The sequence below is a fragment of the Arthrobacter sp. Ms25 genome, from assembly GCF_059090365.1.
Genome location: NZ_JBNHFP010000004.1, coordinates 452,964 through 642,832 on the forward strand (window position 1 = coordinate 452,964; position 189,869 = coordinate 642,832).

The following is a 189,869-nucleotide window of genomic DNA, read 5'->3' on the forward strand; positions in this document are numbered from 1 at the left end:
TTACGGGCAGTACCTGCTGAACCTCCTGGAAGTGGGCCGGTAGGCGCGATACAGGGGCACCGTACTGCGGTGCATATACAGGAAGGGCCGGATCGCTGATCCGGCCCTTCCTGTATATGCACCTGTGTCAGAGCTGGGTTCCCGGGGGAGGACCGGGCTGGGAGGTGCCGGTTCCGGTGTTCCGGGGGCCTTCCAGGGCCTGGACGTCGGACTGCAGCCGGCTAAGGGCGGTGTTCAGGATGGCGACTTCCTCGGCAAGGACGCGGGTCTCATCCTCAACGACGGACAGCTCCCACGACAGATGCAGGGCCACTCCCATCAACAGGACAATGCTCATGGCAAACAGGAGGTTGGAAGGAACCTCGACCCCGAGCCATCCGGCCACGAGGGCCAGCAACTGGGGCCAGCCGGCGAGGACCAGTGACCCGCCTCCCACCAGGAGCCACAGCACCGCGTACTTTTCACGCAGCTTTTTCCGCCGGAGCATTTCCAGCACCAGCACAAACATGACAAGGGAAAAAACAAACGCAGCGAAAACAGCCATGGCTATGCCTTATCTGAGGGAACCTGCGACTTGCGGCGGGTAAGCGCAAGGAACAGGGCAAATACGGAACGGAGCAGGTAAACGGCGGACTTTGCCGGGTTATGGCTGGGGACGCCGCCCTGGCGGATCCGCATGGTCACGGGAACCTGGGTCACGGAGCAGCCGGACCGGATAGCCACCACCAGCGAGTCGATGGTGTCGCCGAGGTACTCTGCCGGATAGTGGTCGATGTACTGGTTAATGGCGCGGACGTTACCCGCACGGAATCCGGAGGTCACGTCCGTGAGCTTCGTCTTGGCGAGCCGGGAAATGACAGCGGCGAGGAAGGACATGGCCCATTTGCGGGGCCCGGATACCTTGTAATCGCCCTCTTCGGCAAAACGTGCTCCGATGGAGATATCAGCGTGCTGCAGCCCCTGGACAACGCGTTCAATGTCGCGGGGATCGTGCTGGCCGTCGGAGTCCACCTGGATGACCGTCTGGTAGCCGTGGACCTTGGCATACTTGAAACCGGCCCGCATGGCGCCGCCGACTCCCAGGTTGAAGGGAAGCTTCAACACGGTGGCTCCCGCTTGCTCGGCCAGCTGTGCGGTGTTGTCGGATGAACCGTCGTCGACCACCAGGATGTCGTAACCCTTGTCCTGGGCGAGGACTTCCTTGACCGTTCCCCCCACGGTCTCGCCCTCGTTCCAGGCCGGCATGATCACGAGTACTCGGGGCGGTTCCGTCATGAACATGGAAGTGTCTCTGATTCCTTCTCTTGGTGGGCGGCTGCTGGGTCCTGCGGGTGCCCGGAGGATGATGCACGGCGTCCGAAGGACCAGTGCCGCTGCCGCAGCCAAAGCGGCAGCATAAGCAACAGCCAATGTTATCCACTCAACGGGCGGTTACCAAAGCCGGACCGTGGTGCCCGCAACACGTAGGGGCCGTTGCCGGGACCGGGAGCTGTGCCCCGGGGGAACGCAGACGGGGGTGTTTGCCGTTCGGCCCATATGGCCGCGGTGCTAAAATCGGATCCGGTCCTCAGGATTCGCCGCAGGAGTATTCGGCGTTCCCGTCCGTTGCCGACCGGTAGGTCCCGCCGTTAGTCCTTCGCCCAGGAGCTGAGTCCGTATATGTCCCAGAATGAGGATCTAGGGGTACGCCCGCCCGAGCAGGCCGGCTCCGGACAGCCCTCCCCGGAGCGTACGCCGGGGGGCGGGAAAGCCACTCCGGCTGCCCGGGTGCGGAGCATTGTTTTCGGTCCCGCGGGAAGGTACCTGCTTGTTGGCGGCGTGTCCTTTGCCCTGGACTTCTTCCTCCTCGTGTTCCTGCATGAGTACTTTGGCGTGGACCTCCTCCTGGCCACCCCGATTGCTTTCCTGGCCAGCCTGGCCGCCAATTACCTGCTGTCCCGGTTCTTCACGTTCGCCGGGACCGGAGCCCGGGGCACCAGCTTCGTGAAGTACGTGGCCCTGGTGGTCTTCAACACCGTTGCCGCCAGCCTGATTGTGTCCGGCTTCGAGGCCGTGGGCAGCAGCTACATGCTGGGCAAGGTGGCCTCGACGGCGCTCATGACCGTCTGGAACTTTTTCGCCTACAAACACTGGGTATTTGCGCAGAAGCAGGCTCCCCAAGACGCCTGAACCCGGACGAGAGCGTCAAAAGACCTCCCGGCCGCTGCGGACTTTGCCGCAGGGCCGGGAGGCCTTTTGAGTGGTCGGCAGGCAACCCCTTGCTAGGGAAGGTTGCCGCTTCGCGTGGCGAACTGGTAACCCTGTGCTGCCATGCCCTTGCCCCGGTACTCCCACAGGACTCCGTCGGCCACGCCGCCCATAAGCAGCTTCCCGGCTGTCGCCGGCGGAGCAACGAGCAGCCGGGAATACGTGTTCCAGCCGGTGCCGACGGTTTCCATGGTGTTGAACGTGCCGGCCCCGGTGCCGCGGTACAGCAACAGGTCACCCTCGGCCGTGGTCGCGAGGAGGTCCGAACGGCCGTCGCCGTCGTAGTCCCCGGGGGCCAGCAGCGCGGTGTAGCTGTCCCATCCGCCCGTTCCGATGCGCGTACCCACCTGGTACCCCTCGTTGCGGCCTGAGACTGACCCGGTCCCGTAGTAGCGCCACAGGTCACCGGCACTGTCGCGTGCGAGCAGGTCCGGCCTGCCGTCCGAGTTCAGGTCGCCGGCGCCGAGCACCTGCTGGTAGGTGTTCCAGCCGCTGCCGACCTTGACCCCTACGGCGTAACCGTTGTTGGTGGCCGTGACCTTGCCGGTGCCGGCATAGAACCACAGTGTGCCGTCCGGTTTGCGGGCAAGTAGATCGTTGCGGCGGTCGCCGTTGAAATCGCCCACTGCCGTGATGTCCTGGTATACCTGCCAGCCGGTACCGATGCTGCGGGCAGTGCCGTAGCCGCCGGAGGCCTTGCCGGGATGGAACCGCAGGACTCCGTCGCGGGTGACCGTCAGCAGGTCGGCGGTGCCGTCGGAGTTGAAATCGGCCGTGGGGACAGTCAGCCGGTCGGCGGCCCAGGCGACGGCCCCGATGCGCCTGCCCGTTTCGTATCCTTCCGAAACCGATCCGGTGCCGCGGTAGAACCAGAGGCTGGAATCGGCGCGCTGTCCGATCAAATCGGCCCGGCCGTCCCCGCTGAACTCGCCGCCCAGGACGGTGGAGTAGATGTCCCAGCCGGTACCGATGGAGAGGCCGGGGGCGAACGATCCCCCGCCGTCGCCCCGCCGCAGCCAGAGCCTGCCGTCGCCGCTGCGGGCAACAACGTCCACCCGGTTGTCACCGTTGAAATCCCGTACGCCCGTCACTTCGGAGAAACGCCACCAATCCGAGCCGGCACCGGAGGCGGAACCGTGCTGTCCGGTTCCCGTGCCCCGGTAGAGCACGGCGGATCCGTCGGGGCGGGTGGCGAGGATATCGGTGCGGCCGTCACTGTTGGCGTCGCCGACCCCGACCAGGCGGTTGAACTGCTCCCAGCCGCTGTTGCCGATCCGGGCGGCGGTGCGGTACCCCTCGTTCCGGCCGTCGACGACGCCGGTGCCGGAGTAGCGGTACAGGCTGCCGTTGACGTGGCGGGCCACTATGTCGTTGCGTCCGTCACCGTCGTAGTCGCCGACGGCAACGAGGCTGTTGTAGATTTCCCAGCCGGAACCGATCTGGCGGGGGGTGCCAAAGGTTCCGCTGCCGGTTCCGGGATGGAACCACAGGGTGCCGTCGGCCCGGCGGGTCAGCAGGTCGGCCTTGCGGTCGCCGTTGAAGTCTCCGGGGCTGATGACGCGGCGGGTCCGGTCCGGGGGCGGACCGGACATCGCAAACCGTGCCAGGTCCGCGGCGGAACCGTTCCAGACGTTGGAATCGCCCACGAAGGGGCCGGTGCTGCTGTACTGCCAGACGTTGTAGGTGCCCCAGCCGGAAGGCATGGGGCCGGCTCCTGCGGTGCTGTAGTTGGCTATATGGAGGGGATGGTCGGCAAATGCTGACGTGTTCCCGGTGCAGGTGCGCCACCAGTCGGTGGTGGTGTAGATCATCGGGAGGCGGCCGGTGCGGGCCTGGATGGTGTTGGAGAACTCCCGGATCCAGGAAACCATCTGCCCGGCCGACATGTTGTAGCAGGTGTTGCCGAGCTCCTTGTAGGGGTTGTATTCGATGTCCAGCAGCGGCGGCAGGGTATTGCCGTCGGCTGACCAGCCGCCGCCGTTGTCCACGAAGTAGTTGGCCTCGGCCCGGGCGGAACCGGGAACGGGGATGGCGAAGTGGTAGGCGCCGCGGACCATGCCGGTGTTCTTGGACCCGTTGTACTGCTGGGCGTAGAACGGATTCTTGTAGTACGTGCCCTCGGTCGCCTTGACGTAGGCGAAACGGCCGCCCTGGTTCCAGGCGCGCTGCCAGTCAACGTTGCCCTGGTGGCTGCTGACATCCAGGCCCTGGATTCCCGCCGGCATCCACGTCGCTGCCGGTCCAACGGATGCTGCTCCGTTGGAAGTGCCGGTGGACTGGGGCTGTTCCGCGGGGGCGGCGGTCGGCGCCGCTTCGTCCAGCTTTGCCGGGGTACCCAGATCGGGTACCTGCGCCGGTGTTTCCGGATCGGCTTCGGCCTCCCGGCGCTCGCGGACTTCCTCCTCCGCGGGCACCTGGGGATCGCCGGTCGTTGCGAGCCGTTCAAGGCCCTGGCCCATCCTGGCGCCCAGCGGGCCGGCGGCATCTGCGAGTGTCTCCGCGGGCGCGTCGGCTGTCTCGGATGCGTCCGGGCCGTCCTCCGCCGTATGTTCAGGCTTCGGTGCCTGCGCGGGGTCCGCGGGATCCGTGGGGCCGGACTGCTCCGGCGCGGCGGGGGCTGAAGGAGCGGGTGCGGTGTCAGTAGCGGCGGGATCCGGCTCTTCCGTCATCGCCGGGGCAGTGGGGGCCGCAGGTGCTTGGGGCGCCGGCGGGCTGTCGGGGGCGGGCGGGGCCAGGGCCGTGGCCGGCAGGCTGGTGCACACCAGGGCACCGCCCAGAACCGCACCCCCCAGCCAACGGACCAGTGTATGTCTGTTCACGATATCTCCAGGGTGTTTCGCGCCCAGCGAACGGTGCCGGGTCATGAGGAAGACTATCCGACGGTGTCGGGACCCCGTGTGAGCAACGCCGCAAGACGGCCGCCTGCGGCCCCTACCTGTTTTTCCGGTTCTCTACCCCGGTAGCGCCGGGGGAGCAGGTACCCGGCCCGAGGGCCGGGCCCTCGGGCGGTTATTCACAGGGACGGCGAATACTCTCGCATCAGGGCAACGGTGCCCCTACTGTGTGGCCCGTGGCTCCAGGGAGGGCTGCAGCCAGTCTCGTGCCGGGCCCTGCGGTCCGGCGGTAGCGGGGGATGCTGATGGATGCTGTACAAATCGTCGAAGACGAGGTGCGGGAGCTCATCCGTGTGCGCGGGCTGGACCCGCAGGAGCAGTTCGCCGAAGTCCGGCGGCTGGTGGATGCGGCGGTTTCCGATTACGACGAACGGTCGCTGCTGGGCAGCCTCCCGCCGCTGGGCCGCCCGGAGATGGTCCGCCGGCAGGTATTCGACGCCGTCGCCGGCTTCGGTGCGCTCCAGCCGCTGCTGGATGACCCCTCGGTGGAGGAAGTCTGGATCAACTCCCCTTCGGAGATCTACCTTGCACGGGACGGCCGTTCCGAGCTGACGTCGCTGACGCTCACGTCGGAGCAGGTCAGCCTGCTGGTGGAGCGGATGCTGAAGTCCTCCGGCAGGCGCCTGGATCTTTCCTCCCCGTTCGTGGACGCCTCCCTGCCGGACGGTTCGCGCCTGCACGTGGCCATTCCGGATGTGACCCGACGGCACTGGGCAGTGAACATCCGCAAGTTCGTGGCCCGCGCCCGCCGCCTCGACCACCTGGTGGAGCTCGGCGCCCTCACTCCCGATGCCGCCCGCTTCCTCGGCGCCGCTGTTGCCGCGGGGCTGAACATCCTGGTGTCGGGGGCAACGCAGGCGGGGAAGACCACCCTGCTTAACTGCCTGGGTGCGTCGATCGGCCCGCGGGAACGCGTGGTGACCGTGGAGGAGATCTTTGAACTGCAGCTGCCGTTACGGGATGTGGTGGGCCTGCAGTGCCGCCAGCCCAATCTGGAGGGGCAGGGCGAGATCCCGCTCCGCCGGCTGGTGAAGGAAGCGCTCCGGATGCGGCCGGACCGGCTGATTGTGGGGGAGGTGCGCGAAGCGGAAAGCCTGGACATGCTGATTGCGTTGAATGCGGGCCTTCCGGGAATGTGCACCATCCACGCCAACAGCGCCCGGGACGCGGTGACCAAGCTGTGCACCCTGCCCCTGCTGGCGGGCGCCAACATTTCCAGTGCCTTCGTGGTTCCCACCGTGGCGTCGTGCATTGACCTGGTGATCCACTGCACCCGTGCCGGCAACGGGCGCCGGGAAGTCAGCGAAATCCTGGCCCTCGGCCGCCGCGTCGAAGGCGGCATCATCGAGTCCTCCCCGGTCTTCGGGCAGGTTGACGGGAAGCTGGAAGTGACGGCCTCCTCCATGCCGGCGGCTGACAAGTTCGCTTCCGCCGGCGTCAACGTTGCCGCACTGCTCGGAGCCGCGGCATGAGCGCGGCGGCAGGGTTGGCCCTGGGCATGGGGTTGTTGCTGCTGTGGCAGTCCTGCTGGAGCCCGCCGGCCCACAGCCGCCCCGGCCGCCGGCGCACCGGATACCTCGAGGACCTGCTGCGGCAGGCAGGGATTGAGCGGGTCCGGGCGGCAGGTCTCCTCGCCAGCTGCGCGGTTACCGGCTCGGGAGTGCTGCTGCTGTTGTTCATCCTGACCCTTTCCCTGCCCATCGCCGCCTGTTTTGGCCTGTTCGGGGCGGGGCTGCCTTACGTGTTGGTGCGTTTCCAGGCCCGCCGCAGGCGAGCGTCCTTGGCGGAACTGTGGCCGGACGTCGTCGACCACCTGCGCTCGGCAATCCGGGCAGGCCTGTCGCTTCCGGAGGCACTCATCCAGTTGGCAGGCAACGGGCCGGAGGAACTGCGGGGCTACTTTCGTTCCTATGCCGCGGATTACCGGGCCGGGGGCAACTTCGAGGACTCGCTGACCCGGCTGAAGGACAATCTGGCCGATCCGGTTGCCGACCGCATCATCGAGGCGCTGCGGATCACCCGGCAGGTGGGCGGCACCGACCTGGGCAAGCTCCTGGGCACATTGGCGGGTTTCCTTCGTGAGAATGCACGCACCCGCAGCGAACTGCTGGCCCGGCAGTCGTGGACAGTCAATGCGGCAAGGCTTGCGGTAGGAGCCCCCTGGGCGGTGCTGCTGCTCCTGGCCTCCCGCCCGGAAACGGCCGCGGCGTACAACTCGGCTGCCGGTGCCACTGTCCTGGTCGCTGGTATCGGGATCTCCGTCCTCTGTTACCGCCTGATGCTGCGCATAGGGGCACTGCCTGAAGACGTGAGGGTGCTGCGGTGACGCCCGGCACAGCCGCGGCGGTGCTGGCAGGAGTCCTGCTGGGCACCGGATTGGTGCTCGTGTTCCACCGGCTGCCCCCGCTGCGGCAGATGACATTCGCCGAACGCGTGGAACCGCAGCTGCGCTCCGTCCGGCCGGCCTCGCGGCTGCTGGTGCAGTCCACGGACCTCACGCCGTTCGGCCCGCTGGAACGCATCCTGCGTCCGCTGCTCCGCGACGCCGTGCTCCGGCTCGGACGGTGGTCGCCGGCCAACCGGGCCCTCGTCCTGCGGCTGCAGCAGGCCGGCGGCACCAAATCGGTGTCGGATTTCCGTGCCGAACAGGTGCTGTTTGCCGGCGGAGGCTTTCTGGCCGGTGGAGTGGCCGGGGTGCTTCTCGCCGGGAGCGGCCGCGTGGGTGTGTTGGCGGTGGCCCTGGGAACCTGTGCGTGTGCGGCAGCCGGGTTCCTGCTCCGCGACTACCTGTTGACTCAGCAGATCGGACGCCGCAACAGCCGGATCCTTGCCGAATTTCCCAGCCTGGCCGAAATGATGGCGCTCGCCGTCGGTGCGGGAGAGAGCGCCGGCGGGGCGCTGGAACGCGTTTGTGCCGCAGCGCGCGGGGAACTCGCCGACGAATTTGAACGGGTTCTTGCCCAGACACGGTCAGGGCAGCCGTTGACGGCAGCACTGCGGGACTTCTCGGACCGCCTCCGGCTGGCGCCGCTGACCCGGTTCGTGGACGGCGTCAGCGTTGCGGTGGACCGCGGCACGCCCCTGGCGGACGTGATGCGTGCGCAGGCCCAGGACGTACGCGATACCGCTAAGCGTGACCTGATGGAAACAGCCGGAAAGAAGGAAATCGCCATGATGGTGCCGGTCATTTTCGGCATCCTTCCACTAACGGTGCTTTTCGCGGTGTTCCCGGGCCTGGCACTGCTGAGGCTGGGGTTATGAGGCGAGGGGGACGGTGAAACGCGCTGGGGAAACAAACCATGCAAGGCGTACGAGGAGATGGAGTCACGATGAACCGCACTAATCCGCTTCGGAAACGGGCAGGCACACGGACAATCGGGGACGGGTGGGCGGCTGTCGCCGCGGCAGCGGCCCAATGGTGGTACCGGCTTGCGCAGCGTTTCCGGACGGCCCTGAACCCGGGGGAACCGGAACGCGGCGACGTGCCGGGCTGGGTGATGATCACGTTGATGTCGGCCATTCTCGTCGCCGGGCTGCTGGTCCTCGTGCAGCCGGCCCTTGAGCAGCTGTTCCAATCCGCCATAGAACAGGTACAGCCATAAACCGGAGCCGGCGCCGCGCCGCTGCGATCCGGCGTGGCAGGCACAGCCTCGTCGACGGGGAACGGGGGAACGCCGTCGTCGACTTCGTCATGGTGGGAGCGCTGGTGACCCTGGTGTTCATAGCGGTGGTGCAGCTGGCGCTGGTGCTGCACGTGCGGAACACCCTGATCGACGCCGCTGCAACCGGTGCGCGCTACGGGACGCTGGCGGACCGGAGCCCGGCAGACGGCGTCGAGCGCACCGTGACCCTTATCGGCAGTGCGCTTGGCGAAGGTTATGCCGGGAATGTCAGTTATTCGGAGCAGTCGGTGGACGGGGCCCGTCTGCTGGAGATCACGGTGCGTGCCCCGCTGCCGGTCATCGGGTTCATTGGGATCAGCGGCGGAATCGAGGTCCGGGGACATGCGGTTTTGGAGTGAAGCTGCGTGGATGAAGGCCGCGCGGGCACGACACGGGCAGGCGGCGCAGGAAGACGGAAGTGCCGTAGTTGAGTTCATTTTCCTGGGCCTGCTCCTGCTGGTGCCGGTGGTGTATCTGGTGATCACCGTGGGGGAGATCCAGGCGGCGTCGTTCGCGGTGGTCGGTGCCGCCGACGCGGCGGCCGGAGTCTACGCGGCGTCTCCCGGGGCCGCCGACGCCGAAGAACGGGCAGCCGCGGCGGCCGAACTCGCACTGAATGATTTCGGGCTGGAGACGGAGGCCATGGTGATGGACATCAGCTGTTCCGACACGTGTCTGGTGCCCGGCTCGACCGTCACCGTCAGTGTGTGGGTCGACGTGCCCCTCCCGGGGCTGCCGTGGACCACCGGATCACCGGTCGTGGTCGATTCCGCGTCCACACAGATCGTGGAGCGGTTCGGATGATCGGGTTCAGGAGCCGGCGGGGCAGGCGTCCGGAGGATGCAGAGCGCGGACAGGTGGGCGTGCTGATTATCGGATACTCCGTGCTGGCGCTGCTGACCGTCACGGTGGTGATGGCCGCCTCGTCCGTGTATCTCGGACAGAAGAAGCTGCTTTCGGCCGCAGACGGTGCCGCGGTGGCCGCGGCCGACACCTTCTCGCTGGGCGAAGCCGCCGCAGGAGCCGGTCCCGCGGCGGTGCTGGAAGCCGGTGCCGTACGCAGCGCAGCCCGCAGCTATCTCGCCGATACGGGTGCACAGGAACGCTTCGCGGACCTCGCCGTTACCGGGGCGACCGGTACGGCGGACGGCCGGACGGCGCGCGTGGTGCTGACGGCGCGGGTCCATCCGCCAATCGTGAACTTCCTGGTGCCGGAGGGAATCCCCATTACAGCGGTGAGCGAGGCCCGCGCCCGGCTGCTGCAGTAATGCACGGCGCGGCGCGGGCGCCACCGCAGGACTAGGACGCCTTCTTCTGCTCCCGGGCTTCGCGTGCCGGGCCGTGGCCCCAGCCGCCGTGGTCGATATCCAGGATCCGCCCGTCTTCGCCGTAGCAAATGGTGACCGGCTCGCCGAACTGTTCGCAGTCGCGGTCGGGGCACCTGTCCTTCATATTGCCCACGTAGTCATTGGAGAAGTGCTGCTCCCACTCATCAACCTTCCCCATGGCCCAGGGATCGCCCTGCTCGGCGAGGTCGTTGAGTTCGTCCAGGGTGTACATGCGTCCGCGCTCGGGATGGGTCAAGAGAGGCTCCTTCGAAAGGGCGTACATTTCCGTGTCCGTCCCCCTAATCTAACGCCGCCCCGGGACACCGCCGTGCGCATCGCCCGGCGGGTCCCCGGAGTCTCCGTGGGCCCGTACGACGACGGCGGGCGGCGGTGCGGGCACATGGCGTAGGCTGTAAGCACCATGGCAGAAATAGATTTTCCCGCAGAAATCCGCGCCCTCCGTTCCACCTTCGCCTCCATTGAAGAAGTTTCGGACGTGGCAAAGATCAAAGAGGACATCGAAGAGCTGAGCGAGATGGCCGGCGTCCCCGACCTCTGGGACGATCCTGCCGAAGCGCAGAAGGTCACCTCCAAACTTTCGCACCGCCAGTCGGAGCTGGAACGCCTGCAGACCATCGAAGCCCGTATCGATGACCTCGAGGTCCTGGTGGAACTGGCCCAGGACGAATCGGACGCCGAGTCCAAGGCAGAGGCCGTGGCGGAACTGGAGTCCCTCCGTAAGTCCCTGTCGCAGCTGGAAGTGGTCACCCTGCTTTCCGGCGAGTACGACGAGCGCGAAGCCGTGGTGACCATCCGCTCGGGCGCCGGGGGAGTGGATGCCGCCGACTTCGCCGAAATGCTGCTGCGGATGTACCTGCGCTGGGCCGAACGCCACGGCTACCCCACCACCGTCCTGGACACGTCCTACGCGGAAGAGGCGGGACTGAAATCGGCCACCTTCGAAGTCAAGGCCCCCTATGCGTTCGGCACCCTCGTGGTGGAGGCCGGAACGCACCGGCTGGTGCGGATCAGCCCGTTCGATAACCAGGGCCGCCGGCAGACCTCCTTCGCCGCCGTCGAAGTCATTCCGCTCATTACCCCCACCGACCACATCGAGATCCCGGACAACGAAATCCGCGTGGACGTCTTCCGGTCCTCCGGCCCCGGCGGCCAGTCCGTGAACACCACCGACTCCGCCGTCCGCCTCACGCACCTTCCCACCGGCACGGTGGTGTCCATGCAGAACGAAAAGTCGCAGCTGCAGAACCGCGCCGCCGCCATGCGGGTGCTGCAGTCCCGGCTGCTGCTGCTGAAGAAGGAGCAGGAGGACGCCGAGAAGAAGGCCTTCGCCGGTGACGTGAAGGCGTCCTGGGGAGACCAGATGCGCTCCTACGTCCTCAACCCGTACCAGATGGTCAAGGACCTCCGCACGGAGCATGAGGTAGGAAACACCTCGGCCGTGTTCGACGGCGAGATTGACGACTTCATTGACGCTGGCATCCGCTGGCGGGCGCACGGCAGCGTGTCCGCCCGCAAGTAGGCAGCTTCCGAGGGACAGCGGCTAGAAGCCGAGCCCTTCCCGCAGCGGCAGGACCAGGGTCCGGGCGAACGTATCGGTCATGTGGTTGTCCCGGTAGGCCAGCACGTTGCCGATGACCGCAGGGCACCGCTCGGCGTCGCAGAAATAATCCGTCAGGTCGACGCGCAGGCTTCCGTCCAGCTGTCCGGCTGCCTCGACTAAGGGATCGTCCTGCCCGGCGAGCTCGGAGCGGGGAACGAAGCACTCGTCCGCACTTTGGTTTTCCGCAACACAGTCCGGGATGCTGAAGTCGGGATAGGGGATGTCGGTGATCGCCCCGATCCTGATGCCTGCCTCCTCCAGCGGTTCCAGCACCTCCAGGTAACCGTCCACGGCACGGCTCCCTGACTCCCAGGTCCAGCCCAGCGCGTGATCGTAGCTGGCCGGTCGCATGGCTGACGTAACCACCAGTTCGGGGCCGATCTCCAGGATGTCCCGGACCGTTTGCTGGTTCTGGGACGCGCATCCGGTGTAGGTGTAGTTCTTCTTGCTGCGCAGCGGTTCGGCATTGAACGGGCATCCGTTGCGCGTCAGGACGTAGAGCCGGTAGCCGCCCTCCTTCGCCACCGCCTCCAGCGGAGCCTTGTACTGTGCGGCATGGGAGTCGCCCACCAGGACTATGGCCTTTTCCCCGGCGGCATCCCCGGAGACGCACTCCTCATACGGGGTTTCCGCCGGATCGTAGACCGTGCAGGCTTCATCGATGTCCGGCAGATCCGCCATCGCTGCCCCCGGAGCCGGCCGCACCGGCCGGTCCCCGGGCACCGCTGCAGGACGTTGGGGATCAAAGGCCATGGCGCCCGGGTAGGAACCGGAATCATAGTCCGCGGTCAGATCGGCGATTTTCTGCTGGACAACGCCGTACGGAACGGCGGCAACGGTGATCGGAACGGCAATCAGTACCGCCGCCAGGGCATACACGGCGCGGTGCGTTACCGCCTCCGCTCCATGGCGTCCGACCGGTCCGGTCCTGCCCTGGAAGCGGCGGAACGGTTTCTCGATATACCGCGTGGACAGCACCGCCAAAAGGACGCTGCCGGCAGCAATGGCAAGACCGGCGGCCAGTCCCGGGGCATGCCCGAGAAGATACACCGTGAACACGGTGACGGGCCAATGCCACAGATACAGCGAATAGGAAATATCGCCTACGTAGGACACCGGACGCAGCGACTGCCACCAGGCAGCCGAGATCCACGGCACCGCCGCTCCGCCGTTCCGGCCGGCAAGAATGCACAACGCGGCGCCTGCGGTCGGGACCAGCGCCACCCACCCCGGAAAGGGCATCGCGGTGGAGAAGCTCAACGCGGCAGCGAAGATCAGCAGGATTCCGGCCCACCCGGAGGCGATCGATAACCGGCGCGGCAGGGTTCCCGCCGCGAGTGCCAGGATGCCGCCGAGGCCCAGTTCCCAGATCCGCGTAGTGGTAAAGAAATAGGCCAGGCCGGGGTCCGATGCGGAGAACAGGATGGAATGGATGAAGGACACCGCGGAAACGGTGCAGACCACCGCCAGAGCGGTGGCTGACATGCCCGCACGGATGCCCAGGGCCCGGACGGCGGCAACGGCTCCGACCAGAAGCACCGGCACCACCAGGTAGAACTGTTCCTCCACCGCAAGGGACCAGTAATGCTGGAGCGGGGAGACCGCCGCCGTGGCCCCGGCGTAACTGGTGGTGCTGAAGGCCTGGTTCCAGTTCTGGATATTGAGGCTGGAGGCGGCAACGTCCCGGGCCACACCCTGCCAGCGCCCCTCCGGGAAGATAAGCACCGCCGCGCCCAGCGTTGCGACCAGGACAGTTGCTGCTGCCGGAAGCAGCCGGCGGATCCGCCGGGCATAAAAGGACGCAAGCGCGATGGTGGACGTGGCCTGAAGTTCCCGCACCAGGGACCCGACAATCAGGTAACCGGAAATGACGAAGAAGACGTCGACGCCGACAAAGCCGCCCGGCAGGGCGGCCGGCCAGAGGTGGTACACCACCACGAGCACGACGGCGAGGGCGCGCAGGCCCTGGATGTCCCGGCGGAGACCGGCGGAACTACTGCCGGTGCTGCGCAGGGCGCGGCGCCCGCGCTGCGGCCGGACGGCCGGCCCGGCGCCCGGGGGACCGGGAAGCAGGGCAACGGCACCGGGCGCTGTTCCGGCGGATTCAGAGGGCACCGCAGGACTCTACCGCATCCAGGATCGAGGAGCCGGTGTGTGCAGCGCGACACGCGCCGTTAGGTTGTGGCTCACTGCGGCGGAAGGTGGCTATAGTCGAGAGGCCGGTGCCCATACCCCGAACCAAGGCCCGTGTCTCCGGCCGCTTCATGGGCACTAAGTAGTGATGATCACTTTCGACAATGTCACCAAGCTCTATGACCGGAAATCCCGGCCTGCCCTCAACTCGGTAAGCCTCGATGTGGACCGGGGAGAGTTCGTTTTCCTCGTGGGCGCCTCCGGTTCCGGCAAATCGACCTTCATCCGGTTGATCATGAAGGAGGAGCACGCCACGAAAGGCACGGTCTACGTGGCCGGCTCCAACGTAGCCAAGATTCCCAGCTGGCGGGTGCCGAGGCTGCGCCGGGGAATCGGCGTCGTGTTCCAGGATTTCCGCCTGCTGCCCAACAAGACGGTCTTCGCGAACGTTGCCTTCGCCATGCAGGTGATCGGCCGCAGCCGGGCCGTCATCCGCGACTCCGTCCCCGACGTCCTCAAAACCGTAGGCCTGGAAGGCAAGGACAACCGCCTGCCGCACGAACTGTCCGGCGGCGAGCAGCAGCGCGTTGCCATTGCACGGGCCATCGTCAACAAACCAGGCATCCTGCTCGCGGATGAGCCCACGGGAAACCTGGATCCCACCACGTCGCTGGGCATCATGAAGGTGCTGGACCGGATCAACCAGAACGGCACCACGGTGGTGATGGCCACGCACGACGACGACATCGTCAACGCCATGCGAAAGCGTGTGGTGGAACTGCGCAACGGCAAGATCGTCCGTGATGAGCAGGAAGGCATCTACCTGGGTGAGCCCGCACCGGAGCGGGAACCGGATCCCCTGTTGCCGGGGCGCGGAGAGAGCGGAGTGTCTGAATGAGGCTCGCATTTGTGCTGGGCGAGATCGGCTCAGGGCTGCGCCGGAACCTTTCCATGGTCGTTTCCGTGGTCCTGGTGACCTTTGTGTCGCTGACCTTTGTGGGGGCGGCCGGGCTGCTGCAGCTGCAGATCAGCCAGATGAAGGGCTACTGGTATGACCGGGTGCAGGTTGCCGTTTACCTCTGCACGGATAACGACACATCCGCAGCCTGCGCCTCGGGAGCCGTTACCGACGAGCAGCGCGAGGCCATCGAGGCGGACCTGCTGGCGGACCGGTACGTGGAGAGCGTCGAATATGAAGACCAGGAAACGGCGCTGACCCATTTCCGCGAGCAGTTCGCCAACTCGCCGATCGTGGACAGCATTACCGCCGAGATGCTCCCCGAATCCTTCCGCGTGAGCCTGGTGGATCCGGAAAAATACGAGGTCATCAACGAGGCCTTCTCCTCGAAGCCCGGGGTCGAGTCGGTCAGCGACCAGCGCGAACTGTTCGAAAAGATGTTCACCTATCTGAATCTGGCCTCTGTTGCGGCCCTGGCCATTGCCGGCGTCATGCTGGTCTGTGCCATTCTGCTGATTGCCACGACCATTCGCCTCTCCGCGTTCAGCAGGCGGCGGGAAACGGGCATCATGCGGCTGGTCGGTGCGTCCAAGGCCGTCATTCAGCTGCCGTTCGTGCTGGAAGGCGTGATAGCGGCAGTTATCGGCGCGGTCCTGGCCTCGGTTGCCCTGTGGAGCACTGCACACTTCTTTATCGGCACACTGGCCCGCCAATACCCCACTACTGCCTTCATTTCCTCCGAACAGGTTCTGTATCTGACCCCCTTGCTACTTGTTCTCGGGGCGCTGCTGGCCGGAGTATCCTCGCTGTTGACGCTCCGGCGCTACCTGAAGGTCTAGAGTCATGAGCACTGGGAAGAGAACGTTGAAGATCATGGAGAGTCTCGTCAATGGATAATGCTGTGCCTAAACGGATCGGACGCGGGCCAGCGTCCCGCACCCTGGCGGCGGTTGCGGCCCTCCTGACCCTGACCCTGACCGTTTCCGTTGCCTTCAGCAGTACGGCCAGCGCCGACGAGCTCGAAGACCGCAAGGCGGCCATCGAAGCCGAAAAGGAGAAGGTCCACCAGGACTACGAGTACCTCGGCGAAGACATTGCCGAAACGGTGGCCAAGCTCAACGTTTACAAGGGCCAGCTCCCCGCGGCCCAGCAGCAGCTTGCCGACGCAGAAGCGCGCGTCGACAGTGCAGCCGGCAAGGTCAGCGCCTTGAACGACCGGGTAGCCCTCGCCCAGGACACGCACGAGACCATCACCGCGCAGATCGAAAAGGACCGCGAGGATATAGCGGCCACCGAAAAGGCAATCGGACAGATCGCGTCGCAGGCCTACAAGAACGGCGGTGTCCCATCCACGCTCTCGCTGATGTTCGGCGCAAAGGGCGCTGACAGCCTCAGCGATTCACTCGGCATGGCGGAACAGGCGCTGAAGGGCCAGAACGCAGCGGTGGAAAAGCTGTCCCAGCAGAACGCCAACAACGTGAACTCCGAGGCCCGGCTGGCTGCCGTGGCCGATGAGATCAACAAGCTCAAGGCCGAGGCCGAAGAGGCACTCAGGGCAGAGCAGTCCGCACGTGACGCCGCAGCCGCGGAGAAGCAGAAAGTGGATGACCTCGTTGCCCAGACCACGGCGATGAACCAGGAGCTGGAGGCACAGAAGCCGAAGCTCCAGGCCCAGATGGCCACGCTCGAGAAGGAAAGCGCGCAGGTTACCGCGGACATCGCCGAGCGGCAGCGGGCCCTGCTCGAGGAATACCGCAAGCGCGAGCAGGCCCGGATCGACGCCGCGAACCGGGCGGCGGCCGAAGAAGCCGCCCGGAACAACCGCCCCGCCCCGCCGGTCCAGAACGTTCCCCAGCCCAGCAACCCGTCTTCCTTCGGACTGCGTTATCCGGTGATCGGTGCCCCGGTATCCTCCGGGTTCGGCTGGCGGGCCACGCCTCCCGGGTCGATCGACTTCTTCGGCAACGGCGGGTACCTGCATTCCGGAATCGACTTTGCGCCTTCCTGCGGAACCCCGGTCTACGCCCCGGCAGCAGGCGAGGTGTGGCGGGCAGACCAGGGCGGCGGGGAAATGATCGGCACCGGCAACCGGATTGTCCTCAACCACGGCGTGGTGGGCGGCAATGTCCTGGCGACCAACTATTACCACCTCAACGGTTTCGCAGTCTCCGCCGGGCAGTGGGTCAACCAGGGGCAGCTGATCGGCTATGTAGGAAGCACCGGCAATTCCACCGGCTGCCACCTGCATTTCGAGACGGTGTTGAACGGCGATCTCGTGGACCCGATGCAGTTGCTGTAGGCCTACAATAGAGTTTTCGTTTCAACCTACTAAGGAGTTGCCCCGTGCCTAAGGAAAGTGGCCGTAAGGTAGTGGCCACCAATCGCAAGGCCCGGCATGATTACGAAATCCTGGACACCTACGAGGCCGGCATGGTCTTGATGGGTACGGAGGTGAAGTCGCTGCGCGAGGGCAGGGCCTCATTGGTGGACGGATTCGCTACGTTCTACAACAATGAGCTCTGGCTTGAGGCCGCGTATATTCCGGAGTACCTGAACGGAAGCTGGACCAACCACTCCGCCCGCCGCCGGCGCAAGCTCCTGCTGCACCGTGAGCAGCTGGACAAGATCCTCCGGAAAACCAGCGAATCCGGTTTTACCATCGTTCCCCTGCAGCTGTATTTCCTGGACGGCCGGGCAAAGGTGGAAATCGCCGTCGCCCGCGGTAAGCGGGAGTACGACAAGCGCCACACACTGCGCGAGAAGCAGGACAACCGTGAGGCGCTGCGGGCCATGCGGGATAAGAACCGCGGCGCATGAGCGGAACGTTCTGGGAACCGCAGGCAGAGGAAACAGAGGAAGCATCCGTACGTAAACCGGTATGGACGTGGATTGTCGCGGCCGTCGACCTGTTGATTGTCCTGGCCGTGGTGCCGGTGGTGATCTTGGTGGTGGTTCCGTTCTTCGCGGTCTATTACCTTTATCTGGCGCACCTGCTCGTCTGGGCGGCGCCTGTGCTGGTAGGAGCCAACGTGGCGTTGTTCCTGTGGGCTTTCCGCCGAAAGGCGGCCGGCATGACGGCGCTGAGCATCCTGTCCGTGTTCTTTGTTGCGGTTTCGTGGGTTCTGCTGATCGTCTCCCGCGCGCCCGTGGTGGTCTTCGGAATCACCTTCTGATCCCTGCCGCGCGTCATGCGCTATAATGGTTGTTCCGGCTTTGGCCGGTTTGGTAACTCAATAAGGGGATGACCGGTTTCGACGATGTTTTGTTGAGACAGGGGAAGCGGGCCGAGGATACAGGGTTATCTCGTTAACGATCTCTGTAAACCAATAAGTGCCGAATCAAAGCGCACTGACTTCGCTCTTGCTGCCTAAGCAGTAAGGCATAGTCCGTCAGCCCGGGGATGCTCTCGCCCCGGTGCCTGGCGTCATTTAGAGGGCCACTGCTGAACACCTTCGCCGTTGGGGTGTTCGGGACTTTTAGACGGCTGGGTCCGGATCAGCCACTTGTCTGCGTGATGGCTGGGACCGAGAAAATCCGCTGCAGACTGCGCCCGGAGAAGCCCTGACAAAGCGACATCGGACGGGGGTTCGATTCCCCCCATCTCCACTGAGAATTTCCACCCGAAGCGGGGAGCGTCTGCGGACGCTCCCCGCTTCCGTGGTTTAAGCCCCCCGGCCTCCGAAGGAGAGTTGTTTCTCACACCTGCGTCGTTTGGCGCGTTACCGGGTGCATTCACGCCCGCCCGGGGCACGGGGCGTTGGTAAACTTTGACGTACGCAGTACCCGCGCCGGCAGGACCCGGAGCGGGCGGTATAACCGGTCGCAAGACCCCGTAGGAGACGCACCACTTTATGCAAAGCCCGGCAGTTGAATCCCAGAATGACGACCTTTGGAACCGACGCTATGAGCCCAATGTTGCCGAGGTAAACCAGCTCTGCGACGCTCTGGCGGAAATGAAACCGGGAAGCCAGGTGCCCTACATCGATCCCATGCACGACATCGGGGAGTGCCGGATCATCAGTCTCTTTTCCAACATCGGCACCGCCCATGAGTCAGGGTTCATCACCGCCGGAGACAACGACGCCGTCGTGCGGCTCCTTGGGGTCCACTGGCAGGCAGGGCTGCGGCCCGAGTTCGTGATGCCGTGGAACGCCTATCCCTGGCATGTTCCGGGCGAGCCCAACGGCAAGCTGACCAAGGAACAGGTGCAGGAAGGACTGCGGCCGCTGCTGCGCTTCCTGGCGCTGGTGCCGCGGGCGTCCGTCATCGTGGCGCACGGCACCGAGGCACAGCGCCTGGCGGCATTGTTCCTCAAGACCGAGAACCGGATGATTTACCGCCGCAGCATCAAGGTGTACAAGGCACGCTCGCTTTCCGGCCGTTCCTTTGGTGCCACCGCCGAACGGCAGCAGGAAGCACTGGACGACATGCGTGCAGCCTATACAGATGCCATGGCGCGCACGGGGATCACCGCCGCACGGTAGCCAGCCCTCAGGCGCCGGCGGAATTTCCGCCGGCGTCCACGACTCCAATGAAGCGGGTCCCGACGCCGGGGTACTCGGTGCGTACCGCTCCGGCAGGCAGTTCGGGAAGTTCCCGCACCCGGTGGTCCTCACAGGCGATGAAGGTGAAATCCGGCCACCATTTCTTCGGCCGGGCGGTCTCGGTATATCCGCAGACGGCGCAGGACAGCTGCACCCAGACCGGCCGCTTTCCGGTCCGGTTGGCCCGGGACTGGACCAGCCATCCGGGCGGGTCAGCCTGGAGCCGGGCCAGCTCGGTGTCCTCCATCCGCGCGGGAAGGCCGTGGCGGGTGGCCATTTCGAGCGGAATGTCAAGGATCTGGGCGGCTTGGCGTCGTGTAATCATCGCGTTAAACGATACCGGGCCGGGCAGGTGCAGACTAACGCTGCCGGCGGCGTAGGCGAGGCCGGTGAGCCTGCCGGAACAGAAAAGGACGGCGGCCGTTTGGCCGCCGTCCTTCCGTATACCCGTCCCTGCGTCTAGGCCGGGGTGGACTCAAAGAAGGCTTCCCGCAGGTTTTCCTCCTGGTCCTTGGAAAGGTTCGTGTAGATCAGCTTTGCGCCGGAGAAGTCCTTGAAGGCTTCTGCCACCCGGTCTTCGACGGCGTTGGAGGACAGGACGAACAGCGCCGAACTGCCGGGGGTGACTTCCTGGCGCACCTGGGAAATGAAATCGTCGTTGATGCCCACGTCCACCATGGATCCGGACATGGCGCCGATGGCGGCGCCCACTGCGGCACCAATGAGGGGCACAAAGAAAATGAGGCCGAAAAGCAGCCCCCAGAAGCCGCCGCCCAAGGCGCCGGCCCCCACCATGTTGTGTTCCTGAATGGTCTTGGGCTTCTTCCGCCCCTCAGGCCACGTCACGATGGCTTCGTCCTGCACATTGATCAGGCCCTGGGACTCCAGGCTCGCGAGCGTCTGCGTTGCGCGTTCGGCAGCGTCCGCATCCGAGAATTTCCAAACGGTCAGTGTTGCCATGGCAGTTACTCCAAACGGTTGAGTTCTTCGACAGGTCCGCACCCGGACCTGTCGGCAGCGCCAACGCTAGTGCCGCGTACCGGTGCGGACAAGGAAAACGGGCGACCCGGGCAGAGGCTGCACGGTAAGGCACTGCGGGCCTGTGCTGGCCGCCTGTCCGGACGTATTATGCGAAGACACGGTGAAAGGACGGGGTGTCCATGGCGTCATCTCGCGGTCCCGCCTGGTGGACAAACGCCGTCGTCTACCAGATCTATCCGCGCAGCTTTGCCGACTCGAGCGGCGACGGCATCGGTGACCTCGGGGGCATCATCGACCATCTGGATTACCTGGCCGAGCTGGGTGTGGACGTAGTGTGGCTGTCACCGATCCACCAGTCGCCCCAGTTCGACAACGGCTATGACATCAGCGACTACCGCCGCATCGACGCAATGTTCGGGACGGACGAACAGTTCGACCGCCTGCTGGACGGCCTGCACGAACGCGGCATCCGCCTGATCATGGACCTGGTGGTCAACCACACCTCCAGCGAATATCCCGGCTTCCAGTCCTCGAGGGCCGCCAGGACCTCGCCGAAGCGGGACCGCTACTGGTGGCGGGACGCCCGCCCGGGTTTCGAACCCGGGGAACCAGGTGCCGAGCCGAACAACTGGCGCTCCTTTTTCGGCGGCTCGGCGTGGACCTTCGAACCTCGTACCGACCAGTACTACCTGCACCTGTTCACGCCGCAGCAGCCGGACCTGAACTGGGAGAACCCGCGGGTGAGGACCAAGGTGTACGCGATGATGAACTGGTGGCTGGACCGGGGAGTGGACGGCTTCCGGATGGACGTCATCAACTTCATCTCCAAGGACCCGGCGCTGCCGGACGGAGTGGTGGAGCCGGGGGAAATCTGGGGCGACGGGCAGCCGTACTTCGTTTCCGGGCCGCGCATCCACGAATTCCTGCAGGAAATGCACCGTGAGGTCTTCAGCGGCCGCAGCGGCGAATACCTGACCGTGGGGGAGACACCCGGGGCAACCGTCGAGCAGGCGCTGCTGTTCACGGATCCGCGGCGGCAGGAACTGGACATGGTCTTCCAGTTCGAACACGTCAGCCTGGACCAGGGCGCCGGCAAGTTCGATTACCGTCCGCTGTCCTTGCCTGACCTGAAGACGAGCTGGAACCGATGGCAGCGCGGTCTCGCGGAAACGGGCTGGAACAGCCTGTACCTGAACAACCATGACCAGCCGCGGGTGGTCTCCCGCTTCGGCGATGACCGGCAGTACCGCTACGAATCCGCCACCATGTGGGCCACCCTGCTGCACCTGCAGCGGGGCACTCCGTACATCTACCAGGGTGAGGAGATCGGCATGACAAGCGCCGGTTTCACCTCGATAGAGCAGTACCGGGACGTGGAATCACTGAACTACTATGCGGAGGCGCTCGGGAAGGGGATGGACCGGGAACGGATCCTTGAAGCGCTGCGCCGGATGAGCAGGGATAACGCCCGGACCCCGATGCAGTGGACCGGCGGTGCGCATGCAGGTTTTTCCGAGGTGGAACCGTGGATCCCGGTGGCAGCGAACTATCCGGCCGTCAACGTGGAAGCCGACCGCGCCGCGGACCAGTCCGTTCTTGCCTACTACCGCGCCCTGGTCCGGCTGCGGCACGAGTCGGACCTGGTCTCCCTGGGCGATTTCCACCTGCTGGACCCGGACCATCCGACACTGTTTGCCTACCGGCGTACCCGCGGGGACCGGGCCCTGCTGGTCCTGGGCAACGTGTCCGGGGAAGAGCAGCAGATACCGTCGGACCTGGAGGCCGGGGAACTGGTGCTGGGCAATTACGCCGAGGCGGGGGACCGCCGCCTGCTCCGGCCTTGGGAAGCCCGGATCCTGGACATTTCCGTCTATCCCGGCGGCTGACGGCTGCGGGGTTGCTACTGCTCAGCGGTCAGGCTGTGCGCGTACAGGTCAAGGAGCGCCGAAAGTCCGCCCTCCTGCATGGCCCGGCGCTGCCGCTGGGCACCCGTTCCGTGTTCCCAGAGACCTGCCAGGCCGGCATTCACCCACTCGGTGTCCCCTTCCTCCGCCAGCGCGTCGGAGATGAAGGCCATGAGGTCCTCGACGCGGGTACGCGCCGGTACCAGCCGGGCGGATACCGGATCCACGAGGCTGCCGCCGAGCCCTTCCCGGGCGGCCTGCCACATGGCGGCGTCCAGCAGTTCGTCGTCGGGCCGGGAATACGGCACACCCGCGCGGGCCTGGGCGACGGCGGTGCTGACCAGTCCTCGGATGATGCCCCCGAGCAGGACGGAGTCCCGGGCCCTTAGCTGCGCATCGCCGGCCCGAACTTCCAGGGTGGGGTAGGTATCCGAGAGCCTGGCCATCCACGTGAGCACTCCGCGGTCGATGATGGCTCCCGTGTCCACCAGCCGCTGGATCCGCCGCTCGTAGTCGGCGGCATCGCGGAACAGGGGAGCGCAGCCCTGCACCGGCCACCGGCGGTAGTGCACAACCCGCCAGCTGCCGAAACCGCTGTCCCGGTCCAGCCAATAGGGGGAGTTGGTGCTGAGGGCGATGACGGCGGGAAGCCATTCCCGGATCCGGTTCAATGCCTGGACGCCGGTTTCCTTGTCCGGCACCGCGACGTGCACGTGCAGGCCGTTGACGAACTGGTCGCCGACAATGCCCGGGGCACTTGCCTGGAGGTCCCGGTAGCGGTCCTTGTCCGTCAGTTCCGGGTAATGCTCCTCGATGCGCGGTGCGCTGGCGCTGCCGGAGGCGATCACCCCGGCCTTCCGGGCGCCGGCGTCCAGCTGGGTGCGGAAGTTGAGCAGGTATTCCTCAGCCTCGGTCAGGGTGGAGGAAACCGGTGTGGCCGTTTCGATCTGGCAGCTCAGCAGCTCACGCTGCACCTCGTCCTCGGTGACGCGGGGAGAGTCCTGCAGGAAGGCTTCGACTTCTGCAGCCTTGTGGACCGGCAGGCCGGTGACGGGGTCGAGCAGCAGGAATTCCTCTTCGATGCCCAGTGTTGCCATTTCAGTTCTCCCGTGGATTTGGCGGCCGGACCCCAACCGGTGCCGCTGGTTTTGTCGTGTTTGAGCCTAGTAGGCCATCGGGCCCCTTTGCCAAATCGGCCGTGGCGCCGGCAGGGGTCAGCCGGCCTCGGAACCCAGCGACCGGGCGTACAGTTCCGCCAGCGCCGGGTATCCGCCGGTACGGACGGCTGTCCGCTGCCGCTCGGCCCCGGTGCCGGAGGTCAGGACCCGGGCAATGCCGGCCCTCACGAAGTCGGTGTCACCGGCGTCGTCCAGCGCCTGCGCCACGAACTCCAGCAACACCCGCAGGTGCGCGGCGGCGGGGGTGCTGCCGCCGGGATGCGCGAGCAGGTTCCCGCCCAGACCGAAGCGGGCCGCCTGCCATAGCCCGGCGTCGAGCAGTTCCGGCTCCGGGACGTCGGCAGCCGGCTCGGCGGCCGCCAGCGTACTGACCAGCGCACGTATCAGCGCCGCCAGCAGGAGGGAGTCCCGGGCCTCAAGCTGGGCGTCGGCGATCCGGACCTCAACGGTGGGATAGTTTTCGGAGAGCCGGGCTGCCCAGCCTACGTGGCCGGCGTCAAGTACCACGTCGGTGGCCAGCAGCCCCTGGAGCCTGCGGTCGTAGTCGGCGGCATCGGCGAAAACTGGCGGGCAGCCCTGCACCGACCAGCGCCGGTAGTGGACCATCCGCCAACTGGCGAAGCTGGTGTCCTGCCCCCGCCAGTACGGTGAGTTGGCTGCCACGGCGCCCAGCAGGGCCAGCCAGGGACGAAGTCCGTTCAGCACCCGGACGCCGGTGTCCCGGGAAGGGATTCCCACGTGGACATGGGTGCCGTTGACATACTGCTCATTGGCGACCGCTCCGGTGAGGGCGCCCATCCGCTGGTATCGGTCGGTGCTGTTGAGCACTGCCGGGGTTTCGGGGATCCGCGGTGCCGCACCGGTGGCGGCCACGCCGACCCCCGCCGCTGCTGCTGCCGCGGCGAGCCTGGAGCGGAAGCCCAGGAGCGCGTCCATCGCGTCCGAACGGGTGGTGCAGACCCTGGTGGCGCTCTCCACCTGCGCCTCCAGCAGCTCCGCGGAACTGGTGAAATTTGCCTGTTCCGGGGACATCAGAGCGCGCGTAAGTTCCTGTGCTCCGGTCGGGAACCCGGTCCGGGGGTCGACCAAGAGGAATTCTTCTTCGATGCCGAAGGTGAAGACCATGGGTAGTTCTCCCTGCACCGGCCGCGCCGGATTCCGACAATTCTATGTAGGCCCGTGCGGCGGCGCACCCCGACGGCACCCAGAGGGACAGTAGGGCCAGAAGCCCGGCGCCGGCGGCCATACAGCCCAGAACCAGATTCAACGCTATGTTGGCTGCCGCCGCAATGCGCCGCGCTGTCCGCTGATCCGGCCCAGCGCCAGGCCGACGGCGGCGGCGAGCAGGCCCACGCTCAGGAGAAGGTAGGGGCCGGGGTCCTCACGCCGGGTTCATGCCGTCCGTACCGCCCGCCAGGTCAGGGTGAGGTAGGGCAGGTCCAGGAGATCCCCGGGTGCATGTCCGAGGTGCTCGTAAAGGTACCAGGAGAGGTTCGAGTGCAGTTTTTCCCGCGCGGCGGTGTCGGCGGACAAGTAGAACGCACGGGACCGGGCCAGTTCACACAGGTCTTCCGGGGTCATCGGCTGCGTCCAGGCCACGGTGGAGGACTCTTCGAGCGTGAACTCGGGGCCCAGCTCCGGCCGGAAGCCAGGGCGCAGGACATCACCGGCATGGATGATGCGCGAATAGCGGTGGACCCAGGGAACGCTTACATCGAGCTGGTTCCAGACCAGTCCCAGGATGCCGTGCGGGCGCAGGATGCGGGCGAACTCCCGGCTTGCAGCGGCGGGATCGCACCAGTGCCAGGCCTGGGCAACGGTCACCGCATCCTGGCTGGACGCAGGCAGGCCGGTGGCTTCGGCCGTGCCGACCGCCACCGGAACATCCGGAAGCAGCAGGGAGAGCTGGTTCAGCATGTCCCGGGACGGATCCACGGCGCAGACGTTCACCCCGGCGGCCCGCAGCTCGCGGGTGTATTTCCCCGTGCCGGCGCCGACGTCGGCCACATCCCGGACCGGGGGCGCGCCCGGTGCTTCGGAGCGGTCCAGCAGCCAGCGCACGGCTTCGGCGGGATAACCGGGGCGGATCCGGTCATAGTGTTCCCCGCCTGCCTGGTAGCTGTCCGCCAGCTGCCGGCGGCGCAGCGCCTCGAGCCGGGGTCCGGAAGCACCCACGGTTACAGAAGGTCGTCCAGATCGGGATTCAGCCGCTGCAGCACCTCACTGTGCAGTGTCCCGTTGGTGGCCAGGGCGTTTCCACCGAACGGGCCGTCTTCGCCTTCCAGCGAGGTGAAGCGCCCGCCTGCCTCGGTGACGATCGGCACGAGGGCAGCCATGTCATAGAGGTTCAGCTCGGGTTCGCAGGCAATGTCCACTGCGCCCTCGGCAACCATGCAGTAGGACCAGAAGTCGCCGTAGGCACGGGTACGCCAGACGGTCTCGGTCAGGTCAAGGAACTCTTCCAGGTTGCCGCGGTCCTTCCAGCCGCCGAGGCTGGAATAGGACATCGACGCATCCGAGAGCCGGGAGACGTTCGACACCCGCAGCCGGGTGGCGGCGGCAAGGGACCGGCCCATATAGGCGCCGGTTCCGGTAGCGGCCCACCAGCGCTTTCCCAGGGCGGGGGCACTGACGACGCCGACCACCGGCACGCCGTCGTCGACCAGGGAGATCAGCGTGGCCCATACGGGGACGCCGCGGATAAAGTTCTTGGTGCCGTCGATCGGATCGATGATCCACCGCCGCGGGCCCGAGCCGCTGGAACCGAACTCCTCGCCCAGGACGGCGTCGCGGGGCCGGGCGCGTGAGAGCTGTCCGCGGATGGCATCTTCGGCGGCCTTGTCCGCATCGGTTACCGGGGTGAAGTCCGGCTTGGTTTCGATCTTCAGGTCCAGGGCCCGGAACCGGGACATGGTCTGGTCATCCACGGAGTCGGCCATCACGTGGGCCAAGCGCAGGTCATCGTTGTAGTTCTGAACGAACGGCATACTGTCCAACTTATCCTTAGTCGGCGGGCACAACCCCGCATTACGCCCGTTAGCGGGCGGTGTCCTGACAAATCCCTGCGGCTACAAACCTGCCGTCCCGGGTAACGCTATTGCTCCCCGAGCTCCTTTGCGGAGGATCTGTTCTCCGTGCGGGTGCCGGTGCCCAGCAGCCGGCGCAGCGAGGCTAGCCGTGCGGGCCCTGCGGGTCCGGCGTGTCCGCCTTCCACCCAGGGGTCCAGCCCGCAACCGACGGCGGCGGAATCGTGCCGGCATCCGCGTTCGCAGTCGGCCGTGCCCGGCTCGAGGTCGGGGAAGGCCTGCAGGATCCGGTCCGGGTCCACGTGGGCCAGGCCGAACGAGCGGATGCCCGGCGTGTCGATGATCCAGCTTCCCGCCGGAGCATCGCTTAGCCGCAGCGCCAGGGCGGAGGAGGACGTGTGCCTGCCGCGCCCGGTCACCGCGTTGACTCCTCCGGTGGCGCGGTCCGAACCCGTCAGGGCGTTGACCAGCGTGGACTTGCCCACGCCGGAGGGGCCCACCAGGACACTGACGCTTCCCTCCAGCACTTCGTGCAGGGCTTCGACGGCGCTGCCCTGCAGGTGGGCGGAGAGGCCGTCATCGGAGCGGGCGTCGATGCCGGAAGCGTCATCCGCGGCGGTGCGGCTGATGATCACGTCCAGGTCCAGGTGTTCGTAATTGGCCAGCAGTTCGGCGGGGTCCTTGATGTCCGCCTTGGTGATACACAGGACGGGGGAGATCCCGGCGTCGTACGCGGCAACGAGGGCGCGGTCGATAAAGCCGGTGCGGGGCTCGGGGTTGGCCGCTGCCACCACGATCACGAGCTGGTCGGCGTTGGCCACGACCACGCGTTCCACCGGATCCGTATCATCGGCGCTGCGCCGCAGCAGGGTCCGGCGTTCCTCCACGCGGACCAGCCGGGCCAGGGTGTCCGGTGCGCCGCTGACATCGCCGACGAGTGCCACCAGGTCCCCGGCCACCACCGGGGTGCGCCTCAGCTCCCTGGCGCGCGCGGCAATGACGGTGCGCTCGTTGGCGGTGTCTTCATCCACCACAGCTGTGTAGCGGCCGCGGTCGACGGTGATGATCCGCCCGATGACGGCGTCGTCGTGGGCCGGGCGGTCCTTGGTACGGGGCCGCGAGCCTTTCTTATTCGGCCGGACGCGGACGTCGGATTCGTCCCAGCCGCTGGTACTGCGTGGCATGCTTAGGCTCCCGCCGATCGGGTCAGCTGCTGCCAGAGTTCGGGGAACTGCGGCAGGGTCTTGGCTGTCGTGGAAATGTCGCGGACGACGACGCCGGGTACGGCGAGGCCGATCAGGGCGCCGGCGGTGGCCATCCGGTGGTCGGCGTAGGTTTCCCAGGTGCCTCCGTGCAGCGCGGCCGGCCGGATGATCAGGCCGTCCGGTGTTTCTTCGGCATCGCCGCCGAGCCGGCGGATTTCAGTGACGAGTGCGGCAAGCCGGTCCGTCTCATGGCCGCGGAGGTGCGCTATCCCGGTGAGGCGGGACGGTGAATCCGCCAGTGCGCAGAGAGCGGCAACCGTGGGTGCCAGTTCGCTGGTATCGGCAAGGTCCGCGCCGTGGATGCGGCCGGTGCCGGTGACCGTGAGGGTACCGTCGGTCAGATGGACGGACGCTCCGAGCTCAGGGAGGATTCTCCGCCACTTGTCTCCGACCTGGGTGGTGGCGGCCGGCCAGCCGCTGATCCGGACCGTCCCGCCCGTGACAAGGGCCGCGGCGAGGAAGGGGCCCGCGTTGGACAGGTCCGGTTCAATGGCTGTGTCGAAGGCGGCAATGGAGCCGGGCGACACCTTCCATTCGCCGGGGACGGAGTCGTCGACCTCGACTCCGACGCCGCGCAGCACGGAAACGGTCATGGCAATGTGGTCCGGGCTCGGCAGCGTGCTGCCCCGGTGGACAAGGTGCAGGCCGGCATCGAAGCGCGGCGCTGCCAGCAGCAGGGCTGAAACGAATTGGGAGGAGGCCCCGGCGTCGATGTCCACGCGGCCTCCGGTGACGCGGCCGGAACCGGTGACCGTGAAGGGCAGGGAACCGGCACCGCCGTCGTCCACCTCGATGCCGAGGGCGCGGAGGGCGCCGATGATGGCGGACATGGGGCGGGAACGGGCGTGCGGGTCGCCGTCAAAGGCGGTGGTGCCGCCTGCAAGGGCCGCCAGGGGCGGGACGAAGCGCATCACCGTCCCGGCCAGGCCGCAGTCCACCCGGCGCGTTCCGAAGGCGGCTGCCGGAAGGGGATCGATCAGCAGGTCCGGTCCGAAGGCGCCGTCGCCCTCGACGGCCGTGACTGTTGCTCCGAGGCTGCGGAGGGCGGAGACCATCAGGTCCGAGTCCCGCGAATGCAGGGGTGCCCGCAGCCGGGACCTGCCGTCGGCAAGGGCGGCGAGGACCAGGTATCGGTTGGTCAGCGACTTCGAACCCGGCACGCAGACGGTTGCGTCAACGGGCGAGGATACGAGGGGTGCCGGCCAGTCTGCCGGCACCCCGGCATTCGGAGCGCTCATTGCTGCTAGGAACCGACGATGTCCGAAGCGGCGTTGGAGACGGCCTTGAGCTGCTTGCGCGTGCTCTTGGACACCGACTTGGATACTGCACGGGTCTTGCGGCCGGTATCCGAGGCCAGGTGGCCGGCACGCCAGGCCAGGCCCGGACGGCCGTTGGTGTCCACTGCAGCGAGCAGTACGCCTCCGATGAGGGAGAGGTTCTTGAGCAGCTGGTTGCGCCGCTCCTTCCGCTCTGCTGCGGTGGAGGCTTCCGCGTTGCGGTACTCCACCACGGAGTTCAGAGCGGCGGTCCCGGCCAGCAGGAGGGACGCCAGGCGGGAAAACTTGCCCATGCCGAGCATGGAGGCGGCACCTACCTGCGTGTAGCCGACAACCTTGGCCACGAGTGCCGGGTTGGAGGTGAATGCTGCGGCGGAAGGAACAGCGGACCCGATTTTCTTCAGCGTGGGGGTGAGCTGTTCAGCGGTCTGGTCGGCATTGCGAAGGCGCTCAACGCCTACGGCTACGAAACCGGTGGCGAGCAGCGGGCGGGCAATCAAACGGACTATCGACATAAGTGCACTCCTGGGAAATCCATCAGTTACGCGTACAAAAACGACATGTGGTGCTGCTTCCACCTTAGTCTGGCATTCCGCGGACTCCGGAACACGTGCCGTTTGGCGCGCTGCGGCCAGCCCGGAGGAGCGGCGGGAATAGCGGGCCGGGCGCCGTGGTTGGCACCAGTATCAGGATGTGCTTTGTCTACAGGCAGGAGAAAAGCATCGTGCCAGCCGCCACGCTGACCGCAGCGCGGACCGTCCCCGGGCCGAAGCTAAGCGTCCGGGTTCCGTCCCGCACCGTAGACTGGGAGGTGATGAGAACTGATGCGCCGGAAGGCAGCCCCCACGTGGAAAACTTCGAGCTCGACGTTGCCACCGAATCGGACGAGGCACGCAAGCTTCGCTTCGAGCAGGACGCCATGCAGTATGTGGACCAGCTCTATTCGGCGGCCATGCGCATGGCGCGCAATCCCTCGGATGCGGAGGACTTGGTCCAGGAGGCCTACACCAAGGCGTTTTCCGCTTTTCACCAGTACCGGCCGGGAACCAACCTTAAGGCCTGGCTCTACCGCATCCTGACCAACACCTACATCAACCTTTACCGCAAGCGGCAGCGGGAACCCCTGCAGGCCAACTCCGATGGTGTTGAGGACTGGCAGCTGGCCCGCGCGGCCGAGCACAGCTCCACCGGGCTCCGCTCGGCGGAGGCAGTAGCGCTGGACCACCTGCCGGATTCCGATGTGAAAGACGCCCTGCAGTCCATTCCTGAGGAGTTCCGGCTTGCCGTGTACTTCTCCGATGTGGAGGGCTTCGCCTACAAGGAAATTTCAGAAATCATGAACACGCCGATCGGCACCGTGATGTCCCGGCTGCACCGCGGACGCAAGATGCTCCGCGAGCTCCTGGCGGAGTACGCACATGAACGCGGTATCAAGGGCAAAATGTCCGCAGCCGAAGCCGCCGGCGCATCAACCAAGAAACAGGGGAATGAGCTATGAGCGATTGCCAGAGCCTGGGCGATTGCGACGACGCCCGCATCGAACGGCTGTATGAATACCTGGACGGCGCCCTGTCCCACGATGACCTCGTGGAAATCAAGGAGCACCTCGACGGCTGCCCCGAGTGCGCCCAGGAACATGACCTGGAGTGCGTGATCCGTTCCGTCGTGAAACGCTCCTGCACGGAGGCGGCGCCTGAGACGTTGAAGGCCAGCATCCTGACGCGTATCAGCCAGATCCAGACGGCGGACCACTAGGCAAGAGGTCCTGTGCGCAGCCGCAGACGTAAAAGAACCCCCGGCACCAATCGGTTCCGGGGGTTCTTTTGCCTGACCAACTGGTCACGCGGCTACCAAAGCTCTGCTTAGGTGTTGGGACGCTTACCGTGGTTAGCGCCGCCGCGCTTACGGTCACGACGCTTGCGTGCACGCTTGCTCATAGCTGCCTCCTTTGATTCGAAAAGTTCTGCCCTCCAGTGTCCCACATGCCTTACGTGCACGCCTAACGCGTGCCCCGGCCCGACGCCGGTGCTGGCGGTCCGGCCGGGCCGGACTTTTCCGGCCGCCTAGACGAACGCCGATTTCCCGGTGACGGCCCGGGCCACGATCAGTGAATTGATTTCGTAACTGCCCTCGTAGGTATAAAGGATTTCGGCATCTCCGAAGAGTTTGCCCATTTCATAGTCCGTGCTGATTCCGTTACCCCCCAGCAGGGACCGTCCCATGGCCACCGATGCCCGCGCCAGACGGGTGGTGGTGGACTTGGCCATCGCCGCCTGGACCATTTCCAGCCGGCCGTCTTCCTGGATCCGAGCCAGCTGTACCATCAGCGAGAGCGAGACGGAGGCGTTGCCCAGGATTTCGGCCAGCTGCTGCTGGATCAGCTGGAACCGGGCAAGCTCCCTGCCGAACTGTTTCCGATTTAACGCGTAGGCGCGTGCGATGTCGAATGCGGCCAGCTGGATGCCGGCGGCCTGCCAGCCCACCCAGGCGCGCGAATCGCGCAGCAGCTCATTGGCCTTGGAAAAGTCGGTGGCGCCGGGCAGCAGGTTGGCTGCCGGGATGCGGACGCCGTCGAGGGCAATGTCCGCGTTCTGCATGATCCGCAGCCCGATCTTGTTCCCGATCTTCGCGGCCGTGTACCCCGGCCGGTCCGTTTCGACGATGAAGCACTTTATCTGCTGGTCCGCGACGTCCCTCGCCCAGACCAGGGCAAAGTCGGCAATGGTGCCGGCGCCGATCCAGCGCTTGGCGCCGTCGATCACCCATTCGTCCCCCTCACGGCGTGCCGTGGTGGACAGTCCTCCGGCTATGTCCGATCCGTGGTCCGGCTCGGTCAGGGCGAAGGCCCCGATGCTGGTCAGAGCGGTGAGTCCCGGCAGCCAGCGGGCCTTCTGTTCCTCGGAGCCGAGCTGGTGGATCATGCCGACAATCAGCTCATTGTGGATTCCCACCAGTGCGGAAAGGGAAACATCGGCCCGCGCCACCTCCGCGTACATGAGTCCCTTGAACAGCTTTGACGTCCCGTCCGTCTGCAGTGCTCCGAGGCCGTATTTGCCCAGCTCGGCCACCAGGGCCACGGGGAATTCCTCCCGGTTCCAGTAGTCGATCGACGCCACCCGGATCCGGGACTGGAGGAAGGCCCTTACCTCCCGGTAGCGGGAGCGCTCATCCGGCGGGAGAAGGTCAACGATGTACAGGGGATCAACGTCGGGGAAGGGCGGGATTTCCAGGTTCCGTCCGGTGGCAGGTCCTTGTGTCGGCACGGGCAAACATCCCTTCGTCATGACCCGGAACGACAGTGGACCGGCTCTGCTAAACCCTTGGACGTCCTACTATATTGCAGCGTGACGGAGGTCACCATTGCGCCGCCCGCGGCCCGGGCGGAAGCAGCGCGGAAAAGCTAGGCTTGGCCTATGACAGCCAGAACGGGAAGCCGGGGGTGCCGTGGCAACGCCGCTGCCGCGTGATCCCATCGCGGACGCACGGTCGAATTGGGAACGGCACGGCTGGTCCGATGCCGCCGCACCGATGGCCGCAGTCACGGCGATCATGCGTACCCAGCAGATTCTGCTGGCCAGGATCGAGGAGGTACTGAAGCCGTTCGGCCTGACCTTTTCCCGGTACGAACTCCTCACCCTCCTCAGCTTTGCCCGCAGCGGGGCGCTGCCCATGAACAAGGCCAGCGCGCTTCTGCAGGTACACCCCACCTCGGTGACGAACGCCGTCGACCGCCTGCAGCATGCGGGCCTGGTACTCCGCACGCCGCATCCCACGGACGGACGCACCACCTTGATCGAACTGACGCCTCAGGGACGGACGCTGGCCAAGCAGGCGACCTTGGCATTGAACTCGGCGGTGTTCGCGCACTCCGGATTCGAAGAGCAGGACGTGGATCAGCTGATCCGGATCCTCGGCAGGTTCCGCAGGAACGCCGGCGACTTCAGCGGATGAGGTCCCGTTTCAGCGGTGGGTGAAGTCCGGCTTGCGCTTCTCGACGAAGGCAGCCATGCCTTCCTTCTGGTCCTCGGTGGCGAACAGCGAGTGGAAAACGCGCCGTTCGAAGAGCACTCCCTGGGCCAGCCCGGTCTCGAAAGCCGCGTTGACGGCTTCCTTGGCTATCAGGGCCACCGGCTTGGACTTGGAGGCAATGACCTCGGCGGCTTTCACGGCTTCCTCCACCACATCCGCAGCCGGCACCACGCGGGAAACCAGGCCGGCACGTTCGGCTTCCGCGGCGTCCATCCGGCGCCCGGTCAGGATCATATCCATCGCCTTGGCCTTGCCGACGGCGCGGGTGAGCCGCTGGGAACCGCCCATGCCGGGGAGGACTCCGAGATTGATTTCCGGCTGGCCGAATGCCGCGTTGTCTCCGGCGATGATGAAGTCGCACATCATTGCCAGCTCGCAGCCGCCGCCCAAAGCGAACCCGGACACGGCGGCGATCACCGGGATACGCAGGCGCGTGAAGTCTTCCCAGCCGCGGAACCAGTCCGCGGCATACATGTCCATGTAGCCCTTGGACTGCATCTCCTTGATGTCCGCACCGGCAGCGAAGGCCTTGCCGGAGCCGGTGATCACCACCGCCCCGACCTCTGGGTCGGCGTCCATGGCGGACACGGCGTGCACCAGTTCGTCCATGGTGGCCTTATTGAGCGCGTTCAGCGCCTCGGGCCGGTTGAGCGTAACGAGCCCCACCCGTCCGCGCTGCTCTACGAGAATGCTGGTGTACTGCTCCGTCATGCCTGGCCCCTCAGTTGCGGATTCAGAATCGTGTAGTGCGCAAAGACCCTAGTGCGCGGACTTGTCCCGGATATCGGTGATGATGCCGGAGAAGTCCCGGCCCGCGCCGCCTTCAGCAGCAAAGTCATCGTAGATGGCGGACGCGAGCGGTCCCAACTGCGCGGCGACGCCGGTGCTTTCGAGGGCGTTGAGGGCCAGCTTGAGGTCCTTGGCCATCAGGGCCCCGGCGAAGCCCGGCTGGTAGTCCCGGTTGGCGGGGCTGGCGGGCACCGGACCCGGGACGGGGCAGTTGGTGGTCAGTGCCCAGCACTGGCCGGAGGCCGCGGAGGCGACGTCGAACAGGGCCTGGTGGGTCAGGCCCAGCTTTTCGCCCAGCACAAAGGCTTCGCTGACCGCGATCATCGAGATTCCAAGAATCATGTTGTTGCAGATCTTGGCGGCCTGCCCTGCGCCCTGGCCCCCGCAGTGCACAACGCGCCGGCCCATCACCTCGAGCATCGGCGTAACCGCTGCGAAGTCCTCCGGCAACGCGCCCACCATGAACGTCAGCGTGCCTGCCTCGGCGCCCACGACGCCTCCGGAAACCGGCGCGTCCACGGCCCTGTGCCCGGCAGCAACCGCGAGGTCCGCCGCCTCGCGGGCCTCCTCCACGTTGATCGTGGAGCAGTCCAGGAAAAGGGTGCCGGGCGCGGCGGCCTCGAGCAGTCCCGGCTCGCCTCCGGTACCGCCGTAGGCGTCCAGCAGGTGCTTGCCGCTGGGCAGCATGGTGAGGACCACCCCGGCACCGGCCACCGCGTCCGCGGCAGTGCCGGCAGTGGTGATGCCGTTGTCCCGGGCTGTTTCGAGGGCGGCGGGCACCACGTCGAAGCCGGTCACCGGGTATCCGGCGTTCACGAGACGGACGGCCATCGGCCCGCCCATGTGGCCCAGTCCGAGGAAGGCGACCGGCGTAGTGGATGTGGGCTCAGGCATTGTTGTCCTCCTTGGAAAGAATCAGTTCACGGTCGCCCAGCGGTGCGAAATAGGAGGCGACGTCGTCGTCGCCCACCTCCGCCAGGGTGGCGGGCTGCCAGCGCGGGGAATAGTCCTTATCCACCACCTGGGCACGGATGCCCTCCCGGAAATCGGAGCCTGCAAGGAACCGCAGTCCCACCCGGTACTCCTGCTCGAGGGCTTTCTCCAGGCTCAGTCCCTTCACCCGGCGCAGGGATTCGAGCGCCACTTTCACGGCGGTCGGGGATTTGGCCGCAATCGCCTCGGCAGCCTTGGCTGCCTGCTCCTCACCGGTGTTGTCCCGCAGCCGGCGCACGATCTCTTCCGCATCGTTGCCCGCATAGCAGGCGTCAATCCATTCCTGTCCGGCGAGTCCCGACGGCGGGGCCTCCTCCGCGAAACGCGCGACGGCGGCGTCCGCGGGCTCGTTTTCCAGGGCCCGGGCGAGGTCGGGCAGGTTCGCGGAAGGAATGAAGTGATCCGCGAACCCCAGGAACAGGGCGTCGGCGCCGCTGAGGTGGGCGCCGGTGAGGGCTGCATGCGTGCCGGTCTCTCCGGGGGCGCGGGAAAGCAGCAGGGTTCCGCCGACGTCGGGTACGAAGCCGATGGTGGTCTCGGGCATGCCCAGCCGGGTGCGTTCCGTGACAATCCGGACGGAGCCGTGTGCGGAGATTCCCACTCCGCCCCCGAGCACCAGGCCGTCCATGAAGGCCACATAGGGCTTGGGGTAGGCCGAAATGAGCGAGTTGAGCGTGTATTCGTCCGCCCAGAAGGCTGCCGAAGCGTTGCCGCCGTCGAGCATGTCACGGTAGATGGCCACGATATCGCCGCCGGCGCACAGCCCGCGGTCGCCGGAGCCGCGCACCAGCACGGCCGCCACGGCGTCGTCGTCCGCCCAGAGCCTGAGCTGCTCCAGCATGGCCGAAGCCATCCCGGCAGTCAGCGCATTAACCGCCCGCGGACGGTTCAACGTGACCACTCCGAGCCGGCCGCGGCGTTCGAACAGGATCTCCTCGGTGGCAGGGGCCTGCTGGCCCGTCGTCGGCATCAGCTGCCTTCCGGCATGACGAAGCTGGCACCGGTGCGGATGCCCGATGGCCAGCGGGTGGTGACCGTCTTGGTCTTGGTGTAGAAGCGGAACGCATCGGCGCCGTGCTGATTGAGGTCGCCGAAACCGGAGGCCTTCCAGCCGCCGAAGGTGTAGTAGGCGATGGGGACCGGAATCGGGACGTTGATGCCCACCATGCCGACCTGGACCCGGCTGGCGAAATCCCGGGCGGAGTCGCCGTCCCTGGTGAAGATCGCCACCCCGTTGCCGAACTCGTGCTCGCTGCACAGGCGCAGTGCCTCGTCGTAGTCCTCCGCCCGGAGGACGCTGAGCACGGGGCCGAAGATTTCTTCCTTGTAGATCGTCATGTCCTTGGTGACGTTGTCGAACAGGGTGGGCCCGACCCAGAAGCCGCCCTCGTAGCCCTCAACCGTCAGTCCGCGCCCGTCCGAGCGCAGGGTGGCGCCTTGGTCCACTCCGGCCTGAATATAGCCTTCGATCCGTTCCTTTGCGGACGCCGCGACGACCGGTCCGAAGTCAGAGTCCCCGGCGAGGCTGTGGCCCACTTTCAAATCTGCGATCCGCTCTTCCAGCTTGGCCACGAGCGCATCGCCGGTGGCCTTGCCGACCGGCACGGCCACGGAGATCGCCATGCAGCGTTCGCCGGCGGAGCCGAAGCCGGCACCGATCAGGGCATCGGCTGCCATGTCCAGGTCGGCGTCGGGCATGATCACCATGTGGTTTTTCGCGCCGCCGAAACACTGGGCGCGTTTTCCGTGCGCCGCGGCAGTGGCATAGATGTACTGCGCAATCGGCGTGGAGCCGACAAAGCCGACGGCCTGCACCCGCGGGTCCTCCAGCAGGGCATCCACTGCTTCCTTGTCGCCGTTGACCACGTTGAAGACGCCGGCAGGAAGGCCTGCCTCGGTGAAGAGTTCGGCAAGCCGCAGGGGGACGGAGGGGTCCCGCTCCGAGGGCTTGAGGACGAAGGAGTTGCCGGCCGCGAGTGCGGGGCCGGCTTTCCACAGGGGAATCATGGCGGGAAAGTTGAACGGCGTGATCCCCGCGACGACGCCGAGCGGCTGGCGCAGGGAATGGACGTCGATGCCCGCGCCTGCGTTGTCCGAGAATTCACCCTTGAGCAGATGCGGGGCACCGGCAGCGAATTCCACGACCTCTATGCCCCGCTGGATGTCGCCCTTCGCGTCGGCGAGGGTCTTGCCGTGTTCGGAAGACAACAGCGTGGCCAGTTCGGTCAGGTTCTGGTTCACCAGGTCCACAAACCGAAGCAGGATCCGGCCCCGCCGCTGCGGGTTCATGGCCGCCCATTCCGCCTGCCCCTTTTCCGCATTGGACACCACGTTGCGGACTTCCTCAGCGCTGGCCAGCGGCACCTTCGCCTGGACCTCGCCCGTGCAGGGATCATAGACATCGCCGAAGCGTCCGGAGGCGCCTTGCAGCTGCTGTCCGCCGACGTAATGGGATAGCTCCCGAACCATAATGGAATGCTCCTTTGCACCGTGGAATGCCGAAGCGCCTTCGGCTAAATGTGAGCCGTGACACTTTCGTCCACCCCAACATACCCCACCTGAATTCCGGACCGTCTGCGCGGCGTGCGGGCGGCCGCGGCAACCGTTCCCATCGCATACTGCGGGGGCTTAAACAGCTGCGGCGGCGCCGCGGGGAAGCTGGACTTCCGCCGCCGGCGCCGCCGCAGCGGTGGGCGCTGTTATTCCGTACTGCCGGCTGCGAGCAGTGCGTTGCGCTGCTCGCGGCGGTAGGCCTGCTCCGCCGGGTCCGGTACCGGGGCCGCGGCCAGCAGGCGGCGGGTGTACGGATCCTGCGGGTATTTCAGGACCTGTTCGGTGGAGCCCTGTTCCACCATCCGGCCCTTGTTCAGCACCGCGATGTGGCTCGCGAGGATTTCCACTACGGCCAGGTCGTGGCTGACGAACAGGCAGGCAAAGCCGTATTCCTGCTGCAGGTCCTGCAGCAGTGCCAGGACGCGGGCCTGGACGGACACGTCCAGTGCCGACGTCGGCTCATCCGCCACGAGCAGGGACGGGCGCAGCGACAGGGCCCGCGCGATGCCCACGCGTTGGCGCTGGCCGCCGGAGAGCTCGTGCGGATACCGGTTGCGGAAACTCCTGGGCAGCTGGACATCGTCGAGCAGGTTCTCCACCCGCTTGTCGAGTTCGGCCTTGGCGAGCTTCTCATGGAGGAACAGCGGTTCGCCGATGCTTTCGCCGATGGACATGCGGGGGTTGAGCGAGGCTGCCGGGTCCTGGAACACGATGGCGAACTTCCGCCGCAGCGGCCGCATCTTTTTCGGGGAGAGGCCGGCAATGTCGGTTCCGTTGATCCGGACGCTACCCTCGGCTACCGGCAACAGGCCCGTCACGGCGCGGCCGATGGTGGATTTGCCCGAGCCGGATTCCCCGACCAGGCCCATCACTTCGCCCGGCATGATGGTGAAGGAGACATCGGAGACGGCGCGGAAGGCCGGCTGGCGGAACCTTCCCGGATACTCGATGGCTACATTCTCCAGCTGCAGGGCCGGTGTCTGCGATGAGGTAGGCTCGGCGACTTCCTCGGAGGCCAGCATCACGGCGCGCGGTGCGTCGGTGATCTGCAGCGAACCGTCGTCTTCGACCTCGACGGCGGCGAGCACCCCGCCGACCTTGGAACCAAGGTGCGGGACGGCGTCGAGCAGGGATTTTGTGTAGTCCTGCTGCGGGGCGCCGAACAGGTCGGGCACGGCGGCGGCTTCCACGATCCGGCCGTTCTGCATCACGATCACGTTGTCGGCCAGGTCGGCCACCACACCCATGTCGTGGGTAATGAGCAGGATGGCACTGTTGAGGCGCTTGTTGAGTTTGCGCAGCAGCTCCAGCACCTCCGCCTGGACAGTGACGTCCAGGGCGGTGGTCGGTTCGTCGGCAATCAGCAGGATCGGGTCATTGGCGATGGCAATGGCGATCATGGCCCGCTGGCGCTGGCCGCCGGAGAACTGGTGCGGGTAGTTGTCGTAGCGGGTTTCCGGATCGGGGATCTCCACCATGCGCAGCAGCTCGATGGCCCGTTCCTTCGCCTGGGCGGGGGAGGCATCGGTGTGCTGCTCGATGATTTCCTTGACCTGTTCGCCCACCGTGAGTACCGGATTCAGTGCCGTCATGGGTTCCTGGAAGATCATCGCGATGTCATTGCCGCGGACCTTCCGCAGGGACGACTGGGAGGCGCCGATGAGCTCCTTGCCCAGCAGCTTGGCGCTGCCGCTGGAGCGCCCGTTGCCGGGCAGCAGGCCGAGCAGGGCCATGGAGGACATGCTCTTGCCCGAGCCGGATTCCCCCACAATCGCCAGGATCTCCCCGGGATACACCCGGTAGTTGACGTCCTCGGCCGCCATGACCCATTCATTGTCGACGTTGAAGTCGACGCCGAGCCCGGTCACCTCAAGGATGGGGGTACCGTTCCCCGCCTCCGGTGTGTCGCTGTATACCGGTGTGGAGGTCATTGCTTGTTCCTTGTCTGTCGGGGATCGAAAGCGTCCCGGAGCCCGTCGCCGATGAAGTTCACGGCGAGGGCAATGGCCACGATGAACACGCCCGGCCAGAGGAAGACCCAGGGGCGCACGGTCATCGCGGACCGGTTCTCGTTAATCAGCTTGCCCAGGGAAGTGTCCGGGTCGCGTACGCCCAGGCCCAGGAAGCCCAGGGCGGTTTCGAGCAGGATCGCCCCGGAAATAGCCAGGGTGGCCGACACGATGATGACGCCCACCGTGTTGGGCAGGATGTGCTTGAAGATGATTCGGGCCGAGCTTGCCCCGACGGACTTGGCTGCCTCGACGAATTCCTTTTCGCGCAGGGAAAGGAACTCGCCGCGGACAATCCGGGCGAGCCCGGTCCAGGTGAGCATCCCCAGGAAGATCGCGAACACCACGATGCCGGACTTGGCAACCACCGTGGACAGCACGGCCGCAACCACCAGCAGCGGGATGGTGATGATGACGTCGGTGAAGCGCATCAGGACGGCTTCGACCCGGCCCCGGTAGTAGCCCGCCAGTGCCCCGACGACGGTGCCGATGACGGTGCCGACAATGCCGACAATGAAGGCGATGATCAGCGAGATCTGCGCGCCGCGCATGGTCATGGCAAAGTAGTCGCGGCCGAGGGCGTCCTGGCCGAAGGGGTGGTCGCCCAGCCCCGTCCAGGACAGCGTGGGCCTGCCGCCGTCGATGGTTTCCTGCACGTCGGAGAAGGTGTGCTTCCACCAGCCGGGAATGTGCAGCGGTCCGACCGTGATGCCGATCGAGGTGAACGCGAGGAGCACGATGAACACCAGGGCGATCACTCCGCCCATGGCGCCCTTGTGCCGCAGGAAGCGTTCCCGGACCAGTTGGGACTGGCTCTTGGCTTCCGTGATCTTGGGATCCTGGATGACGGCCCGCGTGGCGGGGGAGTCCGCCGTGACGCTCCGCTGGCTCTCCAGCGTCACGGCCGCCAGCTCGGGGCTGCTTTCCTTTGGCCCGTTGGCGGGAATCTTGTTTTCTGTCATTGCTCTACCAATCAGTTCAGGCTGATACGCGGGTCGAGGAACGCATAAGCGATATCCGCCAGCATGTTGAAGGTCACTGCTGCAACACCCGTCACGAGGAAGAACGCCATGATGACGTTGGGGTCCACGTTGTCGAGCCCGTCGGTGAACATTTTGCCCATGCCGTTCCATCCGAAGACCGACTCGGTGACCACGGCTCCGCCGAGCACGCCGGCGAAGTCGAAGGCCATGAGGGTGGTGATCGGGATCATGGCGTTGCGGAAGGCATGCTTGACCACGACGGTCCGCTCGCTCAGGCCCTTGGCCCGGGCGGTCCGGATGTAGTCCTGGGTCATCACGTCGAGCTGGCTGGCCCGGGTGTAGCGGGTGTAGGTGGCGAAGGAAATCAACATGATCGCTACGGTGGGCAGCACCAGGTACAGCGCGTAGTCCAGGTTCACTTCCCAGAAGGTTCCCTCGAGGTTGGGGGTGGATGAGCCGGTCGTGGGGATCGGCCTGCCCCCGGTCTTGCGGGAGAGCGACGGGTAGGCGTGCAGCAGGGCGTCCAGGAAGATGATGAACCCGATCAGCAGGCCGACGACGGCGGTCAGCCGGCGGGTCTGCCTGGCGTAGGGCCCGCCTACAAAGTGCCCGATGGCTGCCGATACGGCTACGGTGACCAGCGCCAGGGCGGCGATGGTCAGCCAGTTTGGATCCTGCATCAGGCCGGTGGTCGCCAGGTAGCCGACGAAACCGGCGGCCGCGGTGGCTAGCGCAGCATAGACAATCCGCCGGCGGCGGAACCCGGCGAAGAGCGCCGTGGCCCCGAGGGCAATGGCGAAGGCACTGACCAGGATCCCGACGGCACCGAAGCCGGGCGTGGTGAACCAGTTGCCGAGCAGCAGGAGCAGCATCGTGACCGAAGTAGCCACGGCTGCGATCGCGAAGACCTGGATCCGGCGGCGGCGGTCTCCGCCGATGATGACCATCCAGACCAGCCCGGCTACCAGTCCCAGGAGCACGATGCCCAGATAGGACATGGTGGGGTTCCCCAGCCAGGTGTTGAGGCTGATGGCCAGGTACTGCTTGAGCAGGGTGGAGAGCCAGAACAGCGGCATGGAAAAGAGGAGGAAGGCGACGAAGGTGATCGAGTAGTCGAACACGCTGTACTGCCGCAGTGCGGTGACGACGCCGACGAGGACGCCAAGGATGATCGCCAGCACCGTTGCTACGACCACCAGGCGGAAAGTGGAACCGACCGCGGATTGGAGCTGGTCGACGACGGGGTTGCCGACCCGGTCCAGGCCCAGCGTGCACTGTGCCCCGCCGGGGATGATGCACCGGCCGATTTCCTGGAGCCACAGCAGGTAGCGGATGTGGATCGGCTCATCCAGGTGCATTGCTTCGGTGCGGGCCGCGATGCGGGTTTCCCGGTCCTCGTTACGCAGTTCGGCCAGGTCGTGGAGGGGATCACCGGAATTGACGGCCAGGATAAACATGAGTGCGGTGGCGGCCAGAAGGATGAAGAACGAGCTTACCGCTCTTTTGAGAATGAAGTAGAACACCGTGGGGCTCCTTGGGATGGGACTGAAGAACACCGCGGACATAAGCAGAGGGATGGGCAGACCCGATGTCTGCCCATCCCCGCTTATGCCGCGGCTAGCGTGGTGCTGCGGCTAGGCCTGCTTCGTCCACTTGTAGGCGTTCCAGGTGATGCCGTTCTGGCTCGGATTCAGCTCCACGCCGTCAAGCTGGGCCGAATGCGCAACCACGCCGGAGTTCGCGAAGAGGACCACGTTGTAGACCTCGGCGGCGAGGATTTCCTCCACCTGGGTCTTCAGTTCCTTCACCTCATCGGCATCGGTGGAGCTGGCAATCTGCTCCCAGAGCTTGTCGACCTCGGCGTTGTTGAACTTGCCGTAGTTCTGCTCTCCGTCCGAGACGTAGATGGACTGGCCGCTGGCAGCCAGGCCGGAACCGGCCCAGGCGAACAGGGCGGCATCCCAGGCTCCGGGCTCAGCGAGCTTGGCACTCCAGTCGGCGTCCGGGCTGGGAATGATGTCGAAGCCCGCCTCGGTGCAGGAATTGTCGATCAGGGTGGTGATGTCGGCGCGCACCTGGCTGGTGGCGGAGTACATCAGGCGGACCGAGACAGGTTCGGTCTTGCCGGCATCGGCGAGGAGCTTCTTGGCGCCCTCGATGTCCACCTCGTCGTATTCGCTGGCAGACGGTGCACCTTCGAGGACTTCTTCGTATTCCTCCTGGCCCGGCTGGTATTCGCGCAGGTTGTCCACCGTGGTGCTTTCATTGATGGGCTTGGCGAACTTCTCGACAATGTCGGCGCGAGGTACGCACTTGGCGAAGGCCTGCCGGACGGCCAGGTCCTTGAACACGCCGTTCTCCGACTGGTCCAGGTCAATGTGGCTGAAGGTCAGTTCGGGGCCGGTGAGCATCTCGACGGAATCGCCGATGTTTTCGATGGCGGTCTTCGTGTCCACGGTGGGGCTGGCGGGCTCGATGATGTCGACCTCGCCGTTTTCCAGGGCCTGTACGGCTTCGGTGTCCGCGATGGTCTTGAAGACGATGGTTTCGGTCTTGCCCTTGCGCTCTTCGCCCCAGTAGTTCTCGTTGCGCTTGAGGGTCAGGGTGCCGTCGGTGGCATTGTCCAGCATGTACGGGCCGGAGGACGGGATCAGTGCCTCGTCCGGCAGGGTGGTGAGATCCGCTTCGTAGTTCCACCCGGTGTTCCAGAACTCGGCCATGGGTGTCAGGGCTTCGAGGTCCATGTCCTGGATGGCCGTGATGAGCTCTTCGCCGTTGTTGTCGGTGCTCATGCCGCCCTGCTCTGCCGCGATGTGCGCCGGCATGATCGGGCCGATCATCATGGCTTCCCAGTCTGCGTACGGGGTGTTGAAGACGATGTCGAACTCTTTGTCGCCGGCTTCGCCCTCGATCATCTTGGTCTGCGAGAAACCGTTGGTGGAGGACGGCTGGAAGATGTTCTCTTCCGGGGAGGGACCGACCTGGCCGGAGAATGCCGCCCAGTTCAGCAGGACGTCGTCGAAGTCGATGGGGGTGCCGTCGGACCACTTGGCGTCTTCGTTGATTTCGTAGTGCACGGTCAGGGGATCGTCACTGGTCTTTTCGAAGGTGCCGAACTCGTCGTCGTGGATGACGCCGTCGGGGCTGTACTCGACAAAGTTGCTGTGCACCAGGTTGTCGACGTAGCTGTTGTACGTGCTGTTGGTGTTGGCGGTGCTGGAGTTGTAGGCGTCGGGTGCCTGGCTGATGGCAATGTTGAGGGTCGAAGCGATGTTCTCGGTAGTTGGCTCCGAGCTCTCTTCGGTTTCGGTCCCGCCCCCGGCTGAGCCGCAGGCACCCAGGAACAGGGCCCCCACGGAGAGTGCGGCAAGAGCTGCCGTGCGCTTAGTACGCATCTGTAGTCCTAACTGGTGATGAGGAGTCAGGAACCACCAAAGATGGCCCCCCACGGCGGCCGTGATGACCGCCACATGTGGAGAAACAGTAACCACAAATTGTTTCCGCCGTGATGCAAGTTACACGTTGTTAACCGATCGTTATGGCGGTTTTACCCCCGCACAGCGGAAATCAGCGCGGATACAAGCAAAAAACCCTCCCGGCAGGTGCCGGGAGGGTTTGCACGCGTCCGTTTGTGACGCTGGGATCTAGTTCATGTCGGGCAGGTCCAGCCACTGGTACCAGCCGCGGTGAAGCACCAGCCAGGCCATGAGGCCGTAGCCGGCCTGGCCCGGCGTCCCGCCGTTGGCGGCCAGGTCGGTGCGCCACTGCTCGTGGTTCAGCAGCGGGTTGAGGGTATCCACGTACATGTGCTTGCGCCGCGTGGTGACGTCGCCGAAGGCTGCGGAAAGATCCGCGAGCCTGCGGTTGCGTTCCGGGTCAAGCCCGGGAGGCGGGCCCACGACGAAAACCTTGATGCTCATCTGCGCGGCGCCGTCCAGAATATTGGCCAGGTTCAGGCGGCTGCGGGCCGTGCTGAGGTCGAGGTCGAGGTCCCGGTCCGACAGGCCGATGACCAGGCGGTTCTCGCACCCGTCTTCGAACCGCCGCCCCGCCTCGGGCAGCCAGCGGTTGGCCAGTGCCTCGGTGCCCTCATTGGGTGCTGCCAGGCTATAGGCCTGGAGATTGACGTTCTCGGGCGATGTCCGGGCCAGGACCCGTCCGAGCCAGCCGAGTGCGCGCGGATCCCCGTGTCCGGCCAGCAGCTCATCACCTACCGCGGCAAGCCGAATTCTGCGTTGTTCCACTAGTCACCTTCTCGAATCAAAAAAAACGGGGGTGGGACGCCGAAGCGCCCCACCCCCAAACCTAGCCTACTGACGTTCGAAGGCCTTCTTCACCAAAATGTCCTGCTCCACTGCGTGGCGCTTGGCCGAGCCCGTAGCGGTGGATGCCGATGCGGGCCGGGAGACCAGGCGCAGACGGCGGTCCAGGTGCTGCGGCAGGTTGAGGCCGATGAAGGGCCACGGGCCCTGGTTGGCCGGCTCATCCTGCGCCCACACGATATCCGCATTGGGGTACTTCGCCACGGCTGCCCGGATCTCCTCGACAGGGAGCGGGTACAGCTGCTCCACGCGGACGATCGCGGTCTTCTCGTCACCGGTCTTCTGCCGGTTTGCCAGCAGATCGTAGTAGAGCCGCCCCGAGACGAGCAGTACGCGGTCGACGGCGTTCGCATCCAGTTCGGCATGCTCGCCGATCACCGGCTGGAACTCGCCGTGCGTGAACTCCTCCACCGAGGTAGCCGCTGCCTTCAGGCGGAGCAGCTGCTTGGGGGTGAAGACCACCAGCGGCTTGCGCGGACGGCTGTAGGCCTGGCGGCGCAGCAGATGGAAGTGCGAGGCACCCGTGGTCGGGTTGGCGACAATCATGTTGTCCTCAGCGCACATCTGCAGGAACCGCTCGATCCGCGCGGAGGAGTGGTCCGGTCCCTGGCCCTCGTAGCCGTGCGGCAGCATCAGCACCAGGGAGGAACGCTGGCCCCACTTCTGTTCGGCGGAAGAGATGAACTCGTCAATGATGGTCTGGGCGCCGTTGACGAAGTCGCCGAACTGGGCTTCCCACAGCACCAGTGCATCCGGGCGTTCCACCGAGTAGCCGTATTCGAAGCCCATGGCAGCGAATTCCGAAAGCAGGGAATCGTAGATCCACAGCTTCGCCTGGCCCGGGTCCAGTTCGGCCAGCGGCATCCACTCTTCGCCGGTCGCGCGGTCGTGGAAGACCGCGTGGCGCTGGGTGAAGGTGCCGCGGCGCGAGTCCTGCCCGGCGAGGCGTACGGGGACGCCTTCCATGAGCAGGGAGCCGAAGGCTGCGATTTCGGCGAAGCCCCAGTCGATGTTGCCCTCGCGGGACATCTGTTCGCGCTTCTCCAGCAGGGACTTCAGCTTGGGGTGGACCGTGAAGCCTTCCGGCACGGCGACGTGCGCCTTGCCGATATGGGCCAGGACCTCGGGGGAGACCGCCGTGCTGGCCGGCTTGATGATGGTGGTCCCTTCCTGCTGTGCGGCAGGACGTTCAAGGTCCGAAATTGCTTCCGTGTCCTTGGTGATGACCGGAATGGGCGAGGTCTGGGCGGCGTGCGTTTCCGCGAAGACCCGCTCCAGGCGGCCCTGGTAGTCGCGCATCGCCTGCTCGGCTTCGTCCTGGCTGATGTCGCCGCGTCCGATCAGGGACTCCGTGTACAGCTTCCGGACCGAACGCTTGGCCTCGATCAGGCTGTACATCATCGGCTGGGTCATCGACGGATCGTCGCCCTCGTTGTGGCCGCGGCGGCGGTAGCAGACCATGTCGATGACAACGTCCTTGTGGAAGCGCTGGCGGTATTCGTAGGCCAGCTGGCCCACGCGGACCACTGCTTCGGGGTCGTCGCCGTTGACGTGGAAGATCGGCGCCTGGACCATCTTCGCGACGTCGGTGGAGTACACCGAGGAACGGGAGGACGTCGGGGACGTCGTGAAGCCCACCTGGTTGTTGACCACCACATGGATGGTGCCGCCGGTGCGGTAGCCGCGCAACTGGGAGAGGTTGAGCGTTTCCGCCACCACGCCCTGGCCGGCGAAGGCTGCGTCGCCGTGCACCAGGATCGGCAGCACGGGGAATTCGTCGCCCTTGTCCAGGCGGTCCTGCTTGGCCCGGACAATGCCTTCGAGCACGGAGTCTCCGGCTTCGAGGTGGGACGGGTTGGCGGCAAGGTAGACCTTGGTCTTGTTCCCGTTGTCCGACGTGAAGGTTCCCTCGGTGCCGAGGTGGTACTTCACGTCGCCGGAGCCCTGCACGCTGCGCGGGTCCTGGGTGCCTTCGAATTCGCGGAAGACCTGTGCGTAGGTCTTGCCGGCGATGTTGGTCAGGACGTTCAGGCGGCCGCGGTGGGCCATGCCGATGCCGACTTCCTCGAGGCCGTCGTCGGCGGCACCGGAAATCACGGCGTCCAGCAGCGGAATCAGGGATTCGCCGCCCTCCAGGGAGAAGCGCTTCTGCCCAACGAACTTCGTCTGGAGGAACGTCTCGAAAGCCTCGGCAGCGTTGAGCTTGCTGAGGATGCGCAGCTGCTCTTCGCGGGTGGGCTTGGTGTACTTGGTCTCCAGGCGGTCCTGGAACCAGAGGCGCTCCTCGGGATCCTGGATGTGCATGTACTCGATGCCTGCGGTCCGGCAGTACGCATCACGCAGCACCCCGAGGATCTTGCGCAGCTTGAGCATCGGCTGGCCGCCGAAGCCGCCAGTCGGCCACTCCCGGTCCAGGTCCCACAGCGTCAGGCCGTGGTTCAGGATGTCCAGGTCGGCATGCCGGCGCTGGACATATTCCAGCGGGTTCGTGTCCGCCATCAGGTGGCCGCGGACGCGGTAGGCATGGATCAGCTGCTGGATGCGGGCAACCTTGTTGATCTGCTCATCCGGGTTGACTTGGATGTCCGGGCTCCAGCGGACCGGCTCGTACGGGATCCGCAGGGATTCGAAGATCTCGTCGTAGAAGTTCTGCTCACCCAGCAGCAGCTGGTGGATGATGCGCAGGAACTCGCCGCTGCCGGCACCCTGGATGACGCGGTGGTCATAGGTGGAGGTCAGGGTGATGATCTTGCTGATCGCGTTGCGGGCAAGGATCTTCTCGTTCGCGCCCTGGAACTCCGCCGGGTACTCAAGGGCACCGGCGCCGATGATGGCAGCCTGGCCCTTCGAGAGGCGCGGCACCGAGTGCACGGTGCCGATGCCGCCGGGGTTGGTCAGGGAGATGGTGGTGCCGCGGTAGTCGTCGGCGCCGAGCTTGCCGGCGCGGGCGCGCTTGACCAGGTCTTCGTAGGCATGCCAGAACTCCGAGAAGTTCAGCGTCTCGGCCTTCTTGATGTTCGGAACCACCAGGAGGCGTGTGCCGTCCGGCTTCGGCATGTCGATGGCCAGGCCGAAGTTTACGTGGGCGGGCTGGACGGCCACGGGCTTGCCGTCCACTTCGTCGTAGTGCACGTTCATGGAAGGGAACTGCGCTGCGGCACGGATGATGGCGTAACCCAGCAGGTGGGTGAAGGAAACCTTGCCGCCGCGGGCACGTTCCAGGTGGCTGTTGATGACAATCCGGTTGTCGATCAGCAGCTTGGCCGGAACCGCACGCACAGTGGTCGCCGTGGGGACGGTCAGGCTAAGGTCCATGTTCGTGGCGATGGCCTTGGCCGGCCCGCGGAGGACCGTGACCTTGTCCTCTTCAGCCACGGCACCGCTGGGCTGCGTCTTGGGCAGCTGCGCAGGGATGGGCGGGGCCTTGGGCTCGGGCTTGGAGTCGGTCTTCGGTGCGGCCCCGGACGCGGCCGGTTCCTTGGCTACCGGCGGCTTGCCCGACTGCTGCGTTGCAGCGGGGGATTCACCGGATGTCTTCGGTGCAGCGGGCTCCGCCTTCACCACCGGCAGTTCGCGGGTAGCCGTCTGCCCGTCGGGGGAGCCGGCAGCTTTCCCGGTGGAACCGTTGCCGGACTGGGAGTCTTCAGCCTTGAAGGATTCGAAGATGCTCCACCACTTCTTGTCAACGGAGTCCTTGTTCGACAGGTACTGCTCGTACAGTTCATCGACAAGCCACTCGTTGCCGCCGAATTCCTCCGGCAGGCGGTGGTTGGATTGGTCTGGCACTAGATATACGCCTCTTCCATGAGTTGCCGTTCGCCGTGATGGCACCATGTTCTGAGCGCTTCCGCCTCAAGTACTGGTGCGGCCCGGTGCGCAGTGACCGAGACTTCATGCCAGTCTAGTGACATAGGCGAAGATGTGGCCAATCCCGCATCCTTAGATGAAGTACCGCACGGATTCCGTCCTCCGGCACGGCCGCCGGAAGGGTAAAAAGCGCAGCTGTGGCGGGGCGGAAGCAAACCTGTAAACTGGGTTTTCTATGGACAGTTTCTCTAGGCGCCGGCCTGCGTCACGGACTGCGGTTGCCGCAGCCGCTGCGCCCCGGGCCGGCAACGCCCGCACATCCACTGCCCGGCACCCGGGTGCCGCTTCATTGGAGCCTTCCAGTCCGGCTTCAGCCGACCACCCTCCGTCTGAACGGATTCATGCAGGGGCCTTCCCCCCTTCCTTAACGCAGTATCTTCCGGCCCCCCGGACAGGGGAGCGCTGACATGGAGTGGCTTTACCTTCTGTTCGGCCTGCTGCTGATTCTCGGTACCGGATTCTTCGTTGCCGTGGAGTTCGCCCTGGTGGCCCTGGACCAGCCGTCCGTCCGCCGTGCAGTGGACGACGGCGACAAGGCAGCGGAACCCCTGCTGCGCTGCCTGACCACCCTCTCCACGCAGCTCTCCAGCTGTCAGCTGGGGATCACGCTGACCACCCTGCTGACCGGCTTTGTCATGGAGCCGTCCGTGGGCCGGCTGCTGGAGAGCCCGCTCGCCGCGCTCGGCCTGCCGCCGGTGGCGGTGGCCTCGGTGTCGGTGACCGTGGCGATGATCCTGGCCACCTTCCTCTCCATGCTGCTGGGCGAACTGATTCCCAAGAACATGTCCATCGCCATGCCGTTCCGTATCGGCAAGGCACTGGCCAGGCCGCAGCTGGCCTTCACCGTGGTCTTCAAGCCCGCAGTGCTCCTGCTGAACGGCTTCGCCAACAAGATCCTCCACCTCTTCGGACTTGAGGCCAAGGAAGAGGTCAGCGGAGCACGCACCCCCTCCGAGCTGTCCTCCATGGCACGGCGGTCCGCCGAGATGGGCACCCTGGACAAGGGCACGGCTGACTTCCTGTCCCGCACCTTCTCCTTTGCCGGCCGGACCGCCGCCGACGTCATGACGCCGCGCATCCGCCTGGAAACGATCGACGCCGAGCAGCCCGTGGCGGACGTCATCGAAGCGGCCCGGCGCACCGGGTACTCCCGGTTCCCGGTCCTCGGCGATTCCCCCGACGACATCCGCGGCGTGGTCCACGTCAAGAAGGCCGTGGCCGTACCGCGCAGCCGGCGGGCAACACTGCCGGCGGCGGCGATCATGAGCGAAATCCTCCGCGTACCGGAAACGGTCCACCTGGACTCGCTGCTCTCCGAGCTGCGCAACGCGAACCTGCAGCTCGCCGTCGTCCTGGACGAATACGGCGGAACCGCCGGCGTCGCCACCCTCGAGGACCTGGTGGAGGAAATTGTCGGCGAGGTGTCCGACGAGCATGACAAGGCCAAGCCCGGAGTGCTGCAAAGCGCCTCGGGTGCCTGGTACTTCCCGGGGATCATGCGCCCGGACGAGGTGTCCGCACTGGTTCCGCTGCTCCGGATGCCCGACGAAGCCGGTTATGAAACCGTGGGCGGATACATCATGGCCGAGCTGGGCCGGATTGCCGAAGCGGGTGACCGCGTGGACGTGCCCGGCGGCGTGCTGGAAGTGGAGCGGATGGAGGGACGCAGGATTGACCGTGTCAGCTTCATTCCCGCCGACGAAGGCGCCCCTGCCGGACAAACCGAACATATTGAAGACGAAGACAGCGCCGACCGGCCCGCGGAGCGCCCGGCACGCAGGGAAGGCATCCGATGAGTGACGTGGCGGGAATCTTCTGGCTGGTTGTCCTGCTGCTCGGCAACGCGTTCTTCGTCGGCAGCGAGTTTGCCGTGATGTCCGCGCGCCGCAGCCAGATCGAGCCCTACGCCGAGGCGGGATCCAAGCGCGCGAAGACCACGCTGTGGGCCATGGAGCATGTGTCCCTGATGCTTGCCTGCGCACAGCTGGGCATCACGGTCTGCTCCCTGCTCATCCTCTCTGTGGCCGAGCCGGCGATTCACCACCTGCTGTCGGTTCCGCTGGAGGCCGTGGGCCTTCCGGCCGAAGCAGCCGACGGCGCCGGGTTCCTCGTGGCGCTGCTGCTGGTCACTTTCCTGCACGTCACCATCGGCGAAATGGTGCCGAAGAACATTTCGGTGTCCGTCGCCGACCGTGCCGTACTGCTGCTGGCACCGCCCCTGGTCTTCATTTCCAGGCTCGTCCGCCCGGTCATTGCCAGCCTCAACTGGCTCGCCAACCATGCACTGCGGCTGATGGGGATCACCCCCAAGGACGAGGTGGCGTCCACGTTCACGCTGGAAGAAATGCAGTCCATCGTGGAGGAATCCACCAAGCACGGAACCGTGGACGACGATTCCGGCCTGATCTCCGGCGCGCTGGAATTTTCGGGCCAGACCGCGGGGACCGTGATGGTTCCCCTGGACGAGCTCGTGAGCCTGGGGACGGACTCCACCCCGGCGGAGTTCGAGCGGGCCGTGGCCCGGACCGGCTTCTCCCGCTTTGTCCTGGTGGACGCTGCCGGGAACCTCACGGGCTACATGCACCTGAAGGACGTCATGTCCATCCCGCTGGAGGCCTATGAGCGGCCCATCACGGAGAACAAGGTCCGCACCCTGGCCAACCTGCGCCTGGACGACGAAATCGAGGATGCCCTGGCCGTGATGCAGCGGACCGGTTCCCACCTGGCGCGCGTGCTGGGGCCGGACGGCAATACCCGCGGTGTCCTGTTCCTGGAAGACATCATCGAACAGCTGGTGGGCGAAATCCGGGACGCCACCCAGGCCCACGGCATCCGCCGAACCGGAGGCAGCGTCTAGATGCGAACCATTCGCGTTTAGGTTATGCTGAAAAGGCTTCGGCGGTGCCGGGGCCACTGTCCGCCGCCATGAACCGCCTATCCAGGGATACCCACCTTATGCACCGCTTTCCCGTCCGCCTGGCAGGAACCTTCTTTGCAGCAGTCGCGCTGGCGCTGACGGGCTGTACCGGCGGCGGAGAGGACAGTGCCGAGGGCACGGACGGCGTCATCAACGTGGTGGCGTCCACCGATGTGTACGGAAGCATCCTGGCTTCGGTCGGCGGGGACAACGTTGAGGTCACCGCCCTGATCGACCGGCCCAGCCAGGATCCGCACTCCTACGAGGCGACGGCGCGGGACCGGCTCGCGGTTTCCAAGGCCGACCTGGTGGTGCTCAACGGCGGGGGATATGACTCGTTCCTCGAGAAGCTTGCGGCAGACGAGGGCATTCCCGCAGAGGATATCCTCAACGCCGTGGACATCTCCGGCCTCGAGGATCAGGGCCCGGCGGAAACCGGGGAGGGCCACGACTGGGACGACGGCCACCACGGACACAGCCACGGTTCCTTCAACGAGCATGTCTGGTACAGCCCCGAGGCGATGGGCAGGCTGGCGGACGCCGCCGCCGAACGCCTGGGCGAACTGGACACGGATGCAGGCGGGTCCTTCCGCAGCAATGCCGCAGACTTCAACGACGGCATCGAGGAAATCAACACTTCCCTGGCCGGACTGCGGGAAACCGCCGGCGGGCGGGATGTGGCGCTGACCGAACCGGTGCCGGACTACCTGGTGGAAGCGGCAGGGCTGCACAATGCCACCCCGTCGGACTTCACGGAGGCCGTCGAGGAAGGATCGGACGTTCCGCCGAACGTCCTGAAGCAGATGCAGGACCTGGTGACGGGCGGTTCCATTGCCTTCCTGGGCTACAACGAACAGACGTCCACCTCCCAGACCGGTGCCGTCCGCGAGGCAGCGGAGGCCGCCGGTGTGCCGGTGATCGATTTCTCGGAGACCCTTCCCGAGGGCCAGGACTACCTGCAGTGGATGGCCGGTAACACCGCGGCCATGGAAAGCGTGCTGCAGTGAATGCCGCAGCCCGGCCCGCCCCCGTGGTGCGCCTGCGAGACGCCGGACTCGCCTTCGGGGAACGCACGCTGTGGAAGAACCTCGACCTGGACATCAATGCCGGTGAATTCCTGGCCGTCCTCGGCCCCAACGGCTCCGGCAAGACAAGCTTCCTGAAAGTCCTGCTGGGACTGCAGCCGCTCAGCGGGGGCACCGTCACCATTAACGGCCGCAACGTGCAGCGGGGCAGCAAGGACATCGGCTACATCCCGCAGCAGAAATCCTTCAGCCCGGGCACACCGCTGCGCGGACGCGACCTGGTGGGACTCGGCGTCGACGGCGACCGCTGGGGCCTGCGCCTGCGCGGAAAGCCGGTACGCCGCCGCGTGGACCGGCTGCTTGAGCAGGTGGGGGCTACCTCCTACGCAGATGAACCCGTAGGACGGCTTTCCGGCGGCGAGCTGCAGCGCCTGCGTGCCGCCCAGGCGCTGGCCACGAATCCGGACCTGCTGCTCTGCGACGAGCCCCTGCTCTCCCTGGACCTGCACCATCAGCAGGCCATCAGCTCCCTGATCGAGCGGCGCTGCCACGACGACGGCGCCGCCGTCGTTTTCGTGACCCACGAAATCAACCCGGTGATCGAATACGTGGACCGGGTGCTGTACCTCGCCGGCGGGCAGTTCCGCACCGGCACGCCTGCCGAAGTCCCGCGCAGCGATGTGCTGTCGGAAATGTACGGCAGCCGCGTCGAAGTCCTGCGCAGCCACGGCAGGATTGTGGTCATGGGCATCCCGGATGCCACCACCCACCACCACGGAGAAAGCGAGGGCGACCTTGGACCTGCGTAGTTTCTTCGATGCGGTTTTCGATTTCAGCGATTACGGCGAGCTGCTTCCGCTGGTGCAGAACTCCATCTGGGCCGCCGCCATCCTTGGCCTGGTCGGCGGGCTGATCGGTACCTTCGTGCTGATGCGGGACCTGGCCTTCGCCGTGCACGGAATCGCCGAACTGTCGTTCGCCGGAGCGTCCTTCGCGCTGCTGATCGGCGTCAATGTGGTTGTCGGTTCGCTGGCGGGATCGGTGGCCGCGGCCGTCCTCCTGGCGGTCATGGGCCTGCGGGCGCGGGACCGGAACTCGATCATCGGCGTCATCATGCCCTTCGGCCTGGGGCTGGGCATCCTGTTCCTTGGCCTCTACGAGGGCCGTTCCGCCAATAAGTTCGGGCTGCTGACCGGCCAGATCGTCGCAGTGGACACCGTGCAGCTGAACCTGCTGGCCGGCGTTGCCGCCGTCGTTGTCGCCGCACTGCTGTTTATCTGGCGTCCGCTGACCTTCGCCAGTGCGGATCCGGACCTCGCCGAGGCACGCGGCGTGCCGGTGCGGACGCTCTCGATTGTCTTCATGTTCCTGCTGGGGCTCGCCGTTGCCCTGTCCATCCAGGTGGTCGGAGCGCTTCTGGTGCTCTCGCTGCTGATCACCCCGGCAGCCGCGGCCCTGCTGGTGACGTCCTCCCCGCGGCTGGTCGTCTTCCTCAGCGTGCTCTTCGCGCTGGCCTCCTCGGTGGGCGGCATCCTGCTCGCACTGGGCGGACGGATTCCGATCAGCCCGTACGTGACCACGGTGTCCTTTTTGATCTACCTGGTCTGCCGGGTCATCCGGCGGGTGCGCGGCGGGCAGCGGCGCCGGCAGCTCAGCGCCAACACGGCTACGGCTTCCGCCTAGCCTTTACGGGCGCTGCATTCCGGACACAGGCCAAAGACCTCGACGGTGTGTGCCACCTCGGTAAACCCGTGCGCGGCACCGAGGCCCGCTGCCCAGTTCTCCACCGCAGGTGCTTCCACCTCCACGGCCTTGCCGCATTCGCGGCAGACGAGGTGATGGTGGTGGTGCCCGGCGGCGCACCTCCGGTACAGCGCCTCCCCGTCGCCGCCCCGCAGGACATCCACGAGGTTTTCGTCCGCCATGGACTGCAGGACCCGGTAGGCGGTGGCCAGCGAAATCCGCTCGCCGCGCTCCTGCAGCAGCCGGAACAGTTCCTGGGTGCTGACGAAGTCGTCCAGCTCATCCAGGGCACGGCTTACTGCCAGGCGCTGGCGCGTGACACGCTGCTCCGGTGCGCGTTTGGACGTCCGGGATGCCTCAGGTGACACGGATGTTCCTCCAGCGGGTGGGACGGCGGACGGCGGCACGGGCCGTGGGATACGTAGACCCCTAAGATTATCAGCAGCGCCGCGCCCGCGTCCTGCACGGCCGAAGCGCTGCGGAGTAGGGTGGCGCTATGAAAATGACGAAGTTCATGCACTCCTGTGTCCGGTTCGAGCAGGGCGGCAAGGTTCTGGTGCTGGATCCCGGCACGTTTTCCGAAGTGGAAACGGCGCTGAAGGATGCGGACGCCGTCCTGATCACCCACGAGCATGCAGACCACGTGGACCGCCCGCGGGTGTTCGCGGCCATGCAGGAGCAGCCGTCGCTGGAGCTCCATGCCCCGGCCGGCCTTGCTGCCTCGCTTCGCAGCGAAGCCCCGCAGGGGGTGGACAGCCGCATCCACGCCGTCGAGCCCAATACCAGCTTCACCGTTGCAGGATTCGGCATCCAGTCCTTCGGCGGCCAGCATGCCCTGATCCATCCCCTGATTCCCCTCGTGGCCAATATCGGCTACCTGGTGGAAGGCCGGGTCTACCACCCGGGGGACTCCTTCGTGGTGCCCAACGGACTGCGGCCGCGGACCGTGCTGGTGCCCATCCACGCGCCCTGGTCCAAGGCGGGGGAAGTCATCGACTTCGTCATTGCCACCGGAGCCGAGCGTGCCTATCCCATTCATGACGCCCTCCTGAACGAACGGGGCGTGGGCATGGTCGAGGGGCACGTGACCCGGTTCGGCAAGACCTACGGCACCGAATTCCGGCACCTGGACGCCGGGGAAACCGTGGACCTGTAATGGAGGTCCTGATTCCGGTGCCCGAACTGCAGGCGCGCCTTGGCTCCGCCCGTCCGCCGGTGCTGCTGGACGTGCGCTGGGCCCTCGGCGCCACGGACGGCAGGGAAAAGTACCTGCACGGACACCTGCCCGGGGCGGTCTACGTGGACCTGGATACGGAACTTTCCGCCCCCGCGGTGCCTTCCGAGGGTCGGCATCCGCTGCCGGATGCTGCGGGCTTCGCCGAGGCTGCCCGCAGCTGGGGCCTGAATGACGGGGACACGGTGGTGGCGTACGACGACGCCGGGGGCACGGCGGCGGCCCGCGCCTGGTGGCTGCTGCGCCACGCGGGGTGGAAGGACGTGTTCCTGCTCGACGGCGGCCTGGCCGCGTGGCGCACGGCAGGACTGCCGCTGGAGCGCGGTTTGGTCTCACCGCAGCGCGGGACGGCGGAACTGTCCTGGGGGCACATGCCCGTTGCCGGCCTGCGGGACGTCGGCAGCGTGGCGGTCTCCGGTACGCTTATCGATGCCCGTGCACCGGAACGCTACCGCGGGGAGAATGAACCGGTGGATCCCCGCGCCGGCCATATCCCGGGCGCCGTCAACCGGCCCTCCACCGATAACCTCGCCCCTGACGGCAGCTTTCTTGGCCCGGCCGAGCTGCGTGCCTCATTCGAGGCGCTGGGCGTCCGTCCGGACCGGCCCGTTGCCGCCTACTGCGGGTCGGGTGTCTTCGCCGCCCACGAGGTGGCCGCCCTGGCGTCCGCCGGCATTGAGGCGGCGCTGTATCCGGGCTCCTGGTCACAGTGGTCCAACACTCCCGGCGCTCCGGTGGCGACAGGTCCCGACGCGGGCAGTGCCGAAACCCGGGCGGAAAAGGGGTAGCGTCGAATCATGTTTACCGGCCGACCCGTTCCTCCGCCGCTGCGGGCATCCGTGCCCGCCGCCGGCTCGACGGACACCTTCGAAGGAGAACCCATGCCCACACTGTTCACCCGGATCATCAACGGCGAGATTCCCGGCCGTTTTGTCTGGAAGGATGACGACGTGGTGGCGTTCCTGAGCATCGGCCCGCTCAGCGACGGCCATACCCTGGTGGTGCCGCGGGCCGAGATCAACAAGTGGACGGACGCACCTGCGGACCTGATGCAGAAACTGATGGCTGTTGCCCACGCCGTGGGCCGGGCGCAGGTGGAGGTGTTCGGTTCCGAACGGGCCGGGCTGACCATCGCCGGATTCGAAGTGGATCACCTGCACCTGCACGTCTGGCCCGCCAACTCAATGCAGGACTTTGACTTCAGCCGGGCCGAATCCGACCCGGACCCCGAGCGGATGGAGTCCAATGCGCAGAAACTGCGCGCCGGGCTGCGGGCCGCCGGTTACGGGGAGTTCGTCCCCGAGGCGTAAACCGACCCGCCTCCCGCACCAGCCCCCGCACCAGCCTCCGGCACCGCTTGCCGGGGCTGGCGTTGGGGGGGCCGCAGCAGGCTAGGCCGGAGCCAGGGCCGCGTTCAAGGCGGTCCGGATCCGCTTCTCCGAAACGCTGCGGACCGTGCCCAGTTCCTGGGCAAAGAAGCTGATCCGCAGTTCCTCGATCATCCACCGGACCTCCGCAAGTTCCGGGGGAGTGCCGCGGCCGGGCGCAAGTGCCGCCACGGCGTCGTCGTAGTCATCCTCCAGGCCCTGGACCACTGCCATGGACAGGCCGTCTCGCTGGACGTTGTTCGGCAGCTTCTCCAGGCGGCGCTCGATGCCCGCCAGATACCGCGGCAGGTGCATCAGCTGGGCGTAGCCGGTGCGGGCCACGAAACCGGGGTACACCAGGGCATCCAGCTGCGCCTTGATGTCGTTGAGGGCGCTGATGAGGGCCAGGGACGTGGTGCCCTTCAGCGCCTTGGTGATCCGCCGCGTGCTGGAGAGGATCTTCTCCACAATCGCGGTGACGGTGAAGACCGTGTCGATCAGCTCGGCCCGCACTGTTTCATACAGGGCATCGAACTCGGCACGGGACCAGGGCAGCGCTTCGGGGACGAGCTTGTCCACGGCAGCCAGGGTGCAGTCCTCGATCAGTGCCGCCACGCTGCCGTGCGGGTTCTGGCTGAAGGTCAGCTTCTCCGCGTTGCTCAGGTGTTCCAGCACGTACTTCGAAGGGCTGGGCACGCGCAGCACCAGCAGCCGGATGACGCCGGCGCGCATGGCGGCTCGCTGTTCGCCGGGGCTCTGGAAGATCCGCACGCCGGCGGTGCTGCCTTCATCCACCAGGGCCGGGTAGCCGGTCACCGTATGCCCGGCCACCAGCCGCTGGACCTGCTTCTCCAAGGTGCCGACGCTCCACTCCGTGAGGCCCGTCTGCTCGGCCACGGAGGCACCGGGACCGGTGCCGCCGGCGGACGGGACAGCCGGACCGTTGGCGGTCCCGGTCCTGCTCTTCGGCCCTTTGGGACCCTTGGGACCCTTTGGCCCGCGCGGCTGCACGGTGGACGGCGTGGCGCCCAGCGACTCGGCAATGGCGCGGCGGGTGGCCGGGGCCAGGGACTCCTGCAGCGCCGCAAGGTCCTTGCCCTCATCGAGCACCCGTCCGGAGGAATCGACCACGGTGAAGGTCATCCGCAGATGCCCCGGCACGGCATCCCAGTTCCAGGAACCGGGCGGAATGATCGAGCCCTTCAACCGCCGCAGCACCAGTTCCAGCGACGGTTCCAGCTCATCCGACGCCGGGTCGAAGTCCGCAGCCAGCGCGGCGGCAGCCGAGCGGGCGACATCGGGCGCCGGAACGAAGTTCTTCCGCACCGCTTTGGGCAAGGACTTGATCAGGGCGGTGATCAGTTCGGCACGGAGGCCCGGAATCTGCCACGCGAACGGGCCGGGGGTGAGCTGGTTCAGGAACAGGACCGGCACCTCCACGCTCACGCCGTCGTTGGCCCCGGGCACGCCCGGCGTGAACTCATAGGACAGCGGCAGTTCGAAGGAACCGTAGAAGAAGGACTTCGGGAAATCGTTTTCGTCCAGCCCGGCGGCGTCGTCGGTGCGCAGCGCATCCGGATCGAAGTCCAGCAGGGAAGGGTTTTCCTGCCGCGCGGACTTCCACCACTTGTCGAAGTGGCGTTCGGATACAACGTCCTTGCCCACCCGCTCGTCGTAGAACTCGAAGAGCGTTTCATCGTCCACCCGCAGGCCGCGGCGCCGGACCCGGTTCTCCAGTTCCTCCACCTCGGCCAGCAGGGCCTGGTTGCGGGAGAAGAACTTGTGGTGCGTGCGCCAGTCACCCTCCACCAGGGCATGGCGGATGAACATTTCCCGCGAAAGGACCGGGTCGATCCGGCCGTAGTTGATGCTGCGCTGCGGAACCACCGGTACGCCGTAAAGGGTGACCTTTTCATAGGCCATCACGGCGCCGCGGCTCTTGGACCAGTGCGGCTCGCTGTAGGTGCGCTTGACCAGGTGCGGGGCCACTTCCTCGGCCCAGAGCGGATCAAAGGATGCCGCCACCCGTGCCCAGAGCCTGGAGGTTTCCACCAGTTCGGCGGCCATCACCCAGTCCGGTGACTTCTTGAACAGGGCCGAGCCGGGGAATACCGCAAAACGGGTGCCGCGGGCGCCGGCGTATTCACGCTTGCGCTGGTCGTAGAGGCCGATATGGCTGAGCAGCCCGGCCAGCAGCGACATATGGATTTCCTTATGCCGGCCCACCGGGTCCACGGGATCCGGGGAGAGGGTGATCCCCAGCGGCTTGGCCAGCTGGCGCAGCTGGGCGAACAGGTCCTGCCACTCGCGGATGCGCAGGAAGTTCAGGAACTCGTTCTTGCACAGCCGGCGGAACGCGGAGGAAGAGAGTTCCTTCTGCTTCTCCTGGATGTAGCGCCACAGGTTCAGGTAGCCGGTGAAATCCGACTTCTCGTCCACGAAGCGCTTGTGCATTTCCGCGGCCTTCTGTGCCCGGGCCGGATCGTCCTTGGAGGGCCGCTCGCGCGGGTCCTGGATGGTCAGGGCAGCGGTGAGCACCATGACCTCCTTGGCACAGCCGCGGCTGCCGGCCTCGACGATCATCCGGCCGAGCCGGGGATCCACGGGCAGCTGGGAAAGCTTGCGGCCCACCGGGGTGATCCCGCCCTTTGGCTGCAGGGCACCGAGTTCGCGCAGCAGGACGGCGCCGTCGTTGACGGCCTTGGCATCCGGGGGCTGGACGAACGGGAAATCCGCCACGTCCCGGGGGCTCTTCGCCACGCCCATGGCCGCCATCTGCAGGATCACGGCGGCCAGGTTGGTCCGCAGGATCTCGGGGTCGGTGAACTCCGGCCGGGACTCGAAGTCCTCCTGGGAGTACAGGCGGATGGCAATGCCGTCGGAAACGCGGCCGCATCGCCCGGAGCGCTGGTTGGCCGAGGCCTGCGAAATCCGCTCGATCGGCAGGCGCTGGACCTTGGTGCGGTGCGAGTAGCGCGAGATGCGGGCGGTGCCGGTGTCAATGACGTACTTGATCCCCGGAACGGTCAGCGAGGTTTCGGCCACGTTGGTGGCCAGGACAATCCGGCGGTTCCGGCCGGGGGAGAAGACCTTGTGCTGCTCGGCCAGGGAGAGACGGGCATACAGCGGCAGGATTTCGGTGTTCGCCAGCCGCGGGTTGCGGGCAACCGAGGAGCGCAGGGCGTCGGCGGCGTCGCGGATTTCGCGCTCGCCGGAGAAGAACACGAGGATATCGCCGGGCGCCTCGCGGGAGAGCTCGTCGACGGCGTCACACACCGCGTCCACCGGGTCCCGGTCTTCTTCGAGCTCGTCGTCGATGTCCTCGTCACCGCCGTCCGCCGGCTGGTTCAGCGGACGGTAGCGGATCTCCACGGGGAAGGTCCGGCCGGAGACCTCGATGATCGGTGCCGGCTTGCCGTCCACGGCAAAGTGCTCGGCGAAGCGCTGGGGATCGATCGTGGCAGAGGTGATGATCACCTTCAGGTCCGGACGCTCCGGCAGCAGCCGGCGCAGGTAGCCCAGGATGAAGTCGATGTTCAGGCTGCGTTCATGCGCCTCATCGATGATGATGGTGCTGTACTTCTTCAGCTTGCGGTCATGCTGGATTTCGGCGAGGAGGATGCCGTCGGTCATCAGCTTGACCTTGGTTTTCCGGCTGGTTTCGCCGGTGAAGCGGACCTGGAAGCCCACCTCGTCGCCGATTTCGACGTCGAGCTCCGAGGCGATCCGCTCGGCCACGGTGCGGGCAGCGAGCCGCCGCGGCTGGGTATGGCCGATCAGGCCCTTCTCGGCCAGGCCGAGTTCCAGGCACATCTTGGGGATCTGCGTGGTCTTTCCGGACCCGGTTTCGCCCGCAATGACGACGACCTGGTTGGCGGCAATCGCAGCCATGATGTCTTCGCGGCGCTCGGAAACGGGCAGCTGTTCGGGATAGGAAATTGTCAGTGCCATGATTGCCACCAGTCTAGTGGCTTGGCCGGACGGTCTCCCCGGATTCCGCCGTGGGCGGGATTTCGACGGCGCGCTGCAGCAGGGAGACGGCGCGGCGGGCCCGCTCGCGCATTTCCGGCGGGTCGAGGATCTCGAAGGGCACGCCCCAGGCGGTCAGGTTAATCAGGGGCAGGTCCAGGGAATCCCAGCCGCCGCGCACTATGGTGTGCGCGGGGCCGTCGGCCTCGAGGCTGGCCACGTCGGGAGGCACCCGCTCGGCTACGGATGCCAGCGGAGCAGCCAGCCGCACCACCACGGAGTAGCGGTAGGGGTTGCGGGTAATCGATTCCTGGACGTACGCGGCCAGGTCCCGGGCGGGCAGCGGGCGGGGTGTGAACCGCTCGCGCGGAGCGGGGATGCTGGTGCAGCGGTCCACCCGGAAGGTCCGCCAGTCGGCACGGTCCACATCCCAGGCGACGGCATACCAGCGCCTGCCGGTGCCCACCAGCCGGTAGGGTTCCACCATCCGGCGCCTCGAACCGCCGTCGGCCGCGGTGTAGCGGAAGCTGAGGACCCTGCGCTCGGTGATGCCGGCGGAAAACGCGGTGAGGATCTCCGGATCCACCCCTCCCGGTGGTCCGGACAGGGTGGAGACGGACTGGCGCAGGGCCGAGAACTTGGGCCGCAGCCGGCCGGGCAGGACCTGCTCCAGCTTCACCAGGGCCCGGACCGAGGCTTCCCCGATGCCGGTCACCGGCCCGGTGGCCACCGTGGCGAGACCCAGGGCGACGGCCAGGGCTTCGTCGTCGTCGAGCAGCAGCGGCGGAAGCTGCGCACCGGCGCCGAGCTGGTAGCCGCCGGCAATCCCCGGGGACGCGGAGATGGGGTAGCCGAGGGTGCGCAGCTTGCCGATGTCCCGGCGCACCGTGCGTTCGGTGATGGACAGCCGTTCGGCGAGCGCCGCGCCGGTCCATTCTCGCCGCAGCTGCAGCAGGGAGAGCAGCTGTAGGAGCCGCGCTGAAGTCTCCAACATGGAGACCAAGCTACGCGCTCTTTAGGTCAAAAGCTGTCCTGAAGGGTGCCGTTGCCGGGGAAACGACCGTATTCCTGCACGCGTGCAGGTGCAGCAGCACTGACAGGTAGCTGCAGGCGTCGAGTCAATGCGAACGAGCAATGACTGATCTGCTCGGCAGAGCAATCAGCGACAGCAGCGCCGTGAGGGCTGATGCGGCGAAAACTATCCACATCACCGCCGAGGTGCCGGACGCCCCGACAATCAGGCCTGCCAAGAGCGTGCCGGTGCCGACTCCAAGAGTCATGGCGCTGACGACCCAGCCGTTGGCCTCGGTGAGGGCAGCTGACGGGCTGAGCTGGGAGATGCGTTCGAAGACTTGACCGAGTGCGGGAGGAAGCATCAGCCCTGAGACGCCCGCGGCCACGACGTAGGCCCAAGTGGGGAGCGTGGTGAAAGCCAGTGGAAGATACCCTGCAGCGAGAAGGATGCCGCACAGGGTTAGCAGACGCTCTGGTGGGGAAACGAGCGGCCGGATGCCGACGGCAGCTGCGCCGATCAGAGCGCCGCATGCGTTCACGGAAAGAATCCATCCGGCTAGTCCGGCGTCAGCTCGGGCGTCCTCGGAGGCGGTCGCAACGATTGTGAGCGCTCCTACGGGGATGCCGATGCCGAAGGTGAATGCGGCCACCCGCGCAATGGCAGGGATGAGGATGGGCGACCGGACTCCGCTGTGTGCGGTGACGTGGCTGCGCTGCTTTATCGACGCAGCTCGTGGGGCGGGATTGATGATGAACGTAAGTGCACCGATCAGGCCGAGCCCGCCGGCGAACAGCAGGTTGCCGATCGGACCGAAGACGGCGATGCCGGCGACGGTCAGCAGGGGACCGGCGATATAGATGATCTCCTGGGCGCCGGCGTCCAAACTGAAGGCCGCTTTCAGCTGGGGCCCGGGGCTCACCAGCCGCGGCCATAGTCCACGAAGCGCTGGCTCAAGCGGCGGCGTGAGGATTCCCGCAACTGCCGTAAACGCAACCGCCGCACCCGGCGCCGGGCCGAGCGTTAACGCCATGGCGGTGAACGCCAGAAAGCTCAGGATGCCGCTGATCGCGAGGACTGCGACCTGCCCGAACCGGTCCATGAGCCTGCCGACAAGCGGCTGTCCCACGGCTCCCGCAACGATGTAGACAGCCGTGACCAGCCCGGCAAAAGCGAAATCTCCGCTCGTCGAACGGACGTACTGCACGATCGCGAGAGCGGCCATCGCACCAGGGAGCCGCCCGAGGAGGGAGGTGAACAGCAAATACCCGGCATGCCGGGTCCGGAGCACGGAAACCACCGGGTAGGACGAGATTGTCATACAGGCCAGTGTGCCAGTGAGAGCAAGCTGGGCGAGGCGATGGAGGTCAGCCGTACGGTCGTGCGTGAAGCGCCGCACCGAAGTGACGCTGCAGCGGGAATCTGTGTCGTTTGTAGCCGAGGGCCTCGGTATCACGTCCGCGTCGCCAAGCCTGTTCATCGAGTCCGTGCTGTTCAGCAACGGTGACCCCGTCGCGCTGGTCCAGGAACACCTCCCGGCGGGAGAGACCCTCAAGACTTTCGGCATGCAGGTGCAGCGCCTCATCGAAAACATCGATCGGGAGCGCACCTGTCTCGGCTCTCTGACGGCCGGACTCGGGCCGGCCTTCGGCATAGGCCGCTCGGAGCTGACGGCAGGGACACCGGGGGCGGTGCGTGCGAAGCTGCTGAAGATCCGGCCGACCTCGCCTGTTCTGGTGGTGACGCAGACGTCCCTTGGTAGCCTTCAAATATGACCTCCCTCTCGGCCGCCCACATAAGAATTGCCCGCCCGACCACGGATATGGATGCCGCAATACGCTTCTGGGTTGAAGGATTCGGCATGACCCTGGAAGGACGGAAGCCTAGCGAAACCGGCACGTTGGAAGAGATAGCTTTTATTGGCTGGCCGGGCGGGAACTGGCATCTGGAGTTAGTTCTGGACCGCCAGATTGTGCCCGCGCCGAGCGAGGAGGACCTTCTTGTTCTATATCTTGGAGGTCCAGTTGAGGATAATCTTCTCGAAAGTATTCAGAGGGCTGGCGGACGACGGGTGAGCGCACGCAATCCGTACTGGGACGAGCATGGGGTAACCATCGCTGATCCCGACGGTTATTTCGTTGTCCTGTCCACACGTACCTGGAATTGAATCCCAGCCGACGGCTCCGACTTTGTCCTATGCGCAGTCGCCAACCCACCAACTGGCTGATAAAGCAGCAAAAAACCGGTCCCTGCGCGCCACCCCCAGGGACAGGGCTGCGAGACCCGCCCGGCGTGGCATTAGGTCGAGCTCACAATTCGTCGCAGAGTCGTGATGACTTTTTGGACTGCGGCCCGGTGAAGGGCTTCCGGCCGGCAGAGGACATCGATGCGCCTGGCGAGCGGTAGATCCTGGATGGGTTTGAGGACCATTCCGCTGCCGGGTACCGGAGCTGCGGTGTGGCGGGGCATCAGTGCGATGACACGGCCGGCGGATACGATCGCGGCGGCGATGAAAAACTCGTTGATCCGGTGTGTGACATTCAGGGGCTGGCCGGCATGAACCGCTATTGCCTGCAGGGCGGGCAGAAGCGGGAACCCGTCCTGGACGGACACCCATTCCTCATCGATGAGGTCGGCAACCTTGATGCTGGGCGCGCCGGCGAGCCGGTGCCGATCCGACATGGCAACGTCCAGGGGCTCGCGCAGCAGCGGCAGGGCGGTGATCGTGTCGGGCCACGACGGACTGTGCTCGAGGCGGTGCGCGATCACGACGTCGTAGTCAGCGGCAAGGGCGGGGAAGTCCTCCTGTCCCACATCCCGGTCGTGGCAGATCAGCCGTGGGCTCCCTGTGCCGGAGAGGGCCTGCAGGAGCGGGCCGAAGTACGTCAGGCCTGCGCTGTTGAAAGCGCAGACGCGCACCGTCGCGCCGGGGTCCTGAAGGTAGCCGCTGACGGCCTGCTCGGCTGAACTCATCGCGACGCTGATATCCACTGCAGCTCGAGCCAGGGCCTGACCGGCGTCGGTCAGGACAAGGTTCCGTCCCCGGCGTTCGGTCAGGGGAACCTCGATCCCACGCTGCAGCGACGTGAGCTGCTGCGACACCGCTGACGCCGAAACATGGTGGGAGCGGGCGACGGCGGCGAGGCTGCCCCGTTCCCCTAATTCCCGAAGCAACCGCAACTGATGCAAATCCATAAGCCAACGCTAAACTATGGCTTCACCAGATGCCCTCTGGTTTAACCAATGCGTTCCGACAAAACTGGAAAAATGACTTCCCCCGTGCGGACTCCGCCAGCGCGCCTGCGCTCGCAGCGACAGGACCCGTTCGCCTCCCGTCTTGCCGCTCGCAGGGTGGATTTGTTCCTGCTCCTGGTCGCTGTCGTGTGGGGCAGCAGCTACCTGGCGGCAAAGACTCTCACCGACACGGTCGGCGTCACCGTCATCCTGTCGCTGCGGTTCCTCATCACCACACTGGCGCTGGCGGTGATCTGGCTGATCTGGAACCGCCGCCGGCCCGCACGCCGCGAAGCCGTCGTCGGCGTCGTCCTGGGCTTCACCCAGGCGGCGGTGCTCATCCTCGAAACCCACGGGATCGCCGGCACCAGTGCTACGAACGCGGGACTCATCATCAGCCTCGTTATCGTCTTCACTCCCATCACCGAGAGCATCGCCTTCCGGGTACGACTGCCCCGCATGGTCTTCATCGCCGGCGTCATTGCGGTCGTAGGGGTCTGCCTGCTCGTCTCCGGGGACGGTTTCGCCAGACCTACCCTTGGAGACCTGCTCATGCTCGCCGCAGCACTCGTGCGATCCATCCACGTCACTGCGCTCTCCGCCCTTACCCGGGATCAGGGTTGCAGTGCCCTGGCTCTGACCCTGATCCAAAGCGCTGTCTGCGCCCTCATCTACACCGTTGCCGACCACCAGGGTGTAATGCAGGCAGTCCGGAGCTTCGACACCGGTGAATGGATCGGCGTGCTCTACCTGGGCCTGGCCTGCAGCGTCTTCGCCTTCCTCGTCCAGACCTGGGCCATCCAGCAAACATCAGCATCCCGGGCGAGCCTCCTCATGGGAACCGAACCCATCTGGGCTGTCCTCATTGGGCTCACCATCGGCCAGGAAACCCTCGCCCTCACGGGTGTCGTCGGTGCCGCCCTCATCATTGCCGGCACCTACCTCGGACTCAGAGCCGAAACACGCCACCGAACCCCGGCCGCAGGCAGCCGCACTCCAACTCAGCCATCCCAAGTAACCTGCAGCGCCCGGCTATAGCTTTCCGGATCGTTCCTGGTGGCGGCTGACACTGCCAGGTGCCGGCGGGTGACCCGGTTGGCGAAATAACCGGCGTAGGGGAGCTCAATAATGGTGTCCAGCCCCGATTCCCACGCGGGGATGAGACTGGCAAGGTTTTGACGTTCCGCATCCGTTGGTATTTTCGGAGTCAGCCTTTGGTCCCAGGTGTTGAAGGCGTCTTGGTCGATGCCGTCCCAGCCGTATTCCGTGGTCCATAGCGGCGGAATGAGCGGGTGGAGGGGTTGGCCAGGCTGCATGACTTGCCGCATGGTCTCCTGCATCTGGCGGATGCTGTTCTGCGTTGGGTAGGGGGGTGGGGTGGAATCAGCGACCCGGTACCAAGCCCACGCCCGCTTCCAGGCTGTTCGCCAGCGGCTCTCCCACTCGGCGGGGCTGGCGGAGTCCGGGACCTTGGAAGTCCCTGAATCTGGTGCTGGTAGGAGTTCGGGGATACCGGCATCGGCTGCGATCTCCCAGGTGTGGCGAATATACAACAGGAGATTTACGGCCAGAGGGTGGTCTTCGACGGTAATTAGCATGTCGCGTGGCCACGGGTTTTCCGGCCACGGGTTTCCTGGCCACGGATCGCTGAAACGCATGTCGCTTCCCCCTCGATCGCCGGGCCCCCATCTACTGGTGTGGCCCCTCTCGCAAACAGAATGACATCCTCATCCGATTGTTGCTAGGAGCAACAGATAACCGTGAAAGCCGGCACATCGGACGGGCTCAGGAAAGCGTTCCGTCCCAGGCGTGGTGGGAGGGGACACGAGGGAGGCTGCCGTGGCCGTCACGGGCCAGGGCACGGACAGTGGCCAGCAGGACCAGGGCAAACGCGGCAAGGAGAACCAGGAGCAGGATGAAAGTCAGCATGGATCCATGCTGCTGCCGGAGGAGACGCGGCGTACGTGGCAGAAATGCCCATTACCGTAGAAATCCTGCCAGCGGTCTGGGACACTGGCCGCATGCTTGATTCCGTGGCGGTAATAGTGCTCGACGGCGTGGCACCGTTTGAGTTCGGCGTAATGGCAGAGGTGTTCGGGATCGACCGTTCACGCAGGCCGGGCGGTGTCGCGGCGTTCGACTTCCGGCTCTGCACGCCGGTACCCGGCCTCGTGGCCACCAAGACCGGCTTCAGCATCGCGGTTGATGCCGGTCTGGAGGCGGCTGCGGACGCCGACCTGGTGGTGATGGCCCCTGCGGGGGAGGCAGATGAGGGACACACCGATGCCCGGGTCCTGGAGGTGCTGCGCAGCGCGCATGCCCGGGGTGCATGGGTAATGAGCATCTGCACCGGAGCATTCCGCCTGGCGGAGGCCGGACTGCTGGACGGCCGCCGGGCCACCACGCACTGGATGTATTCGGAGGAGCTGGCGGACCGCTATCCGGCCGTCGAGGTGGACGAAGACGTCTTGTACGTCCAGGACGGAAAGATCATCACCAGTGCGGGCACGGCCGCGGGTATCGATGCGGCCCTGCACCTGGTCCGCCTGGAGCGCGGTGCCAAGACTGCGGCCGCGATTGCCCGTGACATGGTGGTGCCGCCGCACCGGGACGGAGGGCAGGCTCAGTACATAGACCGGGCGGTGCCCGAAGAGGAGTGCGCCACCCTTGGCCCTGTCCTGAAATGGCTCGGGGAACACCTTGCGCAGGAGCATACGGTTCGGGAGCTGGCGGCCCGCGCACATATGTCGCCACGGACCTTTGCCCGCCGTTTCCGGGCCGAAACCGGCACGACCCCGGCCGCCTGGATCAATGCCCAGCGGGTGCTCTATGCACAGGAACTCCTGGAAGATTCCGATCTGAGCATCGAGGAAGTGGCGCGTGCTGCCGGCTTCGGCCAGCCGGAGCTGCTGCGCCACCACTTCCACCGGGATGTCGGCGCGAGCCCGGCCGCGTACCGGCGCGCCTTCCGGGGCCGGGCTGCCGCGCTGCCCGGCTGAACCGGGTCCTGCCGGTTCTTTCGGCAGCTTCGTTGCGTACGTACCGTCCGGTCGGTACGCTCTGCGAAAGAGACGCAGCACACATCCGGTGGGCTGCCGACACCGGCAGGAGAGACATGACAGACGCACCAGCACCCGTGGACCAGCGCACCGCCGTCGTCACCGGAGCAGGACGGGGGATCGGTGCCGCCGTCGCCAAGCGGCTTGCCGCGGACGGGCACCGGGTAGCTGTCCTCGACCTGAGGGAAGAGGACACAGCCGCTACCGTGGAAGCCATCAATAATTCCGGCGGCAAGGCGGTGGGCGTTGGCGCCGACGTCGCCGACGCTGACGCCGTCGACCAGGCCGTGACCCGAATTGCCGGGGAGCTGGGAGCGCCCACCATCCTGGTCAACAATGCCGGGATCCTGCGGGACAACCTGCTGTTCAAGATGACCGAGACGGACTGGGACGCGGTGATGGGAGTGCATCTGCGCGGAACGTTCCTCATGAGCCGCGCAGTGCAGGCCCATCAGGTGCAGCAGCAATGGGGCCGCATCATCAACCTTTCCTCCACGTCCGCTCTCGGCAACCGGGGGCAGGCGAACTATGCCGCCGCGAAGGCCGGTATCCAGGGCTTCACCAAGACCCTCGCCATCGAACTGGGCCGCTACAACGTCACGGTCAACGCCATTGCCCCCGGCTTCATCTCCACCGACATGACCCGGGCGACGGCGGAACGCGTCGGTGTCCCGTTCGAGGACTTCGTGGCGCACGCGGCAAAGGAAATCCCCGTGGGACGCGCCGGAACCCCGGCGGACATTGCCGCGGCGGCGTCGTTCTTCGCCCGTGAGGAGGCCTCGTTCGTCTCCGGACAGGTGCTTTACGTGGCCGGCGGACCGAAGGCCTAGCGGTGGCGCACTTCGGCTCCGTACAGGAACTTGAGGCAGCGGTGGGGCAGGCTGAAACCAGCGAGTGGGTCCTCATCGACCAGGACCGCATCAACCTGTTTGCCGATGCCACCGATGACCACCAGTGGATCCATGTTGATCCCGAACGCGCGGCCCGCGGACCCTTCGGCTGCACCATCGCCCACGGCTACCTGAGCCTGGCCCTGCTGCCGGCGCTCGCCTCCGGCCGGTTCCGGGTGGACGGGATGGTGATGGGCGTGAACTACGGCCTGGACCGGGTGCGGTTCCCCCACCCGGTGCCGGCGGGCAGCCGGGTCCGCGCCCGGTCCGAGATCGCCTCGGTGGAAACCGTGGCGCAGGGCGTGCGGATCAAGCTGCTGGTCAGTATCGAGATTGAGGGTGTGGACAAACCCGCGTGCGTTGCGGAGTCGATTTCGCTTTACGTGCTGGGATAGCCGGCAGGTTGCGCCGCTGCAGTACAAGGGCCCGTCCGGTTGGACGGGCCCTTGTGCTGCCCGGGTTGGCGGCTTCCAGGCCGATGGTTCCCGGGCCGGGCAGGCGCCTGCCCTACTCCGGCAGGCCGTCGGCAGGCATTGCCGGCCGCGCTTCGGTGTATTCCTCCACCTCGTCGCCGGAAACCACGAACGGGGTGCCGAAGTAGGACTGCACGCCGTTGTCGACCCGGGTCAGCATGGCTCCGGTGTACCCCTGGTGGCTGTCCTCGCCGAAGCCCAGCGGTGCATGCCCGTTACCGGTGACGTTGCCGGATTCGAGTGCCTCGAGCAGGGATTCCCGGGTGGGGTCCTCCCCGGCTTCCTTGAGTGCTTCCACGAAGAGGTAGCCGATGGACATGCCGAAGATGGTGTTGCCGTCAAACGGAGCCCCGGCGTTGTATTCCTCGTTGATCTCGGAGAACTTCGCCGTCCATTCGTCGTCGGTGTCCGAGTACGCCGGAAGGTAGTTGGCGCTGACGAAGCCCTGCAGCAGCTTGTTCGTGTTTTCGCCCAGATAGCCGGACAGGGTGTTGAAGTCTCCGCCGGCCGAGGAGGCCATCCACTGCGGGAAGTAGCCCAGTTTGGCGGCGGTGCCCACGGCCTGGGCGCTGAAGCCGTTGATGGTGGCCAGGAAGTTCACCTCGCAGCCGGCTTCCTTCATGGAACTGATCTGTGCCGCGATGTCGGTATTGGCCGTGGAATAGACCTGGGCATCGGCCAACCCGTCCGCCCCGAGCACCGCTTCAAGGCCGGCCTGGAATTCCTCGCCGAAGTCGTCGTCCTGGCCGAAGAAGCAGTAGGTCTTGTCCGGGAACTCCTCCTGGGCGTAGGTGGCCAGGATCCGGGACTCGGTGGGGTAGTCCACCATGAAACCGTAGGTGTAGGGGTAGTCCTCCGGCTGGTTCCAGGTGGGGCTGCCGGAAGCCACAAAGAGGTCCGGCACCTCGTTGTCGTTCACGAAATCCAGGACAGCGCTGTGCGGCGGTGTGCCGAGTCCGCCCACCAGGGCAAAGACTTCGTCCTGGAGCACCATCTCGCGAACCGCAGTCTGGGTGTTGGCCGGGTTGTAGCCGTCATCCTTCACGATGTATTCAATGGTGCGGCCGTTGACCCCGCCGTTGTCGTTTACGTAATCGAAGTACGCCTTGGTGGCCGGGGAAATGGTGGAGTAACCGGATGCCGCCGGTCCGGTGAGCGGCTGGTGGGTGCCGACGGTGACGGTGGTATCGGTGATCCCGGGAACGTCTTCGGCGGCGGCGTCGCCTCCTTCGTCCGGTGACGCACAGGAGGCCAGCCCGAGGGCTGCGGCTGCAAGGACGGCGGTACCCAGTCGGAGCTTGGAACGGATCATCATTGACCTTTCGGGGTTGCCGGCAGCTGCCCGGACTCGTGCCGGGCGGATAACCGGGTTGGTGTACTGGATGCTGGCGGTGGTGCGGTTTGCGGGGACCTCGGCGTCGTCGTCGTCGGCGACGACGACGTCGACGGCGGCGAGGGAACGGGAACGGAACGGGCGGGTCGGAGCCGGCGGCCCGCTCGGATGAGCAGGCCCTGGATGCCCTGCGGCGCAAGCAGCACCACGAGGACCAGGACGAGCCCGAAGACGGCCACCGCAAGGTTGCCGTCCAGCCGCTGGGCCAGGTCCGCGGACAGTTCGAGCCGGGACGTGGCCGTACTGATCAGATGCGGCAGCGCCACCAGGAGCACGGCCCCCCAGATTGCGCCGGTCAGGGAGCCGATGCCGCCGACCACGGCGGCCATGAGCAGGAAGAGGGAGAACACCAGCGAATAGGCTCCCGGGCCGGCGCTCTGCGTGATGTAGGAGAGAAGGCCGCCGCCCATCCCCGCCGCGGCGGAGCTGATTACGAAGGCCGTGATTTTGGTGCGGGCCGGGTTGATGCCGGCCAGCGCTGCCGCCACGGGGTTGTCCCGCACAGCCCGTAGATGCCGGCCGAAGCGGCCCTGCAGCAGGTTGGCCAGCAGGGTCAGAACCAGGACGGAGCAGACGACGGCGAGCCATGCCTGCCACGCTTCGGTGGACACAGTGCCGCGGAGGGAGGTGGGTCGTTTTTCCACGGTGATCCACAGTCCCTGGTCGCCGCCGAGCACCGAAAAAGTGCTGGTGACTGCGGGCAGGGCCACCACCAGTGCCATGGTGAACCCGGCGAGGTAGGGACCGTGGAGCCGCCCGGCGGCCAGTCCGATCACCAGGCCGAGCGCTGCTGCACCGATGACTGCCGCCGCGAGCGGCAGCAGGAGCAGCGCCGGACCCTGCATGCCGGCGTCGGCCATCGCGTTGGCCGTCAGGGCGTAGCTGTACGCCCCGGCAGCCATCAGGGCCGCCTGGCCCAGGGACAGCTGTCCGCCGGCGCCCGTGAGCAGGGTGAGTCCGGCGATGCCGCACAGGTAGGCGCAGGCCGTGGCCAACTGATAGGACGAGAAAGAGGGGATGACAAAGGTGAGGCCGATCAGGAGGGCCGCAGCCGCGGCCGCCAGGACATACCGTTTGCTGGCGCTCATACCGTTCGCTCCTTGGTCATCGAGAAGATTCCGCCGGGGCGGACCAGCAGCACCGCCAGGAGCAGGACCAGGATGGCGATGGGGGCCAGGGTGGCGCCTCCGTAGCCGCTGACCCAGCTCAGCAGCACGCCCACGGCCAGGCCGCCCAGGACGGCACCGGCGGGGGAGTCCAGTCCGCCGATGACGGCGACCGTGAACGCATAGACGAAGACCGTGTCCGCGGCATGCGGATTGAGCCCCAGCTCCGTGGGGATGACCAGCAGGGCGGCCAGTGCGCCCAGGGCGGAGGACAGGGCCCAGCCCAGGGTGAGCATCCGCGAGGTCCGTACGCCGAGGAGACGGGCCAGGTCCGGGGCGAAGGCAGAGGCCCGCAGCCGTAGTCCCAGGGACGTCTTGGTGAACAACAGGACCAAGGCGCCGACCAGTACGGCTATGCAGGCAAAGACAAAGAGGTCATAGGAAGAGAAGACGGTGATGCCGAGGATTTCCACCGGGTTGGAACTGAAGGGCGTCACCATGGTCCGGTAGCTGTTGCCGAACACCATGCCCAGGACGGCCTGGATCAGCAGAAGCAGGCCCAGTCCCGCAATCACCGGATTCAGCGCGGAGCCGTTGCCCACAAAGCGCATCACGCCGCGTTCCACCAGGGCTCCGATGAGGAATCCCGCTGCCAGGGCTGCGGCGAGTCCGGCCCAGTAGTTTCCGGTAAGTGCGGTGACGGAGAAGGCGATGTAGGTGGCAGCCACGGCCATGGCGCCCTGCGCAAAGTTCACGATCCGGGCTGCACGCCAGATCAGCACCAGGGAGAGCGCGAAGGCGGCGAGGACCGCACCACGGGCCAGGCCGTCAAAGGTGAGGAAAAGGAATCTGTCCATTAGAACCCCAGGTAGGTGTGGCGGAGGCCGGTGTCGTCGGCCAGTTCGGAGGCCGGGCGGGAGGCGACTACCCGGCCGAGGTTGAGCACTACGCCGTAGTCCGCCACCGAGAGGGCGCTCCGGACGTTCTGCTCGATCAGCAGGACCGTCAGTCCGGTGTCGTCGCGGAGGCGGCGCAGCATGCCGAGGATGGAGGCGCTCACCTTCGGGGCAAGCCCCAGGGACGGCTCGTCCAGCAGGAGGAGGGACGGCGAGGCCATCAGGGCCCGCCCCAGCGCAAGCATCTGGCGCTCGCCGCCGGAGAGCTGGTGTCCCGCGGCTTTCCGGCGCCGGGCGAGGGGCTCGAAGAGGTCGTACATCCGGGTGAGCACTTCGGCGGCTGCCCTGCGGTCCTTCCGCCACAGACCGCCTAGCCGCAGGTTTTCCTCCACCGTCAGTTCGGTGATGACGCCGTGGCCTTCGGGTACCAGTGCGACGCCGTGGCGCACCATATTCTCGACCGGCACCCGGGCCAGGTCCTGGCCGTCTCTGAGCCGGATGGTGCCGGCCGTCGGCCGCAGCTGCCCGGTAATGGTGCGCAGGAGGGTGGTCTTGCCGGCGCCGTTGGCCCCCACGACGGCGGTGATGGAGCCGTCCGCTACGGTCAGGTCAATGTCGTGGAGCACGCGGACGTTTCCGTAACCGGCGGTGACGCCTTCCAGGACGAGCCCGCCGGTCATGCCGCCTCAACTCCAAGGTAGGCATCGGCGACGGCGGGGTCGGACCCGATTTCTTCGGGTGTGCCCTCGGCGATCAAACGGCCGAAGTCCAGCACAGCGATGCGGTCGCAGACCTCCATCACCAGGTCAACGTGATGTTCCACGAGCACCACCGAGCATCCGTCACCGGGCACGGTCCGGATAATGGCGGCCAGTTCTTCAATGTCGTCATGGCCGAGGCCGCCGGCCGGTTCATCCAGCAGGAGCAGTCTCGGTTCGCTCACCAGCGCCCGGGCCAGGGCCACCTTCTTGCGGACGCCGTAAGGAAGGGTGTCCGGGAGAGCTGCGGCGTATCCGGCGACGCCGAGGGCCTCCAGGGCGTCCATGGAGCGTTCCGCCAGGCGGGACTCGCGGCGGGCGGATCCGGGCAGGGCCAGCAGGTCGAGTCCGCGTCCGGTGCCTGCCGCCAAACCTGCCATTACGTTCTGCACCACGGTCAGGCCCGGGAACAGGCCAAGTCCCTGCAGCGTGCGGACCACCCCGGTCCGGGTCAGGCGGTGCGGTTTCGGCGTGAAAGCCGCTCCGTCCAGCTGAAGGCTGCCCTCCGCGGGCGGAAAGACACCGCAGATGACGTTGAACAGGGTGGTTTTGCCGGCTCCGTTCGGACCCATGATGCCCACAATCCCGCCTGCCGGAATCTGCAGGGATACTGCATCGAGGGCGGTGAGGCCGCCGAACCGGACCGTAATGCCGTCCAACCGGAGACGGGCGAATTCCGACCGGTCGGTATGTTGCTCCTGCATGAGTACTCCATCGTCTCTGCTCTTACCTTGCGTACATCGGGCTGTAGGGCGGTAGTGCGGGAGGTGCGGTGGTGCGGGAGGTGCGGTGGTGCTGGAAGTGCGGTGGTGCTCAGGTGCGGTGCCGGCCGTGCTGCTCTGGTTGGCCCTGGGGTTGGTTACTTTGCCTGCAGGCCGGCCAGATACAGATCCGTCAGCTGTGCGGCTGCCTGTTCGCGGCTGATAGACCCTCCGGGGGAGTACCAGTACGAGAGATAGTGCGGGTCAGAGAAAAAGTTGGCCGCCAGCACCGGAATCGGAATGTCGGTGCGGAAGACGCCGTCGGACTGGCCGCGGACCAGAAGTGCCGTGAATGCGTCGTTGTATTCACGGCGTCGCCGCTTTACTTCTTCCTGCCGGTCCTCGCTGAGCATGTGCTGGGAGCGGAAGAACACGGATCCTTCGCGGATCCACTCGATGGACGTCATGATGACGTCCTCGCAGACCAGGCGCATCGTCTCGGCCGCCGGCAACCCGCGGCCGATGATTTCAGTCAGGTGTGCGTGCTGGAGGGTCAGGATCCGGTCATAGATGTCGAAGAGCAGATCGTCCTTGGAATCGAAGTAGTGATAGAGCGCCCCCTTTGTGACACCGGCGGCATCCACGATCTGCTGAACGCTGGTCCTGGCATAGCCCTGCCGTGCGAAAAGCTCCACGGAGGTCCGTGTGAGTTCTTCCTTAATGTTCAGGGTCTTCATGCAGTGACGTCCGGTTTTCTCGTGATGCGGGACCGGCTGGTTTCGCGGGTGCGGAACCGACCGGTTGGTATGTGCGAACACCATAACCCCGCAGGGGGCGGGATGCGCAAGGGTTTCGTCGAAAGAATTACCGCAGGTGCACCGTTCGTCGGGGACGGCTCGCCTATGGTCGACGCTATGACCGTTTCCCCGCACCCGCGCATCCCGTTCGAACCTGCCGCCCCGGACTTTCCCGGTTGGCCCATGCCGCTCTCGGTGCCGCAGGGTATGCGGATGGAATTGGGCAGGGCACGGCTGCTGGATGGGCGGGAGTCTTCATTCGATGACTGGATGGCAATGCTGCATGAGCGCTATGAGGAATGTCTGGCCACGTTGGGTCGGGAACGGATGGCACTCGAAGCCACGTTCCTGAACCAGGAGGCGGACGGGTCCTGGTGGATGTACCACTTCCAGCTTCTGGGAGCGGACAGCCCGGGCCTGGTGCCGGACAACCCGCTCGACCAGGCGCACCTCGAGTACGGCAAGAAGACCAAGCATCCGGGCTGGGAAGAGCTTCAGCCGCGGTTCTTCCTTTGCCCGCCGACGGTACGTGCCGCCGTCGAGGAGGCAGCCGGCGCGGGGGAGATGGCCGGCAGCGGCCCGGGTCTTGGCCGACGACGGGAGGCGGCCGCTGGTGCGACGAGTCCCGGGAGTGAGGCCCGGTAGGAGGGGCAGTGCGGTAGCGGGCTGGTACCTGCCGGGCGTACCTGCCTGGCTAAACACGAAGGACCCCGTAGCCGATTGGCTGCGGGGTCCTTCGTTGTCTCAAAGTGCCCTCGATAGGATTCGAACCTACGGCCTGTTGCTCCGGAGGCAACCGCTCTATCCCCTGAGCTACGAGGGCAAGGGCACCGGCTTGCCGGACGCCCTGTGGGACTCAAGAAGCTTAGCAGGTTTCAGGCGGTCCGGAAAAACCCTGCGCTTCTGCGGGGAGGTAACGCCCTTCTGTCATGGAGTTCTCGGGGCGTGGAGACCGGCTGAGCGTACGCGGTCGGCAATGGATGGCAGCGGTAGAAGTGTAGGCATTTGCAGCTTCAGGAGTTTGGTGTGCAGAACCCTGTGGGGCTCGGGCAGGGGTCGGACTGGTCGCGTCGAAATGGACCCTCCGTGAAGCTCACCTACCCGGTTCCGGCGGCAAGTAATTGCGTCCCAAAGACAGGTATTTCTAGTTTCCTGAGAGGCCGGTTTTAGCCTGATTTCGGGCCGGAAATGTCAGTGCCGGATGAAAGCATTAAGCATGGATCAGGACGGGAACACCGGACGGATAAGCGAAGATCGGGCGGGTGAAAACCGGCAGCCGGATGGTGCTGCTGGCGACTCGGATGCGGCCCGCTCGGCCTGTACTTTGTCCGTGTACCGGGCGGAACTGGTTGCCGGGGATGCCGTTACCGATGGTGGCGCACCGGTCGATGCCGCCTCCGGCTATCCGGACGGTTTTACCGGTGTGCTGGCTCTGCAGAACCTGGAAGCCTTCGATGAACATGCCGCCGGTGATGCCCTGGCCCGGGTCGCGCATCTGCTCCGCTGGGCCCAGGCCCAGCAGGTCCGACTGATGCACCGGATGGAGGAACTCTTCCGCGAGAGCTTCCAGACCGAGGACGGCACCGTGCTCAGCGTGGACCCGGGCATGGCCTTCAGCCTGGCGTCCTGTGAATGCGCGACCATCCTGAACGTTCCGCAGACCACCGCGCAGGGAATGATGTCCGAAGCCGGCAGGCTCTGCGACACGCACACCGCAACCCTGGCCAGGCTCGAACAGGGACAGTTGAGCTACAGGCATGCGCAGGTGGTGCTGGACCAGACCCAGAACCTTCCCACCCCGGCCCTCCCGGGGTTCGAGGCTGACCTGCTCACGGCTGCGGTGGGGAAGACCCGGGGCCAGTTCTCTGCCAAGGCCCGGCATCTGCGGGAGAACCGGTATCCGGAGACCGTCCCGGAACGGCATTCGAGTGCTTTCGAGAAGCGCCGGGTGGTCCTGGACCGGGATGAGGACGGTATGTCCTGGCTGGCTGCCCACCTCCGGGCGGCCGAAGCGCAGCAGATCTATACGGCCTTGAGTACTGCTGCCCAGGGTGAGCAAGCCGACGGGGACCCGCGGACCCGGGACCAGCTGCGCGCGGACATCCTGACCCAGCTGCTGATGGGCGGCCTCGGATCACACCGGCCCGGCGGGGCGGGTGGAACCGTTAGTACGGCCGGCAGGAACAGGATTGGGAGCGGCCGGACCGGGAACGGTCCCGCCGGCGCTGCCGGCACCGGCGGAACGGACGGTTACACCGGTACGGCTGGAGCCACCGGCGGCACGGCCCGCACCGGTGGAGCCACCGGTGGCACCGGCGGAGCCAGCGGCGGCAACGGTGGGACAAACCGAACCGGCGCAGGCGGCGGGCACGATTCCCACCGAGGACCCGGCGGGACAGACGTTCAGACAAACGGTGACCCTGACCGTGAGGACGGCCTCGGCGTCCTGCCGCGGGCTGAGATCATGGTCCTGATCAACGCCGAGACTCTCTTCGGCGCGGACGAACAGCCAGCAGAACTGCACGGCTATGGACCCATCAGTGCAGAGGCAGCACGGCGGCTGGCGCGCAACGCCCTTCACTGGACCGGACTGGCCCGGGACCCGGACACCGGAGAAATCCTCGGTGTTGGTCGGCGGCGGAAAGTTCCGGCAGGATTGGCTCGCTGGCTGCGTGCAAGGGACGGGACCTGCCGGTTCCCCGGCTGCCGGGTCAGCACCGCACTCTCGGAAATCGACCACACCACCGACTGGGCCAAAGGTGGACCCACGGACCACGGAAACCTTGAACATTTGTGCCGAAGGCACCACCGGTTCAAGACCCTTGGCTACTGGAAAGCCTGCCAACCCGAACCCGGCGTCATCGAATGGACCTCACCCACCGGACGGACCTACCGGACCGAGCCGTTCCTTGAACTGGGACCGCTACACCAGACGACAGATCTGCGACAGGACGATCCACGGAAGGTAGCCCAACAGGGGGAATCCCAATCGGTGCCTCCCTTCTAGGCGGGTACGGCGGGCCTGGCAGCTTGAGCTTTGAACTCTGGGCTGCGAGTTTCGAGCTCAGAGTCTGACCCCTGAGCCCTATGCCCGAACCCTGGGTCATGAGTCTTGCACCTTGAACCCCGGCCGTCGCTACGGGCGCCACGCTGCTACCGGCCCCACGTCGTACGGGTACTGGGTACTGGGTACTGGGTGCGGTGGTGCTGGGGGAGGGGCGTGCCTAGTACCCCAGGAACGGGTCGGTTCGGATCCGCCGACCGCCGGCACTCCGCACGGCCCGGCGGGCAGCAGAAACAGCCCGTGGAGAGCCGGAAACGTACACAGCCCGTGAGACGATGTCCGGAATCTCCTGCTTCAGCATGGCTCCGCCCGGAAGCCCCGGACCCAACCAGGTCCAGCCGGGAATCGCAGGATCTGACGGAGTGCAGACCAGCACCCGTACGTTCAGCTCCTGCAGCTCGTCAGCGTACGCGAGTTCGTCGACAGAAGAGGCCGCATACACGAGCACAACATCCCGGTCTTCGGTACGGCTCTCCCGTAGCTGGCTGATAAACGGAGTGATGCCGATACCGGAGGCAATCATCAGCACAGGAGTACGGGGATCCCGCGGCAGGCGGAAATCGCCCGCAACGGCAGTGGCGCCCACTTCTGCTCCGGGCCGCATCTTCAACAGGGCGGTCTTGAAACTGCTGCCCGGTTCGGCCACCCGCAGGCCCACAGCCACCGTGTCCGGTTCCGACGGCGGCGTCGTGATGCTGAAAATGCGACGGGATCCCCGTGAGTCCGGCTCAAAGTGCGGCACAGCAAGTTCCAGGTACTGGCCGGCATGGAAGCGGACAGGCCGGACCGGCTCAAAGACCAGTTCGCGGGCGGTAGGAGTCAGGTCCCGGGTTTCGAGAAGCCGCAGGCGGACAGCTCCGCGCTGCCCCAGCAAAAACGCCAGCGCGTTCCCCACCAGAAGCGCCAGCTCCGGAGACATCAGAACCGGACCAAGGGACACCGGCACGGCAAAGAGGACGCCGACGACGACGGCAACACCGAACCGCTGGAGGCGCAGCGGCGGCAGGGTCAGCGGTTCGGTGAGCATGAACCCCGCCAGGAACACAAGCGGGTAGGACCCTGCCACCGTGACCAGCGCATCCGCAGCAGATTCCCCGTCCGCCGCAAAACGGGCTACGAGAATGAGGACGGCAGTCAGCGCAAACACCCCCGCCATAGGCAGGAGCCGGTTCCGGTACAGGATCAGCAGTGATGCCGGAAGCACGGCCACCAGCATCCACGGAGTCGCAACCCACCAGACGGCACCGCCCAGTCCGGTCACCGCCACAGCAAAGGCCCCCACTGCAGCCGGGTTGAAGATGTGCCGGCGACGGAAGGCCAGGACATACTTCGACGCCGTGGCCACGGCCCCGGCGAGCGCCACCATCCCCAGCTGCACGCCCTCGGTGTCGGGCCAGAAGAGGAAATACAGGATCAGTCCGGTGATCAACGACGAGTCCGTCTGCGGACGGGTGCGCATCAGCAACCCGGCCACACGGCTGGTGACCAGGGTGGACGCCACCGCCGTCACTGCCGTTGCCCCCAGCTCCGCCGGCGAGTAGAACAGCACCCCGGCAAAGGACAGGACGAAGGACCAGGCAACACAGGCCAGAAGCAGCCAGACCGTCAGGCGGTACATGGTCCAACGGCCCAGGAAGGTGTTCAGGGTGCGCGGCGCGGCGGGTGCATTAACACTCATGAAAACAGGACTCCAGCCATTTTGGGGGAATAGTCGGCACGGCCGTCGGTGAACATCCGCACATAGTCAAAGGAGAACATCCGTCCCAGTTCGTCCGGGCCGGCAAAAAACAGGGCAGTGGCCAGGCCGTCCGCCGTCATGGCATCGGCAGCCAGTACCCAGGTGGCCGCCACAGTGTCCACCGGAGAACCGGTGCGGGCATCGATTACGTGGTGCAGCCCGTCGCCCCACTGCCGGCGGCTGATGGCTGAGGCGCACAGTGCGCGGTCCGACAGGGTCAGCACCCCGATGGCCCGCCGGGGATCATACGGATGTTCCAGCGCCACCCGCAGCGGGCCGGCACCGGCATGGCGCAGGTCCGAACCCGCATCCACCACGTACTCCCTGTGCCCGGCAGCTGCGAGGATCCCGCTGGCCAGGTCCACCAGCTGGCCCTTCCCCGCGGCACCGATATCAAACGTCACCGGGGCGGCAGTGGTCAGCAGCGCGCCACGGCCGTCGGCGGTCCAGGATACGGTGTCCGTCCACGCCGCGGCGGGAGCGGGCGGACCGGTTGGCGCAAAGCTGTAGCCGGCGTCGTACCCCAGGATCTCAAGCGAGCGGCCCACGAGCGGGTTCACCGCTCCCCGGGTGAGCTGCTGCAGTGAGTCGAAGAGCTGCAGCAGCGGCGCTGCCGAAGCGGGCAGGGCAAAGGTGCCCGCCGCCTCGGCCATCCGCGCGACGGTGGAATCGGACCGGAACCGCGAATAGGTCCTGTCGTAGCCCTCTACGGTGTCTGCGACCGCAGCCCGGGTGGCGGAATCCAGAGGCTCGGCAGTGGACAGGGACCACTGCGTGCCGATCGCCTCGAACTCCAGGGTGTGCACGGGTGCCGGTCCTAGGCGGCAGCTTCGGACCGGATGGCCTCGAGGGCGCGGTTAAAGCCCTCGCTGGTCAGCGAGGATCCCGCCACTTTGTCCACATCGAGTTCGTCCAGGCTCTTGCCGACCACTTGGTCCTTCACATGGGACGTGAATTCGCGCTGGTACTGCTTGGATGTCGGGTTCTTCTGCGAGGTCTCCACCTCCAGCTCCGTCACCACGTTGCCTTCCAGACGCAGTTTCACGTCCACGTCTTCGGAAGTGCCCGACGGCGGGATGTAGCTTCCGGTGCCCGTGTACTCGCCGTCGGCGTAGCTTCCGGAGCCGGCGGCAGCTTCGGGAGCGGACGGGGACGACGCAGCCGGCGACTTAGCCGGTGCGGGGCCGGCGGCGGTTTCCTCATCCGCGGCACAACCGGCGGCAGACAGCAGGGACAGGCCGGCAGCGGCACACAACAGGGACTTGCTCGCTCGGTTCACGGTTCTCCTCGGAGTGGGGGGATGCTTCCCTTTTATTACATCGCATCATTTCTACGGGGGCTGCGTCCGCAGAGCGTAAGCCCTGTCATAGAAAACGGGACCCGTGCCGCACCCGGCTATGCTTAACCGGTGACTCCTGAAGAACTTTCCTCCGCCGTAACTGCCTGCCTCCAAGACGCCATCGATGCCGGTGACTTCAGCATCGAACTGCCGGGGGAGGTGCGCGTGGAGCGCCCGAAGAACCGGGACCACGGTGACTGGGCCACCAACATCGCCCTGCAGCTGTCCAAGCAGGCCGGCATGAACCCCCGCCAGTTCGCCGGGATCCTCAAGGGCCGCCTCGAGCAGATCGACGGCGTGGCCAAGGTGGATATCGCCGGCCCCGGCTTCCTGAACATCACCCTCGACGCCGGCGCGGCCGGCGAGCTGGTCAAGACGATTGTCGACGCCGGTCCCGCCTACGGCACCTCGGAAATCCTCAAGGGCACCCGGATCAACCTGGAGTTCGTTTCCGCCAACCCCACCGGCCCCATCCACCTGGGCGGCACCCGCTGGGCCGCCGTCGGCGATGCCCTGGCCAGGGTCTTCCAGTCCCAGGGCGCGGACGTCACCCGCGAGTACTACTTCAATGACCACGGCGCGCAGATCGACCGCTTCGCCCGCTCCCTGCTGGCTTCGGCCAAGGGCGAGCCCGCCCCGGAAGACGGCTACGCCGGCGAGTACATCGTGGACATCGCCAACCGGGTGCTGGCCGCTGAGCCGGGCATCATGGAACTGCCCGGCGACGAAGCGCAGGAACGCTTCCGCGCCGTGGGCGTGGACTTCATGTTCGGCGACATCAAGGAATCCCTGCACAACTTCGGCGTGGACTTTGATGTGTTCTTCCACGAGGACTCCCTGCACGAAGGCGGCCAGGTGGAGAAACTCCTGGAACAACTCAAGGGCTCGGAGAACCTGTACGAAAAGGACGGCGCCTGGTGGCTGAACTCCTCCGAGTTCGGTGACGACAAGGACCGCGTGGTCATCAAGTCGGACGGCAACGCCGCCTACATCGCCGGCGACATTGCCTACATCCAGAACAAGCGCGAGCGCGGCTTCGACCTGAACGTGTACATGCTCGGCGCCGACCACCACGGCTACGTGGCCCGCCTGAAGGCGGCCGCAGCCGCCCTGGGCCACGACCCCGAGTGCGTGGAGGTGCTGATCGGCCAGATGGTGAACCTGGTCAAGGACGGCAAGCCCGTACGCATGTCCAAGCGTGCCGGCACTGTGGTCACCCTTGAGGACCTGGTCGAGGCCGTGGGCGTGGACGCCGCCCGCTACACGCTCGCCCGCTTCTCCGCAGACTCCAACATCGACGTGGACTTGGACCTGCTGACCAAGCGCAGCAACGAAAACCCGGTGTTCTACGTCCAGTACGCCCACGCCCGCACGCACGCCCTGGCCCGCAACGCCGAGGCTGCCGGCGTCGACGATTCCGCCTTCGACGCCTCGCTGCTGACCCACCCCACCGAAAGCGCGCTGCTGGCCGCGCTGGGCCAGTACCCTGGCGTCGTCGCGCAGGCCAGCGCCTTCCGCGAACCGCACCGCGTGGCCCGCCACCTTGAGGTCATCGCCGGCACCTACCACCGCTGGTACGACGCCTGCCGCATCGCACCCCAGGGCGACGAGGAAATCACCGACACCAACCGCACCCGCCTGTGGCTGAACCTTGCCGCACGCCAGGTCCTGGCCAACGGGCTGGACCTGCTGGGAGTCTCCGCACCCGAACGGATGTAAGTAATGACTGCTTCACCCCTGGCTCCTGCCTGGCTGAGCCACCCCGAAGACGCCAATGCCCTGCGCCCGCAGATGTGGGCCCGGGATGTGGCCCGCGGCGAAGGCGGGGAACTGGAAATCTCCGGCATCCCCGTCTCCCGGATCGCCGGGGAATTCGGCACGCCCGTGTTCGTGATGTCCGAGGCGGATTTCCGTGCCCGCGCCCGGGATTTCAAGGATTCCTTCGACGCCGCCTTCGCCGGGCTCTGCGGGGGAGTGGACGTCTATTACGCAGGCAAGTCCTTCCTCTGCACCGAGGTGGCCCGCTGGGTCTCCTCCGAAGGCCTGCGCCTGGACACCTGCTCCGGCGGGGAACTGGCGGTGGCCAGGCGCGCGGGGCTGCACGGCAGCCAGCTCGGCCTGCACGGCAACAACAAGTCGGTCGCCGAACTGACCCGGGCCCTGGACATGGAGCTGGGCAGGATCGTGGTGGACAGCCTCGGTGAACTGCGGCAGCTGGGGGACCTGGCCGCTTCCCGCGGCGAGCGGGCCAACGTCATGCTCCGGCTGACCCCGGGCGTGCATGCCTCCACGCACGAGTTCATTGCCACCGCCCACGAAGACCAGAAGTTCGGCCTGTCGATGGTCGCGGACCCGGACCTGGACGGCATGTCCCCGGCCATGGCCGCCGTGGAAACGGCACTCAAGCACGACGGCGTGAACCTCGTGGGCGTGCACTGCCACATCGGTTCGCAGATCTTTGAATCCGCCGGCTTCGAACTCGCCGCCCGGCGCCTGCTCGGTTTCCTCGCCGACGTGAAGTCCGGCTACGGCGTCGAACTGGCCGAACTGGACCTGGGCGGCGGCTACGGCATCGCCTACACCGAAGCAGACGCCCCGCGCCCGCCGGCCGAGATCGCCAACGCGATGGCCGCCGTCGTCGGCAGCACCTGCACCGAGCTCGGGCTGTCGGTGCCCCGGATTTCGATCGAGCCGGGCCGGGCCATCGTCGGCCCGAGCACCTTCACGCTCTACCGGGCGGGGACTACCAAAACGGTCCGGGTGGATACGCCCGACGGCGGCACGTCGCCGCGGCGGTATGTCAGCGTTGACGGCGGGATGAGCGACAACGCCCGCCCCGTGCTTTACGGTGCGGACTACTCGGCCGTGCTGGCCTCGCGGACCTCCGAAAATGACGCGGTTATGTCGCGCGTAGTTGGCAAACACTGCGAAAGCGGCGACATAGTGGTTCGGGACGCGTACCTGCCCGGTGACGTCACAGCCGATGACCTGCTGGCCGTTCCGGGCACGGGCGCGTACTGCTGGGTGCTGTCCAGCAACTACAACTACCTGGCCCGCCCGCCCGTCGTGGCAGTGCGGAACGGCGAAGCACGCCTGATCGTCCGCGGCGAAACCGAAGATGACCTGTTGGCACGGGACGTCTCCTAACCCTTAGAGGAGTTGGCAGAAACATATGAAGACCCTGAAAGTAGCCCTGCTGGGATGCGGAAACGTGGGTTCGCAGGTTGCCCGGATCCTCATTGACGACGCCGAGGACCTCACCGCCCGGCTCGGCGCGCGGCTTGAGCTCACCGGTATCGCCGTGCGCAGCGTTGACGCCCCCCGCGACGTGGAGCTGCCGGCGGAGTTGTTCACCACGGATGCCGAGGCACTGGTGGCCGACGCGGACATCGTCATTGAACTGATGGGCGGCCTCGAGCCGGCCCGCACGCTGATCCTGCACGCCCTGGGCTCGGGCGCCGCCGTCGTCACCGGCAACAAGGCCCTGCTCGCAGCGGACGGTGCGTCCCTGTCAGGAAAGGCCGACGCCGCCGGCGTCCAGCTCTCCTACGAAGCCGCCGTGGCCGGCGCCATTCCCATCCTGCGCCCCATCCGCGACAGCCTCTCCGGCGACCGGATCACCAAGGTCATGGGCATCGTCAACGGCACCACCAACTACATCCTCGATGCCATGGATTCCACCGGCGCCCAGTTTGCCGACGCCCTGGCCGAGGCCCAGCGGCTCGGCTACGCCGAGGCGGATCCCACCGCCGACGTCGAGGGGCACGACGCCGCGGCCAAGGGGGCCATCCTGGCCTCCCTGGCGTTCCACACCGACTTTGACCTCTCCGCCGTGTCCTGCCAGGGCATCACCGCCGTCACCGCCGAAGACATCAAAGCGGCACAGGAAGCGGGCTTCGTCATCAAGCTCCTGGCCATTGCCGAAAAGTTTACGGACGCGGACGGAAGCGAAGGCGTCAGCGTCCGCGTGCACCCCACCCTGCTGCCGCGCCGGCACCCGCTGGCCGCCGTGCACGGTGCCTTCAACGCCGTGTTTGTCGAAGCGGAAAATGCCGGTGAACTGATGTTCTACGGCCAGGGCGCCGGCGGCGCACCCACGGCCTCCGCCGTGATGGGCGACGTCGTGACCGCCGCCCGGCGCCTGATGCTCGGCGGACCGGTTCCTGCCGGCCGGCCCAGCGGCGCGCTGCCGGCCCTTCCGCTGGACAAGGTCACCACCAGTTATTCCATCGGCTTGGATGTGGCGGACCAGCCCGGCGTCCTGGCCGCCGTCGCGCATGTGTTCTCCGAACACGGCGTGTCCATCGAAACGATGCGCCAGAGAATCCACGGTGAAGGCGCCGACGCCGAACTGCGCTTCGTCACCCACCGTGCACCCGAAGCCGCCCTCGCGGCAACCGTCGAGGCCATCAAGGCCCTGGACGTCATCAGGAACGTCAAATCCGTTATGCGGGTAGAAGGAGTCTGAGCGTGGCTCACCAATGGCGCGGCGTTATCCGCGAATACGCCGACCGTCTTCCGGTCACCGAAAGTACCGAGGTTATTACCCTGGGCGAGGGCGGCACTCCGCTGGTCCGCGCCAAGGCGCTCTCTGAGCTGACCGGTTCCGAGGTCTACCTCAAGGTCGAAGGCATGAACCCCACCGGGTCCTTCAAGGACCGCGGAATGACCATGGCCATGACCGCCGCCGTCGAATCCGGCGCCAAGGCCGTGGTCTGCGCTTCCACCGGCAACACCAGCGCGTCGGCAGCTGCGTATGCCACGCAGGCGGGCATCACCTGCGCGGTGCTGGTCCCGGACGGCAAGATCTCCATGGGCAAGCTGTCCCAGGCCATTGCCCACGGTGCCCAGCTGCTCCAGGTCCGCGGCAACTTCGACAACTGCCTGGAGGTGGCCCGCAAGCTGGCCGAGGCCTACCCGGTGTTCCTGGTGAACTCGGTGAACCCGGCACGCATTGAGGGCCAGAAGACCGCGTCCTTCGAGGTAGTGGACTATCTCGGCGACGCCCCCGACTACCACCTGCTGCCCGTCGGGAACGCCGGAAACATCACCGCCTACTGGAAGGGCTATTCCGAGTACGCGAAGCCGTGGACCAACGTGGCCGGCGAGGAACTGGCGCCGGTGGCCACCAAGACCCCGCACATGTGGGGCTTCCAGGCCGAGGGCGCCTCGCCGCTGGTGAAGGGACACCCGGTTACGGATCCGGACACTATCGCCACCGCCATCCGGATCGGCAACCCTGCCTCCTGGGACCAGGCCATTGCCGCCCGGGACGAGTCCGGCGGGCTGATCGAAGCCGTGACGGATACGGAAATCCTCGACGCGCACCGCTGGCTCTCCTCCCGCGAAGGTGTCTTCGTGGAACCGGCCTCCGCCGCCGGTGTGGCCGGGCTGCTCAAGAAGCACGCTGCCGGAGAGGTTCCCGCCGGGAAGACCATCGTCATCACGGTCACCGGACACGGACTCAAGGACCCGCAGTGGGCGCTGCGGACCGCCGACGGTTCCGACGTCGAACCCACCAAGGTGGATTTCGACGTCGTGAGCGTGGCCTCGGCACTGGGCCTGGAAGCGGCTGAGCCCGCCGGATCCGGCAAGTAGGGCATGGTTATGCAGCTGGCCGACGGGCCGCGCACCGGTCCCCGGATCCTGGCACCGGGCCAGGACGTGACCGTCACCGTGCCTGCAACCAGTGCAAACCTTGGTCCGGGCTTCGACTCCCTCGGCCTGGCACTGACGCTCTATGACACGGTGCGGGTGCGGACATCCGACGCAGAGGGCATCTTTGTCGACGTCGCGGGCGAAGGGGCCGGAAGTGTTCCGTTGGATTCCTCGCACCTGGTGGTCCGCACCCTGCTCTCGACCCTGGCCGGCAAAGGGTACGGCGTCCGGGGACTGCACCTCAGCGCCGAGAACGCGGTCCCGCACGGCCGCGGGCTGGGTTCCTCCGCCTCGGCGATTGTCTCGGGCGTGCTGGCAGCGAATGCCCTGCTGCCTGCTGAAGCGCGCCTTGATGCCGCCGCCCTGTTGGACAGCTGTTCGGCGCTCGAAGGGCATCCGGACAACGTAGCCCCCGCATTGGCCGGGGACCTTGCCATTTCCTGGGAGACGGACGGCGTCTTCCGGTCCGCGCGGGCATCCGTGCATCCGGAGGTGGTCCCCGTGGTCGCCATCCCCGACGTGGAACTGTCCACCGAAAGCGCCCGCGGCCTGCTGCCGTCCTCCGTGGCCCACCGGACGGCTGCGGCCAATGCGGGACGTGCCGCGCTGTTGATCCATGCCCTGACCGTCGAGCCCTCGCTGCTGCTTGAAGGAACGCAGGACGCACTGCATCAGGAATTCCGTGCACCGGCCATGCTGCCCAGTGCACAGCTGCTGCAGTCACTGCGGTCCGCCGGTTTCGCCGCCGTGATTTCCGGGGCGGGCCCCACCGTGCTGTGCCTTGCCCACGGTGACGCCGCCGCCCGGGAAGCGGAACAGGCAATGGCGGAGCACCTGCAGGCCGCCGGACGGGCCGAAAACTGGCGTGTTCTACGGCTTGGCGTGGAGCGAGATGGTGCTAGAGTGGAAGGGCACCAGCGGTAATTTTTCCGTTTTGTGCTCCCGTAGGTAGCCGTCCGTTCCTGGGCCGCCCGGGCTTTCGTTGAAAACACTTTTGCCGCCGTCAGGTGTGTAACTACACCCGTCCTGCGGTGATCTTCGTCGATTCAATTGCCCACCCGCGGAGGCACAGTCTCCGGTGCAGCCTTCAAGGAACCGCCAAGAAGCGGCGTGTCCGGCTTGAATAACGCGTGTCCGGCAGCGAAGCTAACCGGACTCTGCCGAGATTCTTCTTAACAAGGCACCCAGCAGATTCGCCTTTCTCCGGCCATCGGGCCGGTAGCAGGCGAACCCTGACCCAATGTCTGATCTTTGGGGCCAGGGCCAATCACCGCGGCCGGTATTGCACCGGACCGCCCGACGAGGGGGAAGGATCCTTCGTGACAGATACCACTAGCCTGACTGCAGGCGTGGATTCCGCATCCGCCGGTTCAACCGGCGAGAGCACATCCAAGAGCGCAGGCCTCGCAGGCCTTAAGCTCGCGCAGCTCCAGGCGCTTGCCGGACAGCTCGGCATCACCGGGGGCTCCCGCATGCGTAAGGGAGACCTGGTCACTGCGATCTCCAATCACCAGCGCGGCGGCGCAGTAGCCGACCGTCCCGTCCGCGGTTCCCGCGGCACTGCCGGTGACGAGGCTGCCAAGGCCGCCTCCGCACCGGAGCAGGCATCGGCCGCTCCCGCGGAGCAGCCGGCAGAGGCAACCCGGCCCCCGCGTACCCGCAACCGTAACCGGCGTGCGGCCAGTGACGGCGTCGTCACTTCCGCCCCCGCCGAGGTCGCAGAGGCCCCGGCACCCGCTGCCGAGCAGGCCGCGGAACAGGCTCCGGCCCGGAACCGCGAGGCACGGGAAGAGAACCGCGAAGAAGGCCAGCGGGAGCGCGGAAACCGGCGTAGCCGCAACCGCCGCAGCGACTCCAGCGAGACCAACGGCACCGCCGCAGCTGATGCCCCGGCAGAAGACACCGCTTCGAACAACAATGCTTCGAACGGTGTTGCCAACAACGGTGCTTCGAACGGTGCTGCCAACGGCAACGCCGCCGGCAACGGTTCCGAGAACCGGACCTCCGGCGATGACGAGCGCGGCGAACGCCGTGAGCGCCGCAGCCGCCAGGACCGCGACAACAACCGTGACAACGGCGGAAACGGCCGTGACCGGGACAATAACCGCGACAGCAACCGCGACAACGGCGGAAACGGCCGGGACCGCGACAATAACCGCGACAACAACAACCGCGATGACAGCGACGAAAACGGACGCGGGCGCAACCGCCGCAACCGGAACCGCAACGAGCGCAATGACCGCGGCGACCGGAATGACCGGTTCCGCGACCGCAACGAGCGCCGCCGCAACCGCAGCCAGAACCCCGAGGTCGACGACGTCGAGGTCACTGAAGACGACGTCCTGCTGCCCGTAGCCGGCATCCTCGACGTCCTCGAGAACTACGCCTTCGTCCGGACCTCCGGCTACCTGCCGGGCCCGAACGATGTCTACGTTTCCCTCGCCCAGGTGAAGAAGTACAACCTGCGCAAGGGCGACGCCGTCGTCGGCGCCATCCGCGCCCCGCGCGAAGGTGAAAACCAGGGCGGAAACCAGCGCCAGAAGTTCAACGCACTGGTCCGCCTGACCTCCGTCAACGGCAAGCCCGCCGAGGACAACAAGGACCGCGTGGACTTCTCCAAGCTGGTTCCGCTCTACCCCTCCGAGCGCCTGCGCCTGGAGACCTCCGCAAAGGTGATCGGACCCCGCGTCATCGACCTCGTGGCTCCGATCGGCAAGGGCCAGCGCGGCCTGATCGTCTCCCCGCCCAAGGCCGGAAAGACGCTCATCCTGCAGTCCATCGCCAACGCGATCACCATCAACAACCCGGAAGTCCATCTGATGATGGTCCTCGTGGACGAACGTCCCGAGGAAGTCACGGACATGCAGCGCACGGTGAAGGGCGAGGTCATTGCCTCCACCTTCGACCGTCCCGCCGATGACCACACCACCGTGGCCGAACTCGCCATCGAGCGTGCCAAGCGCCTGGTGGAGATGGGCAACGACGTCGTGGTGCTGCTGGACTCCATGACCCGCCTGGGCCGTGCCTACAACCTGGCCGCTCCGGCGTCGGGCCGTATCCTGTCCGGCGGCGTGGATTCCTCCGCGCTGTACCCGCCGAAGCGCTTCTTCGGTGCCGCCCGCAACATTGAAAACGGCGGCTCGCTGACCATCCTGGCAACCGCCCTGGTGGAGACCGGTTCCAAGATGGACGAGGTCATCTTCGAGGAATTCAAGGGCACCGGCAACATGGAACTGCGCCTGTCCCGCAACCTTGCGGACAAGCGCATCTTCCCGGCCGTGGATGTCAACGCGTCGGGTACCCGCCGCGAAGAGAACCTGCTCTCCCCGGATGAAGTCAAGATCATGTGGAAGCTGCGCCGAGTCCTGTCCGGCCTGGACACCCAGCAGGCGCTGGAACTGCTCACCGGCAAGATCCGGGAAACCCAGTCCAACGTCGAGTTCCTGATGCAGATCCAGCAGACCACCCTGGGCACCAAGGACAACTAGCTGCCCTGCGAGCCGCTCATGCCCCCTCCCGCCGGCCGGCGGGAGAGGGGCCTGGGCGGCTCGTGCGTTAACGCCGGGAAAACCGGCGGGCGCACAAACCGATAAACTGCCTTGTGGGAAACGCAGCTTTACGCCGAACCCCGGCTTGACGGGATATTCCGTCTGGTGGGACACGCAGCCGAAAGAGGAATCTAGAACATGTTTGAGTCCATTCAGGGCCTGTTGGATGAGCACGCTGAACTCCAGCTGCGCCTGTCCGACCCGGCAGTGCACGCGGACCAGGGCCTGGCCCGGCGGCTGGGACGGCGCTACGCCGAACTCAGCCGGATCGTGGACGCCTACAACCGCTGGCACGGACTCGAGGATGACCTTGCCGCCGCAGCGGAAATGGCCGACGAGGATCCGGAATTCGCCGCAGAGGTGCCCGTGCTCAAGGAGCAGCTGGAAGATGCGCAGGAGAAGCTGCGCCGCCTGCTGATCCCGCGGGACCCCAACGACGGCCGTGACGTCATCATCGAGGTCAAGGGCGGCGAAGGCGGCGACGAGGCAGCCCTGTTCGCCGGCGACCTGCTGCGCATGTACACCCGCTACGCAGAGCACCGCGGCTGGCGCACCGAAATCATCTCCGCCACCGAATCGGACCTGGGCGGCTACAAAGACGTGTCCATGGCCATCAAGGGCAGCTCCAACGACCCGGCCGAAGGCGTCTACGCGCGCCTGAAGTACGAAGGCGGCGTGCACCGCGTGCAGCGCGTTCCCGTCACCGAATCCCAGGGCCGCATCCACACTTCGGCTGCCGGAGTCCTGGTGCTGCCCGAAGTGGACGAGCCGGAAGAGGTCGAGATCAACCAGAACGACCTGAAGATCGACGTCTACCGTTCCTCGGGCCCCGGCGGCCAGTCCGTGAACACCACCGACTCCGCCGTACGCATCACCCACCTGCCCACCGGCATCGTCGTGGCCATGCAGAACGAAAAGTCGCAGCTGCAGAACCGTGAAGCCGCCATGCGCGTGCTGCGTTCGCGCATCCTGGCGCACGAGCAGGAGAAGATCGACGCCGCGAACTCCGACATCCGCAAGTCGCAGATCCGCACCATGGACCGCTCCGAGCGGATCCGGACCTACAACTACCCGGAAAACCGGATTGTGGATCACCGCACCGGTTATAAGGCCTACAACCTGGACACCGTCCTGAACGGCGAGCTGGAGGCCGTGGTGCAGGCCGCCATTGAAATGGACGAGCAGGCACGGCTGGACGCCATCGGTGACGAAAGCTAACACCCCCACCGGTTCCGGCACCGGCGGCACCTTGGCCGAAGCGCTGCGGCACGCTGCCGCGGAGCTGGCTGCCGCCGGTGTTCCCTCCCCCCGGGTGGATGCCGAACTGCTGGCCGCGCACCTGCTGGGGGAGACCCCCGGCAGGGTCCGGGCGCTGGCGTTCACCGACGTACCGGCACCCGAAGGATTCGGTGCGCTGGTATCGGAGCGGGCCGCCCGGGTGCCGCTGCAGCACCTGACCGGAAAGGCACATTTCCGGTACCTGGAACTGGCCGTCGGTCCCGGGGTCTTCGTTCCGCGTCCGGAAACCGAAACGGTGGCGCAGCTGGCCATTGATGCTGCCCGCCGGGTGGGCCCGGCGAAGGTCGTGGACCTGGGCACGGGCTCCGGTGCCATTGCGGCCTCCGTCGCCTCCGAGGTTCCCGCCGCCGAGGTGCATGCCGTGGAACTCAGCCCCCTCGCCTACGCCTGGGCGGAACGCAACCTTGCTCCGCTGGGAGTGCATCTGGTCCTCGGGGATCTGCGGACCGCCCTCGCGGAACAGGACGCGAGTTTCGACGTGGTGGTGTCCAACCCGCCGTACATCCCCGCCGAAGCCGTGCCGAATGAACCCGAGGCCGCCGAACACGATCCCGCGATGGCCCTGTACGGCGGGGGAGCGGACGGCCTGGAACTGCCCCTGGCCGCCGCCCGCACCGCCGCCCGCCTGCTGGTCGCAGGCGGTTACTTCGTGATGGAGCACGCCGAAGTGCAGGCTCCCGCCATCGCGCGGCTCCTCGCCGCCGATCCTGCCTGGACCGGTGTCGAAACCCACCGGGACCTCAATGACCGTCCCCGCGCGACGTCGGCGGTCCGGCGCCCGGCGCCGGGGGCCTCCACTAGTGAAGGAATGAAGCCGTGAGCACCAGTTTTGACTGCAGTATCCCCGGAGAACTCAGCGAGGGCCTGGCAGCGGCCCAGCGGGCTCTGGCCGCGAAGGCCTGCGTGGTACTTCCCACCGACACCGTGTACGGGATCGGGGCCGATGCGTTCTCCCCGCAGGGAGTGGCTACCCTCCTCGCCGCCAAGGGGCGCGGCCGGAGCATGCCTCCGCCCGTGCTGATCCCCCGGCTGCAGACCATGGACGGATTGGCCATGGACATCCCGGAGGATGCACGCGCCCTGGCGCGGGCCTTCTGGCCGGGCGGACTGACCCTGATCTTCCACGCCCAGCCCTCGCTCACCTGGGACCTCGGCGACACGCTGGGAACCGTGGCACTGCGGATGCCGGACGACGACGTCGCCCTGGAACTGCTGGCGGTCACCGGACCGCTGGCCGTGTCCTCGGCCAACCGGACGGGCTTCCCGGCCGGGCAGACCGCAGCCCAGGCCCGCGAACAGCTGGGCGAATCCGTGGAGGTCTACCTGGAGGCCGGACACCGCCCGGTCGCCGGCAGCGACGGGGTGCCCTCGACCATTGTGGATGCCACCAGCCAACCGATGCGCGTGGTGCGCAGCGGAGCCGTCAGCATTGCCGCCCTGCGCGAAGTGGTTCCGGGAATCCTCGACCTGGGCGAAGAGCCGGCAGCCGGTGAAGCCCCGGGCGGGACCACCGGCGGTGCGGCACCGACGCTGGCCAAGGAGTAGGCCCAGGGCCAGGCCCAGGGGTCCGGGCTACTTCCGGGAAGCTTCCAGGACGTCCCGGACCCGGGGTTCGGGGACGTTGCCGGTGGACTCCGCCCACCCGGGCTCCTGGCGCTGGCCGAACCACATCATCTCCACCCGGCGCAGGGCACCGTGCAGCCGTTCACCGGCCAGCGAAGAAGCGGCATAGCCGCACCGCAGCACCGCACGGCAGAACCAGGCCGGCAGGTGCGCCGGGCGCCGGCCGCCGGCCGCTTCCAGCACCGTGGACACCGAAGCCTGTTCCCACGGCTGCAGCACCACCGCAGGCACGGGACCGTGGTGGAAGCCCACCCGCAGGACAAAATCGACCAGGGAATGGACCGAACTCACCGGGCTGGGTGCGGTCCCGGGACCGGCCACCGAGGCCAGCGGTGAGGATGCCAGGCGCGCAAGTTTCGCCGTCGTCGCCCGGCCCGGGCCCTGGACCGAGGTTGCCCGGACCGTCGCGACGCTGCAGGAACCGCTCTTCCGGGCGGACAGGACCTGTTCGCCGAGGGCCTTGGAACGGGAGTAGGCCGAAAACGGCTCCACATGCTCGCTTTCGTCCAGGAACGGGCGGTGTCCCTGCACCGCGGCGCTGCTCAGGTGGACGAACCGGCGGACGCCGGCGGCATCGGCGGCGTCGGCAACCACCGCCGGCAGCAGTGAGTTGGCACCCCGGAGTTCGGGCGAATCCGTAGCTCCCGGCGTCGCCAGTCCGGCGGCGTTGACCACCACGTCGGCGCCCGCGAAGGCACGTGCCAGGCCGCTGCGTTCCTCCTCCAGGGCGGCGGCATCGGCCAGCAGCAACGCCGGGTCGGCGGCCTCGGAACGCAGCCGCGGCGCGGAGACCGGCCGGACCGTGAAGCCGCGTGCCTCGAGGGCGTTGCAGACGGACGAGCCGACAAACCCGGAGGCACCCAGGACCACCCATACCTGGTCGGCGCCGGGGACAGAGGACTGCGTGGGGGAAGAAGTGTTCAAACCTGGTGCTTTCGGGTAGCTGGTTCCGCCTCCGCCAGCGGAGGCATCGGGAACCAGGACGGGTCTCGGAGAATGCGGCGGGCGCCGCGCCAGCCGGTCCAGAGGCGGCCGACGCCACGGATCTTGTGTTCGACGGCGACCAGCCGCAGCAGTTCCTTCCCTGCGGTGAGGAATGTGCCCAGGGCGTAGCCGTACCGGTGATACTGCCCGCGGGCCTGGAGGTACCGGGCCGTATGTCCCCGGTTCCGCATCGAGGTGAAGCGGCCCAGGTCGCTGGAATCGTTGAGGTGCCGGATGCCCAGGTCGATCTGCTTCTGCGCCCGGACCTTGCGGAGCACAAAATCGTTGACGTACGCCACGGGCCGGTCCAGGGACGCGAGCCAGCCGTACATCAGGTCGTCCCCGTTGATGAAGTACCGCGCATCCGGCAGCCCGATCCTGCGCACCTGGTCGGCGCTGATCAGCATGCCCTCGAAACAGCCCACATTGGTCTCGAAGACGGGGCCGTCTCGGAACACGTTGCCGCGCACCGGAAGGTGCACGCCCAAGAAGGGGACGAAACGGTGCTGCCAGAAAAACGGTGCACCGGTTTCGTCATAGCGGCGGCCGTGGATGCAGTCATAGCTGCCGGTCCATTTGCGCAGGGCCGCCACGGCGCCGGGAAGGACCTCGACGTCGTCGTCCATCAGCCACAGCCACTGCGCGCCGGAGTCCAGGGCCGCGTTGACGCCGGCGGCGAATCCGCCGGCCCCGCCGGTATTGGTCTGGAGCCGCAGGCTTGTCAGCGGGACCGGGAAGCCGGCACGGGCCCTCTCCACGACCGCCGGCGTGTCATCGGTGCTCGCGTTGTCCACGATGACCACCGCCGCCGGAGCGGGATCCAGGGCCTTGATGCTTTCCAGCAGCCCGGTGAGGTACCCGGAGCGGTTGAAGGTGGTGATGACGATGGTCACCGGGTCCTGGGGCGATGCCGCAGCCACGCTAGAACCCGAAGTCCGACGGCGGCCCGAAGCGGCGGCCGCCCACGCCTGCCGCGTACGCGCGCAGCCACTGTGCGAAGCCCCGGGGATCGCGGGTCCGAGCGAAGTGGACGGGGTAGCCCACGGCGTCGGCCACAAAGGACTTCACCCGTCCGTAGCGCCGGGTGAGGTGGCCGCGGTTGCGGTAGAAGTAGAACTGCTTGAACGGTGTTTCGGGAACCAGCACATGCATCCGGTCGCCCAGGACGGGCTGAACTTCCGCCCACGCGGCGGGATGCGTCAGGGCCACGGTGGTGACAGTGCCGAATTCGATGCCCGCGCGGCGCAGGCGGATCATGAAATCGGTTTCGTCGCCGCGGATGAACAGCCGCAGGTCCGGCAGTCCCACCCGGTAGAACACGTCGGCCCGGATCAGGGCGCCGTTGAAGAAGTGCCCTACGTTGGGCAGGAAGCCGCGGGCGGCAACTTCGGCCCGGTCATGGGTCAGCTTCCCGTCGAGGCGGAAGTGGAAGGACAGCGTGTCCGGCGCGCCCGGGGCCACCACGAGCGGCAGGACGACGTCGAGTCCGCGTTCCTTGGCCGCAGCCAGCAGGGTGGAGACACACTCGGGATCCTCGGGGTGGGCGTCGTCGTCCATGATCCAGATCCATTCGGCCCCCGAAGCCATGGCGGATAGAATCGCCAGCGAGAATCCGCCGGCACCGCCGAGGTTGGTATGGGACCGGATGTAGTTCACCGGTGCCGCCGAGGCTTCAGCGATGTCGGCAACCGGGTTCTTGCCGGAGTCCACGAGCGCCACGGACGTGATGTCCGCACTCTGCGCGGCCAGTGCCGCAAGGAGCGTCTTGACGTCGTCGGGACGGTCGAAGGTCACTGCTGCTACGGCCACGGAGTCCGGCAAGATGGTCCTTTCGGGCAACCCGGGGGATCGGCTTAAACCGAAACCGGAGTGGGTGTGCAGTTAGTATGCTGAGTAGATTCCAGTCTATTACACCGGATTCTTCCACCTGTTCTTCGCACTACCGAGAAGAGAGCCGGGTACCTACCCGTTGAGGACCATGAGGCAAAAACCTACGGACAACCACCACCTTCCCCGGGAGGAAAAGCCCGTCCTGTGGCTCTGGTCGCAGTACATGCTCGATTCCCTGGCCTGGATCGTGTCCATCTGCCTTGCGCTGGTGCTCCGCTACGAACTCACCGTTGAGCAGATCAACCCGGGCGGACTGGCCGTGTTCTGCGGCGTGGCCGTCCTGACCCAGCTGATTGTCGGCTATTCCTTTGCGCTCTACCGCGGCCGCTACAGCTTCGGCAGTTTCCACGAGATGCGCCTGCTGGCCGTGGTGACCCTCATTGTGTCCGCCATCCTGGTCCTTGCCAGCGCCCTGTTCGGCCTCGTGATCGACATTCCGCGCAGCACCGGCATGATCGCCTTCCCCTTTGCCTGCCTGTTCATGGCGGCCATGCGGTACCTGAAGCGGATGTACGTGGAGAGCAAGGCGCGGCCCGGCGAGGAAGCCCAGCGCACCCTGGTGTACGGAGCCGGTTTCCTTGGCGGATCCCTGGTCTCCCGGATGATCAAGGACCCGGAATCCCCGTACTACCCGGTGGGCCTGGTCGACGACGACCCCGCCAAGAAGCACCTGAGGCTGGCCACCGTTCCGGTCCTCGGCAAGCTCACTGACCTTCCCGAACTGGTGCACCGCACCCGCGCCACCGTGCTGATCGTGGCCATTGCCGATGTGGAAGCGAAGCAGGTGCGGGAGATTTCCGATCTCGCCGAAGGCCTGGACCTGCGCGTGCTGGTGCTTCCGCCGCTCAAGGACATGCTCTCCAAGGGAGACGGCGCCGGCCTGGGGGACTTCCGGGACGTCGCGGTCGAAGACCTCATCGGCCGCCGGCCGGTGGATATCCATGTGGACGAGGTGGCCGGCTACCTTTCCGGCAAAAAGGTGCTCGTCACCGGTGCCGGCGGGTCCATCGGATCCGAACTGTGCCGCCAGATCACCGCTTTCAACCCGGGCGAGCTGATCATGGTGGACCGGGACGAGACCGGCCTGCAGCTTACCCAGCTCTCCATCACCGGCCGCGGCCTGCTGGACGGCCCGGATACCGTGCTGGCCGACATCCGCGATCCAGAGGCCCTGGCCCGGATTTTCCGGGAGCGCCGCCCCGACGTCGTTTTCCATGCAGCGGCGTTGAAGCATGTTTCCCTGCTGGAGCAGTATCCGCAGGAAGCCTGGAAAACCAACGTCATCGGCACCGCGAATGTGCTGGCCGCTGCCCGCAAGGCGGGCGTGCGCCACTTCGTGAACATCTCCACCGACAAGGCGGCCAATCCGACCACCGTTCTCGGCCATTCCAAGCGCGTCGCGGAGAAGCTGACGGCCTGGATGGCGCGTGCCACCGGGGCGCAGTATGTCTCGGTGCGCTTCGGCAACGTCATCGGCAGCCGCGGCTCGATGCTCCCGCTCTTCAGCGAACAGATCCGCCAGGGCGGCCCGGTCACAGTGACGGACCCGGAGGTCACCCGCTTCTTCATGACCATCCCCGAAGCCTGCCAGCTGGTGATCCAGGCCGGCGCGATCGGCCGCGGGGGAGAAGTGATGATCCTCGACATGGGCGAGCCGGTGAAAATCCTCGACGTCGCGCGCCGCATGATCGCCATGTCCGGCAAGGACATTGAGATTGTCTATACCGGGCTGCGCCAGGGCGAGAAGCTGCACGAGATCCTCGTCGGCACCGGGGAAGAGGACTCGCGCCCCCTGCATCCGAAGATTTCCCACGCAGCGGTTGCCGTACTGGATCCCGACGACCTGGACCTTGCCGACTGGCTGCGCCGCGCCGGCATTGAACCCGGCAGCGTTCCCACGGACGGGGCTGCAACGGACGCGGGCGAGATTGTGCGGATGCCCGGTGCCCACAGCCCGGACGCCGCGGACGACGGTGCAACCGGGCCGAGCGAGCCGTTCAGCGAACGGCGGACCGGCTAATGCTGCTGGCACTCTGCGTTGCGGCGGCTTTCCTGGTCAGCCTGCTGCTGCCGTTCGCGTTTATTCCACTGCTGCGCCGGCTCGGCGTCCTGGACATCCCCAACGAGCGGTCTTCCCACACCAAGGCCGTCATCCGCGGGGTGGGTGCCACTACGGCTGCCGGCGTGCTGTCCGGCCTCCTGCTGGCCCTGCTGACCGGACTGGTAGCCGTGGACCGTTCCGTGCTGGCCATCCTGATAGCCGTGATCGGCGCGGCATCCCTGCTGGGCTGGATCGAAGACTGGCGGGGCGTGTCCGTCCGGACGCGGGCAGCCACCCAGCTGGCCATCGGCCTGGCCGGAACAGCGGGCCTGGCCTGGACCATGGAACAGACCTGGTGGTGGGTCCCCGTAGGGGGACTGGCCATCGCGGCCTACATCAATGTCGCCAATTTCATGGACGGCATTAACGGAATTTCCGGCCTCCACGGACTGGTCGTGGGTGCCCTGTATTCGGTCAGCGGGGTGCTCTCCGACCACGTCTGGCTCACCGTGACGGGAGCAGTGGTGGCCGCAGCCTTCGCTGCCTTCCTGCCCTGGAACCTCGGCAGGGGACAGGTGTTCCTGGGCGATGTCGGCAGCTACCTGCTGGGGTCCTCCATTGCCGGTGTTGCCGTAGCCGCCTTCCTGGCCGGGGTCTACGTGGAATACCTGCTGTTTCCGATCCTGATCTACCTGGTGGACACTTTCTCCACGCTGCTGCGCCGCGTACGCCGGGGAGAGCGGTGGTACACCGCACACCGCCAGCACGTCTACCAGCGCCTGACCGACGCCGGCCTCAGCCATGTCCAGGTTGCCCTGGTGGTGACCGGCTGCACCCTCGCCGTGGGAGTGACCGGCCTGCTGACCGCGGGGGCCGGAGCAGCCGCCACAGGTGCAGGCGTCCTCTTCGCCGTCGCCGTCGTGGTTTTCTACCTCGCGTCGCCGCGGCTGTTCGGGCGCCGGCGGGTGGCCTAGCGGGGCAGCGGCGAGCCCGGCAGGAACCGTCTTCTATGTACTGTAGAATTCAAGGGTCGCGGTAGCCCGCGGCATGACGAAGCCACCGGCTCCAGAAGACCCAGCAAGGAAGACCGCCACGCCATGAGCACCGCAGACGGTTCCCGCCCCCGCGGGCACCTGACCCCGTCGGGGCCAACGAAGGCCCCCTGGCTGGGGATTCTCCGGTCGGCGCTTGCCGTGACCGGCGGTGCAGCGCTCCTGGCAGCGGCTGCGGCCGCACTTACTGCAGGTCCCGATGCCGCTGTGAGTTCCCTTGCAGGCTGGTTCCTCATTGCCGCTTTCTTCGGCATCAGCCTAGTGGTCGGCCACGTGGTCGGACGCCGCAACCCCTCCGGGGCGATCGGAATGTTCGTGGTTACCTACGCCATTAAAGTTGTCGGGTTTGCCGTCATTCTTTTCGGCATCGGAACTCCGGAATGGCTGCACCGGGAATGGTTTGCTCTAAGCGCCGTAGGTGCCGTGATTCTCTGGCAGGTTGCCGAGATCCGGACCTTTTCCCGGAGCCGCCAGCTGATTTACGGCGACGATACCGACACTGCCCGCGAAGGAGGAACAGATGCCTAAGAATCAGCCCGCATCCGGCCCCGCCGCCTTCGAGCCTGCAGCGGACAGCCGCCGTGCAATGGTGCAGTATGTGCTGGCGGGAATCATCGCCCTGGGTTTGATAGGGTGGAGCCTGGATAGTCTCCTGGGAACTCGCTGGATTTTACCTGCCGGCATCGTCCTGGGTGCGGTCAGTGGCTACTATGTGGCCTTCGCTCACAGGCGCACCTCGGGTGCGGACCGACCCACCGCGGGCGGAAAACAGCCGGATACGGATAAATCGAATTGATTTCACAAAACCGAAATAACGGGCGCACCTCGTGTCTGCCCGCCAATGATATGCCCAACGATGGACACAGCAGAGAGGAAACGCGTTGATCGCGCTTGCGCTTCCCGCCTCCAATGAAGAGGGATTCGTTCCACCCACCCTCGAAGACATGCACCTCCCTGAGATCCTTCCCTGGGGCGCCGCGAGTGGTGAAGGATTTGGAAAGCAGATGCTGCTTGTCCTCATCTCGGTCATCCTCATCGGCTGGTTCTTTGTAGCCGCTGCCCGCAAGGGACAGATGGTTCCGGGCCGCCTGCAGTTCCTGGGCGAATGGGGTTACAACTTCGTCCGTAACTCGATCGGCCGGGACATCATCGGCGAGAAGGACTTCCGGTCCTTCACTCCGCTGCTGTTCGCACTGTTCTTCTTCATCCTGATCAACAACCTGTGGGGCTCCATCCCGCTGGCCCAGCTGCCGACCACGTCCCACGTGGGCACGGCCTACGCGCTGGCCGCGATTGTCTACTTCACCTGGATTATCGTCGGTATCAGGAAGCACGGCCTGGCCTACTTCAAGTTCGCCACGGTTCCGTCCGGCGTGCCGGCTGCCATCCTGCCCCTCGTGGTAGTGATCGAAATTATCTCCACCTTCCTGGTCCGCCCGATCACGCACAGCCTGCGACTCTTCGCAACCATGCTGTCGGGCCACCTGATCGTCATGCTGGCCGGCGCCGGAACGTCGTTCCTGCTGCTCGAAGCCGAGGGACTGCTGAAGCCGCTGGGTGCGCTCACCCTGGTAGGCGGCGTTGCCATGTTCCTGTTCGAGGTCATGATCCAGGTCCTGCAGGCCTACGTCTTCACCCTGCTGACGGCGATTTACATCCAAGGCTCCATTGCCGAGGAACACTAAGCTTCCCCATCCGGGGAAACCCCTGAACCATACAACCTGCCTTCGGGCATCTTGAAAGGAACAAAGCCATAATGAATGGTGAAATCAACGGCAACATCAACCTCATCGGTTACGGTCTGTCCGCCATCGGCGGCGCCATCGGTGTGGGCCTGGTCTTCGCTGCCTACATCCAGGGTGTTGCCCGCCAGCCGGAAGCCCAGCGCGTCCTGCAGCCCATCGCCTTCCTGGGTCTGGCACTGACCGAAGCACTGGCTATCCTTGGTCTGGTTTTCGCGTTCGTCCTCAACTAGTTTCAGCGCGAATTTTCCTAACCAAGTAGATAGGACGGATTGAAATGAACGAGGCACTAATCCTCGCCGCCGAAGAAGGCGCGAATCCTCTGATCCCAAACATCTGGGAGATCCTCGTAACACTGCTTGGCTTCGCCGTGCTGATGTACATCGTCGTCAAGTTCGTCGTCCCGATGTTCGAGAAGACGTATGCAGAGCGTACCGAGGCCATTGAAGGCGGCCTCAAGAAGGCCGAAGCCGCGCAGGCTGAGGCCAGCGCGGCCCTGGATGAATACAAGCAGCAGCTGATCGATGCCCGTACCGAGGCCAACCGGATCCGTGAGGAAGCACGCGCCGAAGGCGCCCAGATCCTCGCAGACCTGAAGGCAAAGGCCGGAGCAGAATCCGCCCGCATCATGGAACAGTCCCACGTTGCCATCGAAGCTGAACGGCAGGCAGCTGTCGTTGCACTCCGCAGCGAAGTGGGCACCCTTGCCACCGAACTGGCCGGCAAGATTGTCGGCGAGTCCCTCGCCGACGACGCACGGGCAGCACGCGTTGTTGACCGTTTCCTTGACGACCTGGAAAACCAGAACGCAGGTGCGGTCCAGTAATGGCAGGTATATCGAGCGAGTCACTGGCCGCGGCGCAGGCGAAGCTGGAAGCCAAGCTTCCCGGCGCGACCCTGTCCCTGGCCGAGGAACTCTTTGGAATTCTGGGCCTGCTGGACAGCGATGCTGGACTGCTGCGCGCCTTGACGGATCCGGCTCGTGAAGCCTCTGCCCGGGCGGCCCTGGTCTCCAAGCTGGTAGGCGGCAAGGTTTCGGCCGACGCCGAGCAGCTGGTTGCTTCCCTGGCGGAGTCCCGGTGGCGCACTTCGCGTGACCTCGGCGACGCCCTGGAAACCCTGGGTGCAACGGTTGTCTCCGCTGTCGCGGAGAACAAGGGACCCGGCCTGGCCGGCCTTGAAACGCTGGAAAGCGATTTGTTCCGCTTCAACCAGGCTGTTGCCGCCAACCATGAGGTACAGCGTGCCCTGCAGGAACCGCAGGCATCGGTTTCCGCACGTGCCGCACTGGCACTGAAGCTGGTGCCGGGCATGGGCGCAGAAGCACGGGTACTGGTTCGGCAGGCAGTAACCGCCCCGCGCGGGCTGCGTCCTGCAGCACTGGTTACCCGCTTCATGGAACTGGTAGCCGGACGCCAGCAGCGGTGGATTGCCGAAGTGCAGTCCAGCCGCCCGCTGACGCAGGAACAGCAAAAGCGTCTGCAGTCCTCTCTCAACGGACTGTATGGCCGCGAGCTGAAGATCAACGTCAACGTGGACCCGGCGATTATCGGCGGCATTCGTGTCACAGTGGGGGATGAAGTAGTTGATTCCACCGTTGCGACGCGCCTGACTGAACTTCGCCGAAAGCTCGCTGTCTAGTCACCTTGACGGCCGGTAACGGCCTTCAGAACATTTGAGAACCAACCACGGTCATCGGCTTTCACGCGATGATCACAACATAGGAGAGCAGGGACTGCAGATGGCCGAATTGACCATCAACGCCGACGACGTCCGTAATGCGTTGAATGAATTCGCGGCGTCCTACGAACCCGGAAACGCAGAGCGCGTTGAAGTTGGCCGCGTAACAACCGCCAGCGACGGCATTGCCCGTGTGGAGGGCCTGCCCTCCGTTATGGCAAACGAGCTGCTTCGGTTCGAGGACGGCACGCTGGGCCTGGCCCAGAACCTTGACACCCGTGAAATCGGTGTCGTTGTACTTGGCGATTTCGCCGGTATCGAAGAAGGCCAGGAAGTTCACCGCACCGGTGAAGTCCTGTCCGTACCCGTGGGCGACGCCTTCCTGGGCCGCGTAGTCGACCCGCTGGGCGAGCCGATGGATGACCTGGGCCCGATCGCCGCTGAAGCACGCCGTGCACTGGAACTCCAGGCACCGGGCGTGACCCAGCGCAAGTCGGTCCACGAACCGCTCCAGACCGGCCTCAAGGCAATCGACGCCATGATCCCGATCGGCCGCGGCCAGCGCCAGCTGATCATTGGTGACCGCAAGACGGGTAAGACCGCCATTGCCGTTGACACCATCCTGAACCAGAAGGCCAACTGGGAGTCCGGCGACGTCCAGAAGCAGGTTCGCTGCATCTACGTGGCCATCGGCCAGAAGGCCTCCACGATCGCTGAAATCAAGCGGACGCTGGAAGACCAGGGCGCCATGGAGTACACCACCATCGTGGCCTCCCCGGCATCCGACCCCGCCGGCTTCAAGTACCTGGCACCGTACGCCGGCTCGGCCATCGGCCAGCACTGGATGTACGGCGGCAAGCACGTCCTGATCATCTTTGATGATCTCTCGAAGCAGGCCGAAGCCTACCGCGCCGTGTCGCTGCTGCTGCGCCGCCCGCCGGGACGCGAAGCCTACCCGGGCGACGTCTTCTACTTGCACTCCCGCCTGCTGGAGCGTTGTGCCAAGCTCTCCGACGAGCTCGGTGCCGGCTCGATGACCGGCCTGCCGATCATCGAAACCAAGGCAAATGACGTCTCGGCCTACATCCCGACCAACGTCATCTCCATCACTGACGGCCAGATCTTCCTGCAGTCGGACCTCTTCAACGCCAACCAGCGCCCCGCCGTCGACGTCGGTATCTCCGTGTCCCGTGTTGGTGGCGCCGCACAGCAGAAGGCCATGAAGAAGGTCTCCGGTACGTTGAAGCTGGAACTGGCCCAGTACCGCGACATGCAGGCATTCGCCATGTTCGCCTCGGACCTGGATGCGGCTTCCCGCCAGCAGCTGACCCGCGGTGCACGCCTGATGGAACTGCTCAAGCAGGGCCAGTACGCGCCGTACCCGGTGGAAGACCAGGTTGTCTCCATCTGGATGGGCACCAACGGCTACCTTGACGACGTTCCCGTCGAAGATGTGCGCCGCTTCGAGTCCGAGTTCCTGGAGCACGTACGCCACTCCTCGTCCGTCATGACCGTCCTGGCCGAGACGAACAAGCTCGAGGATTCCACGGTTGATGAGATGAAGAACCTCATGACCAAGTTCAAGCAGGGTTTCTTCGGCGAAGGTGACGACCGCATGGTCGCCGCCGGCAACGAAGCAACCTCGGCCTTGGACGAGGAAGCCGTTGACCAGGAAAAGATCGTCAAGCAGAAGCGCTAGCGGCTGTGGAGTTCCGCTGCCGGGCCGTGAGCCCGGCAGCGGAGCCCAAGCCATTGCCTTAGCCCCCGGCTTCAACGCCGGGAACTGAAAGGAAGAGTATGGGAGCCCAAATTCGGGTCTACCGCCAGAAGATCGCATCGACCACGTCGATGCAGAAGATCTTCAAGGCGATGGAGCTGATTGCTGCCTCTCGCATTGGAAAGGCACGCACCCGTGTGGCTGCGTCACTGCCTTACTCCAATGCGATCACCCGTGCCGTTTCTGCTGTGGCATCCCAGTCGGAGATCGATCATCCGCTGACCACCGAACCGGAGCAGATCCGGCGCGCAGCCGTGGTCATCATGACCTCCGACCGCGGTCTTGCCGGATCGTACTCCGCCGGTGTCCTCAAGCAGGGCGAAGCACTGAATGAATTGCTCCGTGACGAGGGCAAGGAAGTTAAGACCTACCTTGTTGGACGCAAGGCGCAGGCGTACTACGAGTTCCGCAACCGTTCAGTCGAACGGGTCTGGACCGGCGGTACCGATGCACCCGAGTTCGAAACAGCCCGTGAAATCGGCAAGGCACTCCTCGATGACTTCAACACGGCCTACGAAGACGGCGGCGTGGATGAAATCCACATCGTCTACACGCGCTTCAAGTCCATGGTTATTCAGGAACCTGCGGTCATCCGACTGTTGCCGCTGGAAGTAGTGGAGGAAGACGCTCCGTCCGAGACGGACATCCTGCCTCTCTACGAATACGAGCCCGAACCCGAACAGGTCCTGGACGCACTGCTGCCGCGCTACATCGAGTCGCGCATCTTCGCAGCCATGCTCCAGGCAGCCGCTTCGGAACTCGCGGCCCGCCAGCGCGCCATGAAGGCCGCAGGGGACAACGCCACGGACCTGATCAAGAAGTACACGCGACTTCGCAACAACGCCCGTCAGGCCGAAATTACCCAGGAACTTTCCGAGATCGTAGCCGGTGCGGACGCGCTCAGCGCCTCCTAGCCAACTGCAGCCGAAGATCAGTTCCAACGCATCAAAAACTTAGTCCACACGCCATCTAACTGAGTGAAGTGAGAGAGATGACTGCCCAAACTGTCGAGCACGGATCTGATTCCGTAGCCTCGGGTGCCACCGGCCGTATCGCCCGTGTCATCGGCCCGGTTGTCGACGTCGAATTCCCGGCTGACGCAATCCCCACCATCTACAACGCCCTGACCACCGAGCTGACGCTCGACGGCCAGACCCGCACCATCACGTTCGAGACCTCCCAGCACCTGGGTGACAACCTCGTCCGCGCCATCTCCCTGCAGGCCACCGACGGCCTGGTCCGCGGCGCTGCCGTGGTCGACACCGGCGCACCCATCTCCGTCCCGGTAGGCGACGGCGTCAAGGGCCACATCTTCAACGTCCTGGGCCAGCCCCTGGACGTTCCCGAAGACAAGCTGGAGATCTCCGAGCGCTGGCCGATCCACCGGTCCGCTCCGAACTTCGCGGACCTTGAAGGCTCCACCGAGATGCTGGAAACCGGCATCAAGGTGATCGACCTCCTCACCCCGTACATCAAGGGCGGCAAGATCGGCCTGTTCGGCGGTGCCGGTGTCGGCAAGACCGTGCTGATCCAGGAAATGATCACCCGTGTTGCCCGCAACTTCGGCGGTACCTCGGTATTCGCCGGCGTCGGCGAGCGTACCCGTGAAGGCAACGACCTCTGGGTTGAAATGGAAGAGGCGAACGTCCTGAAGGACACCGCCCTTGTATTCGGCCAGATGGATGAGCCGCCGGGAACGCGCCTGCGCGTGGCACTGTCGGCTCTGACCATGGCGGAGTACTTCCGCGATGTGCAGAACCAGGACGTGCTGCTCTTCATCGACAACATCTTCCGCTTCACGCAGGCAGGTTCCGAGGTTTCCACCCTTCTCGGCCGCATGCCTTCCGCCGTGGGCTACCAGCCGAACCTGGCTGACGAGATGGGTCTGCTGCAGGAGCGCATCACGTCCACCAAGGGCCACTCGATCACGTCCATGCAGGCAATCTACGTGCCTGCAGATGACTACACCGACCCGGCCCCGGCCACCACGTTCGCCCACCTGGACGCGACCACGGAACTTTCCCGTGAAATCGCTTCCCGTGGCCTGTACCCGGCCGTGGATCCGCTGACCTCGACGTCGCGCATCCTCGACCCGCAGTACGTTGGCCAGGCGCACTACGACACGGCCATCCGCGTCAAGCAGATCCTCCAGAAGAACAAGGAACTGCAGGACATCATCGCCATCCTCGGTGTCGACGAGCTCTCCGAAGAAGACAAGATTGTTGTCTCGCGTGCCCGCCGCATCCAGCAGTTCCTCTCCCAGAACACCTACACCGCCAAGCAGTTCACCGGCGTTGAGGGTTCGACGGTTTCCATCAAGGACACCATCGAAGGCTTCCGGGCGATCTGCGACGGCGACGTCGACCACATTGCCGAGCAGGCGTTCTTCAACGTCGGCGGCATGGACGACGTTGAGCGTCAGTGGGCGAAGATCCAAGAGCAGACCGGAAAGTAAGCCACATGGCGAACGAACTCGAAGTTGAAATTGTTGCTGCCGACCACTTCGTGTGGTCGGGAGCGGCAAAGATGGTCAAGGCGCGCACCAGCGACGGCGAGATCGGGATCCTTCCCGGACACTCACCGGTGCTGGCCATCCTGGCAGAGGGCGGACTGGCCATCGAACCGGTGTCCGGTTCCCGCATTGAGGTAAGCGTTGACGGAGGGTTCTTCTCCGTGGACAACAACCGCGTGGTCATCGTGGCCGACAATGCCAAGGTGACCAACGAAGCAAGCGCCGGGATCCGCTGACCCCTTCCGATGGACAGCTCCTATGTGTTCATTGCGTTGGCGGCCCTGCTGGGGCTGCTGGTCCTGACGGTGGTTCTGTTCGGGGTGCGCCGCAGCCAGCTGCAGCGCACCCTGGGGACCTTCGATGCCTCCATCTGCTTCCCCCCTGCGGGGTGGCGGATGGGGGTTTGCCGTTATACGGACACCCATCTGGAATGGCTGCGCCTGGTGTCGCTGAGCCCCCGCCCGCCGTACCGTTTCCTGCGCAGTTCACTGGAAATGGCCGGCTGGCGGGAGCCCACCGAGGCTGAGCGCGCCCGGATCCAGCCCGGCGCCGTCGTCGTTCGGCTGAACTACCAGGGCAGCGAGGTCCTGGTAGCCATGAGCTACGAGGCCTATACGGGACTGTCATCATGGGTGGAAGCCGGCCCGGTGATTGGTATCGGCACCTGGCGGTAGCCGTCTGCAAAAAAAGGCACAGGGACATGTCCCTGTGCCTTTTTTGCTGCCCGGGACGGCGGCCGGCGGCCCCTAGTATGGAGTAATGGAAGACGTCATTGTTGTTAGCGGTCCGTCCAGCCTTCGCGGGACCGTCACAGTCCCGGGGGCGAAGAACAGCGTCCTGAAGCTCATGGCGGCGACCCTGCTTGCGCAGGGCCGCTCGGTCATCACCAACGTGCCCAACATCCAGGATGTGTGGATCATGGCGGAGCTGCTGCGTCGGCTCGGCTGCACGGTGGATTACGACGTCGACGCCGCCACGGTCGCCGTGGACGTCCCGAACGAGCTGGGGCACCAGGCGGACTATGACCTGGTCCGCGCGATGCGTGCCTCCATCTCCGTGCTGGGCCCCCTGGTGGCCCGTTGCCGCCGCGCGGAGGTGGCACTGCCCGGCGGGGACGCCATTGGCTCCCGGGGACTGGACATGCACCGTGCCGGACTGGAACTCATGGGCGCCGAGATCGGCATCGACCACGGCTACCTGGTCGCCTCGGTGCCGGAAGGGCTGCACGGCGCCGGCCACATCCTGGACTTCCCCTCCGTCGGGGCCACCGAAAACCTGATGATGGCTGCGACGCTTGCGCGCGGGCGCACGGTGATCGACAACGCCGCCCGGGAACCGGAGATCACCGACATTGCGCGGATGCTGATCGGCATGGGTGCGAAGATCAGCGGGGTAGGGACCAACACGCTGGTCATCGACGGGGTGCGGGAACTGCATCCCGTGGAGCACCGGGTGGTGCCGGACCGGATCGTGGCCGGCACCTGGGCCTTCGCTGCGGCCATCACCGGCGGCGATATAGAGGTGCGCTCCGCCGATGCGTCCGCCCTGGCGGTGGTGCTGGACAAGCTGGTCCAAGCGGGCTGCGAGGTCAGCACGGGGGAGGACGGCTTCACCGTCAAGGGACCGGCCCGTCCGGAACCGATCAACGTTTCCACGCTGCCCTACCCCGGGTTCCCGACGGACCTGCAGCCCTTCGTGGTGGCCCTCAACGCCGTGTCCACCGGCTCCGGCATGGTGACGGAGAATGTCTTCGAGGCCCGCTGGGGGTTCACCTCCGAACTGGCCCGGCTCGGAGCCGTAGTACGGCTCGACGGGCATCATGCCCTGATCCAGGGGGTTCCGCTGCTCTCCGGCGCCCCCGTGGTGGCCAACGACATCCGGGCAGGTGCGGCCCTGGTCATCGCGGGTCTCGCCGCTGACGGGACCACCGAAGTGCGCGGCGTGGACCATATTGACCGCGGCTATGAGCGGTTCATGGAGAACCTGCGGGCGCTGGGCGCCGGCGTGGTCCGCCGCCGGGGGTAACGGACCCCTGCAAACAAAAGGAAAGCCCCCGGCAAATGCCGGGGGCTTTCCTTTATTTCCTTGCGGAAAGAAAGTGTGGAGCCTTAGAGAGCGGTGACGCCGGTGGCCTGGGGGCCCTTGGCGCCCTGGCCGATCTCGAAGGAAACCCGCTGGTTTTCGTCGAGGGTCTTGAATCCGTTGGTCTGGATTTCGGAGTAGTGGACGAAGACGTCGCCGTCGGAGTCGTCCGGGGTGATGAAGCCGAAGCCCTTTTCAGCGTTGAACCATTTGACGGTACCCTGAGCCATTGTTTTCTCCTCATAAGGGGGAACTTACCTGCACGCTCCGTGCCGGTTATGTTACTGAAGCAAGAAAGCCCAAGTTCTTGCCATTCAGCAGTTCCTTGAGGAGCTTCTCACTCGCAACGGTCTTGCGAGCATGAAAAAACACCTACACAAAGACTTGGTAATAGGGTCGCATAACCCATATGGCTGGTCAATGCCGAAAACGAAATATTGAGGAAGTTTTTTCCACGTGTTTTCAGCGCGCAGGCCCAGGGGAATCAGAACAGCCGGGAATCCCGGTCATCCACGCCGCGCATCGCGTCGTAGTCGAGGGTGAGGCAGGTGATTCCGCGGTCCTCGGCGAGCACGCGTGCCTGCGGTTTGATTTGCTGGGCAGCGAAAATGCCCCGTACCGGTGCCAGCAGCGGGTCGCGGTTGAGCAGCTCCAGGTAGCGGGTCAGCTGCTCCACGCCGTCGATGTCTCCGCGGCGCTTCAGCTCCACGGCCACCGTCGCACCGGAGGCGTCACGGGCGAGGATGTCCACGGGGCCGATGGCGGTCATATACTCCCGGCGGATCAGCGTGTGGCCCTCGCCGAGCCGGTGGATCTGTTCAGCCAGCAGCCGCTGCAGATCCGCTTCGACACCGTCCTTGATCAGGCCGGGATCGGTGCCGAGGTCGTGGGACACGTCGGAGAAACGCTCATAAATGCTGATGATGAGGCGGTCATCGGTCTTGGCGCTCTGCACATTCCAGACTTCGGTGACGCCGGCCTCGGCGTCCGTCTCGTCCGGTGCCACGCTGCGCAGGGTAGCCGGAGGGCTCATCCAGTTCAGCGGTTTGTAGGATCCGCCGTCGGAATGGATCAGGACGGAACCGTCCGCCTTCACCATGAGGAGCCTTACGGCCAGGGGCAGATGGGCACGGAGGCGGCCGACGTAGTCAACGGAGCAGCGGGCTATCACTAAACGCACAGTTGCACTTTACCGGCTGAACTGCGGCAAAATGACTTCTATGCCCCGTTCGAATCATCCCCGCCGCGCGCCCGCCTCCGGAAGCGCCGCAGGCCGGAACGCCCGCCGCAAGTGGGCGTCCGCCCCGCCGGAGCGGGATCTGGAACGTACACGGACCGGTATTCCGATGCGTGAAAGCGGCCCCGACGGCGAGTGGTCGGTGCGGCAAATCACTGCCTCCAAGGCCGCCAAGGACTACCGGTGCCCCGGCTGTGCACAGACTATCCCGCCGGGCACTGCCCACCTCGTGGTGTGGCAGGAGGACTCGCTGCTGGGGCGGCAGAGCGCCGTGGAAGGCCGCCGGCACTGGCATAACCACTGCTGGCGGATCCGCCGCCGCTACTGAGCCCGGACCGCAGGCAGGCGCGGGCCGGTGGACGTCCGGCTCAGTGCACGTCCTGCCGGGCGATAAAGACTTCCTTGAGCAGCAGCAGGATGGCGGCTGCCGTGGGAATGGCGATCAGCGCCCCCAGGACCCCCAGCAGGCTGCCTCCGGCAATCACGGCAATGACGGCGACGGCGCCGGGCACGGCAACGGCCCGCTGCATCACACGCGGCGAGACGAAGTAGGCCTCGAACTGCAGGTAGGCCATATACAGGATCGCGAAGACCACGGCCGTCTGCCAGCCCTCGGTCAGGGCCACCAGGGACACCAGCACCAGGGCGATGGGCGGGCCCACCAACGGAATAAACGCCAGCAACGCGACCAGGAACGCCAGCAATACCGAGAACGGCACCCCGGTGATGGTCATGACGATGAAGGCGTAGGTGGCGTCCAGCAACGCGACCAGGCCCTGGCCGATCACGTAGTTTCCGACGCTGCCGGTGATTTCCTCCGACAGGGCCTCGACGCGGCGGCGGCGGCTGCGCGGCGCGAGCCGGTAGGCCCATTTCTTCATCGACGGCAGCGACGCCAGGAAGTACAGGGTCAGGACCAGGATGATCAGGGCGCCGAACAGGCCGTTGGCGATCACCGTACCCACACTGAGCACCCCGCCGAAGATGCCCCCGACGGCAGAGCTGTCCGAGAAGAAGCGGCCCGCTTCTTCCTCGATGCGGTCGCGGACCTGGAACTGCTTGTCGATGTTGACGAAGAAGTCCGAAGCGAGGAAATCGTTGACGTAGCCCGGGGCCCTGGCAATGATTTCGGTCGTTTGGCTCACGATGGTGGGGATCAGCGTGGCAAAGAAAGCCGTGACGACCCCGGCCAGCACCAGCACCGTGACGGCAATCCCGGCGGGGCGGGGGAGCCCGCGCGCAGCCAGCCAGCGGACCACCGGGTCCAGCCCCAGCGCAATGAACAGGGCGGCGCCGATCCAGACGAGCAGTTCACCGACGTTGGTGATGACGAAGAAGAGGAGCAGGGCCAGGCCCACGCCGACGGTGAGCATGAAACCGAAATAGATGGGGTGGGCACGCAGGCTCCCCGGGTCGGCCTCCTGCCCGCCGCCGCTGACACTCAGGCGTTCGTCGGGAAGACGCACGTCGTCGTCGACGGTGATTTCCGGTCCGGCCGGATCCTCGGGCGGGAATTCGAACCGCGGCCGCGGCCGGGCGCCGGGAACCCCGTGGCGCAGGCTGTAGCGCACGCGGTCGGCTGCCGTGGAAAGGAACCCCGGCAGCGGGGCGCGGCCCGCTGCGGGGTTCGGTTTATCCGCAGGGTTTCCATCCGCCGGGCCGGGGAGCGGCGCGTGGACGGGTACGTCCTCGTTTTCGCTCATTCGCGCGTTTCTCCTCTGCCTTCCGGGCTCCTGGTACGAACCGAAACCTTACCAGCCGGGCAGGCGGCAGGTCCCGGTTTTCCGGTGCCTGCCTGCGCCGGGAAATGCCGGTGACGGAAGTCGAATGGGTGCTCTGAACGGATTTCGTTACCATTGGGTTATCAAGTGCCAGGACATTTTTGACCCGCTGTGATTTCACCGCCGCATTCCGGAGCTTCGTTCCTGCCTGCCGGGACGGGAATTCGCCGCACTGCCATGTCATGTGCCCAGACTGAAGATAGGTAAGTTGTGCGAAACAAATTTGCAGTTCCGCTGATCGTCCTCGGGGTGCTGCTGATGCTGATAGGCATTGGCCAGCGCACGTTCTGGGCACCTCCGGAGACCGAATCGGTCTCGACGGCGTCCGCCGGCAGCGGGGATGAGGCTTCGGTCACCGTCCTGGAACCGGAACTGCTGGCCGATTATCCGGACGGCGTGGATATCACTGTCCGTTCGGAGGAACCCTTCACCCTGGCGGTTGGCCGTGCCAACGACGTCCAGGCGTGGGTGGCCGACGCCGCCGCCACCCGGCTGGGTCCCGGTGACGGAAGCCAGGGCCTGACTGTCGGCACGGACAAGACCGGAAAGACCGCTCCGGATCCCGCCGGCTCCGACCTTTGGGTGATTGAGGAGTCCGGCGAAGGCGAGCTGTCCTATACGTGGGAAGCCCCCGACGAGGGCGAGTGGCGCATCCTGCTCGCGGCGGACGGAACCGCTCCCGCCCCCTCCGATGTCACCCTTACCTGGGAAAACGATGCCACGCGTCCCTTCGCGGTTCCGCTGATCGTCGCCGGTGCCCTGCTGGCCGTTCTCGGCCTGGCGCTGGCCTTCCTGCGCAGCGGTTCGGACGGACCGCGCCGCAGCCGGCGCAGCAGTGCTGCACCCGACAACGCGCCGGCAGGCAAGGAACCGACGGTTTCGGGAACGACGTCGGCATTCACGGCAGCCGCAGCTGGCCGCCGCCGGCCGGCGTTCCTGGCCGCTGCCGCCGCAGCCATGCTGGTGGCTGGTTCCGCACCCGCCGTGGCCGGAGAATCCGACGCTGCCGGCAGCCGTCCGGTGATCCTGGATTCCCAGCTCAGCCGCATCCTGGATTCCGTGGCAGGAACTGTCCAGGCCGGCGACGCCGCCAAGGACGCCTCGCTGTTGGCGCCGCGTGTCAGCGGCGCCGCTTACGCGATGCGCGAAGCGAACTACGCAGTGGCGGCGAAGTCCGCCGACCACGAGGCTCCGGTGCCTGTTGCCGCCCAAACGCTGCGGACCCAGTCGGTCGGCACGGCGGCTGACTGGCCCCGCACCGTCGTTGCCGTCACCCAGGGCGAGGACAACCCGGTGCCGCAGGCACTGCTGCTGGTCCAGGACTCGGCCCGGGACAACTACAAGCTGGTGTCCGCCGTGCAGATGCTGCCGGCCAGCACCTTCCCGCAGCCTCCCGCGGCCGACGCCGGGGCAGACCAGATCCCGGCGGATTCGGACAACGGGCTGGCGATGTCGCCGGAGGCCGCGGTTGCCGCCCTGGCCGACTCCCTGACCACCCCGGAGGGCGCGAACAAGGACACCTTTGCCGGCAACCGGTTCAGTGAAGACGTGGTCAAGTTCCAGCAGCAGGTGCAGAGCGACCCGAAGAACGAATTCGCCTCCAACACCTTTGCCCACTCGGCGGACCCGAACGGAACGTATGCCCTGCGGACCGACGACGGCGGTGCCATCGTGTTCGGCTACCTGTCCAACACGTTCACAAGCACGCCCAAGGAAGCAGGGGATTCGGTCAACCTCGAAGGCACGGTCTACCAGGCGCTGACCGGGCGGCCGAACACCGACAAGGGCATCGACGTCACCCACGGTGAAGCCGTGATGCTCTACGTACCGGCCTCCGGCAGCAGCGGCCAGGCGCTGGTGGTGGGTGCAGCCCAGGAACTGCTCTCCGCAAAGCTCAAGTAGGCAGGGTGCGGGCTTGCCGGTGGACGGGCGCGGCGTAATAAGGTGAAGAAATGACCACACCGAACCACCGCCCGTCCCCGGCGGCCCCCTCCTCCATGAACCTGCGGGGTGCCGTCGACCTCTCCGCCCTCAAGGCCCGCTCCGCCGCCCCTGCGGCACCGTCCGCCGGCTCCACAGGTCCGGCCGCGGCCGCGCCCGGGCCGTCACCTTTCGTGGTGCAGGTCTCGGAACAGACCTTCCCGCAGGTGGTCCAGCTGTCGGCCGAAGTCCCCGTGGTCATTGACCTGTATTCGGATGCCAGCCCAGACTCGCAGCAGGTCTCCGCCATCCTGGCCGCCATCGCGGTGGAGCAGAATGGGCGGATGCTGCTGGCCCGCGTGGATGCGCAGGCCTACCCGCAGATCGCCCAGGCCTTCTCTGCAGTGGCCGTCCCCACCGTCGCCGCAGTAATCAAGGGCCAGCCCGTGCCGCTGCTGGACCGGCTGCTGCCCGAGGAGCAGATCCGCGCCCTGATCGGTGAACTGATGCAGGTGGCCGCTGCCAACGGCGTCAACGGTTCCCTCGAGGGCGGAACGGAGCAGGCACCGGCGGAGGAAGCCCCGCTGCCGCCGCTGCACCAGGAAGCCTTTGACGCCATCAACGCCGAGGACTACGACACCGCCGCCGCGGCCTACCGCAGGGCGCTGGCCGAGATGCCGGCGGACGCGGAAGCGAAGGCCGGACTGGCCCAGGTGGAACTCATGTCCCGGCTGCGCGGCGCGGACGCGGATGAGGTCCGCCGGGCCGGCGCCGAAGAACCCGACAACGTGCAGGCGCAGCTTGCCGTGGCCGATCTGGACATTGCCGGCGGCCACGTCGAGGACGCCTTCCGCCGCATCACCGGCCTGATCGGCAGGGTGCACGGCGAGGACCGTGAAACGGCGCGGCTGCGGCTGCTGGACCTGTTTGAAGTGGTCGGCGTAGCCGATCCCCGGGTCACCAAGGCCCGCTCCGCCCTCGCCCGGGCACTTTTCTAGGACGGCCGGAACGTTATGGACGCCTCCTCCCTCTTTGATCCCTTCACCCTGCGGGGCCTGGAGCTGACGCACCGCGGCTGGGTTGCCGCCATGTGCCAGTACAGTGCGGATGCCGCCGATCCCGCCGACCCCGGCAACGCGCCCGGCGTGCCCAACGACTGGCACCTGATGCATCTGGGCTCCTTTGCAGCCGGCGGCGCAGCCCTGATCATCACCGAGGCCACCGCGGTGAATCCGGCAGGCCGGATCAGCCCGCAGGACACCGGTATCTGGAATGACCGGCAGGCTGAGGCCTGGCAGCGCATCACCGGTTTCGTCCACCGGCACGGCGCCGTGGACGCCCGTATCGGCATCCAGCTCGCGCACGCTGGACGCAAGGCCTCCACGTATCCCCCCTTCGCTGCCGAGCGCGGCAGCGTGCCTTTGGACCAGGGCGGCTGGCAGACCGTTGGTCCCACGGCGGAGCCGTTCGGCACCTACGCGGCCCCGACCGAGCTGGATGAGGCGGGGATCCGGCAGGTCATCCGCGACTTCGCCGACGCCGCGGTGCGTTCGGTGGATGCCGGTTTCGACACCATCGAAATCCACGGCGCGCACGGCTACCTGCTGCATCAGTTCCTCAGCCCCCTGGTCAACACCCGAACCGACGGCTGGGGCGGGGATGAAGCCGGGAGGAACCGGTTGACCCTGGAGGTGATCGACGCGGTACGGGCAGTGATTCCCGATTCGATGCCGCTGTTGCTGCGCATCTCCGCCACGGACTGGATGCCCGGGGGAGTGGACGCGGAATCCTCGGTGGTCCTGGCACGCGCTGCCCGGGAGCACGGAGTGGACCTGGTGGATGTCTCCACGGGCGGCGCCGTCCCCGGTGCTTCGATTACGGTCGGCCCGAACTACCAGGTGGAATATGCCGAAGCGGTCCGCCGCGGCGCGTCCGTGCCCACGGCCGCCGTCGGACTCATCGATTCCGGTACCCAGGCTGAGGAAATCCTGCAGGCGGGTTCCGCGGATGCCGTCCTGGTGGCCCGTGCCGCGCTCAGGGACCCGCACTGGTGGATGCGTGCGGCTGCGGAGCTGGACGCCAAGCTGCCCTGGGTGCCGCAGTACGAGCGGGCCGCGCGCAGCGGTACGTTCTAGGACGCTCCCGGTCCCTGCTCCTGGTCCCCGCGGCGGAGTCCCGCGGGGACCAGGAGCCGGAAATCCGGTCCCTTTGGCCGAGGACACCTCCGTCCGGGGTAGCTAGGCTTGGTCCATGACCTCGACACCGGATCCCGTTCCGGCCCTCGCGCTCCGGGGGCTGGCCAAGAACTTCGGCCGCAAGACGGCCGTCAACGGCATCAGCCTCGACGTGCCGCAGGGCTCGTTCTATGGCCTGGTAGGCCCTAACGGAGCCGGCAAGACCACGCTGCTCTCGCTGGCCACCGGGCTGCTGCGTCCGGATGTGGGCACCGCACTGGTGCACGGCACCGATGTCTGGTCCAGGCCTCTGGAAGCCAAGCGGCTGATGGGGATCCTGCCGGACGGTGTCCGGCTCTTTGACCGGCTGACCGGGGAACAGCTGGTGACGTATGCCGGGCTGCTGCGCGGGATGGACCGGGAGACGGTGGCCTCGCGGACGAAGGACCTGCTGGCCGCCATGGACCTCAGCGCCGACGCCGGCACTTTGGTGGTGGACTACTCCGCCGGCATGACCAAGAAGATCGCCCTGGCCTCCGCATTGATCCACGCACCGCGCCTCCTGGTCCTGGACGAGCCGTTCGAAGCGGTTGATCCCGTCTCCGCAGCGAATATCCGGGACATTCTCACCGACTATGTCGGCGCCGGCGGCACCGTGATTGTTTCCAGCCACGTCATGGACCTGGTGCAGCGGATGTGTGACCACGTTGCCGTCGTGGCCGGCGGAAACCTGCTGGCTGCGGGAACGCTGGACGAGGTCCGCGGCACCACCAGCCTGGAGGACCGCTTCGTTTCGCTGGTGGGCGGCCGCACCCATGCAGAGGGGCTGGAATGGTTGCGCACCTTCTGAGGCTGAAGCTCCTGCTGCTGCGCAATTCCCTGAAGCGCAGCCCCTGGCAGCTGGTCGGCATCATCCTGGGCGTGCTGTACGCCCTCGGCCTGCTGGTGCTGCTTCTGGGCGCGCTGTACGTTGTCGGTGCCGATCCTGCACTCGCCCGGACGGCGGTGGTGCTGGCCGGCTCGGCAACGGTCCTGGGCTGGGCGCTGATCCCGGTGGCGTTTTCCGGGGTGGACCTGACCCTGGACCCGGCCCGCTTCGCCACCTACGCCGTTCCGGTTCCGCAGCTGCTCACCGGCCTGGCCGTGGGCGGACTGATCGGCATTCCGGGCGCAACCACGCTGCTGGCCGTACTGGCCCAGGCCCTGAGCTGGTACCGGGTGCCGGCGGCGCTGGCAGCAGCGCTCCTGCTCTCGGGCGTGGCGGTCTTCACCTGCATTACCGCCTCCCGCGTCACCGTGGCCGCAGCGGTCTCCCTGACCGGATCCCGCCGGTTCCGTGAGGCAACGGGGCTGCTGCTGGTCATTCCGCTGGTCCTGCTGGGGCCGATCATCAGTGCCCTGGGCGAGGGCATCAGCGCCGGCGGAGCATTCCTTCCCCGCCTCGCGGAGGGGTTGTCCTGGACGCCCCTGGGCTCGGTGTGGGCCGTTCCGGGCGACATTGCCGCCGGCAGCTACGGTACTGCGGCGGCCAAGGCCCTGATCAGCGTGCTTTTCCTGGCCGTGCTGGTGGCGGCCTGGCGGGCGCTGCTGCTGCGGGCGCTGGTGCGTCCGCCCCAGGCCGCCGCGCCGCGCAGCGCCGCCGGGCCGGGACTGTTCGCCCGTTTCCCGGCCACCCCCACGGGTGCGGTGGCCGCCAGGGCGCTGATCTACTGGCTGCGGGATCCGCGCTACAGCGCCTCGCTGCTCATCATTCCGCTGCTGGCCGTGGTGCTGATCTTCGCCGGGAACAACTCGGAGGCCGGCGGCGGGCTGCTGGTCACCCTTGTGCTCGGCCCGCTGGTCGGGTTCCTGATGGGATTCTCGCTGCACGCCGACGTGTCCTACGACAACACGGCGTTCGCGCTGCATCTGGCCACCGGGGTGAGCGGGCGTGCGGACCGGGCCGGACGGGCCCTCGGGTGCGCCGTCTTCGCCGTCCCGGCGGTGCTGGCGGCATCAGTGCTCCCGGCCGTCCTGACCGGAAACGCCGTGATGGCCGTGCCGGTCCTGGGCGTCGGCCTGGGCGCCCTGCTGGTGGGACTGGGCCTGTCCAGCGCGGTGTCGGCCCGCTACACGTACAACGTCCCGCTGCCGGGGGAGAACGCGTTCAAGACCCCGCCCGGCTCCACCGGCCGGGCCCTGCTCGTGCAGGGCGCCTTCAGCCTGGTGGCCTTCGTCCTGCTGCTGCCCGTGCTCGTTCCCGGAGTGCTCGCCGTCGTCCTGGAAAGCACTCTCTGGGCAGTTGTGACACTGCTCGCGGGACTGGTCCTGGGGACGGCGGTGCTGATCCTCGGGATCCGGCTGGGCGGACGGTGGCTGGACGCGCGCGGGCCGGAACTGCTGCAGCAGGTCTCCGTCAACAAATAGTCGGCGGGTACTAAGATGGAACCCATGAGCCTGCCTCCCGATCCTTTCGAAAACGATCCCCGCCGCCTGGATGACAACGGTACGTCCACGGCCACTATCGAGCGCGAAGAACTGCGCGAAGAGCTGGAACCCGGCGACAGTGAGCGCTTTGCCCACTACGTGCGCAAGGAAAAGATCATGGAATCGGCGCTGTCGGGCGAACCCGTCATCGCCCTCTGCGGCAAGGTCTGGACCCCCGGGCGGGACCCGAAAAAGTTCCCCGTCTGCCCCACCTGCAAGGAAATCTATGACGGCCTGCGCCCCGAAGGCGACAGCCCCAAGGGTAAGAAGTAGCCTGTCCTGTCCGGCCGTTTCCTGCCTGCTCCGTTTCCCAGCCTTCCGTGGTGAAGGCAGTTAGTCCTGATGCCTGCATGACCTACGTGTTAACGCCTGCGCCCGTGTGCAGCCGCTCAGCGCTGCGCCCGTCCGGTGCCCGCACGGCAACAACCAATCGAGAAGTGAGAAAGGTTGCGTTTACCGCGTGAGTTCCGAAACCCTGTTCGGCGCCGGTGCGTCCCTGCCGCCCGCCTACCCCGAGCGTGCCGCCTGGGGCACCGCCCCGAAGCTGCGCCAGTGGCAGGCGGAGGCCCTGGAGAAGTACTTCGCATCGAACTCCAGCGACTTCCTGGCCGTCGCCACCCCCGGCGCCGGTAAAACCACCTTCGCCCTGCGCGTGGCCAACGAACTGGTGGAACGCGGAATCGTCAACCGCATCACCGTCGTCGCCCCGACGGACCATCTGAAGCGGCAGTGGGCCGACGCCGCCGCCAAGGTGGGACTGGCCATCGATCCGAACTTCAAGAACGCCGACGGCCGGCACGGCCACGGGTTCATCGGCGTGGCCGTCACCTACGCCCAGGTGGCGTCCAAACCGATGCTGCACCGCGCCAAGACCGAGGCTGCCCGCACGCTGGTGATCCTGGACGAGATCCACCACGGCGGCGACGCGCTGTCCTGGGGCGACGGCATCCGCGAAGCCTTCGAGCCTGCGGTGAAGCGGCTGTCCCTGACCGGTACGCCGTTCCGCTCGGATACGGCCGCCATACCGTTCGTGGAGTACGCCGAAGACGGGGACGGCATCCGCCGGTCCAAGGCCGACTACACCTACGGCTACGGCCAGGCCCTCAAGGACCATGTGGTCCGCCCGGTGATGTTCATGGCCTATTCCGGGCAGATGCGCTGGCGGACGAGCGCCGGCGACGAAATGGCTGCGTCGCTGGGCGAGGCCGCGGTGACCAAGGACATTACGGCGCAGGCGTGGCGTACCGCCCTGAACCCCACCGGGGAATGGATTCCAGCGGTGCTGGCCGCCGCGGACCGCCGCCTCACCGAGGTGCGCCGGTCCGTGCCCGACGCCGGCGGGCTGGTGATCGCCACCGACCACGACGACGCCCGCGCGTACGCAGGCTGGCTGAAGAAGATCATGGGCGAGTCTCCCACCGTGATCCTTTCGGACGATGCGAAGGCTTCCGAAAAGATCGAGGAGTTCTCCGCCGGCACCCAGCGCTGGATGGTGGCCGTGCGGATGGTGTCCGAAGGCGTGGACGTCCCGCGCCTCGCGGTCGGCGTATACGCCACCTCCACCGCCACCCCGCTGTTCTTCGCACAGGCCGTGGGCCGTTTCGTCCGTGCCCGCAAGCGCGGCGAGACCGCATCGGTGTTCCTGCCCTCCGTGCCGACCCTGATGGCGCTGGCCAACGAGATGGAAGTGGAACGCGACCACGCCCTGGACCGCCCGGACAACCATCTGGAGGAAGAGGGCTTCGGCCTCGAGGACAGCCTGATGGAGGCGGCGAACCGCGAGGAAAAGGCCTCCGGCGAGCTCACCAAGCAGAAATTCGAGGCCCTGGAATCCCAGGCATCCTTCGACCGGGTATTGTTCGACGGCGGCGAGTTCGGCACCGGCGGCGCGCTGGGCAGTGAGGAGGAGCAGGATTTCCTCGGCATCCCGGGCCTGCTGGACGCGGACCAGATGAGCACGCTGCTGCGCCAGCGCCAGCATGAGCAGCTGTCCCGCCGCGGCCGCCGCTCAGGTGCCGCTGCGGAGGTTCCTGCGGAGGCCCCCGAAGTGGTGGACCACCGCCGGCTGACCGAGCTGCGCGGCGAGCTGGCAAAGAACGTCTCGGCGTGGTCCGCCCGCTCGGGCATGCCGCACGGCGTCGTGCACAGCGAGCTGCGCCGGATCTGCGGCGGTCCGCCCGTGGCCCAGGCCAACGAGGAGCAGCTCAACAAGCGGCTGAAGAAGCTGCAGGACTGGTTCATCGGCCGTAAGTAGGCGGCGCCGGCCGCAGGGAACGGCAGAGGGCCAGCCGCTTCAAACGGCCGGCCCTCCCTTTGGGTCCCTGTCCGGGTCCGGGCTACAGGTCGATGATTTCCACGCCGGCGTCTTCAAGTTCCGCCCAGGCGGCGAGCGTGGTCTCCCGCTTGATGCCGCGGCACAGCTCCGGAATCACCGCAGTGGTGTAGCCGGCGGCCACGGCGTCCAGCGCGGTGGCGCGGACGCAGTAGTCCGCGGCCAGGCCCAGCACCACCACCTCGTCCACGTCGTTATCCCGCAGCCAGTCATCCAGGCTGAGCGTCTCGGCGTCGGCGTCGGGCTCCGCCTCCGGTTCGCCCAGGGGCACCTCGACGTCGGGGGCCAGGACACCCTCGAACCCGGAATAGGCGGCTTCGTACTGTCCTTTGCGGAAGAAGGCGTCCACCAGCTCGGTGTCCAGGTCCGCGTGCAGCTGGGCGCCGGCAGTGCCCGCCACGCAGTGCCGCGGCCACGAGTCCACGAAGTCCGGTGTCTCGGAGAAATGCGCACCGGGATCGATGTGCCAGTCCTGGGTTGCCGCCACCAGGTCGTACCGGCCGGCGGAACTCTCCACATAGTCGGTGATGTCACCGGCGAGGGCGGCCCCGCCGGCCACCGCCAGCGAGCCGCCTTCGCAGAAGTCGTTCTGCACATCGACAATAATCAGGGCGCGGGCCATGGTTACTCCTCGTATTCGGTGGGGATGGCCGGTTCGCCGCGCTGCAGGCGGTTCACCGAGGTGGGAAGTTCTGCGAGGGAGGCAGCGTGCCGCCGTGCTGCACGCTCCACCGCCCCGGGGCCGGTCCAGCCGGGCAGGATCTCGCCGTCGGCCACGAATTGGTGCAGCAGCGTGCGGTCGTCGCCGTCGTTCCCGGGGGCGTGGCCGATGCCGATCACCTCGGCCGTCGCGGTGCCCTGTTCATTCAGGCGCCGCAGCGCGTACTTCCGCCCGCCGAGCGACACCTTGTTCTTCGCGGCCTTGGCGACGGAGACGAACTCGTGGTCCTCTCCCTCGCGGCTGACCAGCTTGTAGACCATGCCGGCGGTGGGGGCACCGGATCCGGTGACCAGGGACGTGCCGACGCCGTAGGCATCCACGGGGGCCGAGGCGAGCGCCGCGATGGCGTACTCGTCCAGGTCGGAGGTGACCATGATGCGGGTCTCGGTGTTGCCCAGTTCGTCGAGCAGGTCGCGGACCCAGCGCGCCTGCGCCACCAGGTCGCCGGAATCCAGCCGCACGCCGCCCAGCGACGGCCCGGCGACTTCTACGGCAGTACGGACCCCCTGCTCAACGTCGTAGGTGTCCACGAGCAGGGAGGTTCCCGTCCCGAGCGCCGCGGTCTGTGCGGTGAAGGCTTCCTTTTCGGAGTCGTGCAGCAGGGTGAAGGAGTGGGCGGCGGTGCCCACCGTCTTCAGGCCGTAGCGCCGGCCCGCCTCGAGGTTGGAGGTGCTGGCAAACCCGGCAATCACCGCGGCACGGGCGGCGGCCACGGCGGCCTCCTCATGGGTGCGGCGGGATCCCATTTCAATGCAGGGCCGGCCGTCGGCCGCGCTGGTCATGCGGGAGGCCGCGGAGGCAATGGCGCTGTCATGGTTGAGCATGGACAGGATCATGGTTTCGAGGATGCACGCCTCGGCGAACGTGGACTCGACAATCAGCAGCGGAGACTGGGGGAAATACGCCTCGCCCTCGGCATAACCGTAGATGTTGCCGGAGAACCGGAAGTCGGCCAGCCAGGCGAGGGTACCTTCATCCACCACATTGGCGGCCGCCAGGAAGTCCAGCTGCGGCTGTTCAAAGCGGAAGTTCTCCAGGGCTTCGAGGATGCGGCCGGTTCCGGCGGTCACGCCGTAGCGGCGGCCGTCCGGCAGACGCCGGGCGAAGACTTCGAACACGGACCGGCGGGAGGCCGTACCCGCGTGGAGTGCGGCCTGGAGCATGGTCAGCTCGTAGTGGTCCGTATACAGAGCGGAATTCGGGGAGGAGACGGGACTGTTCACAGGCAAAACTCTAACCCGCTTATCCCGATTGGCTAGACGGTGGCCGGCGCAGGTCGGCAACGGATTCCTCACTACAATTGAACCCATGGCTACCAGCACTGCGACCGGAACGGACACCCTGACACGTGAGGAGACCGAAAGCCTCACAGCCGCGGACATCCCCTGGGTCGTGATTGTCTGGAATGACCCGGTGAATCTGATGAGCTACGTCAGCTACGTCTTCCAGAGCTATTTCGGCTACTCGGAGTCCAAATCCCACCGCCTGATGCTGGAGGTGCACCAGGCCGGGAAATCCGTAGTGGCCACGGGCTCACGCGAATCCGCGGAACGCGATACCCTCGCGATGCATTCCTTCGGACTCTGGGCCACCTTCCAGAAAGCGGACGCGGCCTAGCTCCGCCGGTTCCCCGCACCTGCCCCCTAACGCCTCCCCAACGACCCAGAACAGAAACGGATAAACGTGGCCACCGGCTTCAAGCTCACCCGCAAGGGCATCACCGCCAACCTGGATCCGGAGGAGCGGGACCTGCTGCGCAAGCTCTTCTCCGATGTCCAGGAGCTCCTGGAACCGGACACCGCTGCGGACACCGATCCGCTCGCCGCCATGGTCGGCATCGACCCTTCGGCAGCAGTTCCCGATGATTCGGCGCTGCTCCGGCTGCTGCCCAACGGCACCGCAGGGAACGACGACGACGCCCTGGAGTTCCGCCGCTTCACGGAGCGCTCGCTGCGGGAAACGAAGCAGGGCGCCCTCCGTGCCGCCGCACTGCAGCTGGAAGCGGCTCCGCTGCGGCTGGACACCGAGCAGGCGCAGCTTTTCGCCCGGGCGCTCAATGACGTCCGGCTGGTGCTGGCCGACCGCCTGGGCATTGACGACGACGAAGCGGCGGAGCGGCTGCATGACATCACCGATCCGTCCAAGGCGGAGGACGTCGACGGGTACCTTGCCCTGGTGTACAACTTCGTCACATGGCTGCAGGAGACTTTGATGCAGGCGCTGCTCGGCTCCCTGCGCTGACGCGGATCTGCCCGCAACCGGAAAAAACTTTGTGAGCAAGGGCACGGGTCCGTGAATGTCCCAGCGCACGGGGGAGGGCTATTGTCGTTACATTATGAGTTCGAACCCGGCCAGCATCCCCGCACATCCCCTGGGCACGTCACAGCCTGAAGCAGTCCGGATCAAGGATCCGGACGCGCCGATCGGCATTTTCGACTCCGGCGTGGGCGGCCTGACCGTGGCCCGTGCCGTCCTGGACCAGCTGCCCAATGAAGCCGTCATGTACGTGGGGGACACCGCCAACGGGCCCTACGGACCCCTGCCCATCGCCGAAGTCCGGGCCAAGGCCCTGGGCGTGATGGACGAGCTGGTGGATTCCGGCGTCAAGCTCCTGGTGATTGCGTGCAACTCGGCTTCGGCCGCCGTCCTGCGCGATGCCCGCGAACGCTACACCCGCCGGTACGGCATCCCGGTCATTGAAGTCATCCAGCCGGCCGTCCGCCGCGCAGTGGCCGCCACCCGCACCGGACGGATCGGCGTCATTGGCACGGCCGCCACGGTGGGCTCACGTGCCTATGACGACACCTTTGCCGCGGCCCCGCACCTGCAGGTGTCCTCGGTGGCCTGCCCGGCGTTCGTGGAGTTCGTGGAAGCGGGAATCACCTCCGGCCCCGATGTGCTGGCCACGGCGGAGGAATACCTGGCTCCGCTGAAGGCCCGGAACGTGGACACCCTGGTCCTGGGCTGCACCCACTATCCGCTCCTTACCGGCGTGATTTCCTACGTCATGGGTGACGGCGTCACCCTTGTATCCAGTGCCGAGGAGACCGCCAAGGACGTGTACCGGGCGCTGATTTCGCACGGGATCGAACGGCGGCTGCAGACTGCTCCGGAACACACTTTTGTTGCCACCGGAGATTCGGCCTCCTTCGAGCTGCTCGCCCGGCGCTTCTTGGGCCCCGAGGTCCTCAGCGTCCAGCACGTGGAGCACGTGGCCGCGCACTACCCCACCGGCAGCATGGCCCGGGTCACCCCGCAGATGATTGCCGCCGCCCGGGCGGATGCCCCTGAACGCATGGAAGCGCACATCGGCGCCTCCCGGAACGGCATTCAATGAAACTGACCATTGTGGGCTGCAGCGGTTCCTTCCCCGGCCCGGCGTCGCCGGCGTCCTGCTACCTGGTGACGGCCAACGACGGCGTGCGCGACTGGCGGATCCTGCTCGACCTGGGCAACGGTTCGCTGGGCGCCCTGCAGCGCTACATGGACCTGCGGGACATTGACGCCGTCCTGCTGACCCACCTGCACCCGGACCACTGCATGGACCTGTGCGGGCTGCACGTGGCCGTGCATTGGGACCCGTCCGGCTGGAACCGGGACCGGATCAAGGTCTGGGGGCCGGCGGCCACGGCCGACCGGATGGCCACGGCCTACGGGCTGGACCCGGATCCGGGAATGCACGAGGACTTCGAGTTCTCTCACTGGACAGCGGGCAGCCCCGTCCGGATCGGGCCGTTCACCGTGACGCCCTATCCGGTCCGCCACCCGGCGGAAGAGGCTTACGCCCTGCGCGTGGAAGCACGCACCCTCAATGCCGACGGCGAGCCGGTCCTGCGGACCCTGGCCTATTCCGGGGATACCGACTCCTGTCCGGGCCTGGAGGATGCCGCCCGGGACACCGACGTCTTCCTCTGCGAGGCGGCCTTCCACGAGGGCCGCGACGATGCCATAGACGGCGTGCACCTGACCGGACGCCGCGCCGGGGCAGCGTCGACTGCCGCAAACGCCCGGCGGCTGCTCCTTACGCACCTGCCGGTGTGGAACGATGCCAGCGTCAGCGTTGCGGAAGCACGGGAAACCTACGCCGGGGACCTGGCCGTTGCCGTCGCCGGTGTCTCCTACGACGTCGGCAGCCCCTTCGCTGCCCCGCTGGCTGTGCCGGGCGGGGCCCGGCCGGTGGGATAAGCCTGTCGTTACCGGCCCTTCCCGTGGCCGTGCCCGTACCCGGGGCCGTGCCCGTACCCGGGGCCGTGCCCGTACCCGGGGCCGTGCCCGTACCCGGGGCCGTGCCCGTACCCGGGGCCGTGCCCGGGTTCCTGCCGGTAGCTCCGGTCGTTGACGAACTCTGCGGGACGGTACCTGATGAAGTCCGCTTCGCCCAGTTCCAGCGACTCGGCAGCCCGGTCGAGCCGGCGGGGTTCGGCCAGGTTCCCCCAGCGTCCGGAGTCGAGCCGTTCATCCATGGCCAGCACCGCCGCAACCCGTTCCGCGTCTGTGAAGCTGCAGTGCCCTGTCCGTTCGACGTAGGACTGGCGCAGCAGCGCGCCCGCGCCGGCGTCCCGGACCGTGTCCGCGTACTCTTCCATGTATTCCACCGGCGCCAGGATGTCGGCCAGTGTATGCATGGTCAGCACCGGCATCAGGAGTTTCCCGTGCGGAGTGGAGGTGGAGTCCATCCACTCCAGCGCCTCCGGATCCGGAGTGATGTCCGCGGTGGAGGTGATGGCCTGCAGGTCGCCGCGCAGGTCCAGGCCGGCGCTGCGGTACAGTGCCGCGACCTGCTGCCGCTGCGCCGAGTCCTTCAGCAGGGAACCGTAATCCACCCCTGCATTCCAGCCGCTGTCGCCGTCGGCAGCGTTGACGATCGAGGCACGTGAGCCGACCACGAACGGGATGGTCTGCAGCAGCCAGTTGTACTGGGCCTCCTGCTGGGCGGTATAGACCCACCGATTCGGTGCGGTATCACCGCTGAACCAGGTGGGCGTGTTCATCAGGGCGGCTGCCAGGGACAGCCGTGCCCGGCCCTCCGGCATCGCCTGTGCCTGCTGCACCGCACCCAGCAGTGCGTCGATGGTGGGGCCTGCTTCTTCGGCAGTGCGGAATCCCGTCAGCTGCAGGTCGGCTCCGGGCAGGAGCAGTTCGGCGAGCGCGTGGATCCCGTCCAACTGGTAATTGTTCAGGTTGATTCCGCCGCCCAGCAGGCCGCAGGTGCTCACTGCTCCGTCCACGCCGCTGTCCGGGGTCTCGGCGATGAGGCTGCTGACCAGGCCGCCCATCGAGGTGCCGAAGGCAATGGTCCGGACCGGTTCGCCCGCCGCGGCAGTGAAGGCGGCCAGGGTGCCCAGCTGGTCCTCGACGGCTGTTCCCAGTGCCCAGCCGGTGGTTGCATAGGACGACGACGCGACCGCGAAGCCCCGGTCGGTCAACGCGGCGGCGGTGGACTCGAAGCCGGGGTCCTCTGCCGGGTTGTCGGGGCCGGGCCGGAAGCCGTGGCTGTACAGCACCAGTTTCCCGTTCCAGTCCTGCGGCAGGTGCGCCGCCCATGTTGCTCCGCCGGGAAGCGCCCCGCCGAGTTCCGTGACGGCGGGTTCCGCCGCTGTTGCCGTTGCCGGGGCCGCTGCCAGGGCCAGTGACACGGCAATTCCCCAAGATGACAGTCTGCGCACGTGCATGCCGATCCTTTCTGCGTCATTTGCCCTGCCCCCTGCCCCTGCCGCCTGCCCCTGCCCCCTGCCCCTGCCGCCTGCCCCTGCCGCGCGTCCGCCCGGGGGAGAAGGTCCGGCGGTACGGCGCCACCCTAAGAGCCGGGCAGCGGGAGGGAAAGGGTAGCGGCGCATCCGGTCCGTACCCGTCAGCGGCCGCGGACCGCCCGGCCGATAGACTGGGCCCATGACTCCCGCCCCGAACAACCCTGTTTCCACTACGCCCGCCGCCGTCGTCCGCTCGGACGGCCGTACCCCGGACCAGCTGCGCAGCATCACCATTACCCGAGGCTGGTCCAAGCAGGCCGAAGGTTCGGCCCTGATCGAGTTCGGCAACACCCGGGTCCTGTGCACCGCGTCGCTGACCCCCGGCGTGCCGCGCTGGCTCAAGGGCGAAGGTAAGGGGTGGGTCACGGCCGAATACGCCATGCTGCCGCGGGCCACGAACACCCGCAACGACCGCGAATCGGTCAAGGGCAAGCTGGGCGGCCGCACCCACGAAATCTCCCGCCTCATCGGCCGCTCGCTGCGCTCCATCATCGACACCAAGGCCCTGGGCGAAAACACCATTGTCCTGGACTGCGACGTCCTTCAGGCCGACGGCGGCACCCGCACCGCCGCCATCACGGGTGCCTACGTGGCGCTCGCCGACGCCGTGGCCTGGGCGAAGGAGAACAAGCTCATTGCCCGCAACGCGTCCCCGCTGCTGGACACCGTGGCGGCCATCAGCGTGGGCATCATCGACGGCGTTCCGATGCTGGACCTGCCGTACGTCGAAGACGTGCGGGCGGAAACCGATATGAACGTAGTGGTCACCGGCTCGGGCAAGTTCGTCGAGGTGCAGGGTACGGCCGAAGGCGCTCCATTTGACCGTGCGGAACTGGATGCCCTGCTCGACCTGGCCCTGGCCGGCACCGCCGAACTCGCCGCCATCCAGCGGCAGACCCTGGGCACGGCCTAAATGCCGCAGGCTTCAGCGCGCCTGGTCCTGGCCACCCGCAACCCGGGCAAGCTGCGCGAACTGCGGGAACTGCTGCGCGGGCAGGTGCCCGGGCTCGACGTCGATACCCAGGTGATCGACGCCGCGGCCGCCGGCGTTCCCGACATCGCCGAAACCGGGGTGACCTTCGAAGAAAACGCGCTGCTCAAGGCCCATGCGGTAGCGGCTGCCACCGGCCTGCCCGCCGTGGCAGACGATTCCGGTCTGGCCGTGGACGTACTCGGGGGAGCGCCGGGCATTTTCTCGGCGCGCTGGTCCGGCCGGCACGGCGACGATGCGGCGAATCTTGAACTGCTCCTGGCCCAGCTCGCGGACATTTCCGCCGAGCACCGGGGAGCGGCCTTCGTGTGCGCTGCCGCCCTGGCCCTGCCCGGCGGCGGTGAAACCGTGGAACGCGGGGAGCTTCGGGGAACCCTGCTGGAATCCCCCCGGGGATCGGGCGGCTTCGGCTACGACCCGATCCTGCAGCCTGCCGGCCGCACGGTCAGCTGTGCCGAACTGAGCAGCGGGGAAAAGAACGCCATCAGCCACCGGGGGCAGGCATTCCGCGCGCTGCTGCCCGCCGTCGTGGCGGCATTGGCCGAGGGGGCACCGGAGGTTTCCTGACCCGCCCGGCGATGTGTGATGTGTCCCAAACACGCCGGGCGGCACGCTGCGGATTCTTCGCTGCCGGTGGGCCTAGGGCAGAATTGAGCGCGAGATGACTATTACACCTGCCGTTACCCCAGCCACCTCCCTCACTGCCGAAGCGTCAGCCTCCGGCGATACCAGTGCCCTCGGAGGTGTGGCGGACTGGGCGGTCGGCATGATGGAAACCATCGGTGCCCCCGGCGCAGGGCTGGCCATCGCCCTGGAAAACCTGTTCCCTCCGCTGCCGAGCGAAATCATCCTGCCGCTGGCCGGGTTCACGGCCAGCCAGGGTAACTTCTCCATTGCCGCAGCCCTTTTCTGGACGACCCTGGGTTCGGTCCTCGGTGCCCTGGCGCTCTACGGGCTCGGTGCCTGGCTGGGACGGGACCGGATGCGCAAGGTGGTGGCCAAGGTCCCGCTGGTGGATCTGGAAGACGTGGACAAGGTGGAGGCCTGGTTCGCGCGCCACGGGAACAAAGCGGTGTTCTTCGGCCGCATGATCCCGCTGTTCCGCAGCCTCATTTCGATACCCGCAGGGATCGAGCGGATGCGCCTGCTGACCTTCACGGCGCTGACCACCGCAGGCAGCCTGATCTGGAACGCCATCTTCATCGTCGCCGGCTACTACCTGGGCGAAAACTGGCACATCGTCGAAGAGTATGCCGGTGTTTTCCAGAAGATCGTCATCGTGGCGGTAGCTGCTGCGGCCGTATGGTTCGTGGTGTCCAAGGTACGCAGCTCACGGCGGAAGCGGGCGACCCGCAGCGATGCCTGAGGCAGGGCTCAGTTTTACCGCAATAGATTTTGAAACAGCCAACGGATTCCGCGGTTCACCGTGTTCCGTGGGCCTGGCCCGTGTCCGCGGCGGACAGGTGGTCGAGGAAGCGTCCTGGCTGATGCGTCCCCCGGAGGGGCACGACTACTTCGACCCGCGGAACGTCCGGATCCACGGCATCGAGCCGGAAATGGTGGCGGGCGCGCCGCGGTTCGGCGACCTGTTTCCGGAGATCGGAGCCTTCATCGGCGGCGACCTGCTGGTGGCGCACAATGCGGCCTTCGACCTGGGTGTCATCCGCTCCGCGCTGGAGGTCTCCGAGCTGGCAGGACCGGCCTACGACTACACCTGCACGGTGGTCCATTCCCGGCGCACCTACCAGCTGCCCTCCCACTCGCTGCCCTTCGCGGCGGAAGCTGCCGGGGTGCCGCTGCTGAACCACCACGACGCAACCGAGGACGCCCGCGCCTGCGCCGGCATCATGATCGACATTGCCCGCCGCAGCGGAGCGCAGTCCATGCCGGAGTTTTTCCTGCGGGACGGCCGGCCGGCGTCGCACCTGCCTGCCTATGTACCGGGGGTCCATCCGCTCTCCAAGGCCACACGGGACGCTTTGGCCCGGGGGACCGGCACGTCCGTGGCCGCCGGTGCCGTGTGGCAGGGCTGGCCGTCCGAGGGCGAGAACCCGCCGCCCAATCCGCTGGCGGACCCGGCCCATCCGTTGTTCGGCCAGACAGTTGTCTTCACCGGCAACCTGGGCATGGACCGCCAAACCGCCAAGGACCGCGCGGCCGAGGTAGGTGCGCGCACGGCCAGCAACGTCACGCGCGCCACCAGCGTGCTGGTAGTCGGCGACGGTTTCGAGCCGGGGGACCTGCGCAGCGGCCGCCTGACCGGCAAGGCACGCCGGGTCCTGGACCTGCACGAGCGCGGCCAACGCATCGAGGTTCTCTCGGAGGCCGAGTTCCTGCAGACCCTGGGCGGTATCTGGCCGAAGGCGTCACAGTAGGCGCACCGCTCCACTACTGCCGCGCGTGCGGCAGGACGCCCGGCTAGGGCGCGAGCGTGGAGGCGATGAATCCCTCGGCGATCTTCTCAATCACGCTGCGTTCCCGCAGGACCTCGAGACCGGCCTCCGGCAGCGCGCCGTACCGGGTACCCAGCAGGCTGCCGGCGACGACGGCGGCCGGGGCTCCGCCCGCTGCTGCGGCGTTTTGGATGGCAGCGGCGGTTGCAGTGGCCGGATCGGTGGTCTCCGCTGCGCGCTCCGCGGCCAGCGCGGCGTGCAGCCCGGCGGCCAGGGCTTCTTCCGCGGTGGGTGTCCGGCCCGAAGCGCCGGCTGCTGCCGTGCCCGCCGCACCGTCGTCGTCCAGTACCTCCTGCAGCCGGTCGCTGAGATCGGAAACCCCGTTGTCCCGTGCCTGCGCCAGTGCCGCCGCTGCGGCGCTGCCGAGCGTTGCCCCGGGTGCCAGCAGGCCGTGCACCATGGCGGCGAAAACGGCTGCGCTGGTGCCGGCGGAAGGATGCCCGTGCGTCAGCGACGCGGCATCGAGGGCCAGCTTGTAGACCGTTTCGGCCTCAACATAGGGGAGCAGCCCAAACGGTGCCGAGCGCACCAGCGCAGCGGGAGTGTTAACGCCCGTATTCAGCGGTCGCTGCCGCGTGCCCATTTCCCCTGTGCCGAGGGCCGAGAGGACATCCGGATCGCCGTCTCCACTGCCGGTTCCCTGCGGCTGCAGCAGCGGCTCGGAATCGATGGGCCGGGGCAGCGGCGACGGGGCGGCCTCCGGGAGCGGCAGGCCCTTGCCGCGCATCCAGCGGAGATAGGCCAGCCAGATGCACGCCGCCTCATCCGCGCGCACTCCTTCGTTTGCCCATTCGACGGCCTCGAGCAGCCCGTCCAGCGAATAGAGGGCCAGCTGCGTGTTCGCGGAGATGGACGTGCCGGAGCCCGTGGCGGCAGCATCGCCCAGCGCACCGCCGAGCAGGCAGCCCCGGATCTTTGCCGACAGGGCAGCGGAGGACAGGACAGCAGGAGCGGAATCGGGTTCGGGGATCACCCTTCCAGCATAGGCGCTGGGCAGGAAGCGTCCGCCGGCCGGACCGGGAGCCCGGCTTCCGTTGGGACCGCCCGCGCACAGGGCCGACCCGGAATCCACGCGCTGTACAGGGCACTTTCAGGGAGTTAACAGGCTGCGCTGAGACGGTGGGGTAGTTTGTAGTGAGTCCGCGCATCTCCCAGGTACCGGCACGCTCCGGTACGGGCCATGCCGCAGTACCGCTTCTGTCTTGTACCGGCGGCCGTGAATCCAGTGCCGCCAACCACACGTTAGGAATTCCTCTTTCATGTCATCTGAGTCCTCACCACTGCGCGGAGCCCGGGCCGCTGCGCCTGCCCGCGATCGGACGCCTGCAAACGGTGGCTACAGCTACGGGTTTGTCGGACGGGCAGTCGCCGAGGCGGTCGGTTCCTTCCTGCTGCTCTTTGCCGGCGTCGGAATTGCCATTTTCGGCAACTCCAGCGGCGGCGGCATCAACTCACCGCTGGCCTTCGGCCTGGCCCTTGCCGCCGCGATGGCGGCGTTCGGCTACGTTTCCGGCGGACACTTCAACCCCGCCATCACCCTTGGCAGCGCTGTTGCTGGCCGCACGGCCTGGAAGTTCGTGCTTCCGTACATCGTGGCCCAGCTGGTGGGCGCCGTCCTCGGCGTGGCGATCCTCTGGGTGGTCATCACCGGCCACGAGCAGATCGGTGAGCAGGTACGGCAGTTCATGAGCGTGTCGGCCAACGGTTACGACGAGCACTCGACCAACCTCTTCCCGCTTGCCAGCGCCCTGCTGATGGAAGTCATTGGCGCTGCCCTGCTGACCGCCGTCTTCCTGGGCGCAGCATCCCGCCGGGCAACGTCGGTCTCCGGCCGGTCCACCGCGGCCAAGGGAGCGTTCGCTGTCGGTGTCGCCTACGCCGTCCTGCTGACCGTGCTGATCCCCGTGACCAACGGCGGCATCAACCCCGCCCGTTCCACCGCCGTCGCTTTCTTCGCCGAAAGCTGGGCCCTGGAGCAGCTGTGGCTGTTCTGGGTGGCCCCCGTGCTCGGTGCCGTGATTGCCGGCCTGATCTTCCGCAGCATCGACATGACCGTTGACTCCCACGAGGCATCCGCCTCCGAAGACGAGGATGCCCACGCCGCCGGGGACGAGACCGCAGCCGAGCCCGCCGCAGCCGAGCCCGCCGCCGCCGAGCCGGCGGCTGCGAAGCCTGCCGCCGCGAAGCAAGCTTCGGGCGCCCACAGCACCGCACCGGTGGTGGACGATGAGGCCCGCGGCTTCTTCGACAAGCCCGCCGGCGGCACCGGTACGGCGCGTCCGGAAGAGGGCACGCCGGGCAGCCGCCCGTAGCGCGGTCCGGACGACGAACCAACGAACACCCATCGGGGGCAGCGGCAGGCGCCGCTGCCCCCGATCCGTTAACTGTCGGACCCGGCCTGTACTTTTTAAGACATGCGTTTACTGCACACTTCAGACTGGCACCTGGGCCGTTCCTTCCACGGGGTAGGCATGCTCGATGCCCAGGCAGACTTCATCGACCGGCTCGTGGACACCGTCCGTGAACAGCAGGTGGATGCCGTGCTGATCTCCGGAGACGTGTATGACCGCGCCCTGCCGGGGGTGGACACCGTACGCCTGCTGGACTCCGCCCTGGAACGCATTACGGGTGCCGGTGCCACGGTGGTCCTCTCCAGCGGCAACCACGATTCCGCTGCCCGCCTTGGCTTCGGCAGCGCACTGTTCGAACGAGCCGGAGTGCACCTGCGCACCCGCTACGAGGACATCGCCCGGCCCGTGCTGCTGCCCGCGGAGGGCCGCACCGTGGCCGTCTACGGCATTCCGTACCTGGAGCCGCGGCTTGCCGCGGGGGACCTCGGCGTCGACGCCCCGAACCACTTCACCGTGACCGCCGCTGCCGTCCAGCGCATCCGGGAGGACATCCGTGCCCGGGAAGAGGCGGGCGGCGGACCGGTTGCCTCCGTGGTGATGGCGCATACCTTTGCCAGCGGCGGCATCAGCAGCGACAGCGAACGCGACCTTGCCGTGGGCGGGCTCGGCGCTGTCCCGCTGGACCTGTTCGAGGAGTTCTCCTACGCGGCTCTGGGCCACCTGCACGGACGCCAGCAGCTCAGCCCCACGGTCCGCTACAGCGGTTCCCCGCTCCCGTATTCCTTCTCCGAGGCACGGCAGGCGAAGGGCGGGTGGCTGCTGGAGTTCGACGGCGGCCGCCTGGCTTCCGTCGAGCCGGTCACCTGGCCGGCCCCTCGCCGGCTGGCGGTGCTTCGCGGCAAGCTGGAGGACCTCCTGGCGGACCCGGCCCTTGCCGACGCCCAGAACGCGTACTGCCAGGTCACCCTCACCGACAGCCAGCGGCCTGCCAAGGCCATGGAACGGCTGCGCACCCGGTTCCCTGACACCCTGGTCCTGGCCTTCGACCCCGAGGGCGGCGCCCGGGGACCCGCCCAGACGTACAGCCAGCGGCTGGCCAAGGCCACCGACGACCTGGACATCTGCTGCGGTTTCCTCGAGCATGTCCGGTCGCGCAGTGCAGCGGATGAGGAAAAGGACCTCTTCATCGAAATCCTCAACAAGGTCCGCGAAGCAGAGGCAGCGCAATGAGAATCCACCGCCTGGAAATGCAGGCTTTCGGCCCCTTCGCGGACCGGCAGACCATCGACTTCGACGAGCTCGGCACCCACGGGCTCTTCCTGCTGAACGGCCCCACGGGGGCAGGGAAGACCAGCGTCCTCGATGCCATCTGCTTCGCGCTTTACGGCAGCGTCCCCGGGGCCCGGCAGCAGGGACGGCGGCTGCGCAGCGACCACGCGGACCTGGACACCGCCCCCGAAGTGGTCCTGGAGTTCAGCTCGGGTCCCCGGCGCTTTGACGTCGCCCGGAGCCCGCAATGGGAACGCCCCGCCAAGCGTGCCGGCGGGAAAAGCACGGTGACCGAGCAGGCCAAGACCCTGCTGCGGGAATTCATTGACGGGGCCTGGGTCCAGAAGTCCTCCCGCAACGACGAAGCAGGCGCGGAAATCACCGAGCTGCTGGGAATGAACCGGGAGCAGTTCACCAAGGTGGTCATGCTGCCCCAGGGAGATTTTGCCGCCTTCCTGCGCGCTGATGCCGCCTCTCGTGAACAGTTGCTCCAGCAGCTGTTCGGCACCTCCCGGTTCGAAGACATTGAACGCCGGCTCAAGGCGGAGCTGGTCGAAGCCACCGAGCGGTTCGAGGCTGCCCAGGCCCGGTCCGAGCACGTGCTGCTGCGGGCACGGGATGAAATCCGGCGTTACCGCGGTGAACTGGGCGAAGGCAGTGCGGCCGGAGACGCCGTCGTCGCGCCCGAAGAAGGAGAAACGGAGCTTGAACAGTTCCAGGCGGAGCTGGAATTCCGCACCGCCGCTGCCCGGAAGGAGCTGACGGAGGCACAGCGGGTACGCGAACGCGCCGAGAAGCACCTGCAGGAGTTTGAGCACCGGCGCGCGCGTGGATTGGCGCTGCAGCAGCTGGTCCGGGAAGAGACCGAGCATGCCCGGGCTGAAGCCGAGATTGAACCGCAGCGGGCTGCCCTTGCCATCCACTCTGCCGCGTCCCTGCTGGCGGGCAATGTCCGGACCGTGGAAGCAGCCGGACGGCGGGCGGCGGCCCGCCGGGCCGAGGCCGCAGATGCCCTGCGGGAACTGGCCGGCCATGTGCTGGCTCCGGCCTACAACGTTGACCCGGACGCGGAGACGGTGCTGCCGGACGGCCTGGAGGCACGGACGGGTGCGGACCTCGCGGCGGCGCGTGCGGCTATGGAAGACGAGGAACGCACGTCCGCCCTGCTCGCCCGCGCCGAAACGGAAACGGCAAGCGCGGAAGGCCACCGTGCCCAGGCCGCCGAAGCCCTCGCAGCTCTGACCTCCCTGCGGACGGAAGAGACGGAACTGGCAGGGAAAGCGGCTGCACTGGAGCGGCTGGCCGAGGGGGAATCCCGCGCCGAAACCGCGCTGGCCTCCGCGGAAGATCTGGTGGCAACCATCAGCGGCTATGCTGCTGCAAGCACGCGGGCGGAAGCTGCCGGCGAAGCCGCCGCCGATGCCCGCCAGGAGTACCAGGACCTCCGGCAGGTGTGGCAGGACCTGCTGCAGGCCAGGCTGGACCAGGCTGCCGCCGAGCTGGCGCAGGAACTCGCGGACGGTACCCCGTGCCCGGTCTGCGGGGGAGTGGAACACCCGCACCCGGCCGCGCTGCCGGACGGCGAGGCACCTGTGACCCGGGAAGCCGAGCAGGAAGCGAAGGAACGTGCGGCCGCGGCGGAAGCCGCCTACGACGAGGCCCGGCGCCTTGCCGGCTCGGCCGCCGAGGAAGCTGCAGCGCTGCGCGCCCGCGGCGGAGCGGGCGATGCGGGGGCCGCGCAGCAGGAACTCGATGCGGCCCGCGCAGGCCTGGAGCAGGCCCGGGACGCGGCCCGGGCGCTGGCAGAGGCGGAACGCCGGCTAAGCGCCATTGGTGCGGAGCTGGCAGCAGCGGAGACCACCCGTTCCGAAGCCCTCATTTCCGCCGCCCAGGCGGATTCACGGGCCGCCGCCGCCCGTGAATCCGCAGCGGAGCTCTCGGACCGCGTGGCCGCTGCCCTGCAGGGGTTCGGCAGTATCAGCGAAAGGGTCCGCTCCCTGAGCGAGTTCGCGGACCTTGCCGCCGCTGCCCGGGACGCTGCCGACGCCGCCGCCGCGGCCGGCGGGGAATCGGAACGGGCGGTGGCGGAACTCGACGCCGCCCTGTCGGGGACAGCCTTCACGACGGCTGCAGAGGTCACCGCCGCCCTGCTGGACGCCGAAACAGCCGACGCCTACGCCTCGGCGGTTTCGGACTGGGAAGAGCAGGGCCGCCGGCTCCTGGTGCGCCGGGAAGCCCAGAGCGCCGCCGACCCGGACGACGCCGAGGGGGAACCTGCCGTGCCGGACGAGGAAGACGTGGCCGAAGCCGCCGAAGCGGCGGCCCAGGCGCGGAAGGACCAGGAGGAGGCAGCCCTGCTGGTCCGGCTGCTGGAAGGCTCGGCCGTCCGGCTCGCGGAATACTCCGCGGAACTGGAGGAAGCGCTCAAGCGCACTGCCCCGCTGCGTGCACGCCGGGACCTGCTGCAGTCGGTCGCCGACACCGCCCGCGGCGGAGGGGAAAACGAATACAAGATGACACTGAGCACCTACGTCCTGGCCGCCCGGCTGGAGCAGGTGGCCCTGGCGGCGACGGAGCGGCTCGCCGCCATGACCGGCGGCCGGTATGCCCTGGTGCACAGCGATTCAAAGTCCGGCAACCGCAAGGCCGGGCTGGGGCTGCACGTCACCGACGAATGGACCGGACAGCGGCGGGACACCTCCACCCTCTCCGGCGGTGAAAGCTTCATGGCTTCCCTGGCCCTCGCCCTGGGCCTGGCGGACGTTGTCCAGCAGGAGGCCGGCGGCGTGAACATTGAAACCCTGTTCGTGGACGAAGGGTTCGGCAGCCTCGACGAGCAGTCCCTCGAGCAGGTCATGGATGCCTTGGAAGGCCTGCGTGACGGCGGGCGCGTGGTGGGGCTGGTCAGCCACGTGGCCGAAATGAAGCAGCGGATCCCGGCCCAGCTCCAGATCATCAAGGGACGCAACGGTTCCTCCATCCGTTACAGCGCCTCAGACCTGCTGGCCCGGTGATGCGTTCCACCGGGGATGCCGGTTAGGTCCAGCGGACCGGCATGGGTAAAATCGAGTCGAACAAGGGTCGGGCACACCGGGAGGGGGGACGGTGTGCGGTTCGACGTATCTGGATACCGCACCATGACCCAAGACACCTCCACCCCAAATCAGGTATCAACCCCTGACGCCGCCCCTGCCGCGCCGGCCAACGAACCGGCTTCCGGCGGCCGCTACCAGGCGATTTTTGCCCTGGCCGGCACATCATTCTTCCCCATCGCCTTCCTCGCACGTCTGCCCCTGGCCATGCTCACGGTAGGTGCGCTCACCCTCATCACCGAGGTCTCCGGTTCCTACGCCCTGGGCGGCCTCGCTGCCGGCGGCGTCGGCATCGGCTCCGCGGTGGGTGCGCCCCTCCTGGGCTACCTGGCGGACCGCATCGGCCAGCGTCCCGTCCTCCTGGGCACCGCCGTCGGAAACCCCGTGGCCATCGGCCTGTTCCTGCTTTCCGCTGCGCTCCTGGATCCGGCCGACGCACCGTTCTGGATGCTTGCCGCCGCACTGTTCATGGGTGCTTCCTGCCCCCAGGTTGGGCCGATGGCCCGGGTCCGCTGGATGGCCATGACGTCCCGCCGCCAGCAGCGCGAGATGGACACAGCCCTCGCCTACGAGGGAACTGCGGACGAACTGACCTTCGTCCTCGGCCCGGCCCTCGTGGGCCTGCTTGCCGCCGCCCTCGCCCCGTGGCTGCCGCTTGCGCTGGCAGCGGTGCTGACCGCCACCATGGTGAGCGCCTTTGCCGTGCACCGCACGGTCGACCACGTCGTCCCTGCCGCACGCCGCCCGAAGGCCGGCCGCAAGGGATCAGCGCCGGACGAAGGCTCCCTTCCTGCCGGTGGGCACGCCCCGCAGGAACGCCCGCAGTGGCTGCTCATCATGGTTCCGGTGCTCGGCATGGTCGCCATGGGTTCCTTCTTCGGTTCCACCCAGACCAGCCTCACGGCGTTTGCCGGAAGCTTCGGCATGGCCACCTCCGCGGGCCTCATCTACGCCGCCATGGCGCTGAGTTCCGCCGTCGCCGCCTTGTCCGTCGCGTTCTGGCCCGAGCGCTTCGGCACCGCAGGCCGCTGGGTGCTGTGCGCCGCAGCGATGGTGGCGTTCACCCTGCTGCTGTTCCTGCCGTCAAGCGTTGGCACCATGGTGGTGGTGCTGCTGGTTCTGGGCCTGTCCGTGGGCCCGACCATGATCAGCATTTTCGGCATCGGCGCGATCGTGGCCCCGCGTGCACTGATGGGTACCGTGATGACCCTGCTGGCCAGCGGCGTCGTCACCGGCCAGGCGCTGGGTTCCTCGGTGGCCGGGGGACTGGCGGAATCCTACGGTTACAGCCACGCCTTTATTGTCCCGACCGCTTCGGCGGCAGCCCTGCTGCTGCTGGGCCTGGTGGCAGTCCGCGCAGCGGGGAAACGGTCTGCTGCCTGAGCAGGAACTACGCCTGACCCGTCCGCAGGTGTTGGCTGGGCCACGGTTGGCCTAGTATCGAATAAGTAGGCCAGCGAGCACCACAAAGGAGAAACACCATGGGAAACACCGAAAAGGAAGCCGGCCAGGGGGATTCATCGAAGACGGGTTCCCAGGGCGGTCCTGAAGGCACCATCCCCCAGAGCGAGGACGGTATCGCGGCTGCGAGCACCGAAGAAGCCTCGAACTTTGAACCTGAAGAGGATGAAGCGGCCGACGACGGCAAGTAGCCTTCGTTGAAAAGACAAAACGGATCGGTCCTGCGGGACCGATCCGTTTTTCGTTTCTTCGCCGGCGGCGTGCCTAGCCGAGGCTGGGGGCATGGGGCGGAGGCGCCGGGATGTAGATGTTGCCCGTAGTGACGCCGCCCGTCGTCGATTCGCCGGTGTCCGGCTCGCTGAACGCGGCACTGTCCGGCGAGGCCGCCGTGGCGGGGCCGTCCAGCAGCAGCGTCTCCGCGGCCAGCGAGCGAAGCGCCACAGCCACCTCGTGGGCTTCGGGCCGGGCGTCCACCAGGCGTGAGGTCATGGCGCGCAGGATGGCCGTCCAGTCCGCCCCGACCCACTCGGGAATCTCGGGGTCGCGGAGCAGACGGGCTACGGCTGCTTCCACGATCGGTCCGGGGAAGGCCTTTTCCCCGGTAAGGCATTCCAGCAGTACCAGGCCCAGCGAGTAAACGTCGGTGCGCGGATCCACCGCGGCGCCCTGTGCCTGTTCGGGGCTCAGGTAGTTCGCCGTGCCGATGGTTGCGCCGTGGGCGGTGGCAACCGTGGCTTCGACCATCCGGGCGATCCCGAAATCCGTGAGCCGCGGATACAGGCGGGTGTCCTTGTCTTCCTGCGGGAAAAGCAGGATGTTTGCAGGCTTGACGTCGCGGTGGATGACCCCGTTGCTGTGCACGTAGTTCAACGCGTCGGCCAAATCGGCACCCAGCGCCGCCGTTGCGGGGGAGGAGAGGGGGCCTTCCTTGAGCTTGCCGCGCAGGTCCGGTCCGTCCACCAGTTCCATCACGAGGAAACTGGAACAGCGGCCCTCGTCATCGGTGTGGACGCCCGCGTCCAGCAGCGTGACCAGGCCGGGATGGTTCAGGGTTGCCAGCAGCTGCATCTCAATCTGCTGGCGGCGGGTTTCGTCGTCCTCGCGGAACCCGGCGCTGAAAAGCTTGACCGCCACTTCCCGCCCGAGGTTCTCGTCTACCGCGCGGTAGACGGCAGCCGCACCACCGGAGCCTATGAGTTCGGTGGTGCGGTATCGGTGCCCTAGGAGTACATCCACGGGTGTCCTCCCTTGAGGGTGAAAGTAAAGCGGGAAATCCAGCCAGATAATCAGTAGGCTGATTAAATCGAGGCTAGCTCACCAGCTGTATCATCCTAGCCTGAAGACACCAGTATTAACGGGATAACCCGCCGTTGTGACCAAGCCGTTATTAGCCGGCCAGGAATTCCACGGCGGCGGTCTTGAATGCGCGCGACGTCACGGCGTTCGTATGGGTGCGGGCCGGCAGCGGCAATAGCCGGGCCTGGCCGCTCAGGGCCGCCAGCTCCGGCGCCGTCACCGCGAGGTCGTCCCGTTCCCCGGCCACCAGGAGCAGCGGCATGGACGGAACCGCAGCGGCAGGGGAGAAGGGTTCCTCCTTGATCGCTTCGATCATCCGGAACAGGGCGGCCAGGTCATTCCCGGGAGCCAGTTGTGCCATCCGCAGCAGCTCGGCCGTGCGCGGATCCTCCACGGGCGCTCCACCGGCGGCGGCTTCCCGTGCGGCATCGAGGTCGAATTCAGCCAGCGGATCCCCGCTTCCGGGTCCGCCCAGCACCATGCGGTGCACGAGCTCGGGCTGGGTCGCCCCGAACTCCCAGGCCAGGCGGGAGCCGAGGGAGTACCCCACAATGTCCAGGCCGCTGGAGGGGTCGTCCCCGGCCAGCGGAACGACGCCGGCATCCTGGAGGACCTGCAGCAGGTCCGCGCGGATGCGGCTGGGGCGGTAGGAATCCCGGTCCGCCGGGGCGGCACTGCCGCCGTGGCCGGGAAGGTCCACCGTAATGACGCGGCGGCCGGCTGCGGTCAGTGCAGTTATCCAGCCCGAATCCTGCCAGTTCAACTGCGCACTGGAGGCAAAGCCGTGCAGCAGCAGCACCGGGCGCAGCGCCGCCCCGGCTCCGTCACCGGAAGCATCGAAAACTTCCACCGACAGGCGCGGGTCGGTACCTTCCACCAGGGTGCCGTAGTCGGGCATCGCTTAGTCCTCGTCCAGGGCGGCCGTCAGGCGTACCCGGCGCCGGGCCGGGGCTTCCTGCGGCACGGTGCCCACGATGCCGGCGGAGTTGTCCGGAACTTCGAACACGATGAGCGGTTCGCCGACGTTGATCGTGTCACCGGGTTCGCCGTAGGTGCGGGCAACGCGTCCGGCCTGCGGAGAGGGCAGTTCCACCGCGGATTTGGTGGTTTCCACCTCCACCAGCGGCTGGTTGCGTTCCACCTGGTCGCCCACGGCCACCAGCCATTCCAGCACGGTGGCCTCGATGAGGCCTTCACCGAGGTCGGGAAGGGGGAAGGGGATTTCAGCCACGCCGGTACTCCAATACTCGCTGGATCCCGAACAGGATGCGGTCGATGTTCGGGATGTATTCGTCTTCAAGGTCGCCTGAGGGATACGGTACGTCGAATCCCGTGACCCGCCCAACCGGAGCGCGCAGGGTATCGAAGCAGCGTTCCGTGATCAGTGCGGCCACTTCGGCCCCCAGCCCGGAGGTCAGCGGCGCTTCATGGACGACGACGGCCCGGCGGGTCCGGGCCACGGACGCAGCCAGGCCCTCGGCGTCGATCGGCTTGAGCCAGCGCAGGTCCAGGACCTCCACCTCGATGCCGTCCTCGGCGGCCAGTTCCGCCACCTGCAGGCACCGGGCGACCATGGCACCCCAGGCCACCAGCGTGACGTGCCGACCGGGCCGGACCACCTTGGCTCCGTGAAGGGATCCGGCTTCGTCCAGATCGACGTCACCCTTCTGCCAGTAGCGGGATTTGGGTTCCATGAAGATCACCGGGTCCGGAACCGCCACCGAGTGCTTCAGCAGATGGTAGGCCTCGTGCGGGCTCGACGGGGACACGACTTTCAGTCCCGGAACGTGGGCGAAGAGCGCCTCGAGGGATTCCCCGTGGTGCTCGGGGGCGCGGATGCCGCCGAAGCTCGGTACCCGCAGGGTCACCGGCATGGGCATGGTGCCGCGGCTGCGGTAATTCATCCGGGCCAGCTGGGTGACGATCTGGTTCACCGCCGGATAGGCGAAACCGTCAAACTGCACCTCGGGGATCGGGTGGAAGCCGGCCATGGCCAGCCCCACGGACATGCCCAGGATGCCGGATTCGGCCAGCGGAGTGTCGAAGACCCGGTCTGCGCCGAAGCGCTTCTGCAGGCCGTCCGTGATGCGGAAGACCCCGCCGAGCCGGCCCACGTCCTCGCCCAGGACCACCGCCCGGGGATCTTCCTCGAGGGTTTCCGCCAGGGCGCGGTTCAGGGCTGCCTGCATCGAGAGGGTTTCGACCCTGCCCCCGGCGTCCGGCGGAGACGGAACCGGACCGGAACCGGCGCCGGCGCGTGCCTGCCCGGCGTTGCGGGCGGCGGCTTCGAGATCGGAGGAGGCCACTGTTCGGCTCAGCTGCTCAGACATGTTCGGATTCCTCCCGCCAGGCACGGGCCTGGGCCTTCAGTGCATCGGTGGGCTCGGCAAAAACGAAGTCGAACATTTCGGATCCGGGGCGCGGGCCGAGCGCCAGAACCCCCTCGCGGATACGGTCCGCGTTGGCCTTGGCATCCTGCAGCGCGGAATCCAGGAAGTCCTGATCCGCAATGCCCTCGGCCAGCAGCCGGTCTGCCAGTACCCGGACGGGGTCCGCGCCTTCGTCGCGGCGTTCCTCCGCCAGGCTCCGGTACCTGCCGGGGTCGTCGCTGGTGGAGTGCGGGCCGCGGCGGTAGGTCATGGCCTCGATGAGCACCGGTCCGTGTCCGTCCCGGGCGTGGGCGGCGGCCTCACGCGTGGCGGAGAGGACGGCGGCGGCGTCGTTGCCGTCCACCGTGATGGCCCGCATGCCGTACCCGGCCGCACGGGCGGCGACGGTGCCGCCTGCGACCTGGGCTTCGGTGGGCAGCGAGATGGCCCAGCCGTTGTTCTGGACGAAGAAAATGACCGGCGCCTTCAGCACGCCGGCGAAGTTCATGGCCTCGTGGACATCGCCCTGGGAGCTGGCGCCGTCGCCGAAGTAGGTCAGTGCCACCCCGGGGTTACCTGCGAGGGTCTGTCCGTGCGCCCAGCCGACGGCGTGGAGCACGGACCCGCCCACCACGGCCTGGATGGGTGCCAGCCGGGTTTTGACGGGATCGTAGAGTCCGCCGTGCCAGCTGGCCTTGTGCGTGGACATATAGGCGGTCATGTCCACGCCAAGAGTCAGGGCCGCTCCCATTTCCCGGTAGGTGGGGAAGATGAAGTCGTGCCGGGGATCCATGGCGAAGGCACTGCCCACCTGGGCGGCCTCCTGGCCCAGCTCCGGGGCGTAACCGGGGATGATGCCCTGGCGCTGCCAGGCGATCGCGGCGAGATCCAGCTGCCGGACGGCGGTGACCAGGCGGTACAGCTCCCGGAGTTCCTCCGCCGGCAGGGCCGCTGGTTGCAGGTTAGTGTCCATAACCCGCAATTTAGTGCTTCACGCCACAGTGGGCAAACAGCGGCCATAACATGACGCAGTCTGTACAAATATGCCTACGGGTGCCGCTCAGTGCTGCACAGTGTGCCTAGCGCGGGAGGAATATCCTGCCGGAGCCGGCAGGCCTAGTCGGCTGCCGCGCCGGAGGCCGCGTGCGCCTTGGCCGCGGCGCGCCGTTCGAAGGCCCAGGCCAGCAGCACCAGCACCGTGCTGAGGGCCGCCGTCGCCAGCAGCTGGATGCGGACTTCGGGGTCGAAGAAGCCCAGGACCACGATGCCGGCCAGCAGGGCCAGTGCGAAGTAGGAGAGCCAGGGGAAGGCCCACATCTTGAACGTGAGCTCGACGCCGGCCGCTTCCGCGCGCCGCCGCAGGATGATCTGGGAAACAATCGAGATGCCCCATACGACCAGGCACGTGGACCCCACGGTGTTGAGCAGGATCATCAGCACTGTGTCGGGGTAGAGGTAGTTCAGCACCACGGCAACGAACCCGAACACCACGGAAGCCAGCACGGCGCGGCGGGGGACCCCTCCGGAACCGAGCCGGCCCAGTGCTGCCGGGGCGCGGCCGCGTTCGCCCAGCGAGTAGATCATCCGGGAGGCGCCGTACAGATTGGCGTTCATGGCGGAGAGCAGGGCAATGACGATCACCACCGACATGACGACATCCGCGCCGGGTACCTTTGCGGCGTGCAGGACGGCCACGAAGGGGCCGGTGCTGAGGGCTTCGCTGTCCCAGGGCAAGACGGTGACCATCACCAGGACCGAACCGATGTAGAAGACCAGGATCCGCCAGATCACCGAGTTGATGGCCCCTGCGATGTTCTTGGACGGCTCCTCGGTGTCTGCGGCGGCGATGGTGATGATCTCGGTGCCGCCGAAGGCGAAGACCACCAGCAGCAGTCCCGAGGCAACGCCGGTCAGGCCGTTGGGCATGAAGCCGCCGTTGCCGAAGAGGTTGGAGGTGCCCGGGGATTCGACGCCGGGAAGCAGGCCGGCCACAAAGGCGACGCCTACCCCCAGGAAGATGACAATGGCCACCACCTTCAGGATGGCGAACCAGTACTCGAACTCACCCAGGCTGGCTGCTCCCGCCAGGTTCACCGCGGTGAACACGATGATGAATGCCAGGGCCAGCATCCACTGTTCGACGCCGGGGATCATGTCGGCAACAATGGCCGCGGCTGCCGTGGCTTCGGCGGCAATGACGATCACGATCTGGAACCACCACATCCAGCCGACCGTGGTGCCCGCCGTGCGGCCCAGGGCCTTCTCGGCGTAGACGGAAAACGCCCCGCTGCTGGGATCGGCCGCGGCCATCTCACCCATCATGCGCATGATGAGGATCACCATGGTTCCGGCGATCAGGAACGAAATCAGCACCGCCGGGCCGGCCGCCGCAATGCCTTCGCCGGAGCCCACGAAGAGGCCCGTGCCGATGGCGCTGCCCAGGCTCATCAGGACAAGGTGCCTGGGCTGCATCTTCCGCGCTTCGGACGGTTTCCCGGCCGGAAGTGCAGTATCAGTGCTGGACGGGCGGGCGGAACTGGGCATAGCTTCAGGGGCCTTAGAACGAACGGATCGGCTGCCGGTGCGTGCCGCGGGCGGCAGGGAAGCTGCCGCAGGACTGTACACCGGATTCCATCTTAAGGCCGGTTTGTGTTGCCCCGGTTCCGCCAGTCACCGGTGCTGCCTCTACAATTTGTACACTGCCTGTGCTTAGTCTCCGAAAGGAACCCATGCCCACCGATGCGCTGGATGCCCGTATTGTGACCCTGTTTACCGACAACCCGCGGATGTCGGTGCTGGAGGCCTCGCGCCGGCTCTCGGTGGCCCGGGCAACCGTCCAGGCGCGGCTGGACCGCATGCAGGAGACCGGGGTCATTGCCGGATGGGGTCCGCGGATCGATGCCGAGGCCCTGGGCTACGACGTCCTGGCGTACTGCTCGCTGACGATCCGCCAGGACACCGGGCACGACGCCGTGGTTGCCGCACTGTCCCGGATTCCGGAAATCCAGGAGGTGCATACCGTCTCGGGGGAGAGCGACCTGCTGGCCCGGGTGGCGGCGCGGTCCAATTCGGATCTGCAGCGGGTCATCGACGCCATTGTTTCCACCAACACCGTTCTGCGGACCTCTTCGGTGATTGTCCTGAACACGCATTTCCAGGGGCGGATGCTGCCGCTGCTGAATGCGGCGGCGGCTCCTGAGGCCTGAAACCGGCACCTCCGGTTACCGGGCAGTAATCCCCCCGCGCGACACAGTGTGACGCAGGCCATAGCCGCTACACTCGCCCCATGTCCAGCTCTCCCGCAGCGGTACGCGCTGCCGACCTCGGCCGTGCGGCCGCGCCGAAGCTCGCCCGGCTCCTGACCTTCCGCACCGTCTCCTCACGGATGCCGGAGGAAATAGAAGCGGACCAGTTCGACGCGTTCATCGACGCGCTGCCGGAACTCTTCCCGCGTGTTTCCTCCGCCCTGCAGCTGGAACGGGTCAACGGCTACGGCCTGCTGTACCGCTGGCCCGGGAAGGCCTCGCCGGAGGCGGCCGGAACGGCGGCGGACGGCCGGGGGCCGGCAGTGCTGATGGCCCACTACGACGTGGTCCCGGTGGAGGACCCGGCGCGGTGGGAGTATCCGCCCTTTGCCGGGACCCTCACGGAAACCACCATTGAGGGCCGCGGCGCCCTTGATGACAAGGGTGCCCTGGCGGCCGTCCTGGAAGCTGCGGAGCAACTGCTCGCCGCCGGATACGCACCGGCCCGGGACATCTACTTTTCCTTCGGCAACAACGAGGAAACGGCCGGGGATACGGCAGCCGCCGCCGCGGCCCTGCTCGCAGACCGCGGCATCCGACCCTGGCTGGTCCTGGATGAAGGAGGAGCTGTCGCCTCGGGAGCCTTTCCCTTCGTCTCTGGCCCGCTCGCCGTCGTCGGCGTCTCCGAAAAGGGCATCCTCGACGTCGAACTGGCCGTGGAGGACCCCGGCGGGCATGCGTCCACGCCGAACCGGATGGGCGCTACCGCACGGCTGGCGCGCGCCGTCGTCCGCCTGGATCAACGGCCTTTCCCGGCGTCCCTGCCGGATGTGAGCGTGGAAATGGTCCGGCGGCTGTCCGGTGCGGCGCCCCTGCTGCCCCGCCTGGTGCTGGGCAACGCCGCACACCTGCGCGGTGTGCTGACCCGGGTGTTCGGACTGCTCGGCGGGGAGCCCAACGCCATGACCCGCACCACCGTGGCCGTGACCCAGCTGCGGGGAAGCAAGGGTTCCAATGTCCTGGCCACCCGCGCCACGGCCAACGCCAACATCCGGGTGGCCGTGGGTGAAACGGTGGCGTCCACCATGGCACGGCTGCGGTCGACCATCCGCGATCCCCGGGTGACCCTGCGTGTGGTGGAGGGCAACGAACCCTCGCCGGTGTCCGCCACCGACAATGCCCAGTTCGGCCTGCTCGAAGACATTATCCGCAGCTGCTTCCCGGATGCGGTGCCGGTGCCGTACATCATGCTCGGGGGCACCGATGCGCGGCGCTTCACCTCGATCTGCGACGCGGTGTACCGGTTCGCCCCCTTCCGGATGAGCGCCGCGGACCGCGCCAGCATCCACGCGGACAATGAACGGCTTGGCATCGAAGCCTTCGGCGAGGGCATCGCCTTCTACAAGGCACTGATGGGAGCGCTCTGATGGCCGCTCCCGCCCTGCCCGGACTGCGCACGATCGGATCCCTTGTGGGGTTCCTGGCGCTGGTGGAAATCACCAGCGGCATCCTGCAGGGCTACTACACGCCGCTGCTCACCGACATTGCCCGGCACCTGGGGATCGACGACGGCGACGTCAACTGGTTTGAATCCGCCCAGCTGATGCTCAGCGCCCTGGCCGTGCCGCTGCTGGCCAAGCTGGGCGACATCTACGGGCATAAGCGGATCCTGCTGGTCTCCACGGTCCTGACGGCGGCGGCTTCCTGGGGCGTCGCGTTTGCTCCCGGTTTCTGGAGTTTCCTGGCCGCCTGGTCGCTGCAGGGTTTCTACGTGGTCTGGCTGCCGATGGAAATTGCGCTGATCTTCAGCCGGGTGCGCCATGCACCCAACCGTGCCGTGCTTACCCGCAGGGCAGCGGGACTGCTGGTGGGTGCGCTGGAACTCGGGGTGATCGGCGGTGCGCTGCTGGGCGGGGTACTGGTGGAACACCTGCCGCTCTGGCTGACGCTGTGCCTGCCTGCCGCCGCAGTGACGCTGTGCATTGCGGCGGTCTACTTCGGCGTGCCGGAGTCCGGTGTCCTGGATGGAGGCGCCGTGGACCGCACCGGTTTCGTGCTGCTCACCGTCGGACTGCTCCTGCTCACCTCCGGGCTGACTTTCCTTCGGATCAACGGACCGGGCACCTGGTGGGTGTGGGCCGTGCTCGCGGCCGGTGCCGCGGCGTTCATTCCCTTTGTCCGGTATGAACTCGGGAAGAAGGATCCGCTGGTGGACCTGGCGATGCTGCGCAGCCCGTCCATGTGGCCGGTCCAGCTGACCGCAGGGCTGTTCGGGATCTCGGTGCTTGGCGCGCAGGCGCCCATGTCCACGTTCGCCCGCACCGATCCGGACATGCACGGCTACGGCCTGGGGCTGCCGGCCTCGCAGGTGTCCATCATTATCGGCACCTACGTACTGGCGCTGCTGCTGGGTGCCCTGATGTTTCCCCTGGCGGCACGCCGGACCACTCCGCGGAACACCCTCGTGGGGGCTGCGCTGCTGGTCGGCACCGGCTACGCCCTGTTCCTGCCCTTCCACGACACCCTGCCGCAGGCGCTGGCAAACATGGTGATTGCCGGACTGGGCAGCGGAGCACTGGTGGCAGCGCTGCCCTCGGCGGCCGCCGCCGCGGCACCGCTGAACCGGACCGGCATGGCCACGGGGCTGACCAACACCACCAAGACCATCGGGGGGTCCTTCGCATCGGCAGTATTCGGCATAGCGCTCGCCGGGGCGGCCGCGGATGCCCTCACGGCGGGGGCGGCGGACGGCGGGACGGCCGCACCGCTGCAGGGATACCTGACGGTCTGGACCGTGTGCTCGGTGACGGCGTTCATTGCGGCAGCCGCCCTGCTGCTGGTGCCCCGGCTGGCGTTTGCCGATCCGCCGCTAGCGGCCGAAGAGGCAGCGGGTTAATCCTCCAGGCTGGCCAGGACCTTGTCCGTCAGTTCCTTCAAACGTGCCAGTTCCGCACTGTCCAGGGCAGGGGTCAGGAGTTCGTGGATTCCGCGTACGTGGATGCGGCCCAGGCGGCGCTGGACCGCCCGTCCCTCATCGGTCAGTGAGAGTTCCACCCCGCGCTGGTCATTCTCGGCGGGCCGGCGCTGCACCAGGCCCCGGGCCTGGAGCCGGTCCACCATCCGGCTCAGGCTGGGCTGGCTGATGAGCAGGTGCTCATTGAGCTCATTGAGCCGGATCCAGCCGCCGGGGCAGCGCGTCAGGTTGAACAGGACGTCATATTCCCGCATGGTCAAGTCCCGGAACTCCGGGTCCCGCTGCAGGCGGCGCATGACGCCGACCTGGACGCGGAACAGCGATTCCCACGCTTCCGCTGCCTCTTTCACCGTGGCGTCATTCTCTGAGTGCATGGATCCAGCCTACTGAACCGCAGGGGCCGGCGAGGCAGCGGACGCGGCAGCCTCCCGGGCCGCCACCCGCGCGGCGTGGGTGGGTCCGTCGGGAACGTCCTTCGGGCGGCGGGAATCAAGCTCCTTCCGCAGCTCCGGCAGGACGTATTCGCCGAAGAGGTCCAGCTGTTCCAGCACCGTCTTGAGCGGCAGCCCTGCATGGTCGATCAGGAACAGCTGGCGCTGGTAGTTGCCGAAGTAGTCGGAGAAGCTCAAGGTCTTCTCCAGTACCTCCTGCGGACTGCCGACCGTCAGCGGTGTCTGGGCGGTGAAGTCCTCCATCGAGGGCCCGTGGCCGTACACCGGGGCGTTGTCGAAGTAGGGGCGGAATTCGTTGACGGCGTCCTGGGAGTTCTTCCGCATGAAGAACTGCCCGCCCAGCCCCACGATGGCCTGCTCGGCACGGCCGTGGCCGTAGTGTTCGTAGCGCTCGCGGTACAGGCCGATCAGCTGCATGTAATGCTCCTTCGGCCAGAAGATGTTGTTGGCGAAGAACCCGTCGCCGAAGTAGGCGGCAATCTCGGCCACCTGCGGCGTACGGATGGAGCCGTGCCAGACGAAGGGGGCGACGCCGTCGAGCGGGCGGGGCGTGGCGGTGAAGTTGTGCAGCGGGGTGCGGAATTTGCCCTGCCAGTTCACCGTCTCGTTGTCCCAGAGCTGGCGCAGCAGGTTGTAGTTCTCCACGGTCAGTTCCACCGAGTCCTGCGGATCCTTGCCGAACCAGGGGTACACCGGCGCGGTGTTGCCCCGGCCCAGCACCAGGTCCACCCGGCCGTCGGCCAGGTGCTGGAGCATGGCGAAGTCCTCGGCAATCTTCACCGGGTCATTGGTGGTGATCAGCGTGGTAGCGGTGGAGAGGATGATCCGCTCGGTCTGCGCGGCGATGTAGCCCAGCAGGGTGGTGGGGGAGCTGGCGTAAAAGGGCGGGTTGTGGTGCTCGCCGGTGGCATAGACATCCATGCCGATGTCCTCCGCCTTGCGGGCGATGGCCACGGCAGCCTTGATCCGCTCCGCTTCGGTGGGGATGCGCCCGGTGACGGGATCCCGGGTGATGTCGCTGACGCTGAATACGCCGATCTGCATGGTGGCCTCCGGAAGTTCGGGTGTTCCTTAAAGTATATGCATACGCATACACTTCCCCCAACGGCTGCTGCCGCCGTGACATTCCCTGCGGGGCGGGCCGGGCCGGTTAGGCCCCGGCGGGCACGTTGTCCTTCCGCTGCCGCCGCTTCTCGCGGGATCCTTCCACGAGGCGGTAGAGCACCGGCACGAGGACCAGCGTCAGGGCGGTGGAGGAGACCAAGCCGCCGATCACCACAATCGCCAGCGGGCGGGAAATAAAGCCGCCCTCCCCGGTAACGCCCAGGGCCATCGGGGTGAGGGCGAAGACTGTGGCCAGCGCCGTCATGAGGATCGGGCGCAGCCGCTGGCGGGCGCCGCGGAAGATGGCATCTTCCACGCTCATGCCGGGTTCGCTGCCCCGCGGCTGCCGGTACTGGTTGATGAGGTCCATCAGGACAATGGCGTTGGTCACCACAATTCCCACCAGCATCAGCATGCCCACGAGTGACGGCAGCCCCAGGGGGACTCCGGTGACCAGGAGCAGCAGGATCGCCCCGGTGGCGGCAAACGGAATGGAGACTAGCAGGATCAGCGGCTGCAGCAGTGACTTGAAGGTCGCGACCATGATCACGTAGACAATGGCAATGGCCGCCAGCAGGGCCAGCCCCAGCTGGGTGAAGGATTCGTTCTGCTGGGTGGCGGCGCCGCTGAGTTCGGCACTCACGCTGGCAGGCAGGTCCACCTCCGCCAGCCGGTTCTGGACTTCGGTGATGGTCGCGCCCAGGTTGTCCCCGTCCGGGGAGACTGACACGACGGCGGTGCGCTCGCCGCCGGAGGAGGAGACCGACGTCGGCACGTCCACTTCCTCCACGGTGGCCAGTGCGCTCAACGGCACGGAGCCGGAACCGGCAGGCACGGAAATGCCCTCCAGCTGCTCCACCGAAGTAATGGGGGTACCCTCGCCGATCAGGACCGGAAGGTCGTCGGTGCCCAGCCGGACCGATCCGGCCGGCAGCGGGCTGATGGTGGATGCCACCAGGCCGGCAATCTGCTGCTCGTTCAGGCCGGCGGCAACTGCCTTGGCGCGGTCGATGCTGATCTGCACCACGGGCTGCGAGGAGGAGAGGTTGCTGCTTGCCTCGGCGACACCGGGCAGATCGGACATGGCCTCCACCAGTGCGTCGCTGGCCGGCTGCAGTTCGGACGGATCCCCGGCGGAGAGGGAAATGTCCACGGTGTTGGAGGTGCCGAAGCCGCCTCCGGTGCTGCCCAGGGTGACCTCGCCGGCGTCGTCGATGTCCTCCACGGCATCCCGGACCCGGTCCCGCAGGGCGACCTGGTCCGCACCTTCTTCGGTGATGACGGTGAAGTTCGCCACGGAGGCGCCGCCGCCGGTGAAGGCACCGAGTCCGGAGGTGGAGGTGCCCATGGTGACCTGGACATCCTGGATGCCCTCGATGCCGTCCAGGGCGTCTTCGACCTCTTCGGCTGCTTCGGATGTGCGTTCCAGGGAGGTGCCTGCCGGCAGTTCCTGCCGGACGCTGAAGGTGTTCTGGCCCGTGTCGCCCAGCAGGTTGGTGGGCAGCAGCGGTGTCATGGCCGCCGTGGCCGCAAGGATCACCAGGCCGGCCGCCACGGTGATCACCGGGTGGCGCTGGGTGCCGCGCAGGATCGGGAGGTAGCCGCGCTGCAGGAAGCTGCGGGACTCCCGCTCCTCCACCTCGGCCCGGTAGGCGGCCGGATCGGCCACCGGCGGGGAGGACTTAAGGAACCAGTAGGCCAGCACCGGCACGATGGTCAGGGAGACCAGCAGCGAGGCCAGCAGGGCCAGGGACGTGGTGACGGCGAAAGGCCGGAACAGTTCCCCGGCGAGTCCGCCGACAAAGGCGATGGGTGCGAAGACCGCAACGGTGGTGAGGGTCGACGCCGTGACGGCGCCGGCCACCTCGCGGACGGCGGTGAGGATGGCGGTGCGTTTGTCCTCGCCGTAGCCCAGGTGCCGCTTGATGTTTTCGATGACCACAATGGAGTCATCCACCACCCGGCCGATCGCGATGGTCAGCGCGCCGAGGGTGAGGATGTTCAGCGAGTAGCCGAAGGCCAGCAGTCCGATGAAGGTCACCAGCAGGGACAGCGGAATGGAGACCGCGGTGACCAGGGTGGATCGGATGGAGAGCAGGAAGACCAGGATCACCAGCACGGCGAACCCGAGACCCAGCAGGCCCTCGGTGGTCAGGTCGGAAATGGATTTCTCGATGAACGGGGCCTGGTCGAAAATCACGGTGAACTCGGCTCCGCTGCCCAGCTCGTCCTGCAGGGAAGGCAACAGGTCCATGACTGCGTGGGAGATGCCCACGGTGTCCCCGGCCGGCGTTTTGGTGATGGACACGGCCAGAGTGGCCTCGCCGTTGGTGCGCGTGATGGAGCTGGCTTCGTCCTCGGTGATCTCCACCGAGGCGACGTCGCCTATGGTGACCGGCTCGCTGCCCGGTGTCGATTCCGTGGACTCGACCGGCAGCGCGGAGATCTTCTCCAGGCTGTCCAGCGGCGCGCCCACCTGGATGGACAGGGTCCGGCCCTCTTCCTGCACCGTTCCGGCCGGCAGGAGGGCTCCGCTGTTTTCCAGTGCGTCCACGATGGCTGCGGGAGTGACGCCCGCCGCGGCCAAGGCGGCGTTGTCGGGCAGGATGGCCACGTGGCGGGTGGAACCGCCGGTGACCTCGGCCGTGCGTACCCCTTCGATCTTCTGCAGGCGGGGAACGGTCAGGCGCTGCAGGTCGGCGTTGAGCTCGGCCAGCGGCTCATCCGAGGACACGGCGAGGTAGACGATCGGGAAGTCGCTGATGCTTCCTGCAAGGGACTGCGGGTTCGCATCCTCGGGAAGCAGCTGGCGGGAGTTGGAGATGGCCCGGTCCACCTGTCCGCGCGCCCGGTCCAGGTCGGTGCCGTAGGCGAAGGTGAGGCTGATGGTGGAAATACCGGACCGCGACGTGGCCGAGGAAGATTCCAGGCCTTCGACGGCGGTGAGCGCACCCTCAAGCGGTTCGCTGATCTGGGCATCCACCACGTCCGGGGAGGCCCCCGGCAGGGCGGTGATCACGCTGATCTGCGGGAACTCCAGTGACGGGATCAGTTCCTGTTTCAGGGACCCCATCGAGATGACCCCGAAAACAGCCACGAAAACCGTGATCAGGGCAATGAGTGCCCGGTTGGAAAGGGACAGCTTGGCCAAACGGTCCATGATCCTGCCTTAGGAAGGGCGAACTGGAGACGGGGAACGCCGCAGTGCCGGCGTCGGATAGCAGGGTGCGGCGCAGGACCGTCCGGAGGGGACGGCCTGCGCCGCGGATGCTGCCGGTGCTAGGAAAGTCCCAGGACCTTGTTGGTGTCGGCTTCGATTTCCGCCGCCAGCTGCTCGTTTTCGTTGAGCTTGACGCCGTAGCCCGGGATCATTTCCTTGATCTTGGGTTCCCAGCCGTCGAACTGGCGGGGGAAGGCGCGCTTGAGCAGGTTGATCATGATGGGCGGAGCGGTGGAAGCGCCGGGCGAGGCACCCAGCAGGGCGCCGATGGATCCGTCGGCGGACGTAATGAGTTCGGTGCCGAACTGCAGCACGCCGCCCTTCTTCGGATCCTTCTTGATGACCTGGACGCGCTGGCCGGCGGTGATGAGGTCCCAGCCCTCGGTCGTGGCCTGCGGCATGAATTCCTGCAGCGCCTGCGTTTTGCCTTCGCGGGTCTTCAGTACCTCGGTCACGAGGTACTTGACCAGGCTCATGTTGTCCTTGGCTACGCCGAGCATGGGCACCAGGTTGGAGGGGCGGACCGAGAGGGGCAGGTCCAGGTAGGACCCGGTTTTCAGGAACTTCGGGGAGAAGCCGCCGTACGGGCCGAACAGCAGGGAACGCTTGCCATTGACGAACCGGGTGTCCAGGTGCGGTACGGACATGGGCGGGGCGCCGACGGAGGCCTGGCCGTACACCTTGGCGTTGTGGCGCGAAATGATGGATTCGTCCGTGGAGCGCAGGAACTGGCCCGAGACGGGGAATCCGCCGAAGCCCTTGCCCTCGGGAATACCGGAGGCCTGGAGCAGGTGCAGGGCCCCGCCGCCGCCGCCGATGAACACGAAGCGCGCGGAGACGGTGCTGGTGGCGCCGCCGGCAAGGTCCTTGACCTTGACATCCCAGCCGCCGGTGGAGGAGCGGGACACATTGGCGACCTCGTGGCGGAAATGCATGTTCACGCCGTTGGCACCGAGGTAGTTCGTCAGTTCCCGGGTCAGTGCCCCGAAGTCGACGTCGGTTCCGCCGGTGACGCGCGAGGCGGCAACGCGCTGCGACGGGTCGCGGCCCTCCATGATCAGGGGCGCCCACTCCGCGAGCTTGGCCGGGTCCTCGGAGAACTCCATGGTCTTGAACAGGGGCTGGGCGCTGAGCGACTCGTAGCGGCGGCGCAGGTACTCCGAATGCGCGTCGCCCCAGACAAAGCTCATGTGCGGCAGCGGGTTGATGAAGTTGTTGGAGATGTGGCCGGAAGAGACCAAGTGCGACCAGAACTGCCGGGAAACCTGGAACTGCTCGTTGATGCCCACCGCCTTCGCCGGGTCAACGGAGCCGTCGGGGCCGGCGGGGCTGTAGTTCAGTTCGCAGAGCGCGGCGTGGCCGGTTCCCGCATTGTTCCAGGGATCGGAGCTTTCCAGCCCCGCGCGGTCCAGGCGCTCGTAGAGGGAAATGTCCCAATCGGGCGCCAGCTGCTTCAGGAACGCCCCGAGGGTCGCGCTCATGATGCCGCCGCCGATCAGCAGTACATCAGTTTTCGTTGCGGACTTATCCGCCGGGCTATTAGCAGTCAACTTGTTCTCCAGTCGCGTGGGCGCTAGCCCTAGAAGCGTATCCCCGACCACATGTCTTCCTAAAATTATTGCCGCACGCCCGTCCCGGCGGGAGGGGGAGCTGCCAACCGCGCCAAGCGGGTCCTAGGCGTCGGTCAGCGTGATCCGGTTGAAGACCTCGTGCAGGACCGGACTCGTGGGGTAGGAGCCGACGCGCGGGGACAGTGCCAGGGCGGAGATGGGGAAGGCGAGGGGGACCGCAGGCACGCGTTCGGAAATCCGATCGGTGATGGCGCGGTACGCGTCCGTTTGTTCCTGGCCTTCGGCGAGCGCCCGTGCTTTTTCGATCCCGCTGAAAACTTCGGGGTCGCTGTAGGCGAATTCGTCGGTGTAGCGGCCGAAAAGGGTCCCGACAAAGTTGTCACCGGCCTCATAGCTGCCGGCCAGTCCCAGCAGGTGGAAGGCGCGGTCCTCCTTGCCCTGCACCTTTTCCAGGTAGCCCTGGGACCAGTCCACGGGGACCGGACGGATGTTGAACCCGGCGGCGGTGAGCTGGCTGCTGAGCCTGGCGTAGACCTTTTCCGGGGTGGGCAGGTAGCTGCGGGTCACGCGGCGCGGGTAGTAGAAAGGCAGTTCGCGGCCGTCGTACCCGGCCTCCTTGAGCAGGTCGCGGGCCTTCTCGACGTCGTATCCGTAACTGGTGACACTGTCGGACGTGAGGCCCAGCTTTTGCGGAAGGAACTGGTTGGCGGGCTTGGTGCCGTTGAGGAACAGCCCGTCCAGGACGGCCGGCTTGTCGATGGCATGGGCTACCGCCCGGCGCACCAGGACGTTGTCCAGTCCGGGGAACTCGGTGTTGATGCCCAGATAGAGGATGGAATACGGGTCCCGCTGCTGGATCTGCAGGCCGTTGCGGGCCAGATCGCCGACGTCGTTGACGGTCACCAGGTCGTATCCGTCCACGTCGCCCTTCTTCAGGGCGCGCAGCCGGCCCTCGGGGCTGGTTACGGTCTTGAAGACGACGGTGCCGATCTGTCCGGCCTCGCCCCAGTATTCCGGGTAGGCGGCGAGCTCCACCGTGTCCTCGTTCCAGCCGACGAAGCGGAACGGGCCGGTCCCCACGGGAGAAACGCCGTAGCCGGAGACCCTGCGGCCGTTGCGTTCCTGGGTCAGGGCATCGGCGGCGCCGTCGTTGAGGGCCTTGGGCGAAGACATGGCGAAGGCCGGGGCGGCAAGGGCGGGGATGAAGCTGTCCAGCGGCTCGGTAAGCTCCACCCGCACCGTGTATTCGTCCTCCACGGCGCATTCCCGGTACAGCGCCGTCCTGGGGGAGTCGGAGAACCCGCGGAAGACGGACCGGTACATCAGGGAATCGCTGCGCACGGATTCCGGCAGGGTGTACCAGCGCTCAAAGTTCCGGCGCACCGCTTCGGCGTTGAAGGGCTCGCCGTCGTGGAAAGTGACATCGCGGCGCAGTTCAAAGGTGTAGGTCCTGCGGTCCTCTGACTTGGTCCAGCTTTTTGCCAGGAGCGGTGTCGGGGCCGAGGTCAGGGGGTCCACGCCGACCAGCCCTTCCATAACCTGCCGGGTGATCCGGTAGGACTCGGTGTCTGTTGCCAGGGCGGGGTCCAGGGTGACCGGGCGTGCCGCCGTCGCAAAAACGAACCGGCCCTTGGGACCGGCCGGTCCGGTTGCCGTGGGGGACGGGGACGGGGAACCGCCCGCTGCTTCAGCTGTGCAGCCCGTGAGCATGAAGGCGGCGGCCACTGCACCTGCACGGATCACGGATCGGCGGGAAAGGCCGGGGGATTCCGGGCCGGAGCCGGCAGCGCCGGATGCGGCTGTACCTGAAATGGCTCTGCCGGATGCGGCGGTACCGGATTTGGTCACGGTGATACTCCTCCGGGACGCTCCATCCCTCATATTTCGGTGATTCTTCATTCTAAATGATTAAAAACAGGTAAAGAGCTGTGAGACACGCGTCACAAGGGGTGCCGGTGGGGCAGGATGGGGAAATGACTGATTTGACCACTGATTCCCCCCTGCTCGAGGTGAGCAACCTCGCCGTTAACTTCCGGACCATGGACGGAGAAGTCTCCGCTGTCCGCAATGCCGGCTTTACCCTTCCGGCAGGCAAGACACTGGCCATCGTGGGGGAGTCCGGATCCGGAAAGTCCACTACCGCGATGGCCGTCATCGGGCTGCTGCCGGGTAACGGCACCGTTGCCTCCGGCAGCATCCGCTTCGACGGCCAGGAACTCGTAGGCCTGCCGGAGTCCAAGATGCGTGCCATCCGCGGGCGTTCCATCGGACTGGTTCCGCAGGATCCCATGTCCAACCTCAACCCGGTCACCAAAATCGGTACCCAGGTTGCCGAAACCCTCCTGGTCCACGGAATGGCGACGTCGAAGGACGTGGACCGGAAGGTCATCGAGGTCCTGACGGCGGCGGGGCTGCCCAACGCGGCGGAACGCGCCAAGCAGTATCCGCATGAGTTCTCCGGCGGCATGCGCCAGCGCGCCCTGATCGCCATCGGCCTGGCCTGCCGTCCCCGGCTGCTGATTGCCGATGAACCTACCAGCGCCCTGGATGTCACGGTCCAGCGGACCATCCTCGACCAGATCGACCAGATGACCGAGGAGCTCGGGTCGTCGGTCCTGCTCATTACCCATGACCTGGGACTCGCTGCCGAACGGGCCACGGAACTGGTGGTGATGCACCGCGGCGAGGTGGTGGAAACCGGCCCCGCCCGCCAGCTCCTGGAAGACCCGCAGCACCCGTACACCCAGTCACTGGTCCGTGCCGCCCCCAGCGTGGCGGCCGTACGGCTGAGCCCCGGAGCCTTTGCCGCCGCCCACGGCGGGCCGCAGGGTGAAACCGCCGCCGGAGCGACGCCGGCCGCCGAGCCTGCCGAGCCTGCCGGGACGGCACCGGACAACATCGTCGAATTCCGCGACCTCACCAAGGTATTCAAGATCCGCGGGCGGTCGGATGATTTCTATGCCGCGAAGAACGTCACCCTCGACATTCCCCGCGGCCGCACCGTGGCCATTGTGGGGGAATCCGGTTCCGGCAAGACCACCACGGCGCGGATGCTGCTGAAGCTGATTGAACCCACCAGCGGAACCATGACCTTCGACGGCATGGACGTCGCCGCCATGGACAAGGTGCAGCTGCGCGATTTCCGGCAGCGGGTGCAGCCGATCTTCCAGGATCCGTATTCCTCCCTGGACCCGATGTACACCATTGAGCGGATCCTGGAGGAGCCGCTCAAGACCTACCGCCGCGGCGACAAGGCCGAGCGCCACCGAAGGGTGCTGGAACTGATGGACCAGGTGGCGCTGCCGCGGGAAATGCTGCACCGCTACCCCGCGGAACTTTCGGGCGGGCAGCGCCAGCGCGTGGCCATCGCCCGTGCCCTGGCACTGAAGCCCGAGCTGATCGTCTGTGATGAGCCGGTCTCGGCCCTGGATGTGCTGGTGCAGGCGCAGATCCTGCAGCTGCTCGGGGATCTGCAGCGCGAGTTCGGTCTCAGTTACCTCTTTATCTCCCATGACCTGGCGGTGGTCCGGCTGATCTCCGACTACGTCTGCGTGATGAAGGACGGCGAACTGGTCGAGGCCGCCACATCGGAGGAAGTCTTCTCCAACCCGCGCCACCCCTACACGAGGAAGCTCCTCGCCTCGATCCCCGGCAACGAGCTCAACATCGACGGCGAGATGGCGTCCTAGCTTGGGCTCCGCGGACGTGCCGGAGGAAGTGGACGCCGAGCTTCGGCAGCTCCTCGCTGCCCGGAACCGGGAGGACATGAGGGCCTGGAAGGGGACGTGCTGCGGCGCTGCTACCTCCAGTACGGCAGCACCCTCCGTCTCCTCGGCCGTACGGAGGAATCGCTGGCGGTCTTTGCCCGCGCCAGACAGCTCTTTCCCGCATCGGTGTCGCTGGGGGTTTTCGAGGCCCTGACCCTGCACGCGGCGGGCAAGGGAAACGCGGCGCTCGCGGGCCTGCTGGTCCTGCTCGCGGAGAACCTCTCCTCACCGGACCTGGAACGGTATCTGCCGGCCGTGCACGGCAACGCGCAGTACCTGGCGTCGCTCGACGACGCCGGCGCTGCCGGACACCCCTGACACCGGACACCCTGACACCGGACACGGATCCGGGAGCCAGCCGGCACAGCAACGCAGAAGGGCCTTCCCCCTCGGGGGAAGGCCCTTCTGCTGTTCCCGGCGGCTCGCAGGCCGTCCCCGGCTACTTTCTCCGCGTCTTGGGATCGAGTGCCTCGCGCAGGGATTCACCCAGGAGGGTGAAGCCCAGTGCGGTTACGGCGATGCAGATACCGGGCAGGAAGGCCAGCTGCGGAGCCACACCCAGTTCGGACTGGGCGTAGGTGAGCATCCGGCCCCACTCGGCGGTCTGCGGCAGGCCGCCGCCCAGTCCCAGGAAGGACAGGGCTGCGGCGTCGATCACCGCCGTCGCCAGGGTCAGCGTTGCCTGCACAATCACCGGTCCCATGCTGTTGGGCAGCAGGTGGCTCATGGTGATGGTGCGCCGGCTCAGCCCCAGCGTCTGGGCGGAGAGGATGTAGTCGGCGCTGCGCTGGGAAATCATCGAAGAGCGCAGGAGCCGGGCAAAGATGGGCACCTGGGAAACACCGATGGCGATCATGACCGCTGCGGCGTTCTGGCCCAGCAGGGCGGCGATGCTTACGGCCAGCAGCAGGTTCGGCACGGAGAGCAGGATGTCGACGAAGCGCATGATGACGCTGTCCACCCAGCCGCCCAGTCCGCCGGCAATGACGCCGAGCAGCACGCCGCCGGCCAGGCCGAGCGCCGTGGAAACCACGCCGATGATCAGAGACGCACGTGCACCCCAGATCAGTTTGGAAAGGACATCGCCGCCGAACCGGTCCAGGCCCAGGGGATAGCCGTCAATCTCGCCCGGCCCGGGAATGCTGGTCGGGGTGATGCTGGTGCGGCCGGGCAGGTCATTGCCGCCGTAGGGGGCAAGCAGCGGGGCGAGGATGGACACCAGGATGAACAGGCCGACAATGACGGCGCCGGCGATGGCGGCCGGGTTGCGGCGCAGCCGGCGGAAGGCGTCCTTCCACATGCCGCTTCCGGTGGCGGGCTTGGCTGTGGGAGCCCCTTCGGGGAGGACGGAACCGCCTGCTGCGGGAGGCAGAGTAGTACTCACTGGACACGCACCCTTGGATCGATGAAGCCGTAGGACACATCAACGATCAGGTTGATCAATGAATAGGCCACGGCGATGAAGACAATGAATCCCTGCAGGACGGGATAGTCGAGGGCAAAGATCGCGTCCCTCAGGAACCTCCCGATGCCGCTGAAGGCGAAGACCGTCTCGGTCAGCACCGCACCGGAGATCAGCAGGCCGGTCTGCAGGCCGATGGTGGTGGTCACCGGGAGCATGGCATTGCGCAGCACGAAGCGGCCGCGGATGGTTTTTTCCATCAGGCCCTTGGCCCGGGCGGTCCGGACGTAGTCCGCGCCCTGGACCTCCAGGACGGAGGCCCGGGTGATGCGCACGATGATTGCCAGCGGAATGGTGCCGAGCGCGATCGCTGGAAGCACCAGGTGCAGGATGGCGTCCCAGGATGCGTCCCACTCCCGGGTCAGCAGCCCGTCCAGCACATAGAAGTCCGTGACGTGCGTGGCGTTGATGCGGGGATCCTGGCGGCCGTCGGTGGGGAACCAGCCGAGCTGGATGGCCAGCACCCACTTGAGGATGAAGGCCAGGAAGAACACCGGGACGGTGATGCCGATCAGGGACAGGACCACGGAGGAGTGGTCCCAGAAGCGGCCGTAGTGGCGGGCCGCGAGGTAACCCAGCGGGATGCCGATGCCGATGGCGAAGATGAGGGCGACGACGGCCAGTTCCACGGTGGCGGGGAAGCGGGTGGCGAATTCTTCGAGGACGGGGCGTCCGGTGACGATGGAGGTGCCGAAATCGCCTTGGAGGAGCTTGCCGACGTAGGTGAAGTACTGCTCGATCAGGGGGCGGTCGAAACCGTAGGCCTTATTGATGTTGGCGATGGCTTCCGGAGAGGCCTTGTCGCCGAGCAGTGCGGTTGCCGGACCGCCGGGCAGGTTGCGGACCCACAGGAACAGCAGGATCGAAAGGCCGATCAGGGTGGGGATCAGCATGAGAAGGCGTTTGCCGATGACTCGTAGCACGAGTGTCCTTTCCCAGCGGAGGGCTGGAGGATCTGGGGAGGAAAAGACGAGGCGCATAGGAGGCCGGGGACCCGAGGGTCCCCGGCCTCAGCGGAGGGTGTTACTTGGTGAGCTTGATGTCGCTGAAGACCTCGTCGTTCACCGGGCTGGCGGGGTAGGACTCCACCCGCTCGGAGAAGGCGAGCGACGGCGCCGGGTGTGCCAGCGGAACGGCCGGCACGAACTTGGCGATGTCGTCATTGATCTGCTCGTAAAGCGGTGTCTGCTCCTCGAGGGTGGACACCTGCCGTGCCTCTTCCAGGGCATTGAAGATCTCCGGGTTGTTGAAGCCGAACTCCGGCTTCTCCTGCCCGAAGAAGACGCCTACGAAGTTGTCGGTGTCGTTGTAGTCACCCGTCCAGCCCAGGAGGTGCAGGCCGTGGTCCGAACCTGCCTGGACCCGGTCCAGGTAGTCCGGAGACCACTTGTTCGGCTGTTCGTTGACCGTGATGCCCACTTCGGCCAGCTGGGCGCTCAGGTTGGTGAAGACCTGCTCGGGAGTGGGCATGTACGGGCGGGAAACGCCGGTGGGGTAGTTGAAGTCCACGCTGAAGCCGTCCGGGTAGCCGGCCTCGGCCAGCAGGGCCTTGGCCTTCTCGGGGTCGTAGTCGTACGTGGTGACGTCTTCGTTGTAGCCGTTGACGACGTCGGGGATGAACTGGGTGGCCACCTTGGTGCCTTCGGGCAGGGTCTGGCTGACCAGTGCTTCCTTGTCGATGGCGTGCGCGATGGCCTGGCGGACCTTGGGATCGGCCAGCTCGGGCACCTGCTGGTTCATGCCCAGGTAAAGGATGGTGAAGGGGTCACGCGGGACTACGTTGAACCCGGCGTCGGCCAGGGACTCCGTGTCGGCGGGGGCCACGAGGTCGTAACCGTCAATGTCGCCGGCTTCCAGGGACTGGCGGCGGGCCTGCGGGTCGTCGATGACGCGGAAGATGATGTCGGTGACCTGCGGTTCGCCGCCGCCCCAGTAATCCTCGTTCAGCGACAGGGTGAGCTGGTTGCCCACGTCCCAGCCGTCGAACTTGTAGGGGCCGGTGCCCGTGGGGTGGGCCTTGGCGTACTCGGTGAGTTCCGGGGCTTCGGCCGTGCCGGAGGACTCGTTGGCGCCGAATTCTTCCAGTGCGGACGGGCTCTGCATGCTGAAGGCCGGCAGGGACAGGGCTGCGACAAAGCCGGCGAACGGCTTGTTCAACGTGACCACTGCTTCGGATTCCGAGGGTGCTTCGCAGGACTTGTAGGTTGCGGTTTCCGGGGAGTCCGCGAACCCCTTGAACAGCATGCCGTAGTAGTAGGCCTGGCTTTCGGCCTGCTGGATGCCGGTGAAGTTGTACCAGCGGTCGAAGTTGGCGCAGACCGCCTCGGCGTTGAAGTCGGTGCCGTCGTGGAACTTGACGCCTTCCTCGAGGGTGAAGGTGTAGGTCATGCCGTCCTCGGACGGTTCCCAGGACTTCGCCAGCAGCGGGGCCGGATCAGCGGTTCCGGGTTCGACGCCGACCAGGCCCTCGAACATCTGACGGCTGACCCGGAAGGATTCGCCGTCGGAGGCGAAAGCCGGGTCAAGGGACTTGGGGTCGGACGATGCAGCGAAAACGAAGGTGCCGTCCACGCCCTCGGAGCCGCCGTCGGCGCCTTCCTCGCGGTTGCTTTGGGCGCAGCCGGAGAGCACGAGGGCGCTCAGGGCAAGGCCGGCGGTCAGGACGGACGCGCGCTTCTTTGCGGACCGGCCTTTCCGGACGCTGTCTGCTGGAAACATGGTGTGGGTACTCCTCAAGGGCAGATGAACGCTTAGCGAGTGTTGCCTGCGGCCGGGAAACCGGCCCGGATGCATCCTGTGGACGCAAACGTATGGACAGAGCCTAATGGGCAAGTGTTTCTGTTACGTGACATTCGTCACCGTCGGCGCGGTTACGATTTGGTCACGTCCGGGGCGGAGGAGGTTTTCCGGGCACAAAAAAGCCCCGGTCCGAAGACCGGGGCTTTTGCGGCTGAGTGCGCGAGGAGGGACTTGAACCCACACGTCCGAAGACACTGGAACCTAAATCCAGCGCGTCTACCAATTCCGCCACTCGCGCAGTATTCCCCTGGCGGCTGCAGGCCGGGCGGGGAAATCTGTTTTAGTCTACCCGAGGTTAATCAAGCCCCAGGTCACGGCGGAGCTTGGCTACGTGCCCGGTGGCCTTGACGTTGTACTGGGCCAGGGAAACCTTGCCCTCCGGGTTTACAACCACGGTGGACCGAATCAGCCCTTCGTAGGTTCGGCCGTAGTTCTTCTTTTCGCCCCAGGCGCCGTAGGCCTCGGCCACGGCATGGTCCGCATCGGAGAGCAGGGGAAAGTTCAGGTTTTCGGCGGCCACGAACTTTTCCAGCTTCTCCACCGGGTCGGGGGAAATACCCAGGACGGTGTAGCCGGCGCCTTTGAGGCTGTTCAGGTTGTCGCGGAAATCGCAGGCTTCCTTGGTGCACCCCGGGGTTGCCGCAGCCGGGTAGAAGTAGACGATGGCGCTGCTGCCGCGCAGGTCCGCCAGGGACACGGTGGACCCGTCGGTGGAAGGGAGGGCGAATTCCGGCGCGGTCTCGTCCGGGCTGAGGCGGGGCATAAGTCTCTCCTTGATGTGGTTTTCGCGGTCGGGTGCGTCAAAACGCGACATTCCTACGCGCGGTGGCTATCCTAGACTGTGGATCGGCACGCAATCAGCAGACTTACTGTTTAAGCGGGATCCGCAGCCGAGAGGAAGAGTTTTATTTTATGCCGGATATGGAGCGCTGGCCCACCGGTCGACTGTTGTCGACAGCCGCCCGTCTTGTAGAACATGCCTGGAACGAACGGTTGGTCAGTATCGGACTGACGCATGCAGGCGTCATCGCGTTGGGCGTACTTGATTCGCAGGGGCCCATGACCCAGGCCCGCCTGGCGCAGCTGGTGCGCGTCCAGGCCCAGACCATGGGCAAGACCCTGGCCCGCCTGGAAACCCACGGACATGTCAGCCGAGTGCGCAATGACCTGGATAAGCGCAGCCACATGGTGGCGATCACCCCGCAGGGTACCGAGGCGCTGCGCGAAGCGCAGAATATTGAGCGGACGCTCCTCGACGGCGGCGAGCTGCTGTCCGAGGCCCTGCGAAGCCAGCTGCGGAAGGTCATTACCGAACTGGGCAGCCCGCGCTGGCAGGTTGCCGTGGATGTGCCGGGCCTTCCCATTCCGCCCGAAAACATCATCCTGCCGGAAGCAACCGAACCGGCGGAAACAACGGATCCGGCGGCAACGCCCGAAGGAGCCGAAGCGGCGGCAGAGAGCCGCTGACCGGTGGTTCGGCCCGTCGGGTCGCTGCACAGCAACGTAGAAGAGGCGCATCCCCTGGATGTGCCTCTTCTACGTTAAGCCGGTTAGCCTCGACAGTAAGTGAACTTACGAAAGGGCGCCCGTGGAGCAGCGAGTTAACGAGAAGTACCTCAACTTTGCCAGCGTGATCGACGACCAGACCCTGGAGCAGAACACCAAGACCTCGCGGATGCCGTTCATCCATCCGCACCTGGCCTCCATGCCGGATGCGCATCTGGGGAAGGGTGCGGCAGTGGGCGCCGTCATCCCCACGTTGGGGGCGATCATTCCGGCAGCGGTCGGCGTCGACATCGGCTGCGGCATGATTGCGGTCCGCACCCAGCACTCCGCCGCGGACATCGCAGGGAAAAACCGCCGGATCCTCCGCGAAGCTATCGAACATGCCATTCCGCTCTCGGCCGGCAACAACAACCGCAGCCTCACCGATTCGGCCCGCCTCCGCGTGGAGGAACTGGGCGACGACGCCGCTGCCGCCGGCTTTGATCCCGCGTCCTACCTCAAGGGCTGGCGGCTCCAGCTCGGAACGCTCGGTTCGGGGAACCACTTCATTGAAGTGTCGCTGGACGAGGAGGACGCCGTGTGGCTGTTCCTGCATTCGGGCTCGCGCGGCGTCGGAAACAAGATCGCCCAGCAGCATATCTGGGCCGCGCAGAATTACTGCGGAAAACGGTCCATCGACCTGCCGGACCGGGACCTGGCCTACCTGGAGGAGGGGACCGGGGAGTTTGACCGGTACATTGCCGAGCTGATGTGGGCGCAGAAGTTCGCGCTGCTGAACCGCGAGGAGATGATGGACCGGGTGGTGGACTGCTTCAGCACGTGGACGGGGGAGCCCGTTCGCGAGCGGGAACGGATCAACTGCCACCACAACTACACGGCGGTGGAACACCATTACGGAAGGGACGTGTGGCTTTCCCGCAAGGGCGCCATCGACGCCTCGCCGGGACGGCCCGGGCTGATCCCCGGGTCCATGGGCACGGCGTCGTACGTGGTGGAAGGCAAGGGGTACGCGCCGTCGCTGAACTCCGCACCGCACGGCGCGGGCCGGGAGTATTCCCGGACCAGGGCACGCAAGACCTTCAGCCAGGAGCAGCTGCGCAAGGCCATGCAGGGAATTGAGTTCCGAGATACCCCGGCCTTTATCGACGAGATCCCTGCAGCATATAAGGACATCGACGCTGTGATGGCAGATGCGAAGGACCTGGTGACGGTCAGGCACGTGCTGCGGCAGATCGTCAACGTCAAGGGAAACTAAGTCCGGACTCCGGTGCGGCGGTAGGGTGTGGACCCATGACCACATCCGCGGAGCTCCTTGCCGCCTACGACCGCCAGCTGCGCACCGAGGCGGAAACTCCCAGCGCTGTGACCGTTGAACGGCTGGGACAGCTGCGCCTGGTGACGTTCGACGGCGGCCGGGGCTTCATCACCTACGCCGACCTGGGCGGGGCGGATGCCTCGACCATAGCCGGCTGGGTGGCCCGTGCCGTGGCGTACTACCGGAGCGACCCGCAGATCCGGAAAGTGGAGTGGAAGACCCGGGGCCATGACCGGGCCCCCGGGCTGCATGTTGCCCTGCTGCACCAGGGGTTCTTACCGGAGGAACCCGAATCCATCATGATCGGGCGGGCGGCGGACCTGGCAGATGATGTGCCGCTGCCCGAAGGGGTGGCACTCCGCCGCGTCACGGAGGAGGAGGACGTCCGTGCCATGAGTGCCATGGCGGATGGGGTATTCGGCGACCCGGTGTCCATCGCGACTGCGGACGCCCTCCTGCGCCGGTTGTCCCGCGGCGACGGGATGGAGCTCTGGGTAGCGGAAAGCGGAAGAACGATCATCAGCGCCGGCCGCCTGGAACCGGTTCCTGGCACGGAGTTCGCAGGCATCTGGGGTGGTGCAACGCTGGCGCCCTGGCGCGGCCGGGGCATCTACCGCGCCCTGACTGCTGCCCGCGCCCGCTCGGCGCTGGCCGCGGGTAAGACGCTGATCCACAGCGATTCCACCGAGTACTCCCGCCCGATCCTGGTGCGCTCCGGTTTCCTGAAGGTGTCCACCACCACGCCGTATATCTGGAGTCTGGAAACGTAGCTGCAGGAGGCGGAGGCGGATGCTGGGGGATTCCCAAAGGGCAAAAAGAAAACCCCGTCTGCCGGGCAAAATGCCTGTCAGACGGGGTTTTGATTGGTGCACCCCCCGGGACTTGAACCCGGAACCCATTGATTAAGAGTCAATTGCTCTGCCAATTGAGCTAGAGGTGCGCACTTTTGCTGGAAGGAAGACCTTCGCCGTGAGGCGCGGTTCGTTCTCCGCAACGACATGAAACATTACCACGTCCCGGCAGGGTGTACGAAATCCGCACCGGCCGGGCCAAGACGGACCCGGAAAGCAGGCGGAAGCACCGGCTCCGGTCAACGCTTCCGCTCGTTGCGTTTGTGCCCCAGATAAGCGGGGAGGCTGACAGCAAGACCGAGCAGTCCGGCACCGAACACGGCCCACAGGGCAGGCAGGGCTCCGTCAGTGAGTCGGCCTTCGTCGGCTGCCAACCCGGCATGGAACAGTGCAGCGGCACCGCTGGACAGCAGAACCGAGCTTGCTGCCAGGGCATACCCCCAGAACCTGGACCGCGTCCGTGCCATGGAAAACCCCCGGTGAACGGCCGCCGGAAATCGGCGGCGTTCGGGCAACAGTACGCGCATTGTGCGGTCCGGACAGCAAAAACCCCGCCCGTTCAGGCGATTAACCTGATCGGACGGGGTTGTTGGTGCACCCCCCGGGACTTGAACCCGGAACCCATTGATTAAGAGTCAATTGCTCTGCCAATTGAGCTAGAGGTGCGTATTCGAAGCGAAGCATAACCGTCGTATTTCGCGGCGGTCGGCATCAGCAACGACATGAAACATTACCAGCAGTTCTGCTGCAGAATGAAATTCTCCGGCTTTTTGTGTCCTGTTTCACGTTGAATCCCGGTCGGAAGCGGTTCCGGACCGGGGGAGGACCACCAGTTCGCCCGGCGTTCCTTCCCAATCGGTGCCGTTATCCACCACCCAGGTCCGGGAGGGGAGGATCGACGCCGGGTCGCCGGTGGTCACCGTGGTGACAGCATCACGGGGAACCGGGGTGACCGGAAGGTCCGGATCCGGCACGCCGGCGGTGTCGATTCCTGCTGCCAGCCGGACCGCGCCATGACCCAGGATCCGCTCCACGACAGCCAGGACCGCTGCGGCGGAACCCACCCCGAGGGCTGTGAGGAGATAGGACTTTCGAGTCACGGCGGCTCCCTTCGGTCGGCGGAAGGCACATTTCACGTTACGGCGGGCACCTGCCCCTGTCCATAGCCGCAGGCCGCGGCTACCGTCCCACCGGCAGGGTGGCACCGGTTACGCTGGCTGCCATGGCTGACCAGAAATCCGGCGATGTCCGCGTTCGCACCCTGACCGTGCCCACCCCCGAGCTCCTCGACGCCCTGCAGCCGCTGCCCGAAGGGATGACCGTGGCCCTCTGGGACCTGGCGGGGGAGCCCGAAGGAGTGGCCTATGCGGACATTGACGCCGTAGTGCTGCCTTACGCCAACGGCGCCGACCACGGCGACGCACTGGGCCGGGTGCCGCACCTGGTGCTTCTGCAGGCGCAGTCCACCGGCTACGACGGGCTGCCCGAACTGGTGGGAGAAGCCACAGCTATTGCCAGCGCTGCAGGGGTCCACGCCGCCGCCACGGCGGAAATGGCACTCACCTTGATTCTTGCCGCCCAGCGGGGAATCGATGCCGCCCTGGCCGGCCAGCACGAAGGCCGGTGGGAATCGGTCCGGTACCCCGGCCTGGCGGACCGGCGCGTCCTGCTGGTGGGGGTGGGCGGAATCGGCCGGGAGATCGCCGCGCGGCTGCGCCCGTTCGACGTCGACCTCACCAGGGTGGGCAGTACCGCCCGGACGGACGACGACGGCACCGTGCACGGCACCGAGGAACTGGCGGAGCTGGCCGCCGGGGCCGAAATCCTCGTGGTGATCCCGCCGCTTACCGAGCAGACCCGGCACCTGATCGATGCCCGCGTCCTCGCGGCCCTGCCGGACGGGGCGCTGGTGGTCAATGTTGCCCGCGGCGCGGTGGTGGACAGCGAAGCGCTGACCAAGGAAGTGGTGTCCGGCCGGCTGCGTGCCGCCGTCGACGTCTTCGATCCCGAACCCCTGCCTGCGGGGCACCCACTGAGGCAGGCGCCCGGGGCAATCATCACCCCGCACTGGGGCGGAAACACCGCGGCGTTCGAACCGCGGATCAAGGCGCTGCTGCGCGAACAGGTGCTCCGCCTGGCAGCAGGGCAGGATCCGCTGAACCTGGTCCGCCCGGGCCCCTGGGGAAAATGAGCGGCGCCTACGCGAGTTCCAGGTAGGAGGCCACGAAGGAGCGGAAATCCTCCCAATCGGCGGCCTGTTCCAGCCGGCGGTTACCTGTTGGGCCTGCAGCCGGAAGGACGGCCTGGGGTTCGACGGCGAACTGGAAAATCCGTCCGGTGCTGGTGCCTACCTCGTAGGCGTCGGCATCCAGCACATCGGTGTGGCTGAGGTTGGTGGTGTTCACCGACGTCGGCGCTTCCAGCCCGGTCAGCGATACGAGATCGAACGGAGCGAACACAACTTCGGCCGGGCGCCACCGGTAGCCCAGCACGTAGAAACCGGTTTCGCCGTCGAGCCCCGGCGTGGCCAGCACCAGGTTGTAGTCGCCGTAATTGGGGATCTGGGATTCAAAAACACGGCGCAGCACCTGCTTCAGCTGGGTGCTTGCGGGGGCGTCGGACTCTGTGTCGGGGGCAGTATCTGCTTCCGGATGTGGAGAACCTGTATCCGATGTCATACCCCCAGTCTATGAACACTGTCCCCCCATTCGGGAAGCCCGGCCCGCTTCGCGCAGGAACTTCATCTGCCGTTCACAGGCCGTAACAAGAGCTGAGCATGTCCGTCATATGGGAGAACACAGCCGGCTTAAGTCCTACGATCGACCCATGAGCGGAGACAACACACCGGATATCAAACCCCGCAGCCGAGTAGTCACTGACGGGATACACGCGGCCCCGGCGCGCGGCATGTTCCGCGCCGTCGGGATGGGCGACGACGATTTCGCCAAGCCCCAGATCGGCGTCGCCAGTTCCTGGAACGAGATCACCCCCTGCAACCTTTCGCTGAACCGCCTGGCCACCGGTGCCAAGGAAGGCATTCACGCCGGCGGCGGCTTCCCGATGCAGTTCGGCACCATTTCCGTGTCCGACGGCATTTCCATGGGACATGAAGGCATGCACTTCTCCCTGGTGTCCCGCGAAGTCATTGCCGATTCGGTGGAAACGGTGATGATGGCCGAGCGGCTGGACGGATCCGTGCTGCTGGCCGGCTGCGACAAGTCCCTGCCCGGCATGCTGATGGCCGCGGCCCGCCTGGACCTCTCCAGCGTCTTCCTCTACGCCGGATCGATCATGCCCGGCTTCGCCAAGATGGAGGACGGCAGCGAACGCGAAGTCACGCTGATCGATGCCTTCGAGGCCGTGGGCGCCTGCGCCGCCGGCAAGATGAGCCTCAAGGACCTGGACTCCATCGAACGGGCCATCTGCCCCGGCGAAGGTGCCTGCGGCGGCATGTACACCGCCAACACCATGGCCTGCATCGGCGAGGCCCTGGGCATGTCCCTGCCCGGGTCGGCCGCCCCGCCCTCGGCGGACCGGCGGCGGGACGAGTTCGCCCGCAAGTCCGGCGAAGCCGTGGTCAACCTGCTGCGCAAGGGCATCACGGCCCGCGACATCATGACCAAGAAGGCCTTCGAAAACGCCATCGCGGTCACCATGGCCTTCGGCGGCTCCACCAACGCGGTGCTGCACCTGCTGGCCATCGCCCGCGAAGCCGAAGTGGACCTCACGCTCGAGGACTTCAACCGCATCGGCGACACCATCCCGCACCTGGGCGACCTGAAGCCGTTCGGCCGCTACGTCATGTTCGACGTGGACAAGATCGGCGGCGTTCCGGTGATCATGAAGGCCCTGCTCGACGCCGGCCTGATCCACGGCGACTGCCTCACCGTCACCGGCAAGACCGTCGCCGAGAACCTCGCCGCGATCAACCCGCCGGATCCGGACGGCAAGGTGCTGCGCGCCATGGACAACCCCATCCACAAGACCGGGGGCATCACCATCCTCAAGGGCTCCATGGCCCCCGAAGGCGCCGTGGTGAAGAGCGCAGGCTTCGACGCCGACATCTTCGAAGGCACCGCCCGCGTCTTCGAGCGCGAACAGGGAGCCCTGGACGCCCTCGACGCCGGCGAAATCTCGGCCGGTGACGTCGTCGTGATCCGTTACGAAGGTCCCAAGGGTGGCCCGGGCATGCGCGAAATGCTCGCCATCACCGGTGCCATCAAGGGCGCCGGCCTGGGCAAGGACGTCCTGCTGCTGACGGACGGCCGGTTCTCCGGCGGCACTACCGGCCTGTGCATCGGCCACGTGGCACCGGAAGCGGTCGACGGCGGCCCCATCGCCTTCGTGAAGGACGGGGACCGGATCCGCGTGGACATTGCCGCCCGCAGCTTCGACCTGCTGGTGGAGCCCGAAGAACTCGAAGCCCGCAAGGTCGGCTGGCAGCCGCTGCCGGCGAAGTTCACCAAGGGCGTCCTGGCGAAGTACGCCAAGATGGTGAACTCCGCCTCCACCGGGGCTTACTGCGGTTGATGCCCCTCCCTGTGTGGCAGGCGCTGGAGCGCCTGCCACACAGGGGCCCTAAGGGGGCATCAACCTTATTAAGCCCTTCCGCCTTGTGTGGGCGGGGAACCTGTGAGGGAAGCCCTGCCGCCTTCGCGGGGAGGGGACCGTCTCGGAGAAATGTCAGGGGCCGAAGCAAGTCCACCAGCCGGGATATTACGTCTCACATATTGAGACGGGCGTCTCATGTAATTGACACCCCCGCAGGGGACCGCAAGACTGAACGGTATGCAGATCGTACCCGTCGTCCTTATCAAGCGCGTGGCGTAACAGCCCGACTTGTCTAAGACGTCACGCGCGAACCCCTACGGAGCCCACCGGCACGAGGGGTTTTTTTATTGGCATCGCCGCTTACGGCGAAGCTGAACACGGAAAAGCCGTGCCGGGCACAACCCGGACCGGCCGTCGCATGACCGCATTGACCATGGATTAGCATCCGCAAAGGAAGTTCCGATGAGTAAGGGATCGCCGATCAGCCCTTCGCTGATGGCCTCAAAGGCACATGCCGCTGCACGCGCAGCGGCAGCCAAGACCAAAGACGTGGCCGCTTCGGCGTCTGCAGTGACCGAAGCCGCGGATGAGCGGATCCAGGGACCCAACAACGTTGTTCCGCCCACCGAGATGACCGGCTCGCAGGCCATTGTCCGCTCACTCGAGGAACTCGGCGTCGACGAAGTCTTCGGGCTGCCCGGCGGCGCCATCCTGCCCACCTACGATCCGCTGATGGATTCGCCGAAAATCCGACACATCCTGGTCCGCCACGAGCAGGGTGCCGGGCACGCCGCCGAAGGCTACGCCCAGGTGACCGGACGTGCCGGCGTCTGCATCGCGACCTCGGGACCCGGTGCCACCAACCTCGTCACGGCGATCGCCGACGCGCACATGGACTCCGTTCCGATGGTTGCCATCACCGGGCAGGTCTCGAGCGCGTTCATCGGCTCCGACGCCTTCCAGGAGGCCGACATCGTGGGGATCACGATGCCCATCACGAAGCACTCCTACCTGGTGACGGACGCCGCGGACATTCCCCGGGTGCTGGCCGAGGCTTTCCACATTGCGACGTCGGGACGGCCGGGCCCGGTCCTGGTCGATATCTCCAAGGACGCGCAGCAGGCGAAGACCACCTTCTCCTGGCCGCCGAAAATCGACCTGCAGGGCTACCGCACCGTAGTCCGCGGACACTCCAAGCAGGTGCGCGAAGCTGCCCGCCTCATCGCGGCGTCGCACCGGCCGGTGTTCTACGTGGGCGGCGGCGTGCTCAAGGCCAACGCATCCGCGGAGCTGCTCGAATTGGCCGAACTGGTGGGCGCCCCGGTGGTCACCACGCTGATGGCCCGCGGCGTGTTTCCCGACTCGCACCCGCAGCATGTGGGCATGCCCGGCATGCACGGCTCGGTGTCGGCGGTGACCGCCCTGCAGCAGTCAGACCTGCTGATTACCCTCGGAGCACGCTTTGATGACCGGGTGACCGGCGTCCTGAGCTCCTTCGCTCCGGGAGCCAAGGTCATCCACGCGGACATCGACCCGGCCGAGATTTCCAAGAACCGTCCGGCCGATGTGCCGATTGTCGGCTCGGTGAAGGAAATCCTGCCCGAGCTGGCCGACGCCGTGCGCGGACAGTTCGAAGCCGGGACGCCGGACATCTCCGCCTGGTGGACGGTGCTGGACCGGCTGCGCGAAACCTACCCGATCGGTTACGCCACTCCCGAAGACGGTCTGATTGCCCCGCAGAAGGTGATCGAACGCATCGGAGCGATGACCGGCCCCGAAGGCGTCTACGTTGCCGGGGTTGGCCAGCACCAGATGTGGTCCGCCCAGTTCATTAAGTACGAACGTCCCCGGGCGTGGCTGAACTCCGGCGGCCTGGGCACCATGGGCTACTCCGTGCCGGCGGCCATGGGTGCCAAGGTCGGCAACCCGGACCGGGTGGTCTGGGCGATCGACGGCGACGGCTGCTTCCAGATGACCAACCAGGAACTGGCCACCTGCATGATCAACAACATCCCGATCAAGGTCGCCATCATCAACAACTCCTCGCTGGGCATGGTCCGGCAGTGGCAGACCCTCTTCTATGAGTCCCGCTACTCCAACACGGACCTCAACACCGGGCATGACACCGTGCGGATCCCTGACTTCGTGAAACTGGCCGAAGCCTACGGATGCGTGGGGCTGCGCTGCGAACGGGACGAGGACATCGACGCGACCATCGCGCAGGCGCTGGAGATCAACGACCGGCCGGTCGTCATCGACTTCGTGGTCAGCCGCGACTCCATGGTGTGGCCGATGGTCCCCACCGGCGTGTCCAACGACCTGATCCAGATTGCCCGCAATATGACTCCCACCTGGGAAGAGGAGGACTAGGACATGGCCCGCCACACCCTTTCCGTGCTGGTAGAAGATGTTCCCGGCGTGCTCACCCGGGTGGCTTCGCTGTTCGCCCGCCGGGCCTTCAACATCAATTCCCTGGCCGTGGGCCCCTCGGAGGTGCCGGGCATGTCCCGCATCACCGTGGTGGTCGACGCCGAAGGCGACCTGCTGGAGCAGGTCACCAAACAACTGAACAAGCTCATCAATGTCATCAAGATTGTCGAGCTGGTTCCCGAATCCTCCGTGCAGCGGGACCACATCCTGGTCAAGGTTCGCGCGGATGCCGCAACGCGGCTGCAGGTAACCCAGGCAGCCGAATTGTTCCGCGCCTCGATAGTGGACGTTTCCACAGACTCGGTCATCGTCGAGGCAACAGGCACCGCCGAGAAGCTCACCGCACTGCTTGCCGTGCTCGAGCCTTTCGGCATCCGCGAAATAGTCCAGTCCGGAACCCTGGCCGTTGCCCGCGGCTCAAAGTCCATGAGCGACCGCGCGCTGCGCAGCGCCTGAGTTCCGCCACCGACCCTTATACCAGTAGGAGATAACCAAAGTGACTGACATGTATTACGACGACGACGCAGACCTGTCGATCATCCAGGGCCGTACCGTCGCCGTCATCGGCTACGGCAGCCAGGGCCACGCCCACGCCCTCAGCCTGCGCGACTCCGGCGTCGACGTCCGCGTCGGACTCAAGGAAGGCTCCGCCTCCCGCGCCAAGGCCGAAGCCGAGGGCCTGCGGGTCCTGAACGTGGCGGACGCCGTCGCCGAAGCGGACCTGATCATGGTGCTCACCCCGGACCAGGTCCAGCGTTTTGTCTACGCCGAGGACATCGCACCGAACCTGCAGGCCGGCGACGCCCTGTTCTTCGGCCACGGCTTCAACATCCGCTACGGCTACATCCAGCCGCCGGCCGACGTCGACGTCGCGCTCGTGGCGCCCAAGGGCCCCGGCCACATTGTGCGCCGCGAGTTCGAAGCCGGGCGCGGAGTCCCGGACCTGATCGCCGTGGAGCAGAATCCCTCCGGCACCGCCAAGGAACTGGCGCTGTCCTACGCCAAGGCCATCGGCGGAACCCGCGCCGGCGTCATTGAAACCACCTTCACCGAAGAGACCGAAACCGATCTGTTCGGTGAGCAGGCAGTGCTCTGCGGCGGCGCCTCGCAGCTGGTCCAGTACGGCTTCGAAACCCTGACCGAGGCCGGCTACCAGCCGGAGGTCGCGTACTTTGAGGTGCTGCATGAGCTGAAGCTGATCGTGGACCTGATGGTCGAGGGCGGCATCGCCAAGCAGCGCTGGAGCGTTTCGGACACTGCTGAATTCGGCGACTACGTCTCCGGCCCGCGCGTCATCGACGAGAGCGTGAAGGAAAACATGAAGGCCGTCCTCGCGGACATCCAGAACGGCGCCTTCGCCAAGCGCTTCATCGATGACCAGGATGCCGGTGCCCCGGAATTCAAGGCGCTGCGCAAGAAGGGCGAGGAGCACCCCATCGAGGGCACCGGCCGCGAGCTGCGCAAGCTGTTCTCCTGGATCAAGAACGACGACGATTACACGGAGGGTTCGGTAGCCCGCTAGCGCGTAACCGAACCGCTGATTCGCTTATCGCGCACACCTGCGCGATAAGCTCGAAAAGCAAGCCGAATCGGCAAGGAGGCCGGACCCTCGGGTCCGGCCTCCTTGTACGAATTGCCCCAGTACATTCACAGTAAAGAGGTCACCGGTGTCTGCCACCAAACCAGTCGTACTCCTTGCGGAGGAACTCTCGCCCGCCACCGTTGAGGCCCTGGGCCCCGACTTCGACATCCGTTCCACCGACGGCGCCGACCGCTCCCAGCTCCTGGCCGCGATTGCCGACGTCGACGCGATCCTCGTGCGGTCCGCCACGCAGGTGGACGCCCAAGCGATTGCCGCCGCGAAGAACCTCAAGGTCATTGCCCGGGCCGGCGTAGGCCTGGACAACGTGGACATCAAGGCCGCCACCCAGGCCGGCGTGATGGTGGTCAACGCGCCGACGTCGAACATCATTTCCGCGGCGGAACTCACGGTGGGGCACATCGTCTCCCTGGCGAGGAACATCCCGCAGGCCAGCGCCGCACTGAAGAACGGCGAATGGAAGCGCTCCAAGTACAGCGGCACTGAACTGTTCGAAAAAAAGGTCGGCATTATCGGCCTGGGCCGCATCGGCGCCCTGGTGGCCGCCCGTATGCAGGGCTTCGGCACGGAAATCCTCGCCTACGACCCGTACGTCACGTCCGCACGCGCCGCGCAGCTGAACGTCCGGCTGGTCTCCCTTGACGAGCTCCTGGCCGAGTCGGACTTCGTCACCATCCACATGCCCAAAACCCCCGAGACGGTGGGCATGCTTGGCGCCGAGGCGTTCGAGAAGATGAAGGACACCGCCTACGTGGTCAACGTGGCCCGCGGCGGCCTCGTGGATGAAGCAGCCCTGTATGAGGCGCTGCAGGCCGGAAAGATCGCCGGCGCCGGCGTCGACGTGTTCGTGAAGGAGCCCAGCACCGACCTGCCGTTCTTCGCCTTGGACAACGTGGTGGTCACCCCGCACCTGGGCGCCTCCACTGCCGAGGCCCAGGAAAAGGCCGGCATCTCCGTGGCAAAGTCCGTCCGCCTGGCCCTGGCCGGGGAACTGGTGCCCGACGCCGTGAACGTGGCAGGCGGCGTCATTGCCGAGGATGTCCGCCCCGGCATCCCGCTGATCGAAAAGCTGGGCCGGATCTTCACCGCCCTGGCCTCCGACTCCGTGACGGCCATCGACATTGAAGTGGCCGGCGAAATTGCCACCCTGGACGTCAAGGCCCTGGAACTGGCCGCCCTGAAGGGCATCTTCACCGACATCGTCTCCGAGCAGGTCTCCTACGTGAACGCTCCGGTCCTGGCCGAACAGCGCGGCATCGAGGTCCGGCTGCTCACCACGCCCGAGGTGGATGACTACCGCAACCTGCTCACCATCCGCGGCGCCCTGTCCGACGGCACCCGGCTGGAAGTGGCCGGCACGTTGACCGGTCCCAAGCAGATCCAGAAGCTCGTGGGCGTGAACGGCTATGACCTGGAAATGCCCATCAGCGAACACCTGGTGGTGCTGATCTACCAGGACCGTCCCGGCGTCATCGGCGCCCTGGGCCGGGTGCTGGGCGAAAAGAACATCAACATTGCCGGCATGCAGGTGGCCCGCAATTCCCAGGGCGGACAGGCTCTGTCCCTGCTGACCGTGGATTCCTCGGTGCCGCAGGACGTGCTGGAGGCCCTCAAGCTGGAAATCGGCGCCACCGTGGCGCGCGAGGTGGACCTGCAGGACTAGCCGACGGCAGACCCGCTCCTCCTGAGTAGACTGCTTCCGTTGCCGGTGCGCTGTGCCCGGGCGTGGCGGGGGAGCGGAAATGTCGGTGGAAGACGTAGCGGCGGAAAATACCGCCTCCGGGGACCTGAGGGAGAAGCCGGTGCTGCCGGCCCCGCTGCAGCGGGGCCGGATCGCTCCGGCCCTGCTGATGGTATGGCTGGGTGGCCTGGTCTCCATGCTCGGACTGGCTAATGAGGCCCCGGTGCCGATCTGGGCCGCCCTGGTTTATGCGGTAACTGCGGCATGCATTGGGCTGGTGATTTTCCGCCCGGTGGGGGTACCCGCGCTGCGGATCCGAATCCTGGCCTACGCGGTCCCTGTCCTCATTGTGTGTGCGGCACTGCCTTTCACCTCGGGACTGCCCGTCGTGGCGGCTATCGCCTTCCTGCCGGCCTGGGCGCTGGTCACCGCTCTGTACGGGGTGCGGTGGGGTCTGGCCCGGGGTCCAGTGACACCTTTAATCGTGGTGCTGGGTGGGATTGTCGGGGCCGGCGTCGTGGTCGGCGCATTTTTGCTCATAGTGAGCCTGCTGTTCGCGGGACATGAAGGGTTCTTGGTATGGATCGTTGTCCTTCCCCTTGTGCAGGTGCTGGTGCCGTTTCCGCGCGGCGGCCGGCAGGCGCTGCGCAGGCGCAGGATGGAGCTGGGCCTCGCAGTGCTGCTGGTTCTTCTGAGCAGCACCCTGGTGCCGCTGCCGGGGGTAGGGACAACGGATACGGTGTTCGGCAGCTGGATAGGGGCGCTCGCCTATGTGGTTGCTGCCTGCACCGCCGGTGCAGCGGTTCTGCGCGCCGGGTGGGCCCGGGAGAAGACGGCGGAATACGCGCCGTACCCGGGCCAAAGCGACACGCCCCGGTAAAACAGGGTAATTTTCTTATGTGACTTCTTCCGACTCCAAGATCCCGTTCTACATCACCACCGCCATCTCCTACCCCAACGGCGAACCCCACATCGGGCACGCGTACGAGGTCATTGCCACGGACGCCATGGCCCGCTTCAAGCGCCTGGACGGCTACGACGTGTTCTTTATGACGGGCACGGACGAGCATGGCCTGAAGATGCAGCAGTCCGCGGATAAGGAAGGCATTACCGCCAAGGAACTCGCGGACCGCAACTCCGCCGCCTTCCAGCAGATGAGCCGGGACCTGGATATTTCCCGTGACCGGTTCATCCGCACCACCGACGAAGACCACTATGCGGCGGCGCAGGCCATCTGGAAGCGGATGGAGGAGAACGGCGACATTTACCTCTCCAAGTACTCCGGCTGGTACTCCGTGCGGGATGAGGCGTACTACACCGAAGACGAAACCGAAGTCCGCGAGGACGGCGTGCGGTACTCCAAGGAAACCGATACCGAGGTGACCTGGACCGAAGAGGAAAGCTTTTTCTTCCGCCTCTCCGCCTACCAGGACCGGCTCCTGGCACTGTACGAGTCCCAGCCGGACTTCGCTGCCCCGCGCTCGCGGTTTAACGAGGTCATCAGCTTCGTCAAGGGCGGCCTGGAAGACCTTTCCATCTCCCGCACCACGTTCGACTGGGGCGTGCCGGTGCCGGGCAACCCGGACCACGTGATGTACGTCTGGGTGGATGCCCTGACCAACTACCTGACCGGCGTCGGCTTCCCCGATACCGACAGCGAGGCCTTCCGGAAGTACTGGCCCGCGGATGTGCACGTGATCGGCAAGGACATCTCCCGCTTCCACGCCATCTTCTGGCCCGCCTTCCTGATGTCCGCGAAGCTTGAGCTGCCGAAGCGCATCATGATCCACGGCTTCCTGCACAACAAGGGCGTCAAGATGTCCAAGTCGCTGGGCAACGTGGTCGCTCCGAAGCAGTGGGCTGAGCAGTACGGACTGGACTCGGTCCGGTTCTTCCTGCTGCGCGAAGTTCCCTTCGGCGCGGACGGCTCCTACAACCACGACGCCGTGGTGGGCCGGATGAACTCCGACCTCGCGAACAACCTGGGCAACCTCGCGCAGCGGTCCCTGTCCATGGTCGCCAAGAACTGCGGGGCCGCCGTACCGCAGCCCGGAGCCTTCACTCCGGAGGACACCGCACTGCTGGAAGCGGCGGGCAACCTGCTGCAGATCTCCCGCGCCGCCTACGACGTGCAGGACTTCCACGGAGCACTCGAAGCGACTTGGAAGGTCCTGGGTGACACCAACGCCTACTTCGCCGACCAGGCCCCCTGGGTGTTGCGGAAGACCGACGTCGAGCGCATGAACACCGTGCTGTACGTGACCCTGGAGGTGCTGCGGATTGTGGCGATCCTGATCCAGCCGGTGATGCCGGGCAGCGCGGCCAAGCTGCTGACGGTTCTGGGCCAGGACGACGACGCCGCGCGGCAGTTCAGTGCCATCGGCACCCCGCTGGTGCCGGGCACGCCGCTGCCGGCGCCCGCACCCATCTTCCCGAAGTACGAAGAACCGGCCGAATAGCCCCGCACAAAAAAACACCCCCGGCGGAAAGCCGGGGGTGTTTGATGTTGCAGTGACGGTCAGATGGATTCGACCGATCCAAGGAAGCGCTGTGCGGCTGTCTTCTCCATGACTTCGGCCACGGCCTCCTGCTGGCCGCGGGCCATCTCGATCAGTTCCTGCAGCCGGGCCGCGTTGAACCGATGGTCCGTGGCGGAGAGCACCAGCAGGGTCCGCCACAAGGATTCCTTCATCCGCACCAGCGACTGGAGGGATTCCAGTTCCAACTGCCCGGTGGCGCCGCCGCCGGTGCTGAGCGGATTCAGCGGACCCAGCTTACCGGCCGCCGCTCCCACCATGGCCGCCGCCGCCTTGACCTTGCTGCGGGAATAGCCCAGGGCATGGATCAGGGATTCCAGTTCATCGCGCTCGTCGGAGATTTCCTCCACCAGCCGGGCGAAGGTCTCTTCGTAGGGCGTTCCCTCCCAGGTCCGCTGCGCTGCCGTGAAAAGGCGGACGCCCGTTTCCGCACCGACCAGGTGGTCGTCCAGGTAAGCGGCCAGATCTTCACGGCCGGGGGTGAAATGTCCGGGGGTGGTCTCCTGCTGGGTCATGCTGATCTCCTTACAGCTGCAGCCCGCCGGCCCGATAAGACTCGGCATAAGCCTGCTTAGTAATTTGTCCTTCCCTGTATCTTCGCAGATACGCGGCCCGACCGCGAGGCGGAACCGCGCGGCCGGACGGCAGTTGGGATGTCGCGCACCGTCAATCGGCGGCCAGCCCGGCCACCGGGGACAGGCGGGCAGCGCGCCGGGCCGGGAGGACCGAGGCTGCCAGGCCGGCCAGCAACGCGACCGCCAGGACGCCGAGCAGCTGTAGCCACGGCAGTGAAGGTGCCACGGATGCAAACGATCCGAGGGCTGACTGGACGCCGAGCCAGCCGTAGACCGAGCCCAGCACGGCGCCCATCAGTGCCGCCACTCCTGCGATCAGCACGGCTTCCAGAGCCAGCATGCCGCGCAGCTGCCCCCGGGTCAGGCCCAGTGCCCGCAGCAGCGAGGATTCGCGGGTGCGTTCCAAGACGGAGAGTGACAGGGTGTTAGCCACACCCACCAGGGCGATCAGGACAGCCACGCCCAGCAGGCCGGTCACGACCATCAGCAGGACGTCGATCACCTGTTCAAAGGCCGCCCGGATCACGGCAGCCCCGGAGATCTGGTAGTCCTCGATTCCCAGCGTGCGAACCAGTTCGGACTGCAGATCGATCAGTTCCGGGTTGCTCAGGTCCTCGGTGGCGATCCACAGTTCCGGTACCGGTGACCACGCCCCGGGGTCCTTCAGATCCGGAACACCCCCCAGGGCCTGGGCGGTTTCAGCCGTGATCAGCGGGACCATGTCCATGTGGCCGGTCTCGATGACGTTCAAAACCAGGTCCGACTCGGCACCGCGGACAGTGAGGGAAGCGGCCTCGGTTCCCTGGGGCATGGTGATTGAACCGGGCTGGGGCACCGCACCCGGGTCCCGCAGGACAGCCGATTCCTCAGGGTCGAGGACATACACGCCCTCTTCCCAGCCGCCGAAGTCCACCAGGCCGGCGACCGGCAGCAGGACCGCATCCTCCACCCCGTCCACAGTGCGGGCGGCAGCGGCATCGGCCTCAGACAGCGGCGAACCGTTGAGCAGGGTGCCGAAGACATTCACGTCCACCGGAAACTCCTTGCCCAGTGCTCCCTCGAAGGCGGACCGGGACGTAGCGGCGCCGGTCATCATCATCGTCACCAGGGTCACGCCGATCAGCAGGGCGCTGGAGGTTGCTGCCGTGCGCTGCGGGTTGCGGATGGCGTTCACTGCCGCCAGCTTGCCGGGCACACCCAGCGGGGCGGCAAGCGATCCCACGGCGCGGACCAGCGGCGGGATGAAAAGCGTCCCGCACATCAGGATGCCTACAAAGCTGAGGATGCCGCCGGGGAGGGCGATCAGCAGATTGGCTGAAACGGCACCTGCCCCAAGGAGCAGTACGCCCCCCACTGTAAGTACCAGTCCGGAGACCAGGCGGACCCGGCCCTTCCGGGTGCCGGCCCGGACATCCTCGGCAGGGCGCAGCGCGGCCAGCGGGGAAACTGCGGTCGCGGCGCGGGCCGGCACCAGCGCCGACAGGACCGTCAGCAGGATGCCTACTCCCAGGCCGGCGGCAACCGCCAGCGGTGAAACGGCCAGGGTGGCAAAACCGGACTCCGGTATGGTCCGGAGATAGGCCACGACGGCCGTCATGAGGCCGATCGCGACGCCGACGCCAAGAATGGAGGCGACCACTCCCACCACCAGCGCCTCGACCATCACCGAGCGGCGGATCTGGGCGCGGTCCGCTCCGATGCAGCGCAGCAGTGCCAGTTCGCGGGTGCGCTGGGCCACCAGCACCGAGAAGGTGTTGGAGACCACCAGGGCACAGACCAGCAGTGCCACGGCCGCGAAAGCCAGGAGAACTATGGTCAGCTGGTCGCTTCCCCCGGTGAAGGAATCCACCGTGTGGTTGGTTTGTTCCTCCACCGTGCGTACCGCTACACCGGCTGTCCCGGCGTCGGCGAACGCCTGCTCCAGGTCAGCCTGGACATCGCGGACATCGGCTCCGTCGCTGACCTCCAGCTGGATGCTCGAGAATCCCTGCTCCGGATCCGCGTACGCTGCCACGACAGCATCCTCTGCGTAGAGCTGGGCCGCGCCCAGCATCAGCGGGTCCCGTGGTTCCGCCGTGATGGCGCTGACCACCAGTTCCCGGTCCTCGCCGGCAGCCGGATCCTGCTTCGCACTGATGCCCAGCGCAGACCCCACAGACAGGTCCAGGCGGTCGGCAGTGGCACGGTCCACCGCGACCTCATTCGGTGCTGACGGCAGGTTGCCCTCTTCCACCTCCACCGGCAGCAGGGACGGAGCATCCGGGGTGGTGAACAGCTGTCCGGAGTTTGAGGCGCCGTCGGTGTCGAACAGGATGTACGCAGCGCGGACGGCATAGGTTTCAGCGACCCCGGAGGTACCACGGACCAGGGACACCTCGTCATCGTCCAACACCGTGAAGCCCTGGTTCTCCTCGACGTATTGTGCGGTAAGAATCAGGTCGGCATTGCGGAACCCTTCGCCAATGCTCTGCGTCAGCGAGGCCTTGGAGGAGGAATTGATGATCAGGGTCGCCGTCAGGAAGCTGACGGCGATGACGACCGCCAAGGAGACGGCAATGAACCGCCGGGCGTTGAGGCGCACCTGCGCCAGGGCTACCTGCAGCATGGACTACGCCCCCAGCTTGGTCAGTGCAGCGAGGACGGACTCGGGAGTAGGGCTGGCCAGTTCGCCCACCAGTTCGCCGTCGTTCATCAGGACCACCCGGTCCGCGTAAGACGCTGCCACAGGATCATGGGTGACCATGATGATGCTTTGGCCAAACTCCTTGCTGGAGCGGCGGAGCAGGGACAGGACCTCGGCGCCGGACGTGGAGTCGAGGTTTCCAGTGGGTTCGTCGCCGAAAAGTACATCCGGGCGGGTCAGCAGGGCCCGGGCGACGGCGACGCGCTGCTGCTGCCCGCCGGAAAGCTCATGCGGGCGGTGCTTCAGCCGGTCCGTCAGTCCCAGCGTGGCGGTGATGTTCTCCAGCCACCCGGCGTCCACCTTGCCGTTGGCCAGGGCCACCGGCAAAGTGATGTTCTGCTCTGCGGTCAGGGTGGGCACGAGGTTGAAGGACTGGAACACAAAGCCAACGCTGTCCCGGCGCAGGCGGGTGAGGTCGGCGTCGTTCAGCCCGGTAATCTCCGCGGCACCGATCCAGATGCGGCCCGAGTCGGCAGTGTCCAGCCCGGCCAGGCAATGCATGAGGGTGGACTTTCCGGAGCCGGAGGGGCCCATGATGGCGGTGAACGTTCCGGTTTCGAAGCTGACGTCCACGTCCTTCAGTGCGTGGACCCGGGTGTCACCGGTGCCGTAGGTCTTGTTCAGGAGTTGCGCGGCGGCGGCAAGGCGCGGTTTTCCGGAGCCGGACGCGGGGGAATGCTGTGCAAGTGATGTCATACCGCCACACTATTGTCGGTGCGTATGCGGTTACATCGGAGGGCAGGCGGGTCTGTCGCCGGCGTCTCTCATACCGTGGGTGGAAGGGGACCGGCCAGCCGGTAGGACTCCTGGAGCAGTTCGGACAGTTCGTCCGGAGGCAGATGCTCCAGCCGGGCCAGGAGCAGCAAGGGGGACCGGTCGTGGTGCGGCGTCCAGTAGAAGAGGTCCGGCTGCAGCGCCGCCAGCGCCTCGCGTTCGGCGCTCTTCACCGCCAGCGCCTCGCGTTCGGCGCTCTTCACCGTCAGGACGTCTTCCTCCCACATCCGCGCCATCAAGGTACGGGCAAACCAGGCCGGCTGCTTCCAACTCAGGCGCTCGGTCACCCCGGGGAGGGAGAGGCAGATGGAGCGAACGTCGTCGACCGTGACCATGTCCCTAGGGTGCGACAATCCCCGTCTCGTAGGCAATGACCACTGCCTGTACCCGGTCCCGTGCGTCCAGCTTGGCCAGGATGTGCCCCACGTGGGTTTTCACGGTGGCCTCGGACAGGTAGAGCTTCGCCGCGATTTCCGGATTGGACAGACCCTGCGCAATGAGGGCGAACACCTCGTGTTCGCGCGGGGTCAGGGAGGCGACGGCGGCGGCATGCCGGCTGCCCGGGGCGCCGGCCGTGCGCAGCAGGGGAGCGACGTGGTCCAGCAGGCGCCGCGTGGTGGATGGTGCAATCACGGCGTCCCCGCGGTACACGGTTCGGATGGCCTCCAGGAGTTCCTCGGGCGGTGCGTCCTTCAGGAGGAAACCGCTGGCTCCCGCTTGGATGGCGGTGAGCGCGTATTCGTCCAGGTCGAAGGTGGTCAGGACGACCACCTTCGGTCTGCCGCCGTTGTCTGAGTCCAGAATCCGGGAGGTCGCTTCGATGCCGTCCATCCCCGGCATGCGTACGTCCATCAGTACGACGTCGGCGGATACGGCTGCCAGCGCGGCCAGGGCCTCGCGCCCGTTGCCGGCTTCCGCAACCACTTCGAGGTCCGGTTGGGAATTGATCAGCATCCGGAAACCGCCGCGCACCAGCTGCTGGTCGTCAACGAGGAGCACCCGGATGGCGGCTGCCGGCTGGGTGGAAGAATCGGACGCTGCCGTCCAGGGGGAATCCGGCACTGGTGCTAGGCCTCCGTGTAGGGAATGAATGCGTGAACGCGGAATCCTCCGCCGGCCGCAGGTGCTGCCGTCAACGTTCCATCGTAAAGGGAGAGCCGCTCGGCCATGCCCTTGATGCCCTGCCCGGCGCCGTCGTCGTGCAGGGCCGAGGCCGCACCGTGCCCGTCGTCAAGGAGTGTCAGTTCCAATCCGGCCGGAGTCCAGCGCAGGGCCGCTTCGGCACGCGCCTGGGGGCCGGCGTGTTTGAGGACATTGGTCAGGGACTCCTGGATCACCCGATACGCGGTCAGCTCCGCCCCCGGCGGGAGGGGACGGCGGGGTGTCCCGGTAAGGGTAAGAGAGGTTTCCAATCCGCTGCGCTTGACCGTGGAGAGCAGTTCCTCGATGTCCGCGAGGGAGGGGAGGGGCCGGGTGGAGGCTTCCTCGTCCCCGCGGAGGACGCCGAGCAGGCGGCGCATTTCGCGCAGGGAACTGCGGCCGGTATCGGCAATGACACCCAGCGTCAGGGGCGCGATGTCCGGATCCTTGGCGCTCGCATACCGGGCACCGTCGGCCTGGGTGATGATCACTGAGAGGGAATGGGCCACGATGTCGTGCATTTCCCGGGCAATGTGGCTGCGTTCGTCGGCCGCAGCCAGTTCACGCTCCTGTTCCCGCTCCACTTCCAGCCGGTGCGCCCGGTCCGCCAGCGCCTGCAGGGCGAGGCGCCGGGTGCGGGTCAGGTCGCCGAACATCCAGGCCACCAGCAGCACTGCTTCGAGGGCGATCCATACAGGCACACCCTGCACCAGTGCGATCTCCAGCGAATATCCGGAACCCATATACGGTATGACCGCGTACTGCGCCACGAAGAGGACCCCGCCGACCGAGGCAAGTAAGAGACCGCCAACACTGGCCCACCGCGGAGCATAGGCGGCCAGGGAAAACACCGTGACGTACACGAAGATGTCCGCCGGCAGGCCGGTAACCGGTACGAGGGGCAGCTGAAGGATGCAGGCCGCGGCCTGGACGGACGCTGCCGCCACGGGTCGGCTCCGCCGCCAGGCCAGCGCCATGCAGATGGCTGCGGACAGGAAGAACTCGATGTACTGTCCTCCCCGTGCCACCAGGAAAGGGGCGGCGAAGATGAGCGTGGCGGCTACTGCCTGCCAGAAATTCACTTTCCCCGGGTTCGCCTGTATCCAGGCATAGAGTCTTCGGTGCACAAGCATGGACACCAACTGTAGGGGTGTTCGGCCGTCCGCACGTCATACCGTGGGCTGAACCCCGCGGGGCCGATGCCTGCGTGTCCACCATGCGGGCCGCGTTGCCCGGTGGCTGGACGGAGTTCCTAGGATGGCTCCATGAGCGAAGAAACACCCCGATCGATTTCCCTGGCCGTCATCCCCGGAGACGGCATCGGCCCCGAAGTCACCACCGAAGCCGTCAAGGTGCTGCTGGCGGTGACCTCGGCCAGTCCCGTCCGGTTTGAGCTGACCGAGTATCCGCTGGGTGCCGAGCACTGGCTGGAAACCGGGGAGACGCTTCCGGAGCACACCCTGGAAGCACTGAAGGCGCACGACGCCATCCTTTTCGGCGCCGTGGGGGCCGCACCCGGCGACACCCTGGTCCCTTCCGGACTGATCGAACGTGAGCTGCTGCTGAAGCTGCGGTTCAGCCTGGACCATTACGTGAACCTGCGGCCCGCCCGCCTCTATCCCGGCGTATCGGGCCCGCTCGCGGCCCCGGGCAACGTGGACTTCGTGGTGGTCAGGGAAGGCACCGAGGGACCCTACGCCGGAAACGGGGGAGTGCTGCGGGAAGGAACCCCGCAGGAAATCGCCACCGAAGTATCGCTGAACACCGCCTACGGCGTGGAACGGGTGGTCCGCGATGCCTTCCGCCGGGCAGCTGCCCGGCCGCGCCGGCACCTGACGCTGGTCCACAAGCACAACGTGCTGGTGAACGCCGGCCGCTTGTGGAAACGCACTGTGGAAAGGGTGGCCGCGGAGTTCCCCGAGGTGACGCACGACTACCTCCATGTAGACGCAGCAACCATCTTTATGGTGAGCAATCCGTCACGCTTCGACGTGATCGTCACCGATAACCTGTTCGGCGACATCATCACCGACCTCGCGGCTGCGATCACCGGAGGGATCGGCCTGGCCGCCTCGGGCAACATCAACATGGACGGTACCTACCCCTCCATGTTCGAGCCGGTCCACGGGTCCGCCCCCGATATTGCGGGGCAGCAAAAGGCCGACCCCACTGCAGCCGTTCTTTCTGCGGCGCTCCTGCTGCAGCACCTGGGCTTCGAGGAAGAAGCGGCCAGGGTGGAGCGGGCAGTGGAAAAGGACCTTGCCGGGCGGCAGGGAATCCGGCGCACCACCGCTGAGGTCGGCGACGCCATAGCTGCCGCAGTGTCATAAGCTCGTTCATAGCCAATAAGCAGTCGTAGAACGGGTTTTTGCCGTTCACAGTGGAGGAATCATGACCGTCAGCGCACTGGAGTTTTCCCAGGAGCTTTCCACCAATCCCAAGTCCGCCGCCGAGCGGGCAGCCATCCTGGCGAACCCCGGGTTCGGCGATTACTTCACCGACCACACCGCCGTCATCGACTGGAAGGCGGGGGAGTCCGGCGAGCAGGAGTGGCAGAACGCGCGGATTGAGCCTTACGGTCCCATCTCCATTGACCCTGCCGCCGGCGTGCTGCATTACGGCCAGGAAATCTTCGAGGGCCTGAAGGTTTACCGCCACGCCGATGGATCCGTAGTGAGCTTCCGTCCGGAAGCCAACGCTGCCCGGCTCAATCTTTCCGCCCGCCGGCTGGCCCTGCCCGAACTGCCCGAGGAACTCTTCCTGGAATCCATCCGCCGGCTGGTGGCACTGGACCAGGACTGGATCCCGGACGGTGAAGGCGCCGCACTGTACCTGCGCCCGTTCATGATTGCCACGGAGCCTTTCCTGGGCGTGCGTCCCGCCCGCGAGGTCTCCTATCGGGTCATCGCCTCCCCGGCCGGAAACTACTTCGGCGGCGAACTCAAGCCGGTGTCCATCTGGCTCTCCACCAAGTACGCCCGTGCAGGCCGCGGCGGCACCGGGGAAGCGAAGTGCGGCGGCAACTACGCCGCGTCGCTCATCGCCCAGATGGAAGGCGAAGCGAACGGCTGCAAGCAGGTGCTGTTCCTGGACGAATTCAACGACAACGCAGTGGAAGAACTCGGCGGGATGAACGTCTTCTTCGTCTTCAAGGACGGACGCCTGGTCACTCCCGCCCTGTCCGGCACCATCCTGCACGGCATCACCCGCTCGTCGGTGCTGCAGCTGGGCCGCGACCGGGGCATGGACGTCCAGGAACGCAAGATCACCCTCGATGAGTGGCGCGAAGGCATCGCCTCGGGAGAGATCACCGAGGTCTTTGCCTGCGGTACGGCCGCCGTCATCACACCGATCGGCCAGCTGAAATCCGAGGACGAGGTCATCGGTTCCGCCGACGCCAAGCCCGGCGAAGTCACCATGTCCATCCGTGAGCAGCTGCTCGGCATCCAGACCGGCACCGTGGAGGATACCCACGGCTGGCTGACCCGTCTGGCCTAGGCAGCTCATGCCGATGCTTCCGGACTCCGGGCTGGTTCCGTCCAGCGACCTGACCCGCGTGCGCCTCGCGCCTAACCCGGGTCCCATGTCGCTGGAGGGGACCAACAGCTACGTTGTGGCTGCCCCCGGATCCGGAAGCACCGTGGTGGTGGACCCCGGCCCGCAGGAAGAAGGGCACCTGGCAGCCCTGGCAGCTGCCGGCACCGTGGAACTGGTGCTGATCACCCACCGGCACCCCGACCACACGGAGGCCAGCCGGCGGTTCGCCGAACTGACGGGGGCTCCGGTGCGCGCCCTCGATCCTGCCTACTGTGTGGCGGGGGAGCCCCTGGCCGGCGGCGAAGAGATTTCTGCCGCCGGCGTGGACATCCGGGTCCTCGCAGCCCCGGGCCACACGTCCGATTCGGTGTGCTTCTGGCTTCCCGACGACGGCGCCAACGGCTCCGTCCTGACGGGGGACACCATCCTGGGCCGGGGGACCACCGTGCTGGACTACCCGGACGGAACCCTCGGGGATTACCTGGATACCCTCGAGATGCTCTCCGGGCTGGGTCCGGCGACGGTCCTTCCCGGACACGGTCCCGTCCAGCCGGACCTGAGTTCCCTGGTCCTGACCTACCGGGACCACCGCGAGGAACGGCTGGAACAGATCCGTGCGGCGTTGGCTCAGGCCGGGCCCGATGCCGGGGCCGGCGAGGTGGCCGACCTTGTCTACTCGGATGTACCGGCCAACGTCCGGTCCGCTGCCGAACTGTCGGTGGCCGCGCAGCTCGCGTATCTGCGGGGCCGCGGTTAGTCCGCGCCTCGCTGTCCGGGGCTGGCGAAATCCCTGTGACGAGGACGACCGGCGGCCAGCTTGCAACATGCAGTTGGGACCGTCCTAGAATGGAGGTATCGGCCGCCGGGTCGGGACTGTGCAATTGAGTCCCGGGGCCTGTGCGGCGGATCACCTCAAACCGGTTTGCAAGGACCGGAGCGGGTGTGTAAAGTTATGGGAGTCGCCGCGGCCGGGACGCTGAAAAAGCGCCCGAAGCATGGCGGCCAAACCCACCAAAAATCTTCAGTCCAGCTGATGCGTGCCCCTTGCGGGCCGGCAGGGAAGACTGCGGTTGATGCTGGGTCCGGAACGGCGGTGGAACGCTTTCCAGGGAGTCCCGATAAGGGATGATCCGGGAATTGCGGAAAACGCCGGAATGGAATAAGATATAAAAACATTGCAGCGAAGAAGAAAAGGAAAACATAAAAGGTTTTCCCGAGTATTTTCGGATTGCGTCTGTTGTTTGAGAACTCAATAGTGTGCCAAGT

General features: G+C 66.6%; 176 protein-coding genes, 4 tRNA genes and 1 other RNA gene (1 of these 181 only partly in view). 100 read left to right on the forward strand and 81 right to left on the reverse strand.

Features of this window, described 5'->3' with window-relative positions; all coding sequences use genetic code 11:
• Nucleotides 1–43: the end of a glucose-1-phosphate thymidylyltransferase RfbA gene (gene rfbA, locus AC5RT8_RS13630; RefSeq protein WP_494096235.1), read on the forward strand. It extends 827 nt beyond the left edge of the window; only the last 43 of its 870 coding nucleotides appear in the window; its start codon lies beyond the left edge, outside the window; its stop codon occupies nt 41–43.
• Nucleotides 44–127: 84 nt separating this feature from the next.
• Here the strand turns inward: rfbA and AC5RT8_RS13635 are convergent, their stop codons facing one another.
• Both AC5RT8_RS13635 and AC5RT8_RS13640 read right to left on the reverse strand, forming a co-directional pair.
• On the reverse strand, nt 128–544 hold the full coding sequence (locus AC5RT8_RS13635; protein ID WP_494096236.1) for a DUF2304 domain-containing protein: 417 nt from the start codon (nt 542–544) through the stop codon (nt 128–130).
• Nucleotides 545–546: 2 nt separating this feature from the next.
• Nucleotides 547–1,281 carry a glycosyltransferase family 2 protein gene (locus tag AC5RT8_RS13640; RefSeq protein WP_494096237.1) on the reverse strand — a complete coding sequence of 245 codons (735 nt, stop codon included), beginning with the start codon at nt 1,279–1,281 and terminating at the stop codon, nt 547–549.
• A 378-nt stretch (nt 1,282–1,659) separates the two neighbouring features.
• On the opposite strand from AC5RT8_RS13640, the gene AC5RT8_RS13645 reads away from it, so the two are divergent.
• Nucleotides 1,660–2,169, forward strand: a complete 510-nt coding sequence (locus tag AC5RT8_RS13645) for a GtrA family protein (protein WP_494096238.1) — start codon at nt 1,660–1,662, stop codon at nt 2,167–2,169.
• A 92-nt stretch (nt 2,170–2,261) separates the two neighbouring features.
• Here AC5RT8_RS13645 and AC5RT8_RS13650 read toward each other — a convergent pair whose 3' ends face one another.
• Nucleotides 2,262–5,066 carry a GH25 family lysozyme gene (locus AC5RT8_RS13650; protein WP_494096239.1) on the reverse strand — a complete coding sequence of 935 codons (2,805 nt, stop codon included), beginning with the start codon at nt 5,064–5,066 and terminating at the stop codon, nt 2,262–2,264.
• 320 nt (nt 5,067–5,386) lie between these two features.
• Between AC5RT8_RS13650 and AC5RT8_RS13655 the strand changes: the two genes are divergently transcribed.
• From AC5RT8_RS13655 to AC5RT8_RS13685, 7 genes are all read left to right on the forward strand, one after another.
• Nucleotides 5,387–6,613, forward strand: coding sequence for a TadA family conjugal transfer-associated ATPase (locus AC5RT8_RS13655; protein ID WP_494096240.1), 1,227 nt, complete (start codon nt 5,387–5,389; stop codon nt 6,611–6,613).
• Nucleotides 6,610–7,467 (forward strand): type II secretion system F family protein, encoded by an 858-nt coding sequence (locus tag AC5RT8_RS13660; protein ID WP_494096241.1) that lies wholly within the window; start codon nt 6,610–6,612, stop codon nt 7,465–7,467. The genes AC5RT8_RS13655 and AC5RT8_RS13660 overlap by 4 nt, the downstream gene beginning before the upstream one ends.
• Nucleotides 7,464–8,402 (forward strand): type II secretion system F family protein, encoded by a 939-nt coding sequence (locus AC5RT8_RS13665; RefSeq protein WP_494096242.1) that lies wholly within the window; start codon nt 7,464–7,466, stop codon nt 8,400–8,402. The genes AC5RT8_RS13660 and AC5RT8_RS13665 overlap by 4 nt, the downstream gene beginning before the upstream one ends.
• 68 nt (nt 8,403–8,470) lie before the next feature.
• Nucleotides 8,471–8,743, forward strand: a complete 273-nt coding sequence (locus tag AC5RT8_RS13670) for a hypothetical protein (protein WP_494096243.1) — start codon at nt 8,471–8,473, stop codon at nt 8,741–8,743.
• Between the two features lie 26 nt (nt 8,744–8,769).
• Entirely contained in the window at nt 8,770–9,162 is a 393-nt protein-coding gene (locus AC5RT8_RS13675) for a TadE/TadG family type IV pilus assembly protein (protein ID WP_494096417.1), read from the forward strand.
• Between the two features lie 10 nt (nt 9,163–9,172).
• A complete protein-coding gene (locus AC5RT8_RS13680) occupies nt 9,173–9,607 on the forward strand; it encodes a hypothetical protein (RefSeq protein WP_494096244.1) in 435 nt (144 codons plus the stop codon).
• Entirely contained in the window at nt 9,604–10,071 is a 468-nt protein-coding gene (locus AC5RT8_RS13685) for a pilus assembly protein TadG-related protein (RefSeq protein WP_494096245.1), read from the forward strand. Before AC5RT8_RS13680 ends, AC5RT8_RS13685 begins: the two co-directional genes overlap by 4 nt.
• 31 nt (nt 10,072–10,102) lie before the next feature.
• Here the strand turns inward: AC5RT8_RS13685 and AC5RT8_RS13690 are convergent, their stop codons facing one another.
• The gene (locus AC5RT8_RS13690; RefSeq protein WP_494096246.1) at nt 10,103–10,387 is read right to left on the reverse strand and encodes a hypothetical protein; all 285 of its coding nucleotides are present in this window, start codon (nt 10,385–10,387) and stop codon (nt 10,103–10,105) included.
• Between the two features lie 165 nt (nt 10,388–10,552).
• Between AC5RT8_RS13690 and prfB the strand changes: the two genes are divergently transcribed.
• On the forward strand, nt 10,553–11,671 hold the full coding sequence (prfB, locus tag AC5RT8_RS13695) for a peptide chain release factor 2 (RefSeq protein ID WP_494096247.1): 1,119 nt from the start codon (nt 10,553–10,555) through the stop codon (nt 11,669–11,671).
• Nucleotides 11,672–11,692: 21 nt separating this feature from the next.
• Here prfB and AC5RT8_RS13700 read toward each other — a convergent pair whose 3' ends face one another.
• Entirely contained in the window at nt 11,693–13,867 is a 2,175-nt protein-coding gene (locus AC5RT8_RS13700) for an acyltransferase family protein (protein ID WP_494096248.1), read from the reverse strand.
• 166 nt (nt 13,868–14,033) lie between these two features.
• Here AC5RT8_RS13700 and ftsE point away from each other — a divergent pair, with 166 nt between their 5' ends.
• The 7 genes from ftsE to AC5RT8_RS13735 all read left to right on the forward strand — a co-directional run bounded on the left by ftsE (nt 14,034) and on the right by AC5RT8_RS13735 (nt 19,327).
• Nucleotides 14,034–14,783: a cell division ATP-binding protein FtsE gene (gene ftsE / locus AC5RT8_RS13705; RefSeq protein WP_494096249.1), complete on the forward strand. Its 750-nt coding sequence runs from the start codon at nt 14,034–14,036 to the stop codon at nt 14,781–14,783.
• Nucleotides 14,780–15,682: a permease-like cell division protein FtsX gene (gene ftsX / locus AC5RT8_RS13710; protein WP_494096250.1), complete on the forward strand. Its 903-nt coding sequence runs from the start codon at nt 14,780–14,782 to the stop codon at nt 15,680–15,682. Before ftsE ends, ftsX begins: the two co-directional genes overlap by 4 nt.
• A 62-nt stretch (nt 15,683–15,744) precedes the next feature.
• On the forward strand, nt 15,745–17,142 hold the full coding sequence (locus AC5RT8_RS13715) for a peptidoglycan DD-metalloendopeptidase family protein (RefSeq protein WP_494096251.1): 1,398 nt from the start codon (nt 15,745–15,747) through the stop codon (nt 17,140–17,142).
• Nucleotides 17,143–17,186: 44 nt separating this feature from the next.
• Nucleotides 17,187–17,660, forward strand: a complete 474-nt coding sequence (smpB, locus tag AC5RT8_RS13720) for an SsrA-binding protein SmpB (RefSeq protein WP_494096252.1) — start codon at nt 17,187–17,189, stop codon at nt 17,658–17,660.
• Complete coding sequence (locus AC5RT8_RS13725; RefSeq protein ID WP_494096253.1) at nt 17,657–18,016, forward strand: hypothetical protein; 360 nt, start codon at nt 17,657–17,659, stop codon at nt 18,014–18,016. The genes smpB and AC5RT8_RS13725 overlap by 4 nt, the downstream gene beginning before the upstream one ends.
• A gap of 64 nt (nt 18,017–18,080) precedes the next feature.
• Nucleotides 18,081–18,452, forward strand: a transfer-messenger RNA (tmRNA) gene (gene ssrA / locus AC5RT8_RS13730).
• Nucleotides 18,453–18,694: 242 nt separating this feature from the next.
• The gene (locus AC5RT8_RS13735) at nt 18,695–19,327 is read left to right on the forward strand and encodes a uracil-DNA glycosylase family protein (protein WP_494096254.1); all 633 of its coding nucleotides are present in this window, start codon (nt 18,695–18,697) and stop codon (nt 19,325–19,327) included.
• A 7-nt stretch (nt 19,328–19,334) separates the two neighbouring features.
• Here AC5RT8_RS13735 and AC5RT8_RS13740 read toward each other — a convergent pair whose 3' ends face one another.
• Together AC5RT8_RS13740 and AC5RT8_RS13745 are read right to left on the reverse strand one after the other, a co-directional pair.
• Nucleotides 19,335–19,712 (reverse strand): hypothetical protein, encoded by a 378-nt coding sequence (locus AC5RT8_RS13740; protein ID WP_494096255.1) that lies wholly within the window; start codon nt 19,710–19,712, stop codon nt 19,335–19,337.
• Between the two features lie 134 nt (nt 19,713–19,846).
• The gene (locus AC5RT8_RS13745) at nt 19,847–20,347 is read right to left on the reverse strand and encodes a DUF1269 domain-containing protein (RefSeq protein WP_494096256.1); all 501 of its coding nucleotides are present in this window, start codon (nt 20,345–20,347) and stop codon (nt 19,847–19,849) included.
• A 200-nt stretch (nt 20,348–20,547) separates the two neighbouring features.
• Between AC5RT8_RS13745 and AC5RT8_RS13750 the strand changes: the two genes are divergently transcribed.
• Nucleotides 20,548–22,254 (forward strand): glycoside hydrolase family 13 protein, encoded by a 1,707-nt coding sequence (locus AC5RT8_RS13750; protein WP_494096257.1) that lies wholly within the window; start codon nt 20,548–20,550, stop codon nt 22,252–22,254.
• A 14-nt stretch (nt 22,255–22,268) separates the two neighbouring features.
• Here the strand turns inward: AC5RT8_RS13750 and AC5RT8_RS13755 are convergent, their stop codons facing one another.
• The 7 genes from AC5RT8_RS13755 to AC5RT8_RS13785 all read right to left on the reverse strand — a co-directional run bounded on the left by AC5RT8_RS13755 (nt 22,269) and on the right by AC5RT8_RS13785 (nt 29,533).
• Entirely contained in the window at nt 22,269–23,369 is a 1,101-nt protein-coding gene (locus AC5RT8_RS13755; protein WP_494096258.1) for a carboxylate-amine ligase, read from the reverse strand.
• Nucleotides 23,370–23,486: 117 nt separating this feature from the next.
• Complete coding sequence (locus AC5RT8_RS13760; RefSeq protein ID WP_494096259.1) at nt 23,487–24,575, reverse strand: carboxylate-amine ligase; 1,089 nt, start codon at nt 24,573–24,575, stop codon at nt 23,487–23,489.
• Between the two features lie 267 nt (nt 24,576–24,842).
• Nucleotides 24,843–25,625 (reverse strand): class I SAM-dependent methyltransferase, encoded by a 783-nt coding sequence (locus tag AC5RT8_RS13765; RefSeq protein WP_494096260.1) that lies wholly within the window; start codon nt 25,623–25,625, stop codon nt 24,843–24,845.
• A 2-nt stretch (nt 25,626–25,627) separates the two neighbouring features.
• Nucleotides 25,628–26,437 carry a histidinol-phosphatase gene (gene hisN / locus AC5RT8_RS13770; RefSeq protein WP_494096261.1) on the reverse strand — a complete coding sequence of 270 codons (810 nt, stop codon included), beginning with the start codon at nt 26,435–26,437 and terminating at the stop codon, nt 25,628–25,630.
• Between the two features lie 107 nt (nt 26,438–26,544).
• Complete coding sequence (rsgA, locus tag AC5RT8_RS13775) at nt 26,545–27,660, reverse strand: ribosome small subunit-dependent GTPase A (RefSeq protein WP_494096262.1); 1,116 nt, start codon at nt 27,658–27,660, stop codon at nt 26,545–26,547.
• A 2-nt stretch (nt 27,661–27,662) separates the two neighbouring features.
• The gene (gene aroA / locus AC5RT8_RS13780; RefSeq protein WP_494096263.1) at nt 27,663–28,979 is read right to left on the reverse strand and encodes a 3-phosphoshikimate 1-carboxyvinyltransferase; all 1,317 of its coding nucleotides are present in this window, start codon (nt 28,977–28,979) and stop codon (nt 27,663–27,665) included.
• Nucleotides 28,980–28,984: 5 nt separating this feature from the next.
• Complete coding sequence (locus tag AC5RT8_RS13785; protein WP_494096264.1) at nt 28,985–29,533, reverse strand: DoxX family protein; 549 nt, start codon at nt 29,531–29,533, stop codon at nt 28,985–28,987.
• A 299-nt stretch (nt 29,534–29,832) separates the two neighbouring features.
• Between AC5RT8_RS13785 and AC5RT8_RS13790 the strand changes: the two genes are divergently transcribed.
• Entirely contained in the window at nt 29,833–30,516 is a 684-nt protein-coding gene (locus tag AC5RT8_RS13790; RefSeq protein ID WP_494096265.1) for a sigma-70 family RNA polymerase sigma factor, read from the forward strand.
• A complete protein-coding gene (rsrA, locus tag AC5RT8_RS13795; protein WP_255790082.1) occupies nt 30,513–30,773 on the forward strand; it encodes a mycothiol system anti-sigma-R factor in 261 nt (86 codons plus the stop codon). Before AC5RT8_RS13790 ends, rsrA begins: the two co-directional genes overlap by 4 nt.
• Before the next feature lie 107 nt (nt 30,774–30,880).
• Here rsrA and AC5RT8_RS13800 read toward each other — a convergent pair whose 3' ends face one another.
• Together AC5RT8_RS13800 and AC5RT8_RS13805 are read right to left on the reverse strand one after the other, a co-directional pair.
• Nucleotides 30,881–30,955 (reverse strand): 50S ribosomal protein bL37, encoded by a 75-nt coding sequence (locus AC5RT8_RS13800; protein WP_369299106.1) that lies wholly within the window; start codon nt 30,953–30,955, stop codon nt 30,881–30,883.
• 126 nt (nt 30,956–31,081) lie between these two features.
• The gene (locus AC5RT8_RS13805) at nt 31,082–32,302 is read right to left on the reverse strand and encodes an acyl-CoA dehydrogenase family protein (RefSeq protein WP_494096266.1); all 1,221 of its coding nucleotides are present in this window, start codon (nt 32,300–32,302) and stop codon (nt 31,082–31,084) included.
• A 160-nt stretch (nt 32,303–32,462) separates the two neighbouring features.
• Here AC5RT8_RS13805 and AC5RT8_RS13810 point away from each other — a divergent pair, with 160 nt between their 5' ends.
• Entirely contained in the window at nt 32,463–32,969 is a 507-nt protein-coding gene (locus AC5RT8_RS13810) for a MarR family winged helix-turn-helix transcriptional regulator (RefSeq protein ID WP_494096267.1), read from the forward strand.
• Nucleotides 32,970–32,978: 9 nt separating this feature from the next.
• Here AC5RT8_RS13810 and AC5RT8_RS13815 read toward each other — a convergent pair whose 3' ends face one another.
• The 10 genes from AC5RT8_RS13815 to AC5RT8_RS13860 form a co-directional block, all read right to left on the reverse strand.
• Nucleotides 32,979–33,758, reverse strand: a complete 780-nt coding sequence (locus AC5RT8_RS13815) for an enoyl-CoA hydratase (protein WP_494096268.1) — start codon at nt 33,756–33,758, stop codon at nt 32,979–32,981.
• 48 nt (nt 33,759–33,806) lie between these two features.
• The gene (gene mmsB / locus AC5RT8_RS13820; protein WP_494096269.1) at nt 33,807–34,730 is read right to left on the reverse strand and encodes a 3-hydroxyisobutyrate dehydrogenase; all 924 of its coding nucleotides are present in this window, start codon (nt 34,728–34,730) and stop codon (nt 33,807–33,809) included.
• Entirely contained in the window at nt 34,723–35,799 is a 1,077-nt protein-coding gene (locus tag AC5RT8_RS13825; protein ID WP_494096270.1) for an enoyl-CoA hydratase/isomerase family protein, read from the reverse strand. Before AC5RT8_RS13825 ends, mmsB begins: the two co-directional genes overlap by 8 nt.
• Complete coding sequence (locus tag AC5RT8_RS13830) at nt 35,799–37,298, reverse strand: CoA-acylating methylmalonate-semialdehyde dehydrogenase (RefSeq protein WP_494096271.1); 1,500 nt, start codon at nt 37,296–37,298, stop codon at nt 35,799–35,801. Before AC5RT8_RS13830 ends, AC5RT8_RS13825 begins: the two co-directional genes overlap by 1 nt.
• Before the next feature lie 230 nt (nt 37,299–37,528).
• A complete protein-coding gene (locus tag AC5RT8_RS13835) occupies nt 37,529–39,313 on the reverse strand; it encodes an ABC transporter ATP-binding protein (protein ID WP_494096272.1) in 1,785 nt (594 codons plus the stop codon).
• Nucleotides 39,310–40,353 (reverse strand): ABC transporter permease, encoded by a 1,044-nt coding sequence (locus AC5RT8_RS13840; RefSeq protein ID WP_494096273.1) that lies wholly within the window; start codon nt 40,351–40,353, stop codon nt 39,310–39,312. The genes AC5RT8_RS13835 and AC5RT8_RS13840 overlap by 4 nt, the downstream gene beginning before the upstream one ends.
• Before the next feature lie 11 nt (nt 40,354–40,364).
• Nucleotides 40,365–41,897: an ABC transporter permease gene (locus tag AC5RT8_RS13845; RefSeq protein ID WP_494096274.1), complete on the reverse strand. Its 1,533-nt coding sequence runs from the start codon at nt 41,895–41,897 to the stop codon at nt 40,365–40,367.
• Nucleotides 41,898–42,008: 111 nt separating this feature from the next.
• The gene (locus tag AC5RT8_RS13850; protein WP_494096275.1) at nt 42,009–43,769 is read right to left on the reverse strand and encodes an ABC transporter family substrate-binding protein; all 1,761 of its coding nucleotides are present in this window, start codon (nt 43,767–43,769) and stop codon (nt 42,009–42,011) included.
• Between the two features lie 249 nt (nt 43,770–44,018).
• Nucleotides 44,019–44,618, reverse strand: coding sequence for a GDSL-type esterase/lipase family protein (locus AC5RT8_RS13855; protein ID WP_494096276.1), 600 nt, complete (start codon nt 44,616–44,618; stop codon nt 44,019–44,021).
• A gap of 66 nt (nt 44,619–44,684) precedes the next feature.
• Entirely contained in the window at nt 44,685–48,482 is a 3,798-nt protein-coding gene (locus AC5RT8_RS13860) for a multifunctional oxoglutarate decarboxylase/oxoglutarate dehydrogenase thiamine pyrophosphate-binding subunit/dihydrolipoyllysine-residue succinyltransferase subunit (protein ID WP_494096277.1), read from the reverse strand.
• Between the two features lie 488 nt (nt 48,483–48,970).
• Here AC5RT8_RS13860 and AC5RT8_RS13865 point away from each other — a divergent pair, with 488 nt between their 5' ends.
• From AC5RT8_RS13865 to AC5RT8_RS13885, 5 genes are all read left to right on the forward strand, one after another.
• Nucleotides 48,971–50,359, forward strand: a complete 1,389-nt coding sequence (locus AC5RT8_RS13865) for a hemolysin family protein (RefSeq protein WP_494096278.1) — start codon at nt 48,971–48,973, stop codon at nt 50,357–50,359.
• Nucleotides 50,356–51,420 carry a hemolysin family protein gene (locus AC5RT8_RS13870; protein ID WP_494096279.1) on the forward strand — a complete coding sequence of 355 codons (1,065 nt, stop codon included), beginning with the start codon at nt 50,356–50,358 and terminating at the stop codon, nt 51,418–51,420. Before AC5RT8_RS13865 ends, AC5RT8_RS13870 begins: the two co-directional genes overlap by 4 nt.
• Before the next feature lie 98 nt (nt 51,421–51,518).
• The gene (locus AC5RT8_RS13875; RefSeq protein WP_494096280.1) at nt 51,519–52,487 is read left to right on the forward strand and encodes a metal ABC transporter solute-binding protein, Zn/Mn family; all 969 of its coding nucleotides are present in this window, start codon (nt 51,519–51,521) and stop codon (nt 52,485–52,487) included.
• Between the two features lie 26 nt (nt 52,488–52,513).
• Nucleotides 52,514–53,314, forward strand: a complete 801-nt coding sequence (locus AC5RT8_RS13880) for a metal ABC transporter ATP-binding protein (RefSeq protein ID WP_494096418.1) — start codon at nt 52,514–52,516, stop codon at nt 53,312–53,314.
• A complete protein-coding gene (locus tag AC5RT8_RS13885) occupies nt 53,301–54,188 on the forward strand; it encodes a metal ABC transporter permease (RefSeq protein WP_494096419.1) in 888 nt (295 codons plus the stop codon). Before AC5RT8_RS13880 ends, AC5RT8_RS13885 begins: the two co-directional genes overlap by 14 nt.
• Here the strand turns inward: AC5RT8_RS13885 and AC5RT8_RS13890 are convergent.
• Nucleotides 54,185–54,616 (reverse strand): Fur family transcriptional regulator, encoded by a 432-nt coding sequence (locus tag AC5RT8_RS13890; protein WP_494096281.1) that lies wholly within the window; start codon nt 54,614–54,616, stop codon nt 54,185–54,187. The genes AC5RT8_RS13885 and AC5RT8_RS13890 overlap by 4 nt on opposite strands.
• 128 nt (nt 54,617–54,744) lie before the next feature.
• Between AC5RT8_RS13890 and AC5RT8_RS13895 the strand changes: the two genes are divergently transcribed.
• From AC5RT8_RS13895 to AC5RT8_RS13905, 3 genes are all read left to right on the forward strand, one after another.
• Nucleotides 54,745–55,404 (forward strand): MBL fold metallo-hydrolase, encoded by a 660-nt coding sequence (locus tag AC5RT8_RS13895; RefSeq protein ID WP_494096282.1) that lies wholly within the window; start codon nt 54,745–54,747, stop codon nt 55,402–55,404.
• Nucleotides 55,404–56,270 (forward strand): sulfurtransferase, encoded by an 867-nt coding sequence (locus tag AC5RT8_RS13900; RefSeq protein ID WP_494096283.1) that lies wholly within the window; start codon nt 55,404–55,406, stop codon nt 56,268–56,270. Before AC5RT8_RS13895 ends, AC5RT8_RS13900 begins: the two co-directional genes overlap by 1 nt.
• A 93-nt stretch (nt 56,271–56,363) precedes the next feature.
• Nucleotides 56,364–56,792 (forward strand): HIT family protein, encoded by a 429-nt coding sequence (locus AC5RT8_RS13905; protein WP_494096420.1) that lies wholly within the window; start codon nt 56,364–56,366, stop codon nt 56,790–56,792.
• An 81-nt stretch (nt 56,793–56,873) separates the two neighbouring features.
• Here the strand turns inward: AC5RT8_RS13905 and hrpA are convergent, their stop codons facing one another.
• The 3 genes from hrpA to AC5RT8_RS13920 form a co-directional block, all read right to left on the reverse strand.
• A complete protein-coding gene (gene hrpA / locus AC5RT8_RS13910; RefSeq protein ID WP_494096284.1) occupies nt 56,874–60,800 on the reverse strand; it encodes an ATP-dependent RNA helicase HrpA in 3,927 nt (1,308 codons plus the stop codon).
• Nucleotides 60,801–60,813: 13 nt separating this feature from the next.
• Nucleotides 60,814–61,812, reverse strand: coding sequence for a helix-turn-helix transcriptional regulator (locus tag AC5RT8_RS13915; protein WP_494096285.1), 999 nt, complete (start codon nt 61,810–61,812; stop codon nt 60,814–60,816).
• Nucleotides 61,813–61,936: 124 nt separating this feature from the next.
• The gene (locus tag AC5RT8_RS13920) at nt 61,937–63,151 is read right to left on the reverse strand and encodes an MFS transporter (RefSeq protein ID WP_494096286.1); all 1,215 of its coding nucleotides are present in this window, start codon (nt 63,149–63,151) and stop codon (nt 61,937–61,939) included.
• Nucleotides 63,152–63,215: 64 nt separating this feature from the next.
• Here AC5RT8_RS13920 and AC5RT8_RS13925 point away from each other — a divergent pair, with 64 nt between their 5' ends.
• Both AC5RT8_RS13925 and AC5RT8_RS13930 read left to right on the forward strand, forming a co-directional pair.
• Nucleotides 63,216–63,605, forward strand: a complete 390-nt coding sequence (locus AC5RT8_RS13925) for a UTRA domain-containing protein (RefSeq protein ID WP_494096287.1) — start codon at nt 63,216–63,218, stop codon at nt 63,603–63,605.
• Nucleotides 63,602–63,997 carry a VOC family protein gene (locus AC5RT8_RS13930; protein WP_494096288.1) on the forward strand — a complete coding sequence of 132 codons (396 nt, stop codon included), beginning with the start codon at nt 63,602–63,604 and terminating at the stop codon, nt 63,995–63,997. Before AC5RT8_RS13925 ends, AC5RT8_RS13930 begins: the two co-directional genes overlap by 4 nt.
• Nucleotides 63,998–64,128: 131 nt before the next feature.
• Here the strand turns inward: AC5RT8_RS13930 and AC5RT8_RS13935 are convergent, their stop codons facing one another.
• Nucleotides 64,129–65,025, reverse strand: coding sequence for a LysR family transcriptional regulator (locus AC5RT8_RS13935; RefSeq protein WP_494096289.1), 897 nt, complete (start codon nt 65,023–65,025; stop codon nt 64,129–64,131).
• 72 nt (nt 65,026–65,097) lie between these two features.
• Here AC5RT8_RS13935 and AC5RT8_RS13940 point away from each other — a divergent pair, with 72 nt between their 5' ends.
• Nucleotides 65,098–66,102 carry a DMT family transporter gene (locus tag AC5RT8_RS13940; RefSeq protein ID WP_494096290.1) on the forward strand — a complete coding sequence of 335 codons (1,005 nt, stop codon included), beginning with the start codon at nt 65,098–65,100 and terminating at the stop codon, nt 66,100–66,102.
• Here the strand turns inward: AC5RT8_RS13940 and AC5RT8_RS13945 are convergent.
• Both AC5RT8_RS13945 and AC5RT8_RS13950 read right to left on the reverse strand, forming a co-directional pair.
• Nucleotides 66,066–66,722, reverse strand: a complete 657-nt coding sequence (locus tag AC5RT8_RS13945) for a hypothetical protein (RefSeq protein ID WP_494096291.1) — start codon at nt 66,720–66,722, stop codon at nt 66,066–66,068. The genes AC5RT8_RS13940 and AC5RT8_RS13945 overlap by 37 nt on opposite strands.
• A gap of 127 nt (nt 66,723–66,849) precedes the next feature.
• The gene (locus AC5RT8_RS13950; protein ID WP_494096292.1) at nt 66,850–66,993 is read right to left on the reverse strand and encodes a hypothetical protein; all 144 of its coding nucleotides are present in this window, start codon (nt 66,991–66,993) and stop codon (nt 66,850–66,852) included.
• 92 nt (nt 66,994–67,085) lie between these two features.
• Here AC5RT8_RS13950 and AC5RT8_RS13955 point away from each other — a divergent pair, with 92 nt between their 5' ends.
• From AC5RT8_RS13955 to AC5RT8_RS13965, 3 genes are all read left to right on the forward strand, one after another.
• Nucleotides 67,086–68,063, forward strand: a complete 978-nt coding sequence (locus tag AC5RT8_RS13955) for a GlxA family transcriptional regulator (RefSeq protein ID WP_494096293.1) — start codon at nt 67,086–67,088, stop codon at nt 68,061–68,063.
• A 116-nt stretch (nt 68,064–68,179) separates the two neighbouring features.
• Nucleotides 68,180–68,953: a 3-oxoacyl-ACP reductase FabG gene (gene fabG / locus AC5RT8_RS13960; protein WP_494096294.1), complete on the forward strand. Its 774-nt coding sequence runs from the start codon at nt 68,180–68,182 to the stop codon at nt 68,951–68,953.
• A 2-nt stretch (nt 68,954–68,955) separates the two neighbouring features.
• Nucleotides 68,956–69,408 (forward strand): MaoC family dehydratase, encoded by a 453-nt coding sequence (locus AC5RT8_RS13965; RefSeq protein WP_494096295.1) that lies wholly within the window; start codon nt 68,956–68,958, stop codon nt 69,406–69,408.
• Nucleotides 69,409–69,520: 112 nt separating this feature from the next.
• On the opposite strand, the gene AC5RT8_RS13970 is transcribed toward AC5RT8_RS13965, so the two are convergent.
• The 6 genes from AC5RT8_RS13970 to AC5RT8_RS13995 form a co-directional block, all read right to left on the reverse strand.
• Nucleotides 69,521–70,801, reverse strand: coding sequence for an ABC transporter substrate-binding protein (locus AC5RT8_RS13970; RefSeq protein WP_494096296.1), 1,281 nt, complete (start codon nt 70,799–70,801; stop codon nt 69,521–69,523).
• Entirely contained in the window at nt 70,798–71,967 is a 1,170-nt protein-coding gene (locus tag AC5RT8_RS13975; protein ID WP_494096297.1) for a branched-chain amino acid ABC transporter permease, read from the reverse strand. The genes AC5RT8_RS13970 and AC5RT8_RS13975 overlap by 4 nt, the downstream gene beginning before the upstream one ends.
• Nucleotides 71,964–72,842 carry a branched-chain amino acid ABC transporter permease gene (locus AC5RT8_RS13980; RefSeq protein ID WP_494096298.1) on the reverse strand — a complete coding sequence of 293 codons (879 nt, stop codon included), beginning with the start codon at nt 72,840–72,842 and terminating at the stop codon, nt 71,964–71,966. The genes AC5RT8_RS13975 and AC5RT8_RS13980 overlap by 4 nt, the downstream gene beginning before the upstream one ends.
• Nucleotides 72,842–73,561, reverse strand: coding sequence for an ABC transporter ATP-binding protein (locus AC5RT8_RS13985; protein WP_494096299.1), 720 nt, complete (start codon nt 73,559–73,561; stop codon nt 72,842–72,844). Before AC5RT8_RS13985 ends, AC5RT8_RS13980 begins: the two co-directional genes overlap by 1 nt.
• Nucleotides 73,558–74,343: an ABC transporter ATP-binding protein gene (locus AC5RT8_RS13990; RefSeq protein WP_494096300.1), complete on the reverse strand. Its 786-nt coding sequence runs from the start codon at nt 74,341–74,343 to the stop codon at nt 73,558–73,560. Before AC5RT8_RS13990 ends, AC5RT8_RS13985 begins: the two co-directional genes overlap by 4 nt.
• A 155-nt stretch (nt 74,344–74,498) precedes the next feature.
• Nucleotides 74,499–75,077 (reverse strand): TetR/AcrR family transcriptional regulator, encoded by a 579-nt coding sequence (locus AC5RT8_RS13995; protein WP_494096301.1) that lies wholly within the window; start codon nt 75,075–75,077, stop codon nt 74,499–74,501.
• A 177-nt stretch (nt 75,078–75,254) separates the two neighbouring features.
• Here AC5RT8_RS13995 and AC5RT8_RS14000 point away from each other — a divergent pair, with 177 nt between their 5' ends.
• Nucleotides 75,255–75,782 carry a DUF6176 family protein gene (locus AC5RT8_RS14000; protein ID WP_494096302.1) on the forward strand — a complete coding sequence of 176 codons (528 nt, stop codon included), beginning with the start codon at nt 75,255–75,257 and terminating at the stop codon, nt 75,780–75,782.
• Nucleotides 75,783–75,887: 105 nt separating this feature from the next.
• On the opposite strand, the gene AC5RT8_RS14005 is transcribed toward AC5RT8_RS14000, so the two are convergent.
• Nucleotides 75,888–75,960 (reverse strand) — tRNA-Arg (locus tag AC5RT8_RS14005).
• A 393-nt stretch (nt 75,961–76,353) separates the two neighbouring features.
• On the opposite strand from AC5RT8_RS14005, the gene AC5RT8_RS14010 reads away from it, so the two are divergent.
• A complete protein-coding gene (locus AC5RT8_RS14010) occupies nt 76,354–78,144 on the forward strand; it encodes an HNH endonuclease signature motif containing protein (RefSeq protein ID WP_494096303.1) in 1,791 nt (596 codons plus the stop codon).
• Between the two features lie 217 nt (nt 78,145–78,361).
• On the opposite strand, the gene AC5RT8_RS14015 is transcribed toward AC5RT8_RS14010, so the two are convergent.
• The 3 genes from AC5RT8_RS14015 to AC5RT8_RS14025 are packed head-to-tail and all read right to left on the reverse strand — an operon-like array spanning nt 78,362 to nt 81,218.
• Entirely contained in the window at nt 78,362–79,879 is a 1,518-nt protein-coding gene (locus AC5RT8_RS14015) for an FAD-dependent oxidoreductase (RefSeq protein ID WP_494096304.1), read from the reverse strand.
• Nucleotides 79,876–80,745 carry an FAD:protein FMN transferase gene (locus AC5RT8_RS14020; protein ID WP_494096305.1) on the reverse strand — a complete coding sequence of 290 codons (870 nt, stop codon included), beginning with the start codon at nt 80,743–80,745 and terminating at the stop codon, nt 79,876–79,878. Before AC5RT8_RS14020 ends, AC5RT8_RS14015 begins: the two co-directional genes overlap by 4 nt.
• Nucleotides 80,746–80,756: 11 nt before the next feature.
• Nucleotides 80,757–81,218, reverse strand: coding sequence for an FMN-binding protein (locus tag AC5RT8_RS14025; protein WP_494096306.1), 462 nt, complete (start codon nt 81,216–81,218; stop codon nt 80,757–80,759).
• Between the two features lie 129 nt (nt 81,219–81,347).
• On the opposite strand from AC5RT8_RS14025, the gene argS reads away from it, so the two are divergent.
• The 9 genes from argS (at nt 81,348) to AC5RT8_RS14070 (ending at nt 93,328) form a co-directional block, all read left to right on the forward strand.
• A complete protein-coding gene (gene argS, locus AC5RT8_RS14030) occupies nt 81,348–82,997 on the forward strand; it encodes an arginine--tRNA ligase (RefSeq protein ID WP_494096307.1) in 1,650 nt (549 codons plus the stop codon).
• Between the two features lie 3 nt (nt 82,998–83,000).
• Entirely contained in the window at nt 83,001–84,425 is a 1,425-nt protein-coding gene (gene lysA, locus AC5RT8_RS14035; RefSeq protein ID WP_494096308.1) for a diaminopimelate decarboxylase, read from the forward strand.
• Between the two features lie 25 nt (nt 84,426–84,450).
• Complete coding sequence (locus AC5RT8_RS14040) at nt 84,451–85,746, forward strand: homoserine dehydrogenase (RefSeq protein ID WP_494096309.1); 1,296 nt, start codon at nt 84,451–84,453, stop codon at nt 85,744–85,746.
• A gap of 2 nt (nt 85,747–85,748) precedes the next feature.
• Nucleotides 85,749–86,876: a threonine synthase gene (thrC, locus tag AC5RT8_RS14045; protein ID WP_494096310.1), complete on the forward strand. Its 1,128-nt coding sequence runs from the start codon at nt 85,749–85,751 to the stop codon at nt 86,874–86,876.
• A 9-nt stretch (nt 86,877–86,885) separates the two neighbouring features.
• The gene (thrB, locus tag AC5RT8_RS14050) at nt 86,886–87,860 is read left to right on the forward strand and encodes a homoserine kinase (protein WP_494096421.1); all 975 of its coding nucleotides are present in this window, start codon (nt 86,886–86,888) and stop codon (nt 87,858–87,860) included.
• Between the two features lie 395 nt (nt 87,861–88,255).
• Nucleotides 88,256–90,424 carry a transcription termination factor Rho gene (rho, locus tag AC5RT8_RS14055; RefSeq protein WP_494096311.1) on the forward strand — a complete coding sequence of 723 codons (2,169 nt, stop codon included), beginning with the start codon at nt 88,256–88,258 and terminating at the stop codon, nt 90,422–90,424.
• Nucleotides 90,425–90,622: 198 nt separating this feature from the next.
• Nucleotides 90,623–91,702: a peptide chain release factor 1 gene (gene prfA, locus AC5RT8_RS14060; protein ID WP_494096312.1), complete on the forward strand. Its 1,080-nt coding sequence runs from the start codon at nt 90,623–90,625 to the stop codon at nt 91,700–91,702.
• Entirely contained in the window at nt 91,689–92,603 is a 915-nt protein-coding gene (gene prmC / locus AC5RT8_RS14065; protein WP_494096313.1) for a peptide chain release factor N(5)-glutamine methyltransferase, read from the forward strand. Before prfA ends, prmC begins: the two co-directional genes overlap by 14 nt.
• A complete protein-coding gene (locus AC5RT8_RS14070) occupies nt 92,600–93,328 on the forward strand; it encodes an L-threonylcarbamoyladenylate synthase (RefSeq protein ID WP_494096314.1) in 729 nt (242 codons plus the stop codon). The genes prmC and AC5RT8_RS14070 overlap by 4 nt, the downstream gene beginning before the upstream one ends.
• 27 nt (nt 93,329–93,355) lie before the next feature.
• Here the strand turns inward: AC5RT8_RS14070 and AC5RT8_RS14075 are convergent, their stop codons facing one another.
• The 3 genes from AC5RT8_RS14075 to AC5RT8_RS14085 are packed head-to-tail and all read right to left on the reverse strand — an operon-like array spanning nt 93,356 to nt 96,211.
• Nucleotides 93,356–94,330 carry an NAD-dependent epimerase/dehydratase family protein gene (locus AC5RT8_RS14075; RefSeq protein WP_494096315.1) on the reverse strand — a complete coding sequence of 325 codons (975 nt, stop codon included), beginning with the start codon at nt 94,328–94,330 and terminating at the stop codon, nt 93,356–93,358.
• Complete coding sequence (locus AC5RT8_RS14080; protein ID WP_494096316.1) at nt 94,327–95,310, reverse strand: glycosyltransferase; 984 nt, start codon at nt 95,308–95,310, stop codon at nt 94,327–94,329. The genes AC5RT8_RS14075 and AC5RT8_RS14080 overlap by 4 nt, the downstream gene beginning before the upstream one ends.
• Nucleotide 95,311: 1 nt before the next feature.
• Complete coding sequence (locus AC5RT8_RS14085; protein ID WP_494096317.1) at nt 95,312–96,211, reverse strand: glycosyltransferase; 900 nt, start codon at nt 96,209–96,211, stop codon at nt 95,312–95,314.
• Between the two features lie 157 nt (nt 96,212–96,368).
• Here AC5RT8_RS14085 and AC5RT8_RS14090 point away from each other — a divergent pair, with 157 nt between their 5' ends.
• From AC5RT8_RS14090 to murA, 14 genes are all read left to right on the forward strand, one after another.
• A complete protein-coding gene (locus AC5RT8_RS14090; RefSeq protein ID WP_494096318.1) occupies nt 96,369–98,300 on the forward strand; it encodes a polysaccharide biosynthesis protein in 1,932 nt (643 codons plus the stop codon).
• Nucleotides 98,300–99,295: an MraY family glycosyltransferase gene (locus AC5RT8_RS14095; protein WP_494096319.1), complete on the forward strand. Its 996-nt coding sequence runs from the start codon at nt 98,300–98,302 to the stop codon at nt 99,293–99,295. The genes AC5RT8_RS14090 and AC5RT8_RS14095 overlap by 1 nt, the downstream gene beginning before the upstream one ends.
• 123 nt (nt 99,296–99,418) lie before the next feature.
• Complete coding sequence (locus AC5RT8_RS14100) at nt 99,419–99,901, forward strand: hypothetical protein (RefSeq protein WP_494096320.1); 483 nt, start codon at nt 99,419–99,421, stop codon at nt 99,899–99,901.
• A complete protein-coding gene (locus AC5RT8_RS14105) occupies nt 99,894–100,169 on the forward strand; it encodes a hypothetical protein (RefSeq protein ID WP_494096321.1) in 276 nt (91 codons plus the stop codon). The genes AC5RT8_RS14100 and AC5RT8_RS14105 overlap by 8 nt, the downstream gene beginning before the upstream one ends.
• An 85-nt stretch (nt 100,170–100,254) precedes the next feature.
• Complete coding sequence (gene atpB / locus AC5RT8_RS14110; protein ID WP_494096322.1) at nt 100,255–101,058, forward strand: F0F1 ATP synthase subunit A; 804 nt, start codon at nt 100,255–100,257, stop codon at nt 101,056–101,058.
• 71 nt (nt 101,059–101,129) lie between these two features.
• Complete coding sequence (gene atpE, locus AC5RT8_RS14115; RefSeq protein ID WP_494096323.1) at nt 101,130–101,348, forward strand: ATP synthase F0 subunit C; 219 nt, start codon at nt 101,130–101,132, stop codon at nt 101,346–101,348.
• A 44-nt stretch (nt 101,349–101,392) separates the two neighbouring features.
• Entirely contained in the window at nt 101,393–101,941 is a 549-nt protein-coding gene (locus AC5RT8_RS14120) for a F0F1 ATP synthase subunit B (protein ID WP_494096324.1), read from the forward strand.
• Complete coding sequence (locus AC5RT8_RS14125) at nt 101,941–102,756, forward strand: F0F1 ATP synthase subunit delta (protein ID WP_494096325.1); 816 nt, start codon at nt 101,941–101,943, stop codon at nt 102,754–102,756. The genes AC5RT8_RS14120 and AC5RT8_RS14125 overlap by 1 nt, the downstream gene beginning before the upstream one ends.
• 100 nt (nt 102,757–102,856) lie before the next feature.
• Entirely contained in the window at nt 102,857–104,494 is a 1,638-nt protein-coding gene (gene atpA, locus AC5RT8_RS14130; RefSeq protein ID WP_494096326.1) for a F0F1 ATP synthase subunit alpha, read from the forward strand.
• A gap of 98 nt (nt 104,495–104,592) precedes the next feature.
• A complete protein-coding gene (locus tag AC5RT8_RS14135) occupies nt 104,593–105,486 on the forward strand; it encodes a F0F1 ATP synthase subunit gamma (protein WP_494096327.1) in 894 nt (297 codons plus the stop codon).
• A gap of 77 nt (nt 105,487–105,563) precedes the next feature.
• Nucleotides 105,564–107,027, forward strand: a complete 1,464-nt coding sequence (gene atpD / locus AC5RT8_RS14140) for a F0F1 ATP synthase subunit beta (RefSeq protein WP_494096328.1) — start codon at nt 105,564–105,566, stop codon at nt 107,025–107,027.
• A 5-nt stretch (nt 107,028–107,032) separates the two neighbouring features.
• Nucleotides 107,033–107,320 (forward strand): F0F1 ATP synthase subunit epsilon, encoded by a 288-nt coding sequence (locus tag AC5RT8_RS14145; protein ID WP_494096329.1) that lies wholly within the window; start codon nt 107,033–107,035, stop codon nt 107,318–107,320.
• Nucleotides 107,321–107,329: 9 nt separating this feature from the next.
• The gene (locus tag AC5RT8_RS14150; RefSeq protein ID WP_494096330.1) at nt 107,330–107,758 is read left to right on the forward strand and encodes a DUF2550 domain-containing protein; all 429 of its coding nucleotides are present in this window, start codon (nt 107,330–107,332) and stop codon (nt 107,756–107,758) included.
• 85 nt (nt 107,759–107,843) lie between these two features.
• Nucleotides 107,844–109,109, forward strand: coding sequence for a UDP-N-acetylglucosamine 1-carboxyvinyltransferase (gene murA, locus AC5RT8_RS14155; RefSeq protein WP_494096331.1), 1,266 nt, complete (start codon nt 107,844–107,846; stop codon nt 109,107–109,109).
• Between the two features lie 83 nt (nt 109,110–109,192).
• Here the strand turns inward: murA and AC5RT8_RS14160 are convergent, their stop codons facing one another.
• Nucleotides 109,193–109,396, reverse strand: a complete 204-nt coding sequence (locus tag AC5RT8_RS14160; protein WP_146361532.1) for a cold-shock protein — start codon at nt 109,394–109,396, stop codon at nt 109,193–109,195.
• 254 nt (nt 109,397–109,650) lie between these two features.
• Nucleotides 109,651–110,346, reverse strand: a complete 696-nt coding sequence (gene nucS / locus AC5RT8_RS14165) for an endonuclease NucS (RefSeq protein WP_494096332.1) — start codon at nt 110,344–110,346, stop codon at nt 109,651–109,653.
• Nucleotides 110,347–110,386: 40 nt separating this feature from the next.
• On the opposite strand from nucS, the gene AC5RT8_RS14170 reads away from it, so the two are divergent.
• Nucleotides 110,387–110,731 (forward strand): Rv1322 family protein, encoded by a 345-nt coding sequence (locus tag AC5RT8_RS14170; RefSeq protein WP_494096333.1) that lies wholly within the window; start codon nt 110,387–110,389, stop codon nt 110,729–110,731.
• A 40-nt stretch (nt 110,732–110,771) separates the two neighbouring features.
• Here AC5RT8_RS14170 and AC5RT8_RS14175 read toward each other — a convergent pair whose 3' ends face one another.
• Nucleotides 110,772–112,106 carry an AI-2E family transporter gene (locus AC5RT8_RS14175; protein WP_494096334.1) on the reverse strand — a complete coding sequence of 445 codons (1,335 nt, stop codon included), beginning with the start codon at nt 112,104–112,106 and terminating at the stop codon, nt 110,772–110,774.
• 288 nt (nt 112,107–112,394) lie between these two features.
• On the opposite strand from AC5RT8_RS14175, the gene AC5RT8_RS14180 reads away from it, so the two are divergent.
• The 7 genes from AC5RT8_RS14180 (at nt 112,395) to AC5RT8_RS14210 (ending at nt 120,998) form a co-directional block, all read left to right on the forward strand.
• On the forward strand, nt 112,395–114,086 hold the full coding sequence (locus AC5RT8_RS14180) for a DUF8094 domain-containing protein (protein ID WP_494096335.1): 1,692 nt from the start codon (nt 112,395–112,397) through the stop codon (nt 114,084–114,086).
• Between the two features lie 50 nt (nt 114,087–114,136).
• The gene (locus AC5RT8_RS14185; protein ID WP_494096336.1) at nt 114,137–115,102 is read left to right on the forward strand and encodes a co-chaperone YbbN; all 966 of its coding nucleotides are present in this window, start codon (nt 114,137–114,139) and stop codon (nt 115,100–115,102) included.
• 15 nt (nt 115,103–115,117) lie between these two features.
• On the forward strand, nt 115,118–116,239 hold the full coding sequence (locus tag AC5RT8_RS14190) for an NADH:flavin oxidoreductase/NADH oxidase (protein ID WP_494096337.1): 1,122 nt from the start codon (nt 115,118–115,120) through the stop codon (nt 116,237–116,239).
• Nucleotides 116,240–116,354: 115 nt separating this feature from the next.
• Complete coding sequence (locus AC5RT8_RS14195) at nt 116,355–117,128, forward strand: ABC transporter ATP-binding protein (RefSeq protein ID WP_494096338.1); 774 nt, start codon at nt 116,355–116,357, stop codon at nt 117,126–117,128.
• Nucleotides 117,110–118,684, forward strand: a complete 1,575-nt coding sequence (locus tag AC5RT8_RS14200) for a transporter (protein WP_494096339.1) — start codon at nt 117,110–117,112, stop codon at nt 118,682–118,684. The genes AC5RT8_RS14195 and AC5RT8_RS14200 overlap by 19 nt, the downstream gene beginning before the upstream one ends.
• A gap of 24 nt (nt 118,685–118,708) precedes the next feature.
• On the forward strand, nt 118,709–119,017 hold the full coding sequence (locus AC5RT8_RS14205) for a DUF3039 domain-containing protein (protein WP_494096340.1): 309 nt from the start codon (nt 118,709–118,711) through the stop codon (nt 119,015–119,017).
• Nucleotides 119,018–119,204: 187 nt separating this feature from the next.
• Nucleotides 119,205–120,998 carry a DEAD/DEAH box helicase gene (locus tag AC5RT8_RS14210; protein ID WP_494096341.1) on the forward strand — a complete coding sequence of 598 codons (1,794 nt, stop codon included), beginning with the start codon at nt 119,205–119,207 and terminating at the stop codon, nt 120,996–120,998.
• An 82-nt stretch (nt 120,999–121,080) separates the two neighbouring features.
• Here AC5RT8_RS14210 and AC5RT8_RS14215 read toward each other — a convergent pair whose 3' ends face one another.
• Together AC5RT8_RS14215 and AC5RT8_RS14220 are read right to left on the reverse strand one after the other, a co-directional pair.
• A complete protein-coding gene (locus AC5RT8_RS14215; RefSeq protein ID WP_494096342.1) occupies nt 121,081–121,698 on the reverse strand; it encodes an isochorismatase family protein in 618 nt (205 codons plus the stop codon).
• A gap of 2 nt (nt 121,699–121,700) precedes the next feature.
• Nucleotides 121,701–123,020: a nicotinate phosphoribosyltransferase gene (locus AC5RT8_RS14220; RefSeq protein ID WP_494096343.1), complete on the reverse strand. Its 1,320-nt coding sequence runs from the start codon at nt 123,018–123,020 to the stop codon at nt 121,701–121,703.
• 85 nt (nt 123,021–123,105) lie between these two features.
• Between AC5RT8_RS14220 and clpS the strand changes: the two genes are divergently transcribed.
• The 4 genes from clpS to AC5RT8_RS14240 all read left to right on the forward strand — a co-directional run bounded on the left by clpS (nt 123,106) and on the right by AC5RT8_RS14240 (nt 125,982).
• Complete coding sequence (clpS, locus tag AC5RT8_RS14225) at nt 123,106–123,414, forward strand: ATP-dependent Clp protease adapter ClpS (protein ID WP_494096344.1); 309 nt, start codon at nt 123,106–123,108, stop codon at nt 123,412–123,414.
• Nucleotides 123,415–123,480: 66 nt separating this feature from the next.
• Nucleotides 123,481–124,038, forward strand: a complete 558-nt coding sequence (locus AC5RT8_RS14230; protein WP_494096345.1) for a DUF2017 domain-containing protein — start codon at nt 123,481–123,483, stop codon at nt 124,036–124,038.
• Between the two features lie 94 nt (nt 124,039–124,132).
• A complete protein-coding gene (gene murI, locus AC5RT8_RS14235; protein WP_494096346.1) occupies nt 124,133–125,134 on the forward strand; it encodes a glutamate racemase in 1,002 nt (333 codons plus the stop codon).
• Nucleotides 125,131–125,982 (forward strand): MBL fold metallo-hydrolase, encoded by an 852-nt coding sequence (locus tag AC5RT8_RS14240; protein WP_494096347.1) that lies wholly within the window; start codon nt 125,131–125,133, stop codon nt 125,980–125,982. Before murI ends, AC5RT8_RS14240 begins: the two co-directional genes overlap by 4 nt.
• Before the next feature lie 8 nt (nt 125,983–125,990).
• Here the strand turns inward: AC5RT8_RS14240 and AC5RT8_RS14245 are convergent, their stop codons facing one another.
• Complete coding sequence (locus tag AC5RT8_RS14245; protein ID WP_494096348.1) at nt 125,991–127,463, reverse strand: alpha/beta fold hydrolase; 1,473 nt, start codon at nt 127,461–127,463, stop codon at nt 125,991–125,993.
• Nucleotides 127,464–127,686: 223 nt separating this feature from the next.
• On the opposite strand from AC5RT8_RS14245, the gene rph reads away from it, so the two are divergent.
• The 4 genes from rph to AC5RT8_RS14265 all read left to right on the forward strand — a co-directional run bounded on the left by rph (nt 127,687) and on the right by AC5RT8_RS14265 (nt 130,913).
• The gene (gene rph / locus AC5RT8_RS14250; RefSeq protein ID WP_494096349.1) at nt 127,687–128,460 is read left to right on the forward strand and encodes a ribonuclease PH; all 774 of its coding nucleotides are present in this window, start codon (nt 127,687–127,689) and stop codon (nt 128,458–128,460) included.
• On the forward strand, nt 128,461–129,105 hold the full coding sequence (gene rdgB / locus AC5RT8_RS14255; protein ID WP_494096350.1) for an RdgB/HAM1 family non-canonical purine NTP pyrophosphatase: 645 nt from the start codon (nt 128,461–128,463) through the stop codon (nt 129,103–129,105).
• Nucleotides 129,106–129,199: 94 nt separating this feature from the next.
• Nucleotides 129,200–129,904, forward strand: coding sequence for a DedA family protein (locus AC5RT8_RS14260; RefSeq protein ID WP_494096351.1), 705 nt, complete (start codon nt 129,200–129,202; stop codon nt 129,902–129,904).
• Entirely contained in the window at nt 129,897–130,913 is a 1,017-nt protein-coding gene (locus AC5RT8_RS14265; protein WP_494096352.1) for a 3'-5' exonuclease, read from the forward strand. The genes AC5RT8_RS14260 and AC5RT8_RS14265 overlap by 8 nt, the downstream gene beginning before the upstream one ends.
• Nucleotides 130,914–130,956: 43 nt before the next feature.
• On the opposite strand, the gene AC5RT8_RS14270 is transcribed toward AC5RT8_RS14265, so the two are convergent.
• Nucleotides 130,957–131,964 carry an ADP-ribosylglycohydrolase family protein gene (locus AC5RT8_RS14270; RefSeq protein ID WP_494096353.1) on the reverse strand — a complete coding sequence of 336 codons (1,008 nt, stop codon included), beginning with the start codon at nt 131,962–131,964 and terminating at the stop codon, nt 130,957–130,959.
• A 286-nt stretch (nt 131,965–132,250) separates the two neighbouring features.
• On the opposite strand from AC5RT8_RS14270, the gene AC5RT8_RS14275 reads away from it, so the two are divergent.
• From AC5RT8_RS14275 to AC5RT8_RS14295, 5 genes are all read left to right on the forward strand, one after another.
• Complete coding sequence (locus AC5RT8_RS14275) at nt 132,251–133,303, forward strand: MIP/aquaporin family protein (protein WP_494096354.1); 1,053 nt, start codon at nt 132,251–132,253, stop codon at nt 133,301–133,303.
• A 102-nt stretch (nt 133,304–133,405) separates the two neighbouring features.
• Complete coding sequence (locus tag AC5RT8_RS14280) at nt 133,406–134,572, forward strand: exonuclease SbcCD subunit D (protein ID WP_494096355.1); 1,167 nt, start codon at nt 133,406–133,408, stop codon at nt 134,570–134,572.
• The gene (locus tag AC5RT8_RS14285) at nt 134,569–137,625 is read left to right on the forward strand and encodes an AAA family ATPase (RefSeq protein WP_494096356.1); all 3,057 of its coding nucleotides are present in this window, start codon (nt 134,569–134,571) and stop codon (nt 137,623–137,625) included. Before AC5RT8_RS14280 ends, AC5RT8_RS14285 begins: the two co-directional genes overlap by 4 nt.
• A 123-nt stretch (nt 137,626–137,748) precedes the next feature.
• Entirely contained in the window at nt 137,749–139,086 is a 1,338-nt protein-coding gene (locus AC5RT8_RS14290) for an MFS transporter (protein WP_494096357.1), read from the forward strand.
• A 98-nt stretch (nt 139,087–139,184) separates the two neighbouring features.
• Nucleotides 139,185–139,355: a hypothetical protein gene (locus AC5RT8_RS14295; protein ID WP_494096358.1), complete on the forward strand. Its 171-nt coding sequence runs from the start codon at nt 139,185–139,187 to the stop codon at nt 139,353–139,355.
• 73 nt (nt 139,356–139,428) lie between these two features.
• Here the strand turns inward: AC5RT8_RS14295 and AC5RT8_RS14300 are convergent, their stop codons facing one another.
• From AC5RT8_RS14300 to AC5RT8_RS14325, 6 genes are all read right to left on the reverse strand, one after another.
• Entirely contained in the window at nt 139,429–140,400 is a 972-nt protein-coding gene (locus AC5RT8_RS14300; protein ID WP_494096359.1) for a serine/threonine-protein kinase, read from the reverse strand.
• Between the two features lie 151 nt (nt 140,401–140,551).
• Nucleotides 140,552–141,358: an alpha/beta fold hydrolase gene (locus AC5RT8_RS14305; protein ID WP_494096360.1), complete on the reverse strand. Its 807-nt coding sequence runs from the start codon at nt 141,356–141,358 to the stop codon at nt 140,552–140,554.
• 3 nt (nt 141,359–141,361) lie between these two features.
• The gene (locus tag AC5RT8_RS14310; RefSeq protein ID WP_494096361.1) at nt 141,362–141,691 is read right to left on the reverse strand and encodes a biotin/lipoyl-containing protein; all 330 of its coding nucleotides are present in this window, start codon (nt 141,689–141,691) and stop codon (nt 141,362–141,364) included.
• Nucleotides 141,684–142,649, reverse strand: a complete 966-nt coding sequence (locus tag AC5RT8_RS14315) for an alpha-ketoacid dehydrogenase subunit beta (RefSeq protein WP_494096422.1) — start codon at nt 142,647–142,649, stop codon at nt 141,684–141,686. Before AC5RT8_RS14315 ends, AC5RT8_RS14310 begins: the two co-directional genes overlap by 8 nt.
• A gap of 133 nt (nt 142,650–142,782) precedes the next feature.
• Nucleotides 142,783–143,802, reverse strand: a complete 1,020-nt coding sequence (locus AC5RT8_RS14320) for a thiamine pyrophosphate-dependent enzyme (protein WP_494096362.1) — start codon at nt 143,800–143,802, stop codon at nt 142,783–142,785.
• Between the two features lie 143 nt (nt 143,803–143,945).
• Nucleotides 143,946–145,277 carry an amino acid permease gene (locus AC5RT8_RS14325; RefSeq protein ID WP_494096363.1) on the reverse strand — a complete coding sequence of 444 codons (1,332 nt, stop codon included), beginning with the start codon at nt 145,275–145,277 and terminating at the stop codon, nt 143,946–143,948.
• 281 nt (nt 145,278–145,558) lie between these two features.
• Between AC5RT8_RS14325 and AC5RT8_RS14330 the strand changes: the two genes are divergently transcribed.
• The 3 genes from AC5RT8_RS14330 to AC5RT8_RS14340 all read left to right on the forward strand — a co-directional run bounded on the left by AC5RT8_RS14330 (nt 145,559) and on the right by AC5RT8_RS14340 (nt 148,970).
• Nucleotides 145,559–146,035, forward strand: coding sequence for an Lrp/AsnC family transcriptional regulator (locus AC5RT8_RS14330; RefSeq protein WP_494096364.1), 477 nt, complete (start codon nt 145,559–145,561; stop codon nt 146,033–146,035).
• A gap of 80 nt (nt 146,036–146,115) precedes the next feature.
• Nucleotides 146,116–147,501 (forward strand): M20/M25/M40 family metallo-hydrolase, encoded by a 1,386-nt coding sequence (locus AC5RT8_RS14335; RefSeq protein ID WP_494096365.1) that lies wholly within the window; start codon nt 146,116–146,118, stop codon nt 147,499–147,501.
• Nucleotides 147,501–148,970: an MFS transporter gene (locus AC5RT8_RS14340; RefSeq protein WP_494096366.1), complete on the forward strand. Its 1,470-nt coding sequence runs from the start codon at nt 147,501–147,503 to the stop codon at nt 148,968–148,970. Before AC5RT8_RS14335 ends, AC5RT8_RS14340 begins: the two co-directional genes overlap by 1 nt.
• Here the strand turns inward: AC5RT8_RS14340 and AC5RT8_RS14345 are convergent.
• The 5 genes from AC5RT8_RS14345 to AC5RT8_RS14365 form a co-directional block, all read right to left on the reverse strand.
• Nucleotides 148,967–149,422: a MarR family winged helix-turn-helix transcriptional regulator gene (locus tag AC5RT8_RS14345; RefSeq protein ID WP_494096367.1), complete on the reverse strand. Its 456-nt coding sequence runs from the start codon at nt 149,420–149,422 to the stop codon at nt 148,967–148,969. The two genes, AC5RT8_RS14340 and AC5RT8_RS14345, sit on opposite strands and share 4 nt — an antisense overlap.
• A gap of 9 nt (nt 149,423–149,431) precedes the next feature.
• A complete protein-coding gene (locus AC5RT8_RS14350; protein ID WP_494096368.1) occupies nt 149,432–150,544 on the reverse strand; it encodes an LLM class flavin-dependent oxidoreductase in 1,113 nt (370 codons plus the stop codon).
• 106 nt (nt 150,545–150,650) lie between these two features.
• The gene (locus AC5RT8_RS14355; protein WP_494096369.1) at nt 150,651–153,764 is read right to left on the reverse strand and encodes an efflux RND transporter permease subunit; all 3,114 of its coding nucleotides are present in this window, start codon (nt 153,762–153,764) and stop codon (nt 150,651–150,653) included.
• A gap of 119 nt (nt 153,765–153,883) precedes the next feature.
• Nucleotides 153,884–155,374: a malate:quinone oxidoreductase gene (locus AC5RT8_RS14360; protein WP_494096370.1), complete on the reverse strand. Its 1,491-nt coding sequence runs from the start codon at nt 155,372–155,374 to the stop codon at nt 153,884–153,886.
• A gap of 123 nt (nt 155,375–155,497) precedes the next feature.
• The gene (locus tag AC5RT8_RS14365; protein WP_494096371.1) at nt 155,498–157,243 is read right to left on the reverse strand and encodes an ABC transporter substrate-binding protein; all 1,746 of its coding nucleotides are present in this window, start codon (nt 157,241–157,243) and stop codon (nt 155,498–155,500) included.
• Nucleotides 157,244–157,368: 125 nt separating this feature from the next.
• Between AC5RT8_RS14365 and AC5RT8_RS14370 the strand changes: the two genes are divergently transcribed.
• Together AC5RT8_RS14370 and AC5RT8_RS14375 are read left to right on the forward strand one after the other, a co-directional pair.
• The gene (locus tag AC5RT8_RS14370; protein ID WP_494096372.1) at nt 157,369–159,084 is read left to right on the forward strand and encodes an ABC transporter ATP-binding protein; all 1,716 of its coding nucleotides are present in this window, start codon (nt 157,369–157,371) and stop codon (nt 159,082–159,084) included.
• Nucleotides 159,085–159,168: 84 nt separating this feature from the next.
• Entirely contained in the window at nt 159,169–159,480 is a 312-nt protein-coding gene (locus tag AC5RT8_RS14375) for a tetratricopeptide repeat protein (protein ID WP_494096423.1), read from the forward strand.
• A gap of 121 nt (nt 159,481–159,601) precedes the next feature.
• Here the strand turns inward: AC5RT8_RS14375 and AC5RT8_RS14380 are convergent, their stop codons facing one another.
• The 5 genes from AC5RT8_RS14380 to bcp all read right to left on the reverse strand — a co-directional run bounded on the left by AC5RT8_RS14380 (nt 159,602) and on the right by bcp (nt 164,186).
• The gene (locus AC5RT8_RS14380) at nt 159,602–160,546 is read right to left on the reverse strand and encodes an ABC transporter permease (RefSeq protein WP_494096373.1); all 945 of its coding nucleotides are present in this window, start codon (nt 160,544–160,546) and stop codon (nt 159,602–159,604) included.
• Entirely contained in the window at nt 160,543–161,547 is a 1,005-nt protein-coding gene (locus AC5RT8_RS14385; RefSeq protein ID WP_494096374.1) for an ABC transporter permease, read from the reverse strand. Before AC5RT8_RS14385 ends, AC5RT8_RS14380 begins: the two co-directional genes overlap by 4 nt.
• A gap of 100 nt (nt 161,548–161,647) precedes the next feature.
• Nucleotides 161,648–163,342, reverse strand: a complete 1,695-nt coding sequence (locus AC5RT8_RS14390) for an ABC transporter substrate-binding protein (protein WP_494096375.1) — start codon at nt 163,340–163,342, stop codon at nt 161,648–161,650.
• A 237-nt stretch (nt 163,343–163,579) separates the two neighbouring features.
• Nucleotides 163,580–163,661, reverse strand: a tRNA-Leu gene (locus tag AC5RT8_RS14395).
• A gap of 57 nt (nt 163,662–163,718) precedes the next feature.
• Nucleotides 163,719–164,186: a thioredoxin-dependent thiol peroxidase gene (gene bcp / locus AC5RT8_RS14400; RefSeq protein ID WP_494096376.1), complete on the reverse strand. Its 468-nt coding sequence runs from the start codon at nt 164,184–164,186 to the stop codon at nt 163,719–163,721.
• A 149-nt stretch (nt 164,187–164,335) separates the two neighbouring features.
• Here bcp and AC5RT8_RS14405 point away from each other — a divergent pair, with 149 nt between their 5' ends.
• The 3 genes from AC5RT8_RS14405 to AC5RT8_RS14415 all read left to right on the forward strand — a co-directional run bounded on the left by AC5RT8_RS14405 (nt 164,336) and on the right by AC5RT8_RS14415 (nt 167,014).
• Nucleotides 164,336–164,890 (forward strand): MarR family winged helix-turn-helix transcriptional regulator, encoded by a 555-nt coding sequence (locus AC5RT8_RS14405; RefSeq protein WP_494096377.1) that lies wholly within the window; start codon nt 164,336–164,338, stop codon nt 164,888–164,890.
• Between the two features lie 121 nt (nt 164,891–165,011).
• Nucleotides 165,012–166,184, forward strand: a complete 1,173-nt coding sequence (locus tag AC5RT8_RS14410) for an RtcB family protein (RefSeq protein WP_494096378.1) — start codon at nt 165,012–165,014, stop codon at nt 166,182–166,184.
• A gap of 35 nt (nt 166,185–166,219) precedes the next feature.
• Complete coding sequence (locus AC5RT8_RS14415; protein WP_494096379.1) at nt 166,220–167,014, forward strand: GNAT family N-acetyltransferase; 795 nt, start codon at nt 166,220–166,222, stop codon at nt 167,012–167,014.
• A 94-nt stretch (nt 167,015–167,108) separates the two neighbouring features.
• Here the strand turns inward: AC5RT8_RS14415 and AC5RT8_RS14420 are convergent.
• From AC5RT8_RS14420 to AC5RT8_RS14435, 4 genes are all read right to left on the reverse strand, one after another.
• A tRNA-Lys gene (locus AC5RT8_RS14420) sits at nt 167,109–167,184 on the reverse strand.
• A 150-nt stretch (nt 167,185–167,334) separates the two neighbouring features.
• Nucleotides 167,335–167,562 (reverse strand): hypothetical protein, encoded by a 228-nt coding sequence (locus AC5RT8_RS14425; RefSeq protein WP_494096380.1) that lies wholly within the window; start codon nt 167,560–167,562, stop codon nt 167,335–167,337.
• A gap of 123 nt (nt 167,563–167,685) precedes the next feature.
• Nucleotides 167,686–167,761, reverse strand: a tRNA-Lys gene (locus AC5RT8_RS14430).
• Nucleotides 167,762–167,877: 116 nt separating this feature from the next.
• Complete coding sequence (locus AC5RT8_RS14435) at nt 167,878–168,195, reverse strand: hypothetical protein (RefSeq protein ID WP_494096381.1); 318 nt, start codon at nt 168,193–168,195, stop codon at nt 167,878–167,880.
• A 122-nt stretch (nt 168,196–168,317) separates the two neighbouring features.
• Here AC5RT8_RS14435 and AC5RT8_RS14440 point away from each other — a divergent pair, with 122 nt between their 5' ends.
• Nucleotides 168,318–169,286 carry a 2-hydroxyacid dehydrogenase gene (locus AC5RT8_RS14440; protein WP_494096382.1) on the forward strand — a complete coding sequence of 323 codons (969 nt, stop codon included), beginning with the start codon at nt 168,318–168,320 and terminating at the stop codon, nt 169,284–169,286.
• 7 nt (nt 169,287–169,293) lie between these two features.
• On the opposite strand, the gene AC5RT8_RS14445 is transcribed toward AC5RT8_RS14440, so the two are convergent.
• Entirely contained in the window at nt 169,294–169,773 is a 480-nt protein-coding gene (locus AC5RT8_RS14445; protein ID WP_494096383.1) for a hypothetical protein, read from the reverse strand.
• A 148-nt stretch (nt 169,774–169,921) separates the two neighbouring features.
• Between AC5RT8_RS14445 and ilvD the strand changes: the two genes are divergently transcribed.
• From ilvD to metG, 7 genes are all read left to right on the forward strand, one after another.
• Nucleotides 169,922–171,625, forward strand: a complete 1,704-nt coding sequence (gene ilvD / locus AC5RT8_RS14450) for a dihydroxy-acid dehydratase (protein ID WP_494096384.1) — start codon at nt 169,922–169,924, stop codon at nt 171,623–171,625.
• A 483-nt stretch (nt 171,626–172,108) separates the two neighbouring features.
• The gene (locus AC5RT8_RS14455; protein ID WP_494096385.1) at nt 172,109–174,016 is read left to right on the forward strand and encodes an acetolactate synthase large subunit; all 1,908 of its coding nucleotides are present in this window, start codon (nt 172,109–172,111) and stop codon (nt 174,014–174,016) included.
• A 3-nt stretch (nt 174,017–174,019) separates the two neighbouring features.
• Complete coding sequence (ilvN, locus tag AC5RT8_RS14460) at nt 174,020–174,532, forward strand: acetolactate synthase small subunit (RefSeq protein ID WP_494096386.1); 513 nt, start codon at nt 174,020–174,022, stop codon at nt 174,530–174,532.
• A 40-nt stretch (nt 174,533–174,572) separates the two neighbouring features.
• Nucleotides 174,573–175,598: a ketol-acid reductoisomerase gene (gene ilvC, locus AC5RT8_RS14465; protein ID WP_494096387.1), complete on the forward strand. Its 1,026-nt coding sequence runs from the start codon at nt 174,573–174,575 to the stop codon at nt 175,596–175,598.
• A gap of 145 nt (nt 175,599–175,743) precedes the next feature.
• Entirely contained in the window at nt 175,744–177,339 is a 1,596-nt protein-coding gene (gene serA, locus AC5RT8_RS14470; RefSeq protein ID WP_494096388.1) for a phosphoglycerate dehydrogenase, read from the forward strand.
• A 79-nt stretch (nt 177,340–177,418) separates the two neighbouring features.
• On the forward strand, nt 177,419–178,237 hold the full coding sequence (locus AC5RT8_RS14475) for a hypothetical protein (protein ID WP_494096389.1): 819 nt from the start codon (nt 177,419–177,421) through the stop codon (nt 178,235–178,237).
• 19 nt (nt 178,238–178,256) lie between these two features.
• The gene (metG, locus tag AC5RT8_RS14480) at nt 178,257–179,816 is read left to right on the forward strand and encodes a methionine--tRNA ligase (RefSeq protein ID WP_494096390.1); all 1,560 of its coding nucleotides are present in this window, start codon (nt 178,257–178,259) and stop codon (nt 179,814–179,816) included.
• Between the two features lie 59 nt (nt 179,817–179,875).
• Here the strand turns inward: metG and AC5RT8_RS14485 are convergent, their stop codons facing one another.
• The 6 genes from AC5RT8_RS14485 to AC5RT8_RS14510 all read right to left on the reverse strand — a co-directional run bounded on the left by AC5RT8_RS14485 (nt 179,876) and on the right by AC5RT8_RS14510 (nt 186,199).
• The gene (locus tag AC5RT8_RS14485) at nt 179,876–180,409 is read right to left on the reverse strand and encodes a hypothetical protein (RefSeq protein WP_494096391.1); all 534 of its coding nucleotides are present in this window, start codon (nt 180,407–180,409) and stop codon (nt 179,876–179,878) included.
• A gap of 151 nt (nt 180,410–180,560) precedes the next feature.
• Complete coding sequence (locus AC5RT8_RS14490; protein WP_494096392.1) at nt 180,561–183,074, reverse strand: ABC transporter permease; 2,514 nt, start codon at nt 183,072–183,074, stop codon at nt 180,561–180,563.
• Between the two features lie 3 nt (nt 183,075–183,077).
• The gene (locus AC5RT8_RS14495) at nt 183,078–183,848 is read right to left on the reverse strand and encodes an ABC transporter ATP-binding protein (protein ID WP_494096393.1); all 771 of its coding nucleotides are present in this window, start codon (nt 183,846–183,848) and stop codon (nt 183,078–183,080) included.
• Between the two features lie 68 nt (nt 183,849–183,916).
• A complete protein-coding gene (locus tag AC5RT8_RS14500) occupies nt 183,917–184,261 on the reverse strand; it encodes an MmcQ/YjbR family DNA-binding protein (RefSeq protein WP_494096394.1) in 345 nt (114 codons plus the stop codon).
• A 4-nt stretch (nt 184,262–184,265) separates the two neighbouring features.
• Entirely contained in the window at nt 184,266–184,925 is a 660-nt protein-coding gene (locus AC5RT8_RS14505; RefSeq protein ID WP_494096424.1) for a response regulator, read from the reverse strand.
• A 68-nt stretch (nt 184,926–184,993) separates the two neighbouring features.
• Nucleotides 184,994–186,199 (reverse strand): sensor histidine kinase, encoded by a 1,206-nt coding sequence (locus AC5RT8_RS14510; protein ID WP_494096395.1) that lies wholly within the window; start codon nt 186,197–186,199, stop codon nt 184,994–184,996.
• Nucleotides 186,200–186,331: 132 nt separating this feature from the next.
• Between AC5RT8_RS14510 and AC5RT8_RS14515 the strand changes: the two genes are divergently transcribed.
• The 3 genes from AC5RT8_RS14515 to AC5RT8_RS14525 all read left to right on the forward strand — a co-directional run bounded on the left by AC5RT8_RS14515 (nt 186,332) and on the right by AC5RT8_RS14525 (nt 189,360).
• Nucleotides 186,332–187,396 (forward strand): 3-isopropylmalate dehydrogenase, encoded by a 1,065-nt coding sequence (locus tag AC5RT8_RS14515; RefSeq protein WP_494096396.1) that lies wholly within the window; start codon nt 186,332–186,334, stop codon nt 187,394–187,396.
• A gap of 61 nt (nt 187,397–187,457) precedes the next feature.
• Nucleotides 187,458–188,564: a branched-chain amino acid aminotransferase gene (locus AC5RT8_RS14520; protein ID WP_494096397.1), complete on the forward strand. Its 1,107-nt coding sequence runs from the start codon at nt 187,458–187,460 to the stop codon at nt 188,562–188,564.
• A 13-nt stretch (nt 188,565–188,577) separates the two neighbouring features.
• On the forward strand, nt 188,578–189,360 hold the full coding sequence (locus AC5RT8_RS14525; protein WP_494096425.1) for an MBL fold metallo-hydrolase: 783 nt from the start codon (nt 188,578–188,580) through the stop codon (nt 189,358–189,360).
• Nucleotides 189,361–189,553: 193 nt separating this feature from the next.
• Here the strand turns inward: AC5RT8_RS14525 and AC5RT8_RS14530 are convergent.
• Nucleotides 189,554–189,869: hypothetical protein (locus tag AC5RT8_RS14530; RefSeq protein WP_494096398.1), on the reverse strand; the 316-nt coding region annotated here is incomplete at its 5' end.

Bases quoted from the DNA above. Each gene is read 5' to 3' on its own strand.
- AC5RT8_RS14345 (WP_494096367.1), bottom strand. From the start codon at position 149,422: ATGCACTCAGAGAATGACGCCACGGTGAAAGAGGCAGCGGAAGCGTGG.
- AC5RT8_RS13945 (WP_494096291.1), bottom strand. From the start codon at position 66,722: ATGCGTTTCAGCGATCCGTGGCCAGGAAACCCGTGGCCGGAAAACCCG.
- AC5RT8_RS14000 (WP_494096302.1), top strand. From the start codon at position 75,255: ATGACCGTTTCCCCGCACCCGCGCATCCCGTTCGAACCTGCCGCCCCG.
- AC5RT8_RS14260 (WP_494096351.1), top strand. From the start codon at position 129,200: ATGACTATTACACCTGCCGTTACCCCAGCCACCTCCCTCACTGCCGAA.
- AC5RT8_RS14455 (WP_494096385.1), top strand. From the start codon at position 172,109: ATGAGTAAGGGATCGCCGATCAGCCCTTCGCTGATGGCCTCAAAGGCA.
- AC5RT8_RS14495 (WP_494096393.1), bottom strand. From the start codon at position 183,848: ATGACATCACTTGCACAGCATTCCCCCGCGTCCGGCTCCGGAAAACCG.
- lysA (WP_494096308.1), top strand. From the start codon at position 83,001: ATGACTGCTTCACCCCTGGCTCCTGCCTGGCTGAGCCACCCCGAAGAC.
- AC5RT8_RS14170 (WP_494096333.1), top strand. From the start codon at position 110,387: ATGCCCCGTTCGAATCATCCCCGCCGCGCGCCCGCCTCCGGAAGCGCC.
- murA (WP_494096331.1), top strand. From the start codon at position 107,844: ATGGAAGACGTCATTGTTGTTAGCGGTCCGTCCAGCCTTCGCGGGACC.
- AC5RT8_RS14290 (WP_494096357.1), top strand. From the start codon at position 137,749: ATGACCCAAGACACCTCCACCCCAAATCAGGTATCAACCCCTGACGCC.
- AC5RT8_RS13955 (WP_494096293.1), top strand. From the start codon at position 67,086: ATGCTTGATTCCGTGGCGGTAATAGTGCTCGACGGCGTGGCACCGTTT.
- AC5RT8_RS13685 (WP_494096245.1), top strand. From the start codon at position 9,604: ATGATCGGGTTCAGGAGCCGGCGGGGCAGGCGTCCGGAGGATGCAGAG.
- AC5RT8_RS14510 (WP_494096395.1), bottom strand. From the start codon at position 186,199: ATGCTTGTGCACCGAAGACTCTATGCCTGGATACAGGCGAACCCGGGG.
- AC5RT8_RS13635 (WP_494096236.1), bottom strand. From the start codon at position 544: ATGGCTGTTTTCGCTGCGTTTGTTTTTTCCCTTGTCATGTTTGTGCTG.
- rdgB (WP_494096350.1), top strand. From the start codon at position 128,461: ATGCCGCAGGCTTCAGCGCGCCTGGTCCTGGCCACCCGCAACCCGGGC.
- rph (WP_494096349.1), top strand. From the start codon at position 127,687: ATGACTCCCGCCCCGAACAACCCTGTTTCCACTACGCCCGCCGCCGTC.
- AC5RT8_RS13835 (WP_494096272.1), bottom strand. From the start codon at position 39,313: ATGACCTCCACACCGGTATACAGCGACACACCGGAGGCGGGGAACGGT.
- AC5RT8_RS13935 (WP_494096289.1), bottom strand. From the start codon at position 65,025: ATGGATTTGCATCAGTTGCGGTTGCTTCGGGAATTAGGGGAACGGGGC.
- AC5RT8_RS13870 (WP_494096279.1), top strand. From the start codon at position 50,356: ATGAGTGACGTGGCGGGAATCTTCTGGCTGGTTGTCCTGCTGCTCGGC.
- AC5RT8_RS14095 (WP_494096319.1), top strand. From the start codon at position 98,300: ATGCTGCTGGCACTCTGCGTTGCGGCGGCTTTCCTGGTCAGCCTGCTG.
- AC5RT8_RS14215 (WP_494096342.1), bottom strand. From the start codon at position 121,698: ATGGCCCGCGCCCTGATTATTGTCGATGTGCAGAACGACTTCTGCGAA.
- AC5RT8_RS14425 (WP_494096380.1), bottom strand. From the start codon at position 167,562: ATGGCACGGACGCGGTCCAGGTTCTGGGGGTATGCCCTGGCAGCAAGC.
- AC5RT8_RS14295 (WP_494096358.1), top strand. From the start codon at position 139,185: ATGGGAAACACCGAAAAGGAAGCCGGCCAGGGGGATTCATCGAAGACG.
- AC5RT8_RS14490 (WP_494096392.1), bottom strand. From the start codon at position 183,074: ATGCTGCAGGTAGCCCTGGCGCAGGTGCGCCTCAACGCCCGGCGGTTC.
- AC5RT8_RS13970 (WP_494096296.1), bottom strand. From the start codon at position 70,801: ATGATGATCCGTTCCAAGCTCCGACTGGGTACCGCCGTCCTTGCAGCC.
- AC5RT8_RS13985 (WP_494096299.1), bottom strand. From the start codon at position 73,561: ATGACCGGCGGGCTCGTCCTGGAAGGCGTCACCGCCGGTTACGGAAAC.
- AC5RT8_RS14370 (WP_494096372.1), top strand. From the start codon at position 157,369: ATGACTGATTTGACCACTGATTCCCCCCTGCTCGAGGTGAGCAACCTC.
- AC5RT8_RS13805 (WP_494096266.1), bottom strand. From the start codon at position 32,302: ATGACGAAGGGATGTTTGCCCGTGCCGACACAAGGACCTGCCACCGGA.
- murI (WP_494096346.1), top strand. From the start codon at position 124,133: ATGAGTTCGAACCCGGCCAGCATCCCCGCACATCCCCTGGGCACGTCA.
- AC5RT8_RS14145 (WP_494096329.1), top strand. From the start codon at position 107,033: ATGGCGAACGAACTCGAAGTTGAAATTGTTGCTGCCGACCACTTCGTG.
- AC5RT8_RS13980 (WP_494096298.1), bottom strand. From the start codon at position 72,842: ATGGACAGATTCCTTTTCCTCACCTTTGACGGCCTGGCCCGTGGTGCG.
- AC5RT8_RS13840 (WP_494096273.1), bottom strand. From the start codon at position 40,353: ATGACAGAAAACAAGATTCCCGCCAACGGGCCAAAGGAAAGCAGCCCC.
- AC5RT8_RS13740 (WP_494096255.1), bottom strand. From the start codon at position 19,712: ATGATTACACGACGCCAAGCCGCCCAGATCCTTGACATTCCGCTCGAA.
- AC5RT8_RS14305 (WP_494096360.1), bottom strand. From the start codon at position 141,358: ATGCCCGACTACGGCACCCTGGTGGAAGGTACCGACCCGCGCCTGTCG.
- AC5RT8_RS14240 (WP_494096347.1), top strand. From the start codon at position 125,131: ATGAAACTGACCATTGTGGGCTGCAGCGGTTCCTTCCCCGGCCCGGCG.
- AC5RT8_RS14185 (WP_494096336.1), top strand. From the start codon at position 114,137: ATGACCACACCGAACCACCGCCCGTCCCCGGCGGCCCCCTCCTCCATG.
- AC5RT8_RS14340 (WP_494096366.1), top strand. From the start codon at position 147,501: ATGGCCGCTCCCGCCCTGCCCGGACTGCGCACGATCGGATCCCTTGTG.
- prfB (WP_494096247.1), top strand. From the start codon at position 10,553: ATGGCAGAAATAGATTTTCCCGCAGAAATCCGCGCCCTCCGTTCCACC.
- AC5RT8_RS14500 (WP_494096394.1), bottom strand. From the start codon at position 184,261: ATGGTCACGGTCGACGACGTTCGCTCCATCTGCCTCTCCCTCCCCGGG.
- mmsB (WP_494096269.1), bottom strand. From the start codon at position 34,730: ATGCCTGAGCCCACATCCACTACGCCGGTCGCCTTCCTCGGACTGGGC.
- AC5RT8_RS13645 (WP_494096238.1), top strand. From the start codon at position 1,660: ATGTCCCAGAATGAGGATCTAGGGGTACGCCCGCCCGAGCAGGCCGGC.
- hrpA (WP_494096284.1), bottom strand. From the start codon at position 60,800: ATGGCACTGACAATTTCCTATCCCGAACAGCTGCCCGTTTCCGAGCGC.
- AC5RT8_RS14010 (WP_494096303.1), top strand. From the start codon at position 76,354: ATGGATCAGGACGGGAACACCGGACGGATAAGCGAAGATCGGGCGGGT.
- AC5RT8_RS14190 (WP_494096337.1), top strand. From the start codon at position 115,118: ATGGACGCCTCCTCCCTCTTTGATCCCTTCACCCTGCGGGGCCTGGAG.
- AC5RT8_RS13680 (WP_494096244.1), top strand. From the start codon at position 9,173: ATGAAGGCCGCGCGGGCACGACACGGGCAGGCGGCGCAGGAAGACGGA.
- thrB (WP_494096421.1), top strand. From the start codon at position 86,886: ATGCAGCTGGCCGACGGGCCGCGCACCGGTCCCCGGATCCTGGCACCG.
- bcp (WP_494096376.1), bottom strand. From the start codon at position 164,186: ATGCCCCGCCTCAGCCCGGACGAGACCGCGCCGGAATTCGCCCTCCCT.
- aroA (WP_494096263.1), bottom strand. From the start codon at position 28,979: ATGAGCGCTCCGAATGCCGGGGTGCCGGCAGACTGGCCGGCACCCCTC.
- AC5RT8_RS14320 (WP_494096362.1), bottom strand. From the start codon at position 143,802: ATGGACACTAACCTGCAACCAGCGGCCCTGCCGGCGGAGGAACTCCGG.
- AC5RT8_RS14415 (WP_494096379.1), top strand. From the start codon at position 166,220: ATGACCACATCCGCGGAGCTCCTTGCCGCCTACGACCGCCAGCTGCGC.
- atpE (WP_494096323.1), top strand. From the start codon at position 101,130: ATGAATGGTGAAATCAACGGCAACATCAACCTCATCGGTTACGGTCTG.
- AC5RT8_RS13735 (WP_494096254.1), top strand. From the start codon at position 18,695: ATGCAAAGCCCGGCAGTTGAATCCCAGAATGACGACCTTTGGAACCGA.
- AC5RT8_RS13745 (WP_494096256.1), bottom strand. From the start codon at position 20,347: ATGGCAACACTGACCGTTTGGAAATTCTCGGATGCGGACGCTGCCGAA.
- AC5RT8_RS14100 (WP_494096320.1), top strand. From the start codon at position 99,419: ATGAGCACCGCAGACGGTTCCCGCCCCCGCGGGCACCTGACCCCGTCG.
- AC5RT8_RS14515 (WP_494096396.1), top strand. From the start codon at position 186,332: ATGAGCGAAGAAACACCCCGATCGATTTCCCTGGCCGTCATCCCCGGA.
- AC5RT8_RS14355 (WP_494096369.1), bottom strand. From the start codon at position 153,764: ATGGACCGTTTGGCCAAGCTGTCCCTTTCCAACCGGGCACTCATTGCC.
- AC5RT8_RS14150 (WP_494096330.1), top strand. From the start codon at position 107,330: ATGGACAGCTCCTATGTGTTCATTGCGTTGGCGGCCCTGCTGGGGCTG.
- AC5RT8_RS14120 (WP_494096324.1), top strand. From the start codon at position 101,393: ATGAACGAGGCACTAATCCTCGCCGCCGAAGAAGGCGCGAATCCTCTG.
- AC5RT8_RS13950 (WP_494096292.1), bottom strand. From the start codon at position 66,993: ATGCTGACTTTCATCCTGCTCCTGGTTCTCCTTGCCGCGTTTGCCCTG.
- AC5RT8_RS13825 (WP_494096270.1), bottom strand. From the start codon at position 35,799: ATGCCGACGACGGGCCAGCAGGCCCCTGCCACCGAGGAGATCCTGTTC.
- AC5RT8_RS14405 (WP_494096377.1), top strand. From the start codon at position 164,336: ATGCCGGATATGGAGCGCTGGCCCACCGGTCGACTGTTGTCGACAGCC.
- AC5RT8_RS14335 (WP_494096365.1), top strand. From the start codon at position 146,116: ATGTCCAGCTCTCCCGCAGCGGTACGCGCTGCCGACCTCGGCCGTGCG.
- AC5RT8_RS13660 (WP_494096241.1), top strand. From the start codon at position 6,610: ATGAGCGCGGCGGCAGGGTTGGCCCTGGGCATGGGGTTGTTGCTGCTG.
- AC5RT8_RS14135 (WP_494096327.1), top strand. From the start codon at position 104,593: ATGGGAGCCCAAATTCGGGTCTACCGCCAGAAGATCGCATCGACCACG.
- AC5RT8_RS13830 (WP_494096271.1), bottom strand. From the start codon at position 37,298: ATGGTTCGGGAGCTATCCCATTACGTCGGCGGACAGCAGCTGCAAGGC.
- AC5RT8_RS13670 (WP_494096243.1), top strand. From the start codon at position 8,471: ATGAACCGCACTAATCCGCTTCGGAAACGGGCAGGCACACGGACAATC.
- AC5RT8_RS13920 (WP_494096286.1), bottom strand. From the start codon at position 63,151: ATGACAATCTCGTCCTACCCGGTGGTTTCCGTGCTCCGGACCCGGCAT.
- AC5RT8_RS13905 (WP_494096420.1), top strand. From the start codon at position 56,364: ATGCCCACACTGTTCACCCGGATCATCAACGGCGAGATTCCCGGCCGT.
- prfA (WP_494096312.1), top strand. From the start codon at position 90,623: ATGTTTGAGTCCATTCAGGGCCTGTTGGATGAGCACGCTGAACTCCAG.
- AC5RT8_RS13725 (WP_494096253.1), top strand. From the start codon at position 17,657: ATGAGCGGAACGTTCTGGGAACCGCAGGCAGAGGAAACAGAGGAAGCA.
- AC5RT8_RS14475 (WP_494096389.1), top strand. From the start codon at position 177,419: ATGTCGGTGGAAGACGTAGCGGCGGAAAATACCGCCTCCGGGGACCTG.
- clpS (WP_494096344.1), top strand. From the start codon at position 123,106: ATGGCTACCAGCACTGCGACCGGAACGGACACCCTGACACGTGAGGAG.
- AC5RT8_RS13875 (WP_494096280.1), top strand. From the start codon at position 51,519: ATGCACCGCTTTCCCGTCCGCCTGGCAGGAACCTTCTTTGCAGCAGTC.
- AC5RT8_RS14200 (WP_494096339.1), top strand. From the start codon at position 117,110: ATGGTTGCGCACCTTCTGAGGCTGAAGCTCCTGCTGCTGCGCAATTCC.
- AC5RT8_RS13640 (WP_494096237.1), bottom strand. From the start codon at position 1,281: ATGTTCATGACGGAACCGCCCCGAGTACTCGTGATCATGCCGGCCTGG.
- AC5RT8_RS14445 (WP_494096383.1), bottom strand. From the start codon at position 169,773: ATGACATCGGATACAGGTTCTCCACATCCGGAAGCAGATACTGCCCCC.
- AC5RT8_RS13940 (WP_494096290.1), top strand. From the start codon at position 65,098: ATGACTTCCCCCGTGCGGACTCCGCCAGCGCGCCTGCGCTCGCAGCGA.
- AC5RT8_RS14275 (WP_494096354.1), top strand. From the start codon at position 132,251: ATGTCATCTGAGTCCTCACCACTGCGCGGAGCCCGGGCCGCTGCGCCT.
- AC5RT8_RS14280 (WP_494096355.1), top strand. From the start codon at position 133,406: ATGCGTTTACTGCACACTTCAGACTGGCACCTGGGCCGTTCCTTCCAC.
- AC5RT8_RS13930 (WP_494096288.1), top strand. From the start codon at position 63,602: ATGACCTCCCTCTCGGCCGCCCACATAAGAATTGCCCGCCCGACCACG.
- AC5RT8_RS14315 (WP_494096422.1), bottom strand. From the start codon at position 142,649: ATGCAGGCAGCCCTGAACCGCGCCCTGGCGGAAACCCTCGAGGAAGAT.
- AC5RT8_RS14520 (WP_494096397.1), top strand. From the start codon at position 187,458: ATGACCGTCAGCGCACTGGAGTTTTCCCAGGAGCTTTCCACCAATCCC.
- AC5RT8_RS14485 (WP_494096391.1), bottom strand. From the start codon at position 180,409: ATGACCCAGCAGGAGACCACCCCCGGACATTTCACCCCCGGCCGTGAA.
- AC5RT8_RS13990 (WP_494096300.1), bottom strand. From the start codon at position 74,343: ATGCAGGAGCAACATACCGACCGGTCGGAATTCGCCCGTCTCCGGTTG.
- AC5RT8_RS13895 (WP_494096282.1), top strand. From the start codon at position 54,745: ATGAAAATGACGAAGTTCATGCACTCCTGTGTCCGGTTCGAGCAGGGC.
- AC5RT8_RS14285 (WP_494096356.1), top strand. From the start codon at position 134,569: ATGAGAATCCACCGCCTGGAAATGCAGGCTTTCGGCCCCTTCGCGGAC.
- AC5RT8_RS13900 (WP_494096283.1), top strand. From the start codon at position 55,404: ATGGAGGTCCTGATTCCGGTGCCCGAACTGCAGGCGCGCCTTGGCTCC.
- AC5RT8_RS14105 (WP_494096321.1), top strand. From the start codon at position 99,894: ATGCCTAAGAATCAGCCCGCATCCGGCCCCGCCGCCTTCGAGCCTGCA.
- AC5RT8_RS13995 (WP_494096301.1), bottom strand. From the start codon at position 75,077: ATGAAGACCCTGAACATTAAGGAAGAACTCACACGGACCTCCGTGGAG.
- AC5RT8_RS14325 (WP_494096363.1), bottom strand. From the start codon at position 145,277: ATGAGCCTGGGCAGCGCCATCGGCACGGGCCTCTTCGTGGGCTCCGGC.
- AC5RT8_RS14195 (WP_494096338.1), top strand. From the start codon at position 116,355: ATGACCTCGACACCGGATCCCGTTCCGGCCCTCGCGCTCCGGGGGCTG.
- AC5RT8_RS14175 (WP_494096334.1), bottom strand. From the start codon at position 112,106: ATGAGCGAAAACGAGGACGTACCCGTCCACGCGCCGCTCCCCGGCCCG.
- AC5RT8_RS13760 (WP_494096259.1), bottom strand. From the start codon at position 24,575: ATGGTCTTCACCTTCGGCATCGAAGAAGAATTCCTCTTGGTCGACCCC.
- AC5RT8_RS14015 (WP_494096304.1), bottom strand. From the start codon at position 79,879: ATGAGTGTTAATGCACCCGCCGCGCCGCGCACCCTGAACACCTTCCTG.
- atpA (WP_494096326.1), top strand. From the start codon at position 102,857: ATGGCCGAATTGACCATCAACGCCGACGACGTCCGTAATGCGTTGAAT.
- hisN (WP_494096261.1), bottom strand. From the start codon at position 26,437: ATGCCGTTCGTTCAGAACTACAACGATGACCTGCGCTTGGCCCACGTG.
- AC5RT8_RS13850 (WP_494096275.1), bottom strand. From the start codon at position 43,769: ATGCGTACTAAGCGCACGGCAGCTCTTGCCGCACTCTCCGTGGGGGCC.
- AC5RT8_RS14330 (WP_494096364.1), top strand. From the start codon at position 145,559: ATGCCCACCGATGCGCTGGATGCCCGTATTGTGACCCTGTTTACCGAC.
- ilvN (WP_494096386.1), top strand. From the start codon at position 174,020: ATGGCCCGCCACACCCTTTCCGTGCTGGTAGAAGATGTTCCCGGCGTG.
- AC5RT8_RS13655 (WP_494096240.1), top strand. From the start codon at position 5,387: ATGGATGCTGTACAAATCGTCGAAGACGAGGTGCGGGAGCTCATCCGT.
- AC5RT8_RS13915 (WP_494096285.1), bottom strand. From the start codon at position 61,812: ATGTTGGAGACTTCAGCGCGGCTCCTACAGCTGCTCTCCCTGCTGCAG.
- AC5RT8_RS14125 (WP_494096325.1), top strand. From the start codon at position 101,941: ATGGCAGGTATATCGAGCGAGTCACTGGCCGCGGCGCAGGCGAAGCTG.
- ilvD (WP_494096384.1), top strand. From the start codon at position 169,922: ATGAGCGGAGACAACACACCGGATATCAAACCCCGCAGCCGAGTAGTC.
- AC5RT8_RS14525 (WP_494096425.1), top strand. From the start codon at position 188,578: ATGCTTCCGGACTCCGGGCTGGTTCCGTCCAGCGACCTGACCCGCGTG.
- fabG (WP_494096294.1), top strand. From the start codon at position 68,180: ATGACAGACGCACCAGCACCCGTGGACCAGCGCACCGCCGTCGTCACC.
- AC5RT8_RS14390 (WP_494096375.1), bottom strand. From the start codon at position 163,342: ATGTTTCCAGCAGACAGCGTCCGGAAAGGCCGGTCCGCAAAGAAGCGC.
- AC5RT8_RS14040 (WP_494096309.1), top strand. From the start codon at position 84,451: ATGAAGACCCTGAAAGTAGCCCTGCTGGGATGCGGAAACGTGGGTTCG.
- AC5RT8_RS13815 (WP_494096268.1), bottom strand. From the start codon at position 33,758: ATGACGGAGCAGTACACCAGCATTCTCGTAGAGCAGCGCGGACGGGTG.
- AC5RT8_RS14265 (WP_494096352.1), top strand. From the start codon at position 129,897: ATGCCTGAGGCAGGGCTCAGTTTTACCGCAATAGATTTTGAAACAGCC.
- ftsE (WP_494096249.1), top strand. From the start codon at position 14,034: ATGATCACTTTCGACAATGTCACCAAGCTCTATGACCGGAAATCCCGG.
- rsgA (WP_494096262.1), bottom strand. From the start codon at position 27,660: ATGCCACGCAGTACCAGCGGCTGGGACGAATCCGACGTCCGCGTCCGG.
- ftsX (WP_494096250.1), top strand. From the start codon at position 14,780: ATGAGGCTCGCATTTGTGCTGGGCGAGATCGGCTCAGGGCTGCGCCGG.
- AC5RT8_RS13755 (WP_494096258.1), bottom strand. From the start codon at position 23,369: ATGGCAACACTGGGCATCGAAGAGGAATTCCTGCTGCTCGACCCCGTC.
- AC5RT8_RS13750 (WP_494096257.1), top strand. From the start codon at position 20,548: ATGGCGTCATCTCGCGGTCCCGCCTGGTGGACAAACGCCGTCGTCTAC.
- AC5RT8_RS13790 (WP_494096265.1), top strand. From the start codon at position 29,833: ATGAGAACTGATGCGCCGGAAGGCAGCCCCCACGTGGAAAACTTCGAG.
- AC5RT8_RS14090 (WP_494096318.1), top strand. From the start codon at position 96,369: ATGAGGCAAAAACCTACGGACAACCACCACCTTCCCCGGGAGGAAAAG.
- AC5RT8_RS13975 (WP_494096297.1), bottom strand. From the start codon at position 71,967: ATGAGCGCCAGCAAACGGTATGTCCTGGCGGCCGCGGCTGCGGCCCTC.
- rsrA (WP_255790082.1), top strand. From the start codon at position 30,513: ATGAGCGATTGCCAGAGCCTGGGCGATTGCGACGACGCCCGCATCGAA.
- atpD (WP_494096328.1), top strand. From the start codon at position 105,564: ATGACTGCCCAAACTGTCGAGCACGGATCTGATTCCGTAGCCTCGGGT.
- AC5RT8_RS13785 (WP_494096264.1), bottom strand. From the start codon at position 29,533: ATGTCGATAGTCCGTTTGATTGCCCGCCCGCTGCTCGCCACCGGTTTC.
- AC5RT8_RS14205 (WP_494096340.1), top strand. From the start codon at position 118,709: ATGAGCCTGCCTCCCGATCCTTTCGAAAACGATCCCCGCCGCCTGGAT.
- AC5RT8_RS13865 (WP_494096278.1), top strand. From the start codon at position 48,971: ATGGAGTGGCTTTACCTTCTGTTCGGCCTGCTGCTGATTCTCGGTACC.
- AC5RT8_RS14350 (WP_494096368.1), bottom strand. From the start codon at position 150,544: ATGCAGATCGGCGTATTCAGCGTCAGCGACATCACCCGGGATCCCGTC.
- AC5RT8_RS14160 (WP_146361532.1), bottom strand. From the start codon at position 109,396: ATGGCTCAGGGTACCGTCAAATGGTTCAACGCTGAAAAGGGCTTCGGC.
- AC5RT8_RS14440 (WP_494096382.1), top strand. From the start codon at position 168,318: ATGGCTGACCAGAAATCCGGCGATGTCCGCGTTCGCACCCTGACCGTG.